Annotated in this window: 215 protein-coding genes, 2 tRNA genes and 2 pseudogenes (2 of these 219 running past the window's edge); 112 read left to right on the top strand and 107 right to left on the bottom strand. The window is 60.2% G+C overall.

Annotated features, from left to right (window positions below; all coding sequences use genetic code 11):
- Window positions 1-415: the final stretch of a hypothetical protein gene (locus Cth01_RS15000; protein ID WP_045839586.1), read on the top strand. The gene continues 449 nt to the left of window position 1, outside the view; the window shows 415 of its 864 coding nt (coding positions 450-864); the start codon falls outside the window, past its left edge; the stop codon is at window positions 413-415.
- A 75-nt stretch (window positions 416-490) separates the two neighbouring features.
- Here Cth01_RS15000 and Cth01_RS14995 read toward each other — a convergent pair whose 3' ends face one another.
- From Cth01_RS14995 to Cth01_RS14975, 5 genes are all read right to left on the bottom strand, one after another.
- Complete coding sequence (locus Cth01_RS14995; RefSeq protein ID WP_034358635.1) at window positions 491-1,276, bottom strand: peptidylprolyl isomerase; 786 nt, start codon at window positions 1,274-1,276, stop codon at window positions 491-493.
- A gap of 93 nt (window positions 1,277-1,369) precedes the next feature.
- Window positions 1,370-1,636: a BolA family protein gene (locus tag Cth01_RS14990; protein ID WP_003061279.1), complete on the bottom strand. Its 267-nt coding sequence runs from the start codon at window positions 1,634-1,636 to the stop codon at window positions 1,370-1,372.
- A complete protein-coding gene (locus Cth01_RS14985; protein WP_045839627.1) occupies window positions 1,633-2,202 on the bottom strand; it encodes a septation protein A in 570 nt (189 codons plus the stop codon). Before Cth01_RS14985 ends, Cth01_RS14990 begins: the two co-directional genes overlap by 4 nt.
- A 214-nt stretch (window positions 2,203-2,416) precedes the next feature.
- Window positions 2,417-2,833 carry a peptide-methionine (R)-S-oxide reductase MsrB gene (gene msrB, locus Cth01_RS14980; RefSeq protein WP_012838923.1) on the bottom strand — a complete coding sequence of 139 codons (417 nt, stop codon included), beginning with the start codon at window positions 2,831-2,833 and terminating at the stop codon, window positions 2,417-2,419.
- Window positions 2,830-4,365: a protein adenylyltransferase SelO gene (locus Cth01_RS14975; RefSeq protein ID WP_139032076.1), complete on the bottom strand. Its 1,536-nt coding sequence runs from the start codon at window positions 4,363-4,365 to the stop codon at window positions 2,830-2,832. Before Cth01_RS14975 ends, msrB begins: the two co-directional genes overlap by 4 nt.
- A gap of 204 nt (window positions 4,366-4,569) precedes the next feature.
- On the opposite strand from Cth01_RS14975, the gene Cth01_RS14970 reads away from it, so the two are divergent.
- From Cth01_RS14970 to Cth01_RS14920, 11 genes are all read left to right on the top strand, one after another.
- Window positions 4,570-6,213 carry a 3-(methylthio)propionyl-CoA ligase gene (locus tag Cth01_RS14970; protein ID WP_045839585.1) on the top strand — a complete coding sequence of 548 codons (1,644 nt, stop codon included), beginning with the start codon at window positions 4,570-4,572 and terminating at the stop codon, window positions 6,211-6,213.
- Window positions 6,214-6,546: 333 nt separating this feature from the next.
- On the top strand, window positions 6,547-7,569 hold the full coding sequence (locus Cth01_RS14965) for a DUF4123 domain-containing protein (protein ID WP_045839584.1): 1,023 nt from the start codon (window positions 6,547-6,549) through the stop codon (window positions 7,567-7,569).
- A 186-nt stretch (window positions 7,570-7,755) separates the two neighbouring features.
- On the top strand, window positions 7,756-8,991 hold the full coding sequence (locus tag Cth01_RS14960; protein WP_034390757.1) for a branched-chain amino acid ABC transporter substrate-binding protein: 1,236 nt from the start codon (window positions 7,756-7,758) through the stop codon (window positions 8,989-8,991).
- Window positions 8,992-9,221: 230 nt separating this feature from the next.
- Entirely contained in the window at window positions 9,222-10,457 is a 1,236-nt protein-coding gene (locus Cth01_RS14955) for a branched-chain amino acid ABC transporter substrate-binding protein (protein ID WP_034390755.1), read from the top strand.
- 103 nt (window positions 10,458-10,560) lie between these two features.
- Window positions 10,561-11,514, top strand: a complete 954-nt coding sequence (locus Cth01_RS14950) for a branched-chain amino acid ABC transporter permease (RefSeq protein ID WP_012838916.1) — start codon at window positions 10,561-10,563, stop codon at window positions 11,512-11,514.
- Between the two features lie 3 nt (window positions 11,515-11,517).
- On the top strand, window positions 11,518-12,858 hold the full coding sequence (locus tag Cth01_RS14945) for a branched-chain amino acid ABC transporter permease (protein ID WP_012838915.1): 1,341 nt from the start codon (window positions 11,518-11,520) through the stop codon (window positions 12,856-12,858).
- Between the two features lie 3 nt (window positions 12,859-12,861).
- Window positions 12,862-13,680 carry an ABC transporter ATP-binding protein gene (locus Cth01_RS14940; RefSeq protein WP_034358490.1) on the top strand — a complete coding sequence of 273 codons (819 nt, stop codon included), beginning with the start codon at window positions 12,862-12,864 and terminating at the stop codon, window positions 13,678-13,680.
- Between the two features lies 1 nt (window position 13,681).
- Window positions 13,682-14,377 (top strand): ABC transporter ATP-binding protein, encoded by a 696-nt coding sequence (locus Cth01_RS14935; protein WP_003069489.1) that lies wholly within the window; start codon window positions 13,682-13,684, stop codon window positions 14,375-14,377.
- 242 nt (window positions 14,378-14,619) lie between these two features.
- A complete protein-coding gene (locus Cth01_RS14930; RefSeq protein ID WP_045839583.1) occupies window positions 14,620-16,719 on the top strand; it encodes a 3-hydroxyacyl-CoA dehydrogenase NAD-binding domain-containing protein in 2,100 nt (699 codons plus the stop codon).
- 45 nt (window positions 16,720-16,764) lie between these two features.
- Window positions 16,765-17,940: an acetyl-CoA C-acyltransferase gene (locus Cth01_RS14925; RefSeq protein ID WP_012838912.1), complete on the top strand. Its 1,176-nt coding sequence runs from the start codon at window positions 16,765-16,767 to the stop codon at window positions 17,938-17,940.
- A gap of 138 nt (window positions 17,941-18,078) precedes the next feature.
- Window positions 18,079-19,938 (top strand): acyl-CoA dehydrogenase, encoded by a 1,860-nt coding sequence (locus tag Cth01_RS14920; protein ID WP_045839582.1) that lies wholly within the window; start codon window positions 18,079-18,081, stop codon window positions 19,936-19,938.
- A 60-nt stretch (window positions 19,939-19,998) separates the two neighbouring features.
- On the opposite strand, the gene Cth01_RS14915 is transcribed toward Cth01_RS14920, so the two are convergent.
- The gene (locus tag Cth01_RS14915; protein WP_034358633.1) at window positions 19,999-21,030 is read right to left on the bottom strand and encodes a patatin-like phospholipase family protein; all 1,032 of its coding nucleotides are present in this window, start codon (window positions 21,028-21,030) and stop codon (window positions 19,999-20,001) included.
- Between the two features lie 275 nt (window positions 21,031-21,305).
- Here Cth01_RS14915 and Cth01_RS14910 point away from each other — a divergent pair, with 275 nt between their 5' ends.
- The 5 genes from Cth01_RS14910 (at window position 21,306) to Cth01_RS14890 (ending at window position 25,826) form a co-directional block, all read left to right on the top strand.
- The gene (locus Cth01_RS14910) at window positions 21,306-22,571 is read left to right on the top strand and encodes an MFS transporter (RefSeq protein WP_052703330.1); all 1,266 of its coding nucleotides are present in this window, start codon (window positions 21,306-21,308) and stop codon (window positions 22,569-22,571) included.
- Between the two features lie 176 nt (window positions 22,572-22,747).
- Window positions 22,748-23,257, top strand: a complete 510-nt coding sequence (locus tag Cth01_RS14905) for a BON domain-containing protein (protein ID WP_034358484.1) — start codon at window positions 22,748-22,750, stop codon at window positions 23,255-23,257.
- 85 nt (window positions 23,258-23,342) lie between these two features.
- Window positions 23,343-24,566 carry a PLP-dependent transferase gene (locus Cth01_RS14900; RefSeq protein WP_045839581.1) on the top strand — a complete coding sequence of 408 codons (1,224 nt, stop codon included), beginning with the start codon at window positions 23,343-23,345 and terminating at the stop codon, window positions 24,564-24,566.
- 223 nt (window positions 24,567-24,789) lie between these two features.
- Window positions 24,790-25,587 carry a DUF2189 domain-containing protein gene (locus tag Cth01_RS14895; protein WP_045839580.1) on the top strand — a complete coding sequence of 266 codons (798 nt, stop codon included), beginning with the start codon at window positions 24,790-24,792 and terminating at the stop codon, window positions 25,585-25,587.
- Between the two features lie 20 nt (window positions 25,588-25,607).
- Window positions 25,608-25,826, top strand: a complete 219-nt coding sequence (locus tag Cth01_RS14890; protein ID WP_034409900.1) for a hypothetical protein — start codon at window positions 25,608-25,610, stop codon at window positions 25,824-25,826.
- Between the two features lie 17 nt (window positions 25,827-25,843).
- Here Cth01_RS14890 and Cth01_RS14885 read toward each other — a convergent pair whose 3' ends face one another.
- The gene (locus tag Cth01_RS14885; RefSeq protein WP_045839579.1) at window positions 25,844-26,575 is read right to left on the bottom strand and encodes an arylesterase; all 732 of its coding nucleotides are present in this window, start codon (window positions 26,573-26,575) and stop codon (window positions 25,844-25,846) included.
- Between Cth01_RS14885 and Cth01_RS14880 the strand changes: the two genes are divergently transcribed.
- On the top strand, window positions 26,574-27,254 hold the full coding sequence (locus Cth01_RS14880; RefSeq protein ID WP_003069470.1) for an ABC transporter ATP-binding protein: 681 nt from the start codon (window positions 26,574-26,576) through the stop codon (window positions 27,252-27,254). The genes Cth01_RS14885 and Cth01_RS14880 overlap by 2 nt on opposite strands.
- A gap of 100 nt (window positions 27,255-27,354) precedes the next feature.
- On the opposite strand, the gene sstT is transcribed toward Cth01_RS14880, so the two are convergent.
- Window positions 27,355-28,587 carry a serine/threonine transporter SstT gene (sstT, locus tag Cth01_RS14875; protein WP_045839578.1) on the bottom strand — a complete coding sequence of 411 codons (1,233 nt, stop codon included), beginning with the start codon at window positions 28,585-28,587 and terminating at the stop codon, window positions 27,355-27,357.
- 305 nt (window positions 28,588-28,892) lie between these two features.
- Here sstT and rlmB point away from each other — a divergent pair, with 305 nt between their 5' ends.
- Window positions 28,893-29,663, top strand: coding sequence for a 23S rRNA (guanosine(2251)-2'-O)-methyltransferase RlmB (gene rlmB, locus Cth01_RS14870; RefSeq protein WP_003069467.1), 771 nt, complete (start codon window positions 28,893-28,895; stop codon window positions 29,661-29,663).
- A gap of 85 nt (window positions 29,664-29,748) precedes the next feature.
- On the opposite strand, the gene Cth01_RS14865 is transcribed toward rlmB, so the two are convergent.
- Complete coding sequence (locus Cth01_RS14865) at window positions 29,749-31,650, bottom strand: hybrid sensor histidine kinase/response regulator (RefSeq protein WP_233425180.1); 1,902 nt, start codon at window positions 31,648-31,650, stop codon at window positions 29,749-29,751.
- 130 nt (window positions 31,651-31,780) lie between these two features.
- On the opposite strand from Cth01_RS14865, the gene Cth01_RS14860 reads away from it, so the two are divergent.
- Window positions 31,781-32,554: an SIR2 family NAD-dependent protein deacylase gene (locus Cth01_RS14860; protein WP_045839576.1), complete on the top strand. Its 774-nt coding sequence runs from the start codon at window positions 31,781-31,783 to the stop codon at window positions 32,552-32,554.
- Between the two features lie 89 nt (window positions 32,555-32,643).
- Here Cth01_RS14860 and Cth01_RS14855 read toward each other — a convergent pair whose 3' ends face one another.
- The 7 genes from Cth01_RS14855 to Cth01_RS14825 form a co-directional block, all read right to left on the bottom strand.
- Window positions 32,644-33,243: a chromate transporter gene (locus tag Cth01_RS14855; RefSeq protein WP_045839575.1), complete on the bottom strand. Its 600-nt coding sequence runs from the start codon at window positions 33,241-33,243 to the stop codon at window positions 32,644-32,646.
- On the bottom strand, window positions 33,240-33,827 hold the full coding sequence (locus Cth01_RS14850) for a chromate transporter (protein ID WP_045839574.1): 588 nt from the start codon (window positions 33,825-33,827) through the stop codon (window positions 33,240-33,242). The genes Cth01_RS14855 and Cth01_RS14850 overlap by 4 nt, the downstream gene beginning before the upstream one ends.
- A gap of 158 nt (window positions 33,828-33,985) precedes the next feature.
- Entirely contained in the window at window positions 33,986-34,633 is a 648-nt protein-coding gene (locus tag Cth01_RS14845) for a GntR family transcriptional regulator (RefSeq protein WP_034377661.1), read from the bottom strand.
- 142 nt (window positions 34,634-34,775) lie between these two features.
- Window positions 34,776-35,522 (bottom strand): aspartate/glutamate racemase family protein, encoded by a 747-nt coding sequence (locus tag Cth01_RS14840; RefSeq protein ID WP_045839573.1) that lies wholly within the window; start codon window positions 35,520-35,522, stop codon window positions 34,776-34,778.
- A gap of 20 nt (window positions 35,523-35,542) precedes the next feature.
- Window positions 35,543-36,976: a dihydropyrimidinase gene (gene hydA / locus Cth01_RS14835; protein WP_045839572.1), complete on the bottom strand. Its 1,434-nt coding sequence runs from the start codon at window positions 36,974-36,976 to the stop codon at window positions 35,543-35,545.
- An 8-nt stretch (window positions 36,977-36,984) separates the two neighbouring features.
- Complete coding sequence (locus Cth01_RS14830) at window positions 36,985-38,211, bottom strand: serine hydrolase domain-containing protein (RefSeq protein WP_082085674.1); 1,227 nt, start codon at window positions 38,209-38,211, stop codon at window positions 36,985-36,987.
- A gap of 30 nt (window positions 38,212-38,241) precedes the next feature.
- Entirely contained in the window at window positions 38,242-39,549 is a 1,308-nt protein-coding gene (locus tag Cth01_RS14825; protein ID WP_034409885.1) for an MFS transporter, read from the bottom strand.
- 280 nt (window positions 39,550-39,829) lie between these two features.
- Here Cth01_RS14825 and Cth01_RS14820 point away from each other — a divergent pair, with 280 nt between their 5' ends.
- Together Cth01_RS14820 and Cth01_RS14815 are read left to right on the top strand one after the other, a co-directional pair.
- Entirely contained in the window at window positions 39,830-40,561 is a 732-nt protein-coding gene (locus Cth01_RS14820; RefSeq protein ID WP_034409883.1) for a maleate cis-trans isomerase family protein, read from the top strand.
- Between the two features lie 49 nt (window positions 40,562-40,610).
- A complete protein-coding gene (locus tag Cth01_RS14815; RefSeq protein WP_045839570.1) occupies window positions 40,611-41,459 on the top strand; it encodes a fumarylacetoacetate hydrolase family protein in 849 nt (282 codons plus the stop codon).
- 27 nt (window positions 41,460-41,486) lie between these two features.
- Here Cth01_RS14815 and Cth01_RS14810 read toward each other — a convergent pair whose 3' ends face one another.
- Window positions 41,487-42,074 carry a GAF domain-containing protein gene (locus Cth01_RS14810; RefSeq protein ID WP_045839569.1) on the bottom strand — a complete coding sequence of 196 codons (588 nt, stop codon included), beginning with the start codon at window positions 42,072-42,074 and terminating at the stop codon, window positions 41,487-41,489.
- An 87-nt stretch (window positions 42,075-42,161) separates the two neighbouring features.
- Window positions 42,162-42,458: a helix-turn-helix transcriptional regulator gene (locus Cth01_RS14805; RefSeq protein ID WP_034409876.1), complete on the bottom strand. Its 297-nt coding sequence runs from the start codon at window positions 42,456-42,458 to the stop codon at window positions 42,162-42,164.
- Between the two features lie 168 nt (window positions 42,459-42,626).
- Here Cth01_RS14805 and cls point away from each other — a divergent pair, with 168 nt between their 5' ends.
- Complete coding sequence (gene cls / locus Cth01_RS14800) at window positions 42,627-44,066, top strand: cardiolipin synthase (RefSeq protein WP_045839568.1); 1,440 nt, start codon at window positions 42,627-42,629, stop codon at window positions 44,064-44,066.
- On the top strand, window positions 44,066-44,917 hold the full coding sequence (locus tag Cth01_RS14795; RefSeq protein WP_034377651.1) for an NAD-dependent protein deacetylase: 852 nt from the start codon (window positions 44,066-44,068) through the stop codon (window positions 44,915-44,917). The genes cls and Cth01_RS14795 overlap by 1 nt, the downstream gene beginning before the upstream one ends.
- A gap of 454 nt (window positions 44,918-45,371) precedes the next feature.
- On the opposite strand, the gene Cth01_RS14790 is transcribed toward Cth01_RS14795, so the two are convergent.
- From Cth01_RS14790 to Cth01_RS14780, 3 genes are read right to left on the bottom strand one after another with little or no spacing between them, the layout of a single operon-like run.
- On the bottom strand, window positions 45,372-45,788 hold the full coding sequence (locus Cth01_RS14790; protein ID WP_045839567.1) for a PaaI family thioesterase: 417 nt from the start codon (window positions 45,786-45,788) through the stop codon (window positions 45,372-45,374).
- A 46-nt stretch (window positions 45,789-45,834) separates the two neighbouring features.
- On the bottom strand, window positions 45,835-46,968 hold the full coding sequence (locus tag Cth01_RS14785; protein ID WP_045839566.1) for a thiolase family protein: 1,134 nt from the start codon (window positions 46,966-46,968) through the stop codon (window positions 45,835-45,837).
- 21 nt (window positions 46,969-46,989) lie between these two features.
- Window positions 46,990-47,790: an SDR family NAD(P)-dependent oxidoreductase gene (locus Cth01_RS14780; RefSeq protein WP_034409869.1), complete on the bottom strand. Its 801-nt coding sequence runs from the start codon at window positions 47,788-47,790 to the stop codon at window positions 46,990-46,992.
- A 116-nt stretch (window positions 47,791-47,906) separates the two neighbouring features.
- On the opposite strand from Cth01_RS14780, the gene Cth01_RS14775 reads away from it, so the two are divergent.
- Window positions 47,907-48,851 carry a GlxA family transcriptional regulator gene (locus Cth01_RS14775; protein ID WP_045839565.1) on the top strand — a complete coding sequence of 315 codons (945 nt, stop codon included), beginning with the start codon at window positions 47,907-47,909 and terminating at the stop codon, window positions 48,849-48,851.
- 427 nt (window positions 48,852-49,278) lie between these two features.
- Here Cth01_RS14775 and Cth01_RS14770 read toward each other — a convergent pair whose 3' ends face one another.
- The 4 genes and pseudogenes from Cth01_RS14770 to Cth01_RS24305 all read right to left on the bottom strand — a co-directional run.
- Window positions 49,279-51,012 (bottom strand): methyl-accepting chemotaxis protein, encoded by a 1,734-nt coding sequence (locus tag Cth01_RS14770; RefSeq protein WP_045839564.1) that lies wholly within the window; start codon window positions 51,010-51,012, stop codon window positions 49,279-49,281.
- Between the two features lie 414 nt (window positions 51,013-51,426).
- Window positions 51,427-52,383: an AEC family transporter gene (locus tag Cth01_RS14765; protein WP_045839563.1), complete on the bottom strand. Its 957-nt coding sequence runs from the start codon at window positions 52,381-52,383 to the stop codon at window positions 51,427-51,429.
- Between the two features lie 138 nt (window positions 52,384-52,521).
- A complete protein-coding gene (locus Cth01_RS14760) occupies window positions 52,522-52,692 on the bottom strand; it encodes a hypothetical protein (protein ID WP_156160278.1) in 171 nt (56 codons plus the stop codon).
- Between the two features lie 50 nt (window positions 52,693-52,742).
- Window positions 52,743-53,182: pseudogene (locus Cth01_RS24305) on the bottom strand (RtcB family protein); the annotation flags it as partial.
- On the opposite strand from Cth01_RS24305, the pseudogene Cth01_RS24300 reads away from it, so the two are divergent.
- Both Cth01_RS24300 and sbcB read left to right on the top strand, forming a co-directional pair.
- Window positions 53,180-53,353: pseudogene (locus tag Cth01_RS24300) on the top strand (sigma 54-dependent transcriptional regulator); the annotation flags it as partial. The pseudogenes Cth01_RS24305 and Cth01_RS24300 sit on opposite strands and share 3 nt — an antisense overlap.
- Window positions 53,354-53,472: 119 nt before the next feature.
- Window positions 53,473-54,912 (top strand): exodeoxyribonuclease I, encoded by a 1,440-nt coding sequence (gene sbcB / locus Cth01_RS14750; RefSeq protein WP_045839562.1) that lies wholly within the window; start codon window positions 53,473-53,475, stop codon window positions 54,910-54,912.
- Between the two features lie 24 nt (window positions 54,913-54,936).
- Here sbcB and Cth01_RS14745 read toward each other — a convergent pair whose 3' ends face one another.
- Entirely contained in the window at window positions 54,937-55,824 is an 888-nt protein-coding gene (locus tag Cth01_RS14745; protein ID WP_034377639.1) for a LysR family transcriptional regulator, read from the bottom strand.
- A 186-nt stretch (window positions 55,825-56,010) separates the two neighbouring features.
- Between Cth01_RS14745 and Cth01_RS14740 the strand changes: the two genes are divergently transcribed.
- Window positions 56,011-56,436: a VOC family protein gene (locus Cth01_RS14740; protein WP_034358420.1), complete on the top strand. Its 426-nt coding sequence runs from the start codon at window positions 56,011-56,013 to the stop codon at window positions 56,434-56,436.
- A gap of 82 nt (window positions 56,437-56,518) precedes the next feature.
- Entirely contained in the window at window positions 56,519-57,442 is a 924-nt protein-coding gene (locus Cth01_RS14735; RefSeq protein WP_045839561.1) for an amino acid ABC transporter substrate-binding protein, read from the top strand.
- A 37-nt stretch (window positions 57,443-57,479) separates the two neighbouring features.
- Here Cth01_RS14735 and Cth01_RS14730 read toward each other — a convergent pair whose 3' ends face one another.
- Window positions 57,480-58,100, bottom strand: a complete 621-nt coding sequence (locus tag Cth01_RS14730; protein ID WP_045839560.1) for an HD domain-containing protein — start codon at window positions 58,098-58,100, stop codon at window positions 57,480-57,482.
- A 15-nt stretch (window positions 58,101-58,115) separates the two neighbouring features.
- Window positions 58,116-59,345, bottom strand: a complete 1,230-nt coding sequence (locus tag Cth01_RS14725; protein ID WP_045839624.1) for a nucleoside recognition domain-containing protein — start codon at window positions 59,343-59,345, stop codon at window positions 58,116-58,118.
- A gap of 134 nt (window positions 59,346-59,479) precedes the next feature.
- Here Cth01_RS14725 and Cth01_RS14720 point away from each other — a divergent pair, with 134 nt between their 5' ends.
- Window positions 59,480-59,905 carry a hypothetical protein gene (locus Cth01_RS14720; protein WP_034409853.1) on the top strand — a complete coding sequence of 142 codons (426 nt, stop codon included), beginning with the start codon at window positions 59,480-59,482 and terminating at the stop codon, window positions 59,903-59,905.
- A gap of 7 nt (window positions 59,906-59,912) precedes the next feature.
- Here the strand turns inward: Cth01_RS14720 and Cth01_RS14715 are convergent, their stop codons facing one another.
- A complete protein-coding gene (locus Cth01_RS14715; RefSeq protein WP_045839559.1) occupies window positions 59,913-61,055 on the bottom strand; it encodes a PQQ-dependent sugar dehydrogenase in 1,143 nt (380 codons plus the stop codon).
- A gap of 188 nt (window positions 61,056-61,243) precedes the next feature.
- Here Cth01_RS14715 and Cth01_RS14710 point away from each other — a divergent pair, with 188 nt between their 5' ends.
- Both Cth01_RS14710 and Cth01_RS14705 read left to right on the top strand, forming a co-directional pair.
- On the top strand, window positions 61,244-61,948 hold the full coding sequence (locus Cth01_RS14710; protein WP_003053809.1) for a YebC/PmpR family DNA-binding transcriptional regulator: 705 nt from the start codon (window positions 61,244-61,246) through the stop codon (window positions 61,946-61,948).
- Between the two features lie 131 nt (window positions 61,949-62,079).
- Window positions 62,080-63,954, top strand: coding sequence for a hypothetical protein (locus Cth01_RS14705; protein WP_233425179.1), 1,875 nt, complete (start codon window positions 62,080-62,082; stop codon window positions 63,952-63,954).
- Window positions 63,955-63,996: 42 nt separating this feature from the next.
- On the opposite strand, the gene Cth01_RS14700 is transcribed toward Cth01_RS14705, so the two are convergent.
- Window positions 63,997-64,956, bottom strand: a complete 960-nt coding sequence (locus tag Cth01_RS14700; protein ID WP_045839557.1) for an NAD-dependent epimerase/dehydratase family protein — start codon at window positions 64,954-64,956, stop codon at window positions 63,997-63,999.
- Between the two features lie 109 nt (window positions 64,957-65,065).
- On the opposite strand from Cth01_RS14700, the gene Cth01_RS14695 reads away from it, so the two are divergent.
- A complete protein-coding gene (locus Cth01_RS14695; protein WP_045839623.1) occupies window positions 65,066-65,515 on the top strand; it encodes a MerR family transcriptional regulator in 450 nt (149 codons plus the stop codon).
- Here Cth01_RS14695 and Cth01_RS14690 read toward each other — a convergent pair.
- Window positions 65,500-66,186, bottom strand: a complete 687-nt coding sequence (locus Cth01_RS14690; RefSeq protein WP_045839556.1) for a type 1 glutamine amidotransferase domain-containing protein — start codon at window positions 66,184-66,186, stop codon at window positions 65,500-65,502. The two genes, Cth01_RS14695 and Cth01_RS14690, sit on opposite strands and share 16 nt — an antisense overlap.
- Before the next feature lie 292 nt (window positions 66,187-66,478).
- On the opposite strand from Cth01_RS14690, the gene Cth01_RS14685 reads away from it, so the two are divergent.
- On the top strand, window positions 66,479-67,279 hold the full coding sequence (locus Cth01_RS14685; protein WP_045839555.1) for a MetQ/NlpA family ABC transporter substrate-binding protein: 801 nt from the start codon (window positions 66,479-66,481) through the stop codon (window positions 67,277-67,279).
- 4 nt (window positions 67,280-67,283) lie between these two features.
- On the top strand, window positions 67,284-68,387 hold the full coding sequence (locus Cth01_RS14680; RefSeq protein ID WP_045839554.1) for a DUF6817 domain-containing protein: 1,104 nt from the start codon (window positions 67,284-67,286) through the stop codon (window positions 68,385-68,387).
- Window positions 68,388-68,505: 118 nt separating this feature from the next.
- Here Cth01_RS14680 and upp read toward each other — a convergent pair whose 3' ends face one another.
- From upp to Cth01_RS14655, 5 genes are all read right to left on the bottom strand, one after another.
- On the bottom strand, window positions 68,506-69,138 hold the full coding sequence (gene upp, locus Cth01_RS14675; RefSeq protein ID WP_003062768.1) for a uracil phosphoribosyltransferase: 633 nt from the start codon (window positions 69,136-69,138) through the stop codon (window positions 68,506-68,508).
- Between the two features lie 111 nt (window positions 69,139-69,249).
- The gene (locus Cth01_RS14670; RefSeq protein ID WP_045839553.1) at window positions 69,250-70,224 is read right to left on the bottom strand and encodes a threo-3-hydroxy-L-aspartate ammonia-lyase; all 975 of its coding nucleotides are present in this window, start codon (window positions 70,222-70,224) and stop codon (window positions 69,250-69,252) included.
- A gap of 182 nt (window positions 70,225-70,406) precedes the next feature.
- Window positions 70,407-71,303, bottom strand: coding sequence for an enoyl-CoA hydratase-related protein (locus Cth01_RS14665; protein WP_045839552.1), 897 nt, complete (start codon window positions 71,301-71,303; stop codon window positions 70,407-70,409).
- 174 nt (window positions 71,304-71,477) lie between these two features.
- The gene (locus tag Cth01_RS14660; RefSeq protein WP_045839551.1) at window positions 71,478-73,052 is read right to left on the bottom strand and encodes a methyl-accepting chemotaxis protein; all 1,575 of its coding nucleotides are present in this window, start codon (window positions 73,050-73,052) and stop codon (window positions 71,478-71,480) included.
- Between the two features lie 254 nt (window positions 73,053-73,306).
- Window positions 73,307-74,842: a helicase HerA-like C-terminal domain-containing protein gene (locus tag Cth01_RS14655; RefSeq protein WP_045839550.1), complete on the bottom strand. Its 1,536-nt coding sequence runs from the start codon at window positions 74,840-74,842 to the stop codon at window positions 73,307-73,309.
- An 81-nt stretch (window positions 74,843-74,923) separates the two neighbouring features.
- Between Cth01_RS14655 and Cth01_RS14650 the strand changes: the two genes are divergently transcribed.
- The 7 genes from Cth01_RS14650 to rng all read left to right on the top strand — a co-directional run bounded on the left by Cth01_RS14650 (window position 74,924) and on the right by rng (window position 81,615).
- A complete protein-coding gene (locus Cth01_RS14650; protein ID WP_003053891.1) occupies window positions 74,924-75,643 on the top strand; it encodes a YebC/PmpR family DNA-binding transcriptional regulator in 720 nt (239 codons plus the stop codon).
- Window positions 75,640-76,932: a phosphoribosylamine--glycine ligase gene (purD, locus tag Cth01_RS14645; protein ID WP_045839549.1), complete on the top strand. Its 1,293-nt coding sequence runs from the start codon at window positions 75,640-75,642 to the stop codon at window positions 76,930-76,932. Before Cth01_RS14650 ends, purD begins: the two co-directional genes overlap by 4 nt.
- Window positions 76,932-77,885 (top strand): oxygen-dependent coproporphyrinogen oxidase, encoded by a 954-nt coding sequence (gene hemF, locus Cth01_RS14640; protein ID WP_045839548.1) that lies wholly within the window; start codon window positions 76,932-76,934, stop codon window positions 77,883-77,885. The genes purD and hemF overlap by 1 nt, the downstream gene beginning before the upstream one ends.
- Window positions 77,886-78,134: 249 nt before the next feature.
- Window positions 78,135-78,794 carry a ribosome silencing factor gene (rsfS, locus tag Cth01_RS14635; protein ID WP_045839547.1) on the top strand — a complete coding sequence of 220 codons (660 nt, stop codon included), beginning with the start codon at window positions 78,135-78,137 and terminating at the stop codon, window positions 78,792-78,794.
- Window positions 78,795-79,262: a 23S rRNA (pseudouridine(1915)-N(3))-methyltransferase RlmH gene (rlmH, locus tag Cth01_RS14630; protein WP_003053899.1), complete on the top strand. Its 468-nt coding sequence runs from the start codon at window positions 78,795-78,797 to the stop codon at window positions 79,260-79,262.
- Window positions 79,263-79,372: 110 nt separating this feature from the next.
- On the top strand, window positions 79,373-79,987 hold the full coding sequence (locus Cth01_RS14625) for a Maf family protein (RefSeq protein WP_034358393.1): 615 nt from the start codon (window positions 79,373-79,375) through the stop codon (window positions 79,985-79,987).
- A gap of 140 nt (window positions 79,988-80,127) precedes the next feature.
- Entirely contained in the window at window positions 80,128-81,615 is a 1,488-nt protein-coding gene (rng, locus tag Cth01_RS14620) for a ribonuclease G (RefSeq protein WP_003062776.1), read from the top strand.
- Between the two features lie 445 nt (window positions 81,616-82,060).
- On the opposite strand, the gene Cth01_RS14615 is transcribed toward rng, so the two are convergent.
- Window positions 82,061-83,851 carry an acyl-CoA dehydrogenase gene (locus Cth01_RS14615; protein WP_045839546.1) on the bottom strand — a complete coding sequence of 597 codons (1,791 nt, stop codon included), beginning with the start codon at window positions 83,849-83,851 and terminating at the stop codon, window positions 82,061-82,063.
- 494 nt (window positions 83,852-84,345) lie between these two features.
- Here Cth01_RS14615 and Cth01_RS14610 point away from each other — a divergent pair, with 494 nt between their 5' ends.
- From Cth01_RS14610 to Cth01_RS14600, 3 genes are all read left to right on the top strand, one after another.
- Window positions 84,346-85,326, top strand: coding sequence for a quinone oxidoreductase family protein (locus Cth01_RS14610; protein WP_045839545.1), 981 nt, complete (start codon window positions 84,346-84,348; stop codon window positions 85,324-85,326).
- A 91-nt stretch (window positions 85,327-85,417) separates the two neighbouring features.
- Complete coding sequence (locus tag Cth01_RS14605; RefSeq protein ID WP_003075645.1) at window positions 85,418-86,074, top strand: DsbA family protein; 657 nt, start codon at window positions 85,418-85,420, stop codon at window positions 86,072-86,074.
- Window positions 86,043-86,393, top strand: coding sequence for a Rieske (2Fe-2S) protein (locus Cth01_RS14600; RefSeq protein WP_052703328.1), 351 nt, complete (start codon window positions 86,043-86,045; stop codon window positions 86,391-86,393). The genes Cth01_RS14605 and Cth01_RS14600 overlap by 32 nt, the downstream gene beginning before the upstream one ends.
- Window positions 86,394-86,527: 134 nt before the next feature.
- Here the strand turns inward: Cth01_RS14600 and Cth01_RS14595 are convergent, their stop codons facing one another.
- The 4 genes from Cth01_RS14595 to Cth01_RS14580 all read right to left on the bottom strand — a co-directional run bounded on the left by Cth01_RS14595 (window position 86,528) and on the right by Cth01_RS14580 (window position 90,543).
- A complete protein-coding gene (locus Cth01_RS14595) occupies window positions 86,528-87,640 on the bottom strand; it encodes a porin (RefSeq protein WP_224648416.1) in 1,113 nt (370 codons plus the stop codon).
- A gap of 236 nt (window positions 87,641-87,876) precedes the next feature.
- Window positions 87,877-88,914, bottom strand: a complete 1,038-nt coding sequence (locus tag Cth01_RS14590; protein ID WP_045839543.1) for a Bug family tripartite tricarboxylate transporter substrate binding protein — start codon at window positions 88,912-88,914, stop codon at window positions 87,877-87,879.
- A gap of 99 nt (window positions 88,915-89,013) precedes the next feature.
- A complete protein-coding gene (locus Cth01_RS14585; RefSeq protein WP_045839542.1) occupies window positions 89,014-89,616 on the bottom strand; it encodes an RBBP9/YdeN family alpha/beta hydrolase in 603 nt (200 codons plus the stop codon).
- A 15-nt stretch (window positions 89,617-89,631) separates the two neighbouring features.
- Window positions 89,632-90,543: a TauD/TfdA dioxygenase family protein gene (locus Cth01_RS14580; RefSeq protein WP_045839541.1), complete on the bottom strand. Its 912-nt coding sequence runs from the start codon at window positions 90,541-90,543 to the stop codon at window positions 89,632-89,634.
- Between the two features lie 110 nt (window positions 90,544-90,653).
- Here Cth01_RS14580 and Cth01_RS14575 point away from each other — a divergent pair, with 110 nt between their 5' ends.
- Window positions 90,654-91,676: an AraC family transcriptional regulator gene (locus Cth01_RS14575; protein WP_034377619.1), complete on the top strand. Its 1,023-nt coding sequence runs from the start codon at window positions 90,654-90,656 to the stop codon at window positions 91,674-91,676.
- A 77-nt stretch (window positions 91,677-91,753) separates the two neighbouring features.
- Here Cth01_RS14575 and Cth01_RS14570 read toward each other — a convergent pair whose 3' ends face one another.
- A complete protein-coding gene (locus tag Cth01_RS14570) occupies window positions 91,754-92,752 on the bottom strand; it encodes a Bug family tripartite tricarboxylate transporter substrate binding protein (RefSeq protein WP_233425178.1) in 999 nt (332 codons plus the stop codon).
- A gap of 770 nt (window positions 92,753-93,522) precedes the next feature.
- Here Cth01_RS14570 and Cth01_RS14565 point away from each other — a divergent pair.
- A complete protein-coding gene (locus Cth01_RS14565; protein ID WP_034358362.1) occupies window positions 93,523-94,593 on the top strand; it encodes a beta-keto acid cleavage family enzyme in 1,071 nt (356 codons plus the stop codon).
- A 133-nt stretch (window positions 94,594-94,726) separates the two neighbouring features.
- Here Cth01_RS14565 and Cth01_RS14560 read toward each other — a convergent pair whose 3' ends face one another.
- The gene (locus Cth01_RS14560) at window positions 94,727-95,665 is read right to left on the bottom strand and encodes an MBL fold metallo-hydrolase (RefSeq protein WP_045839538.1); all 939 of its coding nucleotides are present in this window, start codon (window positions 95,663-95,665) and stop codon (window positions 94,727-94,729) included.
- 94 nt (window positions 95,666-95,759) lie between these two features.
- On the opposite strand from Cth01_RS14560, the gene Cth01_RS14555 reads away from it, so the two are divergent.
- Together Cth01_RS14555 and Cth01_RS14550 are read left to right on the top strand one after the other, a co-directional pair.
- Window positions 95,760-96,353 (top strand): NUDIX domain-containing protein, encoded by a 594-nt coding sequence (locus Cth01_RS14555; RefSeq protein ID WP_034409829.1) that lies wholly within the window; start codon window positions 95,760-95,762, stop codon window positions 96,351-96,353.
- A 234-nt stretch (window positions 96,354-96,587) separates the two neighbouring features.
- Complete coding sequence (locus Cth01_RS14550; RefSeq protein ID WP_003053925.1) at window positions 96,588-96,896, top strand: ArsR/SmtB family transcription factor; 309 nt, start codon at window positions 96,588-96,590, stop codon at window positions 96,894-96,896.
- Window positions 96,897-96,957: 61 nt separating this feature from the next.
- Here Cth01_RS14550 and Cth01_RS14545 read toward each other — a convergent pair whose 3' ends face one another.
- Window positions 96,958-97,371 (bottom strand): DsrE family protein, encoded by a 414-nt coding sequence (locus Cth01_RS14545; RefSeq protein WP_045839537.1) that lies wholly within the window; start codon window positions 97,369-97,371, stop codon window positions 96,958-96,960.
- Between the two features lie 159 nt (window positions 97,372-97,530).
- Here Cth01_RS14545 and Cth01_RS14540 point away from each other — a divergent pair, with 159 nt between their 5' ends.
- The 11 genes from Cth01_RS14540 to Cth01_RS14490 all read left to right on the top strand — a co-directional run bounded on the left by Cth01_RS14540 (window position 97,531) and on the right by Cth01_RS14490 (window position 107,442).
- Window positions 97,531-98,523: an MBL fold metallo-hydrolase gene (locus Cth01_RS14540; RefSeq protein ID WP_045839622.1), complete on the top strand. Its 993-nt coding sequence runs from the start codon at window positions 97,531-97,533 to the stop codon at window positions 98,521-98,523.
- A complete protein-coding gene (locus tag Cth01_RS14535) occupies window positions 98,523-99,014 on the top strand; it encodes a thioredoxin domain-containing protein (RefSeq protein WP_045839536.1) in 492 nt (163 codons plus the stop codon). The genes Cth01_RS14540 and Cth01_RS14535 overlap by 1 nt, the downstream gene beginning before the upstream one ends.
- A gap of 126 nt (window positions 99,015-99,140) precedes the next feature.
- Complete coding sequence (locus Cth01_RS14530; RefSeq protein ID WP_034358347.1) at window positions 99,141-99,461, top strand: c-type cytochrome; 321 nt, start codon at window positions 99,141-99,143, stop codon at window positions 99,459-99,461.
- Window positions 99,462-99,516: 55 nt separating this feature from the next.
- The gene (gene soxC / locus Cth01_RS14525; RefSeq protein WP_034409824.1) at window positions 99,517-100,869 is read left to right on the top strand and encodes a sulfite dehydrogenase; all 1,353 of its coding nucleotides are present in this window, start codon (window positions 99,517-99,519) and stop codon (window positions 100,867-100,869) included.
- Window positions 100,853-101,923 (top strand): c-type cytochrome, encoded by a 1,071-nt coding sequence (locus tag Cth01_RS14520; RefSeq protein ID WP_045839535.1) that lies wholly within the window; start codon window positions 100,853-100,855, stop codon window positions 101,921-101,923. Before soxC ends, Cth01_RS14520 begins: the two co-directional genes overlap by 17 nt.
- Window positions 101,924-101,970: 47 nt before the next feature.
- Window positions 101,971-102,426: a thiosulfate oxidation carrier protein SoxY gene (soxY, locus tag Cth01_RS14515; RefSeq protein WP_034358616.1), complete on the top strand. Its 456-nt coding sequence runs from the start codon at window positions 101,971-101,973 to the stop codon at window positions 102,424-102,426.
- A gap of 32 nt (window positions 102,427-102,458) precedes the next feature.
- Window positions 102,459-102,770: a thiosulfate oxidation carrier complex protein SoxZ gene (gene soxZ, locus Cth01_RS14510; RefSeq protein WP_003053938.1), complete on the top strand. Its 312-nt coding sequence runs from the start codon at window positions 102,459-102,461 to the stop codon at window positions 102,768-102,770.
- Window positions 102,771-102,847: 77 nt separating this feature from the next.
- Window positions 102,848-103,657, top strand: a complete 810-nt coding sequence (gene soxA / locus Cth01_RS14505; RefSeq protein WP_045839534.1) for a sulfur oxidation c-type cytochrome SoxA — start codon at window positions 102,848-102,850, stop codon at window positions 103,655-103,657.
- Window positions 103,658-103,666: 9 nt separating this feature from the next.
- The gene (gene soxX, locus Cth01_RS14500) at window positions 103,667-104,320 is read left to right on the top strand and encodes a sulfur oxidation c-type cytochrome SoxX (RefSeq protein ID WP_034358338.1); all 654 of its coding nucleotides are present in this window, start codon (window positions 103,667-103,669) and stop codon (window positions 104,318-104,320) included.
- A 182-nt stretch (window positions 104,321-104,502) separates the two neighbouring features.
- Window positions 104,503-106,236: a thiosulfohydrolase SoxB gene (gene soxB / locus Cth01_RS14495; protein WP_045839533.1), complete on the top strand. Its 1,734-nt coding sequence runs from the start codon at window positions 104,503-104,505 to the stop codon at window positions 106,234-106,236.
- Window positions 106,237-106,332: 96 nt separating this feature from the next.
- Window positions 106,333-107,442 (top strand): YeeE/YedE family protein, encoded by a 1,110-nt coding sequence (locus Cth01_RS14490; RefSeq protein ID WP_045839532.1) that lies wholly within the window; start codon window positions 106,333-106,335, stop codon window positions 107,440-107,442.
- Window positions 107,443-107,558: 116 nt separating this feature from the next.
- Here Cth01_RS14490 and Cth01_RS14485 read toward each other — a convergent pair whose 3' ends face one another.
- From Cth01_RS14485 to lptF, 5 genes are read right to left on the bottom strand one after another with little or no spacing between them, the layout of a single operon-like run.
- Window positions 107,559-108,710, bottom strand: a complete 1,152-nt coding sequence (locus Cth01_RS14485) for a pyridoxal phosphate-dependent aminotransferase (protein ID WP_045839531.1) — start codon at window positions 108,708-108,710, stop codon at window positions 107,559-107,561.
- 55 nt (window positions 108,711-108,765) lie between these two features.
- On the bottom strand, window positions 108,766-109,707 hold the full coding sequence (locus Cth01_RS14480) for a CysB family HTH-type transcriptional regulator (protein ID WP_003062823.1): 942 nt from the start codon (window positions 109,705-109,707) through the stop codon (window positions 108,766-108,768).
- A 58-nt stretch (window positions 109,708-109,765) separates the two neighbouring features.
- Window positions 109,766-110,194, bottom strand: a complete 429-nt coding sequence (locus tag Cth01_RS14475) for a sirohydrochlorin chelatase (protein ID WP_045839530.1) — start codon at window positions 110,192-110,194, stop codon at window positions 109,766-109,768.
- 3 nt (window positions 110,195-110,197) lie between these two features.
- Window positions 110,198-111,301 carry an LPS export ABC transporter permease LptG gene (gene lptG / locus Cth01_RS14470; protein ID WP_034377608.1) on the bottom strand — a complete coding sequence of 368 codons (1,104 nt, stop codon included), beginning with the start codon at window positions 111,299-111,301 and terminating at the stop codon, window positions 110,198-110,200.
- Entirely contained in the window at window positions 111,298-112,407 is a 1,110-nt protein-coding gene (lptF, locus tag Cth01_RS14465) for an LPS export ABC transporter permease LptF (protein ID WP_003062830.1), read from the bottom strand. The genes lptG and lptF overlap by 4 nt, the downstream gene beginning before the upstream one ends.
- Before the next feature lie 23 nt (window positions 112,408-112,430).
- On the opposite strand from lptF, the gene Cth01_RS14460 reads away from it, so the two are divergent.
- Genes Cth01_RS14460 through Cth01_RS14450 form a run of 3 tightly spaced genes read left to right on the top strand, consistent with a single transcriptional unit; the run spans window position 112,431 to window position 115,263 of the window.
- Window positions 112,431-113,990, top strand: a complete 1,560-nt coding sequence (locus Cth01_RS14460; RefSeq protein WP_045839529.1) for a leucyl aminopeptidase — start codon at window positions 112,431-112,433, stop codon at window positions 113,988-113,990.
- Window positions 113,991-114,042: 52 nt separating this feature from the next.
- Window positions 114,043-114,474, top strand: coding sequence for a DNA polymerase III subunit chi (locus tag Cth01_RS14455; protein WP_034377606.1), 432 nt, complete (start codon window positions 114,043-114,045; stop codon window positions 114,472-114,474).
- A gap of 3 nt (window positions 114,475-114,477) precedes the next feature.
- A complete protein-coding gene (locus tag Cth01_RS14450) occupies window positions 114,478-115,263 on the top strand; it encodes a hypothetical protein (protein WP_045839528.1) in 786 nt (261 codons plus the stop codon).
- Between the two features lie 17 nt (window positions 115,264-115,280).
- Here the strand turns inward: Cth01_RS14450 and Cth01_RS14445 are convergent, their stop codons facing one another.
- Window positions 115,281-116,300 (bottom strand): D-2-hydroxyacid dehydrogenase family protein, encoded by a 1,020-nt coding sequence (locus Cth01_RS14445; RefSeq protein WP_034358613.1) that lies wholly within the window; start codon window positions 116,298-116,300, stop codon window positions 115,281-115,283.
- A gap of 1,050 nt (window positions 116,301-117,350) precedes the next feature.
- Here Cth01_RS14445 and Cth01_RS14440 point away from each other — a divergent pair.
- Window positions 117,351-118,517 (top strand): GGDEF domain-containing protein, encoded by a 1,167-nt coding sequence (locus Cth01_RS14440; RefSeq protein WP_045839527.1) that lies wholly within the window; start codon window positions 117,351-117,353, stop codon window positions 118,515-118,517.
- Between the two features lie 14 nt (window positions 118,518-118,531).
- Here Cth01_RS14440 and Cth01_RS14435 read toward each other — a convergent pair whose 3' ends face one another.
- Both Cth01_RS14435 and Cth01_RS14430 read right to left on the bottom strand, forming a co-directional pair.
- Window positions 118,532-119,311, bottom strand: coding sequence for a YoaK family protein (locus tag Cth01_RS14435; protein ID WP_045839621.1), 780 nt, complete (start codon window positions 119,309-119,311; stop codon window positions 118,532-118,534).
- A 149-nt stretch (window positions 119,312-119,460) separates the two neighbouring features.
- Window positions 119,461-120,678: a GGDEF domain-containing protein gene (locus Cth01_RS14430; RefSeq protein ID WP_034358311.1), complete on the bottom strand. Its 1,218-nt coding sequence runs from the start codon at window positions 120,676-120,678 to the stop codon at window positions 119,461-119,463.
- Window positions 120,679-120,998: 320 nt separating this feature from the next.
- Here Cth01_RS14430 and Cth01_RS14425 point away from each other — a divergent pair, with 320 nt between their 5' ends.
- Window positions 120,999-121,244, top strand: a complete 246-nt coding sequence (locus tag Cth01_RS14425; protein ID WP_045839526.1) for a putative hemolysin — start codon at window positions 120,999-121,001, stop codon at window positions 121,242-121,244.
- Between the two features lie 175 nt (window positions 121,245-121,419).
- Here Cth01_RS14425 and Cth01_RS14420 read toward each other — a convergent pair whose 3' ends face one another.
- Complete coding sequence (locus Cth01_RS14420; protein ID WP_156160277.1) at window positions 121,420-121,755, bottom strand: hypothetical protein; 336 nt, start codon at window positions 121,753-121,755, stop codon at window positions 121,420-121,422.
- A gap of 60 nt (window positions 121,756-121,815) precedes the next feature.
- On the opposite strand from Cth01_RS14420, the gene Cth01_RS14415 reads away from it, so the two are divergent.
- Window positions 121,816-122,196, top strand: coding sequence for a cupin domain-containing protein (locus tag Cth01_RS14415; RefSeq protein WP_034358610.1), 381 nt, complete (start codon window positions 121,816-121,818; stop codon window positions 122,194-122,196).
- 333 nt (window positions 122,197-122,529) lie between these two features.
- Here Cth01_RS14415 and Cth01_RS14410 read toward each other — a convergent pair whose 3' ends face one another.
- From Cth01_RS14410 to Cth01_RS14360, 12 genes are all read right to left on the bottom strand, one after another.
- A complete protein-coding gene (locus tag Cth01_RS14410) occupies window positions 122,530-122,724 on the bottom strand; it encodes a hypothetical protein (protein ID WP_003053971.1) in 195 nt (64 codons plus the stop codon).
- Between the two features lie 249 nt (window positions 122,725-122,973).
- Window positions 122,974-123,222 (bottom strand): hypothetical protein, encoded by a 249-nt coding sequence (locus tag Cth01_RS24015; RefSeq protein WP_165571717.1) that lies wholly within the window; start codon window positions 123,220-123,222, stop codon window positions 122,974-122,976.
- Between the two features lie 523 nt (window positions 123,223-123,745).
- Window positions 123,746-124,093: a PRC-barrel domain-containing protein gene (locus Cth01_RS14405; RefSeq protein WP_045839525.1), complete on the bottom strand. Its 348-nt coding sequence runs from the start codon at window positions 124,091-124,093 to the stop codon at window positions 123,746-123,748.
- 68 nt (window positions 124,094-124,161) lie between these two features.
- On the bottom strand, window positions 124,162-124,359 hold the full coding sequence (locus tag Cth01_RS14400) for a hypothetical protein (protein WP_072248254.1): 198 nt from the start codon (window positions 124,357-124,359) through the stop codon (window positions 124,162-124,164).
- Between the two features lie 512 nt (window positions 124,360-124,871).
- A complete protein-coding gene (locus Cth01_RS14395; RefSeq protein ID WP_034377599.1) occupies window positions 124,872-125,732 on the bottom strand; it encodes a hypothetical protein in 861 nt (286 codons plus the stop codon).
- Between the two features lie 358 nt (window positions 125,733-126,090).
- Window positions 126,091-126,852, bottom strand: a complete 762-nt coding sequence (locus tag Cth01_RS14390; protein ID WP_045839524.1) for a porin family protein — start codon at window positions 126,850-126,852, stop codon at window positions 126,091-126,093.
- Window positions 126,853-126,861: 9 nt separating this feature from the next.
- Complete coding sequence (locus tag Cth01_RS14385) at window positions 126,862-128,340, bottom strand: metal-dependent hydrolase family protein (RefSeq protein WP_045839523.1); 1,479 nt, start codon at window positions 128,338-128,340, stop codon at window positions 126,862-126,864.
- A 196-nt stretch (window positions 128,341-128,536) separates the two neighbouring features.
- A complete protein-coding gene (locus Cth01_RS14380; RefSeq protein ID WP_003062865.1) occupies window positions 128,537-128,983 on the bottom strand; it encodes a universal stress protein in 447 nt (148 codons plus the stop codon).
- 233 nt (window positions 128,984-129,216) lie between these two features.
- Window positions 129,217-129,549, bottom strand: coding sequence for a hypothetical protein (locus Cth01_RS14375; RefSeq protein ID WP_034358296.1), 333 nt, complete (start codon window positions 129,547-129,549; stop codon window positions 129,217-129,219).
- A gap of 169 nt (window positions 129,550-129,718) precedes the next feature.
- Window positions 129,719-130,360 carry an FABP family protein gene (locus Cth01_RS14370; RefSeq protein WP_045839522.1) on the bottom strand — a complete coding sequence of 214 codons (642 nt, stop codon included), beginning with the start codon at window positions 130,358-130,360 and terminating at the stop codon, window positions 129,719-129,721.
- A gap of 84 nt (window positions 130,361-130,444) precedes the next feature.
- Window positions 130,445-130,849 (bottom strand): hypothetical protein, encoded by a 405-nt coding sequence (locus tag Cth01_RS14365; protein WP_003062872.1) that lies wholly within the window; start codon window positions 130,847-130,849, stop codon window positions 130,445-130,447.
- A gap of 98 nt (window positions 130,850-130,947) precedes the next feature.
- Window positions 130,948-131,256 carry a hypothetical protein gene (locus tag Cth01_RS14360; protein WP_003053988.1) on the bottom strand — a complete coding sequence of 103 codons (309 nt, stop codon included), beginning with the start codon at window positions 131,254-131,256 and terminating at the stop codon, window positions 130,948-130,950.
- Window positions 131,257-132,028: 772 nt separating this feature from the next.
- Here Cth01_RS14360 and Cth01_RS14355 point away from each other — a divergent pair.
- Window positions 132,029-132,355 carry a hypothetical protein gene (locus tag Cth01_RS14355; RefSeq protein WP_233425177.1) on the top strand — a complete coding sequence of 109 codons (327 nt, stop codon included), beginning with the start codon at window positions 132,029-132,031 and terminating at the stop codon, window positions 132,353-132,355.
- A gap of 304 nt (window positions 132,356-132,659) precedes the next feature.
- On the opposite strand, the gene Cth01_RS14350 is transcribed toward Cth01_RS14355, so the two are convergent.
- The 4 genes from Cth01_RS14350 to lexA form a co-directional block, all read right to left on the bottom strand.
- A complete protein-coding gene (locus Cth01_RS14350; RefSeq protein ID WP_045839521.1) occupies window positions 132,660-133,121 on the bottom strand; it encodes a universal stress protein in 462 nt (153 codons plus the stop codon).
- A 143-nt stretch (window positions 133,122-133,264) separates the two neighbouring features.
- Window positions 133,265-133,510 carry a hypothetical protein gene (locus Cth01_RS14345; RefSeq protein WP_034358289.1) on the bottom strand — a complete coding sequence of 82 codons (246 nt, stop codon included), beginning with the start codon at window positions 133,508-133,510 and terminating at the stop codon, window positions 133,265-133,267.
- A gap of 419 nt (window positions 133,511-133,929) precedes the next feature.
- Entirely contained in the window at window positions 133,930-134,289 is a 360-nt protein-coding gene (locus Cth01_RS14340; protein ID WP_233425176.1) for a hypothetical protein, read from the bottom strand.
- 228 nt (window positions 134,290-134,517) lie between these two features.
- Complete coding sequence (gene lexA / locus Cth01_RS14335) at window positions 134,518-135,189, bottom strand: transcriptional repressor LexA (RefSeq protein ID WP_034358608.1); 672 nt, start codon at window positions 135,187-135,189, stop codon at window positions 134,518-134,520.
- Window positions 135,190-135,271: 82 nt separating this feature from the next.
- Here lexA and Cth01_RS14330 point away from each other — a divergent pair, with 82 nt between their 5' ends.
- Window positions 135,272-136,255: an asparaginase gene (locus tag Cth01_RS14330; protein WP_045839519.1), complete on the top strand. Its 984-nt coding sequence runs from the start codon at window positions 135,272-135,274 to the stop codon at window positions 136,253-136,255.
- Between the two features lie 274 nt (window positions 136,256-136,529).
- Here the strand turns inward: Cth01_RS14330 and adk are convergent, their stop codons facing one another.
- The 6 genes from adk to Cth01_RS14300 all read right to left on the bottom strand — a co-directional run bounded on the left by adk (window position 136,530) and on the right by Cth01_RS14300 (window position 142,274).
- Window positions 136,530-137,186 carry an adenylate kinase gene (gene adk, locus Cth01_RS14325; RefSeq protein WP_003054002.1) on the bottom strand — a complete coding sequence of 219 codons (657 nt, stop codon included), beginning with the start codon at window positions 137,184-137,186 and terminating at the stop codon, window positions 136,530-136,532.
- Window positions 137,187-137,575: 389 nt separating this feature from the next.
- Window positions 137,576-138,352 carry a 3-deoxy-manno-octulosonate cytidylyltransferase gene (gene kdsB / locus Cth01_RS14320; RefSeq protein ID WP_034379512.1) on the bottom strand — a complete coding sequence of 259 codons (777 nt, stop codon included), beginning with the start codon at window positions 138,350-138,352 and terminating at the stop codon, window positions 137,576-137,578.
- Window positions 138,353-138,355: 3 nt separating this feature from the next.
- Window positions 138,356-138,547 carry a Trm112 family protein gene (locus Cth01_RS14315; protein ID WP_003054006.1) on the bottom strand — a complete coding sequence of 64 codons (192 nt, stop codon included), beginning with the start codon at window positions 138,545-138,547 and terminating at the stop codon, window positions 138,356-138,358.
- Between the two features lie 96 nt (window positions 138,548-138,643).
- On the bottom strand, window positions 138,644-139,687 hold the full coding sequence (lpxK, locus tag Cth01_RS14310) for a tetraacyldisaccharide 4'-kinase (RefSeq protein ID WP_034379510.1): 1,044 nt from the start codon (window positions 139,685-139,687) through the stop codon (window positions 138,644-138,646).
- A 95-nt stretch (window positions 139,688-139,782) separates the two neighbouring features.
- Window positions 139,783-141,192: a GntP family permease gene (locus Cth01_RS14305; protein ID WP_034379530.1), complete on the bottom strand. Its 1,410-nt coding sequence runs from the start codon at window positions 141,190-141,192 to the stop codon at window positions 139,783-139,785.
- Window positions 141,193-141,371: 179 nt separating this feature from the next.
- Window positions 141,372-142,274: a LysR family transcriptional regulator gene (locus Cth01_RS14300; RefSeq protein WP_045839518.1), complete on the bottom strand. Its 903-nt coding sequence runs from the start codon at window positions 142,272-142,274 to the stop codon at window positions 141,372-141,374.
- A 30-nt stretch (window positions 142,275-142,304) separates the two neighbouring features.
- Here Cth01_RS14300 and Cth01_RS14295 point away from each other — a divergent pair, with 30 nt between their 5' ends.
- Both Cth01_RS14295 and dkgB read left to right on the top strand, forming a co-directional pair.
- Window positions 142,305-142,589: a hypothetical protein gene (locus tag Cth01_RS14295; RefSeq protein WP_139032074.1), complete on the top strand. Its 285-nt coding sequence runs from the start codon at window positions 142,305-142,307 to the stop codon at window positions 142,587-142,589.
- 110 nt (window positions 142,590-142,699) lie between these two features.
- Window positions 142,700-143,506, top strand: a complete 807-nt coding sequence (gene dkgB / locus Cth01_RS14290) for a 2,5-didehydrogluconate reductase DkgB (RefSeq protein WP_034379506.1) — start codon at window positions 142,700-142,702, stop codon at window positions 143,504-143,506.
- Window positions 143,507-143,527: 21 nt separating this feature from the next.
- Here the strand turns inward: dkgB and Cth01_RS14285 are convergent, their stop codons facing one another.
- Both Cth01_RS14285 and Cth01_RS14280 read right to left on the bottom strand, forming a co-directional pair.
- On the bottom strand, window positions 143,528-144,370 hold the full coding sequence (locus Cth01_RS14285) for a CHAD domain-containing protein (RefSeq protein WP_045839517.1): 843 nt from the start codon (window positions 144,368-144,370) through the stop codon (window positions 143,528-143,530).
- A 206-nt stretch (window positions 144,371-144,576) separates the two neighbouring features.
- Window positions 144,577-144,993 carry a hypothetical protein gene (locus Cth01_RS14280; RefSeq protein WP_045839516.1) on the bottom strand — a complete coding sequence of 139 codons (417 nt, stop codon included), beginning with the start codon at window positions 144,991-144,993 and terminating at the stop codon, window positions 144,577-144,579.
- A 189-nt stretch (window positions 144,994-145,182) separates the two neighbouring features.
- On the opposite strand from Cth01_RS14280, the gene Cth01_RS14275 reads away from it, so the two are divergent.
- Window positions 145,183-145,632: an SRPBCC family protein gene (locus Cth01_RS14275; protein WP_034358272.1), complete on the top strand. Its 450-nt coding sequence runs from the start codon at window positions 145,183-145,185 to the stop codon at window positions 145,630-145,632.
- Between the two features lie 146 nt (window positions 145,633-145,778).
- On the opposite strand, the gene Cth01_RS14270 is transcribed toward Cth01_RS14275, so the two are convergent.
- A tRNA-Val gene (locus Cth01_RS14270) sits at window positions 145,779-145,855 on the bottom strand.
- 176 nt (window positions 145,856-146,031) lie between these two features.
- On the opposite strand from Cth01_RS14270, the gene Cth01_RS14265 reads away from it, so the two are divergent.
- Window positions 146,032-146,952, top strand: a complete 921-nt coding sequence (locus Cth01_RS14265; protein ID WP_045839515.1) for a Dyp-type peroxidase — start codon at window positions 146,032-146,034, stop codon at window positions 146,950-146,952.
- 75 nt (window positions 146,953-147,027) lie between these two features.
- On the opposite strand, the gene Cth01_RS14260 is transcribed toward Cth01_RS14265, so the two are convergent.
- Together Cth01_RS14260 and Cth01_RS14255 are read right to left on the bottom strand one after the other, a co-directional pair.
- Window positions 147,028-147,459 carry an ExbD/TolR family protein gene (locus Cth01_RS14260; RefSeq protein ID WP_045839514.1) on the bottom strand — a complete coding sequence of 144 codons (432 nt, stop codon included), beginning with the start codon at window positions 147,457-147,459 and terminating at the stop codon, window positions 147,028-147,030.
- A 19-nt stretch (window positions 147,460-147,478) separates the two neighbouring features.
- Window positions 147,479-148,111, bottom strand: coding sequence for a MotA/TolQ/ExbB proton channel family protein (locus Cth01_RS14255; RefSeq protein WP_034358265.1), 633 nt, complete (start codon window positions 148,109-148,111; stop codon window positions 147,479-147,481).
- A gap of 450 nt (window positions 148,112-148,561) precedes the next feature.
- Between Cth01_RS14255 and xseA the strand changes: the two genes are divergently transcribed.
- The 3 genes from xseA to Cth01_RS14240 all read left to right on the top strand — a co-directional run bounded on the left by xseA (window position 148,562) and on the right by Cth01_RS14240 (window position 151,851).
- Window positions 148,562-149,899, top strand: a complete 1,338-nt coding sequence (gene xseA, locus Cth01_RS14250; RefSeq protein WP_139032073.1) for an exodeoxyribonuclease VII large subunit — start codon at window positions 148,562-148,564, stop codon at window positions 149,897-149,899.
- Window positions 149,900-150,216: 317 nt separating this feature from the next.
- Complete coding sequence (locus Cth01_RS14245) at window positions 150,217-150,804, top strand: superoxide dismutase (RefSeq protein ID WP_034358261.1); 588 nt, start codon at window positions 150,217-150,219, stop codon at window positions 150,802-150,804.
- A gap of 186 nt (window positions 150,805-150,990) precedes the next feature.
- The gene (locus Cth01_RS14240; protein WP_082085670.1) at window positions 150,991-151,851 is read left to right on the top strand and encodes a DODA-type extradiol aromatic ring-opening family dioxygenase; all 861 of its coding nucleotides are present in this window, start codon (window positions 150,991-150,993) and stop codon (window positions 151,849-151,851) included.
- A gap of 13 nt (window positions 151,852-151,864) precedes the next feature.
- Here the strand turns inward: Cth01_RS14240 and Cth01_RS14235 are convergent, their stop codons facing one another.
- The 3 genes from Cth01_RS14235 to Cth01_RS14225 form a co-directional block, all read right to left on the bottom strand.
- Window positions 151,865-152,434 (bottom strand): SMI1/KNR4 family protein, encoded by a 570-nt coding sequence (locus tag Cth01_RS14235; RefSeq protein WP_045839619.1) that lies wholly within the window; start codon window positions 152,432-152,434, stop codon window positions 151,865-151,867.
- 605 nt (window positions 152,435-153,039) lie between these two features.
- Window positions 153,040-156,417 (bottom strand): EAL domain-containing protein, encoded by a 3,378-nt coding sequence (locus Cth01_RS14230; protein WP_045839512.1) that lies wholly within the window; start codon window positions 156,415-156,417, stop codon window positions 153,040-153,042.
- A gap of 1,139 nt (window positions 156,418-157,556) precedes the next feature.
- Window positions 157,557-157,850, bottom strand: coding sequence for an H-NS histone family protein (locus Cth01_RS14225; RefSeq protein WP_003067427.1), 294 nt, complete (start codon window positions 157,848-157,850; stop codon window positions 157,557-157,559).
- 920 nt (window positions 157,851-158,770) lie between these two features.
- Here Cth01_RS14225 and Cth01_RS14220 point away from each other — a divergent pair.
- Both Cth01_RS14220 and Cth01_RS14215 read left to right on the top strand, forming a co-directional pair.
- A complete protein-coding gene (locus Cth01_RS14220) occupies window positions 158,771-161,002 on the top strand; it encodes an NADP-dependent isocitrate dehydrogenase (RefSeq protein ID WP_003067431.1) in 2,232 nt (743 codons plus the stop codon).
- 190 nt (window positions 161,003-161,192) lie between these two features.
- Window positions 161,193-161,483, top strand: coding sequence for a CPCC family cysteine-rich protein (locus tag Cth01_RS14215; RefSeq protein ID WP_034358251.1), 291 nt, complete (start codon window positions 161,193-161,195; stop codon window positions 161,481-161,483).
- Here Cth01_RS14215 and Cth01_RS14210 read toward each other — a convergent pair.
- The 3 genes from Cth01_RS14210 to Cth01_RS14200 form a co-directional block, all read right to left on the bottom strand.
- The gene (locus tag Cth01_RS14210) at window positions 161,463-162,023 is read right to left on the bottom strand and encodes a hypothetical protein (protein WP_034358249.1); all 561 of its coding nucleotides are present in this window, start codon (window positions 162,021-162,023) and stop codon (window positions 161,463-161,465) included. The two genes, Cth01_RS14215 and Cth01_RS14210, sit on opposite strands and share 21 nt — an antisense overlap.
- 24 nt (window positions 162,024-162,047) lie before the next feature.
- The gene (locus Cth01_RS14205) at window positions 162,048-162,548 is read right to left on the bottom strand and encodes a DUF192 domain-containing protein (protein ID WP_034358247.1); all 501 of its coding nucleotides are present in this window, start codon (window positions 162,546-162,548) and stop codon (window positions 162,048-162,050) included.
- Window positions 162,549-162,762: 214 nt separating this feature from the next.
- The gene (locus Cth01_RS14200) at window positions 162,763-163,017 is read right to left on the bottom strand and encodes a hypothetical protein (protein WP_428839332.1); all 255 of its coding nucleotides are present in this window, start codon (window positions 163,015-163,017) and stop codon (window positions 162,763-162,765) included.
- Between the two features lie 165 nt (window positions 163,018-163,182).
- On the opposite strand from Cth01_RS14200, the gene icd reads away from it, so the two are divergent.
- Window positions 163,183-164,445: an NADP-dependent isocitrate dehydrogenase gene (gene icd, locus Cth01_RS14195; protein ID WP_034358243.1), complete on the top strand. Its 1,263-nt coding sequence runs from the start codon at window positions 163,183-163,185 to the stop codon at window positions 164,443-164,445.
- A 204-nt stretch (window positions 164,446-164,649) separates the two neighbouring features.
- On the top strand, window positions 164,650-167,037 hold the full coding sequence (locus tag Cth01_RS14190; RefSeq protein WP_045839510.1) for a membrane-bound PQQ-dependent dehydrogenase, glucose/quinate/shikimate family: 2,388 nt from the start codon (window positions 164,650-164,652) through the stop codon (window positions 167,035-167,037).
- A 166-nt stretch (window positions 167,038-167,203) separates the two neighbouring features.
- Here Cth01_RS14190 and Cth01_RS14185 read toward each other — a convergent pair whose 3' ends face one another.
- Window positions 167,204-167,974: a DsbA family protein gene (locus Cth01_RS14185; RefSeq protein ID WP_045839509.1), complete on the bottom strand. Its 771-nt coding sequence runs from the start codon at window positions 167,972-167,974 to the stop codon at window positions 167,204-167,206.
- A 144-nt stretch (window positions 167,975-168,118) separates the two neighbouring features.
- Here Cth01_RS14185 and Cth01_RS14180 point away from each other — a divergent pair, with 144 nt between their 5' ends.
- The 3 genes from Cth01_RS14180 (at window position 168,119) to mnmH (ending at window position 171,709) form a co-directional block, all read left to right on the top strand.
- The gene (locus Cth01_RS14180) at window positions 168,119-168,661 is read left to right on the top strand and encodes a retropepsin-like aspartic protease family protein (RefSeq protein WP_012838794.1); all 543 of its coding nucleotides are present in this window, start codon (window positions 168,119-168,121) and stop codon (window positions 168,659-168,661) included.
- 253 nt (window positions 168,662-168,914) lie between these two features.
- Window positions 168,915-170,270, top strand: a complete 1,356-nt coding sequence (locus Cth01_RS14175) for an alanine/glycine:cation symporter family protein (protein ID WP_034358234.1) — start codon at window positions 168,915-168,917, stop codon at window positions 170,268-170,270.
- 383 nt (window positions 170,271-170,653) lie between these two features.
- Window positions 170,654-171,709: a tRNA 2-selenouridine(34) synthase MnmH gene (gene mnmH, locus Cth01_RS14170; protein WP_045839508.1), complete on the top strand. Its 1,056-nt coding sequence runs from the start codon at window positions 170,654-170,656 to the stop codon at window positions 171,707-171,709.
- Window positions 171,710-171,761: 52 nt separating this feature from the next.
- On the opposite strand, the gene Cth01_RS14165 is transcribed toward mnmH, so the two are convergent.
- Together Cth01_RS14165 and Cth01_RS14160 are read right to left on the bottom strand one after the other, a co-directional pair.
- On the bottom strand, window positions 171,762-172,271 hold the full coding sequence (locus tag Cth01_RS14165) for a GNAT family N-acetyltransferase (protein WP_034409763.1): 510 nt from the start codon (window positions 172,269-172,271) through the stop codon (window positions 171,762-171,764).
- Between the two features lie 9 nt (window positions 172,272-172,280).
- The gene (locus Cth01_RS14160; protein WP_012838790.1) at window positions 172,281-172,898 is read right to left on the bottom strand and encodes a LysE family translocator; all 618 of its coding nucleotides are present in this window, start codon (window positions 172,896-172,898) and stop codon (window positions 172,281-172,283) included.
- 134 nt (window positions 172,899-173,032) lie between these two features.
- Between Cth01_RS14160 and Cth01_RS14155 the strand changes: the two genes are divergently transcribed.
- Window positions 173,033-174,520: an aminotransferase-like domain-containing protein gene (locus Cth01_RS14155; RefSeq protein WP_034409760.1), complete on the top strand. Its 1,488-nt coding sequence runs from the start codon at window positions 173,033-173,035 to the stop codon at window positions 174,518-174,520.
- Between the two features lie 100 nt (window positions 174,521-174,620).
- The gene (locus Cth01_RS14150) at window positions 174,621-175,412 is read left to right on the top strand and encodes a hypothetical protein (RefSeq protein WP_034358223.1); all 792 of its coding nucleotides are present in this window, start codon (window positions 174,621-174,623) and stop codon (window positions 175,410-175,412) included.
- A 7-nt stretch (window positions 175,413-175,419) separates the two neighbouring features.
- On the opposite strand, the gene Cth01_RS14145 is transcribed toward Cth01_RS14150, so the two are convergent.
- The gene (locus Cth01_RS14145) at window positions 175,420-175,755 is read right to left on the bottom strand and encodes a cupin domain-containing protein (RefSeq protein WP_034358600.1); all 336 of its coding nucleotides are present in this window, start codon (window positions 175,753-175,755) and stop codon (window positions 175,420-175,422) included.
- A gap of 169 nt (window positions 175,756-175,924) precedes the next feature.
- The gene (locus Cth01_RS14140; RefSeq protein WP_233425175.1) at window positions 175,925-176,311 is read right to left on the bottom strand and encodes a hypothetical protein; all 387 of its coding nucleotides are present in this window, start codon (window positions 176,309-176,311) and stop codon (window positions 175,925-175,927) included.
- A 489-nt stretch (window positions 176,312-176,800) separates the two neighbouring features.
- Here Cth01_RS14140 and Cth01_RS14135 point away from each other — a divergent pair, with 489 nt between their 5' ends.
- From Cth01_RS14135 to Cth01_RS14115, 5 genes are all read left to right on the top strand, one after another.
- Complete coding sequence (locus Cth01_RS14135; RefSeq protein ID WP_034358219.1) at window positions 176,801-177,787, top strand: Bug family tripartite tricarboxylate transporter substrate binding protein; 987 nt, start codon at window positions 176,801-176,803, stop codon at window positions 177,785-177,787.
- 1 nt (window position 177,788) lies between these two features.
- Window positions 177,789-179,099 (top strand): CaiB/BaiF CoA transferase family protein, encoded by a 1,311-nt coding sequence (locus Cth01_RS14130; protein ID WP_082085669.1) that lies wholly within the window; start codon window positions 177,789-177,791, stop codon window positions 179,097-179,099.
- Window positions 179,084-179,476 (top strand): cupin domain-containing protein, encoded by a 393-nt coding sequence (locus Cth01_RS14125; protein ID WP_003075812.1) that lies wholly within the window; start codon window positions 179,084-179,086, stop codon window positions 179,474-179,476. The genes Cth01_RS14130 and Cth01_RS14125 overlap by 16 nt, the downstream gene beginning before the upstream one ends.
- An 83-nt stretch (window positions 179,477-179,559) precedes the next feature.
- Window positions 179,560-180,723, top strand: a complete 1,164-nt coding sequence (locus Cth01_RS14120; RefSeq protein WP_045839504.1) for an acyl-CoA dehydrogenase family protein — start codon at window positions 179,560-179,562, stop codon at window positions 180,721-180,723.
- Between the two features lie 95 nt (window positions 180,724-180,818).
- Window positions 180,819-181,769, top strand: coding sequence for a LysR family transcriptional regulator (locus tag Cth01_RS14115; RefSeq protein ID WP_045839503.1), 951 nt, complete (start codon window positions 180,819-180,821; stop codon window positions 181,767-181,769).
- 57 nt (window positions 181,770-181,826) lie between these two features.
- On the opposite strand, the gene amaB is transcribed toward Cth01_RS14115, so the two are convergent.
- From amaB to Cth01_RS14040, 15 genes are all read right to left on the bottom strand, one after another.
- Entirely contained in the window at window positions 181,827-183,347 is a 1,521-nt protein-coding gene (gene amaB, locus Cth01_RS14110) for an L-piperidine-6-carboxylate dehydrogenase (protein WP_045839502.1), read from the bottom strand.
- Between the two features lie 34 nt (window positions 183,348-183,381).
- Window positions 183,382-184,470, bottom strand: a complete 1,089-nt coding sequence (locus Cth01_RS14105; protein WP_045839501.1) for a saccharopine dehydrogenase family protein — start codon at window positions 184,468-184,470, stop codon at window positions 183,382-183,384.
- A 272-nt stretch (window positions 184,471-184,742) separates the two neighbouring features.
- Window positions 184,743-185,075, bottom strand: a complete 333-nt coding sequence (locus Cth01_RS14100) for a cupin domain-containing protein (protein ID WP_045839500.1) — start codon at window positions 185,073-185,075, stop codon at window positions 184,743-184,745.
- 4 nt (window positions 185,076-185,079) lie between these two features.
- Window positions 185,080-185,976, bottom strand: coding sequence for a 3-hydroxyisobutyrate dehydrogenase (mmsB, locus tag Cth01_RS14095; protein ID WP_003067480.1), 897 nt, complete (start codon window positions 185,974-185,976; stop codon window positions 185,080-185,082).
- A gap of 72 nt (window positions 185,977-186,048) precedes the next feature.
- Window positions 186,049-186,468, bottom strand: a complete 420-nt coding sequence (locus Cth01_RS14090) for a DUF488 domain-containing protein (RefSeq protein ID WP_034358206.1) — start codon at window positions 186,466-186,468, stop codon at window positions 186,049-186,051.
- A gap of 18 nt (window positions 186,469-186,486) precedes the next feature.
- Window positions 186,487-187,002, bottom strand: coding sequence for a TfoX/Sxy family protein (locus tag Cth01_RS14085; RefSeq protein ID WP_034358205.1), 516 nt, complete (start codon window positions 187,000-187,002; stop codon window positions 186,487-186,489).
- A gap of 31 nt (window positions 187,003-187,033) precedes the next feature.
- Window positions 187,034-188,200 carry an acyl-CoA dehydrogenase family protein gene (locus Cth01_RS14080; RefSeq protein WP_012838774.1) on the bottom strand — a complete coding sequence of 389 codons (1,167 nt, stop codon included), beginning with the start codon at window positions 188,198-188,200 and terminating at the stop codon, window positions 187,034-187,036.
- 54 nt (window positions 188,201-188,254) lie between these two features.
- Window positions 188,255-188,722, bottom strand: coding sequence for a lysozyme inhibitor LprI family protein (locus Cth01_RS14075; RefSeq protein ID WP_428839333.1), 468 nt, complete (start codon window positions 188,720-188,722; stop codon window positions 188,255-188,257).
- A 20-nt stretch (window positions 188,723-188,742) separates the two neighbouring features.
- Window positions 188,743-189,216 (bottom strand): lysozyme inhibitor LprI family protein, encoded by a 474-nt coding sequence (locus Cth01_RS14070; RefSeq protein WP_233425174.1) that lies wholly within the window; start codon window positions 189,214-189,216, stop codon window positions 188,743-188,745.
- 82 nt (window positions 189,217-189,298) lie between these two features.
- A complete protein-coding gene (locus tag Cth01_RS14065) occupies window positions 189,299-190,822 on the bottom strand; it encodes a CoA-acylating methylmalonate-semialdehyde dehydrogenase (RefSeq protein ID WP_012838771.1) in 1,524 nt (507 codons plus the stop codon).
- A gap of 212 nt (window positions 190,823-191,034) precedes the next feature.
- Window positions 191,035-191,703 carry a hypothetical protein gene (locus tag Cth01_RS14060; protein WP_045839499.1) on the bottom strand — a complete coding sequence of 223 codons (669 nt, stop codon included), beginning with the start codon at window positions 191,701-191,703 and terminating at the stop codon, window positions 191,035-191,037.
- A 382-nt stretch (window positions 191,704-192,085) separates the two neighbouring features.
- Window positions 192,086-193,033, bottom strand: coding sequence for a Bug family tripartite tricarboxylate transporter substrate binding protein (locus Cth01_RS14055; protein ID WP_045839498.1), 948 nt, complete (start codon window positions 193,031-193,033; stop codon window positions 192,086-192,088).
- Between the two features lie 163 nt (window positions 193,034-193,196).
- Complete coding sequence (maiA, locus tag Cth01_RS14050) at window positions 193,197-193,841, bottom strand: maleylacetoacetate isomerase (RefSeq protein WP_045839497.1); 645 nt, start codon at window positions 193,839-193,841, stop codon at window positions 193,197-193,199.
- 12 nt (window positions 193,842-193,853) lie between these two features.
- Window positions 193,854-194,561 (bottom strand): fumarylacetoacetate hydrolase family protein, encoded by a 708-nt coding sequence (locus Cth01_RS14045; RefSeq protein ID WP_045839617.1) that lies wholly within the window; start codon window positions 194,559-194,561, stop codon window positions 193,854-193,856.
- A 133-nt stretch (window positions 194,562-194,694) separates the two neighbouring features.
- Complete coding sequence (locus tag Cth01_RS14040; RefSeq protein WP_045839496.1) at window positions 194,695-195,822, bottom strand: cupin domain-containing protein; 1,128 nt, start codon at window positions 195,820-195,822, stop codon at window positions 194,695-194,697.
- A 273-nt stretch (window positions 195,823-196,095) separates the two neighbouring features.
- On the opposite strand from Cth01_RS14040, the gene Cth01_RS14035 reads away from it, so the two are divergent.
- The 5 genes from Cth01_RS14035 (at window position 196,096) to Cth01_RS14015 (ending at window position 199,641) form a co-directional block, all read left to right on the top strand.
- Complete coding sequence (locus Cth01_RS14035; RefSeq protein ID WP_034409945.1) at window positions 196,096-196,644, top strand: MarR family winged helix-turn-helix transcriptional regulator; 549 nt, start codon at window positions 196,096-196,098, stop codon at window positions 196,642-196,644.
- 23 nt (window positions 196,645-196,667) lie between these two features.
- Window positions 196,668-197,570, top strand: coding sequence for a LysR family transcriptional regulator (locus Cth01_RS14030; protein ID WP_003067507.1), 903 nt, complete (start codon window positions 196,668-196,670; stop codon window positions 197,568-197,570).
- Window positions 197,571-197,885: 315 nt separating this feature from the next.
- A complete protein-coding gene (locus tag Cth01_RS14025) occupies window positions 197,886-198,206 on the top strand; it encodes a heavy metal-binding domain-containing protein (RefSeq protein WP_003054127.1) in 321 nt (106 codons plus the stop codon).
- A 123-nt stretch (window positions 198,207-198,329) separates the two neighbouring features.
- A tRNA-Gln gene (locus Cth01_RS14020) sits at window positions 198,330-198,406 on the top strand.
- Between the two features lie 767 nt (window positions 198,407-199,173).
- Window positions 199,174-199,641: an Lrp/AsnC family transcriptional regulator gene (locus Cth01_RS14015; RefSeq protein WP_003067511.1), complete on the top strand. Its 468-nt coding sequence runs from the start codon at window positions 199,174-199,176 to the stop codon at window positions 199,639-199,641.
- A gap of 116 nt (window positions 199,642-199,757) precedes the next feature.
- Here the strand turns inward: Cth01_RS14015 and selD are convergent, their stop codons facing one another.
- Window positions 199,758-200,828 carry a selenide, water dikinase SelD gene (selD, locus tag Cth01_RS14010; protein WP_045839495.1) on the bottom strand — a complete coding sequence of 357 codons (1,071 nt, stop codon included), beginning with the start codon at window positions 200,826-200,828 and terminating at the stop codon, window positions 199,758-199,760.
- 525 nt (window positions 200,829-201,353) lie between these two features.
- Between selD and Cth01_RS14005 the strand changes: the two genes are divergently transcribed.
- From Cth01_RS14005 to ligK, 18 genes are all read left to right on the top strand, one after another.
- Complete coding sequence (locus Cth01_RS14005) at window positions 201,354-202,193, top strand: ABC transporter permease (RefSeq protein ID WP_233425173.1); 840 nt, start codon at window positions 201,354-201,356, stop codon at window positions 202,191-202,193.
- Window positions 202,190-202,861: an ABC transporter ATP-binding protein gene (locus tag Cth01_RS14000; RefSeq protein WP_045839494.1), complete on the top strand. Its 672-nt coding sequence runs from the start codon at window positions 202,190-202,192 to the stop codon at window positions 202,859-202,861. Before Cth01_RS14005 ends, Cth01_RS14000 begins: the two co-directional genes overlap by 4 nt.
- Window positions 202,858-203,988: a KpsE/RkpR family capsule polysaccharide export protein gene (locus tag Cth01_RS13995; protein WP_045839493.1), complete on the top strand. Its 1,131-nt coding sequence runs from the start codon at window positions 202,858-202,860 to the stop codon at window positions 203,986-203,988. Before Cth01_RS14000 ends, Cth01_RS13995 begins: the two co-directional genes overlap by 4 nt.
- A 24-nt stretch (window positions 203,989-204,012) precedes the next feature.
- Complete coding sequence (locus tag Cth01_RS13990) at window positions 204,013-205,788, top strand: polysaccharide biosynthesis/export family protein (RefSeq protein WP_045839492.1); 1,776 nt, start codon at window positions 204,013-204,015, stop codon at window positions 205,786-205,788.
- Between the two features lie 12 nt (window positions 205,789-205,800).
- Window positions 205,801-208,440 (top strand): glycosyltransferase, encoded by a 2,640-nt coding sequence (locus Cth01_RS13985; RefSeq protein WP_072248252.1) that lies wholly within the window; start codon window positions 205,801-205,803, stop codon window positions 208,438-208,440.
- Between the two features lie 19 nt (window positions 208,441-208,459).
- On the top strand, window positions 208,460-209,833 hold the full coding sequence (locus Cth01_RS13980; RefSeq protein ID WP_045839491.1) for a bifunctional cytidylyltransferase/SDR family oxidoreductase: 1,374 nt from the start codon (window positions 208,460-208,462) through the stop codon (window positions 209,831-209,833).
- Between the two features lie 85 nt (window positions 209,834-209,918).
- Window positions 209,919-210,545 carry a CDP-glycerol glycerophosphotransferase family protein gene (locus Cth01_RS13975; protein WP_139032072.1) on the top strand — a complete coding sequence of 209 codons (627 nt, stop codon included), beginning with the start codon at window positions 209,919-209,921 and terminating at the stop codon, window positions 210,543-210,545.
- Between the two features lie 133 nt (window positions 210,546-210,678).
- Window positions 210,679-211,146: a hypothetical protein gene (locus Cth01_RS13970; RefSeq protein ID WP_139032071.1), complete on the top strand. Its 468-nt coding sequence runs from the start codon at window positions 210,679-210,681 to the stop codon at window positions 211,144-211,146.
- 222 nt (window positions 211,147-211,368) lie between these two features.
- Window positions 211,369-213,465: a capsule polysaccharide biogenesis protein gene (locus tag Cth01_RS13965; protein WP_052703325.1), complete on the top strand. Its 2,097-nt coding sequence runs from the start codon at window positions 211,369-211,371 to the stop codon at window positions 213,463-213,465.
- A gap of 159 nt (window positions 213,466-213,624) precedes the next feature.
- On the top strand, window positions 213,625-215,061 hold the full coding sequence (locus Cth01_RS13960) for a capsule polysaccharide biogenesis protein (RefSeq protein ID WP_052703323.1): 1,437 nt from the start codon (window positions 213,625-213,627) through the stop codon (window positions 215,059-215,061).
- A 36-nt stretch (window positions 215,062-215,097) separates the two neighbouring features.
- Entirely contained in the window at window positions 215,098-216,408 is a 1,311-nt protein-coding gene (locus Cth01_RS13955) for a hypothetical protein (protein WP_045839490.1), read from the top strand.
- Window positions 216,405-217,790 (top strand): cytochrome P450, encoded by a 1,386-nt coding sequence (locus tag Cth01_RS13950; protein WP_045839489.1) that lies wholly within the window; start codon window positions 216,405-216,407, stop codon window positions 217,788-217,790. The genes Cth01_RS13955 and Cth01_RS13950 overlap by 4 nt, the downstream gene beginning before the upstream one ends.
- Window positions 217,787-218,134 (top strand): hypothetical protein, encoded by a 348-nt coding sequence (locus Cth01_RS13945; protein WP_003067549.1) that lies wholly within the window; start codon window positions 217,787-217,789, stop codon window positions 218,132-218,134. Before Cth01_RS13950 ends, Cth01_RS13945 begins: the two co-directional genes overlap by 4 nt.
- 174 nt (window positions 218,135-218,308) lie before the next feature.
- Window positions 218,309-218,812 carry a hypothetical protein gene (locus Cth01_RS13940; protein ID WP_055477387.1) on the top strand — a complete coding sequence of 168 codons (504 nt, stop codon included), beginning with the start codon at window positions 218,309-218,311 and terminating at the stop codon, window positions 218,810-218,812.
- 389 nt (window positions 218,813-219,201) lie between these two features.
- Window positions 219,202-219,894: a substrate-binding domain-containing protein gene (locus Cth01_RS13935; RefSeq protein WP_082085667.1), complete on the top strand. Its 693-nt coding sequence runs from the start codon at window positions 219,202-219,204 to the stop codon at window positions 219,892-219,894.
- A gap of 161 nt (window positions 219,895-220,055) precedes the next feature.
- A complete protein-coding gene (locus tag Cth01_RS13930) occupies window positions 220,056-221,453 on the top strand; it encodes an MFS transporter (protein WP_034408249.1) in 1,398 nt (465 codons plus the stop codon).
- 39 nt (window positions 221,454-221,492) lie between these two features.
- Complete coding sequence (locus tag Cth01_RS13925; RefSeq protein ID WP_003054189.1) at window positions 221,493-222,521, top strand: amidohydrolase family protein; 1,029 nt, start codon at window positions 221,493-221,495, stop codon at window positions 222,519-222,521.
- A gap of 133 nt (window positions 222,522-222,654) precedes the next feature.
- Window positions 222,655-222,832 carry the 5' end (the start) of a 4-carboxy-4-hydroxy-2-oxoadipate aldolase/oxaloacetate decarboxylase gene (ligK, locus tag Cth01_RS13920; RefSeq protein ID WP_012838739.1) on the top strand. The gene runs 506 nt beyond the window's last position, so 178 of the gene's 684 nt are visible here — the first part of the coding sequence; the start codon lies at window positions 222,655-222,657; the stop codon falls past the right edge of the window.

Here is a 222,832-nt window from a genome sequence, read left to right as displayed (position 1 = left end):
CCAGGCAGAGAAAAAACCAGAAGCTATGGATATGGAAGCATCTATAGCTGCATCAGCCCCTGTGCTGCGGCCAGAGGCTGCTCCGGCCCCGGGTGCTGCAGCCTCTGCTAGCCTGGCGCGCTCCGCAAAGCCGGCTGCCAAAGCGCCATCCCGCAGCGATGAGACCACAGAACCTGCTGCCGCGGCGGAGGCCATGGCGCCGCAGATCTCCAGGTCAAGCGCGCAATTGCCGCTATGCCCCTTGACTGCTGAGGTGCATGGCAATACGCAAGCTGCAAAAGAGGGGGCGGACAAAGCCTCTGGCATCGCAGGCAAGCCCCTGGATTGCCGCCCGCGAAAGCATGGGGAAACGCAGCCGGATGATGCCAAGTCTGGGCAGGATGCTTCTAAATATATAGCAGATCCGCCGCAGTGAGACAAAAAAAGCCCGCATGACGCGGGCTTGGGTGATGGTCTGGCCAGTACTTTTGGGTACTGACGTTAGATCATGTTACTGGATTTTTGCGCTTTTGCGCAGCTGATCTTGGAACTGCTGCTCTTTTTGCTGCTGCAGCTGTTGCGTGATCTGGGGTTTGACATCTTCGAACTTGGGCATTTCGGCCTGACGCTCGTCATCCATGCGGATGATGTGCCAGCCGAACTGGCTCTTGACGGGCGCGTCGGTCATCTCGCCCTTCTTGAGCTTGATCAGGGCTTCGGTGAACTCGGGTACGTAATTGTTGGGGTTGGCCCAGTCCAGATCACCGCCACGGGCACCCGATCCGGGATCCTTGGATTCCTTCTTGGCGATGTCTTCAAACTTCTTGCCGGCCTTCACCTCGGCAATGATGGCCTTGGCGCGGTCTTCGGATTCCACCAGGATGTGGCTGGCCTTGTATTCCTTGCCGCCATTGGCAGCGACGAATTTGTCGTACTCGGCCTTGGCTTCGGCATCGGTCACGGGGTTCTTCTTGCGGAAGTCGTCAAACAGCGCGCGGATCAGCACGGTCTGGCGTGCCATTTCCATCTGCTGCTTGTAGGCTTCGGAGCCGGCCAGGCCGCGGCGGTTGGCTTCCTGCATGAAGATTTCACGCGCGATGACTTCATCCTTGATCATCTTTTCCATCTCGGGCACAACGGGCTGGCCGCTGGCTTCGATCTGGGTCTTCAAGGCATTGACGCGGGCCATGGGAACGGCCTTGCCATTGACGATGGCCACATTCTGGGCCGAGGCGGACAGGGCGGCTGCGCCCAGAACAGCGGCGGCCACGATGCGGGCCAGTTGCTTTTGTTTCATGCTCATTCGAGTTGTGATTGAGAAAAGTGAGTGAAGTTCAGTCCATACGCAACAGGCTCCCGTCAAGGAGCCTGTGGTCAGAACAGTGCGTTCTCAAAGTACTTCAATGGCGATGGCATGAACACCCTGGTCAATGAAGTCTTGCAGTGCATCATACACAAGGCGGTGGCGTGCCACGCGGGTTTTTCCATCAAAGGCAGGGCCGGCGATGCGCACGCGAAAATGCGTGCCCACACCGCTGTCGTTGGCGCCGGCATGACCGGCATGCTGATAGCTCTCGTCGATGACTTCGAGTCGGGTCGGGGCCAGACGCTGGCGCAGGGCGGCGTCCATGGCCTGGGCACTGATGGTTACGCTCATGGCTGCTTGTCCTTGGCTTCGGCCGCGCTGGGCACGCCGTCCTGGGGCAGGTAGCGGCTCATGTAGATGGCTTGCGCAATCACAAACACCACCATCAGTCCCATGCCGCCAAACAGCTTGAAGTTGACCCAGGTATCGGTGTCGAAGTTATAGGCTACCCAGATGTTGAGTCCGCCCATGGCGGCGAAGAAAGCAGTCCAGGCCCAGTTGAGTTTGAGCCAGATGGCGTCGGGCAGTTGCAGCTGCGCGCCCATGACGGAGCGCAGCAGGTTCTTTTTGAAAACCAGCTGACCGATCAGCAGTGCGCCGCCCATGAGCCAGTAAAGCACCGTGGGCTTCCATTTGATGAAGTTGTCGTCATGGGCCAGCAAAGTGGCGCCGCCAAACAGCACGATGACGCCGAGGCTCATCCACTGCATGGGCTCGATCTTGCCGGTCTTGAAGCGCAGATAGGCGATCTGCGCCACAGTGGCGGCAATGGCCACGGCTGTGGCGGTGTATATGCCCCAGACCTTGAAGGCCACGAAAAACAGGATGATGGGGAAGAAATCAATCAGCAGCTTCATGCGCGAAATGGTAGTCGTTCTGAAATTCAGACTGCGTAGCACCGGCAAGGTTCCCGGCGCTGCGAGCAAAGCCGCATCATGCACCAAAGCCCAGCTCATACCGTGAGCAAAGCCTTGTACGCTGGACGGAATCAGCTATCAAAGCTGATACGCAACGCCAGCGCAGAAAGCCCGATTGGAAGCATAGCCCTTGCTGCTCAAGCCTTGCCAGCTCTTATTTTGGGGGCTCGTTCTGGAAATCCAGCGAGGCCGAGTTCATGCAGTAGCGCAGGCCTGTGTCAGTGGGACCGTCGGGAAAGACATGGCCCAGATGGGCTCCGCAGTTGCTGCACACCGTCTCGGTGCGCACCATGCCATGGCTGCGGTCCACGATATTGGTGATGGCACCGGGTAGGGCCTGGTCAAAGCTGGGCCAGCCGCAGCCGGCGTCAAACTTGGTATGGGAGTCGAACAGCTTGTTGCCGCAGCAGATGCAGTGGTAGCTGCCATCGGCCCAGAACTGCTCGTATTTGCCGGTGAAAGGTCGCTCGGTGGCTGCGTGGCGTGTGACCTGGAAGGCCGCAGCTTCGGCACCCTTGTCCTGCAACAGGGCTTGCCATTCTTGGTCGGATTTCTGGACAGGAAAGCTCATGATGAACAGCTGATTTCAATCGAGGAAGCCCAGTCGGGCGGGAAGCCGGCCCAGTCGTTGTGGTCCGGGTGCGAGTCATAAGGCGTCTGCAACACGGCCAGCATCTGCTGCACCGGGGCGAAGTCACCGGCCTGGGCGGCACGAATCACGGTCTCGCCCAGATGGTTGCGCAGCACAAAGCGCGGATTGGATTTTTGCATCAAATCGACGGTCTGTGCTTTGTCCACTTGCGCTAGCTGCTCTGAATAAGTGAGTGACCAGGCATCAAAGCTGGCGCGATCCAGAATGATGTCACGCAGTGGCTCAAAGTCGATTTTCGTTTCCTGCCTTTGTGCAACAGCATCGGTCAGGCGGCTGAAAAAGATGGTGTAGTCCACCTTGTTGTCGGCCAGGATCTGCAGCAGCGGGTTGACCAGTAGTGCAAAGCGGCCTTCGGTGGCAGGCGTGCCGGCCTCGTTTTCGGGCAGGCCCAGTTTGGACAGCATCTGGCGCGCATAGGCGGCGGGAAAGACGGTCTTGTACGACTCCAGAGCGGAGATCGTCAGCTCTTCGTTGCCAATCAGCGGCAGCAGGGCCTGGCCCAGGCAATACAGATTCCAGTAGGCCACCTGGGGCTGGCGGTTAAAGGCATAGCGGCCCTGGCTGTCGCTGTGGTTGCAGATATGGCCTGGGTCGAAGGCGTCGAGAAACTGGAAGGGGCCGTAGTCGATGGTCAGGCCCAGAATGCTCATATTGTCGGTATTCATCACACCATGGCAAAAGCCCACGCCTTGCCACTGGGCCATCAGTCGGGCAGTGCGCTCGCTTACGGCCTGCAGAAAATTGGCGTAGGGATTGCCGTTCAGTGCAACGGCCGTGCGGCATTCCGGGTAATGCTGGTCTATGACCAGATCGGCCAGGGCTTTAAGTTCGGTCTGCATGTCGCGCGCGGCGAAATGCTCGAAATGGCCGAAGCGGATGAAGCTCTCGGCCACACGGGTCACGACGGCGGCAGTTTCCATGGTCTCGCGCGCCACGGGCAAGGGCGAGCCCGTCAGCGCCAGCGCTCGCGTGGTGGGAATGCCCAGGGCTGCCATGGCTTCGCTGCAGAGAAATTCGCGAATCGACGAGCGCAGCACGGCCCGGCCGTCGCCCATGCGTGAATAGGGGGTGCGGCCAGCGCCCTTGAGCTGGACTTCAAAGCCCTGCTCAGTCTCGCCCAACAGGATGGCACGGCCGTCGCCAAGCTGGCCGGCCCAGACGCCGAACTGGTGACCGCTATAGACAGTGGCCAGCGGCTTGCTGCCGCCGTTGCCATGGCCGGAGACGGCATTGCCGCTGAGGATTTGCAGCGCTTCGGCGCTGTGCAGCCACTCGGTGTTCAGACCCATCCAGCGGGCCGTGCTGACGCTGGCTGCAATCCAGTGCGGCTCTGGCACGGGCGTGGGTTGGAGATAGGTGAAAAAAGCCGGGCCCAGAGCTTCGAAGCGGCCGGGCTTGCGCCATTGCGGGGCAGGGGATTCGCTCATGCAATCATTGTGCTTGAGCAGCATCAAGGACAGGGTTTGCAGGGTTGTTGAGCCGGTTTCCGTTGGAGAGCAGCCTAGGTTTTTCCCTGAGTGCGCGCACATCGTTCAGAGGGAGGATGCAGACAAAGGTCGCCAAGGTTACGCATTGGTGACAGTCCTCAGATGACGGCCTGGAAGCCCGCGCTAGGATGCTTCCCGATCATCACAACGATATCCAGGAGACTGCCAATGTTGGGTCTGATGCAAAGCCAGCCGCTGTTGATTTCTTCCCTGATCGAGTTTGCCGCGCGCAACCATGCCGATGGAGAGATAGTCTCCCGCCGTGTGGAAGGCGATATCCACCGCTATACCTACAAGGATCTGGCGGCGCGCTCGCGTCAGCTTGCCAACAAGCTCGATGCCATGGGCCTGGTGCAGGGCGAGCGCGTGGCCAGCCTGGCCTGGAATGGCTATCGCCACATGGAGATGTATTTTGGCGTCAGCGGCTCGGGCCGGGTGCTGCACACCATCAACCCGCGCCTGCATCCCGAGCAGGTCGCATGGATCGTCAATCACGCCGAAGACAAGGTGCTGTGCTTTGACCTGACCTTTTTGCCCATCATCCAGGCCGTGCATGCCAAATGCCCGCAGGTGCAGCAATGGGTGGTGCTCTGCGATACAGACCGGCTGCCGGCAGACAGCGGCATTCCAGGCCTCGTCAGCTACGAGAGCTGGATTGCGGGCCAGTCCGATCAATACCGCTGGCCGCAGTTCGACGAGAACACCGCATCCAGCATGTGCTACACCAGCGGCACCACGGGCAACCCCAAGGCCGTGCTCTACAGCCACCGCTCCAGCACGCTGCACGCCTATGCTGCCGCGCTGCCCGATGTGATGTGCTTGTCGGCCCGTGATTCGGTGCTGCCCGTGGTCCCCATGTTCCACGTCAATGCCTGGGGCCTGCCATATTCGGCGGCGCTCACGGGCTGCAAGATGGTCTTTCCGGGCCCGGCGCTCGATGGGAAGTCGGTCTACGAGCTGATCGAGTCGGAGGGCGTGACCTTTGCTGCTGGCGTGCCCACCGTCTGGCAGATGCTGCTCGGCTATATGAAGCCGGGCGGCCTGCGTTTTTCCAAGCTCAATCGCACGGTGATCGGCGGCTCCGCCTGCCCGCCAGCCATGATCACCGCCTTCCAGGACGACTACGGCGTGGAGGTGCTGCACGCATGGGGCATGACGGAGATGAGCCCGCTGGGCACGCTGTGCACGCTCAAGAACAAGCATCTGGAACTGCCCAAGGAAGAGCAGATGAAGATCCGGCAGAAGCAGGGGCGCGCGATCTATGGTGTGGAGATGAAGATCGTCAACGACGCCGGTGACGAACAGCCCTGGGATGGCAAGAGCTATGGCGACCTGCTGGTGCGCGGCCCCTGGATCATCGACAGCTATTACAAAGGCAGCGGCAACCCCTTGGTGCGCGGGGCCGACGGCCACGGTTGGTTCCCGACGGGGGATGTGGCGACGATAGATCCCGACGGCTATATGCAGATCACCGACCGCAGCAAGGATGTGATCAAGTCCGGCGGCGAATGGATCAGCTCCATCGATATTGAAAACATCGCCATGGCCAACCCGGCCGTGGCCATGGCTGCCTGCATAGGCATGCCGCATCCCAAGTGGGACGAGCGCCCCATCGTGGCCGTGGTCAAGAAGCCCGGTGCGGAAATCACGCGTGAGGAGCTGCTGAAGTTCTACGAGGGCAAGACGGCCAAGTGGCAGATTCCCGATGATGTGGTGTTTGTGGAGGCCATTCCGATCGGTGCCACAGGCAAGATGCTCAAGACCCGTCTGCGCGAGGAACTCAAGGACTACCAACTGCCCTCGGCAGCCTGAATGCAGCCGGCCCGGCCGGAGCAAAGCCATCATCGTGAGATGATGGCTTTTTTGCCTGTGCCTTTTCTGGCGCCATTGCTTGACATCCATGCCTTCAGCTCCCGGTTTTTGCGACTGCTCGTCACTCTTGATATCGGATGGTGGTCGTGCCCACGACTTGCCGCGACGCCAGCTTCTCGGAGCCGCCTTGCTAGGCGGACTGGGTACATGGAGTCTTCCTGCAGCAGCCTGCGGGCCAGAGGCTGTCGCCCAGGCTGCACCGCGCAATGTGTGTCTGGAGTGCCTGGCACGTCGGGCGCAGCAGCGCTCAGCCTTTGTGAACAAGGAGTTGCCATGAGCGCCGGGCCGCTCTGGCCGCAAACAAGACCTGCACGCAAGAGCTGGCCTCTGCGCTGGTCGCAGCTCGTCTCGACTGGTAAGCCAACAGGCAAGCCCTTGCAGCTGTATCTGTTGCTGGATGCGGCGCAGAACAGTGACTTGTTGGCGCAGGTGCCGCAAAGCGGTGCCGAGGCCTTGTTTGCGTTCACACGCGCGAGCAAGGAGGGCAAGCTCAGCCCCTGGTTGGTACACCTTGGCAGCACTGCTCAGGCCTTGAAAATGCCGCAGCAGAATTTTCTCGACGCCGTGCTCGATGTGGTGCAGGCCAGCCCTTGCGCCAGCTTGCTGGCGAGCGAGTGCGAGATGCCGGTGCTGCTGGCCCATCTGCGCCTGGCCATGGATCCAAGACTGCCTGGCGGCGACGGCAGCTATCTTGCCTTGTGGGACCCCGCCGTGCTGGCGGCCTTGCTCGGGCAAAGCGATCCGGACATGCAAACCGCCATCGAACCCGTGCTGCGCCCTGCCCAGTGCCTGGCCTTGCTGGGTCCGGTTGCACGCTGGTGGTGCTGGAGTCGATCGGGCCGGTTGCATGAATATGCGGTGGCTGATTTTGCCGGGCCTGCGGCGCCCCTGCCGTTTCAATTCAGCACCGCTCAGGTCGATGCGTTGGTAAAGGGCAATGTGCCCGATTTGCTGATCTATTACCTGAATCTGAACCAGGTCCATCTGCGCGACAGATTGCCGCCGCTGGCAATGCATTGGTTTGCGCGTCAGCAACTGGAGTTTGCGCGCCGCCATGGGCTTGCTGGTACGCGCGACCTGCTCAACTATCTGTGTCTGGCGCTGATTGCAGGAGCACGCTTTGATCAATTGCCCGGAGTGGTCGAACTGCTGGCCAGGGTCAAGGCCGGCAGGCTGAGTTTCGACGAGTTGATGCGCGATATAGGACCGCATCTGGAGGACAGGGAATTGCCGGAACCGCAGGTGCTGACCAGCGCCAGCGGCCTGCCGCTGACGGAAAGCCAGTTGCCGCTCTAGGCCGCTGAATCAGATAAGTCTCTGCATTTTTATAGGCGGGCGCCAGCAGCTATTGTTTTGGGAGCTTCGGCCTGAGGTAAACCCTGCAGTCGCCAAAGTGATATGCGCTAGGGCAACCCCCAAGCCGCAGGCGCTGGCTTGCCCTTTAGTCTGGGCGTCGCTCATAACCACCAACGGAGACGCTCTATGAAGTTTGCAATCAAGGCTTTGACAGCATCGGTGATCCTGGCGTGCGCGGGGAGTGCGATGGCGCAGAAGGGTGAGACCGTCAAGGTCGCCTGGATTGACCCGCTCTCGGGCCTGATGGCAGCGCTGGGATCCAATCAGCTCAAAAGCCTGCAGTACGTGGCCGAGGAAATCAACAAGAGCAGTGCTTCGGGGGTGAAGTTCGAAATCATCGGCATCGACAACAAGCTCAGCCCGCAGGAGACCACGGCCGCGCTGCGCTCGGCCATGGATCAGGGCGTGCGCTATGTGTTCCAGGGCAATGGCTCGGGCCCGGCGCTGGCCATCATGGATGCGCTGGAAAAGCACAATGCGCGCAACAAGGGCAAGGAGGTCGTGTTCCTCAACTATGCGGCGGTGGACCCGGACCTGACCAACAGCAAGTGCAGCTACTGGCATTTCCGCCTCGATGCCGATACCTCCATGAAGATGGAGGCCTTGACCACGTATATGAAGGACGTGCCAGAGGTCAAGAAGGTCTATCTGATCAACCAGAACTACTCGCATGGCCAGCAGGTGTCCAAGTTTGCCAAGGAGATGCTCAAGCGCAAGCGCCCCGATGTGGAAATCGTGGGTGACGACTTCTCTCCTCTGGCCCAGGTGCGCGACTTTGCACCCTATGTGGCCAAGATCAAGCAGTCGGGCGCCGATACGGTGATCACCGGCAACTGGGGCTCGGACCTGGCGCTGCTCATCAAGGCCGCCAATGATGCTGGCCTGAACAACGTCAAGTTCTACACCTATTACGCCATTGCCACGGGCGCGCCCACGGCCATGGGGGCGGCGGCGGCAGGCAAGGTCTATATGGTGGGCTACGGCCACCTGAACATGCCCGGCGCCATGGACAAGATCGTCAAGGGCTTCAAGGCCAAGGTCAACGAGGATATGTACACCGGTACCGTGTACACGGGGCTGAACATGCTCGACCAGGCTTTTGCAAAAGCCAAGACCACCGACCCGGTCAAGGTCGCCGCGACCATGGAGGGCATGAAGTTTCAGAACTACAACGGCGAGGTCGAGATGCGCAAGACCGATCACCAGCTGCAGCAGGGCCTGTACATCGCGCGATGGGAGAAGGCCGGCGGCAAATACCCCATGGACTCGGAGAACACGGGTTATACCTTTGCGCCCGTGAAGTACTTCGAGCCCTATGTGGCCAGCACCCCCACCAGTTGCCAGATGAAACGCCCCTCCTGAGCGGGGGAGGCTGGATCGATATTCGGGGCGCCCTGGTGGCGTCCTTTTTTATTCCCGGGTTTCATTCGCCTGCAAGTGCGAGCAGCTGTCGCACAAGTGTCGCCAACTGCCGCGAATCGGCCTTGGAAGTCGCATGCGTGATAGTTACTAAGGCTTTCCCCAGCGGGAAAAAGTCTACCGACCGGTAGATTGGCGGCAGTCGCTAGCAAAAACAATGAAAGGAGACAAGTATGAAATGGGTTATGCGTGCGGTGGCCCTCTCGGCTATGGCTGTGAGTGCAGGTGGTGCATGGGCTCAGAAGGGTGAAACCGTCAAGGTCGCCTGGATTGATCCCTTGTCGGGTCTGATGGCTGCCGTGGGAACGAATCAGCTCAAGACTTTTCAGCTGCTGGCGGAAGAGTTCAACAAGAAAAATGCCTCGGGCGTGAAGTTCGAGGTCGTGGCGCTGGACAACAAGCTCAGCCCGCAGGAGACCACGGCCGCGCTGCGCTCGGCCATGGATCAGGGCGTGCGCTATGTGACTCAGGGCAATGGCTCGGGACCGGCGCTGGCCATCATGGATGCGCTGGAAAAGCACAACAATCGCAACAAGGGCAAGGAGCTGCTCTATCTGAACTACGCTGCGGTGGATCCCGATCTCACCAACAGCAAGTGCAGCTACTGGCATTTCCGTCTCGATGCCGATACCTCCATGAAGATGGAGGCATTGACCACATTCATGAAGGACGATGCCGAGGTCAAGAAGGTCTATCTGATCAACCAGAACTACGGCCATGGCCAGCAGGTGTCCAAATACGCCAAGGACCTGCTCAAGAAAAAGCGCCCCGATGTGCAGATCGTGGGTGATGACTTCTCTCCTCTGGCCCAGGTGCGCGACTTTGCGCCCTATGTGGCCAAGATCAAGCAGTCTGGGGCCGATACGGTGATCACCGGCAACTGGGGAGCGGATCTGTCGCTGCTGCTCAAGGCTGCCAATGATGCGGGGATGAACAATGTCAAGTTCTATACCTACTATGCCTTCGGTCCTGGGGGGCCCACCGCCATGGGCGCAGCGTCCGAGGGCAAGGTCTATACCGTGACTTATGGGCACTACAACATGGGTGCGCCGATTCAGGCGAGCATGGAAAGCTTCAAGAAGAAGTTCAACGATGACCTGACGCAAAGCTCCATCTACCATGTATTCGCCTTGCTGGATGCAGCTTTTGTCAAGACAGGCTCCACCGACCCGGTCAAGGTTGCGGCGGCACTCGAGGGCATGAAGCTGAAAAGCTTCAACGGCGATGTCGAGATGCGCAAGAGCGACCACCAGTTGCAGCAAGGCCTGTATATCTCCAAGTGGCAGAAGGCTGGCGGCAAGTTCCCCTATGACGCGGAAAACACAGGTTACACCTTCGCCCCCGTGAAGTACTACGAGCCCTATGTGGCCAGCACGCCCACCAGTTGCCAGATGAAGCGTCCGTCCTGAGTCAGGCTCACTCTCCCTCGTGCTGCAGCATCCGTACCCACAAGAACGCATAACAGGTGCAGTGCTGCAGCAGTCTTTTTGCTCATGAGAACAAGGCAAGTCGATGACGCCTGAATTTTTCACCATATCGATGCTCAACGGTGTGAGCTACGGGCTGCTGCTCTTCATGCTCAGCTCAGGCCTGACGCTGATCTTCAGCATGATGGGCGTGCTGAATTTCGCTCACACCAGTTTCTACATGCTGGGTGCGTACTTCGCATACACGCTCAGCGGCATCATCGGGTTCTGGCCCGCGCTCTTTCTCTGCCCCGTGCTGGTGGGCGTGCTGGGGGCGCTGTTCGAGCGCTACAGCCTGCGCCGCGTGCACAAATATGGCCATGTGCCCGAGTTGCTGGTGACTTTTGGCCTGTCCTATCTGATTCTCGAGGTGGTGCAGCTGGTATGGGGGCGGGGCACTGTGCCTTATGCGCTGCCGTCGGCGCTGCAGGGGCCGCTGTTTACCTTGTATGGCACACAGTTCCCCAAGTCGCGCTCCTTTGTGATGCTGGTGGCGCTGCTGATGCTGGTGGCCGTCTGGCTGCTGCTGACGCGCACACGCATCGGCCTGGTGATTCAGGCCGCGCTCAAGAACCCCGAAATGGTGGAGGCGCTGGGCCACAACGTGCCGCGTGTCTTCATGCTGGTGTTTGGCGGTGGCTGCGCGCTGGCCGGCCTGGCCGGCGTGATCGGCGGCAACACCTATGTGACCGAGCCAGCCATGGCGGCCTCCGTGGGCTCCATCATTTTCGTGGTGGTGGTGGTCGGCGGCATGGGTTCGCTGGCCGGGGCTTTCGTGGCCTCGCTGCTGATCGGTGTGGTGCAGACCTTTGCCGTGGCGCTGGACTGGTCTCTGGCCGGCCTGTTTACCTCCATGGGCCATCAGGTCAATGAGTCCACCTTCGGCTGGCCCGTGCTGCGGCTGACGCTGTCGCAGGTCGCGCCGATCCTGCCTTACCTGTTCCTGGTGCTGATTCTGATCTTCCGCCCCAAGGGCTTGCTGGGTACCAGAGGGGATTGAGCCATGTCTTCGATTGCAAAAACATCCATGAATTCTTCTGCTGCCGACAAAGCTCGGTCCCAGGGACATTACCGCTTCAAGCCCTTGAACATAGGGCGAATTCTGGTCTGGGGCCTGTTTGCGCTGGCGCTGATCGTGGCACCGCTGATCTTCACCAGCTCGCTGGCTCTGACCATGCTCAGCCAGATCGGCTATCTGATCATCATCTGCCTGTCCTACAACATCCTGCTGGGGCAGGGCGGCATGCTGAGCTTCGGTCATGCGGTCTATACCGGCCTGGGGTCGTTTCTGGCCATTCATGCCATGAACAAGGCTGCTGCAGGCGAGATGGCAATTCCGCTGGTGCTGATTCCCGTTGTGGGTGGCCTGGCGGGCATGTTCTTCGCTGCGCTTTTCGGCTATGTGACGACCAAGAAATCCGGCACCACCTTTGCCATGATCACCATGGGTCTAGGTGAGCTGGTGGCATCCATGGCGCTGATGTTTCCCGAGTTCTTCGGCGGCGAGGGCGGCATCACCACGGACCGGGTCTACAGCAAGTTCTTCGGGCTGGATTTCGGCTCGGGCCTGCAGGTGTACTACCTGATTGCCGTGTATTGCTTTGTCTGCACGGCTGCCATGTTTGCCTTCACTGGCACGCCGCTGGGACGCATGCTGAACGCCGTGCGCGACAACCCCGAGCGTGTCGAGTTCGTGGGCTACAACACCCAGCGCGTGCGCTACTTCGCTTTCATCATTGCAGGCTTTTTTGCCGGCATTGGTGGCGGGTTGACGGCCATCAATTTCGAGATCATCACGGCCATGGATAGCGTCAGCGTGGTGCGCTCGGGAGGCTATCTGCTGTTCACCTTCCTGGGCGGTGCCACCTTCTTCTTCGGCCCCATCATCGGTGCCGTGCTGCTGGTGCTGGCATCGGTGCTGCTGTCTGAGCTGACCAAGGCCTGGCTGCTGTATCTGGGCCTGGTGTTCCTGCTCATGGTCATGTATGCCCCTGGCGGTGTGGCCAGCTTGATCATGATGAATCTGCGTGTGGCCAAGTTCGGGCATTTCAAGCGCCTGCTGATGCCCTATCTGGGCATTCTGGCGGCGGGCATCGTGACGGTGATCGGTGCCGCCTCGCTGATCGAGATGATCTATCACATGCAGCTCAATGCGGCTCTGGGGCCCAAGGTGCCGTTCATGGGAACCGAGCTGGACACCAGTGCTGCTGCCACCTGGACAGTGGCAATTGTGGTGTTCGTGGTGGGCCTGGGCCTGCTGGAGGGCGTGCGCCGACTGACGGCCCGTCGCTGGGGCCGCATACAGGAAGCGATCGAAGAAAGCATCAAGAAAGGGGAGGGCTGAACCATGTCCAGCATCGCCATCCATCAACCGGCTGCGCAAGCTGTGCAGCAGTCTGCTCATGCGCTGGAGCTGCGCGATCTGCGCAAAAGCTTCGGCAAGACAGAAATCATTCGCGGCGCCAATCTGGCGGTCAATGCGGGCGAGCGCGTCGCCATCATCGGCCCCAACGGTGCGGGCAAGAGCACGTTGTTCAATCTGATCAGCGGCCGCTTCGAGCCCAGCAGTGGCGAGGTGCTGCTGCACGGCCAGCGCATTGACGGCAAAAAGCCTTTCGAGATCAATCGCATGGGGCTGTCGCGCAGCTTTCAGATCACGAATATCTTTCCCAAGCTTTCGGTGTTTGAAAACCTGCGCTGCAGCGTGCTCTGGAGCCTGGGCTACCGCTACAGCTTCTGGCGTTTTCTCTCCAATTTGCACGACGCCAACGAACGTGCCAACGAGCTGATGGAGATGATCGGCCTGCACCGCAAGCGCGACACGCTCGCGGTGAACCTGACCTATGCCGAGCAGCGCGCTCTGGAGATCGGTATCACCATCGGCGGCGGTGCCAGCGTCATCTTGCTGGACGAACCCACGGCAGGCATGAGCAACAGCGAAACCGCACATTTCATACAGCTGATCAAGAAAGTCACCGAAGGCAAGACGCTGCTGACCGTGGAGCACGACATGGGCGTGGTCTTCGGGCTGGCGGACAAGATTGCCGTGGTGGTCTATGGCGAGGTCATCGCCTATGACACGCCCGAAGCCGTGCGTGCCAACGCCAGAGTGCAAGAAGCATATCTGGGATCTTCCGTCGCAGACCAACAAGCAGGAGCGCATTGAGATGCTGAAGATCAACGATTTGCATGCCTACTACGGCAAAAGCCATGTGCTGCATGGCGTGGACTTCGAGGTCCATGCCGGCGAGATCGTGGCCTTGCTGGGGCGCAACGGCTCGGGCCGCTCCACCACAGCCAAGGCCATCATGGGACTGGTGCACTGGGAGGGGGCACTGGACTGGAAAGGCAAGAACCTGCATGGCAAGAAAGCCTACGAGGTGGCCCACCTGGGTATCGGCTATGTGCCCGAAAGCCGCGATGTCTTCCCCAATTTGACCGTGCATCAGAACCTGATGCTGGGCCAGAAAGGCAAGGGCAAAGGCAGTCGCTGGGGTTTTGACGACATGTATGCCATGTTTCCCCGCCTCAAGGAGCGTCAGCACACCGAGGCCGGCGTGATGTCGGGCGGCGAGCAGCAGATGCTCACGCTCTGCCGCACGCTGATGGGTGACCCGGATCTCATCATCATCGACGAACCCACGGAAGGGCTGGCACCCAAGATCGTGGAGCTGGTGGGTGAATACCTCAAGAAGATCAAGGATCGTGGCGTGTCCGTGCTGCTGATCGAGCAAAAGCTGACCATCGCCATGAATATCTCGGACCGGGCGCTTGTCATGGGCCATGGGCATATTGTTTTTGACGGAACTCCCGAAACCCTCAGAGCGAACGAAAAGGTTCGCAAGGAGTGGCTGGAGGTTTGAGCTGGCATACCTCTTGAGCGGCTTTGCCGCTTCCCCCTCTCTCGCTTTGCGGGAGGGGGACAACATCCTTGCTGCGCGGCGGTGGGGCCGCCCAGGCCCTTGCTTGCTGTCTCTGACATGAGGTGCGCTCATTCTGTGAGCTGTCTCGCTCAGGACAAGCATCAGTTGCGCAACGCAGCAAAATTCGGAAAATAAAAAACGCACGACCGTTCTTTTCTATTTATTGAACAGGGGACAACAGCATGACTGCTGAATACAAAGTGGACGGAGCCATCGCCGTCATTACCTTGAACAACCCGCCGGTCAACGGCCTGGGTCTGGCCACCAGACGAGGTGTGGTTGAGGGTTTGCGCCAGGCTCTGGCGGATGACGCCGTCAAGGCCATCGTCATTACTGGCGCCGGTAAGGCCTTCTCGGGCGGAGCCGATATCACCGAGTTCGGCCAGGAAGATGCCTACCGCGAGCCGCATCTGATTTCGGTCATCCAGCAACTGGACCTGTCGACCAAGCCTGTGATCGCCGCGATCCACAGCGTCTGCATGGGGGGCGGGCTGGAGTTGGCGCTGGGCTGCCATTACCGCATTGCGGCTCCCGGCACGGCCGTGGCGCTGCCCGAGGTCAAGCTGGGCCTTCTGCCAGGCGCCGGCGGCACCCAGCGCCTGCCGCGCGTACTGGGTGTGGAAGCCGCACTCAATATGATTGTCAGCGGCGAGACCGTGATGAGCGAAATGCTGGCCATGCTGCCTGGCCAGAAGCTGTTCAGCAAGATGTCTGCTTCGGCCGAGACGCTGCTGGCCGAGGCCAAGGCCTTGGCGCTGGAGGTCGCCGATGTCCGCCCGCTGCCGCGTGTGCGCGATCTGTCCTGCAAGCATCCCCAGGGCGAGGCCTATTTCGAGTTCGCCGCCACCATGGTGCAGGGCATGTCCAAGAACTTCCCAGCGCCGCTGCGCTGCCTGGAAGCCGTCAAGAATGCCACGACCAAGAAATTCGACGATGGCATGGTGGCTGAGCGCGAAGCCTTCATGCAACTGATGATGACGCCCGAGTCGCGTTCGCTGCGTCATCTGTTCATGGCCGAGCGTGCCGCCTCCAAGATCCCCGACGTGCCTGGCGATACACCGGTGCGCGAGATCCGGACCGTGGGTGTGATCGGTGCCGGCACCATGGGCGGCGGCATTTCCATGAACTTCCTCAATGCGGGCATTCCCGTCACGATTCTGGAGACCAAGCAGGAAGCCCTGGATCGCGGCGTGGCGACCATCCGCAAGAACTACGAGGCCCAGGTCAAAAAGGGCAAGCTCTCCGAGCAGAAGTACGAGCAGCGCATGGCGTTGCTCAGCACCACGCTCAACTATGGCGATCTGAAGAATGCCGACCTCATCATCGAGGCCGTGTTCGAGGAGCTGGGCGTGAAGGAGCAGGTCTTCAAGCAGCTCGATGAAGTGGCCAAGCCTGGCGCGATTCTGGCGTCCAACACTTCGACCCTGGATGTGGACAAGATCGCCGCCTTCACCAAGCGTCCGCAGGACGTGGTGGGCATGCATTTCTTCAGTCCCGCCAATGTGATGAAGCTGCTGGAAGTGGTGCGCGGCAAGGCCACGGCCAAGGATGTGCTGGCCACGGTGATGAAGGTGGGCAAGAAGATCAAGAAGACGGCCGTGGTCTCCGGCGTCTGCGACGGCTTCATCGGCAATCGCATGATCGAGCAGTACTCCCGCCAGGCCGGCTTCCTGCTGGACGAAGGTGCATCGCCACAGCAGGTGGACAAGGCCATCGAGAAGTTCGGCTTTGCCATGGGCCCGTTCCGCATGGGTGATCTGGCGGGTAACGATATCGGCTGGGCCATCCGCAAGCGTCGCTATGTCGAGAAGCCCGATATGAAGTACAGCGCCAGTGCGGACCGTCTGTGCGAGCTGGGTCGCTTCGGCCAGAAGACCGGTGCAGGCTGGTATGACTATGTGCCCGGCAAGCGCGATGCCATTCCTTCGGAGGTGGTGGCCAAGATGATCGACGAGCATCGCAAGAGCCTGGGTATCACGCCGCGCAAGATCTCCGACGAGGAAATCGTGCAGCGCCTGGTCTATGCGCTGGTCAACGAAGGCGCTCAGATTCTGGAAGATGGTATTGCCAGCAAGTCCGGCGATATCGACATGGTGTATCTGACCGGTTATGGCTTTCCGCTGTGGCGCGGCGGCCCCATGCACTATGCGGGCGAGGTCGGCCTGTTCAACGTGGTTCAGGCCATGGGCCGCTTTGCCCAGAACCCGAATGACGATGCCAAGTTCTGGCAGCCCGCGCCGTTGCTGGCCAAGCTGGCCACCGAAGGCAAGCAGTTCAGCTAGGCGCGGACGATTTGCCACGAAACACCCAGAATCAAAGGACAGAACATGACATCCGCAGTGATTGTTTCTACCGCGCGCACTCCGCTGGCCAAGAGCTGGAAGGGCGCTTTCAACATGACTTACGGCCCCACCATGGGCGCCCACGCCGTCAAGGCGGCCGTGGAGCGCGCAGGCATTGAGGGCGCCGAGGTCGAGGACGTGATCATGGGCATGTCCCTGCCCGAAGGCACGACAGGCGGCAACGTCGCCCGTCTGATTGCCATCCGTGCAGGCCTGCCGGTCACGACATCGGGGCTGACCATCAACCGCTTCTGTTCCTCGGGACTGCAGGCGATCGCGCTGGCCTCCCAGCGCATCATTGCGGGCGAGAACGATGTGCTGGTGGCGGGCGGCCTGGAGAGCATCTCCTGCGTGCAGCCCCACCTGAATCCGCATATGGCCTTCGATCCCGAGCTGACGGCCATGAAGCCCGAGATCTACTGGAATATGCTGCAGACTGCCGAGCAGGTTGCCAAGCGCTACAACATCAGCCGCGATGCCCAGGATGAGTACGGCGCCTCCAGCCAGCAGAAAGCGGCTGCGGCACAGGCGGCCGGTCTGTTCGAAGCGGAAATCGCCCCCATGAAGACCGTCATGGGCGTGGCCGACAAGGTGCGCGGACTGATCACCAAGGAGGTGACCGTCAGCAAGGATGAGGGCATTCGCGAGGGAACGACCAAGGAAGGCATCAGCGGCCTGCGCAGCGCGCTGCCCGGCGGCGTAGTCACAGCCGGCAATGCCAGCCAGTTCTCCGACGGCGCCGGTGCCTGCGCCATAGTCAGCGAAGCCTATGCATCGCGCAAGGGTCTGCAGCCCCTGGGTCGCTTCCTGGGCTTTGCCGTGGCTGGCTGCGAGCCCGACGAAATGGGCATCGGCCCCATCTATGCCATTCCCAAGGTACTCAAGAAGCTGGGTCTGTCGATCAATGACATCGACCTCTGGGAGCTCAACGAAGCCTTTGCCGTGCAGGTCATCTACTGCCGCGACAAGCTGGGTATTCCGGCCGACCGCCTCAACGTCAACGGCGGCGCGATTGCCGTGGGTCACCCCTATGGCGTCTCGGGCCAGCGCCTGACGGGCCATGCACTGATCGAAGGCAAGCGCCGTGGTGCCAAGCGCGTCTGCGTGACCATGTGCATTGGTGGCGGTATGGGCGCAGCGGGCGTGTTTGAAGTGCTGTAAGCACGGCTTCAGCCAAGCCGCCTTCTGGCCACCTTGGGGTAGGGGCTGGAGGCGGCTTTTTTCTCCTCTGGATATATGAAATTGATAGCTTCAAGCGCTTTACCCATAAGCGATGAAGCCTGCTTTGATAGGTAATCTATGCGCCTGCGTTCCACCATTGACTTTCTGCTCTACGACTGGCTGCAGGCCGAAGGCCTGACCAGCCGTCCCCGCTTTGCCGATCATTCGCGTGATACTTTCGATGCGGTGATGGATACCTGCGAGCGCATCGCGCGCGAGAAATATGCGCCCTTCAACCGCACGGTCGACTTGCAGGAGCCGCAGTTCGATGGCGAGAAGGTCATCCTGCCTCAATGCACCTACGAAGCCCGCGAGGCCTATGCCGAATCGGGCATGCTTAGCGCGGCCCAGGACTACGAGATGGGCGGCATGCAGCTGCCCTATACCGTGGAGGCGGCGGCCAACTGCTTTTTCGCGGCGGCCTCGATCAGCATCGGCTCGAACATGCTGACCTCGGGCAATGCCAACGCCATCATGGCCCATGGCAGCGAGCGGCAGAAAAAAGTCTTTGCCGCCAATGAGTTCAATGGTCGCTGGGCCGGCACCATGGCCTTGTCCGAGCCGCAGGCGGGCTCGTCGCTGTCGGACATCGCCACGCGCGCGGAACCCGATGGCATCGAGCATGAGAGTGACGCGCTGGGGCCGCGCTATCGGCTCAAGGGCAACAAGATGTGGATCAGCTCGGGCGACCACGAAATGACCGAGAACATCGTGCATCTGGTGCTGGCCAAGATTCCCGGTGCCGATGGCAAGACCATTGCCGGCGTGAAGGGCATTTCGCTGTTCATCGTGCCCAAAAAGCTGGTCGATGCCGAAGGCCGGCTGACCGGCGAGCGCAACGATGTGGCCCTGGCAGGCCTCAACCACAAGCTGGGCTGGCGGGGCACGACCAATACCTTGCTCAATTTCGGCGAGGGCAAATACCCTGTGCGCGGTCAGCATGGTGGCGGCCTGGACGGCCGCGGCGCGGGTGCGATCGGCTATCTGGTCGGCAAGCCCGGCGAGGGCCTCAAATGCATGTTCCACATGATGAACGAGGCGCGCATTTCCATCGGCATGGCGGCCTCCATGCTGGGCATGGCCGGCTATCACGCCAGTCTCGAATATGCGCAAAGCCGCCCACAGGGCAGGCCCATAGGCGAGGGTGGCAAGGATGCGAGCAAGCCGCAGTCGCGCATCATCGAGCATGCCGACGTCAAACGCATGCTGCTGGCGCAGAAGGCCTATTGCGAAGGTGCGCTGGCCTTGAACCTGCTGTGCGCCAGATTGGTGGACGAGCAGTACACGGGCGAAGCACAGCAGGCAGCAGAAGCCAGGCTGCTGCTGGAGGTGCTGACGCCGGTGGCCAAGAGCTGGCCCAGCGAGTTCTGCCTGGAGGCCAATTCGCTGGCCATCCAGATCCATGGCGGCTATGGCTATACGCGCGATTTCGCGGTCGAGCAGTACTGGCGCGACAACCGCCTGAACATGATTCACGAGGGCACGCACGGCATACAGGCCATGGACCTGCTGGGCCGCAAGGTCGTCATGGATGGCGGCAAGGGGCTGCAACTGCTGGCTGCACGCATCAATGCCACCATCCAGCGTGCCATGCAGCATGAGAAGCTGGGCACCTATGCCAACCAGCTGGCGCGCGCGCTGGCCGATGTTGGATCAACCACCAAGGCGGCCTGGGCCACGGGCAATCCGCAGGAGGCACTGGCCAATGCCGTGCCCTATATGCAGGCCTTCGGTCATCTGGTGCTGGCCTGGATCTGGCTGGATGTGGCGCTGGCCGTACTGGCCATGGACAAGGATCTGGCAATTGCCGCCCACCGCGGCAGCATGGCCGCGCAGCGCTACTTCTTCCATTACGAGCTGCCGCGTATCGGCGCCTGGCTGCAGGTGGTCAAGGCGCGCGACATGACCTGTGCAGGGATGGAGGAAGAGGCGTTCTGAGCCTCGCAGCGCTGCAAAAAGGCCCGCGTCAGCGGGCCTTTTTCATGGAGCAGGTTCAGCTCAGGGCTTTTCGCAGTTGCCGCTCATACCCACCATGCCGGACAGCTTTTGAAGGCTGGAGCGCTGTTTCAGGCAGTCCTGATAGCTGGCTTCGGCGGCTTTCTGCTGTGCTATTTGAGTGGCTTTGGTGCGTTCGGCGCGCAGCTGGGCGATGCGTTCGCGAATCTGTGGCATCAGTGCGGTGGCGGCCTTCTCGCCTTCCACAATCGCATGGCTGCGCTGCGCGAAGTCGGCCGGGCCGATGTCCAGCACCTTCGGACGAATGATGATGTCGGCACGCGCCAGCTCGGCCTGGCCCAGCTTCTGACCCATGATGGCAATCGACTGATTGAGCGCTCCCAGCATATTGGCGGGGGTCTTGCCGCTGGCCTTGTTGGAGATGTCCACGGCGATCACGATGTCGGCCCCCAGATTGCGCACGGCATCCACCGGCACGGGGCTGACAATGCCGCCGTCCACATAGTGGTGCTTGCCGATGGTGACGGGCTGGAACACGCCGGGCACGCTGCTGGAGGCGCGCACGGCCTGGCCTACATTGCCACGTGCGAACACGGTGCGTTCACCGTCTTCCAGGCGCGTGGAAACCGCAACAAAAGGCTTGGCCATCTGCTCCAGTGGTTTGCGGCGGACTTGTTCATTCACATAGTCCTCAAGCTTCTGGCCGAGCACCAGGCCGCCAGCGGACAGCTGCAGGTCGCGGATCTTGGCTTCGTCCAGCGCCACGGCTTTTTCCTGCAGCTCAAAGGCGTTCATGCCGCTTGCATAGAGCGCACCCACCACGCTGCCGGCGCTGGTGCCTGCCACGAACGAGGGCGTGAGGCCATTGGCCTCGAGCATCTTGATGACGCCGATATGGGCAAAGCCCTTGGCCGCACCGCCGCCCAGCGCCAGGCCGATCTTGATCGGAGGGGCTGATGTGGTGGTCGAGAGGGTCTCAGGAGTCGCAGCGGGGCTGGGGGGATTGCTGCCGCAGGCAGCAAGGCCAAGCAGACTCAAACAGACCAAGGGGCGCAAAAAAGCATTCAGGCACATGCCGGGAAATCCTGCTGTCATTAGGGCGCAAAGTATAGCGACGGGTGTTTGAACCGTTGACGTACTGGTTTTGGTCGTCAAAAAGCATAGCTTCCTGTGTTTGATAGCAAATAGTTTGAGACATGTATCCTTTGTTTGGCCTATGCGTGCCGATGCGACTCTGCAGACAATGTTCTCATCACAAGCAAGTGGCTGGCCCGCTTTGACGGCGCGGCAGGATGAACACCTGTCCGCTCTGTCCCTGTCGCAGGCCCGGCCCGATCAAGAGGCAGCAAATGTCGCAAAGCAATACATGGCAGGCCGGTGCCACAACGGCACAGGCCTCGGTCTGGTGGGTGGGCTTCGGCCTGGTGGTGGGAGTGCTGGGGGCGGCGCTGATCAGCCCTCTTTATGCGCTCTATCAGCAAGCCTGGCAGTTGCGGCCCAGCGATATCTCGTTGATCTATGTGCTCTATATGTGCGGTGGCCTGTGCGCCCTGCTGTTTCTGGGGCGTCTGCCCGACCGCATCGGCTTTCAGCGCGTGATGCTGTGTTTCCTGTGTCTGACGCTGGCAGGCACTCTGATCTCCATGCTGGCCTGGAATCTGCCCAGCCTGATCGTCGGGCGCTTCATGGTGGGGGTGTCATCAAGCCTCATCACCATCAGCGCCACCACGGGCCTGACACTGCTGGCTGCCAGCGCAAGCACCGGTCTGCAGCCGCAGCGCGTGGCCATGGTGGCCAGCTTTCTCAATGTGCTGGGCTTTGGTCTGGGGCCCTTGATCGGTGGCGTGGCGGGGCAGTGGCTGCCTCAGCCCTTGACGACGGCCTATCTGGTGCCGCTGGTGCTGGGCTGCATCGGTGTGGCAGGCGTTGTCACGCTCAAGCTGCCGGAGTCGGTGCAGCGGGATGCGGGCCAGCTGGGACAGGCCCCCGAACGTCTGCACTGGCGGGACTGTCTGCCGCGGCTGACATGGCCTGTGCGCGAGGATTCCCTGGCCTTTGCACTGACCTGTGGCTATCCGTTCGTGGCGTTCGGTGTATTCGGGCTGTACGCCTCCATGGCACCGCTGTTTCTGCAGCAGATGATTCCCTGGAGCGGCCCTATGGTCAGCGGTACGGCCATTGCCGTGATTTTGCTCGTCTCTGCAGGCATTCAGCTGGTGGCTGCCAGCCTGCCGCTGCACCGCTGCGGCTTTGCCGGCATGGCGCTGCTGGTGCTCAGCAACGGCATGCTGTTGCTGAATCTGCAACTGCAATCAACGCTGCTGTTCATCTTGGGCGTGGGCTTGACAGCACTGGGGCATGGCATGTGCATGCTGGCCGGCATGACCATGGTGGGCCGTCTTGCCAGGCCCGACAACCGGGCAGGCATGTTGTCTACCTATCAGACCATCGGTTTGCTTGGCTCCATGTTGCCCATGATGGCAGTGGGCTGGATTGCCGACCACTGGAGCATCAAGCTGGCCGTGAGCCCGTTTGCCTGCTTTGTCATGCTGTTGGCTACCCTGCTGGGCTTGGCATTTGCGCGTCATCCGCGCATGCAAGGGGTTGCGGATTAGCGCATGGCTTGCATAGAGTTTCTGTAAATTACAGAAGAGAACACTTATTAGTTAAATGTCACAAATTCGGACAAATTTGTCCTACAGGGATGCGGGAAAAGTTCGTATCCGAGCCAAAATGGTGGCTCGTTACAGTTGACCGTCATGTTTTTGCAAGCATTAAGGGAGAAATCGATATGACCACTATGTTCAAGCGTTCCGCTCAAGTTCTGGCCATTACCGCCTTGGCCTTTGGCTTGGCTGCCTGCGGCAAGTCCGACGACAACAAGACCGCTGGCCAGAAGCTCGATTCCGCCATTTCCCAGACCGAGAAGGCTGCGGAAAATGCTGGCAGCAAGATTGAAGAAGGTACGGCCAAGGCCGGCGATGCAGCTGCCGATGCATTGGCCAAGGCTGGTGAAGCTACCGGTGCCGCCATGGAAAAGGCTGGCAACAAGATGGAGGAAGGTGCTGCCAAGGCGGGTGCTGCCCTCGATGACGCTGGCATCACCGCTGCCGTCAAGACCGATTTCATCAAGGCCCCGGAAATCAGCGCTCTGCAGATCAATGTGGATACCAAGGGCGGCGTAGTGACCTTGACCGGCAACGTGCCCAGCGAAGCCGTCAAGACCCAGGCCGGCGATATCGCCAAGGCTGCCAAGGGCGTGACCTCGGTCAACAACAATCTGACCGTGAAGGCTGGCTGATACTCCTGGGCCGGCCACCTCGCATGAAGCCAGAGCGCGCAAGCCCTCTGGCTTTTTTGTGGCTGCATGGCACTAAGATCAGGGCATGACCCAAGCCGACCACAAGCTTTCCACCCATCTGATCCATCATCCCTACAAGCCTCCCACGGACTTCGAAGGCCCGCAGCTTGCCGTGCACAAGGCCTCGACCGTGTACTTCGAGAATGTGCAGGCCATGCGCGAGCGCCGCTGGCTGGACAAGAGCAGCTACACCTACGGTCTGCATGGCACGCCAACGACCTACGCCCTGGAAGAACGTCTGGCATCGCTGGAGGGCGGTCTGCAATGCCTGTTGGTACCCAGCGGTCTGGCCGCGATTGCCACGGTGTCGCTGGCGCTGCTCAGGACGGGCGACGAGGTGCTGGTGCCCGATAACGCATACGGTCCCAACAAGACGCTGACCGAGGGCGAGCTGGCCCATTTCGGCATTCGCCATCAGTACTACGACCCCATGTGCGTCGAAGACCTGGCGGCCAAGATTACTCCGGCCACCAAGCTGGTCTGGCTGGAGGCTCCTGGCTCGGTAACCATGGAGTTCCCCGATCTCGTCGAGCAGGTGCGCCTGTGCCGGGTCAGGGGCGTGACCATGGTGCTGGACAACACCTGGGGCGCGGGTCTGGCTTTCCGTCCCTTCGACCTGCTGGGCGATGGCAGCCTGGGCGTCGATGTCACGGTCCATGCCCTGACCAAATACCCCAGCGGCGGCGGTGATGTGCTGATGGGCAGCATCATCACGCGCAACCAGCCCCTGCATATGCGCATCAAGCTCGCGCACATGCGCCTGGGTCTGGGCGTGAGCGGCAACGACGCCGAAGCCGTGCTGCGCAGCCTGCCCAGCATCGGCCTGCGCTATCACGCGCAGGATCGCTCGGCACGCCAGCTGGCGCAGTGGCTGGCCACCCAGAGTGCCGTGGCGCAGGTGCTGCACCCCGCCATGCCTGATGCCCCGGGCCATGCTTGCTGGAAGCAGCTGTGCGGACAAGGGCAGGGCCAGGATGGCGTGGCCGCCGGTCTGTTCAGCGTGGTCATCGACGAGCGCTTCGACCAGGCAGCCGTCGATCGCTTCTGTGACAGCCTGCGCCTGTTCAAGCTGGGCTACAGCTGGGGCGGGCCTGTGAGCCTGGTTGTACCCTATGAGCTGCCCGAGATGCGCAGCCGTGCCACACCCCACATCAAGGCGGGCACTGTGGTGCGCTTTGCCATCGGCCTTGAGGATACTAGCGATCTGCAGGCCGACCTGGCCCAGGCCCTGCTCAGGGCCTTTGGTTGAAGCTATTTAAATAGGAGCTGGAAGCGCTTGTCGAGAAGCGATTTCAATGCTTTTATTGACTGAAGTCAATAAAGGATGGGCGCTATAAGCTCTTGTTTTTATAGTGAAAACGCGGAGGCCGGCATGCGGGCTTTCCGCAATGCAGATTCGAGGTTGAGCGGGTAACTTGTTCCTGTCAGCTGCCGCCACCGAGGCGCGGTACGGGCGACAAGGAGGGTCTCGCATGCAAGCTTCCCCTGTTTCCGAGGTCAAGGCCGAGTCCGGCAATCTGCAGATTCTGCAACTGCGCTGGAGCGAGCCCTGGCAATGGCTGCTGCTGGGCCTTAGCGATGTGCGTCGCGCACCAATGATTGCGCTGTTCTACGGCCTGTGTTTCTGGGGCATGGCGCGTCTGATGGCCTGGGTGTTTCGCTCCAGCCCCGAATATCTGATGTCCATGGCCAGCGGCTGTCTGCTGGTAGGCCCCTTCCTGGCCATGGGTCTGTACTACGTCAGCAAGCAACTGGAGCAGGGCAAGCCCGTGCTGCTGTCGGAGTCGTTGACCTGCTGGGACAAGCATCTGGCCAGCATGGGCATGCTGGTCATGGTGCTGATGGTGCTGGAGATGCTCTGGGGGCGCGCCGCCATGGTGGTGTTCGCCATCTCGTTCGATACCGGCATGCCCAGTACGGCAACCCTGCTGCAGACCCTGCTGCGGCCCGAGAACTGGGAGTTCCTGCTGGGCTACACCGCGGTTGGCGGGATATTTGCTGCCTTGGTGTTTGCCTGCATGGTGGTTTCACTGCCCGCCATTCTCGATCTGGATACCGATGCCTTGACGGCTTGCATCACCAGCATGCGCGTGGTGGGTGCCAACACGGGTGTGATGCTGCTGTGGGGGCTGATCATCACCTTGTTGATCGCGGTCTCGCTGCTCTTCTACAGTGCAGGTCTGATCGTCATCGGACCGCTGCTGGGTTGTACCAGCTGGCATGCCTATAAAGCCAGCGTCCGCGCCGAAAGCAAGGAGGACCCTGCTTGAGGCGCAATGAGGGGGATGTCATGGAGTTCTGGAACTGGTTGAAAAAAGTCTTTACGCCCCAGCCAGGCGCTTCGGGCCACAGCACCGATTCGCAGCTGACTTGGACTTCGGCGAGCAGCCGCGAGGACGGCCGCGACGTCTTCAACGACAGCTATTTTTGCGGCTCGGGCAGCAACGAGAGTGCCTGCAGCTCGGACGGCGGCGACTCTGGCGGTGATGGTGGAGGCAGCGGCGACTGAGGCCGCGCGGCCGTCACTTATTTCAGCAATGGCCTGAGCTTGGGCCAGACATTGGCCAGCATCTGTGGCTGAGCCTGGGCATTGGGGTGAATGCGGTCGCTCTGAAACCACTGCTCGGCGTCCGCCGCATCGCCGATGCCCGACAGCAGAAACGGCACCAGCGGCAGCTTTTGCGCGTCGGCAATGCTCCTGAACATCTCGGCAAACTGCTCGGTATGTGCCGCTCCATAGTTGGGCGGTACCTGCATGCCCACCAGCAGCACCTGGGCCCCGGCCTCCTTGGCGGCCTTGATCATGACTTCCAGATTCTGCTGAGTGCTCTGCAGCGCCAGGCCGCGCAATGCGTCGTTGCCGCCCAACTCCAGAATCAAGATGCCCGGCTCATGCTGCCTGAGCAGCGACGCCAGGCGCGCTCTGCCGCCGGCCGTGGTCTCGCCGCTGATGCTGGCATTGACCACCTTGCGCGGGTTTTTTTCATCATTCATGCGCTGCTGCAGCAACTGCACCCAGCCCTTGCCGCGCGTCAGGCCGTATTCGGCGCTCAGAGAATCGCCAAGCACCAGCACCGGGCCGGGTTTTGCGCCGGGAGCGGCCTTGGCCGGTTCCTTGTTCCTGGCGGGCGATGAGGCCACTGCCGCATCGCAAGCCCCTGAAATGGCGAGCGACAGACCAACAGCGATACAGTGACGGCGCTGCAGTGCAAAGTGCTGGCTGCGACTCTTGACGTTTTTGCTATCCAATTGATTCATGTCCACAACTCTTGCCATTCCTTTGATTGCCGTTGAGCAACTGTCCAAATCGGTGAGCGATTCCACAGGCGTGCTGGATATTTTGCGGGATATCAATCTGAGTTTCACGGCCGGCGAAACCGTTGCCATTGTGGGTGCCTCCGGCTCGGGTAAAAGCACTTTGCTGTCGATTCTGGCCGGCCTCGATACCCCCAGCCGCGGCACGGTCCGTTTGCTGGGCCAGGATCTGTTTGCACTTAGCGAGGACGACAGGGCGGCGGTGCGGGCACAGAAGATGGGCTTTGTCTTCCAGAGCTTTCAGTTGCTGGGCAATCTCACGGCGCTGGAAAACGTCATGCTGCCGCTGGAGCTGGCGGGTCAGCGCGATGCGAGAGCAAGAGCTTCGCAGATGCTGGAGCGCGTGGGCCTGGGCCAGCGTCTCAATCACTATCCCCGGCTGATGTCGGGCGGCGAGCAGCAGCGCGTGGCCCTGGCGCGTGCTTTTGTGGTGGAGCCGGCCGTGCTGCTGGCCGACGAGCCCACCGGCAGCCTGGACTTCGCCACGGGCCAGACCATCATGGAGCTGATGTTTGCGCTCAATCGCGAGCGCGGCACGACTCTGATTCTGGTTACGCATGACCGCGAGATTGCGGCGCAATGTGATCGAAGCATCACCATAGAAGCCGGGCGCTCTGTCTGAAAAACCAAAAGGCCTGTGTGATCACAGGCCTTTTTGGGGATCTGGCGCTTATCAAATAAGCGCTTGCAGCTATCAAATCAGTAGATTCTGAGCTCAAGCCTCAGATGCGCGCGACTTCCAGTCCGGCCCTGCGCTCTGCGGCGCGGCAGGCGGCTGCGGTAAACAGCACGTCGGTCGAGGAATTGAGGGCTGTCTCGGTCGAATCCTGAATCACGCCGATCACATAGCCGACACCCACCACCTGCATGGCCACATCGTTGGGAATGTTGAACAGGCTGCAGGCCAGCGGAATCAGCAGCAGCGAGCCACCGGGTACGCCCGAGGCACCGCAGGCACAGACCGCAGAGACCACGCACAGCAATATGGCCGTGGGGATGTCCACCGAGATGTTGAGCGTATGGGCAGCGGCCAGTGTCAGCACGCTGATGGTGACGGCAGCGCCGGCCATATTGATGGTGGCGCCCAGCGGGATGGAGATGCTGTAGGTGTTCTCGTCGAGCCTGAGCTTCTGGGCCAAGGCCAGATTGACGGGAATGTTGGCTCCCGAGCTGCGCGTGAAGAAGGCGGTCACTGCGCTTTCGCGCAGGCAGGTCAGCACCAGCGGGTAGGGGTTGCGGCGAGTCTGTGTCCAGACAATGACTGGGTTGATCACCAATGCCACAAACACCATGCAGCCGACCAGCACGGCCAGCAGGTGGGCGTAGTCCTTGAGTGCTTCCAGCCCGCCGGAGGAGAAGGTGGCGACCACCAGGCCGAAGATGCCGAAGGGGGCCAGGCGAATCACGCCTTGAATCACGCGGGTGATGGCATGGCCAAAGTCCTCCACCATGGTGCGGGTGGTGGGCGTGGCGTGGCGTAGTGCCAAGCCCAGCGCGATAGCCCAGGCCAGAATGCCGATGTAGTTGGCGTTCAGCAGTGCATTGACGGGGTTGTCGAACAGGCTTTGGACGACGGTGCTCAGCACCTGGCTGATCTCGCCGGGTACGCTCTGGACTTTGGGCGCTTCACGAAAGTGAATCACCGAGGGAAAGAGCGCGCTGGCTGCAACGGCCATGCAGGCCGCCGCCAGCGTGCCGATGACGTACAGCCAGAGCACGGGCTTGATTTGCGTTTCCTGGCCGGGGCGGTGGCTGCTGACGGCCGCCATGACCAGCAGCAGCACCAGAACCGGAGCGACAGCCTTGAGCGCGGCAATGAACAAGCTGCCCAACAGGGAAACCGACTGGGCGGCGGCCGGCCACAGCCAGGCCACCAGGCCGCCCAGAATCAGGGCAATCAGAATCTGCAGCACCAGGCTGCTGCGGTTGAACCAATCGAGCAAGGCGTTGAGCATGCTGGGTATTCGTTATGGAATTGGAGGGGGATGCAAACACGTAGGCCTCCTCATGCCGGACATGAAGAGGCGATATGCGTGAATGCAGGGGCAGCAGGCTCAAGCCTGTTGCCAGTCGTTCTGGGTGGCAGTGGAGCTTCATGTGAAGACTCGCACTCGGAAAAAGCCATGCTGGTGCTGCTTATTGAGCCGGTGCCTTGCCCGTTGGGGGCGCAGTGTAGCGGCAATGGAAAACCTCAGCTGTCAGCCCAGACATGGCCCTGCGAGTCTCAGGTCTGCCGTAAACGCCGGGATAATGTGGCCCCATGTCGTCCCCCAAAGTTCTTTTCGGCTTTCACGCCGTAGGCGTGCGTCTGAAGACCGCCCCCCAATCCATCATCGAAGTCTATTTCGAGGCTTCGCGCCGCGATGCGCGCATGCGCCAGTTTCTGGAACGTGCCAAGGAAGCCGGGGTGCGTCTGATCGAGGCCGATGCCCTGCGCCTTGCCAAGCTCGCCGGCTCTCACGGCCATCAGGGCGTGGCTGCACGCGTGGAAGAAGTCAAGGACACGCGCACGCTCGACGAGCTGCTCGACGACCTGGAGGAGGAGGGGGTGAAGGCCCCGCTGCTGCTGGTGCTCGACGGTGTGACCGATCCGCACAACCTGGGGGCCTGCCTGCGTGTAGCCGATGGTGCCGGTGTGCATGCCGTGATCGCTCCCAAGGACCACGCGGCCGGCATCAACGCCACCGTGGCCAAGGTGGCCAGCGGCGCGGCCGAGACCGTGCCTTACTTCATGGTCACCAATCTGGCGCGCACGCTCAAGGAACTCAAGGAGCGCGGCATCTGGATCATCGGTACCAGCGGCGATGCCGACAAACATCTCTATCAGATGGATCTGACCGGCCCGACAGCGCTGGTGCTTGGGGCCGAGGGCGATGGCATGCGCCAGCTTACCCGCAAGACCTGCGATGCGCTGGTCAGCATCCCCATGCAGGGCGCGGTGGAAAGCCTGAATGTGTCGGTCGCCAGCGGGGTATGCCTGTATGAGGCGTTGCGCCAGCGTCTGGCAGCGGCCGTGGCGATCAAGGCCTGAGCCGGCTGGTCCGGCCGCTGAAAGCGAAAGCAAGGCGCGACCGCAAGAGCAGTGGCGCCTTTTTTTGCGGGCGGCCGAACCGTTCTCAGACGGCGGGCAGATCGGCTGGCGTCGTGCAGTCCGGATGCAGCATGCGCTGTACGGTGCGTGCCAGCTCGCCAATCTCCATCGGCTTGCTCAGCACCACGTAGCGGCATTCCTGGGCATGTGGCACTTCGGCCTCTTCGCTGCTGGTCATGAGGATGAGCGGAATGAGAACATGCTCCCGGGCCAGCTTTTCCTGCATTTTTGCGATGCTCAAGGCACCGGAAAACTCATCGGCGGCAATGATGAGATCCACCTTCATGCCGCTGTTGATATAGCGCAGCGCGACTTCGGGTAAATATGCGGTCACGACCTGATAGCCAAGTCCGTAGAGCACCTGGGCCATGGCATTGCGCGTGGCCAGATCGGGCTCGATGAGCAAAATCGTTTCCTGCCGGCCCGCTGGGGCCGAGGCTTGCGGGCTCTGCGGCACGACCGGTTGCGCGCGCGGAAAGTACAGGCTCACGATGGTTCCCAGGCCTGGAGTGCTTTCCACTTCGATCAGGCCCTGGACATGGTCCATGAAGTTCTTGACCATGGGCAGGCCCAGGCCCGCGCCCTTGCCTTCGGGCTTGGTGGTGAAGAACATGTCGAAGATGCGGGCCTTGATCTCTTCACTCATGCCCATGCCGTTGTCGGCCACGCTGATCATTACGTAGTCGCCCGCATGGCTGGCGCGCTTGAGCAGCACGTTCTCCGCTGTCAGCGTGATCTGGCCCTGCTCTTCGGTAGCATCACGCGCGTTGATGCAGAGATTGATCAGCGAGTTTTCGAAATACAGCTTGTCCACGCTGATGGGCCAGATGCAGCTCGCCATGTGCAGCTGCAGTTCAGCGTTCTGGCCGACGGCCTTGCTCAGCAGCGGCTCCAGATCCTGCACCAGTGCGCGGGGGTCGGCGGCAGCCAGCTGCATGGATTTGCGACTGCTGAACCCCGTCAGATGCGATGCCAGGCTGCCTGCTTTCTGGATGGTGTTGAGTATCACATCCACATGTTCGAGCTGCTCGGGCTCGCCCAGCTGTTTCTCCAGCATGCCGGCATGCAGGCCGGTGATGAAAAGCAGGTTCTTCATGTCATGCGCGACACCGGCAGACAACTGGTTCACCATGCCCATTTTCTGGGCTTGGGCGAGGTAGGTTTCGGCCTGATCCAGCGCCTGCTGCTTGAGTCTCAGCTGGTGGCTCAGCGTGGTGATCTGGTCGCGCAGCTGATTCTCGGATTGCCGGACGCTGTCTATGCCCAGGTTGGCGCCGACCCAGTAGAGAATCCTGCCCTGCGCATTCTTGACGGGAGACAGCGATGAAAAAAACCAGTGGAACTGTCCGTCATGGCGCTTGATGCGCAGCCGGTATCCCGTCGGCTTTTCGGTGATCAGGGCGCGCGACAGCCCGGTGTTGACGGTCGCCAGATCGTCGGGATGCACGATATCAATCCATATGCCTTCACGAAGACTCAGGAGGCGTACTTCCCGGTAGGCGTATTCATGCAGGGCCCGGTTGAGCCAGGTCACCTCTCCATGGGGTGTTGCAATCCAGACCTGGTAGGGCAGGTGGTCCAGAAAGTCCTCAAAGCGGTTGACATGCCCCAGCCCGAGTTCGTCATCGGGTTCACGAAACGAGGTTTCGGTCGGCAATACATAGCATTGCACCGCTTCTGCCGCGCCATTGCCTTGAATCGGCGAAAAATGCCAGAGCCCGGGGTGATCGGGCAAGTTTGCAGTCGCTTCCAGGCCTGTCTCCATGCACTGCCTGATAGCCAGCCTGGCTGTTTCCAGAATCTCGCGCTCGGGAATGCCGGGTGCCTGGCGACTGGGCTGCAGAAGGCGCTGCAATGCAGGATTGGCAAAGCGCAGTTCCAATGTCTGGATATCAACAAGACCCCATGCCAGTGCTGCAGGCGTCATGGCTTGCTGAAGTGCGAACAATTGGCCCGATTCGTTCATATGCTGGTGTGGTGCAATATCAGGCAAAGAAGAAGCTCCGCAGAGAAATTCAAGTATTCCACGTTGCAACTCGATTTTTGAGGTTATAGCCTTGGTTCAAGCACTTATTGACAATTCTTCGACGTCCTTGGGTGCGATTGCCTGCGTACGTCGCTGGCTGGGCGAGGCGCAGCGACTGGCCGTGCTGACCGGGGCAGGTGTCAGCGCCGAGTCGGGAGTGCCCACTTTCAGGGAGGATGCAGACGGGTATTGGTCCCAGTTCAAGCCCGAGGAAATGGCCAGCGAGTTGGGGTATCGCCGCGATCCGGCTCATGTCTGGCGCTGGTACGAGCACCGACGTGCGCTGGTTGCCAAGGTGACTCCCAATGAGGGGCACCTGGCGCTGGCGCGTTGGGCGCGACAGCATCCCGGTCGAATGACTCTCATCACGCAGAATGTGGATGGTCTGCACCAGCAGGCGGGCAGTGAAGATGTGCTGAGCCTGCATGGGGAGCTGAGCAGGAATCGCTGGCTGAATCGCCGTTGTGCGTTATGTGACCTGGAGCAGGCTGTCCCGGGCGAGCCGCCTCATTGCGCCGCCTGCGGCAATTTGCTGCGGCCTGCCGTCGTGTGGTTTGGCGAGTCTCTGCCCAGCCAGACCTGGGCCAGGGCGGAGCAGGCGGCAGAGCAATGTCAGCTGATGCTGGTGATCGGCACGTCGGGCGCAGTCTACCCGGCAGCAGGTCTGGCCAAGATCGCACGGCGCAACCGGGCGCGCGTGGCCATCATCAACCCCCATGCCAGCGAGCTGGACTCGGTGGCCGACCAGATGATCGCCATGCCATCGGCACAGGTGCTGCCCTTGCTGCTGGCTAGTCCCGAGTAGGCTGGCATTGGATTGCTGGCGGCTGTCTCAGTGAGGAGACTGCTTTGGCGGTTGACGCCGATCTTCCGACCCCGGGGGCGGTACTGCGTTTACACCCAGCCCAGCGCACCCAGCGCCGCGCCGGCAGCCAGCAGCCACAGCAGATGAATGCGTGTGCGCCATACCAGCAATGTGCATGCAAGGCTCAGCAGCCATAGCTTCCAGTCCCTGCCAGGGTTGCCGCTGGCGCTGCCCAGCAGCCAGCCTGTCGCCAGCAGCAGACCAATCACCAGCGGAGCCATGCCTTGCTTGAAGGCGCGCACGCCGCGTTTGTCCCGGTTGCGCTGACCCCAGCGCGAGGCCTGCCAGGTCAGCAGCGAGCTGGGCAGCAAAATGCCCACCATGCATACGGCAACTCCGAGTGCTCCCAGTCCCCAGGCCGCCGGGCCGGTGCCGCCTCCCGCATTCAGACCCACGTTCCAGCCCAGCAGGGCGATGAACAACACATTGGGGCCGGGGGCGGCCTGGGCAATGGCGATGGAACTGGTGAACTGGGTTTCCGACAGCCAGCGATTGCCGTCGACCAGATAGCGGTGCATATCGGGCGCGGCGGTGATGGCTCCACCCACGGCCATCAGCGACAGCGTCAGGAAATAGGCAAAAAGATGCAGCCAGTCCACGGTCTGCAGCTCGATCACCAGTGTGTTCATGCCAGCCTCCGGTAGGTTAGCACGCAGCCTGTTGCGCCCACCAGCAGCAAGGCCCAGAACAGCGGCAGGCGCAGCACGGCCACCAGCACAAAGGCGGCGATGGCCAGCCCTGCGCAATACCACTTGCCCAGCGGGTGCTTGCGCAGCGTGCCAGCCAGCTTCAGGCCCATGCCCGCCACCAGCCCTGCCGCCACGGCGCCCATGCCGCGCAGGGCTCCGGCCACGGCCGGGTTGGCCGCGAACTGGGTATAGACTAGGGTGAGGCTGATGACCACCAGCATGGGAAACGTCAGCATTCCGCACAACCCCACGATGGCGCCGCGCCAGCCGAAGTAGCGTTCGCCCAGCATGATGGAAAGATTCACCACATTGGGGCCGGGCATGATCTGCGCCACGGCCCAATCCTCCATGAACTCCTCATTGCTCAGCCATTGGCGTTTTTCGACCAGTTCGCGCTGCACCACGGCCAGCACACCGCCAAAGCCCTGCAAGGCCAGAAAGGTCAGCGACCAGAACAGTTCACGCAGATGGCGGGGGCGTGGCCGCTCGGCTTGCGGCAAGTACGGTGGGGCGGGTGAGCTCATCGGGCGGGTCTCAAGGCCTCAGGGCGAGAGTGATCGGGGTCAGCTATGAATGCTAATCCGGGTGCTTCTCTCCGTACGGACTCGAGCCATCTTCAGTAGAGAAGGGCGTATCGATCACTTTGATGGCTCCCGTTGCCGGATCGCGACGCCGGCGGTGATCAGAGGTCGCCCAGTATCTGTTCCAGATCTGCGTCGTCGGCATCGGCCTCCAGGCGCAGGCTGCCCTGTATGTGGTCCAGGTGGCTGAGCATCAGCTGCTCTGCCTGCTCGCCATTGCCCGCGACGATGGCATCGACCACGGCCTCGTGCTCGTCCACCAGACAGCAGGTGTTGACAGCCGATTCATACAGCGAGATCGTCAGGCAGGTCAACGTGGACAGTTCACGCATGCTGCGCAGCAGCGCGGAGTTGCCGGCCAGTTCGGCAAGCAGTACATGAAATTCGCCGGACAGGCGAACCGTGGCTCGCTTGTCGGAATTGGCTCGTGCTTCGCGCTCCTGCTTCAAATGGGTCTGCAGGCGACGGATCTTGCTGTTGTCCATGTTCAGGACGAGGCGACGCACAATGCCCGGCTCTATCAGTCGGCGCGCTTCGAAGACGTCCAGCGCCTGCTCGATGCTGGGTTTGGCGACAAAGGCTCCGCGCTGCGGGAACAGCTCCACCATCTGGTCGCGGGCCATGCGGGCAAGGACCTCGCGCACGCGAGCCCGGCTGGTGTTGAAGATATTGGCCAGCCTGTCTTCGCCGAGCTTGGTTCCCGGCAGCAGGCGGTGCTCATGGATGGCTGTGGCAATGCGGGCTGCCATTTCATCCACGGTAATTTCAGATCGAGATGTGTTGCTTCGATTGTTCACTTTTGTAGTGTTTTTTGTCGACATGCTGGTGAATTCTAGTGTCACACGGCATGTCGGCTTCGAACGTCCCGATTGAGGTTATCCCGCAGAGTGTTCAGGGCAGCTGCTTCAATAGCTGGGTGAGCCCCGGGGGGAGGTTCTTGAAGTCCTTGCGCGGTGGTTTGGCAAAACTGCCTGCGCGTGCCGCAGCGGGAGCCAGCGAGACCAGGCTCTGCGCATGGTTGACGGCGCTGGAGACGCCATCGACGGCTGGCACCGGCAAACTCTGCTTGATGGAGCGTGCCAGGCCCGCCAGCGGGGCGCCGGCAATGATCAGTACATCGGCGCCATCTTCGCTGACCGCTGCTTCGCACAAGGCCTGCAGGCGTGCTGCATGGTCATCCTGCACACTTCCGATATCTCGCAGAGGCTCGTCCAGGCAGCGAATGCTGGCCAGCCGGTCTATGAGTCCGTTGCGCTCGACCATATCTCGGTACCAGGCGGTAATGCGCCTGGAGATGGCAATGATCGAGAAGCGTTTGCCCAGCATGCAGGCGCTCATGAGTGCGGACTCGGTCATGCCCAGCACGGGAATGTCCAGAGCCTCGCGCAGGCCTTCGAGGCCCGGATCGCCAAAGGCCGCCAGGATGACGGCGTCATGTTGGTGCGCATGTTCGGCGGCCAGCTCGGCCACGGCGTAGGCGGCAATCATGGCCTCGAAGCGCGTTTCGATATAGGCCACCCCCATGGGAGCGGTCAGCATGGTGATTTCCGTGTCTGGCGCGGCGGCCAGCCTGGCCTCTTTCTCGATGAGCACGGTGACGCTCTCGGAGATATTGGGGTTGATGATGAGCAGTTTCATGGTGTGTTCGTGCTGAAGTTTCAGAAGCGGGCCTGGTGGCGCTTGGGCAGCAGTGTGGGCGCGCCGCGCTGCAGGAAGCGGCCGCTGCCGGCGCGGGCGTGGAATTGCTCGCCGTCCCAGACCACCTGTCCCGCAGACAGGGTGAGGCAGGGCCAGGCCTTGAGCTGCTGGCCTTCATAGGGCGTGTAGTCCACGTTGTGGTGCAGATCGCGGTTGCTGATGGCGCGTTCGCCTTCCTGCCAGACCACGAGGTCGGCATCGGCGCCGATGGCAATGCTGCCCTTGCGCGGATGCAGGCCGTAGACCTTGGCCGGGTTGGTGGAGGTCAGCTCCACGAAGCGGTTGAGTGTCATGCGGCCCGTCAGCACACCATGCGTGTAGAGCAGCGACAGGCGGGTCTCGATGCCAGGAATACCGTTGGGAATGTGACCAAAGGACACCTCCTCGCCATTGGGCTTCTTGCCTTCGGGTGAATCGTAGTTGAACGGCGCATGGTCCGAGGAGAACACGGTGAACAGGCCGTCGTTCAGCCCGTTCCAGATCACTTCCTGGTTGGCCTGATCGCGCGGCGGTGGGCTGCACACGCACTTGGCGCCCTGGTAGCTGTCGTCTATGCCCAGATCCTCGGCGCTGAGGAACAGGTATTGCGGGCAGGTTTCGGCCATGATGTTCATGCCGTGGGAGCGGGCCCAGCGGATCTGCTCCACGGCTTCGCGGCCCGACACGTGGACGATGAGAATGGGCACGTCGGCCAACTCGGACAGAGCAATGGCGCGGTGGGTGGCTTCGCGCTCCACCAGCATGGGGCGAGAGACCGCGTGGTAGCGCGGAGCGGAGCGGCCGCTGGCTTCCAGGCGCTTGGTCAGCCACTGGATGCAGTCGGCATTCTCGGCATGGATCATGGCGGTGGCGTCGTACTTGCGCGCCACGTCCAGCACGTCGAGGATCTGGCCGTCGTTGAGCTTCAGATCGTCATAGGTCATGTAGATCTTGAAGGAGGTATAGCCTTCGCGGATCAGCGCGGGCAGTTCGTTTTCCAGTACTTCGGGCGTGGGGTCGCTGACGATCATGTGGAAACCGTAGTCCACGTGGGCCTTGCCGTCGGCGCGGCGGTGGTAGTCCTCAACGGCCGCGCGCAGCGACTGGCCCTTGGCCTGGGCCGCGAACGGAATCACGGTGGTGGTGCCGCCGCAGGCCGCGGCGCGCGTGCCGCTGTCGAAGTTGTCGGCCATGCGCACCGGCGGTTCCATGGGTTGGTCCAGGTGGCAGTGGGCGTCGATGCCGCCGGGCGTGACCACGCGGCCGGCAGCGTCATATTCGCGGGCGCCGGCGGGCAGGTTGGCGCCCAGCTGGACAATCTTGCCGTCGCGGATGGCTATATCGGATTCAAAGATGTCGCTGGCGGTGGCAACGCGCGCATTGCGCACTACGAGATCAAATTCGCTGGATTTCATGCTGAATATCAGAGTTTCGGGGTGTCGGTAGGGTCTGCCGGTGCTCCGGACTTGCCCTGGTGTTGTGATGCGAGTTCGAGTTCGCGCGCCAGCGCCTTGTGGCGGGCGGGCGTGGGTTTGGCATGGGCCTGGTTGCTCAGCGCGGGCAGCACGTAGTCATTGACCATGCGGCGGATGGCCAGCACGTTCCGGGATTCGCGCAGGCCGCCTTCGATGGGCAGCATGCTGGTCATGACCACCACGGCATTGCGCTCGGGCAATACCACAATGAACTGGCCCTTGAAGCCCATGGCGTGGGTTTCGGGCTCGGTGGCGACGATGTCGTTGATCCACCAGTAATAGCCATACCATGGCGCCGAGGCGGGCGCGGTCATGGTGCGGACCCAGGCCTGGGAGACGATCTGCTTGCCGTCCCAGCGGCCGCCGGTCAGCACCAGCTGGCCTAGCTTGGCCATGTCCACGGCGCGCAGGCGCAGCCCCCAGCCGGAGGAGACCAGGCCTTTGTCGTCAGCCCGCTCCCAGGCGTAATGGCTCATGCCCATAGGCTTGAAGAGTCTCTCCTTCGCAAAGTCCTGCAGTGGCATACCGGCGTCGGCTCCCAGCGTGGCGCTGGCCAGGATGGGGTTGACGTCGGTGTAGTCGAAGCTCGTGCCGGGCGCTACCTTGGGCGTAGTTTCGGCCGCCAGCTTGAGACGGTCGGGGGCGCCGTAGTAGATGGGGTCGTCGGTGGGCTTGAAGTTATAGACCAGGCCCGTGGACATGGACAGCACATGCCGCAGTTCGATGGATTGCTTGTCGGAGAAGGCGTCCTGGAGGTCGGGGCGGGCCTTGGCCAGGATGGGCGCCACTTTCTCGTCGAGCTTGCTGCGGCCCTCGTCCACCAGAACGCCGGCGGCCAGGGCCGTCACGTTCTTGGTGATGGAGTACAGCTCGTAGTTGTGGTTGCGCGTCAGGCCCTGGCTGTAGCGCTCATAGATCAGCTTGCCGTCCTTGACGACGAGAAAGCTGCGCACGTCGAGGTTTTCCTTGCGGATCATCTCGGACAACTGCACCAGAGGGCGCGAATCCACGCCTACGGACTCGGGGGCGGCAGCAGGGAAATCGGGACTCGCCTGGACGGCGACAGAGTTGCGGCTGGCTGGCGTGGCGGCATATGCGCTCAGGGTTGAGGCGATGGCCGTGGCGCAGGTCAGGGCCAAGGCTCGGCGTGTGGGCAAGGGCATGGGGTTCTCCATCAAAGTGTCCAGGCGAGGCGGGGGCGGTACTTAGACCGGGATCTTCTTGCTGTAGTCGATCACGATCGACGAGCAGACGAAGAGGCCTGCGCCCGCAGCAGCGAAGAGCATCATGGCCATGTCGTAGGAGCCGGTGGCCTGCACGATCACGCCCACCAGAATGGGTACGCCGATGCCGGCGAAGTTGCCGCCCAGGTTCATGACGCCACCCAGGAAGCCGACGCGCTTGCGGGTGCCCAGAATGGAAGGAACGCACCAGAACAGACCGCACCAGCGCAGGAAGAACAGCGTTACCGACAGCAGGATCACGATGGTCACGGGGTCCTTGAAGCGGGCCACGTTGTAGATGGCGATGGTGGCGATGATTGAGGCGATACCGAACAGCGTGCGCAGCACCTTGGCTTGCGAAGCGCCCGCAGCCTTCCACTTGTCGGCAATCCAGCCGCCGACCATCTCACCGACGAAGCCGGAGAAGAACATGATGAACACGGCGCCGCCCATCTGCTTGATGTCCATGCCATGCACCTTGGAAAGGTAGGTGGGCATCCAGGTCAGCAGGCCGTAGAACAGCGCGTTGAAGCACATCCAGCCGAAGAACATGCCCCATACCGAGCGGTACTTGAAGAAGTCCATCACCTTGCCGCTGGCATGGGCGGGCTCGGCGGCGAGGTCGGCGGCATGTGCTTCCTCGATGAAGGCAGCTTCGGCTTCATTGACGCCTGCGTGCTCACGGGGATGGTTGCGGATATACCACCAGGCAAAGACACCCGCGATCATGGTGCCAACGCCCGCGACGACGAAGGACACGCGCCAGGAGTCGAAGTGGGTCAGCAGGCCGGCGATGATCAGCGCACCCAGGGCGGCACCCAGAGGTGCGCCACCGTCCAGCAGTGTGGCGCCGCGGCCGCGTTCGTTCTGGGTCATCCAGATGCCGTTGAGCTTGCCGCCTGCGGGGTAGATGGGGGCCTCGGAGGCGCCCAGACCCAGACGGGTGATCAGCAGCGACACCCAGCCGGTGCAAGCTGCGGCGATGGCCTGGAAGAAGCCCCAACCCAGGGTGGAGCAGACGATGACCACGCGTGGGCCGAAACGGTCGGCCAGCATGCCGCCGGGAATCTGCATGAAGGCATAGGTCCAGAAGAAGGAGCTCATCAGCAGGCCCTGAACGGCAGGGCTGAGATCGAACTCCTTGGCGATCATGGGCATGGCCACGGACAGCGATGCGCGGTCAATGTAATTGACCGCGATCAGGAAAAGCATCATCAGGAAGATCTTCCAGCGCACCTTGGTCGGCGCTGCCGCCGCCTGTGGCGCGGCAAGTGTGGTTGGGTTTTGCATCTCGGGTCTCGCTCCATCGGTTGGTTGGTTGTTCGATGTGAGGTCGAAATCTAAATGTCGACAATATTGTCAACAATATCGTAAACACCTATTTGGGAATTTTTCTCTGAAATATGCTGTGAGGCGAAAGGCGGTGACGAAGTGAAGACTTTCTTGATAGATAACTTTGAGTGATTGAACTTTGATTTATTGTCAACAATATTGTTGACGTTTGTTCGGGTGAGGTGAACAATGCCGGCCAACCGGTTTGCCGGTTGGCCATACAACGGAGACAAGCAAGATGACTGCAACTACGACATGCCTGGGCGTGCTCACGCCTTCTTCCAACACCGCGCTGGAGCCTCTGACCAGCGCGCTGGCTGCCAGTGCCGGCAACTGCTCGGCCCATTTTTCGCGCTTCACGGTGACTGAGATTTCGCTGGCCGAGGGGGCACTGAACCAGTTTGACGACAGCAAGATCCTGGCCGCCGCCGAGCTGCTGGCCGATGCCAAGGTGGATGTGATCGGCTGGAGCGGCACGGCCGCAGGATGGCGCGGCTTTGAGACCGACATGCGGCTGTGCGAGCGTATTACCGAGCGCACTGGCATCAAGGCCACGACGGCCATCCTGGCACTCAATCAGCTGATGGAAAAGCTCTCCGTGAAGAAGCTGGCCATCGTCAGCCCGTACACGGCGGACGTGCAGCAATGCATCGTCAACAACTACCGCGCCGCAGGCGTCGAGACCACGGCAGAGCGCCATCTGGACATCTCGGTCAACCACAGCTTTGCGCTGGTGGAGCCCGAGCAACTGCTGCAACTCATCGGCAACGTGATCGAAGAAGGCAAACCTGACGCCGTCGTGACTTACTGCACCAATTTGCGCGCTGCGCACCTGGCCGAAGAGGTGGAGCGCCGTTGGGGAGTGCCGCTGCTCGATACCGTGAGTACCACGGTCTGGGGCATGCTGCGCGCGGCCGGGCGTGATCCTTCCGCCGTCAAGGGCTGGGGCCGCCTGTTCGATATTGCATGATGAAGGCCTTAGAGGGCGACACTGACCGATTCATAAGGAGACAACCATCGTGAAACTGCTTCGCTATGGCAGCGCGGGTGCGGAGCGCCCGGGCGTGCTGGACGCCGACGGCGTGCTGCGTGATGCATCGGCCCTGGTGCCCGATTGGGGCCCGGGCCAGCTAGGTCCCGATGCGCTGGAGCGCATACGGCATATGGACTGGAGCCGTTTGCCCAAGGTTGACGGAAGGCCACGTCTGGGCTGCCCCGTGGCACAGGTGGGCAAGCTGGTCTGTGCGGGCCTCAACTATGCTGACCACGCGGCCGAGGCCGGACTGCCAGCGCCGGCCGAACCCGTGCTGTTCATGAAGGCCGTGACGGCGATCTGCGGTCCTGGCGATGCGGTGCAGATTCCGCAGGGCGCGGACAAGGTCGACTGGGAGGTGGAGCTGGGCGTTGTCATCGGCAGCCGCGCACGGCGCGTGACCGAGGCGCAGGCTCTGTCCCATGTGGCCGGCTATCTGTTGGCCAACGATGTGTCCGAGCGCGGCTGGCAATTGGAGCGTGGCGGCACCTGGACCAAGGGCAAGAGCCATGACACGTTTGCGCCGCTGGGCCCCTGGCTGGTGACGGCCGACGAAATTGCCGATCCGCATCGCGTGGGCCTGTGGCTGGAAGTGAACGGCCAGCGCATGCAAAGCAGCAATACCAGCAATTTCATCTTTGGCGTGCCCGAGATCATCAGCTATATCAGCCAGTTCATGACGCTGGAGGCCGGCGATGTGATTCTGACCGGAACGCCTGCGGGCGTGGGTCTGGGACAAAAGCCGGAGCCCGTCTTTCTCAAGCCCGGCGATGTGGTGCGGCTGGGTGCCGATGGGCTGGGCGAGCAGCGCCAGGTCTGCGTGGCGGTGAACTGACGCAGCTTTTTCCCGGAGAGCTGGTTTTCAGAGCTTTCCTGGAGAAGCCGGGCCGCAAGGCGTGCGCTTTTCTTCGGCCGGCTGGAGCTGCCGGGCCTGCTTGATATCGATTCGTCTGGCCGTGATCCTGGCCACGCATTCGAGTTTTTGCAGGTCCTTGGCCGTCAGGCTTTCATCGGCCGCCTGGCTGAAGCAGCACAGCGTGCCGTAGACCTTGCCGCTGGCCAGCACGATGGGCGTGCTCAGATGGGCGCCCACGCGAAAAGGAGTTGCAGGCAGCTTGGCAAAGGCAGGGTGGCTGGTCGCATCCTGGACCAGGCCGGGCAGTATGCCGTCGAGCACGCACCGGCAAAACGACTCTTCCAGGGGACCGCCGCCGCCAGTGGCAATCAATTCCTTGCCGGGGGCGGTATCGACATGCTGGAACATGCGCTGGCCGTTGCGGATCTCGGAGACAAAAATCACCTCCATATTGAGGTGCTGGCGCAGCTCCTGCAGGACCAGGCGCACGTTTTCATCGACCAGTTCGTCGCTTCGATCTGCCGTGGCCAGCAACAATTCGCTGACCTGTACCTCCAGTGCCTCAGGTGCGTAATCCCAGTTGTGAATCGCCATCTCTCAAACCTCTGAATGTCGCGCAAAAAAACCTCGGACCATTGTTGCCGAGCAAACAGGGTTCTCAAGTTAACAATACGTAAGACTTCATAGCGAATCCTGGCCGGTCACCGGACTGGCGATGCGGTCGGCTGCAGCCGTCTGGCCGGTCTGAGGCTGAATCAGTGCCAGCACCTGGGCGTGCAGCTCGGCCGGCACGGCAATCAGCTCCATATTCAGCACACGGGCCATTTCCTGCAGAGTGGAAAAGCGTGGGTCTACGTCGCCGGTTTCAGTGCGTTGTACGGCCATGCGTGACAGGCCGGCACGTTCGGCCAGATCGGCCTGGGTGATGCGGGCGGCCTTGCGGGCCTGGGCCAGAGTCGTGATGAGTTCGGAAATCATGCGTATCAATATACTCTTTGTAGCGCGGTACAAAAGCATGGCGCCTGCTGGAGGGTGTTTCCCCCGGGCAGGCGGGTCGCCGCAGTCTGCCATGCCGCTGCCATACTGCGAGGGCATGGTGGTGATGGTTCATCGAACAACAGGAGTGTGCAATTGGACTGGATAGCAATGCAGCTGAGCCACGAGAGCGTCAAGCTCTGGCTGTCCGTGGGCTGGTCGCTGTATGTCGTCGTGGTAGGCATCTGGATTCTGCTGCAGCGCAGCCAGCCGATTGCCACACTGAGCTGGCTGTTGTCCATGGCTGCGTTACCTGTGGTGGGTCTGGTGGTCTATTACTACTTCGGTCCGCAACGCATGAAGCGCCAGCGTATCAAGCGGCTGCGCTCGCGCAAGCGTTCGCGTGTGCGCAACAGCATGCAAAAACTCAGGGAACGCATTCCGGCCCAGCAGGAGCGCCTGCGTCAGGTGGCACGGCTGGTTGGCATGACCAGCGATTTCCCGGTAAGCACGGCCACTTCCATGCAGTTGCTGGTGGGTGGCGCTGCGACCTTTGATGCGATTGCCGATGCCGTGAGCGCAGCACGCCACCATGTGCATCTGGAGTACTACATCTACGAGCCCGATCAGACCGGCACGGCCTTGCGTGATTTGCTGATCGAGAAAGCACGTGCAGGCGTGCAGGTGCGTTTGCTGGTGGATGCTCTGGGCTCCAAGAAGCTGGGGCGAAAGTTTCTGGAGCCGCTGCAGCAGGCCGGGGCCGAGGTGCTGCGCTTTCACGATGCCAAGATAGGGCGTCGGCTGCGACCCGTGGTCAACTTCCGTACCCACCGCAAGATTCTGGTCTGCGATGGAAAAGTGGGCTTTACGGGTGGCGTGAACGTCACCGATGAAGAGAACGAGCGCATTTGTGACGATGCTTATCATGACGTGCATATCCGGGTCGAAGGCTCCGTCGTCAACTGGCTGCAGACAGTGTTTCTCGAGGACTGGGCCTACACCCGCAGCGACGATCCGCACCGGCTGCCCAACGATCTTGACGATCTGCTGCCCGATTGCGAAGACGGCCCCATCCCCATGCAGGTCGTGACCTCGGGGCCTGACGACCAACTGGACGCCATCTACCGCTCCTATCTGGCGGCCATCAACGCGGCACAGCAACGCATCTTGCTGACCACGCCTTACTTTGTGCCGACCGAAGGCGCGCTGACGGCCCTCACCAATGCTGCACTGCGCGGTGTGGAGGTCCGCATTCTGGTGCCGAAGAAGTCTGATTCGCTATTGGTGACGGCCGCTGCGCGCTCCTATTTTGACGAGCTGATTCGCTGTGGAGTGCATATCTATGAATATGCGGCCAGCATGCTGCACTCCAAGACCTTGGTGGTCGATGACAATATGGCGATGATCGGCACGGCCAATTTTGACTATCGCAGCTTTTTCCTCAACTACGAGGTCTGTGTGATCGGCTACGGGCCAGAGCTGAATCAGGCCATCGCTGCGCAGTTCGAGGCCGACCTGGGCCAGGCTCGAATGGTGCAATATCGCAGCGAAAAAGGTCTGCGGCGACGGCTGGTCGGTTCCGTGGCCCGATTGACGTCGCCGCTGCTCTAATGAGTGAAACCGTGAACCATTGTGTGGATGCTCTGGCGCTGTGGCGCCTGCAAGACTGGCTGCATGCGCATCCGCGTGTGGTGGTCATTGGTGGCGCCGGCTGCAGCACTGAAGTCGGCATCCCTGACTATCGTGACCGCAACGGACAGTGGAAGCGCCCCCAGCCCGTGACCTATCAGGCCTTCATGGGCGATGTGCTGGTGCGTCAGCGCTACTGGGCGCGTTCCATGCTGGGCTGGCGCGTGATGGGGCAGGCGCGGCCCGGCTCCGCCCATCAGGCACTGGCGCGACTGGAGCAGCAAGGCCGGCTGGAGTTGCTGATCACCCAGAATGTCGATGGCCTGCATGATGCGGCCGGCAGCCTGAACATCGTGGACCTGCACGGGCGCATCGACACCGTGCGCTGCATGGACTGCGACAAGCGCTCTGCCCGCGCCGATCTGCAGCAGCGGCTGCTGGCGCTGAACCCGGCCTGGGTTGAACTGTATGCAGCACCAGCGCCCGATGGCGACGCCGATCTGGAAAACCAGGACTTCAGCCGCTTTGTCGTGCCGGCCTGCCCACATTGCGGGACAGGCCTGATCAAGCCCGATGTGGTGTTCTTTGGCGAGACCGTGCCGAGTGAACGCGTGCAGACCTGCATGGCGGCAGTGGCCAGGGCCGACGCCGTGCTGATCGCAGGCTCTTCATTGATGGTCTATTCGGGTTACCGTTTTGCGCTGGCTGCACATGAGCAGGGCAAGTCCATCGTGGCCATCAATCAAGGCGTGACAAGGGCCGATGCATTGCTGGCTTTCAAGGTGGAGGCCGATGTGGGTCAGGTTCTGATGGGCCTGATCGAGGCAAGCTAGCTCACGCCCCCCGCGCCTCGTTGAAGTAAAGGATGGCAGCATGCCTCTGGTGTCGCCGATCACGGTCTCGAGTTCGGCGCCACCGGTCGGGTGGAAATCGTGGCACAGCAGCGGCGCATGGCTGCGCTTCATGAAGCGGCGGGAAGTGCCAAGAGATTTTGTGTACTGCCATAGAGCCGCAGCCCCAGCGTGAAACTCATGGCGGAGCTCGCGTTGAGCGCATAGCTGCCGGAACGTACGGTGCAGGTATTCTGGTTCCTGCGAGTTCGGGGGCGCGTCTTGCACGTCGGCGCGGTTGACCTCCGCACAGAGGTTCGCGGTGGGGCGGATTGCAGGTCATGGCGAAAGCCAGGCCTGCGCGCTGCGCGGTATCCGAACTCCGTCTTCACCCTGGGAGCCATCGATTTCTGTCAGATGTTTTCAGGCTGCTGACTCAAGCGCGGCAAGGGCCCAGTCACCAGAGTACGATCTGCGAGCAACGGAATAGCGATAGCCTGCGCCCCTTGTCATCGAACAAGGTGGCCGACCACACCTGAGTTGTCCTTCCCAGATGTTCGGCCACGGCCTCCACGCGCAAGATTCCTTGCTTCGCAGTACCAAGGAAGTTGGATTTCAGCTCCAGTGTCGTGAATCCTTTTGCACCCTCCGGTAGATGCGCCAGGGTCGCATAGCCGGCGCAGGTGTCGGCCAGCATCACCTGCGTGGCGGCATGTAGAAAGCCATTGGGAGCCATCATCCACGGCGCAATAGTCAGCTCCATGGTCATGCGGCCTTCGGCAAGTGCCAGCGGCCGCGCGCCAAAGGTATCGGGCAGTGTGCCGCGCTGGCGTTCAAGCAGACTGTCCAGGGTTTCGGTGCTACGGAGCATCATGGTTTCCTTGAGTGGAGTTGAAGTCTTGGTCTTTGTCGATGTGAGCTCACGGTCTCTCAAGCACCGTAGCAATCCCTTGCCCACCGCCGATGCATTGGGTGGCCAGGGCATATCGTCCCTGCTGTCGTGCAAGCAAGGCAGCTGCCTTGCCTGTGATGCGCGCACCAGTGGCCCCCAGTGGATGACCGATGGCCAGCCCGCCGCCGTCAATATTCACGGTAGCCATGTCCAGGCCGAGGTCTCGGATGCAGGCTAGCGCCTGCGACGCAAAAGCTTCGTTGATCTCAACCACATCCAGATCGGCCACAGTGAGACCTGCACGGGCCAGCGCCTTGCGCGTGGCAGGGATCGGGCCTATGCCCATGATCGCTGGGTCCACTCCCACGGTCGCGAAGCTGCGGATGCGCGCCAGTGCCTGCAGACCATGGCGTTCGGCAAAATCGTCTCGGGTGACCAGCACGGCCGCAGCACCGTCGGTCAACGGCGACGATGTGCCCGCCGTGACCGCGCCATCAGGCCTGAAGGCGGGCTTGAGCCCGGCCAGGGCCTCCAGTGTGGTGGCCGGGCGTATGCAGCCGTCGGCATCCAGCAGCTCTCCGCCCGGTAAAAGAATAGGCACGATTTCATCGACCAGCAGACCCTGGTCGCGGGCAGCGGCGGCTTTCAGATGGGATTGCAGTGCCAGCAAATCCTGGTCGGCGCGGTTTACACCCCATCTCTGCGCCACGTTTTCCGCCGTTTCGCCCATTGAAATATAGGCGTCGGTATTTGCCTGCAACAGCGGGTTCGGGGAGAAGTTGAAGCCGCCCTGCGGAACCATCGTCATGGACTCCACGCCCACACAGAGGAAGGCGTCGCCCATGCCGGCCTCGATCTGCGCTGCGGCAATATGCACGGCCTGCATCGACGAGCCGCAAAACCGGTTCACGGTCATGCCGCCCACGGTTTCGGGCAGGTCGGCCAGCAGGCCGACGATACGCGCCAGATTGTTGCCTTGCGAGGCCTCGGGGTAGGCGCAGCCGAGGATCACATCCTCCAATAGTGCAGGATCGAGGTCCGAGCGCTTCAACAAACCCTGTACGACCTGGGCTGCCAGCGTGTCCGGCCGCACTTCGGCGAGGCGGCCTTTGCGGGCGAATTGGAATGGCGAGCGCGCATAAGCTGCAATTACGGCTTTCATGACTTGGGCTCCTTGCGATAGTCAGTGCGCGGTGGCGTAGCGCTGGGCGACGATGTTGCTCGACAGCTGGCCTGCCATAGCTCGGCGTGCGGCCTCATAGGCATCCCACTTCTCGCCAGCATGCAGCGAGGGGATGGAGACCTTTTCTCCTCGCTCAAACCCCAGCAGTGCTGCATCGACGAGGTCTTCGGCGCTCATCACGATGCTTGCATCCAGGTTCTCTACCGGCAATCCACCGATGGCCCAGAAGTCCGTGGCCGTAGCACCAGGCAACACTGCCTGCACCCGAACACCTTTGTCAGTCAACTCATGCTGCAGCGACTGACTGAAGGCCAGTACAAAAGCCTTGCTGGCACCGTAGACGCCATTCAGGGTCTCAGGGGAGATGGCGACGATGGACGCAATGTTGATGATCGCTCCACGTCCACGAGCCACGAAGCCAGGAGCTGCCGCATAGGCCAGCCGCATGGGCACCGTGGCATTCAGATCGACCATGCGGGTCATCTGTTCAACGTTGCTGTGCAGCAAGGGCGTATGTGTGCCCATGCCCGCGTTGTTGACCAGCAAGGTGATGCTGGCGTCCGTGCGCAATTGCTCTTCCACGCGTGCCAGTTCATTGCGGTCGTTCAGGTCGGTCGGCAGGACTTCTACCGCACGGCCGGTGCGAGTGCTGATGCTGCTCGCCAGCGCGTTCAGCTGTTCGCGATTGCGGGCGACCAGGATCAGGTCATAGCCACGCTGAGCGAGCTTTTCTGCATATAGCGCACCGATGCCGCTGGATGCCCCGGTAATGAGGGCGGTACCGAGATGGGTTTGTGCCATGGTGAAACTCCTTGAGGTTGACGGATGTTGTCCATGGCATGAATGGTGCGATGTGCGGGGTTTGTCGTAAATGACGTATATAGTTATGAAAAAGGACATTGGAAAGGACGTTTCTTATGCACCGCATCGGTTACATGCTGCCGGAAGGCTTCCAAGTCATGGCGCTGGCCACCCAGGCTGTGTTCGAACTCGCCAACCTGATGGTGGAGAAGCCCTTTTATGAGGTGGAGACCTATGCGATGAGTGGTACGGCCCGAGCTTCGGCAGGGCTTGCATTGCAGGCGAAGCCCCTCACCGCACACAGCAGGGCAGACACCTGGCTGGTTGCAGGCAACCTCGCTCCAAGGGACGTCGCTCCGGCACCGGAACTGATCCGGTTACTTAGCAAGGTGGCGGTATCCGCGCGGCGCGTGGCCGGTCTGTGCACGGGCGCTTTCCTGCTGGGCGACGCGGGCCTGCTTGACGGGCGCCGCGCCACCACACACTGGTATTGGGCCGAGGCCTTGCAGCAGCGCCACCCACAGGCGCAGATTGAGGCCGACCGCATCTACATCGCCGACGGACCGATCTGGACCTCTGCCGGTATGACAGCGGAGATCGACCTGGCGTTAGCGCTGGTGGAAAAAGATCTGGGCGCGAAGGTTGCACGGTCGGTTGCACATCGCCTGGTCATGCACCAGCGCCGCTCAGGCGGACAGTCACAGCACTCGGAGATGCTCAAGCTGGCACCCAAGTCAGACCGTATCCAGCAGGCGTTGGAGCATGCACGGCGCAACCTTTCTCAAGCACTGAGTGTGGAAGAGCTGGCCGAGGCTGCCAGCTTGAGTCCACGCCAGTTCAGCCGGGTGTTCACGGCCGAGACGGGCCAGTCCCCCGCCAAAGCCGTGGAGGGCCTTCGGCTAGAAGCCGCGCGGCTGATGATTGAAAGCAGTCGGCATCCGCTGGAGGTGATTGCTCGGGAGACAGGTTTTCGTGACCGCCGCCATATGCGCGAAGCCTTCCTGCGTGGCTTCGGCATGCCGCCACAGGCCGTGCGGCGCGAAGCTCGGGTGGAACTGTAAAACGTCTGTACACGTTCCGTGAAACGCGTAACTTGCACCTTGCGTGGAGCGACCAGCCGGACCCCGAACCAACTGGCCATGATGGCAATCTGTGAACTGCGAAGTGCCGCCGCAGCCGGCGGGGATATGCGAGTACTTGGATGTCTGCGCTAGTGCGGGGAGGCGCGTCCCCCAGAATCCCGATCTGTCATCGGCTCGAATAAAAACAGAGTTGCTGTCAGGGGTGATGACTGGCGGGCATCACGTAGGGCCGGTCGTTGTAATGCTCCCAAGGAGCCGCTGGCAGCAGGTCTTGGTGTGTGGAGTCGCTCATCGACTACGCATATCTGCTGCCAAGCACTGAGTTATGCAACGACACCGATAGGTTCAAAAAGCGGCAGGCTTGACGCCTCACCGCCTTTGCTCACGGATCCGCTCGGAAGCTCCCTCAAAAAGTTTCCCAGTCATCGCCATTCTTATTCGTGGCCTGCTGTGTTCCAGCGATAGCAACCGGGCGACGCAGCACAGGGGATTTGGTGGTCATGAGGGGCTTTGGAGGCGACTCCGATACCTTTGCCACTGTTGCCGTTTTTGTCGGGTTGACCGACGCTGCCTGCATTGCGGCAGAGGCATGTTGCTCGTGCTCTGACAACTTGAAGACTGCCACCGCTTCGACCAGGGACTGTGCTTGGTTGTGCAAGCTGCTGGCTGCGGCGGCCATTTCCTCGACCAAGGCTGCGTTCTGCTGCGTGGTTTGATCCATCTGGGTGACGGCTTCCCCAATCTGGGCCATGCCCGAGCTTTGCTCATGGCTGGCAGCGCTGATTTCACCCATGATGTCGGTGACGCGCCGAATGGCGGTGACCACACCGGTCATGGTCTCGCCAGCTTTGTCCACGAGCAAGGAACCCTGCTCCACGCGCTGGACACTGGTGGTAATGAGCTGCTTGATCTCCTTGGCGGCCTCAGCCGAGCGTCCAGCCAGAGCCCGAACTTCGCTTGCCACCACTGCAAAGCCTCGTCCTTGCTCGCCGGCGCGGGCAGCTTCGACGGCGGCATTTAAAGCCAGAATATTGGTCTGGAAAGCGATGCCATCAATGACACCGATGATGTCGGAAATCTTGTGGCTGCTTTCATTGATGCTCTTCATGGTCTCCACTACCTCTGCGACCACTTCACCACCCTGTGTAGCCACAGAGGATGCATTCACTGCCATCTGATTGGCCTGGCGTGCGTTGTCGGCATTCTGCTTGACCGTAGCACTCAACTGTTCCATGGACGCAGCAGTTTGCTCAAGAGCACTTGCTTGCTCTTCTGTGCGGCTGGATAGGTCGTTATTGCCCATGGCGATCTGAGCGCTGCCCGAAGCAACTCCCTGAGCATTGCCGCGTACCGCCGACACCGTGCTTACGAGGCTGTGTTGCATGCTTTGCAGCGCACTCAACAGTTGACCGGTTTCATCCTGAGATTTCACCGTGATCTGGCCGCTGAGATCGCCTCTGGCCACACGGTCGGCTGCTGCAATGGCCAGGGACAGGGGGCGGGTGATGGAGCGAGTGATCGTGATGGCAAGGGTCACCGCTAAAAGAATGGCGATTGCACTTGTCGCCAACACTTCCTGGAACAGGTTGTCTGCAGCAGCTTCTGCCTTCTGGCTGGCCACGTCGGAGCTTTGGGTCTGGTGATCCAGCATGCTGCGGATGACCCGCTGATATTCGAGCTGATTGGGGCGCAGTTGGGTTTCCAGCAATCTCAGTGCTTCATCTCTTTGGCCCTGATCGATCAGTCCAAGAAATTCATCACCGGATTTGAGGAAGGCCAGACGGCGCAGCTTCAGCTCCTCCAGCAGCGATTGGCCCAGGCCCGAGTGAGTGTGCTTGCCCAGGGAGTCCATTTCTGCAGCCAGCTCGGTGCGGGTCTTCTGAATCATGGCACGTGCGGAGGCCTGGAGCGTCTCCGTGGAAAAGATCGCGAGGTTGCGGAACTGAATCGCCTGTTCATTGGCTCCATCCGTGATGGTGTTCAGAGTGCGAATGATCGGGATTTGCTTCTGGGTGATGTCGGTGAGGGCTGAGCGCTGAGTCGACGACCCCCAAAGTGCAACCCCTCCCAGCACTAGTATCAGCACCATCAATGTCATGAACGAGAAAGTCAGCCGGGTGGAAATTTTCAAACGATCCATTTCGCGCGCCTCCTTTAGCAGCTAATGCTTTCGGTTTGAGAGCTCGTGTCAGTTTGTGTCCATGCATTCAAAGTGTAACTTTTTGCAAGTTACAGAGGCACCTTTTTATGAGTGATTGCGGCTTCTGAGCGACAGAGCCCGAGTCCTTGCCTTCTTCCTCCTTGCCGAACTGTATGAGCGCTGTTTTTTGTCTACTGATTTGCGTCATCCCGTCCTGCACTTTGGCGTAGCCGCCTGGACGCCAAAGCCAAGCTTTTCTTCAGGGCAGGTCGAGATCTGCCCCAACTTTCGCTGGCTGGCTCCCACTCGGTTCACTGCCATGTTTCAGCCAATGCCGGAGTGCCATGCGTCGGCAGAGCAAGACCGAGCTCCGATTGAGTCAGGGTGGATATGCGTCGAGGACTACCTTGATGACTATGTCCCATGCAGGACGTGCAGCAGCATCAGCAGCAGCGGCATGGTCACCAGGGCCAGCAGTGTGGAGAGGGCAATGCTGGCCACCACCTCATCCTCGGCAACCCGGTAGCGCTGGGTGAAGAGCAGTGCGTTGGCACCCACAGGCAAGGCCGAGCAGATCAGCATCACGCCCATGGCCGGGCCGCGCAGCTGAAGTGTCCAGGCGCAGACGAGAAACACAAGCGGGTGCACCAGTGACTTGACCAGCGTGATGCGCATCGCGGGTCGCCAGTAAGCTCCGATCCTGGTGTAGGCCAGCGTGATGCCGACGAGCAGCAACGCCATGGGACCCATGGCCGAGCCCAGCATCTTGAGTGAGGTATCAAGCACGTCTGGCAGAGGCCAGCCTGTCAATGACCACAGCAGGCCAGCCAGAATCGGCAAAGGCACGGGGTGAATGACGCTATTGCGCACTGCCTGCCAGACAGTGCGCCCCATGGACCGTTTGTTGTGGGTGTCGTCCGCGTGCTGTTCACGGGAGGATGCCAGCTCGAACACCATGGTCGCGGCCGTCAGCAATACCAGGGCATGCACCGAGATCAATGTGAACAGCGTCACCAGACCCTGCTCGCCAAAGGCCAGGCCCACGAGCGGTACGCCGATCATGGCTGCATTGCTGAACATGCTGGCCAATCCGCGCGCTGCAGCCAGAGTGTTGAAGCCGTAGACCAGCATCGTTGTCACGAATACGATGATGGCCGATAGGAAATACACACCAATTGGACGGTAATCCAATTCGCCGACATGGACCTGAGCCATGGTGCGAAACAGCAGTGCAGGCAGAAGCAATAGGAACACAAGGTTGGACATGTCCTTGACTGCTGCCTGCCGCACCAGCCCGACACGCGCCAAGCCAAACCCCGTACCGATCAACGCAATCACCGGTAGTAGTGCCGCTATTGCGGAACCATTCATTCAACTCTCCAACAAAACCGACTCGCTGCTTGCATCTTGCTCCAAGCTTGAGCATATGCACTTCTCGGGCGCTGAGCTTAACTCTTGTGCCTACTCGTTTTCAGAGCCTGCATCCTCTGCTCGCTATCGCACAACCTGCTAAATGAGCAAGTCTTGGTTGCTATTGGGCGAGGTGACGCCCCAGCCTGGCTTACCCGACTCTCCGGCAAGCAGCACCGTCATATCGTGCCTTTGTTTGAGTGCAGCGGCGCGCATGACTTCCAATAGCAGGTGTGCGCCCGGAATGGCTTTCTGTTCAATGGCTTGCACGATGGACCTTCTTTCTGGCAATGAGGCGTGAGTCCATGTTCCCGCCTCATTCAACCCTTGATGCTGAGGGTATGGTGCACTTCCACCAGCTCCTTCTGGGCGGCCATGACGGCATCGATGTCCTTGTAGACCATCGGGATCCCGTCGATCATGCCTTCCGTGGCCTTGATCCGACCGACCACCGAGTGCAGCGTCTTGGCCTTGGTGCGGTTCCTCACGCGGCCCGCGTGGTGGCTGCAGCTTTCAACGCTCTCGGGGTTGCCCATGCCGCGCACGATGTAGATGCACGCGCCCATGCTGCCGGGGATGATGCCCGTCTCGCTGCGCCTGGCGCTTACCGCATCCTTGCGGGTGACGAGCACATCCTCGCCAAAGTGACGCTCCTTCTGCACATCGTTGTGGTGGCAGTTCACGACTTCCACATGGCCTGGCAAGGCCTGGCAAGCATCTGGCGCCCGGTGGCAATCAGGTTGGCCGTCATCACTTTCTGTTTGACCGCTTGCAGCTGCAGCCCGTCATCACCGTCTGCCGCGCATCGACCACGCTGTCCGATGCGGGCCGCAAGTTGTTTGAGCAGGTGCGCCAGCAAAAAAAAAGCCTGGTCAACGATGCAGACCGGCTGCGCAAATTTCTGCATAAATTTGGTTTGAAATGGGAGTAGCTCAAACAATCATATTGATAGCTGCTTGCGTTTTATCCATAAGCGTTAAAGGCCAAAAAGGCTTTAAGTTGATGGACTGAGCCGCAAGCTGTGCCGGTTCGCAGGCATACTTCGGGCCCATGGCTCATACCTTCTTCTGGCACGACTACGAAACCTTTGGCGCCCAGCCGCGCTACGACCGTCCCGCGCAGTTTGCGGGCATACGCACGGATGACCAGCTCAACGAAATCGGCGAGCCCGTGATGTGGTACTGCCAGCCGGCCAATGACTATCTGCCCGACCCGCAATCCTGTCTGATCACGGGGATCACGCCCCAGCGGGCGCTGGAGGAGGGTGTTCCGGAGCATGAGTTTGCAGCGCTGATCGAGGCCGAACTGGCGCAGGCCGGCACCGTGGGCGTGGGCTACAACACCATTCGTTTCGACGACGAGATCACGCGCTTCATGTTCTGGCGCAATCTCATCGACCCTTATGCGCGCGAATGGCAGAACGGCTGCGGCCGCTGGGATTTGCTCGACGTGGTGCGCATGGTCTATGCGCTGCGTCCTGAAGGCATTCAGTGGCCGACCAAGGAAGACGGTACGCCCAGCTTCAGGTTGGAAGACCTGGCCCGCGCCAATGGACTGTTGCACGAGCAGGCCCACGATGCGCTAAGTGATGTGCGCGCCACGATTGCTCTGGCCCGACTGATTCGCGAAAAGCAGCCGCGCCTGTTTGACTTTGCCTTTGGTCTGCATAAAAAGGACGGCGCTCTGCGCGAGATGGGCCTGCCAGCCACGCAGGAGCACGCGCGCCCGTTTCTGCATGTGACCGGCATGATCAGCCCCGCGCGTGGCTGTCTGGGCGTGATGTGGCCGCTGGCCACCCATCCCACCAACAAGAACGAAGTCATCTGCTGGGATCTGGCGGCCGACCCGGCCGAGCTTTCGGGCATCAGCATCGAAGAGCTGCGCCTGCGCCTGTTCACGCGTCAGGCCGAGCTGCCCGAGGGCGTGACCCGTCTGCCCATCAAGAGCATCCACGTCAACAAGTCGCCCATGGTGGTGGGAAGCCTCAAGACCCTGAGTCCCGCGATGGCCGAAAAATGGGGCGTGGACATGGAGCTGGCGATGCAGCATGCGGCGATTGCCCGCGATCTGCCCGATATGAGCGCGCAGTGGAAGGCCGTCTTCACGCGCGAGGCGGGCGAGCCGCTGGATGCCGACCAGGATCTGTATGGCGGCTTTGTGGGCAATGAGGACCGTCGCCGTCTGGAGCGCATCAAGCGCCTCTCGCCCCAGGAGCTGGCGCTGGACAAGACCGGCTTTGACGATGCACGCCTGACAGAGCTGGCCTGGCGCTACCGTGCGCGCAATTTCCCTCAGACGCTCGATGCCGGGGAGCTGCAGCGCTGGGAGCAGCACCGTGCAGCCTGCCTGATCGAAGGACAGGGCGGGGCGCGCACGGCGGAGCAGATGTTCACCATGATCGATGCGCTGTCGGAATCCGTGGACGAGCGCGGCGAGGAGATTCTGGGCGATCTCTACGACTACGGCAGCAATCTGGTTCCCGAAAGCTGAGCGTAGCCGTTCAATTGAGCCGCATCAGCGCTCCTGCGGCAGGCTGCGCCTGGCAAGCTCGGTGAGCAGGGCGATGAGCACCCGCGCCGGCTCGCTCAGGTGCCGCTCTGCGCGATGCACCAGGCCCACGTCGCGGTGGAAGGTGTGCGCCCCCAGGTCGATGGCGCGCACGGCCGCGGGCCAGCGACGCTGCGCCGCGGTCTGGGGAACCAGGGCCACGCCCACGCCGTTGGACACCAGCTTGACGATGGCTTCCAGCTCGTCGGCTTCGCACACTTCCTTCAGCGTGAAGTGCATGCTGCGCAGGAAGCGATCCACCTGACGGCCGCCGAACGAGGCTCGGTCGTAACGTATGAAGGGCTGGCTGGCCAGCAGCTCGGCCCAGTTGTCGCCCCGGGTGGCGCGCGGCACCAGCAGCCGGAAAGGCTCGTGCGCCAGCGCCGTCCAGCGCAGATCGCTTTGCAGCGCAAAGGGCGGGCGTATCAGCGCGGCCATGTCCAGCTCGCCCGCATCCACCAGATTCATCAGCTGCAGCGACACGCCGGGGATGATGCGCGTGCGGCATTGGGGGAACTGCTGGTGAAGTCTGGCCAGCGCATCGGGCAGCAGTGAGCGCTGCAGCGATGCGATGGAGCCCAGCTGCACGGAAATGCTGGCGGGCTGACCCTGTCCCGAAGAACCCAGGTTGGCGTACAGCCGCAGCAGCTCCTGCGCTTGCAGCAGCACCTGCTGCCCCATCTTGTTCAGGCGGGCCGTGCGGCCGATGCGGTCGAACAAGGCGAACCCCAATTCACTTTCCAGGCGCTGCATTTGCGCGCTGACGGCGGCTTGCGTCAAACCGATCCGGTCGCCCGCCGCGGCGAAGGTGCCTTCTCGGGCCACGGCGATGAAGGTGTTCAGCTCTTTCAACATTCATAAATTTTATTTGTGTATTTGAGAAAAATATATTGATTTTGTTTTTTATCAAGGCTTTTTACGATGGCTGCAGTCTCAGGCATGTGCCAGGCCCGTAGCGACGCCGGACATCGAGGTCCGACGCAGCCAGGCCTTGCCCGCAGGCTTTTCCCTCGACCCCATAACGATTTCCGGAGTTTCCCCATGAGCCTGTCTCCCTTTCACTTGGCCATTCCCGTGTATGACCTACCCGCGGCGCGCCGTTTCTATGGCGAAGTGTTCGGCCTGCCCGAGGGGCGTTCCAGCACGCAGTGGGTGGACTTCGACTTCTACGGCCACCAGCTGGTGATTCACGAGCATCCCAAGACTGTCTCCCAGGACAGCGCCCACACCAATCCGGTCGACGGCCACGACGTCCCGGTGCCGCACTTCGGCATCGTGCTCGCATGGCCGCAATGGGAAGCCCTGGCCGAGCGCCTCAAGTCCTTTGGCACCGAATTCGTCATCGAGCCCTATATCCGCTTCAAGGGCCAGGTGGGTGAGCAGGCCACCATGTTCCTGCTCGACCCCTGCGGCAATGCGCTGGAGTTCAAGGCTTTCAAGGACATGAGCCAGCTGTTCGCCAAGTAGGCAGCGAGATGCGTCCGGGCCTGTTCCCGCAGCGCCCGCAAAACGGTGTTTTTCTCCAGGCAAGAACAAAAAGGATTGAACGATGAAAGTCATATTGAGCCATATCGTCATGGGGGCGGCGGCCTGCCTGGCCGGCGCAGCGCAGGCCGAGACGCTGGACAGGATCAGGGATACGGGCGTGGTGACCATGGGCGTGCGCGAGGCCTCGGGCACCATGTCCTACACCCTGGGCAACGGCAAGTACGCGGGCTTTCATGTGGAGCTGTGCGAGAAGGCGCTGGCACGCATGCAGCAGCAGTTGAAGCTGCCGCGGCTGGAGATCCGCTATCAGATGGTGACGGCGCAAAACCGCGTGCCCCTGGTCGCCAACGGCACGGTGGATGTGGAATGCGGCACTACCACCAACAATGCGGCACGCCAGAAGGAGGTGGCGTTCGCACCCACGGTCTATATGGAGGAGGTGCGCACGGCCGTGCGCAAGAGCTCGGGCATCACCGAGGTGGCGCAGCTCAAGGGACGCAACGTGGCCGCGACCACGGGCGCCACGGCCGTGACCCTGCTCAGGCGCTTCAGCAAGGAAAAGGGCGTGGACTTCAATATGCTGATGTCCAAGGACAATGCCGAATGCTTCATCCTGCTGGAAACGGGCCGCGCGGATGCCTGTGTGGCGGACGGCCAGATCCTGGCGTCGGGACTGTCGCGGCTGCGTGATCCGGGGCAGTACGCCATCGTGGGCGAGCCCTTCAGCGTGGAGCCCATTGCCATCATGCTGGACAGGAAGTCGCCTGAATTCAAGAAGCTGTTCGACGCCCAGATCCGCGAGATGGCATCTAGCGGCGAAGTGGCCGCGCTCTACGACAAGTGGTTCATGAAGCCCGTGCCGCCGACGGGAGTGGCCATCAATCTGCCGGCATCGGAGGCGACGCGCGCTGCCTGGGCCGCTCCCAGCGACAAGCCGCTGGAGGACTATGTGGCGGTGCGCCTTGTGGTGGGCCGCACGCAATAGCGTCAGGCCATGGCGCGAATGACGACGCCCGCCTGTCCTAGGCCACGGCCCGCTGCAGATTGCTGCGGGCCTGCTGCTCCAGCAGGGCGTGGAAGTGCGAGGTGGCGTAGATGGCCTTGCGCTGAAGAAAGCCCTTGAGCACCTGCCTTCGCTTGAGCGCATAGATTGGGCGTGGCACCCAGGCGTATTCGGCCCGCACCTGGGTGTCGTACTCGGCAAACCGGCTGGGGGCGGCGCCGAGGATGGCCAGGTCGATGTCCACGAGCAACCGGGCCTCATCGTCCTCGGGCGTGGATTCATGACAGGTGGCCATGATGAGGGCGTGCACGCGCCGGCAGGCGGCCTCGCCCACGCCGTTGTCGTCCAGGACCTGGACAGCCCAGCGTGCGCTGCGCAGTTCATTGTCCTTGCCCTTGACGTCGTAGACGGCGTCATGGAACCAGAGCGCGATCTCCACTTCGCCAGGGTGCCGGGCCTGGTACGCCACGGTTTCGAAATGCGCCAGGCATTCGCTCAGATGCTGCAGCGTGTGATAGTGGCGCTGCGGCTCGGCATAGGCGGCAAGAATGGCCTGTTGCAGGTCATGGGGCGGCGTGGCGTGAAGCGCCTGCCAGGCTCGCCGCCAGGAGCGTTCTAAGAGGGGGTCTGAAGCTGTCATGCGGTTTCCCGGACATCAACCAAAAAAGCGATAGCAAACCACGATGGCCGCCACCACGCCGGCCAGCTCGGCCACCAGCGCGCAGGGCACGGCATGGCGCGCGCGCTGAATGCCCACGGCACCAAAGTACACGGCCAGCACGTAGAACGTGGTTTCGGTACTGCCCTGAATCGTGGCTGCGGCCAGAGCCGCAAAACTGTCCACACCCTGGCTTTGCATGGTCTCGATCAGCATCGCGCGGGCCGCACTACCCGAAAAGGGTTTGACCAGCGCCGTGGGCAGCGCATCGACAAAGCGGGCGTCCACGCCCAGGACGTCCACCGTCCAGCGGATGGCCGACAGCGCATATTCCAGTGCCCCCGAGGCGCGAAACACGCCCACGGCGCAAAGCATGGCGACCAGATAGGGCAGCAGGCTCCTGGCCACATCGAAGCCCTCCTTGGCCCCCTCGATAAAGCTGTCGTACACGGCCACCTTGCGCAGCGCGCCCAGGCCCACGAACAGCACGATCAGCGCAAACAGCGTGAGGTTGCCCATGAGCGAGGACAGCTGGGCCAGCGCCGCCGCGCTGAGCGTGGCCAGAAAGGCCATAAAGGCTGCCAGCGCCAGCCCCACGGGCAGCAGGTAGGCCAGCACCACGGGACTGAACAGGGGCAGCCGCTGCACGAGTGCGACGCTGAACAGGCCCACCAGCGTAGAGGCGGAAGTGGCCAGCAGAATCGGCAGGAAGACCAGCGTCGGATCGGCCGCACCCTGCTGCATGCGGTACATGAAGATGGTGACCGGCAGCAGCGTCAGCGACGAGGCATTGAGCACGAGAAACAGAATCTGCGCATTGGTCGCGGTGTCGGGCTGCGGGTTCAGCTCCTGCAGAGCACGCATGGCCTTGAGGCCCATGGGCGTGGCAGCGTTGTCCAGCCCCAGCCCGTTGGCGGCAAAGTTCAGCGTGATCAGGCCCAGTGCTGGGTGACCGCGCGGCACCTCGGGCATGAGCTTGGCAAACAGCGGGCCCAGCATTTTTGCCAGCCATTCGACCACGCCCGCCTTTTCTGCAATGCGCAGAAAGCCCAGCCACAGCGTGAGCGTGCCAAACAGCAGCACCATCACTTCGACCGACAGCCTGGCCATGGCAAATAGAGCCTGCACCATGGATGAGAACACATCTGCCTGACCGCCCAGCAGCCATTGCGCGAGCGCAGCCACTGCTGCCACGAGAAAAAAACCGAGCCACAAGGCATTGAGCATATGAGCGCCTGTTTTGTACTGCAGCCGATTGTGGCGCGAAACCGGGGCTGCAATGGCACACTGTGGCTCCTTGGTTGCCTGAGTGAGCATGGCGGGCCCTCAGATGTTTTGAATCAGACAGGGACAGTGGACGGATGACAGCAAAGCAAGTTCTGTGGGAGCAGCCTTATGGCCGGGGGCTGGCCCTGTTGATGTGTCTGTTCGGCTTTCTTGGCCTGATGAGCGGGTGGATGTTGCTGGAGGCCGATTTCTCCGACGGCTGGCGTACTAGCGCCAGGATTCAGTGGGCGCTGGTGCTGCAGGCCATGCTGGCGCTGAACTCGGCCATGTGCTTCACTCTGGTGTGGCTGCTGTGGACGCGCAATCGCGCGGCTTTGCTGCTGGGCGCTCTTTACGTGGTGCTTGGCGTGGTCAGCCAGGCTGGCATGTTCTGGTATGTCAGCAGGCTCGGCAGCCAGGTCGATATGCTGTCGCTGGGCTTGTGGCTGGGAGAGGCCATCTTCTGGCTCTGCATAGTGGGCTATCTCTACTGGCTCAAAAGCCGCGGTGTGCTGCGCTGATCCGAGCTCAAGGCGTTGCCAGCACGCGCATCAATTGCCCATTGGATGAATCGGTGAGCAGATACAGCAGACCGTCCGGACCCTGGCGCACATCGCGTACGCGCTGGCCCAGGCGCGGCAGCAGCACTTCGGTGGCGGTGACCCTGCCATCGGCAATCTGCAGGCGCTGCAGCTGCATGGCCTTGAGCGCACCAGTGATGAAGGAGCCTTTCCAGGCCACGCCATAGCGCTCGCTGCTCAGATAGGCGAGCCCCGAGGTGGCAATCGACGGTACCCAGTAATGCCGGGGTTGCTCCATGCCTGTTTTTTCGGTGATGCCGGCACCAATCTTGCCGCCGCCATAGTTTTCGCCATAGGTAATGACGGGCCAGCCGTAATTCTTGCCTGGCTCGATGCGGTTGAGTTCATCGCCGCCCTGCGGGCCATGCTCTGTCATCCAGAGTTCGTCATCCGGCCCCAGTGCGGCGCCCTGGCTGTTGCGGTGGCCATAGCTCCAGATCTCGGCCAGCGTATCGGGCCTGCCCGCAAAGGGGTTGTCGCGAGGCACGCTGCCATCCTTGTTGACGCGCACGATCTTGCCCAGATGGGTCTGCAGGTTCTGGGCCTCCTGCATGGCCTTGTAGCGCTCGCCCAGGCTCAGAAACAGCGAGCCGTCGGGCTTGCCGTTCACCTTGCGCTCCACTATGCGGCAGCCGAAGTGCAGGGCCGAATCGATCTTGGGGCGCTGGCTGAACAGAATCTGCACGTTTTCCAGGGCGCTGGCGTCGGCTGAGAGTCGGGCTTTGGCCATGGCCGTGCTGTTCTTGCCCCGGTCCGCTCCCTGACCCGGTTCCGAGAAGCAGAAATAGAGCTGGCGGTTGCTGGCAAAGTCGCTGTCCAGCACCACGTCCAGCAGGCCGCCTTGCCCGGCTGCGGCAATGGCGGGAAGACCTTTGAGAGGGGCGTTGAGCCTGCCCCCGGCTTCCACAATGCGCATGCGGCCGGGGCGCTCCGTGACCAGATAGCGTCCGTCCGGCAAAAAGGCCAGTGCCCATGGGTGCTCCAGCCCTGTTGCCACGGTTTGCGTGCCCAGCTCGGCGGCCGCCAGGGCCTGCGAGCCGAGCAGGGCCAGCACGCTGCAGGTGAGGGCGTGAATGGTGATGCGGTGCATTTTTTTCCTCCTAGGTGGGCGGTCAGCCGCTTGCTGTTTGCCTGTATTTATGACCCGGACTTGATGCAGTTTGCCGACAAAAGATTGCGCGCAGGTGTATAAATCCGGCTTTTGCTCGCCGATGTTTTGGCGGGCGGCTTGCGTGTGCATAGCGCGGGTTTTGACAACATTCAACAAGGAACGCAGCCATGGGCGCGCAATGGAAAGCAAAGGGCAAGGCGCTGGTCGCCGATGCCAAGGGTAAGCTGTTTGGCAAGCTGGTCAAGGAAATCATGGTTGCAGCCCGTCTGGGCGGCGGCGACCCTGCTGCCAATTCGCGCCTGCGCATGGCGGTGGAAGCGGCCCGCAAGGCTTCCATGCCCAAGGACACGCTGGATCGCGCCATCAAGAAGGGCGCTGGCGTTGGCGCCGATGCCGTGAACTATTCCAGCGTGCTGTTTGAGGGCTATGCCCCTCATCGCGTGCCCGTGATGGTGGAATGTCTGACCGACAATCCCAATCGCACGGCTCCCAATATGCGTGTCTGCTTCCGCAAGGGCCAGATGAGCGCCGTGGCCTGGGATTTTGACCATGTGGGCATGATCGAAGGCGAGCCTGAAAACGGTGCCGACGTCGAAATGGCCGCCATCGAAGCCGGCGCGCAAGACTTCGAAGCTGGTGAAGAAGAAGGTACCACCCTGTTCATTACCGATATTGCCGATCTGGATGCAGTGAGCAAGGCTCTGCCCGCGCAAGGCATCAAGGTGCTGTCGGTCAAGCTGGGCTACAAGGCCAAGAACCCCATCAGCATGAGCAGCCTGTCTGCCGAGCAGCAGGAAGAAGTGCAGGAATTCCTGGCCGGTCTGGAAAACGACGACGACGTGCAGCATGTCTACGCAGGTCTGGTGGACTGAAGTCATCGCAGCATGGCAAAACGAGCGGCCCCGAGGGCCGCTCTTTTTTTGCCCCGAGTCGTCCCGGGCCAGCGGCCCGGCTGCCGCTTTCTATACTGCAAGCCTGCTGAACTGTCTTGTGGATCGACTTCATGGTTTTTTTACCTCGCATTCCCGCGCCTGTTTCCCTGACCGCGATGGCGGTGGCCTTGTTGCTGGCGGGCCCTGCGCCGCAGGCGGCCGAGCCTGAAAGGCAGACGGGGGTTGCGCGACAGGCGGATTCGCCTGCCGAACAGGATTCGCCTTTTTTCAGGCTGCGCCGTGCCGTGGTTGAGGCGGCACAGGGCAGGCGCTGGGACGATGCCGTTGCCCAGGCGCGCAAGCTGCTGGACATGACGCTGCCGCGCGGCAATCCTTACGAGCAGCTCGATGCCTCCGGTTTGCTCTACGCCTTGCTCTATCAGCAAGGGCAGTACGCGCAGGCCGTGTTGCAGACCGACCGGATGATGGCTCTGGCCGCGGCCGAGGGCTACGACCCGGTCAGCGGTCAGATGCAGGCGCTGATACAGCGCGGTCTGACGGCCGCCATGATGGCCGGCGATCAGGGCGCACTGGCTCGCTATCTGCAGGCGCTCAAGCAGGAGTCCAAGGCTTTTGAGCCGCTGTGGCAGTGGAATACAGCAGACCAGCAGCTGCACTACCAGGCCGCTCAACTGACAGTGCCGCTGGTGCAGGGGCGCTGGGTACTGGTCCAGCTGGAGCCGGCCCGGGATCGCAAGGATGTCGCGAGCCTGGAGTACGTCTATCTGAAGCCCGATGGCAGGCGCCTGCGGGTCCGCATGCGGCTCGGTTATGACGATAGTCTGAAAGACATGGATGCTGCAGCCAGGCAGCAGTTGCTGAAGCAGGAGCGCGGCAGTTTGGCTGGCGAGCAGACGCCCGAGCCTGCGCTCAGGCTGCCGGCCCTGCCGTTCGGCGATGCCGTGCAAAGCCAGCACGCCAGCCGCGAGAAAAGAGCAGAGGGGAGGCCCGACGTCCTGCACCTGGACTGGGGTCTGGTGCGCGGCAACTGGAATCTGAACCTGCATGCCGAGCAAATGGACAGCGAGCGTGATAGCGCGCTGCAGCAGCTGCCCCAGCTCTGGCAGGCCATGCAATGGCCCAAAGCGCCCGAGCTGCCGCCTGAGCTGCCGCGCCAGGAGCGCGAGGTGAGCCACGCCTGGCGGGGCGATGACGACTGGCCCAGGGCCGGTCAACTGGCCCGCGCGGCCTTGGCCGATGCCCAGTTTCCCGCCGAGCTGGCACGCCTGAATACGGTGGCGGGCATCTCGGCCTTCAAGGCCGGTCAGCAAGCCGAGGCTGGCCGCTATCTGGATCAGGCACTGCAGGCCTGGCCCTATGTCAGCCTGTTCAGGCTGGAGTCCGAACTGGTGGACCTGGCGCAGCAATATGGGGCCGAGCTGGCAGCGCAGCAGGGTCGCGACGGCGATGCCGCGCGGCTGATGCGCCAGTACCTGCGCAATGCTGGCGGGCTGCAGAACATCTGGGTGCAGGCCAGTGACCCGCAGGTGGCCGATCTGGAAAATCGGCGCACCGGCATGGTGCTGCCCATGCGTGCGGCGGGCTTTCATCTGCAGGAGCCACGGGACTCGCAGCGCATGATGTACCGCGATCTGATGACCGGGCAGCAACTGGGCCTGACCACGGGGCTGAAGATCCCCGAGTCCGACGAAGCACAGGAAAAGCTGCTGCGCATCGCGCTGGAAAAGCAGTTCCGCCTGAAGGCGGGGAGCTTGAAGAAGCGTAGCTTCACTGCGCAGACGCGCTCCAGGGACCGCCGGCCTGAAGGCCGCGAATGGACGTTTGAAGTGAGCCCGCAGGAGAGCAGGCCGGGCGTAGCTCCCGTCAAGCGCGTCGTCTTCTGGATCGTTGACCAGGGCGCAAGCCGCGCCATCCTGCGCGCCTCGGTGGCGAGTCCGCGCGAGCAAACCCGGGCCGAGCAGCTGGCCCAGGCGCTGAGCTGGTAGCCTTTTAGCTATTAATGCTTATTTGATAGCTGCTTTCGCAAGCTAGGTAAGGGATTGCTGCTGATTTTGCTGAATTTCATCGGCAATCAGCGCCAGCCCCTGCTGGTAGCTGGTCACGGAAAACCCCGGAAATGCCTGCTTGAACTTGCTGGAGTCAAACAGATTGTCGTGGGCATAGCGGGGCAGCAGCTCTCGCAGCTCTGCCACGGGTTTGGAGATCAGGCCGGCTGCGCTCAGTGTCCAGCGGGGCAGCAGGTGGTGGCGGGAAGACCGGGAAGAGCGGCCAAAGCTCTGGCTGGCCCAGTCGATCAGTTGCTTGTAGCTGGGACGCTCATCGTCGCAAGGCAGATGCCAGGTCTGGCCATAAGCATCGGGCGTGTTGCCCAGCAAGGCCAGTGAGCGGCTGGCATCGGGCGTCCAGATCAGGGTGCGCAGACGGTCGTCACGCACGGGGGCCAGCGGTGTCTTGCCGGCCTTGAGCCTGTCAATTACCAAGGTGTTGGTGATGCTCTGCGTCTGCGCCGGGCCGTAGAACTCGGGTGCGCGCGCGATCAGCACGGGAATCTCGCTGCGCGCCATCTCGGACAGCACCATCTCGGCCATGGCGGCGCGCACCCGGCCTTTGCGTCCCACAGGGGCAAACGCCGTCTGCTCGGTCTGCAGTTGCGCGTTCTGCGGGTACATATAGGTGTTGTCGAAGTAGACAAATGGAGCGCCTGCAGCGCGGCTGGCCGCCAGGGCGTTGTGCAGCATGGTCGGAAACTGCTGCTCCCAGAGTTGCGTATCGGGAGGCAGGCCTGCGGTGAAATACACCACGCTGCTGCCCTGAACGGCCCTGGCAGTCTGCTTGGTATCGAGCAGATCGGCGGCTTCGAGCAGGTCGGTGTCATGTACCTTGCGCGGGTTGCGGCTCACCAGCTTGAGCTCATCGCTGTAGTTGCGCTTGAGTTCGCGCGCCAGCTCGGTGGCGATCTGCCCGTTGGCGCCCAATATGGTCTGCATTCCTGCTCCTAGATGAATAGCTTCACCAGCCTTGATGGCCGGGAATAACGCTAGCGTAAGCTTGAAGCGTGGTTCAAGGTCAAGCGCGGATTGCGCGAGAATGGCGGACATGAGGATCGGAGAACTCGCCCAGCGCACAGGTCTTGCCGCATCGCGCATTCGCTTTTACGAACGCATCGGTTTGCTGAGCGCTGCCCAGCGCCAAGCCAACGGCTATCGCAGCTATCCCGAGGAGGCGGTGCTGGCGCTCAGGTTGATTGCCACGGCGCAGCGGGCCGGCTTCAGCCTGCAGGAGCTGCGCCAGTTGCTGCCCGACGATCTCAAGCAGTGGCAGCATGACGAGTTGCTGGCCACACTGCATCGCAAGCTGCAGAGCATCGATCTGATGCTGGCACAGCTGACGCAAAATCGAGCCGAACTGGGCGAGCTGATCGCCCAGATCGAGGCCAGACCCGAAGACATGGACTGCGCTGGCAATGCAAGGCGCGTGCTGTCGCAGATGCGCTTGCTGGGGCGGGACGGGGAGGCGACGGGCCGGCCCGCTCAGCCCAGCAACTGAGCCACTTGCAGGGCAGTGGCCCGGGCCGACTGCGGGTTCTGCCCCGTCACCAGCCTGCCGTCCGTCACGACCTTGGAGACAAAGGGCAGCCAGGCTTTCTCATACCGGGCACCGCGCTGGCGCATCAACGCTTCGGCGTTGTATGGCACTTGGCCGGCCACGCCGGCCAGCCTTTCTTCCAGCCAGGAAAAACCAGTCAGCCGGCGCCCGGCGACCAGCAGCGAGCCATCGGACAGACGGGTTTCGAGCAAACCGCAATAACCGTGGCAGACCGAGGCAACGACGCCACCGCGCTCATGCATGTCGCGCGTGATGCGCTGCAGCCCCTGAGAGGGTGGAAAGTCCCACATCACGGCATGGCCGCCAGTGAAATAAATGGCATCAAAGTCTCGCGCATCCACGGCATCAGGCGCAGCCGTGTTGGAGAGCAGGGCCATGCGCGTTGCATCCAGCAGCCATGACTTGGCCGTGGCATCCCGGTTCGGCCATTTCAGCGAGCGCGGCTCCAGCGGCGAGCGGCCGCCCAGCGGGCTGACCAGTTGCTGCGCATAACCCCGCCGGGCAAAGACTTCCCAGGCATGGCTGAGCTCCGACAGCCATAGTCCGGTGGGCTCGGCAGGGTCATCGTAATGGGCGACGTTGCTGACGACGTGAAGAATGCGACGAGGCATGGGGCGTCTCCTGTGGCGCCCAACTTAAGCTTGAAGTGCAGTTCAATGTCAAGCATGCGATGTACTTGAGGTATTCCTGTTTTGATAGCTTTCATCGCTTTATGAGTAAGAGATTCGGCTGTTTTTATTGATATTTTCCGAGCTGCGCTGCCAGCCATTCCGCTTTGTGATGGGGGTGGGCTCCAGCCTGGCTGTTGTGGCGGGCTTTATGCGTTAAGTTTCAAGCTGCTGTCCCTGAGTGTGCACATGCTCGGCGGACCTGAGTTTCCCGGATTTGTCTTGAAAGGTGCCCATGGTGCACAAGCGCTCTCTCGTAAAAGCCCTGGCGGTTGCCGCCTTCGTACCTGCCGCATTGCTGGCCCAGGCCCAGGATCTGGCCGTGACCGTTGGCGTGACGGCCGGTCCCCACGCCCAGATTGCCGAAGTGGCCAAGCAGGTTGCAGCCAGGCAGGGCCTGAAGGTCAGGTTGGTGGAGTTTGGCGACTTCATCCAGCCCAATGCGGCGCTGTCCACCGGCGATCTCGACGCCAATATCTATCAGCACCAGCCCTTCCTCGATGCCCAGAACAAGGATCGTGGCTACAAGCTGGTGCCCGTAGCCAAGGCCGTGAACCAGCAAATGGGCGTGTACTCCAGAAAGGTCAGAAAGCTGGCCGATCTCAAGAGCGGCGCGCGTGTGGGTATTCCCAACGATCCCACCAATGGCTCGCGTGCTCTGATGGTGCTGGCCAAGCAAGGATTGATCACGCTCAAGGCCGATGCCGGTGCGCGGGCTTCGGTGCTGGACATCACGGCCAATCCCAGAAAGCTCAGGTTTGTCGAGCTCGAAGCCGCCCAGCTGGCCCGCGCCCTCGATGATCTGGATGCCGCGGCTGTCAATAGCAGCTATGCCGTGGCAGCCGGTCTGTCCCCCCAGGGCGATTCGCTGGCGCTGGAAGATGTGAACACGCCTTATGTGACCGTGCTCATCGTCACGCGCGTCGGTCATGAAAACAGCAAAGGCCTGCAGGCCTTTGTGAAGGCCTACCAGTCACCCGAGGTCAAGGCCTTTGTGGAAAAGACCTTCAAGGGTGCTTACACAACCGCATGGTGACCGCATGAATCAGCCCTGGAATCAACTGGATGCGCCGCTGTTCGAGCGCGCCAAGGCCTTGCTGGACGAGGAGTGGCTGAGCCGTGACGCCGATCTGGCGCCGCTGCTGCCCGTGGTACTGGAGCGCGGCGTGGGCCAGGATTGGCACAAGGCCGGTACTTTTCGCCACCATCTGGCAGGCGTGGCGCGCTCTCTGGCGCTATGGCAGCAGCCCAGGGAGGTGCGCCAGCTGGGTCTGCTGCACAGTGTCTACGGCAATGCCTTTGTCGATCTGGTCAAGTTCGATGCCGGCAACGAGCGCGATCAGCTCAAGCGCCTGGTCGGGGAGCAGGCCGAGCATCTGGTCTATCTGTTTTGCACCATGAGCCGCACCCAGTTCGTGCAAAAGCTGCTGGCTGGCAAGCTGGGGGCCGACGGCAGCCTGCAGATCGAGCGCACCGGCCCCGAGCCGCGCGAGACCATCAGGCTCGCAGCCTATGAAGTGGCTGTGTTCGCGATCGTCAGCATGGCCGACAGCATGGAGCAGTGGTTCAGCTGGCAGGAAGACATCTATTCGCGTTTCCCTTCCGTGGACCACAGTCGCCAGCAGGCCGTGCACTGGGCGGCGTCGCTGTGGCCCGGCCCCATGCGCCCCAGCAGCCGCATGCTCAGCCAGATCAGCGGCCTGGCCCAGGCGCTGCAGCATCCTGCGCTCAAGACTCAGCTGCCGCTGCCGCCCGTGTTTGCGAACTGCAGCCAGCTGCTGAGCGCGGGCAACGAGGCTGCGGCCGTGGCACTGTACTGGTCGGTGATTCAGCTCGATCAGCCGCTGGTCGATCTGGACGCTGCCACCGCCACGCTGGAGCAGGCCGTGGTCCTCAACCCCTGGGTGGGCGAGCCGCAGATGGTGCTGGCCCAGCTCTATCTGAGCGCGGGCCGCAGCGCCGATGCTGCTAGAGCCGCCGAGAGCGCGCTGCAGTGCTTTTGCACCTGGGGCAATGCCTGGGACAAGCGCGTGCAGTGGGATGCCTGGATTGCCTGGACGCGTATCTTGCTGCAGTCGGCCCGGCAGGACAGCTGGCCTGCACGGCTGGACAAGCTCAACAATATGGCGCTGAATCAGGCCTGAGCTGGATCTGAAATTGATAGCTGCCAGCGCTTGATAGATAAGCTCTGCAGGCTGTTCTGAGCATGAAAAAAGCCCCAGGACCTTGCGCCTGGGGCTTTTTGTTGGCAAGCAGCCGTGCTTACTTGGTGCCGAAGATACGGTCGCCCGCATCACCCAGGCCGGGCAGGATGTAGCCATGGCTGTCCAGCTCGCGGTCCACGGCGGCGGTGTAGATGTCCACATCGGGGTGGGCGGCCTGCATGGTCTTCACGCCTTCGGGGGCGGCCAGCAGGCACATGAACTTGATGGACTTGGGCGCGCTCTTGTCCTTGAGCTGCTGCACGGCCGCCACGGCCGAGTTGCCGGTGGCCAGCATGGGGTCGACCACGATCACGTCGCGCTCGCCCATGTTCTCGGGCATCTTGTAGTAGTACTCGACGGGCTTGAGGGTCTCGGGGTCGCGGAACAGGCCGATGTGACCGATACGGGCACCGGGCACCACGTTGAGCATGCCGTCCAGGAAGCCGTTGCCTGCGCGCAGGATGGAGACCAGCGCCAGCTTTTTGCCGTCGATGACCTTGCCCATGGTCTTTTCCATGGGGGTTTCGATCTCGACATCCTGCAGCGGGAAGTCGCGCGTCAGCTCATAGGCCATCAGCGTGGACAGCTCGCCCAGCATGCGGCGAAAGCTGTTGGTCGATGCTTCCTTGCGGCGCATCAGTGTCAGTTTGTGCTGGACCAGGGGGTGGTCGATCAAATGCAAAGTGCTCATGTTCTTGGTCTTTGTGGTGAAGGCAGGCAGGCCCGCTTGTGGCGGGCTCGTGCTTGCAAAATTGAGATCAGGCGGATGCGGGCCGGGCCGCAACGGACGCTATTTTCGCTGTCACTCGGACAGCAGGCTGGCAAAACGCTCTAAATCCACATTGCCGCCACTGATCACAATGCCCACGCGCTTGCCCTTGAGCGGCAAACCGCCGTGGATGGCGGCTGCCAGAGACAGCGATCCCGTGGGCTCGACCACGATTTTCATGCGCTCGGCATAAAAGCGCATGGCCTGGACCAATTGCTCGTCGTTGACGGTAAGAACCTCGTTCACTCGCTGCTGGATGATGGCAAAGGTCAGATCGCCCGGCGCCTGGGTCTGAGCACCGTCGGCAATGGTGCGCGGCGTAGCTATCTTGACGATATGGCCGGCGCGCAGCGACTGCTGCACATCGTTGCCGGCTTCGGGCTCGACGCCGATCACCTTGCATTGCGGAGCCAGGGCGTTGGCGGCCAGCAGACTGCCCGAGAGCAGACCGCCGCCGCCCAGGCAGACAAACAGATAGTCCAGATCCGGTACTTCTTCCAGCAGCTCCTTGACGGCCGTGCCCTGGCCGGCAATCACGTCGCGGTGGTTGTAGGGCGGGATCAGCGTCATACCGCGCTCGGTCGCCAGCTTGTCGGCGATGGCTTCGCGGTCTTCGGTGAAGCGGTTGTAGGTGACGACCTGGGCGCCATAGCCGCGCGTGGCCGCCATCTTGGAGGCCGGTGCATCCTCGGGCATGACGATCAGGGCAGGCATGTCCAGCAACTGCGCTGCCTGGGCAATGGCCTGGGCATGGTTGCCTGAGGAAAAGGCCAGGGCACCGCCCTTGCGCTTCTCGGGCGTGAACTGTGCCAGAGCGTTGTAGGCGCCGCGAAACTTGAAAGCACCTATGCGCTGCAGGTTCTCGCACTTGAAGAACAGGCGCGCGCCCAGCTGTTCGTCCATGGTGCGGCTGGTCAGTACCGGCGTGCGGTGGGCTACGCCCTGCAGGCGCTGGGCAGCGGCCACGACATCGTCATAAGTGGGCAGGGGGGCGGTATTTGTGCTCATGGCAAGACAGGCTGGGGTGGTGACTGATCCATGATAGCGGGGCATGGTCCACTTCAACCCGAATTGCTGCGTTGCAGCTCATCGACACTTCGATGGTGTGCTGCAGCGCATCGAAAAGATAGGCAAACAAGAGTAGGGGTAGCATGCGGCCCTTTTTTTGAAAAGGGCTGGTTGCTATCTAATCAGGAGCGATTGCCCGCTTGGGGCAGCGCTGGTGCAAACGCCTGCAGCGGCTCCAGCGGGGGGAAGTCGCCGGCGCGCTTGGCCTGCATGGCACTCACGGCCTCCATGACATGGCGGTTGCTCCAGATACCGCTCTGCACCCAGCCCATTTGCTGCAGCGAGTCGCTCACGCTGTGGTCGCGCGCGTAATTGATCACCTGCTTGCTGCCCCAGATGGCCACGGGCGGCTTGGCCGCAATTTCGCGCGCGCAGGCGAGAGCTGCTGTGACGGTAGCTTCGGGCGTGTCGTAGACGGCGTTGACCAGACCGTGGCTGGCGGCCTCCTGTGCAGTCATGCGGCGGCCGGTGTAGGCCAGCTCCTTGACGATGCCCAGCGGCATCAGCTTGGGCAGGCGCTGCAGGCTGCCCAGGTCGGCGGTCATGCCGATATTGATCTCCTGCACGCAGAAAAAGGACTCGGCGCTGGCATAGCGTATGCAGGCAGTGGCCACCAGATCCAGCCCACCACCCACGCAGGCGCCCTGAATGGCACAGATCACGGGCATGCGCAGGGCTTCGATCTTGTTGAAGGTGGACTGCAACTGGGCCAGGGTGTCGATGATGGCTGCGCGGCCCTCGGGCGTGCGGTCGTTGGGCGCAAAGTCGGGGTCGGCAAAGGTCTCGAGTGCCATGCCGGCGCAAAAATGCTTGCCCGTGCTGCTGATCACCAGCGCGCGCGACTGGCCGCTGCGCTGCAGTGTGTCCAGCACCAGGTCCAGCTCCTGCCAGAACCTGGGATTCAGGGTGTTGAAGGCATCGGGGCGGTTGAGCACCAGATGGGCGATATGGTCGACCAGGTCCAGGCGAAAGCTGCTCAGACCGGCGGTCAGCAAGGTGTCGTCAGAGGTATGGGGCATGCCGGCATGGTGTCTTGCTGCGTAGGCCGCGCCAGTCACACTTGCGACTGCAGACAGAAAAACCGGTCTGGGTCAAACCTGCGGTGCCAGCCGTTCCCTCCTGGGTGCAATGGAGCGGCTGGCAGAGAAGCTGGTGAAAAGGCAGATGCTGTGTTCCAGCAACTTCAACCAGGATCAGGCAGTCAGGGCCGGCGCTCTGTCTGCGGTATGGACCTTGAACACGGCCACCATGCCGGTCAGGCGCTGGGCCTGGTCGCTCAGAGAGACGGCGGCAGCCGTGGATTCCTCGACCAGGGCTGCATTTTGCTGCGTCATCTGATCCAGGTTGGTCACGGCCTGGTTGACCTGGCTGATACCGTCATGCTGTTCCGTGGCCGAGGCACTGATCTCGCCAATCATGTCCGAGACCTTGCTGACGCTGCTGACGATTTCTTCCATCACGCGGCCTGCCTGGGAGACCTGGTCTGCGCCTTCCTGGGCGGCGTCCACGGAGGTGGTGATGAGCGCCTTGATCTCCTTGGCGGCCTCGGCACTGCGGTGGGCCAGGGCGCGCACCTCGCCGGCGACCACGGCAAAGCCTCGGCCTTGCTCGCCGGCGCGCGCGGCTTCGACAGCCGCGTTGAGGGCCAGGATATTGGTCTGGAAGGCGATGGAGTCGATCACGCCGATGATGTCGGAGATTCGGTGCGCGCTGTCGCTGATGCGTCCCATGCTGCTGACCACGGACTGCACCACATGGCCGCCACGCTGGGCCACCTGTGCGGCATTGCCTGCCAGATGGTTGGCCTGGCGCGCGGTGTCCGAGGCCTGGGCGACGGTGGCGGTCAGCTGCTCCATGCTGGCTGCGGTTTCCTCAAGATTGGCGGCGGTCTGCTCGGTGCGTGCGGACAGATCGTGGTTGCCGGTGGCGATTTCGGCCGAGGCGGTGCTGATGGAGTGCACGCTGGTGCGTACATCGGCCACCAGGCTGCGCAGTTGGGCAGCCATGGTCGAGACGGAGCTCAGCAGGTGGCCGAACTCGTCATGGCGGTCGTTGCCTGCGGTGACCGTGAGATCGCCCTGTGCAATGGCCTGGGTCAGCTCCACGGCTTCGTTCAGAGGCTGGGTGATGGAGCGGGTGAGGGCCAGCGCCAGGCCCAGAGCGGCCGTCAGCACCAGGGCCTGAGCCACCCAGGACAGCCAGATCGCTTTTTGCTGATCTTGCTGCAACTGAAGGCTGGCGGCGTCGCGCTGATGCTCCTGCAGCTTCACAAAGTCCTGCAGCGAATCGGCGTAGCGGCCAATGGCACCCAGATATTGCTGGCGGATGAAGTCGCGCATGGCTTCGATATCGCCGGTCAGCTTGATCTCGCGCGCCTGCTTGTTCAGCGCCAGAACCTCGGCACGCACGGCTGCGATCTTTTGCAGGGCGGCCTTGTCGGCATCGCTTTGAGCCAGTTTGATGACCTGTGCCTGCAGCGCCCCATTGACGGCCACGCCTTCGCTGACACGCTCGTCCATGCGCTGGGTCAGCGCCTCGTCGGTGGTCATATTGCTGGTGAGCACGCGCTCGCCCGTGGTCTCGGTCGCACCTTTCCACTGCAGGGCGAGGTTGATGCGATTGTCATAGTCGGCCAGGGTCTGCATGCCGGTCTGCAGGGCCTGGGTGGACGAGTGCTGGTTCCAGAGCGAGACGGCCAGCATCATGGTCAGAAGCCCGCCCAAAGTGCACCACAGCTTGGTGGAGACACGCCATTGATTGAATTGCATTGGCTGAAAATATTGCAAAAGCACTGCCTGGCCGGAGCGAACTGGTGGTCTGCGGCAAGACCGGGCAGCGTGGTTAGCGTAGAGAAAGAAGCGGCTGTGCAGGCACAGCACCGTTCCAGGAGACTGGCGGCAGGCACCAGGAGCTGGATTTATTATGTATCGACATAATGAGTGCGGCCTTGAGGATTTTCTCTGCTGCGGCCATGAAAAAGGCCTGCTGAAGCAGGCCTTGGGAGCGGGGCGTGGTTTAGCGCTCAGCGTTTCTTGTTGCCCAGAATGCCGCCCAACACGCCGCGCAGGATTTCCTTGCCCAGGCTGTTGCCCACGGTGCGCACCGTGGACTTGGCCATGGTCTGCACCAGGCCGTCGTGCTGGCCGCCGCGCGGGCCGGTGCGACCGAACAGCAGCTCCTTGAGTCCGTCCATCATGGAGTCTGTGGCGCTGGCTTGCTGGGTCGAGCCTGCCGCAGCGGCAGCGGCAGGGGCGTCACCGGGCTTGGCAGGCGTGGCGCTCGCAGTGCGGTCGCGCAATATCTCGAAGGCGGATTCGCGGTCTACGGCTTTCTCGTAGACACCAGCGACCAGGGAGCCATCGATCAGCGCCTTGCGCTGCTCGGCCGTGATGGGGCCGAGCTGGCTGCCGGGCGGGATCACGAACACGCGCTCGGTTACGCTGGGGCGGCCTTTTTCGTCGAGGAAGCTGACCAGGGCCTCGCCCACGGCCAGCTCGGTGATGGCTGCGGCAATGTCCAGGCCGGGATTGGGGCGCATGGTGGAGGCTGCCGAGGCCACGGCCTTCTGGTCGCGCGGGGTGAAGGCGCGCAAGGCATGCTGCACGCGGTTGCCCAGCTGCCCAAGCACGCTGTCGGGAACGTCCAGCGGGTTCTGGGTGACGAAGTACACGCCCACGCCCTTGGAGCGCACCAGGCGCACGACCAGCTCGATGCGCTCGATCAGTACCTTGGGCGCATCGTTGAACAGCAGGTGAGCCTCGTCAAAGAAAAACACCAGCTTGGGCTTCTCGGGGTCGCCGATTTCCGGCAATTGCTCGAACAGCTCGGACAGAAGCCAGAGCAAAAAAGTCGAGTACAGGCGCGGCGCGTTCATCAGCTTGTCCGCCGCCAGCACATTGACCACGCCCATGCCGTTGGCGTCGGTCTGCATCAGATCGTTGATGTCGAGCATGGGCTCGCCAAAGAACTTGTCGCCGCCCTGGCTTTCGATGGTCAGCAGTCCGCGCTGTATGGCTCCCACGCTGGCCGAGCTGATGTTGCCGTACTGGGTGGTGAACTGCTTGGCGTTGTCGCCCACGAAGTTCAGCATGGCGCGCAGATCCTTGAGGTCCAGCAGCAGCATGCCGTTGTCGTCGGCGATCTTGAACACCAGATTGAGCACGCCCATCTGGGTCTCGTTCAGATTCAGCATGCGGCCTATGAGCAGAGGGCCCATGTCCGAGATGGTGGCGCGCACGGGATGGCCCTGCTCGCCGAACACATCCCACAGCGTGGCGGGGCAGGCCAGGGGCCGGGGCAGGTCCAGGCCGCGCTCCTTGAGCGAGGCGGCCAGCTTGTCGCCTATCTTGCCGGCCTGGCTGATACCGCTCAGGTCTCCTTTGACGTCGGCCATGAAGACCGGCACGCCTATCTGCGAGAAGCTTTCGGCCAGTTTTTGCAGCGTGACGGTCTTGCCGGTGCCGGTGGCACCGGTGATCAGGCCATGCCGATTGGCCAGTCCGGGCAGCAGTACACATTCTGTGGCAGAGTGCTGGGCAATCAAAAGGGGTGAAGCCATTTCGGGTTTCCTCTGGGGGGGGCATGCAGTCAAAAGTAAAATCGCTCCCGCTAGGTTAAATCAAATATCAAAGGATTCCCTGTGGCAGGACACAGCAAATGGGCCAACATCCAGCACCGCAAGGGTCGTCAGGATGAAAAACGTGGCCGCATCTGGACGCGCATCATTCGTGAAATCATGGTCGCAGCCCGCCAAGGCGGCGGCGATCTGAGCGCCAACCCGCGTCTGCGTCTGGCGGTGGACAAGGCCAAGGCCGCCAATATGCCGGCCGACAATATCAAGCGCAATATCGACAAGGCCACGGGTAACCTCGACGGCGTGACCTACGAGGAAATCCGTTACGAAGGCTATGGCATCGGCGGCGCGGCCATCATTGTGGACACAATGACGGACAATCGCGTACGTACGGTGGCCGATGTTCGCCATGCATTCAGCAAGTACGGTGGCAATATGGGCACCGAAGGCTCGGTGGCCTTCCAGTTCAAGCATGTGGGGCAGATCATGTTCGCCCCCGGCACGGACGAAGAAAAAGTCATGGAGATCGCGCTGGAGGCCGGTGCCGACGATGTGATTACCGATGACGAAGGTGGCATCGAGGTGCTGACGGCCCCCGGCGACTTTGAAGCCGTGCGTGACGCACTGCAGGCCGCCGGCTTTACCGCCGACATGGCCGAGGTGACCATGCGCCCCGAAAATACAATCGCTCTCGAAGGCGATGATGCAGCTCGCATGCAGAAGCTGCTGGACATGATTGAAGACTTGGATGACGTTCAGGACGTCTACCACAACGCAGAACTATGAAAATTCTTGTGATTGGCGGCGGTGGCCGTGAGCACGCTCTGGCGTGGAAGTTGGCCGAATCGCCCAAGGCGACCAAGGTCTATGTGGCTCCCGGTAACGGTGGCACTGCCCTGGCTGGCGGCAAGCTGGAGAACCTCGACATCACCGATGTGAAGGCTCTGCGCGAATGGGCCCAGGCGGAAAAGATTGCCGTGACCGTCGTGGGGCCCGAGGCTCCGCTGGCGGCTGGCGTGGTCGATGAGTTCCGAGCCCACGGACTCAAGGTCTTCGGCCCGACCAAGATGGCAGCCCAGCTGGAGTCGTCCAAGGCCTTTTCCAAGGACTTCATGGCGCGCCACAGCATCCCCACGGCGCAATATGAAACCTTCACCGACCCGGTTGCTGCCCATGCCTATGTGGATCGCCTCGGTGCGCCCATTGTCATCAAGGCCGACGGCCTGGCTGCAGGCAAGGGCGTGGTGGTTGCCATGTCGCTGCAGGAGGCCCATGACGCCGTGGACTTCATGCTGGTGGACAACAAATACGGTGTGCAGCACAACGAAGGCGGTGCACGCGTCGTGATCGAGGAATTCCTCGACGGCGAGGAAGCCAGCTTCATCGTGCTGTGCGACGGCAAGAACGTGCTGGCACTGGCGACCAGCCAGGACCACAAGCGTCTCAAGGATGGCGACCAGGGCCCCAACACCGGCGGCATGGGCGCTTATTCGCCGGCCCCTGTGGTGACCGCCGATGTGCATGCCCGCGCCATGCGCGAAATCATTCTGCCCACCATCCGTGGCATGGAAAAAGACGGTGTGCCCTATACCGGCTTCCTGTACGCAGGTCTGATGATCGACAAGGCAGGTCACCCCAAGACGCTGGAGTTCAACTGCCGCATGGGCGATCCGGAAACCCAGCCCATCATGATGCGTCTCAAGAGCGATCTGGTGGATGTGATGCTGGCAGCCTGCGAAGGCAGGCTCGACCAGCTGGAGCTGCAGTGGGACCGCCGTACCGCATTGGGCGTGGTCATGGCTGCTGCCGGCTACCCCGAAGACCCGCGCAAGGGCGATGTCATCACCGGTCTGCCCGCCGCAGCCGACGATGCCATGGTCTTCCATGCAGGCACCCAGCTGGGCGATGACGGCCAGCCCGTGACCAGCGGTGGCCGTGTGCTCTGCGTGACCGTGTTGGCCGACAGTGTCAAGCAGGCGCAGCAGAAGGTGTATGACGTGGCACGTGGCATCCATTTCGATGGTGCCCAGTATCGTCGCGACATCGGCTTCCGTGCCGTCAAGAAGGCCGACTGATGAGCCAGACATCCTCATCTTCTGTGGCTGATCAGCTGCCTGCGGCCGAGGTGCGTGAGTACCTCATGGGTCTGCAGACCCGCATCACCGAGGCGCTGGAAGCCATCGAAGGCGAGGGTGGTGCGCGTTTCCTGGCCGACGCCTGGCACAAGGAGCCGGGCGAAAAGCTGCAAGGCAACGGTGTCACCAAGATCATGGAGGGCGGGCGCGTGTTCGAGCGCGCAGGCTGCGGTTTCTCGCATGTGCGCGGGCCGCAACTGCCGCCCTCGGCCACACAGCATCGGCCCGAACTGGCCGGTGCGCCGTTCGAGGCCATGGGCGTGTCGCTGGTATTTCATCCGCGCAGTCCCTTGGTGCCAACGGTGCACATGAATGTGCGCATGATTTCGGCCGGCCATGAGGGGCAGCCCAAGACCTGCTGGTTTGGCGGCGGCATGGATTTGACGCCGGTCTACGGCTTCGAGGAAGACGCCGTGCATTTCCATCAGATCTGCCGTGATGCGCTGGCGCCATTTGGCGATCAGCTCTATCCGCGTTTCAAGCAATGGTGCGACGAGTACTTCTTCCTCAAGCATCGCAACGAGCAGCGCGGCATTGGCGGCATCTTCTTCGATGATTTCAGCGAACTGGGCCAGCAACAGAGCTTTGCCATGCTGCGCTCGGTGGGCGATGCCTTTTTGAAGGCCTATCTGCCCATCGTGGAGCGCCGCCGGAATGCGGATTACACGCAGCAGCAGGTGGATTTCCAGCGCTACCGCCGTGGTCGCTATGTAGAATTCAACCTGGTCTGGGACCGCGGCACGCATTTCGGCCTGCAGTCCGGCGGCCGCACCGAATCCATTCTGCTGTCCATGCCGCCTCATGCGGACTGGAGCTATCAGCGCGAGGATGCACCGGGTACCCCTGAGCGTGATCTGCTCGAGAAATTCCTGATTCGCCGTGACTGGCTCTGAGGCACAGGCCTTTGTCCAACAGGCCGGATTCCCCTGCTGATCGGGCATAAAGCCCTGTCAGCAGGGAAATTTTTAGAAAACTATAATTTCCATAGCTGGATGCGCGCTATCGACTGGCGCGTCAACCTTTTTCAATGCGTGAAGAGCGCAGGTCTTAGAGGCCTGAACGCAGACGCTAACCCAACCCTGATACGGGTGTGGCGCAGCACACGCTATATTGATCCCATCATTTACTGATTCCATCGCCTGATGACCACCTCCACCAAATCGGATTCCGCAGCCAAGCGCGACGTCACCAAACTCCAGCGAGCCATTGTTGACGGCCTCGAAGACGTCAAGGCCCACGACATCCAGGTGTTCAACACCGAAGCACTGTCCCCGCTGTTCGAGCGCGTGATCGTGGCTTCGGGTACTTCCAACCGCCAGACCAAGGCACTTGCCTCCAGCGTGCGCGAAGCCGTCAAGGAAGCAGGTTTTCCCGTGCCCCGCCAGGAAGGTGAGCAAAACGGCGAATGGATCATCGTGGACTGCGGCTCGGTTGTATGCCACATCATGCAGCCGGCCATCCGCCAGTACTACCGCCTGGAAGAAATCTGGGGCGAGACACCGGTGCGTATGAAGATCGGTGCCGCCAAGCCCAAGCCCGCAGAAGTGGCCGCCAAGAAACTGGCTGCCAAGCTGGCCGTGGAAAAGGCAGCAGCGGAAAACACCGTGGTCGAGAAAAAGCCTGCTGCCAAGAAGGCTGCGGCCAAGAAACCCGCAGCCAAGCCTGCAGCCAAGAAGCCTGCTGCCAAGTCCGCAGCCACCAAGACGGTCAAGACCGTGGTCGTCAAGCCCAGCACGCCCCGTACGGCCAAGCCGGTTGCGGCCAAGCCCGCAGCCAAGCGTGCTCCCCGCGCCAAGGCCTAAATGAAGCTGACCATCGTGGCTGTAGGCCTGCATGTGCCCGACTGGGCGCAGACGGCCTACGACGATTACGCCAAGCGCTTTCCGCCCGAACTCAAGGTCGAACTCAAGGCCGTCAAGACCGAGCCGCGCGGCTCCAAGACGCTGGAGACCCTGTATGCGGCAGAGCGCAAGCGTATCGAAGCCGCCATTCCCAGAGGCACCCGCATCGTGGTGCTCGACGAGCGCGGCACGAATCTGACCACCAAGGCGCTGGCCCAGCGTCTCAAGGGCTGGCAGCTCGAGAGCGATGATGTGGCCCTGGTCATCGGCGGCCCCGACGGGCTGGACCCCGAGTTCAAGGCAGCGGCACACGAGCGCATCCGCCTCTCCGATCTGACCCTGCCGCATGCCATGGTGCGCGTGCTGCTGATCGAGCAGCTCTACCGCGCCTGGTCGGTCAATGCCGGCCATCCCTACCATCGCGAATAAGCGCTTGTGATCGGACTCTGCGTGCAATTTCGCGCAGTGCGTGATACTATGATTTTGATAGCCTATTGCGCTTTATATATGGGCGCTAGAGGCCATTTTTAATCAAAATCATGGCGCCCATTCTCTATCTTGCATCCCAAAGTCCCCGCCGTCGTCAGTTGCTCGAGCAGCTGGGGGTGGCGCATGAATTGCTGCTGCCCAATGCAGCCGGCGACATCGCCGAGGATGCCGAGGCCATAGAGGCCGAGCTGGCTGGGGAAGACCCCCATGACTATGTGCAGCGCGTGACGGCCGGCAAGCTCGATGCGGCCGTGGCCCGCCATGCGCGGCGCGGTTTGCCGGTAGCGCCCATTCTGTGCTCCGACACCACCGTGGCCCTGGGCAAGCAGATTCTGGGCAAGCCCGCCGATGCCGAAGACGCGCGACGTATCCTGCGTCTGCTCTCCGGGGCCGAACATGAGGTGCTGACCGCCGTGGCGCTGCAAAGCGGCGTGCGGCGTCTGCAGGCCTTGTCGGTGTCCACCGTGCGCTTTGCGCCCATGACCGAGGCGCAGATCGATGCCTATGTGCTTACGGGTGAGCCCATGGGCAAGGCCGGTGCCTATGGCATACAGGGCAGGGCGGCCGCACATATTGCAGAGATCCGCGGCAGCTATTCGGCCATCATGGGCCTGCCGGTTTACGAAACTGCCGAGCTTTTGCGCCAGCTGGGCTGGCCGCTCTGAACCTTTGGCGCAATCGACACTCTGTTCTTGAGGCTTCCCCCAAGGGAAGGTCTGCATGGCAGCTGTCTTGCGCCAGCCATGCGTGCGTCGCACACTGGGCGCAGCAAAAGCCAGGACATATAAAGAAAGAACGACAGTCAATGCAGCAAGATATTTTGATCAACTGGTCGCCGCAGGAAACGCGGGTGGCGATTGTCGAAAACGGCGCCGTGCAGGAACTGCACATGGAGCGTCCGCTGGAGCGGGGACTCGTCGGCAACATCTATCTGGGCAAGGTCTCGCGTGTGCTTCCAGGCATGCAGTCGGCCTTCATCGATATCGGTCTGGAGCGTGCGGCCTTTTTGCATGTGGCCGATGTCTGGCAGCGTCAGGAAAATGGCGAAGCCCCGATGTTCGCGCGCAAGGACCAGCCGCTGACGCCCATCGAAAAACAGGTATTCGAGGGGCAGTCCATCATGGTGCAGGTCATCAAGGACCCCATAGGTACCAAGGGTGCGCGCCTGTCCACGCAGATCAGCATTGCCGGGCGTCTGCTGGTGTTTCTGCCGCAGGACGACCATATCGGCATCTCCCAGAAAATTCCCCAGAACGAGCGCGACGCCTTGCGGGCCCGTCTGCAGGAGCTGGTCGGCACCAAGGAGGGGGGCGGTGGCGGCGGGTTCATTCTGCGCACCAATGGCGAGGAATCCAGCGATGCCGAGCTGGCCGATGACATCCGCTATCTGCGCAAGACCTGGGCGCGCATCAAGGATGCGGCGCAGAAGCTGCCTGTCATGTCGGTGCTGCATCAGGATCTAAACCTGCTGCAACGTGTGCTGCGGGATCTGGTCGGCGAGAACACCCAGAGCATTCGCATCGATTCGCGCGAGCAGTTTGCGCTGCTCAAGAGCTTTGGCCAGGAATACATGCCTGCGGCCGTGCCCAAGCTGGCGCTTTACAAGGGCGAGAGGCCGATTTTCGACCTCTACAACATCGACGAGGAAATCGCGCGTGCGCTGGGGCGGCGTGTGGATCTGAAGTCGGGCGGCTATCTGATCGTCGATCAGACCGAAGCCCTGACCACCATCGATGTGAATACCGGCGGCTATGTCGGTGCGCGCAATTTTGACGACACCATCTTCAAGACCAACCTGGAAGCGGCGCACGCCATTGCACGTCAGCTGCGCCTGCGCAATCTGGGCGGCATCGTCATCGTGGACTTCATCGACATGGTGCGCGAGGAGCACCAGGGCGAGGTGCTCTCCGAATTCCGCCGCCAGCTGGCACGCGACCGCGTCAAGACCATGGCTGGAGGCTTCTCTCAGCTGGGTCTGGTGGAGATGACGCGCAAGCGTACGCGCGAGTCGCTGGCCCATATGCTGTGCGAGCCCTGTGAAGCCTGCTCCGGCAAGGGCAACGTCAAGACCGCGCGCAGCATCTGCTACGAGGTGCTGCGTGAAATCCTGCGCGAAGCCCGCCAGTTCAACCCGCATGAGTTCCGCGTCGTGGCATCGCCCAAAGTGGTGGAGATGTTCCTCGACGAGGAAAGCCAGCATCTGGCCAGCCTCTCGGACTTCATCGGCAAGCCCATTTCGCTGCAGGCCGAGACTGCTATGGCGCAGGAGCAATACGACATTGTGCTGCTGTGAGTGAGAGTGCATTCAGCGTCATTTGATTTGGAAATCGTTTTCCGAATTTAGACAATGCTCAAAGTAATTTGTTGCTCAACTTCTCCAAACTGATTTGCTTTCATTTGGCATTTTCAAGTAGCAGGAGTGTGGGACGTTAGGCGACGCCTACGAATTAAATGGAAAATTCCTGCGAATCTAAATGACCACGAGGCCTGACTGAGGGTTTGTACATCCGCGTCATAATCCCGGTGAAAAGCAATGAGGATGGCATGGAACGGGTTCAGGCAGGATGACTGCTGCATGAGGCAGGCCGTCGCTGCAATCTTGTTTGCGTAAGTCCTGGCAGATGTGTTCTAGGGATTCAAAAAAATAGCGGCTAGCGCTTTATCCATAAGCGTTAGCCGCTATTTCCATGCATTTCATGATGAGGCAGGGCGTTATCGCCCCGCCGTCAGGTGCAAGATCAGAACAGTTCCATGGGCAATGCCATCACGCTGGCCGCACCGTTGATCACGGCATCGGCCTGGCCGGGCACGCGGGTCAGGATATGTTCGGCATAGAACTGTGCCGTGGCCAGCTTGGCCTGCATGAAGGCCGTGTCCTGGCCCTTGGCCAGCAGCTCCTGCGCGGCCAGCACCGAGCGGCCCAGCTGCCAGCCGGCGACCAGGTTGCCGGTGAGCATCAGATAGGGGACGCTGCCGGCATAAGCGGCATTGGGGTCGGCCTTGGCCTTGGCCACGATGAAGTCCACCACCTGCACAAAGGCCTGACGGGCCTGGGCCAGATTCCTCGCGACTGCCTTGGCCGCATCGGTGCCGCTGGCAATGAGAGCCGCCTCGGTCTTTTCGATCTGGGCGGCAATGGCCTTGGCGGTCTGGCCGCCATCACGCGCGGTCTTGCGGCCGACCAGGTCATTGGCCTGGATGGCAGTCGTGCCCTCATAGATGGTCAGGATCTTGGCGTCGCGGTAGTACTGGGCGGCGCCGGTTTCCTCGATAAAGCCCATGCCGCCATGCACCTGCACGCCCAGGCTGGTGACTTCCAGACTCATTTCGGTGCTGTAGCCCTTGACCAGGGGCACCATGAATTCATAGAAGGTCTGGTTGGCCTGACGCACTTCGGCGTCCGGATGGTGGTGGGCGGCATCGTAGGCGGCAGCGGCGGCGGTTGCCATGGCGCGGCAGCCCTCGTTGCTGGCACGCATGGTCATCAGCATGCGGCGCACATCGGGGTGGTGGATGATGGTGGCGCTGGCCTTGACCGAGCCGTCGACGGGGCGGCTTTGCACGCGTTCCTTGGCGTAGGCCACGGCGTGCTGGTAGGACCGCTCGGCCACGGCCAGGCCCTGCAGGCCCACGGCATAGCGCGCTGCGTTCATCATGATGAACATGTATTCGAGGCCGCGGTTTTCCTCGCCCACGAGGTAGCCGATGGCTCCTCCGTTGTCGCCAAATTGCAGCACGGCCGTGGGCGAGGCCTTGATGCCCATCTTGTGCTCGATGCTGACGCAGTGCACATCGTTGCGCTTGCCCAAAGAGCCGTCCTGGTTCACCAGGAACTTGGGCACGACGAACAGGCTGATCCCCTTTACGCCTTCGGGCGCCCCCGCCACGCGGGCCAGCACCAGGTGGACGATGTTGTCCGCCATATCGTGCTCACCATAGGTGATGAAGATCTTGGTGCCGAAGACCTTGTAGCTGCCGTCGCCCTGAGGCTCGGCCCTGGTGCGCACCAGGGCCAGGTCGGAGCCGGCCTGGGGCTCGGTCAGGTTCATGGTGCCGGTCCACTCGCCGGTGACCAGCTTTTCCAGGTAGGTGGACTTGAGCTCGTCGCTGCCCGCAGTCAGCAGCGCCTCGATGGCGCCGTCGGTCAGCAGCGGGCACAGCGCAAAGCTCAGGTTGGCGCTGTTGAGCATCTCGATACAGGCCGCACCAATGGTCTTGGGCAGGCCCTGGCCGCCAAAGTCGGCAGGATGCTGCAGACCCTGCCAGCCGCCTTCGGCGTACTGCTTGAAGGCATCGGCAAAGCCGGGCGTGGTGGTGACCACACCATCCTTGAAGGACGAGGGATTGAGGTCGCCGGGAACATTCAGGGGGGCGACCACGCCTTCGCAGAGCTTGGCGCATTCTTCGAGAACGGCCTGCGCGGTTTCCAGCCCCGCATCTTCAAAGCCGGGAATCTGGGCGACCTGCTCGATCTGGGCCAGATGCTCCATGTCGAACAGCATGTCTTTGATGGGCGCTTTGTAGGTCATCGTCTCTGTTTCCTTGAATGCTGGCCCGGCTGGCTGCCAGACCTGGTTTGTGCCTTGGATTGTTGGGGATGTTGCCAGCCACGGATGGCAGGGGCTTCCCTCGACTTCATGTCCGGCGCCTGGCAAGAATGTCAGGCCCTCGCATTGGTTTGACGTTTACGTAAACGGAATGATTCTAGAGGCTGTGACGGGCTTGCCGCAGTCGCAGACGCGCAATATGGTGGCCAACGCTTGCGGCAAGCTTTCAATTAAATAGAAACTTCTAAGTAAACTTTTCTTTCCTGGTGTTTACCCGTGATGTCGCGTAAAGACAAGAGAGCGGCGTTCTCGGGAAATGTCCTGGAGAAGAATTCCCATAAATTCAGTCCAGTCTGAATGGAAGAATACCGGGGATATGACCTAAGTCATTGATTCGTATTGATTCGTATTGCTTCTGTTCGAGGTGAGGCAGTGTGCTGCATCACCTTTCGATTGGTATCTGACTGGGAGTTTGTATGGCTAAAGTAATCCGTTATCACGAAGTTGGCGGCCCCGAGGTGTTGCGACAGGAAGACATTGAAGTCGGCCAACCCGGTCCAGGTCAGGTCCGCCTCAAGCAAGGCGCTGTGGCCTTGAACTTTGCCGATACCTATTTCCGCTCCGGTCTGTATCCCGCTCCTTTGCCCGCGGGCGTGGGCAGCGAGGCTTGCGGCACGATCACGGCCGTGGGCGACGGCGTGACGGATTTCAAGGTCGGCGATCGCGTGACCTATACCGGTGCACTTAACACCATCGGCGCTTACGCCACGGAGCGCCTGATTTCTGCAGCCCCCCTGATCCGTCTGCCTGACAACATCAGCTTTGAAACCGCAGCAGCCATCACCATGCGTGGACTGACGGCGGCTTACCTGATGCGCCGCATCTGGGACTTCAAGAAGGGCGACACCATCTTGCTGCATGCTGCAGCCGGTGGTGTGGGTCTGCTGGTGTCGCAGTGGGCAAAGCTGGAAGGCCTGAACGTGATCGGCACAGTCTCCAGCGATGCCAAGGCCGAAGTGGCCAAGGCCAACGGCTGCGTTCACACCATCAACTACAGCCATGAGGACGTGGCCAAGCGCGTGCGTGAGCTGACGGACGGCGTGGGCGTGAATGCCGTCTTTGACAGCGTGGGCAAGGACACTTTCGAGGGCTCGCTCAACAGCCTGAAGGTGCGCGGGCTGATGGTCTGTCTGGGTACGGCTTCGGGCTCCATAGCGCCATTCAACCCGCAGATTCTGGCCGGCAAGGGCTCGCTCTTCCTGACCCGTCCTGCATCGGCGCATTACATCGCCGACCCCGCGGAGCGTGCAGAGCTGGCCAACGAGCTGTTCGCCCATGTGGCCGAAGGTCGTATCAAGGTGGACATCAGCAAGCGCTATGTGCTGGAAGACGCCGTGCAGGCTCACCGCGATCTGGAAGCCCGCAAGATTGTGGGATCGGCCATCTTCACGCTCTGAGATATCGAAGGCAGCAGGTCGGTATGAAAAGGGCTGAGCCATTCAGCCCTTTTTGCATCAACCCCGGTGATTGCCCAAGGAAATAAATGCCATGACTCAAAGCTCTGCTGCAACAACATTGCAGGTCGACTTTTCGCTGGACCTGATCTGCCCCTGGTGCTGGATCGGTCTGCGCAATCTGCTGGCTGCCCGTGAGATGCTGCTGGCCAGATATCCCGACCAGCAGCTTGCAATCCATTGGCATGCAGACACTTTGCTGCCCCAGATCCCGGAGCATGGAGTGCCTTACCAGGCCTTCTACGAAGCCAGGCTGGGCGGTCCCAGGGCCGTGGAGGTTCGCCGTGCCCAGGTGCGTTCGGCGGCCCACGCGGCGGGCCTGCAGATCAATCATGCGCTGATTGAAACCTTCCCCAGCACGCGCCTGGTTTGTGCGTTGGTCAACTACGCCCAGACTCTGCTCGATGGCGAATCCATGATCCGCTTTGTGGAGTCCATCTTTGCCGCTTACTTTGTGCAGGGCCGCGATATAGGCTCGGTCATGGTGCTGCAGCAACTGGCGCACTCGGCAGCACTGGACTGGAATCCTTCCCGCTTTGATGCACTGCGCTACCAAAGCGAGGCGGGCCACGCCGGCGGCGTGCCGCATATGGTGTTCAACCAGCGTCTGCAGGTGACGGGCGCTGTGGCGCCCGCGGAGCTGCTGCGCGCCATGGAGCATGCCCGTGTTGCCGACAGCATCTTCGCCTGATACCGCATTGCTGGCCGCCGGTGTCGTGCGGGACTTGCCGCCTGGCGGGCGAAAGCTGGTCTTCACGCCTGGTGGCCAGAGCATCTTGCTGCTGAATGTCGAAGGCGAGTTCTATGCCTTGGAGAACAGCTGCCCGCATGCGGGTGCCTCCATGGCCGGCGGCAATTGCGATGCCCATGTGCTGAGCTGCCCCGCGCATGGACTCAAGTTCGATATCCGCAGCGGCAAGTGCACGGCATCGCCGCAGATGACGATTCCTCTCTACGAAGTTCTTGTCAGAGAGGGACTGCTCTGGCTCAAACCGCCTGACAACTGCTGATACTCCATCGAGCGCCGATGTGCGCTGAAAAAGGCCCGCAGATTTTCTCTGCGGGCCTTCTTCTATGGTTTCAGGATTGATGTCCTCTGGCCGGCAACCGGCAACCGGCAGGCGCCGGTTGCCATGGGTTGGACTCAGAACGTGTGGCGAATGCCGATGTCAAAGCCTGAAGCATTGCCGCCTGCGACTGGAATCGGGCCTTGCAGCGCGCCCGTGGCCACCGGCAGGTTGATGCTGCCGCGGTTGTCTACATAGGCATAGGTGCCGTAGAGTGCGGTGCGCTTGGAGAGGTTGTGCACATAACCCACGGCGTACTTGTTGGAGCTGCTGCCGCTGTTGTCATTGCGGTTCAGGCGCATGAAGCTCATGGGGATATTGCCATTGCCGACCTTCCAGATGGCACCCAGCTGCCAGTAGCGTACATGGTCGGCATTGTCCAGACCTGCCAGGCGGTTGCCGGTGCGGTGATCGGCAGCCAGAACCATGAGGCGGTGGCCTTCCCAGAGGTAGGATGCGGCGGCATTGATCTGTCTGTAATCGTCGGCGGCACGGTTCTTGGTGGACGTGATGGCGACGGCTGCATCCCAGTTCTCGCCTCCATAGCCCAGGCGTGCACCATAGACGCGGCCGTCCTGGCGGTTGGGGCCGGCATCGTTTTCACCGAATGCAGTCATCAACTGATAGAACAGGCCTTTGCAACTGGAGCTGGAGCAGCCGGGCGAGAAGTAGCCAATGCTGTTCGATGCCCGAAAGCCCGTCACAGTGGTGCCGTGCAGCACATGCAGGCTCATGCCCACGCCCAGGCGAAAGGGGTCGTAGTTGAACATGTTCCAGAAGGCGGGCACATAGTCGCGGCCCAGACGTACCTCGCCCCATTGCTTGCTCTGCAGATAGACCAGGGCCTTGCGGTTGAAGCTCAGACCGTTGCTGCTGCCTGCCCCCGAAGGCTGGTTGTTGGTGTTGGAGGCCTGGCCGGTGCCGTTGTCGGTATTGAGACCCGCTTCCAGATCAAAGCCGGCGGCCAGACCGCTGCCGAGATCTTCACGGCCCTTGAAGCCCAGGCGGCTGGCCTGATTGCCGCTGGAGGTCAGCATCTGACGCGAGCCTGCGCCAGCGCCGCGGTAATTGGATACGGCCATATCCACCACGCCATAGACCTGCACAGAGGATTGTGCCGAGGCCGCCAGCGGCGCCAGCGTGCATGCGAGAGCGCTCAGCGCATTGAAAGCCATTTTTTTTGTAGTCATTCATGTCTCCTTGAACCGTTGAAAAAAGATGCCTGATAGCAAACCGACGAAAAACACAGCAGGGCAAGGCCGGGCCTGGGGATGGGTTGAGGGCGCAGGCAAGCCCCCAGCTCTAATCCCGCCAAAGGACTTGAGCCGGGTGCGGCCGCCCACGGTGCCAAGGGGGCACCGGGCAGAGGTCTTGAATCAGATAAGTAATGGAGCAGCTTGAGGGCAACTGCTCAAGGACCCGGGCCTCAGTTTTCTGGCTTGTAGCCTATGGACTTGAGCAGGGCTGCCTGCTTGCGGCTGGCCTCTTTGAGGTCGGCCGTCATTTCTGCCGTGGTAAGGGGCTGGCCGGGCTCCATGCCCACCGTGGCGAGCTGTTTGAGCACGGACTCCTTGCGGAAATGTGCCAGCGCCACGTCCCGCAGCTTCTGCTGGATGGCTGCCGGGGTTTGAGGATGGGACCACACGGCAAACCAGCCTGGTTTGGAAAGCTGGGGGTAGCCCAGCTCCGTGAAGGTCGGCACCTCTGGCAAAGTCTGCAGGCGGCTCGGGTAGACGACTGCCAGCGCCTTGATCTTGCCGCTGCGAATCAGGGGTAGCGAAGTGGTGACGCCATCGAACATCACCGGGACATGGCCGCCCATGAGGTCCACCAGAGCAGGGGGCGAGCCCTTGTAGCCCACATGGCGCATATTGATCTTGGCCAACTGGCCCAGCAGCATGCCCGAGGTGTGACCCTTCAGGCCCGTGGCGTAGGAGGCAAAGTCCACGCCGTCGCGTTGCTGTCTGGCGTAGCTGATGAATTCGGGCAGGGTCTGGAACGGCAGATCCTTGTTGGCGACCATGACCAGTCCGGTGCGTGTGAGCTGGGCCAGCGGCGTCAGGTCCTTGAACGGGTCGAAACTGACTTTCTGGGCCAGGGGCGCCTCGCTCAGTGCTCCGTCCTGAATCACCAGAAAGGTGTAGCCGTTTTTGCCATGGGACTTGAGGTCCTGGATGCCGATGGCCCCCGAGGCTCCGGCCTTGGACTCCACGATCACGGGCTGCTTGAGCTCTTGCTGCATGCCCTCTGCCAGCAGGCGGGCCAGGGTGTCAGCCGTGCCTCCGGCAGGCCCGGTGACGATCAGGCGTATGGGCTTGGTCGGCCAGTTCACGGTCTGCTCGGCCTGTGCGGGCAGGGCCAGGCTGGCGGCCACGGCCATGACGGCCAGGCCTAGTTTCCGGCGCAGTGCGCGAGAACCTGCGGTATCCACTGAATTGCGTGAGGCGGGTGTCGTTGCCTTCATTGCTTGTCTCCTTCAATGGGGAGATCTGGCTCCCCATCTGCGCGCACCTTTTATATCTTGTGGGTGGCTGCGCATTCATCGTGATGGTCTTCGGGCGGTTCAGGCCGTTGGCTCGGGCTGTCGGGCTTCGATCCGAGCCTGCAAATCCTCGATCAGCTGTTTTGCCTGCGGCCAGGGGCCGTGGCCCGAGGCCGGGTTCAGGTGGCCCTGGGGGCCCAGCTCCACCAGCTCGCTCCCCCAGTCGCGCGCAAAGCCGCGCGCGCGCTCCAACTGGGTCAGCGGGTCATTGCTGCTGGCTGCCAGCAGTGTGGGAAACGGCAGGCGCTGGCGCGGGATGGGCGTCCAGCCGTGGGCTGCCAGCACATCCTTGGGGGGGTAGCCGGCAGGCATCTGGGTTTCCACATCGGCGGGGGCTGCAAGCAAGGCTCCGAGAATGGGACGGGCTCGGCGCAGCGCCCAGTGCGCGACCATCATGCAGCCGGCGCTGTGTGCCACGATGATGACGGGGCCGTCGATGCTGTCCAGTGCACGGTCGATCGCGTCCAGGCGGGCCTGGCAGCTGAGCTTGTCCTGCTCCAGCGGTGGCACGGTGACGCAGGGGACGGACTGCGCAGTCAGCTCCTTGGCCAGCAGCGTCTGCCAGTGCTCTTCCACATGGTCGCGCAGGCCGGGGATGATGAGAATCGTGTGCTTCAAGGTCATCTTCTGTCTCCTGGCTCAGTCCGTGGGGCCGCCGATGATGGCGGTGCGTTCCATCTTGCGGTGGCAGGGCTGGTAGTCCATCACTGCGTAGTGCTGGGTGGAGCGGTTGTCCCAGAAGGCTACGCTGTTTTTGCTCCATTTGAAGCGCACCTGGTACTCGGGAATCATGGCCTGGCTGGTCAGGTAATTGAGCAGTTGCGAGGAACCGGGCGATTTGTCCAGGCCGAAGCGCACATTGGCGGGTGTGTTGTAGTTGGTGAAATGGGTGGTGAAGCTGCTGTTGACGAACAGAATCTTCTCGCCGGTTTCGGGGTGGATGCGGACCACGGGGTGCTCGGCGTCGGGGTATTGGGCCTTGAGTGCCAGACGCTTTTCGATAGGCATGACGGCACCAAAGCTCGCTTCGATGCTGTGGCGGGCACGCAGATGCTCGATCTTGACCTTGATGTCGTCTGGCAGGTTCTCATAGGCCATCACCATGTTCACCCACATGGTGTCGCCGCCCACTGGCGGGCATTCAACGCAGCGCAGCACGCAGCCCATGGGGGGCTGCTCGCGCCAGGTGGCATCGGTGTGCCATGAGTTCTCGTTGCGGTCCAGAGGGTTGTCGGGGGTCTTGTAGATCTGCACCAGGCCTGGGTGCTCGGGGTGGCTTCCCACCACCGGGTGGTCTTCCAGCTCGCCAAATTTACGCGCAAACGCCACATGCTCGGCGCGTGTGATGTCCTGGTCGCGGAAAAAGATCACGCGGTGCTTGAGCAGTGCCCGGCGGATTTCGGCCATCAAGCCTTCGTCCTCGGCGGCCGCTCCCAGGTGAACGTTGGACAGCTCCGCACCGATGGAGCAGGTCAGAGGATTGACTTCCAGCGAGCGGGTCAAAGAGCTGGAGCGGATAAGGGCGGGTGCTGCGCCAACCTTGTTTTTCATTGGGAAGTCTCCTTATAGAATCAATGTCGCCAGTGTGAAAACTCCCCTCGATCGGCGCTTGTCATTACATGACTGGTGCTTTGCAATTAGTGCCAAGTTAGTGAAACCCCATGGCCTCTCTCGTTCGCGCAGCCTGCTTGACCAATTACGCCGAAGTCGCCCAGGCTTCGGGGCTGAATGGCGCGCGCATGCTGCTCGATGCCGGCCTGAGCCCCGGTGTGCTCGACGAGCCGGATCTGATGATTCCGGTGGACAAGGTGGGGCGTTTGCTGCAGGCCTCGGCCATGCAGTCGGGCAATGAAAGCTTTGGTCTGTGCATGGCGCGCTCGCGCCTGCTGTCCAATATGGGGCCGGTGGGCCTGCTGATTCGCGATCAGGCTACGCTGCGCGATTCGCTGAACCTGCTGGTGCGTCATCTGGCCCTGCTCAACGGCGCCATGACGCTGGAGCTGGACGAGCAGGCCGACACGGTGCTGATCCGTGAGCTGTTGCTGGCCGGCCGTGCCCATGAGCCTACGCGCCAGCGCGTGGAGCTGGCGCTGGGCGTGATGGTGCGCGCCATTCGGCAGCTGATAGGTCGCGACTGGCAGCCTCGCATGGTGTGTTTCGAGCACGCCGCGCCCAAGGACCTGAGCATGCATCACCTGATGTTCGGCCCGCGCGTGGAGTTCAATCAAGAGTTCAACTGCATTGTTTGCGTCAAGGCCGATCTCGATACGCGCAACGAATTTGCCGACCCTGCCATGGTGCGCTATGCCCAGAAGCTGCTGGAGTCCGTGGCTCCCATGAGCGAGGAAGCAGTGCTGGACGATGTGCGCCGCACCATCTTGCTGCTGTTGCCCAGCGGGCGCTGCAGCATTGAGAAAGTCAGCGAGCACCTGGGTGTGGTGCCACGCACCATTCAGCGCCGGCTGACGGAAAAGGGCCAGAGCTTTTCCTCGCTGATGAACGATATCCGCAAGGAGCTGGCCGTGCGCTATGTGTTCGAGAGCAACCGCTCTCTGACCGAAGTGGCCGAGCTGCTGGGCTTTACGGCCCCCAGCAGTTTTTCACGCTGGTATCAGAGCCAGTTCGGCTGCAGTGCCAAGGACAGCCGTGCCAAGGCGCAGACCGAAGGCACGGGCGGCGCATAAAAAAGCGGGCCGTAAGGGCCCGCCAAACACACTACCAAAGTGCCACCCCAGGGAGAGGGCGGCTACGCCAGCGTCCTTCAGTTGCTGGCGATTCTGAGCTTGCTCAGAATTTTGCGGTTCTGCTCCACCGTGTTCAGCATTTTTTGTTGCAGCTCCGTCATCGTGCTGGGCTGGGGTGCGTCAAAGCCCTGGGTTTTGAGCTGCGCCTGAAACTTGGCGGATTGAGTCACCTTGTCCATTTCCTGGCGCACCTTCTGGATCAGGGCCGGGGGCGTGCTGCTCAGCACGAACAATCCCACACTGGCATCGGGCAGCACAAAGTCGGGCATGTTCTGCTCGGCAAAGCTGGGCACATCGGGTAGCAGGCGCGAGCGGTTGGGCGAGACCACGCCCAGGGCCTTGATCTTGCCGGCCTTGACCAGCGGGGCTGCATTGGTCACCACTTCAAAGGTCAGTTGTACCTGATTGCCGATCAGGTCGACGATAGCAGGGGCCGAGCCCTTGTAGGGCACGGCGGTGATCTTGCCGCCGCTTTTCTCGCTCAGCAACGCACCCAGCATGTCGGAGCGAGTGCCGGGGCTCAGGTTGGCGATATTGATGGGGCCGGAGCTCTTCTTTGCATAGTCCAGCACCTCCTGAATCCTGTTGGGGGGAAAGCTGTTGTTGGCCACCAGCATATGCACCATGGAGGCCACATCCGAGACATAGGTGAATGTCTTGTGCACGTCAAACGGCGTCTTCACGGTGAGTGGAAAGTCGGTCCAGATGCTGGAGGGCGCAATCATCAGCGTATGCCAGTCGGCAGGTGCATTCATCACGGCGCGCTCGGCAATCACGGCCGATCCGCCGGGTTTGTTGTCGACGACCACGGGCTGGCCCAGATTGGTCTGCAGATGATCGGCCACCAGGCGCGCCACACCATCGGTGATGCCACCAGGAGGCGCAGGAACGACGAGGCGGATGGGTTTGACGGGCCAGGCGGGTGCAGGGGTCTGAGCCTGTACGGCGGTGATGGCCATTGCGCCGACGCAAAGAATTGCGGCGCAGGAACGCAGGGTTCGAGGAATGTTTCGCATGTGTTGCTCCCTAAATGGAGTTGCTCAGATGGCGCTGGCGGGAGAGTCTGTGACCCGCCCATCTTCAAGAACGTGGGCATTCAGCGCCTGTCTTGCAGCGGTGCTATCGGCTCTGGCTCGCAAGACGCGAATCACGGGCATTACTTGCGGGCCGGGTGGTCCAGCAAAATTCACAGCGGTTGTCATTGATGTCTCCTGTCGTTTTTCATGGGGGGCAGACATTCGGCATGACGCCGATCTCTGTCTCGCAGGGGGCAGACCCAACGAATAGGTGATCCGCTGAACCTGCCGGCATGTCCCTGCGTTCTTGTGCTTGGGGTGTAGGAATGCACCAATTCATGATGGAGGTCCGCAAGTCCTGTGACTTGGCGTTTCATGCCTGCGACTTCGCATTTGATGACTGCAGTACTCCGCACTTACCCGATGTAGGGCTGCAGCCTGCATAGCTTCGATGCGTGCTTGTGGCGCGGTATGGGCGCCTTGCAATCGGAGCCGCGAGGAGGGGGAGATCGCAGGTTGCCGATGGTGCGCAGCAGTCGCCTGGACTTTTGCAGTGCATGAACCGATGTCGTCTCTCCGTTGCCTGCCCCAATCACCTTCAGGCATGGTTTGCCGGTCTTGTCGCGTTTGAGAAAGCGCGTGTCTTGAAATGCAAAGTGGCATCTCACACGGCATTTGATACTGGCCTCACGCATCGGCAATGGCCTGAAATCGGCTGATGCAGTTTGTCCAGACACTGATTTCTCGCACTCAAACCGGAGACAACAACCATGAACTTTCTTGACGGTCACCTGTATCCCGAAAACCAGCAACCGCTGATCATCACTGCAGCTCCCTATGCTCCGGGCTGGATTCCCTCGGACTTCCCCGAGGACATCCCCATCACCATGGAAGAGCAGATTCAGAAGGCCGTGGACTGCTATGAGGCCGGCGCCACCGTGCTGCATCTGCATGTGCGTGAAGACGACGGCAAGGGCAGCAAGCGTCTGTCCAAGTTCAACGAGCTTATTGCCGGTGTGCGTGAGCGTGTGCCCGAGATGATCATCCAGGTCGGCGGCTCCATCAGCTTTGCGCCCGAAGGCCCGGACGGCGAAGCCAAGTGGCTCTCCGACGATACCCGCCATATGCTGGCCGAGCTGACTCCTGTACCCGACCAGGTGACGGTGACCGTGAACACCACGCAGATGAACGTGACTGAGCATGCCGGCGAAGACGACTTCCGCGGTGTCTCGCGCGGCTTCCCGCATCTGCACAAGACCTACAAGGACATGATTGTTCCCTCGAACCCCAGCTTCGTCGAAGAACATATTCGTCGCCTGTCCGAAAAGGGCATCCAGAGCGCCTTCCAGGTCTACAACATCAACAGTTTCGAGACCATAGAGCGCATGATCCGCCGTGGCGTCTACAAGGGCCCGCTGGTCATGAACTGGGTCGCCATCAGCGGCGGCATGGACCAGGCCAATATCTACAACCTGGCCAATATGCTGCGCGCCGTGCCCGACAACGCCATCGTGACGGTGGAAAGCTCGGTGCTGAACGTGCTGCCCATCAATATGATCGGCATGGCCCTGGGTCTGCATGTGCGCTGCGGTATTGAGGACGTGCTGTGGAATCAAACCCGCACCGGCAAGATGAGCACCGTGGAGCAGATCAAGCAGCTGGTGCGCATTGCGGGCGAGTTCGGTCGCCCGATTGCCACGGCCCAGCAGGCCCGCGAGATCAAGCAGATCGGCGTGTTCTACGAAACCGCCGACGAAACCCTGGCCAGGAACGGCTTCGCGCCCAACCGCAAGGGCGCCAACCAGGGCTTTCTGCGCAAGCCCATGGACGCTGTGGCCTGAGTCTCAAAGCCCGGGTGACCGGGCCCGGCTGATCTAGCCGCTGTGCGTTTGTCACGCTTGCCTGGTGGATGCGTGGCCAAGCGCCTACCCCCGCCGACTTCCTTGAGAAGTCGGCTTTTTTATTTCTCTGGATTCAGGCCCGCAGATAAAGGTCTTCGCCGCGCAGGTTGCGCTCCTGCAGGATTTCTCCGACAGCCAGCAGCTCATCCAGATGCTGGGAAATGCTGCGCGTCTCGGCCCCCTGTACCCAGGACGCATCAAAGCCTTGCGGGTAGAGCAGGCGCTGCTCCACCATCTGCGAGAGCGTCATGGGCCGCTGCGCCAGCCATTCGAGAATGCGTGCACCGCGCTCGTCAATGACGGCAGCAAAGCGCTTGAGGTCTCGCAGAAACGCCTTGCGTTCCGTGTAAATGCCCTTGTGGTGCGAGGTCACCCAGACCCGGGCATCGATCTCGGGCAGCCGCGCCAGGCTGCGGCGAAAGTCCGTCAGACAGGAGCAGGCATCGCCGTAATAAGGGCCGAAGCCCGTCAGGTCGATATCGCCGATAAAGGCTACACCTTCGGGCTCGATCAGCAGCACGGTATGGCCGGCGGTATGGCCAGGCATATGAATGGCGTGAATCTGCGACTGACCCAGCTCCCAGACGGCTCCATCTTCGTAGCCCCTGGCATCGGGTCTGGGGGCGTAGAAGAATTCGCTCTCCAGCTTGCTGCGCAGGATGCCGGCCTGAGCCGAATCGGCCCAGCCAAAGGTGGCAACCAGGCCCTCCCAGCTTTGCAAGGCCGCCAGATCGCCTACGTGAGCAAAGACCCGCGCGTCCGGTAGGCGGTGCAGGCCGGCCATATGGTCCTCATGCACATGACCCATCACCACCAGCTCGGTGGCATCGAACTCGGCCCCGATATGGTTGGCAACGATAGGCGTATCCAGCGCTGCCAGCGTATCGCTGCCGCGAATCATGATCTGGTTGCCGTCCGGATACTTGCCACCCTTGGCGCCGCGAAACACCGTCACGCGGCCAAACTGGTGGCGCTGTATGTCTGTCTGGGCTGTGTCGATGGGATGCATCATGGTCTGAGGGGGAAAGTGAAGCCGGCTTCTGCGAAGATTAAGACCTTGGATGTATTTGCGCTGTCACCACAGCGCTTTGAAAGACGAGTCGGAGATGACCCAACAAGACAAACAGGCTCAGGAAGCCCATCTGATCGAGCACCCCATCAAAAGCGAGCTGGTGCACCAGGGCAGTTTTCTGCAGGTGAGGCTCGATACCGTGCGCCTGCCTCATGGCGGGCAGGCCACGCGCGAGTATGTGGTGCACCCCGGCGCCGTGGTGGTGATAGGCCTGCTCGACGATGGCCGCGTGCTGCTGGAGCGGCAGTTTCGCTACCCCGTGGGCCGGGTCATGACGGAGTTTCCCGCAGGCAAGCTCGATGCGGGCGAGCAGCCGCTGCTCTGCGCCCAGCGCGAGCTGCTGGAGGAAACCGGCTACAGCGCGCGCGAATGGGCCTATGCCGGCCCCATGCATCTGGCGATCGGCTACTCCGACGAAGTCATTCACATCTTCTTCGCGCGCGGCCTGACCGCGGGCGAGCGCCAGCTCGATGCCGACGAGTTTCTCGATGTCTGCAGCATGACGGCTGACGAGCTGCTGGACGGCGTGCGTAGCGGCCAGGTCACGGATGCCAAAACCCTGAGCTGCTGCCTGTGGCTGCAGAACGTGCAAAGCGGTGCCTGGTCTCTGGAGTGGAGGCCGGCTTGATTTTTTTGATAGCTGCTTGCATACGCTGAATATGGATTTCAGCTATGAAAGTGCCTGAAATTCATATCAGTCAGGCGCTGGCTGCTTCTTTTTCGGGATTGCCTGATGCCAATCAGTGTTTGTCGTCGGGTGATGACAGGCGCTGCATGACCTTCCTATAAACTGGTGCCATGCACCATGGCCTACCACCTCTGTTTGAAGGTTGCAGTCTGAAGCGGTGTTCAGGAGTGTTTCATGGAATCGTCAGAGCTTGAGGATGACAGCGTTTTCGAGAGTGCGGCCGAGCTGTTCAAAGCTATGGCTGCGCCCATGCGGCTGAAGATCATCAGCGCGCTGTGCAATGGAGAAAAAAACGTCTCCGAGCTGCTGGCTTCCATAGACACGACCCAGCCCAATATGTCTCAGCACCTGAACACGCTGTACCAGTCCGGCATTCTGGGCCGCAGGCGTGAAGGGGTCAGCATCTACTATTTCATCGCCAACGAGAAGGTCGTCCATATGTGCCGCACCATCTGCGTGCAGATTGCCATCGAACAGAACTGATGGCTTGAGCCCCAAAAGAAGAAAGGCGCACCAGGCGCCTTTTTTCATGGCCGTATGCTGCTCAGGGCTTGAGATAGACAAAGCCTTCTCTGGCCTGCAGGCGTGCGACTTCGGCCACACCGGAGGGGACGACCGAGGCCTCCATTAGCAGGCTTGAGGCATCGAGCTTGCGCGTTTGCAGCGTGTTGTTGCAGACCTTGAACTCCACGCCGCGCCCCACCAGTGCGCTGACCTGGCCGCTGAACTCGCGGCCCTTGCTGTCCTTGGCGTTGTTCAGCAGAAAGTCTATGCCGGGCCCATGGGTGACCACCACGATCTTGTCCGTGGGCGAAGCATTGAGTTCGTTATTGATATTGGCGAGTATGGCGGCCGCGGTCTCCACTCCGGTGTTGACGTGATAGACCACTTTCACATCCTGAGCGGCGGCAATCGCCGTACACAGGGCAAAGCTCAGGGCAACGAACTGGCGCTTCATGGAATGTCTCCTGTGGTGTCTGTGGGAATCAGGGAAGATGCCCTTGGTTAAATATTGCCACTTGCTTATATTAACGATGACGCAAACATTCAAAAATAGGGCAAGCGCTAGTGGCGGCATTCATGCATGACGCGCCGCCCATGCAAGGGAGACAAAGCCATGACAAGCTGGGCAGGAGCTGCGCTGAGGAGCTTTGTGTGGGCAGCGGTTGCAGCGACAGGTACAGCGGCAGCGCATGATGCAGCCCCCAGGTCGCTCACTGCGCAAGCGGTCAGCGCGCCCGTGATGGAGTTGCAACAGGTGGCTGCCAATGTATTTTTTGTGCAGGGCGTATCGGCGCTGGGCAGTGCGGCCAATCGCAACTTCATCTCCAATGCGGGCTTTGTCATCACCCATGACAGCGTGGTTGTGATCGACGCGCTGGGTTCGCCCGCACTGGCCGAGGAGCTGGTGCAGAAAATCCGTACGCTGACGCCCAAACCCATCAGCCATGTGCTGCTGACCCACTATCACGCCGACCACATCTATGGCCTGCAGGTGTTCGAGGCCCTGGGCGCAAAAATCGTGGCCCATGCCCAGGCGCGTGAATACATCAACTCAGAAACCGCGCATCTGCGGCTTGAGGCTTCGCGCAAGGATCTGGCGCCCTGGGTCGACCGGAGCACGCGCCTGGTGCCCGCGAATCAATGGGTGGCAGGTGATAGCTCCACGCTGAAGGTGGGGGGCGTGGACTTTGTGCTGCAGCATATGGGGCCATCGCATACGGCGGAGGATACGGCCATCTTCCTGCCGCAAAGCGGTGTGCTGTTCATCGGCGATGTGGTGTTTCGCAACCGCATTCCCTATGTGGGCCAGGCCGACAGCCGCCACTGGATTGCCGCGCTGGACGAGTTGCTCAAGCTGCCCGTCAAGGTCATGGTGCCGGGCCACGGCCCGGCCTCCGAGCAGCCGCGCCAGGACATGCAGCTGACACGAGACTATCTGCACTATCTGCGCGAGGCCATGGGCAAGGCTGCAGCCAATCTTGACCCGTTTGACGAGGCCTATCAGGCGACGGACTGGTCCAGGTTCTCGGCTTACCCGCTGTTCAAGGAAGCCAATCGCATGAATGCCTACAACACCTTTTTGCTGATGGAGCAGGAAAAGCCGTGATGGAAACAGCCAGCTCCTTTCGTGCCCGCAGAAGACTGTGCTTGCAGCTGCTGCTGGCGGGCGCGGCCCCGGCGTGGGCGGCGCTTGATGCCTCTGAGCGCCTGCTGCCCACCAGTCAGAGTCTGCAGCACGACCTGGCCTTGGCGCTGGCCCGCAAGCAGCCGTTGGTGGTGATGGCAAGCCTGCATGGCTGTCCGTATTGCAAGATCGTGCGCGAACATTACCTGCTGCCGTTGCAGCAGTCCGGGGCTCTGGTGACTCAGATTCACTTTCTGTCGCGTGAGCCTTTGCAGAGCTGGGATGGCACGGCGACCACGCATGGCGACATGGTCAGGCAACTGGAGATCGAGGTTGCTCCCACCGTGCTTTTTCATGGAGCAGGACGGCGGGAAGTGGCTGATCGCCTGATTGGCAGCTCCATCCCCGATTTTTATGGCGCTTATCTGGATGAGCGCATGAAGACTGCCCGGGCAGCGGTGCAGGGGCGTTGAGCCGGGTATGGGTATCGCTATTCCTGTTCGGGAATAACGAGGGTTAGCGCGGGATCTCAAATCTGACGAGCTGTTGGATACTTTAAATAACAACATGCTTATATATAAATATAAGGAGACCAAGCGATGAAAACTGCATCCTGGCTGAGTGGCTTGACGGTGTTGCTGGGGCTGGCTGTTCCTGCACTGGCGCAGGCGGATCAGGCGCTGGCGCAGAAGAACGCCTGCATGGCCTGCCATGCGGCGGACAAGAAACTGGTAGGCCCGGCGTTCCAGGATGTGGCCAGGAAATATGCGGCCCAGGCCGATGCACAGGCCTATCTGGTCAAAAGCATCAAGGCCGGTGGCTCCGGCAAATGGGGGCCGGTGCCCATGCCAGCCCAGCCAGCACTCAGCGATGCGGACACCCAGACGCTGGCGGCCTGGATTCTCAAGGGTTCCAAATGAAGCAGGCGTGTCGTGCTTTCCCGGTAAGCGCCACCAAAGATCAAAGAGAGAGCTTATGCAAAGCCAGTTGATGGGCAAGGTGCGCAAGGCACCCGAAAACTTTGTGCGGGCGGACGATGTAGGTACGGTGTTTGCCGAAGCCCGGGCAGGTCGGCGTGACTTCATTCGCGGGGCTTTCGCGGCCGCGGCGACCAGCGCTGCAGCCGTCCATGCGCAGGGTCGGCAGGCCGTGAGCGCTGAGGGAGACCCCAATATTCTGGAGCTGCCCGCACACAGCAAGGGCCTGGGTCAGCCGGTGGTCACCGACGGCTACGGCAAGCCCTCCAGGTACGAGGCCAATGTGCAGCGCCGCCAGAGCCCGGGTCTGACCCAGACCAAGCAGGCCTCGGTATCGTTTGCGCCGCTGCAGTCGCTGTTCGGCATCGTCACGCCCAGCGGTCTGCATTTCGAGCGTCACCACCAGGGCTGGTGGGACATCGACCCCTCCAGGCACAGGCTGATGATCAATGGTCTGGTGAAGAATCCCAAGGTCTTCACCATGGACGAGATCATGCGTCTGCCTTCGGTGTCGCGCTTTCATTTCATAGAATGCGGCGCCAACACCGGCATGGAGTGGGGCAATGTGGCCGTGCCCACGGTGCAGTACACACACGGCATGCTGTCGTGCAGCGAGTTCACGGGCGTTCCCCTGATTACGCTGCTGGAGATGGCCGGTGCCGATCTCAAGAAGGGCAAGTTCATTCTGGCCGAGGGGGCGGATGGCTCGTCGATGACGCGAACCATCCCCGTAGAGCTGATTACCTCGGGCGAAGTGTTGGTGGCCTACGGCCAGAACGGCGAGATGTTGCGGCCCGAGCAGGGCTATCCGCTGCGTCTGGTGGTGCCGGGCGTGCAGGGCGTGAGCTGGGTGAAATACCTGCGCCGCATTGAGGTGGGCGACATGCCTTATGCAGCCAAGGACGAGGCGATCCACTATGTCGATCTAATGCCCGACGGACAGCACCGCCAGTACTCCAGCATTCAGGAGTGCAAGAGTGTGGTCACCACGCCGTCCGGCGGCCAGATGCTGCTGGACAAGGGTTTCTACAACATCACGGGCTTGGCCTGGTCGGGGCGTGGCAAGGTCAAACGCGTGGATGTGAGCGTGGATGGCGGTCGTAACTGGCGCACGGCCCGGCTCGAAGGGCCGGTGATGGGCAAATGCCTGACGCGCTTCAATCTGGACTGGGTCTGGAATGGCGAGGAATGCATCATCCAGAGCCGCGCCATGGATGAGACCGGCTATGTGCAGCCCACCTACCAGCAACTGCGTGCCGCGCGCGGCACGCGCTCCATCTATCACAACAATTCCATCCAGTCCTGGGCGGTACGAGCCAACGGGGAGGTCGCCAATGTTCAGCTTGCGTAAACCGCTGGTGCTGCTGACGCTGCTTGCCATGGGCGTGGCCGCCGGGCCCGCTGCGGCGCAGAGCAAGTCTGCCGAAGACCGCTATCCCGGCGTGGGCCGCAATGCCACGGGCAAGGAGGTTCTTGCCTGGGATATCGATGTGCGCCCCGACTTCAAGGGGCTGCCCGCAGGCTCGGGCTCGGTGCAAAAAGGCATGGATGTCTGGGAAGCCAAATGTGCATCCTGCCATGGGGTGTTCGGCGAATCCAACGAGGTGTTCAGCCCGCTGGTCGGCGGCACCACGGCCGAGGACATCAAGACCGGACATGTGGCGCGGCTCAAGGATCCGGCCTTTCCGGGCCGTACGACCATGATGAAGGTGGCCACGGTGTCCACGCTGTGGGATTACATCAATCGTGCCATGCCCTGGAATGCGCCCAAGTCGCTGTCCACCGAGGAGGTGTATGCCGTCACGGCCTATCTGCTCAACCTCGGTGGCGTGGTGCCCGAGAGCTTCACGCTCAGCGACACGAACATTGCCGAGGTGCAGCGGAAGCTGCCCAACCGCAATGGCATGACGACTCGGCATGCTCTGTGGCCCGGCAATGAGTTCGGCAAGAGCACCAGGCCCGATGTGCAGGCCACTGCCTGCATGAGCAACTGCGGCCCCGAGCCCAGGCTGCGCTCGGCCTTGCCCGAGCATGCCAGCAACAACCACGGCAATCTGGCTCAGCAGAACCGGCTGGTCGGTGCCCAGCGCGGCATCGAGACCGATGGCGGTGCAAGCAAGGCGGTCAATCCTGCGGTTGACAGGAAATCGGGCAGTGCGGCACCGACGGCCTTGCTGGAAAAGAACGCCTGCATGGCTTGTCACGGCATGGCGCAGAAACTCGTCGGCCCGGCCTTCAGCGAAATTGCCAGCAAGCACGGTGGCCAGTTGGACTATCTGGCAAACAAGATCAGGGTCGGAGGCTCCGGCGTCTGGGGATCAACACCCATGCCGCCCCAGCCCAATCTCAGCGATGCTGATGCCAAGGTGATTGCCCAGTGGCTGGCGGCGGGCGCCAAGCCCTGATGCAGCTTGTGTCGTGCGACTGTGAAGTGAATGAAAAGGAGACAAAGATGAAACGTAGAGACGCCCTCAGGAACAGTGCGGCCGTGCTCGGCATGCTGATGGCCGCCGGTCTGCTGCCGCAAGCAGCGCAGGCTGCCTATAACAAGACCGCTTTCGACGCCAAGACCGTGGCCGATGTGCTCAAGGCCATGGGAGCTGCTGCGCCTGCCGAAAGCAAGGACGTGACGCTGACGGCGCCCGACATCGCCGAAAACGGGGCCGTCGTGCCCCTGGGCGCAGCGACCAGCCTGCCCAATGTGAAGCAGATGCTGGTGCTGGTGGAAAAGAATCCCAACACGCTGGTTGCGGCCTTCACCGTCAACGAGGCGTTGGAAGCCAACTTCCTGACCCGCGCCAAGCTGGGCCAGTCCTCCGATGTGTATGCCGTGGCCATCACCAATGACGGCAAGGCTTTCTATGCCAAGAAGGAAGTCAAGGTCACCCTCGGTGGCTGCGGCGGTTGATTGCAACCAATCATCTGAAAAAGGAGAAGAACATGGCTGATCCAATGCGTATTCGTGCCCAGGCTGCAGGTGACAAGACCACCGTGCGCGTGCTGATGTCCCATGAAATGGAGACCGGCCAGCGCAAGGATGCGGAAGGCAAGACCGTGCCCGCCTGGTTTATTCAGGAGGTGACGGCCGCGCACAACGGCAAGCAGGTGCTGCAGGCTGAGTGGGGGCCTGCGGTTTCCAAGAACCCGTTTCTGCAGTTCGTGGTCAAGGGTGCCAAGGCTGGCGACAAGATCTCGGTGAGCTGGAAGGACAACAAGGGCGAGACCCGCACCGATGAAGCGACCGTGAGCTGAGCACGGCGCAGACACCGGCTGGCCACCGGCCAGCCTTCACCCCAGTCCAGAATCAATCAAAAACAGAGAGGTGCCCCATGAGACATTCCTCCCCGGGCCAGGCGGCTGCTGCCGTGCTGGCCTTGTGCATGGCCGCGCCGGTGCTGGCGCAAAAGTCCACAGCCGACGGCATTGCCGAGTACCGCGAGATGTTGCAGGACGGCAACCCTGCCGAGCTGTTCGAGATGAAGGGCGAGGAGCTGTGGAAGCAAAAGCGCGGCCCGCGCAAGACGTCCATGGAGCAGTGCGATCTGGGCAAGGGGCCGGGCGTGGTCAAGGGCGCATTTGTGGAGCTGCCGCGCTATTTTGCCGACACGGGCAAGGTGCAGGATCTGGAGTCGCGCCTGCTGACCTGCATGGAAAGGCTGCAGGGGCTGGATGCGCAAAAGATTGCGGCAACAGCGTTCGGCAAGGACGAGCAAAAGAACATGGAAGGGCTGGTGGCCTGGATTTCATCGCAGTCCAAAGGCATGAAGTTCAACCTGCCCCAGGGCCATGCGCAGGAAAGGCAGATGTACGAGGCGGGCAAGCGCATGTTCTATATGCGCGGAGGCCCGCATGATTTTGCCTGTGCCTCCTGCCATGGTGCGGATGGCAAGCGAATCCGCATGCAGGATCTGCCCAATCTGACCAGGAACCCCGGGGCTGCGGAAGGCTTTGGCGCCTGGCCCGCCTACCGGGTCTCATCGGGCGAGCTTTGGAGCATGCAGCGCCGCCTCAACGACTGCTTCCGTCAGCAGCGCTTTCCCTATCCCGGTTACGCCAGCGACGTGACGGTGGCGCTGGGTGTGTTCATGGGCGTCAACGGCAAGGGCGGGACGTCGACCGCACCGGCCATCAAGCGATAAGGAGGCCCTATGCGCAAGCAAAAACACATGTCGTACCTGGCCGTAGCCGCATCGTTGCTGGTGCTGGGCTGTGCCTCCGTCGACGGGGCTGCGGACATCGATGCCTTGACGGCCAAGATGGTGCAGACCTCTTTTCGCGATCAGGGCATCGCCAAGGTCGATCGCCTGCAGCAGGACGAATCGAATGCGGCCTGCAGTGCTGCCGATGCATCCGGCAAGCCGCTTGCGCCTGCGCGTGCGCAAGCCATCGAAGCTGCCAATCTCAAGACCGTCAAATGGCCTCAGGATGGCAAGCTGCTCGGCGACTGGAAGGAGGGCGAAAAAATCGCCCAGAACGGTCGTGGCATGACCTGGAGCGACAAGGCGGGCAGCGCCAATGGCGGCAATTGCTACAACTGCCACCAGATCAGCAAGGAAGAAATCTCCTTTGGCACGCTGGGCCCCAGTCTCTACAACTATGGAAAGATTCGCGGCATCAAGGATCCGGGTAGCCCCGAATCCAGAGCCATCGTCGAGTACACCTGGGGCAAGATCTGGAACGCCAAGGCCTACAACGCCTGCTCGGGCATGCCCCGCTTCGGTCACTCCGGCATCCTTACCGAAGCGCAGACACGAGATCTTGTCGCCTTGCTTGTCGATCCTGCCTCTCCCGTCAACAAATAGCCTTCTTCAAGCGGCGCTGCTGCTTGCCCGTCTCGCAGTGCCGAGCCATCCGGCAGGGGGTCGAGACCGGGCGGCGCAGCATTGCGGACATGGCTTGTGCCAGTTTGGATAGCGCGGAGCGTCCTGTCGACGGAAATGCCCGCGCTTGTCCCTGGTTGGCACAAGTACCAACGGATATCACCATGAGTCTTTCCAAACGCGAATTTCTGCAAGTGCTGGCGGCAGCCAGTGTCTCGGGCATGGGATTGCAGCGCTATGCCTACGCCGATCAGTCGCTGGCCGACAAGGCCTTGTATGAGGTGGCGCCGTTCGGCAATGTGTCCCTGTTGCATATGACGGACTGCCATGCTCAGCTCAACCCGATTCACTTCCGCGAACCCAGTGTCAATCTTGGTATCGCTGCGATGAAGAACCAGCGCCCGCATCTGGTGGGCGAGCATCTGCTGCGCTCCGTGGGCATCAAGCCAGGCACGGCGTCGGCCCATGCCTTCAGCTATCTGGACTTCGAGGCGGCGGCCAGGCGCTACGGCAAGGTGGGCGGGTTTGCCCATCTGTCCACGCTGGTCAAGCGCATGCGCGCCTCGCGTCCTGGCGCACTGCTGCTGGACGGCGGCGATACCTGGCAGGGCTCTGCCACTTCGCTCTGGACCAATGCCCAGGACATGGTGGATGCCTGCAAGCTGCTGGGCGTGGACGTGATGACGGGCCATTGGGAATTCACCTACGGCATGCAGCGCGTGCAGGAGATCATCGACAAGGATTTCGGCACGCAGCTCGACTTTGTGGCACAAAACGTCAAGACCGCCGATTTCGGCGATCCGGTGTTCAAGCCCTATGTGATCCGTGAGATCAACGGCGTGCCCGTGGCCATCATCGGCCAGGCCTTTCCGTACACGCCGATCGCCAACCCGCGCTACATGGTGGCGGACTGGAGCTTCGGCATCCAGGACGACAATCTGCAGAAGATGGTGGACGAGGTTCGCGCCAAGGGCGCCAAGGTGGTGGTCGTGCTCTCGCACAACGGCATGGACGTGGACCTCAAGATGGCCAGCCGCGTGCGCGGCATAGATGCCATCCTGGGCGGCCACACGCATGACGGCATGCCAGTGCCCACGCTGGTGCAGAACGCAGGCGGCAAGACCATAGTCACCAACGCGGGCTCGAACGGCAAGTTTCTCGGTGTGCTGGACTTTGACGTCAGGGACGGCAAGGTGCGCGGCTTCCAGTACCGACTGCTGCCGGTGTTCGCCAACATCCTGCCGGCCGATGCCCAGATGCAGGCCCTGATCACCAGAGTGCGTGCGCCCTATGAAAGCCGGCTGGGCGAAGTGCTGGCGCGCACCGACGGCACGCTGTACCGCCGTGGCAACTTCAACGGCACGGGCGACCAGTTGCTGCTGGACGCCATGATGGAGGTGCAGAATGCGCCGATTGCCTTCTCGCCGGGCTTTCGCTGGGGGACATCGTTGCTGGCCGGGCAGGACATCACGCGCGAATGGCTGATGGACATGACGGCCACCACCTATTCCTATGCCACGGTGACCGAGATGACGGGGGCCACGATCAAGACCGTGCTCGAAGACGTGGCCGACAATCTCTTCAATCCCGATCCTTACTACCAGCAGGGCGGCGACATGGTGCGCGTGGGCGGCCTGCATTACCAGTGCGACCCGGCGGCCGGCGCGGGCCAGCGCATCAGCGACATGCGCCTGAACGGTCAGCTGCTGGAGGCGGACAAGAAATACAAGGTGGCCGGCTGGGCGCCGGTGGCCGAGGAAGCCAGGACGGCCGGCAACAAGCCGATCTGGGAGCTGGTCGAGCCCTGGCTCAAGGACCGCAAGACGCTGGGGCCGCGCCGGCTTGACGAGCCAAGACTGATCAATGTCGGCGGCAATCAGGGGCTGGCCAAGGCCTGATGAAAGCTGATTGGAAAGCCGATTAAGACAGTGTTATTGCGCGGGCTGGGGTATATGCCATTGCCTTGAAGCCGGGCCGCGCCGTCCAATGCCCGCATGAGTCCTGCCGAGTTTGATTCCCTGACGGCCACCGTTCTGGTGGCCATTTTGTTGCTGGCCGCTGTGCTGGGCTTTGTGATGCGCGAGACCCGCTTTTGCACCGTGGGCGCCATCAGCGATGTGGTGTATCTGCAGGACTGGGGACGGGCGCGCCAGTGGTGCATGGCCATCGCTGTAAGCATGCTGGGCTTCACGGCGCTGGCGCTGTGGGGTCAGTTGCAGGTGGGTGATGCCCTTTATGCCAGCCGCCGCTTGCTGTGGCTTTCGGCCCTGGCAGGAGGGCTGTTGTTTGGCGGTGGCATGGTGCTGGCATCGGGTTGCGGGGCCAGGAATCTGACCCGGCTGGGCAGCGGCAGTCTCAAGGCGCTGGTGGTGCTGCTGGTCATGGGCGTGGCCGCCTTTGCCACGCTCAAGGGCATTACCGCCGTGGCGCGGGTGCGCTGGCTGGACAGCGTGCATCTTGAATTCACGGCCCCGGCCCTGCTGCCCGAATGGCTGGCCGGCCATATGGCCTGGCCCTTGACGCCATTGCGCGGCGTGCTGGGCCTGGGCCTGGGGACCTTGCTGCTGTTGCTGGCCTTCGATCCCCGGCCCGGCGCCGAGCGCAGCCAGATCGTGCTGCTGGGCGGGCTGTTGGTCGGCCTGTGCGTGACGGCGGCCTGGTGGCTAGGCGGCCATCTGGCGCTGGTGGCCGAACACCCCGAGACGCTGGAGCAGGTCTATGCCGCGACCTATAGCGGCCGCATCGAGGCCTTCAGCTTTGTCACGCCGGTGGCGCACACGCTGGACTGGCTGATGTTCTTCAGCGACCGCAACAAGGTGCTGACCTGGGGCATTGCCTCGGTCGCGGGCGTGGTTCTGGGCAGCTTTGTCCATGCGCTGTGGCGCAGGGACTTTCAGTGGCAGGGCTTTGCCGACCGTGGCGATCTGGCCCGTCATCTGCTGGGAGGGCTGATGATGGGCGTGGGCGGGGTGACGGCCATGGGCTGCACCGTAGGCCAGGGCATCAGTGCGATTTCCATGCTCAGCCTGGGCAGCTTTGTGGCGTTGGCCGGCATTGTGCTGGGGGCGGTGCTGATGCTGCGCCATCTGGCAGAGACGGCATGAAGCACGGCAAATTCAATAGCTGTCAGCGCTTGCTGATAAACAGATTCAGCATGAAAAAATGCTGAAAATGAGAAAAGGAGCGCGGTAGGCGCTCCTTTTTTATGGGCCGCAGCGTTTCAGAGCTGGCGCAGGCGCGCGGCTGCCTCGATCAGGGTTTCGTCCTTCTTGGCAAAGCAAAAGCGCACCACGCGCTGGTCGAAACCGTCGCCGTAGAAGGCCGACAGCGGAATCGCTGCCACGCCGATTTCCCGGACCAGCCACTGGCAGAACTCGGCCTCGTTGAGATCCGAGACCGAGGAGATGTCGGCACAGAGGAAATACGTACCGGCCGTGGGCAGCAGCTTCAGGCGCGAGCCCTGCAGGCCGCCGAGGAACAGATCGCGCTTGGCCTGGTAGAAGGCCGAAAGCTCCAGATAGGGCGCAGGGTCCTGCATGTACTGCGCGAGACCTGCCTGCATGGGCGTGTTCACGGTGAACACATTGAACTGGTGCACCTTGCGGAATTCGGCGGTGAGGGCGGCGGGCGCGGCCACGGTGCCGACCTTCCAGCCCGTGACATGGTAGGTCTTGCCAAAGCTGGAGACAATGAAGGCGCGCTCGGCCAGGCCCGGGTAGCGGGCGCTGCTCAGATGCTCGGCACCGTCGAAGACCATGTGCTCGTAGACCTCGTCGCTGATCAGCAGCACATTGGTGGGCGCCAGCAGGGCTTCGAGCTGGCGCATTTCCGCATCGGTCCAGATGGTGGCGCTGGGGTTGTGCGGGCTGTTGATGATCAGCAGGCGCGTGCGCGGCGTGATGGCGGCCGCGATCCTGGCAAAGTCGGGGCGGAAGCTGCCGGGCGTCAGCGGCACTCGCACGGCCACGCCGCCGGCCATCTCGATATTGGGCACATAGCTGTCGTAGCAGGGGTCGAGCACGATGACTTCGTCGCCTGCATGCACGGTGGCCAGGATGGCTGTGAGAATGGCTTGGGTGGCACCGGCGGTAATGGTGATTTCGCTGCCCGCGTCATAGCGGCGGCCGTGCAGTGTTTCGATCTTGGCAGCCACGGCCTCGCGCAGCGCGGGCCAGCCCGCCATGGGCGGGTACTGGTTGTGACCGGCGCGCATGGCATCGTTGACAGCGTCGAGCAACCTGGGGTCGCAGCCGAAGTCAGGGAAGCCCTGGCCCAGATTGACGGCCTGATGCTCGGCGGCCAGCGCCGACATGACGGTGAAAATGGTGGTGCCCACATTGGGCAGCTTGCTGGGGAAGTTGGGAGTCACGATGGTCTTGCAATGCGTGGGCCGGGCACGCAGGCACCAGCCCTTGAGGCGGGCCGGATCAGAGCCCGAAGTCGTCCACGCTGCCGTTCATGGCGCGCATGATGAGGTCTCGCGAGAGTCGGTCGCTGAGCAGCTCGGCAAACCTGTAGACGAAGTTGCGCAAGTATGCGCCGCGCTTGATGGCCACACGGGCCACGCTGGTGCCGAACAGATGGCCGACGGGGCGTACCACCAGGTCATTGACGGGGTCGTCGCGCATGGCCATCTCGGCCACGATGCCAATGCCCAGGCCCAGACGCACATAGGTCTTGATCACGTCGGCATCGATGGCTTCCAGCACGATGTGCGGGTGCAGGCGGCGCATCTCGAAGGCCTGGTCGATCTTGCCGCGTCCGGTAAACGACGGGTGGTAGGTGATCAGGGCCTCCTGGGCGATGTCCTCCAGCGTGATGCGCTCTTTCTGCGCCAGCGGGTGGCCCGTGGGGATGACCAGCACGTGCTGCCATTCGTAGCAGGGCAGGGTCACCAGATCGGGATAGTCGGCCAGCGATTCGGTGGCCATGCCGATCTCGGCGACTTCGTCGATCACCATGCGTGCGACTTCGGCAGGAGTGGCCTGGTGCAGGCTGATTGTGACCTTGGGATAGAGCTCGCGCAGGCGTGCCACGGCGGGCGGCAGCACATAACGGGCCTGGGTGTGGGTGGTGGCGATGCTCAGCGTGCCGCTGTCCTGGGCGCTGTATTGCTCGCCGATGCGCTTGAGATTGCCCACCTCGCGCATGATCAGCTCTATGCTCTTGAGGACTTCCTGTCCCGGCTCGGTGATGCGCTTGAGACGCTTGCCGTGGCGCGCAAAGATATCGATGCCCAGCTCTTCCTCAAGCTCGATGATGGCTTTGGAGACTCCGGGCTGGGAGGTGTGCAGGGCCTTGGCCGCCTCGGTGAGGTTGAGATTGCGGCGGGCGGCTTCCTGAACGAAGCGGAATTGATGCAGGTTCATGACGGCATGGACTAAGAACTTGCATCATTATGCTTCAAATATCTAAAGAAGCTATTTTTTATTTGAAATCTGTATGTTTGAGTGCTTCGGTCTCGGCTGCCGCCTCTATCGCCAACTGCGCCAGCAGGGACGTGACGCGAGGATTCTCACCCGCTGCGGTCTGCAGATCGAACCGACAGCCGGGATGGTGTCGGCGCAATTCGTCCAGCAGGCGCGGAATGTCTTCTCGTGCATGTTTGCCTGTACCGAGAAACAGCGGCAGCACGATCAGATGTTTGACACCTTGCGCAATCAGGGTCTGCGTGGCTGCAGGCAGATCCGGTGCGCAGGCATCCAGATAGGCGCAGACGCAGGGCAGGTCGGGGCGCATTGTCTGTACCAGCTGATGCACTGCCTCTATGGGCTGGCGCCAGAGAGCGTCTCTGGAGCCATGGGCCAGCAGGATCAGACCGGTTTGATCTGGAGAAGGGCGTTGCTCGTCGTTCATGGCCTAGCGCCTCAGTACCAGCCAGCCAAAGGCCGAGAGCGATAGCGCGGTGTAGAGCAGGCCCGGCGCCGCGGCGGCCAGCCAGGGCCACCAGGACTGCAGGGTGCCGATATAGCCGAACACGTTGTTGAGCAGGAAGAAGCTGATGCCTGCCATCACCCCGCCAAACACATAGGCCGTGATACCGCCCGAGCGGAAATGCAGATAGGCAAAAGGCAGGGCGAGAACCACCATCACCAGGCAGCTCAGTGGGTAGAAGACCTTGCGCCAGAACTCGATTTCGTACTTCTGCGCCGCCTGGCCGTTGTCCTGCAGGTGGCGTACGAACTGGAACAGTGCAATCGTGGTCATGCGATCGGGCTTGAGCAGCGCGCCCGAGACCATGGCCGCAGTGACCTTGGTTGGCCAGTTCATGCTGGCTTCGCTGATTCGGCTGAGCTTGGTGACATCGCCCTCTTGAGCGACCTTGCTGCCCTGCACACCATTCAAGGTCCACAGCTCCTTGTCTTCATCGACCTGGGCAGATTGAGCGTTGATCTGCGCGGCGATGCGGCCCTTGCTGTCGAATTCAAAAATGCGCACGTTGACGAAATCTCCAGGGGCCTTGACGGCACCGACGTTGATAGCGACGGAGTGATCGCCTTGCTTTTCCTTGAGCCAGGCGCCTGTCGCGCCCCGGGAGATCTGCCCCTTGGCGACCACGCGCAATTTCTGGCTGAAGTTGTCGGCAGCAGGCGCAATATAGTCACCGACCAGCACGGTGAGAACTACAAAGCTCATACCCAGTACCAGCAGCGTGCGCAGCGCCAGCCAGGGCCCCATGCCGCTGGTGCGCATGATGGTGAATTCCGAGCTCTGGGCGAACTTTGCCATCACGAAGATGGCGCCGATCAGCACGGCAATCGGCATCAGCTCGTAGAGGTGGCCCGGAATGGACAGAGTCACGAACAGCAGCGCGCGCGTGGCGGTGTAGCCGGCATTGCCGCTACCCACCCAGCGCATCTCATCGACCAGATCAAAAAAGAAGAACAGCGCCAGAAAGGCCAGCGAGACGTACAGAACGGCCTGTATGACTTCGCGATAGATCAGGTTGCGCAGAACTTTCATCGTGCGCTCTCCTGACGCTTGCCCGAGCGCCGCAGCAGGTCACGCGGTGACCAGCGGAAGTGGCGCGCCAGCAGTACCAGCACGCTGACGATCAGGATGCTTCCATGCAGAAGGCCCAGAATGCCCCACATGCCTATCTTGTTGGCGCTGACCCAGCTCTCGCCCAGGGTCATGAGGTTGTAGTAAACGATAAATGCGAAGAGGGCGATCATCAGGCTGCTGCTATTGCCCGCACGCGGGTTCACGCTGGAGATGGCCAGGCCCAGAATGACAAAATTCAGCGCGGCAAAGGGCAGGCCCAGGCGCCATGCCAGCACGGAGCGGGCGATCGGCTCGTCCTTGCCGATCAAGTCCTTGGTGGGCATGCTGCGCGCCGCCATCTCCTCGATGGTGACGGGGTTGTCGTTGTCGACCTGCACGCCATATTCCTTGAATTCGGTGATGCGCACCGAGCCGTCGTCGCTGCGCGTCTCCATGCGCTGGCCGTCCTCCAGGATCACCATGCGCTGGCCCTTGATGACGGCCAGATGCGCGCCCTTGGCGGAGGTCACGGACTCCTTGCCGGGGTCGCGCGAGACCACGAAGACATTGCTGGCCGCCATGTCAGAAGGGGAATCCTTGTCGACGAAGAACACGCGTGTGCCGCCCGCCGATTCCTGGAACTCGCCGGGTGCGATGCGATCCAAGTCGCTGCGCTGCTGGAACTGGGTCTTGATCTGCTCGATTTGCTGATAGGACCAGGGCAGCACGCCCAGGGCCAGCACGGCGGTGATGAGAATCACTGGCCAGGCAAAGCGCAGCAAGGGCTTGAGCAGACTGGCCAGGCCCTGGCCGGCGGCAAACCAGATGACCATCTCGCTGTCGCGGTACATGCGGGAAAGAGATCCCACAATGGCGACAAACAGGCTCAGGCCCAGAATGGTCGGGAGTTGCCCGAGCACGGTGAAACCCATGACCAGCATCACGTCGGAAGGGCTGACACTGCCCTTGTAAGCCTGACCCAGGGTGCGGATCAGCATCATGGTCATCACCACAGTGATCAGAACCACGGCCGTCGCACCAAAGCTGCGGGCCAGCTCTTTGCGTATGGATGAATCGAATAACATTGGCTAAAAGGAAAACACCGATTATGAACTTTGAACTGAAGGCTCTGACCGCTGCCGCCGCAGCGCGTGAAAAATGTGATCTGCTGTTGGTGCTGGTTTCTGAACAGGCAGCATCGGGCACATTCGGCAGCGACGCCATCGGAGCCATGGTGGCTCATGCGGTGAAGCAGGGTGATTTTGCCCTGTCTTGCGGCAAGCAATTGCCTTTGTACCAAGTGCCCGCCATTGCCGCACGCCGTGTGGTGCTGCTGGGCGCGGGAGCTGGTACTCCCAAGGACGTGCGCAATGCCTTGGCCGGCTGCGGCGCGGTGCTCAAGACCGAAGGCATTGCCAAGGCCGTTGTGAGCTTTGCCTTTGATGCCGATGCCCAGGCTGTAGCGGCTGCCGTACAGGCGGTTGCCGATGCGACCTACCTCTATACCCACACCAAATCCCAGGCCAAGCCCATTGCGCTGACCAAGCTCGTGCTGGGCGTATCGTCCAAGACGGCTGCTGTTACCGCTGCTTTCAATACCGCAGTGGCGCAGCAGGAGGGCGTGGCCATGGCCCGCGAATGGGCCAACCGCCCGGCCAACCATGCAACGCCCACCTTGCTGGCCAACGCTGCCAAGAGCATTGCCAAGGCAGCACGCATGAGCTGCAAGATTCACGGCCCTGCCGATGTGGCCAAGCTGGGCATGGGCGCTTTCATGGCGGTGGCCCAGGGCTCGCGCGAACCCCTGCGCTTCATCGAATTGCACTACAACGGTGCGGCCAAGAGCGTGGCTCCCATCGTGCTGGTGGGCAAGGGCATCACTTTTGACACCGGCGGCATATCGCTCAAGCCTGCAGCCGAGATGGACGAGATGAAGTTCGACATGGGCGGTGCTGCCAGCGTGCTGGGCGTGTTCCAGGCGCTGGCCAGGCTGCAGCCGGCCATCAATGTCGTGGGCCTGATCCCTGCATGCGAGAACATGCCCGACGGTGCAGCCGTCAAGCCCGGCGATGTGGTGACCAGCATGAGCGGCCAGACCATCGAAATCCTCAACACGGACGCAGAAGGCCGCCTGGTGCTGTGCGATGTGCTGCATTACGCAGCGCGCTTCAAGCCCTCTGCGCTGGTCGATATGGCCACGCTGACTGGCGCTTGCGTGATCGCTCTGGGCGGTTTGCGCAGCGGCCTGTTCTCGACCAGCGACGAGCTGGCATCGGCCTTGCAGACCGCTGGCGATATGGCACTCGATCCTTGCTGGCGCATGCCTCTGGACGATGAGTACGCCGATGGCCTCAAGAGTAATTTTGCGGACATGGGCAATGTGGCAGGGCGCGCCGCAGGTGCGGTGACGGCCGCCAAGTTCCTGCAGAAATTTGTGGGCGATATTCCCTGGGCACATCTGGATATCGCCGGTACTGCCTGGAAGAGCGGTGCTGCCAAGGGAGCTACGGGTCGCCCCGTAGGCCTGCTGGTGCAATATCTGCTGGGTCAGGAAGGCCGGGTTGCCGCTGCAGCAGCGACTGCTGCCAGGACCCCGGTGGCTCGCAAGAGTGCTGCCAAACCTGCGGCTTCGCGCCGCGCGCGTGTGACTGCCAAGGCTTCGGCTTAAGAAAAGTCGGCAGATGCGGCCTGGTTTCAGGCCGCATCTGCCGCCAAGAGTTGTGACAGAAATTGCCTTTCATTTCAATGCGCCAGACAAGCTGGGCTATGTGTGCCGATTCGCACGCAAGGCTCTGCGTCATGGTGCGCGCATCGTGGTTCTGGGGGATGGAGCTGCGCTGAGCCGGCTTTCGCCCCGTTTGTGGAGCGTGTCGGCCACGGATTTTCTCGCGCATGCTTGCGAGTCGGATGGAGCGCAGATGCTTGCTGCTTCTCCCGTCATCCTGGCCGAACACCTGCAGGACTTGCCTCATTACGATGTGCTGGTCAATCTCACGCCGCAGGTGCCATCGGGGTTTGAGCGCTTCGCGCGCGTGGTGGAAATCGTTTCTTCCGGCGATGAGATGGATCGCCAGGATGCGCGTGCCCGCTGGCGCGACTATGCAGCGCGTGGTTTTTCCATTGTCCGGCACGATCTGAATCTCAAGGGCTAGGTCATGAACTCCTCATCCAAAGTTCCGCCACGCTTCGTCCCCACCCTGACCGAGGTGGTTCAGCCCGAAGCTGCCGCGCTCGAAGACACTGCGGACAGCGCTCAGTCGGCGTCGCCGGAGCAGTCTCACGGAGCTGTGCAGCAGGTGCTAGGCCCGCGGACGCTGGGAGACAGCGTTGTCCCTCTGGCGAGGCCGTCGTTTCACACCTCATGGCTGGCGGATGGTCTCTACGGCCGTGGCCGGCCTGCAGGTATTCCGCATCAGTTGCCCCCTTTGCCGGAATCCTTGCCACCGCAGCAGTCATTTGCGCAGAGCATGGCTGGGCAGGTGGAGCCTGAGACTGAGTTGGTAACTGCCGAACTCGTGGAGGCATTTCCGCTTGCAGACCAGGCGGAGCAGCCATCCGTTACGGACGCTGGCCAACCCCAGGATGAAGAACTTCAACCCAGGCCTGAGATACTCGATGAGGAAGCCGCCGAGCCACTCGTCCAAGCACAAGATGTGGGGCAGGCTGTTGAACCCGCCCCGGTCTTTGGGGCAGCCGGCCTGCAGCAGGCACTGGATGAGCACGGTGCCGTGGTGGCCGAAGAATATCTGGTCCACCGGCTCATGCAACGAGTGGACCTTGTGCTGGAGCACAAGCTCAAGGAAGCAATAGCTCAGGTTGTGGAAGCACAGACCCGATCCATGGTGCTTCGTCTTCGTGAAGAAGTGGAGACCGTGGTGCGTCAATCGGTCTACGAAGCCGTGGAGGCCGAGCTGGCGCAGCAAGCCCAAGCCCGGCAGTAGTCGCCGAGCTCTCGCGGTTAGCGGTTCAAACGCAGTGGGCCGCTGAAAACTTCAGGATTCAGGATGTTGCTGGGCTGGCCGTCGGCAAAGTTCACAACGTTCTCAAATGCAGCACGGAAATACAGCTCATAGCTGTCCTGCTCCACGTAGCCGATATGGGGCGTGCAGATGCAGTTCTCCAGTCTGAGCAGGGCATGGCCTTGCAAGATTGGCTCGCTCTCGAATACATCAATCGCTGCCAGGCCCGGGCGGCCGCGGTTCAGGGCACAGAGCAATGCTTCGGGCTCCACCAGTTCGGCGCGCGAGGTATTGACGAACAAGGCTGTCGGTTTCATCCGTGCCAGGTCCTGTGCGGTCACAATGCCGCGCGTCGCATCGTGCAGGCGCAGATGCAGCGACAGCACATCGCATTGCTCGAAAAAGACTTCCTTGGACGGGGCGCTCAGATAACCATCGGCCTCGGCCTTGCGGCGCGAGGTTTCGCTGCCCCAGACACAGACCTGCATGCCAAAGGCCTTGCCATAGCCCGCCACCAGTTGCCCGATGCGGCCGTAGCCCCAGATACCCAGCATGCGCCCGCGCAGCACGCTGCCCAGTCCGAAGTTGGGCGGCATGGAGGCCGCCTTGAGACCGGACTGCTGCCATGCACCATGTTTGAGATTGGAGATGTACTGCGGCAGACGGCGCATGGCCGACATGATCAGAGACCAGGTCAGCTCTGCCGGCGCAATGGGAGAGCCCACGCCCTCTGCAATCGCCACGCCACGTTCGGTGCAAGCCTGCACATCGATATGGGCGCCAGCCTTGCCCGTCTGGGCAATCAGCTTGAGCCGGGGCAGCTTATCGAGCAACTGGCGCGAGATCTGGGTGCGTTCGCGAATCAGGACGATGACATCCGCGTCGCGCAGTCGAACCGAGAGCTGACCCACGCCCTTGATGGTGTTGGTATAGACCTTTGCGTTGAAGGCATCGAGCAGCTTGGCGCAATCGAGCTTGCGAACCGCGTCTTGGTAATCGTCCAGGATAACGATGTTCACCACTGGAATCCTTAAATAAGTGGCTGAGTTTATTGAATGAAATTCAATGCGATCAAAGGCTTAGGATTGCTTCTGTGAAAACTTACGCCAAATCGACGCCACCAGATTCCCTACGCGCACCCTACACACTCCAGAGCTTAGCGTAGGTTTGGCGCAGGTTTTGAAAGCTACGCTGGCCCAAGGAGGTTGCATCTATCTTGATGCCCATGCCGCAAAAGCTCTGTCCGCTGGGAATGCTATTGTGATCCAAGGTTGTCCAGGGTTGCGACTGGAGGCTGTTGCGTCAGCTAAAAGTTGGGTTTATAGGTATAAGTCCCTGGTAGACGGGCGTATGAGACAGGTCAGGTTCGGGACTTGGCCGAGTAGCTGTTTCACCGATGCATCCAGGCCCCTCCAGAGGATGTGATGGGCGCTATTTCGGGTTATGTGATTCCCGGTGCGGCTGGCATCTATAACTGCCACAAATACGACGCCGAGAAGCAGCAATGGTTGTAGCCGTCTGGCACTGGGGCTCGAGGCCGTTGTTCAAGCAGATGCTGTGTGACTGCGGAGAGGCTTTTTGGGCGCCGGTGTGCTCCGGCGACTGCAATCGGGACAAAGAGTGCTTGTTCGCCCAGTCGTCAAGATCGCTAACCAGCCAGCGTCCCGCGCTGATTTGCCGAGGCTGAGGCAGGTCGTCTTGCCGTACAAGGCGCTCAAAGGTCTTCCCGGACAGGCCCGGCAGTTGGGCAGCGACTTCTTTGGCGATGATTTGGGGAGCGAATGCCTCGGAGGTACATCCTTGATTCAGTCATGAAAAGCCCGCTCAAAGGTGGGGCCGAGGCGAGTGCTGCGGGTGGGGTGATCGCGAGTTGCTGCTTCTTGACGGACTCGTGACGAATCAGGGAAACCGATGTGTTTTGGAGGAGATTTGCAGGGTTCTCGGCACAATTGTTAACATTCGGGCGTTTATCAGTCCACTTATCAAATGGACTCCACCTTCTGAGTCTCAGAGCATGGGTCACCACAATTGCGTTGCCGCGTGAATGAGCTTTTCTGATCCGCCAATTCATGCCTAGCAATTTGCAGCTCTACTTGTTGGTCGCGCCGGTATGCATAACGGCACTGGGCGCACTCATGGCTTTTTGCTGGCTTGCACAGCGCCGCTCCGTGTTTCTGCTCTCGACGGCTTGTGGGTTGACACTTACGGGGCTTGCCTTGGGTTGGCAATGCTTGACACCTCACGGACAACTGGTTCGGTGGGCTGTTTACACCGGGCCCATTTATCTGCTTGGTGCCTGGCTCTGTACCTGGGGCGTTGCTCAAAAGTTTTCCGTCTCCTCATATCCCAAGATCTCGGTCCTGGTATCGATCATCGTGGTTGCTGCTCTTTACGAGTACAGCATCGTGCAGGACAACATTGCTGCACGTGTGCTCTGGCTGAACACAGGGCTTGGCGTCATTCACTTCATACCGTTTCCTGCCATCGCGCTAAAAAAAGTCAGACGTGACGGGCTGGAGAAGCTGCTTTACCGGTCCTACGGGGCCTTTGCGATCTATACAGTGCTCAGGCCCATCATGGTGCTGTTTCTTGGATTCACTGAGCTCCAGGACATGCTCAGCTCCATTTACTGGTTGGTCACCATGCTGGGCTCGCTATTGTTCAGCCTGGTGTTCTCGGGCCTCATGCTCATCGTTTCGATGAGGGATGCAATGGCCACACTCAGAGACGAACGCAATCACGACATGCTGACTGGCGTGTTGAATCGTCGCGGCTTCTGGGAGTTTGCAGACCCGCTGGCCCGGGATCGAAAAGCGCAGCCGCTTTCCATCGTGGTGGCGGATCTGGATCACTTCAAGCGGGTCAACGACAGCTGGGGGCACGAGTATGGCGACGGAGTACTCAAGGCCGTCGCGGAAGTCATACAGGCAAGTGTCCGTGGTACCGACCTGGTGGCTCGCTTTGGAGGCGAAGAATTTGTGCTGTTGTTGACCCATGCCGACATTGAGACTGCACAACGTGTGGCGCAGCGTATTCGTGCCGGAGCGGTCGAGATCATTGCGCCATTGCCCGATGGTCAGCGCGTGACCTTGAGCATGGGTATCGTTGTCAGCCCATTCGGCAGCGATCTGCGCGAAGCTGTAATGAGGGCTGACCAGCAACTCTACAAGGCCAAGGAGCTTGGGCGCGATCAGGTCGTCGTGCATGGACCCGGGGACGTCGCGGCAGCGGCGTGAGATACAGGATGCACTCAGCTCTTCTTGCTGAAGAGTGACGGCCGCTCGGCGGATTGCGCTGCGTCACGCATAAATGGTGGCACGGACAGTACAAGCAAAAGAGCGGCCAGCGGAACCACGCAGATGAAGCCGATATACTTGAAGCCCAGCGCACCGGTAATGCCGCCCAGCACAAACATCAAGATCAGCCCTGCGGACACCTTCATACGGCGCCAGTCATGCCTAACCAGGGGTGATAGTTGCAGGTCGGCGTTGGCGTGGCGCTTCCAGAAGAACATCTTGCCCAGTTCCATGCCCAGATCCGTGAAATTGCCGGTCATGTGCGTGGTGCGAGTGCTGCCGCCGGATGTCTTGGAACCCACGGCATTCTGCAAACCCATCATGAAGGACAGCAGCAGCACGGTCAGCGGCACTGCGAAGGGCGTATTCCATGTCAAGGTGACTGTGCCCATCAGGCCGAAAGCAATCAGCATGACGGCCTCCAGCATCAGCGGCAGGGCATAGACGCTGTACAGATGGCGTTTGCGTCCCCAGTTCACCAGCAACGCGCAGACGGCCGCGCCCGTTGTAAAGGCGATGATGGCACCAAGCGCATTCAGCAGCAGCTTGGCGTTCTCAAGCACCAGGCCGTCAGCCAGTTGAGAGGCAAAGCCCGTCATGTGCGAGGTATACATCCGCAGCACAAGAAAGCCGCCAGCGTTGACCGCGCCCGCGTTAAAGGCCAGCAGCAGACCCAGGGCGATATTGGTGGACGGTGTGCGATGCCGGTTGGTGAGATGGCGAAGTCTGCGCATCAAGGATTCCACTGACAAAAGTGCACCCATGACGGGGTGCATCAATGCTGACAAATTGGTTTGTCAGCGACCATGCAGGAGTCATTGTGGGCCAACTTGGATACGTGAGCTGCCTGGTGCGGATGGCATTGGCCAGCGAGTTCACCGGCTTACGTCAGCAATGCCATGGGGTGGTCTGCCGGTATGGTGTGTTCAAAGCTGATGTCTGGGTAGCTGCGGCCTTCCACATGAACGCGGTCTCGGCCAGCATTTTTGGCGCTATACAGCAACTGGTCGGCTTGCCTCAGTGCACCTTCAAGCTGGTCGGCATTGCTGATTGAAGTGATGCCAAAGCTCAGCGTCAGGGCTGGCCCTTTCGGCAATAGCTCCTGGTCATTTCTCAACTCCAGGCCAATGCGCTTGGCGACTTGCTCGGCACCTAGCAAATCGATCTTTGTCAGCAGAACCATAAACTCTTCACCGCCGAAGCGTGCAACTAGATCGTTGCTGCGCACATTGTGCTGCATCGCTTTGGCGACAAGCTGCAAGACCGCGTCACCTTTGTCGTGCCCCCAGTTGTCGTTGATGCGTTTGAAATGATCAATATCGCTGGCCAGAAGCGCCATGGGATACAGGCGCTGGTCGGCCAGGCGATGCTGTGCGGCTTCACTGAATGCGCGGCGATTCAGTATCTGGGTCAAAGCATCCAGGTCGCGTTCAGTGCGCAGTTGACGGACTGTGTCCCTGATGGTGACTGCACAGACTAAAACCGTGAAGAGCAATGCAAAAAGCAAAATACTCATCAGCGTTGTCAGCCAATAGGTTGAGTTGGCATCCATGGCATCGCCGAGACCGTTATGCGCGAAAGTTGCGACCAGCGTCGGGCGCAGCATGGTAAAGACGGCATAAGACAGATAGGACCACAGCAAAATCCTATCCAGCCAGTCGTTGGTGAGGCCTCGTTTGAGAACTGCCGGCACTGGCAGCAAGAGCATTAGAGCTACGCCTATACCGAATGTGTGCAGCCGACCCACCTGGTTCTGTGCCACATTGGCAAAATAGTAGAGCGAGGCCAGCGTCGCGGCACACAAGACAAATGCTGCAAGCGGATATGTGGGTACGCACCGACGCTCTGAAAAGCTCTTGGTAAAACACCAAGCTCCCGCCAGAAACAGTGCGTTGACGAGAACCACATAATGATTGAGGACTTCAAACTTCAGCACGCTGCGAATGCTGATAGACATTGCGGTTAGCAGGAAAGAGGCGCACAGCCAGAGTAGAAAGCGTTGCTTGGGCTGGGTCGCCCAGCACACTCCCAGCAGACCGGCCAGAAAGAGCAGGGACAGAGATGGCATCAACACAAAGATGTGGTCGTTGCTCGTATGCATACACACAGCCCTTCTGCTAGTGATCACCAACAGACAGGCCAGACTGGCCATATCTCTAGTCAAATCTAAATGCCAAGGCGGCCATTAATGTGTCAGCCGCTCATCTTCCGGATCAGAAATTAACAACTTCTTGCGATTTCTGACAGTTCACTTTTCCTCTTTTGGAGGTGAAATAATTAAAAGTGACATTGGCTGACAGAGTGTCGCCAGCATCGTCGGTGCCAACCCTTAGCCCATATGTATGAAGGAAACGAGAAATTGATGTGAGTCAGGATTTTTTGCGGCTCCATGAAAAAGGCGGCATTTGCTACATTGAGTCCATGAAAAAAGCACTTGGAACCACCAGCGCAGTACTTTCTGCACTGGCCATCAGCGGTTGCGCCCAGCCTCAGTCCGCTGCGCCTGTGATCGGCATGGCCAACCCCGCATCGGTGTACTGTGCCAAGCTGGGCGGCAAGACCCGCATCGAGAAGACCACTGCCGGAGAGCGCGGCATCTGCGTGGCGCCCAACGGCACGGAAATCGACGAGTGGGAGTTGTTCCGCCGCGACCACCCTGCAAAGTAACCGAGCCGTAGTCCTAACATCAGCGGGCTCAAGTGCTAGCAGGTTCTTGGTGCGCGGTGGGTGGCTCGGGCATGTACCTCGCTGAGGCCAAGGGGTCGGCGCGACCCATCGCGCCTCCGTGAATGGCAGACAAAAAACCATACGGCGCAGGCAGGGTGGGCAGGGGCTGGACAGTTCAGCCAGCTTTACCAATGGGTAAGGCATTGGCTGTGCCCAAAACAGTCAGCATCGCGCCGTCTTGGGTCTGCGCAAAGAAGTCATGCCGCTCTTGCTGCAGCTGCATTCGATCTGCTTGCTGTATGCAAATCTGAAAAATCTGTGCGAACTTGTGGCGCTTTAGATGGGCCGCGTAGGCACCCTGTATGTCAAAGCATGCTTTTTGCTGCCAGCCGTGGATTGGACGGCGCAGACGGTGCCGTGCCGCATGCAGCAATTGGTAACTGATAAGTGCTCCTGGCAATGCCATGCGAATGACGTAGTGATAAGTTTTTTCAGCTGTCCTTCGGCTCACCAGCCATACCTGAAGAATTCCTTGGGGGCTCGAGGTGCAGCTCTTATGAAGGAGAAAATCATGGCCACTCCAGTCAGCGTTGAGAAGCTAGAAGTCAGGTCACACAGCGAGCCCGATGAACTTCGCACACCTAGCAAAACTCGCGTGGAGCTCGTAAAGCTTCAGGGCTACACGATTGGACGGTTCAACTTTGAGCCCGGATGGCGCTGGTCCGAATGCATCAAGCCCGTGGTGAAGACCGAATACTGCCAACTCTCGCATGTGGGGCACGTCGTTTCGGGAAAGCTCACCGTTCAAATGCAGGACGGCTCTCAGAAAATGCTCAGCGCAGGGGAGTCCTACGCCATCCCACCTGGTCACGATGCCTGGGTCGAAGGGACTGAACCCTTTGTCGGCCTTGAGGTGCTGAGTGCAGAGGTCTACGCAAAACCTGCCGAGTAACGCTCGCGCAAGTGCTTGCGGGCTTGCCATAGCAGATTGAGGTAGCGGTATTACATGCCAACCACTTGGCAAAAATGCCTGCTAGGTCTGGAACCTTGCGGGCTTCTGTCTGCTTGGCGGGCGCTTCCGAGCTTCTGAATTGGCGATTGCGTTGCGCCTGCCCTATCTGCATTTGAAAGTGTGCTGCTACTGATGGCATCGTCTGGATTGAACTAGCAGCCTTGCTTTCCATAGCAGGCAGCAGCCGGCTGTGTTGGCTGTCGCGGTGCTGTAGTTGTTGCCGTACGGTGTCGATGGGGCATGGGCTGTTCGCGGGGGCAGCGGGGCGGTAGATCAGGGCTTTTCGCGCAGGCACTGGACGGTGTGGGCGTCCAGCCACTCGGCGTGCATGCCTGGGCAGGCGAACTCGTCGCGCACGGATTTGGTGAGGGTGGTGGGTTCGTCTGCCTGGGCGTTGGGGGTGGCAAGCCACAGTACGCCCATGAAGATGGCGGCGACGAGGATCAGGGACTCGATGATCTTTTCCATGATATTTCTCCGGTCTGGCGCTTGTCAGGAAAACGCCTGTGGCTATCAAAAGCGATGAGGTTGACCGTTTACAGCGGCCAGGCTTGCGGGGTGGTGGCAATGACGACGGCCACGCCGATGAGGCAAAAGATCCCCAGGAGGCAGAGGCCCCATTGCGCGGCGGTCAGTAGCTTTGTTCCAAGGCCGGGGCGATCAAGAGCAGGACTGTCAGGAGCAGCGCGAGCAGGGCGGTGGGGATGTGTGGCCATTTCACAGGCCTCCCTTCTCGCGCAGGCGCTGCACGAGGTCTTCATCAACGGGTTGAGGAACGGTGCTGTACAGCATGGAGTCTCCTTTTGGCGAGAAGCAGGCCCGCTGGATGGGCGGGGGCGGATAAAAAAGACCAGCGCTCTTGAGAGCAGGTGAAACCAACAAAGGTATGGAGTGAATGCGCTTCGCGCTCCGGCGCAGCAAGCTGTTGCCTTGAATTTTACTGTTATTTTTATCAGTGCTGTTCATTTGTACAGTAGTTTAAATTTTCCCTGTACAGCGCGTCAACAGACATCGACCTCATGTGTTGCGTGGCCGCACTGAGCGTCTACCGGCAAAGAAAAAGCCCACCAGCGTTGGCTGGTGGGCTTGCGGGTAAAGGCCGATGCCTTGCGGCGTGCCTGGGGAAGCAGAGGGAGGGTAGAGAACCTCAGGCTCGGCAGAAAGCAATGGATATCATCACCATCTGGTGTGACCGCTCAGACCGCAGCTCACGGCTTGTGCACTACGGTATTGGAAAAGCGTATTTCAGGCCTCGATTTTGAGCAATACCTTGTACCAGGAACCATCACACCAGATGGCCCCGCTTGACCCTGCGGGGAGAGGTCGCGCTTAAGGCCCGCGGGGCCAGGAGGCTACATTTGAAAATCTCCGCGCAAAAAAAAGCCGACCGCGAGGTGGGCTGAACTCCAACTGGTTGGCGGCCGGCGCCGACCGGCCTGCGGTTCTTCTTGAGTTTGGGCACTAGCGCATGTGTGGTTGCGTGCCGGGGTTAGACAAAGGGCACACCGTAGTGGTCATAAACACGGCGGCCGTAGTCGTCGGTGTATTCGGGCAATGTGCCTCCCTCGTAGCGAGGGGCGTTTTCAAGCCGTTCCTTGGTGACGGAAACCACGTACCCGCCTTGGTTGGGTTCGTATTTGAGGCTATCCCACGGCAGTGGGTAGAGATCTGAGCCGATGCCCAGGAAACCGCCAAACTGCATCACTGCATATCGAATCTTGCCGGTGAGCTTGTCGATCATCAGTGAGTCGATAGCTCCCAGTTTGTCGCCGTTGGGGTTGTAGACGTTGGTGCCGTTGACACGATCGGATGAGATGACAGGTGAGGCTGGTTGCATTCCTGCTCCTTTCTTTGCGTGGTACAGAACAACGCTGGCAAGGTGGGCCAGCGCTGAGGCGCTCACTTTCACTGCTGGGGCATTTTGTGCTGCTGCCCAGGCTGCTGTTGCTGAGCAGGGGTCTTCTGCTGTCCTGGGGTTTGCTGTTGCTGCTGGCCGGGTTGGCTGGTGCTCTGGCCTGGTTGGCGTTGCCCAGGGTTTTGCTGCTGCTGTTGCTGCTTGTCCTGTTGGCTGGGGCTGTGCTGCTGGTTCGCCTGTTGCGTCATGTCCTTCACTCCTTCAGGTAGGTGACCAGCAAACCGGGTTGGCTTGCTGTGGATGCATGGTCGCCGAGTCATGGAAAACCCTTTTGTAGGAGAACGTGGCGCAACGCTGAATTTTGTGAATTCACGGCCATTACGTAGCATTTGGTTTACGTTTGAGGCGGAACTCTCGATATTCCTCACAGTATTCATCCGGACGCGCAGCAGGATGTGGTGGGTTCCGGGCTCATTCAGGATTGTGGTCGCTGCCTCCCCGATGCAAGTCGCTCCAACCGCAGTACCCTGAACCGGGTCCACCGGCCGGCCTTATGCCTTGGTGAAGGGCGTTGCCGTGATTCCGCCAGTCTTGCCGTTTTGCCCTGGTCCGCATTCGACAGGCCCATTGGCTTTTTCCAGAACTAGCCGTTTTGATAGCTTCCGGCGTTTGACGGATAAGCGCTGGAGGCCTATCTGACCTAAATGCCTGGATGCGGAGAAAAGCCCCTGCAACCACTGGTTGGCAGGGGCTGTTTTGTTCAGGCCAGGCAGTTCAGGTCGTAGCCCACCATGAAGAGTGAAGCTTCCATGGCGCGCATGCGATCGGGCTGGCCTGAAAACAGGCTGGGGGTCTTGCGCAGGGTCTCGGCCATTACCCAGGCCAGCCGCACCTTGGCGCCAGCCCAGCGCTGGGGCGTGCTTTGGCTGGTGTAGAGCAGGGTGCCCGGCGAGGGTGGCTGGTCAAACAGGCAAGCCAGTTTGTGCTGGGGCTTCTGGCTGCCGCCGGCCAGCGGGAAACTCAGCGTATCGGGCAGGTGGGGCCTGCCGCTGCTGCGGCGCCAGAACTCCACCAGTGCAGCAGCTGCGGCGCTGACCCGTGAGTCATAGATGGGCAAGCCTTCGGCCGAATAAAAGGCGTGTACCTTGGTGAGCATGGAGTTCATGAGCCGCACTGTCGGAAAGCCGGTGCGCAGGCTGGCCGAGCCAAGCGCCATTTCCTGGTGGGTCTGGGCGATGTAGTGGCTGATGTTAGTGCCAAGGCCCACAAGAAAGGGCCGCGCGCCTTCTTTGGGGTTGCGCTCGCCGCCCCAGTCCAGCACATCGCTACAGGCGGCCAGGGTGGCTGTCGCATCGTTGGCCTGCACGGCAGCGCGCAGCTTGGCAGAAAGAGCGCTTGTCTTGATGCACGACTCGGCCCAGTCGCCCGTTGCCAGGCCAGTCGCCCGCCAGCGGTAGTGGCGAGGTACCAAGTCGGCAAAACGGGCGGTGGCCATCAAGCCCTTGGGGACGTAGCTGGAAGAGCGAATGTTCAACTGAATCCGTCGCTGGGGGAGTGTGGCTGCAAGCCAGTCGGTAAAGCCAATGACTTCGGGCTGTTGCAGAAATTCGGTGCGGTTCATTGATGCCTTGTGGCCTGTCGGATTTCTTGTTTTGGTCAGTTGGTGCTGCTTTGACATTGTCGCCCGGCGTGGGCGGCTGACGGAGCAAGGAAAGGCAGGCTGCAGCAATGAGTGCGCACGCCCCTGGTTTGTCCTGTGGTGGTGTTTCGAGCGCGATTTCAGGCTCTGACTCTCCGGTGGTCGAGGTGACTCCATGCGCTGAAACCGAGAGAGATCGCGCACCAGGTAATCCAGTGCTATAGAGGGCCTGGCGCAGCTTGGTTCGCCCGCAGCGATTGCCATCGCCTATGCCATTGCTGCATGCGGCGTTGCAGCCGCAGGTCTGACGGGCTGGGTGTTGGCTATCCGCTGGTGGTTATCAGAACCTGAACGTCGCACCGACGATCGGGCCGCTCTGGCTGAAGTCCAGTCGCTTGCCGTCGTCACGGTAGTCCACGCTCAGGTGGCGGTAGCCCACGGACACAAAGATGTTTTCCTTGACTTGGTAGTTCACCGAGCCGTGCACCTGCCAGGTGAACTTCGAGCCCACATCCAGCCCACCCATATCGGCATACACCAAGGTGGACCAGCGCGGCGCAATATCGTAGCGCCAGCGTGCGGCGACCACTGGGTCAACGAACGAGGTGTTGGACTGCGCCGAACCTACCCCTGGCACACTCACTTTGGCCTTGATCTGCCATAGGCGCAGGCCCGCCATCAGGTCAACGCTCGACTGCGGACTCAGCATCCAGTTGTGCCCGCCGGTCATCGTCAGCGAGGTCTGGCGAATCTTGGCATTTGCGCTCAGGCCTAAGGGTAGGGCAGCCTTGTCCGATGTAGCGGCGTAGCTGAAGTCGCCCTGCAGCACATATTGCCCCTTGCGTGCCGTGCCGTTCACAAAGGCTGCAGCGTCCAGGTCCTCCAGAATGTCCGAGAACGATTTGTTCACGCTCACCGTTGGCGCTCCTCTGAACGGGCGGACGCTGCCGTCCAGCCCCGTCATCCATGCATAGGGCGTGAGCTGAAAGCGCCATGCATCGGCTGCTGTCTTGTCCTGTGCCCAGGCCGGCGTGCCTGCCAGCAGGCTCGCGGCCAGCGCCGCCGTTGCCATGCCTGGAGTGGTGTTGATGTACTGGGTCATTTGTCTCCCTTACAGCGTGTTTTTGTACACCTTGCCGTCCTTCATGATCAGGCGCAGGTTCTGTTCCGGGCTGCTCAGGAAGTCCAGATTCACCGTCGGGTCGCCATCGGCCACTAGAAGATCGGCAAATGCGCCAGGGGCGATGCGGCCCAGCGGCTGGGGATAGGGGTTGCGCTCGCCCGACAGGGCCAGCAGTTCGCCGTTGGTGCCCGTGGCCTGCTTCAGCAGCGTCATGGGGTCGTAAAAGCGCGTCAGCTTGGCCAGTTGCTTGCCCTGTGTGACAGTGCCCTTGGGGCTGAACAGAATGTCCGTGCCCCAGCCCGTCTTGATGCCGTACTTCTGCGCCATCTCATAGGCGCGCACCGTGCCCTGGGCCACGCGCGACTGGCTCTCGCGGCGCACTGCATCGGTATAGGGGTTGGCGTCCTCGTCCTGCAGAAATGGCTGCAGGCTCCACCACACGCCCTCGTCGCGCATCATGCGCACGCTTTCCTCGTCGGCCAACTGGCCGTGTTCGATGCTCTTCACGCCCGCCTTGATGGCCCGCTTGATGCCTTTGGGCGTGTAAACATGCGACATCACATAGGTGTTCCAGTCTGCGGCGGCTTCCACGCCGGCGCGCAGCTCCTTCTCGGTGAACTGGGTGCTGTCCAGCGGGTCATACAGCGATGCCACGCCGCCGCCTGCCAGCATCTTGATTTGCGATGCCCCCAGCATCAACTGCTCGCGCACGCGGCGCAGAACCTCGGCCTCGCCGTCCGCAATCATGGCCACGCCGGTTTGCTCCACCATGCTCAGCGGCTCGTTCGCCGCACGCGGAATATCGCTGCGAAGGCGGAAATCGCCATGACCCGAGGTCTGAGAAATCATCGCCCCGCTGGGATAGATGCGCGGGCCCGGGACCATGCCCTCGTCGATCGCGCGCTTGAGCGCAAAGGCGGGGCCGCCCGCGTCGCGCACCGAGGTAAAGCCGCGCATCAGCGTGCGCTGCGCCTCCTGCGCGGCGGAGATGTACAGATAGCCCAGATCTGCCGTCATGGCCGTCATCTGCGGAATGGCTGCCAGCATGGTGTGCCAGTGCGTATCGATCATGCCCGGCATCACCAGCTTGCCCTGGCAGTCGATCACCTGGGCACCTTCCACCTTCTCGCCGGCGGAGGGCAGGGCGGCAATCAGCTTGCCCTGGATCAACACCTGCACGCCTTGACGCACCGACTTGCCCGTACCGTCAAACAGGCGCAGATTGGTCAGCAACACGGGGCGGTCGGCCGGCCTGGCCGCCCCGCCCACGCCTCTCTCGGCAGCATGCAGGGCCACAAATGGCGCCATCATGGCCGCCACCCCGCCCACAAACATGCGGCGCGACATATCGCTCATTACCCGCTCATGCAGCAACTGGCACACCACGCTGCCGCAGGTGCAGGCTCTCGGGCGAATCGGGCCGGTCCGCCACGCCAGGCCGGCATCGGTTGCGATTGCGTGACTCATCTGCGTTTTCCCTTTTTCAAAATGAACCAGAGACGCCGCTGCCGGCGTGACAAATGGAACCAAAGGTTCACAATTTGATGCACCGATGCTACACGACGATCGGCCCATGAAAAAGCGCCCCACCGCACGAGGGCGATGGGGCGTTGCTTGCATTGTGAGAGCGGCCGGGAAGTGGCTGCGCTGCAGTCGATCAGGCCTAAACCGGGCGGTGCACCAGAACTGGAATGCTGCTGTTGACCAGTACGCGCTGGGTCTCACTGCCCAGCAAAATGCCGGCAATGCCCTTGCGGCCGTGTGATGCCATGCAGATCAGATCGCAGTTACCCTCCTGCGCCTGCTTGATGATGGCCTGATTGATGGAGATATTCGTGACCCGCACCGTCTGGCAGGCCACGCCCTCCGTCTTGGCAATGTCCAGGGCAGCTTGCAACACCTGATCTGCTTCCTTCTGGGCGCTCTTGTCGAACTCCGCAGAGTTGTAGGCGATCAGCGCCTCCGCTCCGTAAATCATGGCTGCGTAATCCGGCATCACATACAGCGCCGTCACCTGTGCGCCTTGTTCCTTGGCCAGTTGTATGCCCGCGCGCAGCGCGGCCTCAGAGAGCTTAGAGCCGTCCGTAGGAATCAAAATGTGCTTGAACATATCCAGCCTCCTTGCGCATAGGTGCGCGTCTTGTTGCCAAATCAATTCGATCGATCACTGAGCTCATACTCACACTCCAGGGCTGCTAATGCAACACCTTGAAATGAGTATTCAGACGGTTTCTTGATGGAAATCAAATTCATGAAGGCGCAGGTAGAAGCCGCCTCAAGCCCTTATCCATAAAGCGTTAGAAGCTATCAAAAGCAGACTATCCGAACGTCATGCAGAAGCTATCAAAAGCAGACTATCCGAACGTCATGCGCAGCATGCCCTGCGGCTGTTGCCAGCCTGGCCAGTTGGGCATCGGTCGAACCGATGATCTCGCCGTCGGCAATGCGCCATGGCAGGCTGTCGAAGGAGGCCGGCCTCAGCTCGGTCACAACCGGCGGTACATGGCGCAGGGTGGGGCGGCCGTAATTCAGGTTGGGCAGGTGGCTGCTGTGCTGCCATTTGTCGGCATCGCCCTGTATAGAGGTCTTGAACGCAGCGCGGTGCAGCCTTCGCGACCAGATTGAAGGCCAGCTCCAAGCGCCGAATGCCGGCAGCCTGCGGCGAATGGCCTCCATGCGTTGAAAGGCACATGCATATAAGCCAGTTTGAAGGCAAGCGCCTTCTTGCCCGTAAGGTCCATGGTCAGCTGCGTAAGGCCATCGCGGGCGATGCGGTAATCGGGGAGTGTGCGCCCTGCGGATCCAGTGAATTCGGCCAGGGCGTGGAGTCCTTTGAGAGCGCTAATCAGATTTCAACTGCGGCCCTTGCCGTTGGGTTGGGCGTGGGCTCGCCAATCTTGTGCAAGGTGTTGCGGTCGGTATGGGAAAAAGGCTTGCTCTGGCCGGGGATGGTCAACGTGGTTTCCTGCTCGTACGACCAGGTGCCGTCCGAGTGCTTGGTGACGGTGATGGTATAGGCGTCGGTTCTGAAGGCATGCTCCAGAAACGGGTTGCTGGAGATACCGTTGACGGTGGAGCCGCGCTCGGCCCTGAGAGTGAAGCTGGTGGCGTCGGCCGTGGTCTTGCCCGTGGCCATGGCGGTCTGTCCGCGCGGGATGGTCAGGGTCTGGATGATGTTGCCGGTGGCAGGCTCCCACAGCCAGTAACCGACCTGGTCGTGAAAGGTTTCCACGTCATCGGGCTTGACGATGCGTGTGTGGTAGCGCATGCCATAGAAGAGCTGTGGGCCGTTGGTTTGCGCATCGATAGGCTGGCACTCCATGTGCTCGATAAAGGCCTGCTTTTCGGGGCCGTCAGCCTTGGGGTTGATATCCAGGCCGCGCTTGCCGGTCCAGATGCCAGCCATGCCGGTGAGGGGGCCGAGGTTGGCCAGGGTATTCACATCGGGCGTGGGCTCGGTGTAGATGTCCTTGGGAAAGTTTTCCATATTGTGTAACGGGCTTTCACTTTGAATCTGTTGAAGCCAGTTTACAAGCCATGGACTGAGGGGTTCTTGACGGCAGTCAAGCTGTCAGGTGCTTTCTTCGGTGGTGAGCGTAAAGCGTGCGCTTTCGCCACGCTGGGCGGCTTCACGCGTGAGGAAGATCAGCACGCGATAGCTGGCACCACGCTCGATGCGGAAGGTGCAGATGTTGTTGTTGGCCGAGCCCTGGCATAGAGGCTGGGCAGAGCCGTCCTTGAAGACGTTCATCTGGCTGGACGGGTTGTTGGTGTTGAGCGTGACGGTCATGCGCTGGAAGGGCCGCGTTTCGAGTCCGTATTGCACGATACCGTTGCCCGTGATCTGGCCGCTGTAGGAGTTGGTGTAGCCGCCCGGGGTTGTAAAGGCGGCCTGTGCCATGGAACTGCTGCTGAGATGTAGCGTCATGAGACTGAGCAGGGCAGCAGTTGCAAGCATCGGTTGGAAGCGGGTCATGCAACTCTCCTGAATGTGTTGGACAGGATGGCGCTTCTGGCGCAGCGGCGGGTGTCCATGCCGACAGCCAAGCCACCATCCTCCACCGCCGCCGCGCCCTAGCGGCAGGAGACATTGCGCCAACTGAATTTGCCGTCGTTAAAGAACTCTGTCCATACCGACATGATGGGAGCCTGACGGTAAGAGAACGTAATCTGGTTAGGGATCTTTGGGCCTAGTGCGGCAGGCTGTCCATCCTTGTCGAAGACCTTGACGATATAGAGGGTGACGCCTCCGTCCTCGTCTGTGTGCAGGACTACCCGGTAGTCCTTGGTGAAGAGATCCCAGTCGAATTGCTTGGTCACATACGTGTGCAGACGGACAAAAGCGCGGTTCGCGTTCTTGGCGGCAGGATTAACTTTTCTCATGACGACACTCCCTGTTGCTCAACGACTTGCCGCAGGACCTGCGAGCTGACATTTCATTGCATTTGACTGATGTTGTATCAAGCGGATGTAAGGAAGTATGTAGGCACTTACAGATCGCGCTAATGGACAGAGCAGATCTGCTGTGTGAGCTTCTCTGAAGCGCTGGGGAGGTGCTTTGCCGGTGCCGCTGTCATCTTTTTTTGATGAAGTGGCCGTGCTAAGTAACTGAGTGAAAAGATAGATTTTTTTAATGAAATCTATTCTGAGCCGGCATGGGTTTGAGCGTAGAAGTCGCCTGATGATGACAATTTTTAGAGGGGCGCATTGAATTTCAGGAAGACGATGCTCTAGGCCTGAATCATCGAAATGAGGGCTGAATCGCCTTGCCTGAATACCAACAAGCAAGTCATCGGTAGGTACTCCCGAAATACTTGGCAATGCGGTGGCTGAGCAACTGACAAGCATCCAAAAGCCAGCTTATCCAATCCTTGAGATATGTCGCCGTGCAGGCTCAGGGTTCACCGCGGCTCTGGCCAGTCGCGCTTTGCCAGTTGTCTCTCAGGCCAGTCATCAAGCAGTGTTAAACCCTGAACCTATTGGTGATGTAGATTTTGTTTCTGCTGCACTTTTCGGTAAATTGGGCGTAGGAAAATTCTGATTTTTGATGCGCAAGTGGCGATCTAGCCCTGTGCCCTACTGAATTCAAAAAAAGCCCATGTCCCACCACCTGCAATACACTTTTGCCTCCCGTCTAGATGCCTGGATCAGGCACATGAAGCTGGCCAAGCCTTGCCATACGCAGCAGATGGCTTATGAGTTGGTGATCGACAGCTGGGTGCAAACTAATGCAGAGCTTGGTGCTTCGCAGGAATTTTTGAAGGCTTTGCGCCGGCGTCGGCTGTGCGAGGAGCATGGCTGGCGGGGGGTGAATACGAGCGTTGCGCACTGGGATCTGGATGATGCACGCACTGTGCGGATCTATCTGCACGAAGACGGCTCCATCGTGGTGCAGCAAATGGACTCGCAGAATCTCCAGATTCTGTTCACCTTGCCTGGGCATCGTGAGCGATTGGGAGAAGTATCGGAGCGATGTGCCTAGCAGCCAAAAAAATGCCCGCGCAAGGCGGGCAAGTTTCGGGGTCCTCTCGATCCGGTTCTGCAGCTCACACAGTCAATGCATTTGAATATTTGGCAGAGGCGTCACTTTGGCCTCAATCGCCGTTTATCGCTCTTGCACTGTTGCTGACGCGTTTGAACGGTTGACAGGTTGCCCCATCGGGAGCGGCCAGCAACTCCTGATTGGCTGGCCTGCATTTTGCAGCCATGACTTGCAAGTCGCTTGCTCATCTTGTATCGAGGCAAGCGTGCGACATGCAGGACTGCTATTCGATATTTCTGGCTCCTTAATGTTTGCCGGTGGAGGCGGGCCGGTGTACCAGCACCGGGACATGGCTGTGCGTCAGAACGCGCTGGGTTTCGCTGCCCAGCAAAATTCCGCCGATACCTTTGCGACCGTGTGAGGCCATGCAAATCAGGTCGCACTGCAATTCCTGCGCCTGCTGAACAATGGCTTGGTAAACAGAGGCGTGGGTGACTCGCACAAAGTTGCAGGGTACGCCTTCAGGTCTGGCAATCTGGTCAACGAACTGCAAAGCTGCATCTGCATCGCTGTTGGCACTTCGCTCGAACTCTGCGCTGTTGTAAGTCAGCAGTGCGTCCGCGCCGTAGATGATGGCGCGGTAATCGGGCATGACATAAAGGCCGGTCACCTTGGCGCCTTGTTCACGCGCAAGCAGAACGCCAGCACGCACGGCAGCCTCTGACAGTTTGGTGCCATCGGTGGGAATGAGCAGGTGCTTGAACATGTTCAGCCTCCTGATGCCGGAAGATGTGCCTCAGGATCAATTTATTCCAATATTTCGAGCCGCGCAATGCCTAGTTCTTGAATGCAGCAGAGTTGTAGACAGGAGGTAAGACTCTGTAACGGGGTCGATCGCGTCGAGTTGTTTCATTCCTCGGGCGAAGGGGGAACGCGATTGAGGATTTCGCCAGTGGCCTCTATCTCGAACTGCTGTGGATTGAGCCAGTTGACCTCCTGGTGATCGGCAGTTTCAAAGTAAATGGCAGACGGGCGTATGGAGACGCCATGCGGCATGTCGACCTCATCAAAGCTCTGATAGACCAGAATCAGGCGCAGGTTCCCATTGGCGTCTTTGGCCTGTATGTGCTGCAAGAGCTTGCGGTAGGCACTCATAAGACGCCCTCGTTGACATGTGTATATGAATGTTTCCACTGTCGAAGAGGTGCCGCAATACCCTGATCCGGGTATCCGCTCTGACGCATATTCGCGCCTGACAAGGAGTTTAGAAGGCTGCGAGGCTTGTGCGAAATGCGTTTCGGCGGACAGGCCCCTGCAGAGCATCAGTAAAAAATTTACATGGCGATCCAGATCGTTCGGCGCCAAGGCAGAGGGTCTGCTTTGGCGATATCGAGTTTTTCGCCTATGCACTGCTGGCAGAGTCGTCTGGCGTCATATCTGCCAGCCAATGGGCCAAGAGCGCTGAAATGGCTTCCTGTTGGATGCATATGGAAGCTTTGTTGCTCCGCCTGCAGGCCTATTGCGGGTCGGGCTCGGGGCCGCATAAGTGCAGGCCGTCAAACCTCACTGTGCTTTCAGACTTGCGGGGCTGTTTGCTCATGGAGTGCCATACGCTCCAGCGCTGCGCAGACATCGGCCATGCGGCCCGAGATCAACAGGCATTCGGGCTGACTGTGCGGCTCACGCTGCACGATCTTGAGCAGTCGCGGAGCGCCGACCTGCGCAGGTTCGGCGGTCATCGGCACATGTAGCTGGGCGGCTGCAACGGACTGAATGCGAAGCGCATGGCCGGCGAGACGGCCGCAGCTGCGGTTGGCGCGCATGAAAGGAATGCCGATCCGCGTCGCCTTCGGCCCACGGGCATTGAGGGAAGCAGGCTGCGTGGCGGCTGCGCCGTCCTCGCCGCAATGCAAGTCCGGGGGGAAAGATTGCATGGGCGACAGGCTTTTCAGGGTCCGGCGTGTCAAAGACTGCAGTGATGTGGCGAATCCCATTTGGCAACTCCTTTGATGACCTTGCGGCATGGATAAAGGCAGGATTGCGTTCTTCAGGCAAAGCTCCGCCCAGGGCGAAGCTCAACGGCTTCGCGCCTACCACCTGGGCTTGATAGGGAAAGAGGCTCGGTGCCTCCGCTGCATGGGCGGAGGGACGCCGTTTGCCCGTTACATGAACATGCTGTTGCGGATAAGGCCTACGGCCAGGCCTTCGATGGCGAATGGCTCTTCAGGATCGACGTGAATGATCTTGTAGTCGGGGTTCTCGGGCAGCAGCTCGATGCCCTGAGGCGTGCGCTTGAAGCGCTTGACGGTCACGTCGTCACCGAGGCGGGCCACCACAATCTGGCCGTTGCGCGCTTCATGCGTAGCCTGTACCGCCAGCAGGTCGCCGTCCATGATGCCCGCGTCACGCATGGACATGCCGCGGACCTTGAGCAGGTAATCAGGCTTGGCGGCAAACAGGCTGGGCTCGACCGAATAGCTCTGATCGATATGTTCCTGGGCCAGAATAGGCGAGCCGGCAGCGACGCGGCCGACCAGGGGAAGCACCAGTGGGGCCAGGGCCGTGAGCGGCAGCGCAAAGCTGGTGCCGCGTGCCGCATTGATGGTGCGCACGGTATCGGCGCGCAGGCGAATGCCGCGCGATGTGCCGCTGACCAGATCTATGACGCCCTTGCGGGCCAGTGCCTGCAAATGCTCTTCTGCAGCATTGGCCGACTTGAAGCCGAAGGTGCTGGCAATCTCGGCCCGGGTAGGGGGCGCACCCGTGCGAGCGATGCTGGACTGGATGAGGTCCAGAATCTGCTGCTGGCGGGGAGTGAGCTTGGGGTGGTCCATGGGCATTCCTTGATCGATCGATGATGAATACTGTGTGTTCATCCAGTACCTGTATTTTTAATCAGTTTGAAGAGGACTGCAAGTGGAACGTGACAAAAATATCGTCATCCTGGGCACCGGTGGCACGATTGCCGGTGTCGCCGAGCAGGCTGGCACCAGTGTGGGCTACCGTGCGGCCCAGTTGGGCGTGGCCCAGCTGCTGCAGGCCGTGCCGAACCTGGAACGCATTGCTGCTGCGTCGCTGCAGACGGAGCAGCTGGCGCAGCTGGACAGCAAGGATATGGATCACGCGACCTGGCATGCACTCGCGCTGCGATGTGCCGAGTTGCTCGCGCGTGATGATGTGAGCGGCATCGTCATTACCCACGGCACGGACACGCTGGAGGAAACCGCCTGGTTTCTGCAATGTGTTCTGCGCCCGGCAAAGCCCGTGGTGCTGACCTGTGCCATGCGCCCGGCCACAGCCATCTCGGCCGATGGCCCCGGCAATCTGCGCGATGCCGTGGCCTGTGCGGCCGATACGCAAGCTGCTGGCCGCGGTGTGCTTGCCGTGGTGGCGGGCCGGGTGTTCAGTGCGCGCCAGGTGCGCAAGGTGCATCCTTACCGTGTGGATGCCTTTGATGGCAGTGGCACCGGCCCGCAGGGCTGGGTGGAAGAGGGACGGGTGCGCTGGGCAACGGGCGGGCTGCCTAGGGCTGCTGCGGCTGGCTTGCCTGCAATCGCTTTACCGCCCGCAGGTCAATGGCCCCAGGTGGAGTTGCTGCACAGCCATGCGGGCTGCAACAGTGCCGTGGCGCTGGCGGTGATACAGGCCTGGTATGCGGCAGGCGTGCGTGCCGTGGTGGTGGTGGGCACGGGAAATGGCACGGTCCATCAGGCATTGGGGGCAGCCCTGGACTGGGCGCAGGCGCAAGGCATGGCTTTGCGCATCACGACCCGGTGCGAGGAGGGGCAGGTGGTGCAGGCTGAGAGAGCGGGGGATGGCCATGTGAGCAGCCTGCCGGCGGCCAAGGCCAGAATCAGCCTGATGCTGGAGCTGATGGGCTGGCCTTGCGCATTGGGTTGATGCTCTTATTCTGAGAGCTTCTATCCTTCGTACTACCTAGAATCTATGATGTTTTTTATCTAAAAACTAATGATTATGAGCGCAAATAGCTATGAATATTGATGGCGCCAACTCCACCTCGGTGCAGTTTGCCCGCATCGGATGGATTCCGGCCTAACGGAAGGGAGCTTGAGGTTTGAGAACAAAAAAGGCCGGTGAAGACACCGGCCTTTTTGCCCAGAGATGCCCGACCGACAAAGGTCGGCAAGGCTCCATGAGCGAGTGATCAGGGCGATCAGGAAGCCAGAGCGGCCAGAGCGCGTTCGGTGATCTCTTCAACGCTACCTGTGCCGCTGATGGCACGGTACTTGGGGGCCGCTGCTGCGTCGGCCTTGGCCCAGTTGCTGTAGTAGTCCACCAGAGGACGGGTCTGGTTGCTGTAGACGTCCAGGCGCTTCTTGACGGTTTCTTCCTTGTCGTCTTCGCGCTGCACCAGATCTTCACCGGTCACATCGTCCTTGCCTTCCACCTTGGGAGGGTTGAACTTGACGTGGTAGGTGCGGCCCGAGGCGGGGTGGCTGCGGCGGCCGCTCATGCGTTCGATGATGGCGTCGAAGGGCACATCGATTTCCAGCACATAGTCCAGCTTCACGCCAGCGGCCTTCATGGCATCGGCCTGGGGGATGGTGCGGGGGAAGCCGTCAAACAGGAAGCCCTTGGCGCAGTCGGGCTGAGCAATGCGTTCCTTGACCAGGTTGATGATCAGATCGTCGCTGACCAGCTGGCCGGCGTCCATCACGGCCTTGGCTTGCAGACCCAGAGGGGTGCCAGCCTTGACGGCGGCGCGCAGCATGTCGCCCGTGGAGATTTGAGGGATACCGTACTTTTGGCAAATAAAGGCCGCCTGAGTGCCTTTGCCGGCGCCGGGTGCACCCAACAAAATCAGTTTCATGGAAATCCTTGAGGAGAGTAGAAATTCTTGCTGGCCCAGGCAGACGGGTGGTCGTCCGTAGTCCCCGGGCCGTATTTTTTCGCGGGCAAGGATAGCACGCACAAGACCAACACAGGCTTACACAATTCAGTCAAGGCTGTCACAAGTGCGGCCAATTGAAGGCATGTATCCGCTGCAAACGCGATTGCTGTAGTTGTAATCCAGGTGCCGAAGCCCTTACATATGCTATTCGGACTATGCGGAAAGTATAGCGATCAGCGCTTTCCTGGACTGGCCCAGGGCCCTTTGGGACTGCGCGCGCGGACTGGGCAGCTGCCGGCTTGATGCGTGAGCGGCCCCGGATGAAGACAGCCTGCGGACCGGTGTCGCCAAAGTGCGCAGGTCTTTTTTCAACCAGCAAAAACAGCGCGCACACGCTCCAGGTCTTCGGGCGTGTCAACGCCGGCACCCGGTGCATCGGGCGTGATATGCACGGCAATGCGGTGGCCGTGCCAGAGGGCGCGCAGCTGCTCCAGCTGCTCCATGGCTTCGGTCGGCGCGGGTGCCAGTTGCGGGAATTCGCGCAGAAAACCGGCCTTGTAGCTGTAGATGCCAATATGGCGCAGCGGTGTGAAACCTGTGTGACCGGCCCTGGGGGCCGCCGTCTGCCACCAGGCTTCATCGCCGTGGTCGCGTGAGCAGGGGATGGGTGCGCGGCTGAAATAGCTGGCCAGACCCTTGGCGTCACAGACCACCTTCACCACGTTCGGGTTGCGGTAATCCGTCAGGCTATCAATAGGATGAGCTGCCGTGCCCATGCTGGCTTCAGGACGTGCCAGCAGCAGTTGCGCCACAGCCTCGATCAGCTTGGGGTCGATCAGCGGCTCGTCGCCCTGCACATTGACGACCACATCGTCACCGGACAGGCCCAGTTGCGCACAGGCTTCGGCCAGACGGTCGCTGCCGCTTGGATGATCCTTGCGGGTCAGGATGGCCTGGACGCCATGCTGGGCGCAGGCCGCCACGATGCTCTCGTCGTCGGCCGCCACCACGCAGCGGGCTGCGCCGGCCAGAGCCGCGCGCTGGGCCACGCGCACCACCATGGGCAGGCCGGCAATATCGGCCAGGGGCTTGCCGGGCAGACGGGTCGAGGACAGGCGGGCCGGGATCAGTACCGTATAGCTCATGGCTTATTGCTTTTCTTCTTCCAGCTCGTCGTCGGACAGGGTGCGGGCTTCGTTTTCCAGCAGCACCGGGATGCCGTCGCGCACGGGATAGGCCAGACGCGCGCTGTGGCTGATCAGCTCCTGATGCTCGCGGTCAAAGCGCAGCGGGCCCTTGGTGACGGGGCAGACCAGCAGTTCGAGAAGTTTGGCGTCCATGGAGTATTCCTGCAAAACGGGATGAGGGCGCCAGCAGTGAGCTGGCGCTGCAAAAAGAGGTGATCAAACGTCGTTGATCCATAGGCTCAATGATAGTCAGGCTGGCTTGCCATCGCGGCGAATATTGGCGTTGGCCTTGGCCAGCTGCGCATCCAGCAGCTCCCAGAAGGCCTGCGGCAGCTGCAGCTTGAGGGGCACGGCCCAGGCTTCAGGATGGGTGCGCCAGAGCTTGACGGCATCTTTTTCGGTGCAAATCAAGGGTTTGTCATTTTCCAGCGTGCGCGAGAAGCTCTCGAAATCATAGTGATCGGGCAGGGCCTGGGTTGCTGCCGGAGTGATGCCCTGGGCGGCCAGCATGGCAAAAAAGGACTCGGGGCGTGCCACGGCGGCCACGGCCTCCGGGCTCTGAGCGGCCAGACTGCGCAGCGGGATGCTCTGGCCATGGCCGTTGTGGGCGGTGTCGGCCAGGCTGCGCTGCAGCGCGAACGCCGGTGAAGAGCCCGGTGGCCGGGGCGGCTGGCCGGCATGCAGTGTGGCCGTCACCGGGCGAGGCCAGGGCTCGCGCAACGGGCCTGCGGGCAGCAGAAAGCCGTTTCCGACTCCTTCATCATTGAAGACGCACAGCTCCACATCGCGTGCCAGAGCCAGATGTTGCAGGCCGTCGTCGCTCACGATCACGTCGACCTGCGGGTAGCGCTGGCGCAGCGCTTGCGCCGCCTCCAGGCGCCTGGAGGCGACAAAGACCGGCACGCCGGTGCTGCGCGCAAGCAGGGCGGGCTCGTCGCCGACCTCGCTGGCGGGGCTGTCCGGCAGAGCCTCACGGCAATCCTGCCCGCTCTCTATGCTGCGGCCATAGCCGCGCGAGATGATGGCCGGCTGCCAGCCCCTGGCCTTGAGGTGGGCCACCACGGCCTGAGTCACGGGGGTCTTGCCCGCGCCGCCCGCAATCACATTGCCGACGACGATGACTGGCAGACCCGTGCTTTGCTGGCGGCCGAGCATGCGCCTGGCGTTCCAGGCCTGCAGCACTCCATAGAGCAGCGATAGCGGCCACAGCAGCCAGGCACCCGCTCCACGCTGGCGCCAGAGAGCGCGCAAGCCATGTTGCGAGGAGGATGCTTGGACGGTGTTTTGAGGCATAGGGGTTGGGATCATACGGGCGCGGCCGGAGTTCCCGCCGCCAGCGGGCCTGCGTGATGCGCAAATACCTGGGTCCTTATCCCGGGAGCCTGAGGTCAGAAGCTGCCAAACAGGCTGCCCAGCGCCACGATGACGGCAAGGGCAGCGACGGCCGGGACGATGGCCACCATGGCAATGTCCAGATAGGACTGGCGATGTGTGAGCCGGCAGATGCCCAGCAGGGTGATGACGGCGCCGTTGTGCGGCAAGGTGTCCAGCCCGCCCGTGGCGACGGCCGTGACGCGGTGCAGCAACTGGGGCGACAGGCCTGCAGCCTCGCCCATCTGCAGCCAGGTGCTGCCCAGGGTCTGCAGGGCAATGCTCATGCCGCCCGAGGCCGAGCCGGTGATGCCGGCCAGAACATTGATGGCGATCGACATCGAGATCAGCGGGTTGTCCGGGTAGATGTTCAGCACCGCATCGCGTATCAGCGTGAATCCTGCCAGCGAGGCGATGACCGCTCCATAACCGACCTGGGAGGCCGTGTTCAGCAGCGGCAGGGCCGAGGCGCTGGCGCCTTCGTCGAGCAGTTGCTTGAGCTGTGGCAGGCGGCCCCACCACAAGGCAACCAGCAGGCAGATTGCCGCGGTCAGGGCCGCAATCACGGCCCAGATGCCGCGCAGCGCCTCGATGCTGGTGGCGCCGAAACGGGCTTCGGCCAGATAGCGCGTGTCCAGACCTGCAAGCACATGCACCGATAAAAGATAGTTCAGAGCGATCACCACGGCAACAGGCAGCAAGGCCTTGCCCAGCTCCAGATGGCTGGGGGCGGCCTCTGCTTCTGGAGCAGGTTCGTCCGCCGGCTGCTGGGCTTCATCCTCGGCGGTAAAGCCTTCGCCTCTGGCGCGCGCCTGCGCGCTGCGCCAGTGCAGCCACCACAGGCCGAGCATCAGCATCACGGCTGCGGCGATCAGGCCCAGTCCCGGCGCGGCAAACGGTGTGGTGCCGAAATAGGGCATGGGAATCGCGTTCTGGATGGCCGGCGTGCCGGGCAGCGCCGTCATGGTGAAGGTAAAGGCTCCCAGCGCAATCGTGGCCGGCATGAGGCGGCGCGGGATGTCGGCACGCCGGAAAAGCGCCTGGGCGATGGGGTACACCGCAAAGGCCACGACAAACAGGGAAACACCGCCGTAGGTGAGAACGGCGCAGGCCAGCACCACGGCGAGTATGGCGCGCCGCTCGCCCAGTGCTGCCGCAATGCCCTGGGCAATGATGTGAGCTGCCCCCGAGGCTTCCATCAGCTTGCCGAAGACTGCGCCCAGCAAGAACAGCGGAAAGTAGGCGATGACAAAGCCGCCAAGGCTGAGCATGAAGATCTGGGTGTAGCTGGCCAGCATCAGCTCCGGTGCACCGAAGGCCACGGCCAGCAGGGCTGTCAGTGGTGCCAGCAGCAGCACGCTGACGCCGCGATAGGCCAAAGTGATGAGCAGACCGAGTGAAAGAACGATGCCCAAAATGCTGATCACATGCACCTCCCTAAGCAAACCGTTCAGTCACGGCGTTCAAGTCAAAAGCAGCGCAGCCCGTGCCGGGGCTGCGGCGGTACAGTCTCGCTGCAAGTGCTGCGCTGCAGGCCCATTGCGCAGCGTCATCGCGACACAGGTATGACAGCCGCCATCGTCTTTGATTCGCCGGCTTGCGCCGCTCAGGTTCCGAAGGGACGGCTGCCCAGCGTTTCCACCACATGGTCCACAAAGCAGGTGATGCGCGCCGCCAGTGCGGTGTTTCGATAGTAGACCGCATTGACGGGCTGGCAGATGTCCAGTGTCTGCTTGCCGAACAGCTGCACCAGATTTCCTTGCTCGCGGTCTGCGCGGGTCATGAAGTCCGACAGGCAGACTATGCCCAGGCCGGCCAGCGCCATTTGCCGGAGTGTCTCGCCACTGGAGGAGGCAATGTCCGGGCGAATGCGCACGGCGTTGCCGTCGGCGTCGCGCAGCGGCCAGTCGTTGAGCGACTCGGGCTGGGTAAAGCCCAGCAGGCTGTGCTGGGCGAGCTGTGTCGGACTGGCCGGCATGCCGTGGCGCTTGAGATAGGCCGGGCTGGCCAGCACGCGAATGCGACTGATGCCCACAGGGCGGGCGTGCAGCGTGGAGTCCTTGAGCACGCCGATGCGAAATGCCACGTCGGTACGCCTTTCGAGCAGGTCGATGATGCCTTCGTTGGAGTTCAGCTCCAGCTCCACCTCGGGGTAGCGCGTACGAAATCCTTCAATCAGCGGCACCAGCACATGCAGCATGAAAGGGGTGGCTGCATCGACACGCAATCTTCCCGCCGGCCGCATGCGCCGCGCCGCCATCAGCTCCTCCGCTTCGTCCACCGATGCAAGAATGGCACGGGCATGCTGCAAGAAGGTGGCGCCTTCCTCGGTGAGTTCCAGACGTCTGGTGGTGCGGCGCAGCAGCGTGGTCTGCAGCTTTTCTTCCAGACGCCCCAGCGTGCGGCTGGTAGCCGAAATTGTCAGGCCCAGCAGCTCCGAAGCTGCGGTGATGGACCCCGTGTCCACGACGGCCACAAAGGCCTGCAATTCATCGAGCGTGGTCTTCATTGTTGAATTCAGTTCAAGAAAATTGAGGAGATGCCAGGCTTGATCTGCAAATATCAACCGAGTGCACCGCCCTGGGAGCTCGTCTGTGGCTCTGTTCGCCCTGGTCACCGGCGCATTGCCGAATTCACTTCGGTGGAACGACTGTTGGTGATTGCCGATGGCACCCAAGCCAGCATTCCCGCGGCGGGCATGGCAGCCATGTCTGGTGGGGCATGTGTTGCTATCAAAGATGATGAAGACTGGTCACTGCTGGCGCAAGATTCGAGTTTTATATTTGATTTTATTTCAAAAGAATTTGTGAAATACAGGGCTTAATCTACAAATATGGGTTGGGCAAACTTCAGGCATCGGAAAAGCCTGGCCTGATAGCAGACATGCAAGCTCAGGACTGGCTGCCGTCTTCAATCTCATTCAGGAGTTATTTCATGAGCCATATTCCTTCCTTCGGCGTCGGTACCTTCCGCCTCTCCGGTCAGACCGTGATCGATTCCGTGCGCAATGCACTCGATGTGGGTTACCGCGCTGTCGACACGGCTCAGATCTATGGCAACGAAGCCGAAGTCGGTCAGGCGATTGCCGAGAGCGGCGTGGCACGTGGCGATCTGTTCGTCACGACCAAGATCTGGACCGATAACTACAGCCGCGCCAAGCTGATCCCCAGCCTGCAAGACAGCCTGAAGAAGCTGCGTACCGACTATGTGGACCTGACCCTGATCCACTGGCCCGCACCCGGCAACGGCGTGGAGCTGTCCGAGTACATGGAGGCGCTGGCCGAGGCCAAGGCCAAGGGCCTGACCCGCCAGATCGGTATCTCCAACTTCAATATCGAACTGACCAAGCAGGCCATCGCCGCTGTGGGTAGGGACCAGATCGCCACCAACCAGATAGAGCTGAGCCCCTATCTGCAAGGCTGGAAGTTGACGAGCTTCCTCAGGGAGCAGGGCATTCAGGTCACTTCGTACATGACGCTGGCCTACGGCAAGGTGCTCAAGGACCCGGTGCTGGCGCAGATCGCGGCCAAGCACAGCGCCACGGTGGCGCAGGTGGCCCTGGCCTGGGCGCTGCAGCTGGGCTATGCGGTGATTCCGTCGTCCACCAAGCGCGAGAACCTGGCCAGCAACCTGCTGGCGCGCGACCTCAAGCTGGATGCCGAAGACATGGCGCTGATCGCTGCGCTGGAGCGAAATGGGCGAGAAGTCAGCCCCGATGGCCTGGCTCCTGTGTGGGACTGATACTGGTGCCGTATTAGGCCCTTAACCGGGCCGCTTGGGCTGCCAATCCTGCCGCAGCAAGCAGGTCAGAGTACTCTGGCGACGTTTGCGTTTTCTCTTGAGCCAGCGTTCTAGCTTTTTCGCTTGATCCGGTGTGGAGATCAGGCGCAGGTTCTGGCGTAGCAGGCTTTCGCTGGCGGCAAGATCATTCAGCTCTCCGAGAGGTTGCTGAATTTTCTTGAGGCGTTTGAGCAGACCGTGATGATCTTTGGGCAGCAGAGGTTCGAACAGCTCCAGCAGATAACGAGTTTTCTTGCCAGCTTTTCTGACATCGTGAAATGCTTCGATATCTGGCTTGTTCGCTGTTATCGCCCGCTTGATGCGTTGGTGCAACTGCCGCCTGGACTTTGCGATCCGTGCTTCGGCAAGTGCTCCCAATCGCAGCTGGCGAGGCTTGGCGCGCAATCTTGCCTCTGTTTGTGTCAGAGTTTTCAGCAGGCATGTCTGTATATGCGGAGGCGACAGGATTTCTCTGCCAGCCTGCAAGGCTGCCTCGCGAGCGACGTATATTGCGGCAATGCCGGCTGCACTGCATTTGTCATGACGGCTTAGCAGCTCGATCAGAATGTCGTAATCGCGGGCCTTGCCTGCTGCGCCGGCAATCGATTTCAGGCAGCCGCGCTGCCGTGCATATTCCTCGGCGCCCATCAGGGGGCGGTAGAGCCACCATAGTGTCAGCAGGTTGCGCAGCGCAACGCGCAATTGATGAATTCCCTCGGCGGCGGGCTCTCGGGCTATGTGCCGGGCCTGTTCGACTGCCGAGTCGACAAGCGGGGATGCGATAGCTGAAAACGCCACTGCGGCGTCTGGTTTGCCTTTGCCCATACGAACTCCCGGGGCAGTTTTCATGAGGCTGAGACAAGCTTGCGACTAGCAAATCGATGCTTCGGTCCGCATTGCTCTCGCTGCTGTTTGCCACAGTGTGCCATGTTCCGTGCCCTATGTCCGTGGGCAGCTTCTGAATCGCGGCGGGAGCGTTCAGGCCGGTGACTGGCTTGGGCAGTGATGAGTCTGAAGGCCGGGCTTGGCTGCTACAGGTTGGCAACGAACACGGGCAGGCTCAAGGCTGCTTCTGCACCAGGGCCGTTCGGCCCAGCCTTGCCCCAGTCTGCATTGAGCCAGTCTTTCTTGACGATATGTTCTGCGATGGCGGCGAGCTCTGCAAAGGGGTCAATGGCGCAGCCGAAAGGCAGCCGGCCATGTGTGCTGGAGACAAGACTGAAGCGTAGCTGCCTCGTCTGTGCGTCATGCCAGCAATAGAAAAGCATGGATGAATTTCCGCTCAATTTCTCTCGCCTGGCTGTCATGACCTGGTTGATGAAATCGACAAGAGCTGCAGCGCTGAGGCCCAGGGACTCGTCATCGCACGGAGAAAAGCACCACAGATTGGACGATGCCTCGTGGTTGATGTCGGCGGCATCGATGACGACCTCGTCATCGCGCGCCATGGACAGCCATCTGCCTAAAGCCGGCGAATCCTTCACCGGATTTCGTGAATGTCGAGCCGCACCGGTCAATGGAGCTTTCTGTAGTGGTGCTTGTTTCGACGCAGCGGTTGATGAGCGCATCCTCGAGAAGCGGGTAGCCAGTCATTGTGATGAGAGCTAAGCTTGCGGCCTCTACCTCAGGAGTCTCGCATGCCACAGACCATTCGATTGCACCGTGTGATCAAAGCTCCGCCCGAACGCGTCTATCGGGCCTTCACGACCCCAGAAGCCATGGTCAAGTGGCTGCCGCCCCATGGTTTCGCGGCGCAGGTGCATGAATTTGACGCCCGTGTGGGCGGCCGCTATCGCATGAGCTTCATCAATTTTTCCGCCAACAGTCAAAACAGCTTTGGCGGCGAGTTTCTGGAGCTGGTGCCGGGCCAGCGCATACGCCATACCGACCGCTTCGAGGACCCGAATCTGCCGGGTGAAATGATCACCACCGTGAACTTGAAAGCCGTGTTTTGCGGCACCGAGCTGCATGTGGTGCAGGAGGGTGTTCCCGACGTGATTCCCGAGCAGGCCTGCTATCTGGGCTGGCAGGAGTCGCTGCAGCTGCTTGCCCTCCTGGTGGAGCCGAGCATCCCTGACGGAGCGTGAAAACGACGCAGAGCGCGACATTGACGGCCGGAGGTCAATGCATGGCGTGATCCATGCGTCGGCGTTCCAAGAGAGGAGCAGAAACAAAAAAGCCCGCTTTGCAGCGGGCTGTCTTGCTTGCAAGCTCTGGTTTTGCTTGCGATGTTTGGTAGGCGCGATTGGACTCGAACCAACGACCCCCACCATGTCAAGGTGGTGCTCTAACCAGCTGAGCTACGCGCCTGTCGTCGATGGGATGAATTCTAGCAGCGGAAAAATGGTGGTTTGGGCAAAGTCGCGACTTTTTTGCGCCTGAGGCTGAATTTTTTCAAATCCGGCAAGCGGCTCAAGGCTTGGCGGGGCGCTGCTGATTCGCTACTAAACTTTGATGTGTTTTCCAACCATTGAATCGGCAACCCCATGACAAAAGCACAAGCAGGCATTCTGGCGTCTCTTCCTGAACAGGGGCGCTATGTTTTCTTTACCCTGGCCGGTGCAGGTGCAGATTTGCAGAACAGTCTGAAGAAATTGCAGACCAGTGTTGACGGTCAGCAGGTAGTGGCGGGTCTGGGCCTGCAGGTGCTGCAGCAGCTGGACAAGAAACTGCCGCTGATGCGCGAGTTCCCGCACCTCAAGGGCCCGCAGTTCGAAGCACCCAGCACACCTTATGCGCTGTGCCTGTGGCTGCGCGGCGATCAACGCGGTGAGTTGATCGCTCTGACGGCCAAGCTGACCAACTTGCTGGCGCCGGTCTTCAAGCTTGATCACATCGTGGATGCCTTTGTGCACCAGCGTTCGAACAACGGTCACGGCCGTGATCTGACCGGTTATGAAGACGGCACCGAGAACCCCGAGGACGATGAGGCCGTGGCAGCCGGCATTGCGGCAGAGCAGGGGCCAGGAATGGACGGCTGCAGCTACTGGGCCTTGCAGCAGTGGGAACATGACTACTCGGCCTTTGGCGGCATGAGCACCACGGAGCAGGACCATGCCGTGGGTCGTCGCCGCAGCGACAACGAGGAGCTGGACGATGCCCCTGAATCGGCCCATGTCAAGCGCACGGCGCAGGAGAGCTTTGAGCCGGAAGCCTTTGTGGTGCGACGCTCCATGCCCTGGTGGAGTGTCAGCCCGCAGGGCAGTGATCGCAGCGGCTTGATGTTCTCCGCCTTTGGCTGCAGCTTTGACGCTTTCGAGGCTCAGATGCGCCGCATGCTGGGCATGGATGACGGCATCAGCGATGGACTGTTCCGCTTTTCCAGGCCGCTGACGGGCTGCTATTTCTGGTGCCCGCCGGTTTCTGGCGGCAAGCTGGATCTGACGGTGCTGGGTCTCCAGGCCTGAGAAATGGCATGGGTGCAAAGAAAAACGGGCCATCTGGCCCGTTTTTTCATGTGCTGCCCATTCCCCGAGGGGCTCCTAGTTGGCCTTGCCTGCGCTGGCCGAGGTCTGGGTGGCAAACGTGATCTGCGACAGTCCCGCGTGGCGGGCCGCTTCCATGACGGTCACCACCGACTGGTGCGGGGAGTTGGCATCTGCACTGATGATGATCACGCTGTCATTGCCCGCCGTTGCCGCACCGGACAGGGCGGCGGCAACAGAGGAGACGCTGCGGTCATCCACGCCTTGCTTGTTGACGGAGTAGCGGCCATCAGCGGAGACGCCGACGATGATTTCCTTGGGGCGATCGCGTTGCTGCTCGGTGTCGGCCACGGGCAAGGTCAGCTGCAGCTCGGTGAACTTGCTGTAAGTGGTGGAGAGCATCAAAAAGATCAGCACCACCAGCAGCACGTCGATGAAGGCAATCAGATTGATCTCGGGCTCATCGCGGTGACGAGGACGGAAGTTCATGATGGATGCGTTCCGCTTCTTACTTGGCAGGCTTGAGGCGACCCAGATGGCGCACGAACTGCTCGGACGCCAGTTCCATGCCCAGCAGATAGCCGTCCACACGGCCGCGGAAATAGCGCCAGAAGATCAGCGACGGAATGGCCACCATCAGGCCGAATGCCGTGTTGTAGAGCGCAATCGAGATGCCATGGGCGAGCTGGGCGGGGTTGCCGGCGCCGGAGCTGGCTCCGGGCTGGGAGCCGAAAATCTCGATCATGCCGATCACCGTGCCCAACAGGCCCAGCAGCGGCGCGGCCGAGGCAATGGTGGCCAGGGCGCTCAAATACTTTTCCAGCTTGTGAGCGGCGGCGCGGCCCGCGCCCTCCATGGCCGAGCGCAGCTCTTCCTCGCTGCTTTCGGGATGTGCCTGGCGGGTACGCAGACCAGTTGCCAGAACCTCACCCAATACCGAGCTTTGGGCCAGTTGCTGGGTGGTTTCAGCGCTGGGCAGGTGCTTGGTGGAGACCGAAATCGCTTCATTGAGCAGATTGGTCGGCGCGACCTTGCTGGCTTTCAGCGAGGCAAAGCGCTCAAAAATCAGGGCCAGGGCCAAAATCGAGCAGGCAATCAAAGGCCAGATAGGCCATCCTGCGGCTTGTATGATCGACAGCAACGTTGCTCTCCCTCGTCGTTCAGAAATTGCAGCCAACGATTATGACCCACTGCCGTGCCGCTGCGACCCGTTTTTACAGGCCTCGTACGGCAGGCTTGAGCCAGCGCAGCAAGATCGTGCGGCAGCGCTTGAAGCGCACGGAGCTTGGAGCGGTAGAGCAGGCACAAAGTGCTTGCGATTCTTTGCGAATGCTTTCGCGTATATCACAGAAATCTGTGGATAACTTTGTGATCTAGTTGCTATGCCGGTCGGTTATCTTCTTCGCTTTAAAGGCTTGTTACGAGTTTGACACCTGTGTGAAGCCTTATAAGTTGTTTTAAATCAATAAGATGGATGATGTTCTTCATGTGTTGTTTAGGATTTTTCTGGCTTTGTCGCCGACAGGGCTGGACGCCGACATCTGTGGAGAATCCGGCCCGCGTAAGACCTCGCTGACACCGCATGAATTCAATGTTTGAACGTCCAAACTCAGCAGCCACGCCGCATGTGTGGGAAGTTGGCGCGCTATGCCACGCCATTGGCGATGCCTTGCAGGCGCGCTTCAATCCGGTGGCCGTGCGCGGCGAGCTCAGTGGCTTTTCGCGCGCTGCCAGCGGGCATTGCTATTTCAACCTCAAGGACGCGAGCGGGCAGATTCGCTGTGCCATGTTCCGTCGTGCGGCCGAGCAGGTCGGTTTCTCGCCACGTGATGGCGAGCTGGTCGAAGTCAGAGGGCGTCTAGGCGTCTACGAGCAGCGTGGCGATCTGCAACTGGTGGTGGAGAGCATGCAGCGAGCCGGACAGGGGGCCTTGTTCGAGCAGTTTCTGCGCCTCAAGGCCCGGCTGGAGTCAGAGGGACTGTTCGACCCTGCGCGCAAGAGGCCGCTGCCGCCTTTGCCGCGCGGTATTGGCCTGGTCACTTCCCTGGGGGCGGCAGCCTTGCACGATGTGGTGACGGCGTTGCGCCGCCGCGTGCCGCATATCCCGGTGGTAATTGTTCCTGCCCTGGTACAGGGGCCCCAGGCGCCGCAGTCGCTTGTGCAGGCGCTATCAAAACTGTATCGCCTGGCGCAAGAGGGAAATGAGGCAAGCGGCGATTTTCGTGTTGAATCTGCACGGCAGCCGGTGATAGACACCATCTTGCTGGTGCGCGGTGGCGGCTCGCTGGAAGACCTGTGGGCCTTTAACGACGAACAACTGGCGCGCACCATTGTGCAAAGCCCGGTGCCGCTGATCAGCGGCGTGGGTCACGAAACCGACTTCACCATTGCCGACTTTTGCGCCGACCTGCGTGCGCCCACGCCCACGGCTGCGGCCGAGTTGGCAGCCCAGCCGCGCGAGGTCTGGCTGGGTGCGCTGGCTCTGGCCCAGGACCGCATGGACAACGCGGTGCAGCGTGTGCTGGACCGCCAGGCCCAGCGCCTGGATATCGCTGCACAGCGTTTGGGGCGGCCCAGCGAGCAGTTGGCGCGCAACCAGCTGCAGCTCAGCCGTCAGGCCCAGCGCCTGCGCCACTCCATGCTATTGAAGTTGCAGCGGATTGCGCAGAACCAGCAAGCGCTACAGGTCAATTTTCCCATTATCTTCCAGCGCAATCTGGAGCAGCAAAAGCAAGCGCTTGATCGTATCGACCTGCGCTTGCAACTGCTGGATCCGCGCCTGGTGCTGCAGCGCGGCTATGCCTTGCTGACGGATGAGCAGGGAAGGGCTGTGACCCAGGTCAGGCAGGCCGTTCCGGGAGCGGCGTTGAAGGCTCAGTTGTCGGACGGGGCGGTGGATGTGGTGGTCACTCAGCCGCGCCTGCTTTGATGCTCGCCAGCCACAAGCTGGCCTCAAAACACCTGCACGCTAACCGGGTTCTTCATCAGAACTCTTTTGCAATCTGCGCAGGCAATGCAACAGGGGCCAGTGTTCATGCGCTGTAAGCCGTGAGCGCATGCTTTTGGCTCCGTGCGCAATAGTCCTGATGAGTGGCGCGCAGCCACTCAGTTCTTTCTACAATGGTTCGGTTAGTGCAATACTTGACGTCTGTAGTACAGCAATGTGCCGGCCGGCACAGCGGTTACCGCTCAGGCGCCTTGGCACTGGACGGTCCCCAAAAAATTTCAACCACGAGGAAAACCATCATGGAACGCACTCTGCCCCCCCTGCCATACGCTATCGATGCACTGGCTCCGTTCGGTTACAGCCAGGAAACTCTGGAATTCCACCATGGCAAGCACCATAACGCCTATGTGGTGAACCTGAACAACCTGCAAAAGGGCACTGAATTCGAAAACATGGATCTGGAAGAAGTCGTCAAGAAGTCTTCCGGCGGTATCTACAACAACGCTGCCCAGATCTGGAACCACACTTTCTTCTGGAACTGCATGACCCCCAACGGCGGAGCAGAACCTACAGGCGCTCTGGCTGATGCCATCAACAAGAAGTGGGGCTCCTACGCCGAGTTCAAGAAGGCTTTCGTGGCTTCCGCTGTCGGCAACTTCGGTTCCGGCTGGACCTGGCTGGTGAAGAAGGCCGACGGTTCCGTGGACATCGTCAACATGGGCGCTGCCGGTACCCCCCTGACCACCGCCGACAAGGCGCTGCTGACCGTGGACGTGTGGGAACACGCTTACTACATCGACTACCGCAACCTGCGTCCCAAGTTTGTCGAAACCTTCCTGGAAAAGCTGGTGAACTGGAAGTTCGCCGAAGCCAACTTCGCTGCCTGATCACGGCAATGCGGCATCAGGTCTGCGGCTGCACGGTTCGGACCTGATCGTTGGCAAAAAACCTCCGCAAGGAGGTTTTTTTATGCATGTCTGCTAAGAATGAGGAGCTTTAGGTCTCCAGTTTTGATGGGAAAAGCGCAGGCGGCTATGTTTTTGATGACCTATTGATGCATGGGAGAGTCTGGCATGGAGGAGCGTGAAGGCCTGGACGGTCAGGCGGTTTCCGGGTTGATGGAGGCAGGCGCTCGCATGCCCGTGTACTTTCTCTGCCATGGAGCCGGCCCCTGGCCCTGGGTGCCCGAGATGCACGACTGGCATTCGCAGATGGCAGAGGGCTTGCGCAATATTCCGCGCCAACTGGCGCGCAGGCCCAGGGCCGTGTTGCTGATCTCCGCCCATTGGGAGGAGCCGGTTTTCACCGTGCAGAGTGCCGCCCATCCTGGCATGCTGTATGACTATGGCGGCTTTCCGTCGCACACCTATAACCTGCATTACCGTGCGCCCGGCTCGTCTGAGCTGGCAGGCAGGGTGCAGCAGTTGCTGGCGCAGGCTGGAGAGGACGTGCGGGCTGACGACCAGCGCGGCTACGACCATGGCATGTTTGTGCCCATGGCTGTGATCTATCCGCAGGCCGATGTGCCCGTGCTTCAGCTCAGCCTGCGCAGCAATCTGAATGCTGCAGAACACTTGGCCGTGGGCAGTGCGCTGGCCCCGTTGCGTGACGAGGGTGTTCTCATCATTGGCAGCGGCTCCAGCTATCACAATATGCGTAGCTTCGGCCCCGTGGGGCGGGCGCCTTCCAAGCTGTTTGACGATTGGTTGGCCGAGACGCTGATGCAGATGACACCTGCCGCGCGCAGCCAGCGGCTGGCCGATTGGGATCGGGCCCCCGGCGCGCGTATGGCCCATCCGCGGGAGGAGCATCTGCTGCCGCTGATGGTGGTGGTGGGGGCGGCCGAGCAGGACCTGGCCCGCCGCATTTACTTTGAAGAGGCCTTCATGGACTCGGCCACGCTGTCCAGTTACTGCTTTCAGGCTGGGGCGTAGCTCAGAGCTCCGCTCATTCCTGCTCGTCCAGTGGTCCATTCAAAAATTCTTCTCTGTCATCGTCAATCGAGTCGGCGGACGCTTGAAGATAGGCTGAGAAGCTGGGGGCAATCCAGTAGATCTGGTCGGGGTCGTGCACATAGGCAATGATCTGGCCGCGCTGTCCTTCGGGACCGGGATGATGATCGGCCATCAGCACGATGTCGCCATAGAAGCTGGCAAACGGCTGCCAGCCGGCGTGCCACCAGCGCCCGCTCAGGCGAGGGTCCTGGGACGCGGGGCCGGCCAGATCCCACATGCGCTGGGCCCGCTTTTCCATGCGGAGTGCCTGGGCCATGGCCTGCGACGGCGTGAGAAGGTCCAGTGCATCCACAAAGCCTGGCCGCTGAAACAGGGGCTGGGTGCTGTCGGTGCTGCTGCCCGCAGTCAGGCGCCAGAATGCGGCAAGATCGGTATCCAGAGGCCCCAGCGCGGCGGCCAAAGCGGCCAGATCCTGTTCGCTGGCCGGCGGCAAGGGGTGAAAGCGTAGCTGGAATGCAGCATACACAGCCTGCAAATGCGCAAGATATTGGTCAGGTGTCATGGTGGCAGGCATAGTAGTCCGAGGTAAGTGAATTGGGCAGCGAGGTCGGACTGATAGCGGTTGTTGGGGAATGACTGCTTGGGTACAAAGTGCGGCTCTTTGGATTTCCAGTGTAGTAAATCCGCAGTCTTTGCTTCATGCCAGCACTCCTTGCGCCAGAGGCAGTCATTGTGTTGCATTGTCCAGTTGAATCCACAGACGATAGTGATCAGCATAGCGCCACTGGCGTACTTACTTTTTTGCGTGGTGCGCATTTGAAGCGCTTCTTGTGTGCTTGGAATTCAGTCTGAGGCCGGAAGCAATAAGGTCGGCAGTTGCTTTTGGTTTCGACCTTTGAATATCATTTAAAGCAAATAGATGCCTGAAGATTATAAGTTTGAAAAAATGCAAGCTCGTATGAGGTTGGCAGTGAAAATGTATTGAGCTATGAATGTGCGAAGCTCGGGGAAAAGGAGCGAGCCTTGCAACCGTGGGATTATTTTCTCGCTATAGGTTAATTGGTTATCGGCTGAATTTATTGAATTTGTTGGCATGAAATTTCAGGCCTATCTATGAGATTTATGAGTCTTTTTTTTGTTGGTAGGTGCGTGATTTCATGTAATTGGCTATCCCGAAAAAGATGATTTATCCCGTAATTGGCATTTTGTGAAATCTTCGGCCCATTGCTGGAAATCGCTGGAAGGCATAGGTTTAGCGATGTAGTAGCCTTGTGCGATATCACAGCCAAGATCCTTGAGCAGATCCCAGTGCTCTTTGGTCTCCACACCTTCGGCAACTGTCTTCCGTCCAAGATCATGTATGAGATCAATGGTGGAGCGCACAATCGTGGCAGAATCCCGATCGCGATGCATTGCAGAAACGAATGACTGATCGATCTTGATGTAATCTACTGGTAGTTTTTGTAGATAGCTCAATGAGGAGTACCCTGTTCCAAAATCATCCACATAAAGAGGAATCCCAGCATCGCTCATCTCACTCAGTGCTCGTAGAGCATATTCAGCATGCTCCATTACGGTGCTTTCCGTAATCTCGATTTCCAATAGTCCGGTTGACACAGAGCGCTCTGAATGCCATTGGCGATATTTGGCGAAAAGCTGCTCATCTCTGAAGTTTCGCGCGGAGAGATTGATTGCTATAGGAACAGCACAACCTTTTGCCTGCCAGCTCTGCAGCAGATCAAGGGCTGCGACAATGACCCATTCCGTCAAAGGCTTGATCAGGCCTGTTTGCTCAGCCAGGTCGATAAACAATCCGGGAGGAATTAGGCCTTTAAGCGGATGCATCCAGCGTACCAAGGCCTCTGCTCCACAGATTTGCCCGGAGGAAAAATCAACTTTTGGCTGTAAAAATAGTCGCAGCTGGTTGCCTGCAATGGCTCGCCGAAGTTCCCCTGCCATGGTCAAGCGTCCCGCTTGATTTTTCTGATGCGACGGGTCGAATACGCACTGGCTCAATCCGCGGGCCTTGGCTTGATGGGTGGCCTTTCCCATTTGACGCAATAGTTCATCGGCAGTTGTGCCGTGTTCGGGAAACAAAGCTATGCCAGCTCTTGCGCTGACATCCAATTCAATATCTGCGATCGGGAAAGGGCGGGAGATGTTTTTTTCCAATTCTTCGGCCAAGGCTATGGCGGAACCTCTATCCAGAGTGGGTGCTAATACTGCGAATTCGTCTCCGCGTAAACGCGCAATATGTGCAGAATCAGGAATGCTTTGCCTTAGGCGCTCTCCGAAGTCTCTAAGAATCTGGTCCCCATTAGAGAAACCTAGCACCTCGTTGATTTCTCGAAGGCGTTCAATATTGAATTGCAAAGCCGCGATTGGTTCTGGATGTGAAGAGCGTTCTTCAATTTTCGCAGTCAGAACTTCCCTGAATTCAATCGAATTGGGTAGTCCAGTCAAGGGATCATGGCGCAGCATATGATTCATCTCTGCTTGTACACGTAGTTGCTCTGAGCGTGTACGCAGAATGGAAATGCCAAAGGCTAGATCGTCCGCTGACTCGGTCAGCAATGCGATTTCATCTTCGCCGAACGCGTCTGGTTCGGTGTCATAAATGGATAGTGCACCAATGACTTCGCCCTCAACCAATAAAGGGCAAGATACACCTGATTTAAGTTCACCAAGCTTGTCGCTCCATCGAACATGGTTGGAATCTACGCGCATGTCTCGGACAAATTGAACCTTGCCGCTGCGAATTGCGCTAGATGTCAGGCTTTGGCCTAGCTCCGTATCGGCTGCTATGAGTCCTAGGCTGCGAAGTGCTTCTATACCGCCTGGATAATTGCACTCGGCCATCGGACGTAGTTGTTGATCTGGCTCGTTACCCGAATACCAGACGGCAGCCATGCCATAGCCTCCTGCAGCCACGATGGCTCGGCACATGTTTTCAAGCAGACTCTGTTCTTCGCTGGCTCGTAACATGGTGCGATTACCGGCGCTCAAGGTTCGCAGTCCGCGGCCAATATGCTCTAACTCATGCACTCGTTGTTCAAGTTCCCCATTGAGCGTCTGGATACGTTCTTCATAGTGCTTGCGCTCAGTAATATCGGTGCCCAATACGTAATAGCCAGCAACCGTTCCATCGGCTTGGTGTTTGGGAACATACTGAATAGTCTGCCAAACTCCTGGAAAGGGCTGCCAATCATATGTTTGCGGCTCTCCTGCGAGGACCTTGCCAATCAAGTCATTGGCAACAACATAGCGTTCCTCTCCGAGGATTTTTCTTACCGACTCACCCGTGATGTCATCGCGGTCAGGTGCAAAGCACTCCCGGTACTGAGTGTTGACGTACTCGTAGTGCTGTTGTGCATTAACGTAGGCAATCAGCGCCGGAACGGCGCTGATGACGTTGTGCAAATGGCTTTGAATCTCATGCCATTGCAAAGTGCGTTGGTGCACGTCAGCTTCAAGTGACGCGTTTTGCTCACGGATGATCCGTTGTGCCTTTCGCTCCAAAGTAACGTCCCGAAAGACTAGTACAGCACCTCGTAGTTGGCCTTTGGAATCGCGGATGGGGGCGGCGCTATCAGAGATTGGACGTTCGGTGCCATCTCTGGCAATGATTGAGGTGTAGTCGGCAAGTACCTGCACTTCCCCGGTGGCTAACACCGTTGCTACAGGAATATGAGCAGGCTCGCGGGTCTGCTCATGAATGATATTGAATACTTCCCCGATAGAACGGCCTTGAGCCTCATTAATACTCCAGCCTGTGAGCTGTTCGGCCACTGAATTCATGCGAGTGATTCGCCCTTCAGTGTCTGTTGCGAGTACTGCATCGCCGATCGAGTGCAAGGTAGTCACAAGGCTTTCTTCATTGTCAGCCAGAGCACGCTGACTCGCTTCTGTTTCGCGCAATTGACGTCTTATCAGAAAATAGGAGGAACCCAATAGCAAGATAAGTGCCACAGCGACCAATGCTCCAGCCATCACCAGCTTATGACGCGCTTGCTTGTGCTCGGCCTCTTCCAGAGCGAGTCGCAGGCGCGCCTCGGTATCCATCTCGCTCAGCAATTCATAGGTGCGCAAACGCGTGGATGCAAGCGTAGTTGCGGCAGCAAATGCATTTGCTGCCTTCTGACCTTGGGTATTGCGCAATTTTTCAATTTGGCGTGCAGCTGCCATGCGCTGGTCAATGACTTTACGCAGCTCTGTCCAGCGACGTTGTTGATCTGGATTATCGATCGTTAGTTGCCGTATTTTTTCCAGCGAAAGCTCTCGCTCAGCCATCGCTGCATTTCGCTCGGCAATATGCTCGGCATTACCTGTCAGACGGAAATTTTGAGTGGTTAGTTCAGATTGGAGAGAATAGCCTCTGACGCGATCTATATTGTTGAGCAACTGGTGTGCATGTGTCACCATTTGGGCGGCTTTGGCTGCATCATTTGCAACTTCCCACGTCGATAGTGCCATCGCGATCACTACCAGCGCGGCTGTTCCAAATGCTGTGACAACCTTAGACTCGAAACTAGACCTCCGCACCATAGAACGCGCTCCTACGCTAGATGCAGGCCGCACAAGCCATTTTCACTTGCCGCTGGCCTAGGCTGACATCACCATCCATGCAAGGGATCCAGACACTCCGGATAGGAGGAGTGTGCAGGGTCCATCAACATGCAAACTGAGGTATACAAGCTCAAATATACAAACAATATGCGATTTGTTTCATTTGTTGTCATTGGTTCACATTGCCGGGGAGTTGAAATTTGCGAAATTCTGTGTGTCGGTTGCTCTTGACGCGTCTCTTTGCTAGTTCGGCAGAGCAATGTGATATTCAGTAGTCAGCAGATAAATAGCGTTCTTTTTCAGCGTTTTTGATACGATCAAGACGCATTACACAAATGCTGAATTCAATTTGCCGCGCATTTTTACGGTGGAGCCTCTAGAAGAGCTCGCTTTTTTCTTTTGAATTCTTGAGCCATATCAATTTGGAGAACGTTATAAAAACGCCCAGCTTTGATTGAAGACTGAGCAGTTTTCAGGAGTGGTGTTCGACTAGGGTTCGGCACACGAAAGCGAGCGAGGTGGCGAGGCTATCGCTGCATCCGGCTTCCTCCTGAGCGACTTGATCTTCTCGGGCTGGCCAAATGACTTGAAGTTTCTGGACTTGGGCCGAAAGCCCTGCTTGGACATGTGAGCAAGTCCCTTGTCGCAGCCCGCTGAATGTGGCTTCGCTCACGGCGTGGCTGTGAACCTATCAGCGGCATTCTGTGAATGACAGGCGACGCTTACATTGAGCAGCTTGCTTGGGCACAGATGGATCGATACGGTACGGCACGGCACATCCGCAGGGAGACTGAAGACACATGGTGTGTCGTTCGAGTAGGGGCAGTACGAGCTGAGGGCTGAAAAGCTCTGGAAAATCAAAGGCAAGGCCGCCATCAGCATCAACGACCGGATTCTGCAATCCGGGGATGCTTCAAGGACTTTGAGATGGAAGCCCGGCGGCGGGAGTGCGCGGTTGGCGGCGATGCGAATCAGCGCGAATGTGGCGAATTGGCGATTTAAAACCGGGCCAAGAGCGAGGAGCCAGCCGAGGCAGTGTTGAAAGAATCGCAAGTGGGCGAGCAAGACCGGTCGCTGCGGCAGTCGGGAGAAATAAAAAGTGGCCGCTAGGGCCACTTTCAAATCTCAAACTGAGAACGATCTTGATCTTTGATCCAGTTCGGAGGCTTTCCTCGACCGGACCAAGTCTGGCCTGTGGTTGGGTCACGATATTTTGGAGCCACAGAGCCAGCCTCGCGTTTTTGTTTTTGCTTGGCGGCAGGGAAGACATCATCCTGTGTCAGTCCGAAAGCCTCGATCAAGCCTTTGATTTTTTGCACCGCGTCTGCGACTTCGGTCTTGCGGGCGGCAGCAATCTGCTGCTCAAGAGCCTCGCGTTGCGCCAACAAATCCTTATAAGAATGTGTACTCATCTAAAAGAGGTCCTATGTAAAGTTATGAACCAGCACTAAAGGGATGCACCCATACATGAGATACGTCGTTTATGCAGTTGGTTCACTTTCAATCGAAAGTGACCGCGTACATTGTGTCTTGGTTTGAGGTACGTCAACTCCAAAAGCTCAGGCGCACACAAAAAATAAGATGAGCTTTAGAGACAAGCAGGTTTAGAGACAAGCAGGTACTGAAGCGTCTCGTACTGCACGACGTCTTATTCAAAGGTATGGAGCGATTGGCTAGGTGTGACCAGAAGCCATCCTATTGAGTGCCCACAAAGCATTCGTTCGGCGCTCGCGGTAAGCCGACTTGAGCCGCTCAGTCAGAAGTGACCCATATGGTTTTGCAGGACTCCTTTTCAGCAGAAACCTACAGGGCAGCTAAAGGCCTGTTCTTGCCAGTGCTCCCGGTTGGAGGTCAACTGGTCAACGCATCCATCCAACGCCCCCATCGTCAACGGAGACTGGTCGATGGGTGATAAAACAACACATTCGAGTACGTGATCGCTTGCCAATTTGTCAGCCTTGGTGCCAAAGCCTGTGCTACTTTGTGCCAAAGATGGCGCAAATTTGTGCCAAAGGCCGCGCAACGCAACTTTTCAACGCAACTTGCACGGCTGTGATGGCCGCTAAATGAATGCGGCAGTGCGACTTTTTACATGGCAGAAAACCGGGAAAAAAAGCCTGTTTCCCAATGAAAACGCCTTTTGAAAGTTGAGCTAAATCCTTGAGTCTTGTACAAGACTTGAAAAAATCGGCCCGGTTGCGCGTAGAATTTTGTATTGTGGGAACGCATTGCATCAAGAAAGTGTCGTCCCGCTGTGTCAGGCCCCATTGCGCAAGCCCGGGATGCAGGCCCAAGGCACCTTTCCCCCTTTTTTCACAACCTGAGACAAGAGATGAGTACGCAGCAACCCACCATCATCTACACCTTGACTGACGAGGCTCCCCGCCTGGCTACCAGCGCATTCCTGCCCGTGATCCGTGCTTTCGCAGCACCGGCCGGCATCAATGTGGAGACCAGCGATATCTCGCTGGCAGGCCGCATCTTGGGCGAGTTCCCCGACTTTTTGACCGAAGCCCAACGCGCTCCGAACAACCTGGCTGAACTGGGCAAGCTGACGCTGACGCCTGAAGCCAACATCATCAAGCTGCCCAATATCTCCGCATCCGTGGGCCAGCTGCAAGAAGCGATCAAGGAATTGCAGGGCAAGGGCTACGCCATCCCCGACTATCCTGAAACCGCCACGACCGATGCCGAAAAGGACATCAAGGCACGCTACAACAAGTGCATCGGCTCTGCCGTGAACCCCGTGCTGCGCGAAGGCAACTCGGATCGCCGCGCGCCTGCTGCGGTCAAGAACTATGCCAAGAAGCACCCCCATTCCATGGGTGAGTGGAAGCAGTGGTCGCAAACACATGTGTCGCACATGGAAGAGGGCGACTTCTACCACGGCGAAAAGTCCATGACGCTGGACAAGGCCCGCGAAGTGAAGATGGTGCTGGAGACCAAGTCCGGCAACAGCATCGTTCTCAAGGACAAGGTCAAGCTGCAGGCGGCAGAAGTGATCGATTCCATGTTCATGAGCAAGAAGGCCTTGTGCGCCTTCTATGAAAAGGAAATCGAAGACTGCCGCGAGTCGGGCATCCTGTTCTCGCTGCACGTGAAGGCCACCATGATGAAGGTATCCCACCCCATCGTGTTCGGTCACTGCGTGAAGATCTTCTACAAGGAAGCCTTCGAAAAGCACGGCAAGCTGTTCGATCAGCTGGGCGTGAACGTGAACAACGGCATGGCCAATCTGTACGAGAAGATCGAGACCCTGCCTGCTTCGCAGCGCGAAGAAATCATCCGTGACCTGCACAAGTGCCAGGAGCACCGTCCGCGTCTGGCCATGGTCGATTCCGCCAAGGGCATCACCAACTTCCATTCGCCCAACGACGTGATCGTGGATGCTTCCATGCCCGCCATGATCCGCGTGGGCGGCAAGATGTGGGCCGCTGACGGCAAGCCTTACGACTGCAAGGCCGTGATGCCTGAGTCCACCTTTGCCCGTATCTACCAGGAAGTGATCAACTTCTGCAAGTGGCACGGCAACTTCGACCCCAAGACCATGGGCACCGTGCCCAACGTGGGTCTGATGGCGCAAAAGGCCGAAGAGTACGGCTCGCACGACAAGACGTTTGAGATCGCCGAAGACGGCGTGGCCAACATCGTGGACATCGCCACCGGCGAAGTGCTGCTGAGCCAGAACGTGGAAGCTGGCGACATCTGGCGCATGTGCCAGGTCAAGGATGCTCCTATCCGTGACTGGGTGAAGCTGGCTGTGACCCGTGCCCGCAACTCCGGCATGCCTGCCGTGTTCTGGCTGGACCCCTATCGTCCGCACGAAGCCGAGCTGATCAAGAAGGTGCAGACCTACTTGAAGGAATACGACACCAACGGCCTGGAAATCCACATCCTCTCGCAAGTGCGCGCCATGCGCTACACGCTGGAGCGCGTGGCCCGCGGTCTGGACACCATCTCGGTGACCGGCAACATTCTGCGTGACTATCTGACCGACCTGTTCCCGATTCTGGAACTGGGCACCTCGGCCAAGATGCTGTCCATCGTGCCTCTGATGGCCGGTGGCGGCATGTACGAAACCGGTGCTGGCGGTTCCGCTCCCAAGCATGTGCAGCAACTGGTGGAAGAAAACCACCTGCGCTGGGACTCGCTGGGTGAATTCCTGGCTCTGGCCGTCTCGTTTGAAGACCTGGGCATCAAGGAAAACAATGCCCGCGCCAAGCTGTTGGCCAAGACTCTGGACGAAGCCACCGGCAAGCTGCTGGACGAAGACAAGTCGCCTTCGCGCCGCACCGGCGAGCTGGACAACCGTGGTTCGCAGTTCTATATCGCTCTGTACTGGGCCCAGGCTCTGGCTGCTCAGACCGAAGATGCAGCACTGGCGGCCAAGTTCGCACCTCTGGCCAAGAGCCTGACCGAGAACGAAGCCAAGATCGTGGCCGAGATGAAGGAAGTGCAAGGCAAGGCTGCCGATATTGGCGGCTACTACATGCCCGACGTGGCCAAGCTGGACGCCGTGATGCGCCCCAGCGCCACCTTCAACGCCGCCATCGCGTCGGTGTAAGCCAGCTTGCCTCGCAGCGCGGGTTGCCCCGCCTGCGTGCAGGCAGTGCTCCATAAAAAGCCGGTGGACCTGAAAAGGTCGCCGGCTTTTTTGTGTCCGGTCTCAGTAGTTGCTATATAAATGGAAGCTTCCTGTGCCTGATGTATAAGCGCTGTAGCTTGATTTGATCCGAATTTATGAAAGGCGCTCCATGCCGCTGTATCAGTGTCCTTGCTGCGACTATTTCTCGCTGGATGAGCGTGGTGAGTACAGCATCTGCAGCGTCTGCTTCTGGGAAGACAGTGGCTGGGATGTGGACTGCCCGGATGAATACTCCGGCCCCAACCATATGACGCTGCGCGAAGGTCGGCGCAACTTTCAGTACTTTGGGGCCTGCGATTACCGAATGCTCAAGAGCGTGCTCCCACCGGCAGCGCGCAACCGCTATCGGCATGAACCGCGCGCTCTGAGTAAAGTGGCATCAATCCGCGTGGGGCAGTGATTGCCGTGCCTCGTCAACCCAGCGCACAAATCGTATGCCGGGATGCTGGTGCAGCAGCGGATAGCGTTGGCGGTGGTAGCAGTCCCAGTAACTGGCGGCCTGCTGCTTGCAGGTAGTTACAAAATCGGGGTTTTCGGCAGCAAAACGCCCGTAGCTGTGTGGCGATAGCCTATGGGTCTGGGCTGTCAGATGCTCGGCAATTTCCAGTACATACTCGCCAGCCGCGCGGACCACAAACGGCCGCACCCAGTCGCAGTCATGCGCCAGCAACTGGCGCAGACAGATTTCGCGCACATGCCCGTTGGCGTGGCGGCTGCCCAGGCACAGGGCCAGTTGATGTGTGGGGCCGCTGCTTTTTTGAATGCATTGCTGCAGCTCACGTTCGTCATAGTAGACGCGGTAGGGTGCATGCAGCAATTCGCCATTGATCCTTACCGTGAAGCCGGGGTAGGACTCAAGCGCTTGCGATTTTTCCAATCTCCGCAGCAATGCAACGGCGATATCGCTCAGTGCCTGTGGAAACCGCGGCTGGTAGAGCATGAAGGATGCTGATTCTGGCGGTGTTTAGCGATTGAAGGGCGCGCCACCCAGTTTGGTGCCGGCCTTGATGCCGCGCTTGGCAAACCAGCCCTGGTTCATCTCCAGCACATAGCGCACGGGCTTGGCCGAACAGTGGGAGTCCTCGCTCATGGGTTTCATGTCGGCCAGATTGACGATGGTGCCGTCATCGGCCACAAAGGCCGCCGTCAGCGGCAGGATGGTGTTGCGCATCCAGAAGCACTGCACGCCGGGTACTTCGAAGACAAAGAGCATGCCTTCCTGCTGCGGCATCTCCTTGCGGAACATGAGACCGATCTCGCGCTGCTGCGGCGTGATGGCCAGTTGGGTGTCGATGCGGTACATGCCGGCCGTCAGATCGATGCGGCGCAGATTCGTCTGCGGCTGACCTTCTTCGCGGGCCATGGCCGGGTTGCCGAACAGGCCCAGCAGGGCGGTGCAGGCCAGGGCCAGCAGCGGGGCGCGCCAGCCGGATTTGGGGATTGTCTTGGTGGGGAGGTTCTTCATGAGCCTTGCATGCCAAACAGGAAGTCGGAAGTCACAAGCCTATAGCAATCCGCGTGGGTTGCGGTGCAAATCGCTGTCGCAAATAGGCGGCCGGAGCCGGTCTGCAAAATGCAAAGCCTGCAGAACTTTCCGTCCGGCAGGCTTGGGTGTGAGTCAGATCCGGCGTGCAGAGGCTTGGAGTGCCGGTATCGTCAGACCGGTTTTCAGCGCGCGATCAGGCTGGCTTTTGCATCTTTTTGCTGCTGTGCTGCATATGATGCTTTTTGGCAGGTTTTGCCTTCATATGCTTGACGGTGGGCGCCGCTGCTGCTGCGGAAGGTGTGGCAGGCTGCGCCGGCGCGGCGGCTTGAGCAAAAGCGCCAGCAGCGAACGAACCAGCAATCAGGACAGCGAGTAGTTTTTTCATAGTTGCCAATTTCCTAGAGATGCGGCAATGCCAGGTTTCAGATTGAAGTGAGGAGCAGCCCATCTGACCCTCACACCCTCTCAACAGCAGCTCTGTGCCGCCGTTGACAGGTTTTTATGCTGTATTTCTTAAAATTTGCTTAGAGCAAGGTGCCAAAATCGGGGGCAACAAAATAGCACCAAAAAGGTGCGCCGCCGCGCAATATTCAAGACTAGGAGATTCCACAACATGAGCACGTCCCAGCACATCCAGGTTCCGCCGCAGGGGGAGAAGATCAGCGTCAACGCGGACAAGACACTGAATGTTCCGAGCCAACCCATCATCCCCTTCATCGAGGGCGATGGTGTCGGTGTCGATGTGACGCCGGTGATGCGCAAGGTGGCTGACGCTGCCGTTGCCAAGGTCTACGGCAGCCAGCGCAAGATTGCCTGGATGGAGGTGTATGCGGGCGAGAAGGCCACGCGCGTCTACGGCCCCGATGTCTGGCTGCCCGAGGAAACCGTCGCCGCTGTGCGCGACTATGCCGTGTCCATCAAGGGCCCGCTGACCACGCCCGTGGGCGGCGGTATCCGCTCGCTGAACGTGGCGTTGCGCCAGGAACTGGATCTGTATGTCTGCCTGCGCCCCGTGCAGTACTTCAAGGGCGTGCCTTCGCCGCTCAAGGAGCCCGAAAAGACGAATATGGTGATCTTCCGCGAGAACTCGGAGGACATCTACGCGGGCATCGAATACGCGGCCGGCAGCGAGAAGGCGAAAAAGCTCATCGACTTCCTGGCCAAGGAAATGGGAGCCAACAAGATCCGCTTTCCCGAAACCTCGGGCATCGGCATCAAGCCCGTCTCGCGCGAGGGCACGGAGCGCCTGGTGCGCAAGGCCATCCAGTACGCCATCGACAACAACAAGCCCAGTGTGACCCTGGTTCACAAGGGCAACATCATGAAGTACACGGAAGGCGCTTTCCGTGACTGGGGCTATGCCCTGGCGCAGCGCGAGTTCGGTGCCGAGCTGATCGACGGCGGCCCCTGGTGCCGGATCAAGCACCCGAAGACGGGCAAGGACATCATCATCAAGGACTCGATCACTGATGCCTTTTTGCAGCAGATTCTGATGCGTCCGGCCGAATATTCGGTGGTGGCCACGCTCAACCTCAACGGCGACTACATCTCGGATGCGCTGGCCGCGCAGGTGGGCGGGATCGGCATTGCTCCCGGTGCCAATCTGTCGGAGAGCATTGCCTGCTTCGAAGCCACCCACGGCACGGCGCCGCGCTATGCGGGCAAGGATTATGTGAACCCCGGCTCCATGATTCTGTGCGCCGAGATGATGCTGCGCCACATGGGCTGGCGCGAGGCTGCGGATCTGATCGTCGAGTCGCTGGAAAAAGCCATCCAGAGCAAGCATGTGACCTATGACTTCGCCCGCCTGATGGACGGTGCGACCCAGGTGTCCTGCTCGGGCTTCGGGGATGTGGTGATCTCGATGATGGACTGAGCTGCGCCGCCTGCCTGGCAGCTTTGAAGATCTGCCGGCACTGTCATCTCAGCGGCCGCACCGTCTCCACGGTGCGGTTTTTTTATGCCTTCTTACCTGGGGCTTGTAGTCCTGAGGCTGGCGTGCAAAGCCTCGAAAGTATGTCGATGTGTATCGGCGTTAAGGCGTGCAATACACAAATGGCAATTAATTTCAGGTGAGGCTATGGCTCCTTCATCCAATGACGGGCGCTGGTACTGGCTTGCAGTGGCGTTGCTGATGCTGCTCATGGGTCTGTACCTGACCATAGGCGGCGGCATTCTGCTCGGCAAGGGAGGCAGCTGGTACTTTGTGCTGATGGGGTTGGCGATGCTGGCGTCGGCCACACTGCTGCTGGCGCGGCGCAGGGCTGGCGCCCATCTCTATGCGCTGGCCTTTGTGCTGAGCATGGTCTGGGCCTGGTGGGATGCGGGCTGGGAGTTCTGGCCGCTGGTGTCGCGCCTGATGGTGTTTGCCGTGCTGGGCCTGCTGGTGGCCCTGGGCTATGCACAGCTTGAGGCGGGCAAGCTGGTCATGAACGACTACGGACGCCTGGGAGCCGCAGTGTCGGTGGTGGTGCTGGGCCTGGGCATAGTCGCGACGGCCGTCAGTGCCTTCTCACCCAAGGGCGTGATTGCCCCCGAGGTCACCGAAGTGCCTTCGGTAGGCTCCATGGAGATCAAGGCCTCGGACTGGACGGACTGGGGGCAGGGCCCCGCAGGACAGCGCTTTGCGGCTGTCGAGCAGATCAGCCGGGACAATGTCGACAAGCTGGCCGTGGCCTGGACGGCGCGCACCGGCGATGTGCCGCAGAGCACTGGCTCGGGTGCCGAAGACCAGAACACGCCGCAGCAGATCGGTGACCGCCTGTATGTCTGCACGGCCTACGGCAAGGTGCTGGCGCTGGATGTGGACACGGGCGAGGAGAAGTGGAAATTCGACCCCGAAGCCAGGTCACCCAACTGGCAGCGCTGCCGAGGCCTGGGTTACTTCGATGGCAATGAGGCCGCAATCAAGGCCTCGGGCGCACTCGGCAAGCCCAGAGATGCTGTGCCAGGCTGCAGGCGTCGTCTGTTCCTGCCCACCATCGATGCGCGCCTGATCGCGCTGGACCCCGACTCCGGCAAGCCATGCACCGACTTCGGCAAGGACGGTGTGCTGGATCTGACCGAAGGCATGGGCGAGGTCAAGCAGGGCTGGTATCAGCAGACCTCGGCGCCGCTGGTGGCCGAGAACCTGGTGATCGTGGGCGGCCGCGTGGCCGACAATTTCTCGACCGACGAGCCCTCGGGCGTGGTGCGCGCCTTTGATGTGCACAGCGGCAGGCTGGTCTGGGCCTGGGACCCGGGCAATGCCGACATCACCGGACAGCCGCCCCAGGGGCAGACCTATACGCGCAACTCGCCCAATGTCTGGGGCGGCATGTCCTATGACGCCAGACTGGGGCTGGCCTATCTGGGCACGGGCAATGCGACGCCGGACTTCTATGCGGCCCAGCGCACGCCGGAGATGGAGAAGAACAGCTCCGCCATCGTGGCCATGGATATCAGGACCGGCAAGCCGCGCTGGCTCTACCAGACTGTGCACCACGATCTGTGGGACTTCGACATTCCGTCCCAGCCCGCTCTGGTCGATGTGAGCAATGCCCAGGGCGGGGTGGACCCCGCGCTGCTGCAGGTGACCAAGCAGGGCATGATCTTCATGCTCAACCGCGAGACCGGCGAGCCTCTGGCAGAGGTGCAGGAGCTGCCCGTGCCGCAAGGCCATGTGCCCGGTGAGCGCTATGCGCCGACCCAGCCGCATTCCACGGGCATGCCCAATATCGGCAACCAGACCCTCAAGGAGTCCGATATGTGGGGGGCCACGCCTTTCGATCAGCTGCTGTGCCGCATTGCCTTCAAGGACATGGATCATCAGGGCGTGTTCACGCCGCCGGGAATGGGGCCGACGCTGCAGTTTCCGGGCTCGCTGGGCGGCATGAACTGGGGCAGTGTCTCCATAGACCCGATCAGTCAGACCATGTTCGTCAACGATATGCGCCTGGGTCTGGCGAACTACATGATTGCGCGCGCTGATATGAAGCCGGGCGCCAGCGGCATCGAGATGGGGGCCGTGCCCCAGGAGGGCACGCCGTTCGGCGCCATGCGCCAGCGCTTTCTGTCGCCGCTGGGCATTCCCTGCCAGAAGCCGCCCTTTGGCACCATGACGGCCGTGGATCTGAAATCGCGGCAGATCAAATGGCAGGTACCCGTGGGCACTGTGCGTGACACCGGTCCTCTAGGCATTCCCATGTGGCTGACCATTCCCATCGGCATGCCCACGCTGGGGCCGTCCATGGTCACCAAGTCGGGGCTGGTGTTCTTCGCGGGCACGCAGGACTTCTATCTGCGCGCCTTCGACAGCGCCAACGGCAAGGAGATCTGGCGCTCACGCCTGCCCGTGGGCAGCCAGGGCGGGCCGATGAGCTATGTCTCGCCCAGAACCGGCAGGCAGTATGTGGTGATCACCGCCGGTGGCGCACGCCAGTCGCCCAAGCGCGGTGACTATGTGATCGCCTATGCCCTGCCGCAGTAGCGAAGGCAATAGCGACAGGGTGTGGAGCCGTCGGCAGATGGATTAAAAAAGATAGCTTCTTGCGCTTGATGAATAAGGAATTAAGATTGAATAATGCCTGAACTCTTTAAATACAAAGCGCTGTGAGCTATGAATAAAAGAGTATCTGCCGCGCAGGCTGTACCGCTCAGCGCGCTGGCAGCTCGCAGCCGTCGGGGCCGCAACTGGGGTCGCCACTGGTGTCGGTGTTGCCGGCCTGCTGCTGGTTGAGCTCGGCAATCTGCTCGGCCCAGGCGGCCAGCTGCTGCTTCCAGCCGTCGACATCGCCCAGCCATTCGCCGATCTCGATGCGCTGCACGGCGCGCTGGCCAGCCTGCTCGGGGTGGTCGAACTCCAGCGCCAGGGTGGGGAAGCCCTGGCCCTGCACCATGCCCAGCCATTCGCGGCTTTCGGCAATATGCTTTTGCGTGGCCGCGCCGCTTTGCTCGGCGTAGGCCACGTCATAGGCCGTGCTGTCCAGGCCGATGCCGGCTGCCAGTTCGCGCAGCACGGCGGGCTCGCTGATGCGGCGGCCTTCCACGTAATGGGCTTTTTGCTCGGCAGCCAGCATCTCCAGGCCCTTGCCTGCCAGCGCTTCGGCGGCCAGCAGGGCCGTGGTCGGGGGCTCGGAGTCCAGCGGCGCGCCAATGTCATTGAGCAGACCGTTGAGATAGGCATCGCCAAAAGGCTGGCCCGTCATCTCTGCAATGCGCTGGTCGCTGGGCATGACTTTGTCACGCCAGTCCGCGGTGATGGTGCGCGTGTGGGCTCCGGTCAGCATACCGCCAGCATGCCATTGAACCTCGATGCCGGGCACCTCGCGCGCGGCCTTGACCAGCGGGGCAGCGGCATAGCACCAGCCGCACAGAGGATCGAAAATATAGTGCAGCACCAGGGCGGGCAGCTTGGATGTGTTCATATTGGGCGACCTTGCAGGCCGGTAGATTTGCAAACAAGCTTCAATGTAAGCGCGGTAGCGGCGCTGGCGCCGTAATGGCCGGGTATGACCTTGGCGCCGGTCTTGGCAAAATGGCTGCATTGTCCTCAGCTTGTTTGCCTGCCCATGCGCCTGAATGTCACGCCGCCGCCCCAGTCCTCGCCAGAGTCCGAGCCTTCCCCGCAATCCGTGGCACGGCGCAGCACCATGCTGTTTCTGCTGTTCTGGCTGGTGGTCATGGCTGCGATGTATCTGGCCATGCAGCATTTCCTCAAGCCGGCCCAGGCCAAGGTCATGGCCGACGGCACGGTGCGCATAGAGCGCGGCATGGACGGGCATTTCCGTGTCAAGGGCTATGTCAACGATCAGCCCGTCACCTTTATGGTCGATACCGGTGCCACCTCGGTCAGCGTGACCGATGCGCTGGCCGAGCGTGCCGGCCTGGAGGGGGGCGAGAAAGTGCGTTTTCGCACGGCCAACGGCGAACGTGACGGCCGCATCGTCACCGCCGACGAGGTCCGTATCGCCAGCCTGCGTGTGCGCGACGTGCGCGTGGGCACGGGCTATACGGGCGACGATAGCGACGACGCCTTGCTGGGCCAGAACTTTCTGCGCTTCTTCGATGTGCAGATGAGCGGCGATGAAATGCTGCTGCGCCCGCGCAAGTGAGTGCCGTGAAGACACTGGCCGTGATTTTTCGCACTTGTGCGAGTCATAGGTCGCGGCAGCCCAAAAGCGATCGCAGACTGGATTAAAGTAGGGCGCTTTGCCAACCGGCAAACAGGAATAGTGCGCTGTGCGTGGGCCTCACACGGGCCTCTTGCGGTTGCCGCACTCGCCGCTCATGGGTGAAAGACATGTTCCGGGACTGTTGCCATTCAATGGACCGCAGGCGAAAGCTGGCTGCGGCAGACGACACTCAATGGACTGGTTAACCCAACTCTTCAAAGCCCTCAACGATATTGTCTGGGGCGTTCCCATGATCGTGCTGATTCTCGGCACGGGTTTTTATCTGCAGGTCCGCCTGGGCTTCATGCCGCTGCGCAACATCGTGCGCGGCTTCCGCATGATCTGGCGCAGCCGCCGTCCCGGCGACAAGGCCGATGGCGACATCACTCCCTATGCAGCGCTGATGACGGCACTGTCCGCCACCGTGGGCACGGGCAATATTGCCGGCGTGGCCACGGCCATTGCCGTGGGCGGCCCGGGCGCACTGTTCTGGATGTGGATGACGGCGCTGCTGGGCATGGCTACCAAGTATGGCGAGGTGGTGCTGGCGGTGAAGTACCGTGAGAAAAACGACCACGGCCAGTGGGTGGGCGGCCCGATGTACGCCATCAAAAACGGTCTGGGCAGCAAATGGAAATGGCTGGGTACGCTGTTTGCCATCTTTGGCGGTCTGGCCGGTTTCGGCATCGGCTCCATGGTGCAGTCCAACGGTATTGCATCGGCCATGCACACGGCTTTCGGTCTGGAGAGCTGGATCACAGGCCTGGGCCTGGCCGTGCTTACCGGTGCCGTGGTGCTGGGAGGCATCACCCGCATCGGCGCGGTGGCCGAAAAGCTGGTGCCTGCCATGTGCGTGGCCTATGTGATCTGCGTGCTCTATGTGCTGGGCGTGTACTTCGACCGCATTCCGGCTGCGTTTGCACTGATCTTCGAGCAGGCCTTCAGCCCCACGGCGGCCACGGGCGGCTTTCTGGGCTCGACGGTGCTGATGGCCATCCGCATGGGCGTGGCGCGCGGCATTTTTTCCAACGAAGCGGGCCTGGGCACGGCCGGCATCGCCCAGGCTGCTGGTGCCACGCGTGACCCCGTTTTCTCGGGGCTGGTAGGCATGATGGGTACCTTCATCGACACCATCATCGTCTGCACCATGACCGGGCTGGCCATCGTGGTCAGCGGCGTCTGGAATTCCGGCGCTACCGGGGCCGTGCTGTCCACCCAGAGCTTCGAGGCCGCCATGCCCGGTGTGGGCAAATATGTGCTGGCCGTTTCGCTGTCGGTATTTGCCTTCACCACGATTCTGGGCTGGGCCTATTACGGTGAAAAATGCTGGACCTATCTGGTCGGCACCATCTGTGAAAAGCCCTTCCGCATCCTCTGGACCATCAGCGCCTTTGTGGGTGCCGTGGCCACGCTGGACTTTGCCTGGCTGGTCGCCGATACGCTGAACGCGCTGATGGCGATTCCCAATCTGATCTCGCTGCTGCTGCTCTCACCCGTGATCGTGCAGCTCACGCGCGAATACTTTGCGCGCCAGGATAACCAAGCCTGATCATTTTGATAGCTCTAGGCACTTGACGCACAAGTGCTGGAGCTTGACTTGACCTCACACAGGGCGCAGTTGTGCAAGCAGCTGCGCCCTGTGCAGTTTTGGGGCCGTGGCTGAAGCAGCCCCGCATATCTGCGAAAATACCCCCTATACAGGGAATGACTGTTGCGGAAAATCTTGCCGCAGCCGTTGTGCGTATCGAGGCTCGATCCACGCCCTTGCTTCGTGGCCTGCCGGTCTTCATCTTGAGATGAGACTGCAGGTTTTTCATGTTGCCGAGCCTCAGGTCGAATCGCTGCATTGTCGCGATTCCCGCTTTGCGCCCGACCACACGCCATTGCCCGGCAGCCATGCAGGCCGTCAGGCGCAGCCATGGATAGTCCGCCGTGTCCCACCGCCAGCCCGTTCGCGTTCCCGAACGTCACCAGTTTGATGCCCTGATCGATGCCCGCTCGCCCGCCGAGTTTGAGCAGGACCATATCCCCGGCTCCATCAACTGTCCGGTACTGAGCAATGCCGAGCGTGCCGAGATCGGCACCATCTACAAGCAGGTCAGCCCTTTTGAGGCCAAGCGTCTGGGGGCGGCCTATGTGTCGGCGAATCTGGCACGCCATCTGCGCGAAACCTTTGCCGACAAGCCTGCCAACTGGAAGCCCCTGGTCTATTGCTGGCGCGGTGGCCTGCGCAGCGGCTCCATGGTGACCTGGCTGCGTCTGGTCGGCTGGGATGCCCAGCAGCTGGCCGGCGGCTACAAGGCGTTTCGCGGCCATGTGATTGCGCAGCTTGAAAGCCTGGTGCCTAAGCTGCAGATGCGCGTGCTCTGCGGCGCCACCGGCTCGGCCAAGACCCGTGTGCTGCATGCGCTGGCCCAAAGCGGCGAGCAGGTGCTGGACCTGGAGGGCTATGCCAGCCACAAGGGCTCCTTGCTGGGCGGTCTGCCCGGCATCGAGCAGCCCAGCCAGAAGCGTTTCGAGACCCTGATTGCCGAGCAGCTTGAGACCTTCGATCTCTCGCGTCCCGTCTATCTGGAGGGTGAGAGCGCAAAGATCGGCCGCGTCGGCCTGCCGCTGGTGCTGGTGCAGCATCTGCACAAGGCTCCGGTCATCGAGGTGCGTGCGACGACCGCCGCACGTCTTTCCTATCTGCTGCGCGACTATGCCTACCTGGGGGACGATCCCGAAGTGCTGGCCACCAAGCTGGGCTGGCTCAAGGAGCTGCAGGGCAAGGAGACCGTGGGCCGCTGGCAGCAATGGGCGCGGGCCGGGGAGCTGCATTCGCTGTTCGAAGAGCTGATGCTGAGGCACTATGACCCGCACTACGAGCGCTCCCAGTCGAATCACTTCGAGCAATGGCCTCGGCGCCAGGTTCTGGAGACAGACCAGCTTTCGGACGAGGCCATCGCCGGTCTGGCGCAGCAGATCATTGCGATGCAGGCGCGCTGAGCCAAGCCGCTTGTTCAAGCCTGCCGGCTGGAACGGGCCGGTGCGATGCGGATTAGTCCAGCTTCATCACCATCAGCACCTCGTCGAAATACTCGCCGTCCACATACAGGGCCGCAGGCTCCAGCCCATATTCGCTAAAACCTGCTTGCTCATACAAGCGTAGTGCGTTGCCGTTGCCGGCATTGCAGCCCAGCATCAGCTGTCGCAAGTTCAGCGCTCTGCCGTGCTCAACAGCCGTCTCCAGCAGGCGGCGGGCCAGGCCTTGGCCTCGGGCCGGCGCAGCCACGTACATGGCAAAGAGATTGCCCTTGTGCGCAGTCTTTTCTCCTTGCTCGCGATACATGCCCAGGGTGGCGCAGAGTCTGCCGTCTGCGTCAAAGCCTCCCCACATGGCTTGACCTGGCGTGCTGCCGAAACGATTCAGTATCTGCGCATCACCGAGTGCCTGTTCGCTGGCAGGTGTGGCACCGAAGGCGGTGGGGCATTCTGTCAGGGCTTGCAGGCGCAGGGCGCGATAACTGCAAAGGTCGGACTCGGTCAGTTGGCGTATGTCATATTGCATGGACCGAGTTTAGACATGCTCGGCAAAAATGGGCACCAGCGACAGCAGCAGCAGACCGGCCATCACGCCGTTGAACATGCGCAGTGCCTGTGGAGTGCGCAGTGCGCGCCCCACGGTGCTGCCGAACAGGGTCCAGACGCTGATGCTGGGATAGTTGACCAGGCCCAGAACAAGGGCCGACAACATCAGATTGACGAAAAAGCCTTCGCGCGGTGTGTAAGTCGCGACCACGCCCACGGCCATGATCCAGGCCTTGGGGTTGACCCACTGGAAGGCAGCGGCCTGCCAGAAACTGAACGGTCGGCTGCCCGACTGACCCTGGTCCACGCCGCCGGCACGGGCGATTTTCCATGCCAGCCAGATCAGATAGGCCGCGCCCACATATTTGAGCAGGGTGTAGATGCGTGGCTCGGCCTCGAACAGCTTGCCCAGGCCCGCGCCGATCAGCAGCACCATGATGACCACGCCCAGACAGATACCCAGCATATGCGGCACGCTGCGGCGATAGCCGAAAGTGGCCCCCGAGGCCGTCAGCATCACATTGTTGGGGCCGGGCGTCACGGAGCTGACAAAGGCAAACATGGCCAGTGGCAGGATGAAGGCTGAGGATTCAGGCAGAAATGGCATGGTGAACCTTGGGGCTGCATAAGCGTTGTGCCTCTATACTAAGATCTGTAGTCAGTACACTATCAGTACACTTTTGCGGGCCAGTTGATGAGCTGGCCTGCTCTAATTGACCTGACACTTTGAGGAAGCACTTCATGCTGGATGCTCATATCGACGGCAGGGCAGCGACCCCGGCAGCCTTGCCTGTGGCCGCTACGGCATCCCTGGGCTGGCAGCCCATGCGCTCCAGTGCAGCAGGCCTGGTGGAGCAGTTGGTCGAGCATTTCGGCGGGCTGATCCGCAACCACGGCCTGCGTGTGGGCGTGCGCCTGCCTTCGGTGCGGGCGTTGGCGGAAAGCGCAGGTGTCAGCCGAGACACCGTGGTCCAGGCCTACGACAAGCTGGCTGCCCAGGGCCTGGTGCAATCGCGGCGCGGCAGCGGTTTTTATGTGGCTGCCCAGCGCCGCGTGATGGAGCCTGCCGCCGTGGCTGCCGCCTCGGCACAGCCGGCGGACTTCGACACCGCTTATCTGCTGCGCGGCATTTTTCGCGACGACAGCGCGGGCACCGGGGGCGCAGGCTGCCTGCCTTCGAGCTGGATGGACCAGGGCCTGATCACGGGCGCCATGCGCGCCATCACCCGTAACAATGCGCGGGCCGAGCAGAGCTTTCTCAGCTATGGCCATCCACAGGGCTTTCTGCCATTGCGCCAGCAGATCGCCTCGAATCTGCAGGCCCAGGAGGTGCCGGCTCATCCCGAGGCCAACCTCATGACGGTGGGCGGCGTGACCCATGGTCTGGACCTGGTGGTGCGCTGTTTTCTCAAGCCCGGCGATACCGTGCTGGTCGAAGACCCGGCCTGGTTCCTGATCTTCGGGCGGCTCAAATACATGGGCGTGAATGTCGTCGGCGTGCCGCGCCTGCCCGGCGGGCCCGATGTGGCGGCCCTGGCATCGCTGGCCCAGAGCCACAAGCCCAAGCTCTTCATCCTCAACACGGCGGTACACAATCCCACGGGACTGAGCCTGTCTGCCGGCGTGGCCCACGAGGTGCTGCGCATTGCCGAGCGCCATGATTTCCTGCTGGTCGAGGACGACACCTATGCCGAATTCCTGGGCGCCATGCCGCTGAGGCTGGCGGCCATGGACAGATTGCAGCGCGTGATTCTGGTGGGGGGCTATTCCAAGACCTTGTCGGGCGGCCTGCGCGTGGGCTATATCGCGGCCAAACCCGAGTATGTGCACCGCCTGACCGACATGAAGCTGCTGGCGGGGCTGACTTCGTCGCTGCCGGCGGAGCAGATCGTGCACCATATTCTGGCCGACGGTTCCTTTCGCAAGCATGTGGACCGGCTGCGTGAGCGCGTGGACCGCGCGCGCGGGCGCTGCCTGCGCAAGCTCGAAGCGCTGGGCTGCCATGCGGAGTACGAACCCGTGGCCGGCACTTTTGCCTGGGTCGATTGCGGCGTGGACACCGAGGTTCTGGCGCGTCAGGCGGCGCTGAGCAATCTGCTGCTGGCTCCGGGCCTGCTGTTTTCGCCGCAGCAGGCAACCAGCAGCAAGCTGCGCGTGCCCGTGGCGATGGCTGACCAGACCGAGCCATGGAAGGTGCTGGAGCAGATCCTCAGGCAGCTGCGCAAATAGCGCCGAAACCGGTGCCTGGGCGGGGCGTCGTTCACGATTGATAACAATCGCGCGCCTCTAGCGTGATTGAGCGCATCGCATCTGCTGTTATGTTTGTAGCATGACAGCAGCACGAGCTTTGCCCCATGCCGCCGCAGGCCACTGCAGGCGCGATTTCCTGCGTGCTCGCCCGCGCATGGGGCGGTGGCTGCTGTCAGGGCTTGTGCTTTGCGGTCTGGCCGCTTGTTCCAGCGCCCCCACGAATCACGGCGAAGTGAAGGGCGAGAACTTTCACTCGCTCGAGCTGCTGCAGTCCGACAGCAACCGCATGGCAACGCTGGCCATGAAGGAGAATCTGGAGAGCCTGTTTCTCATCATGGACAAGCTCTATCGCCGCAACCCCGCCGAATGGAAAAAGACGGCTTCCAGCCGTGAAGCGGCCATGACCTATGTGCGTATTGCCGTCATGGAGCGCCAGCCCTGGCATGAGCTGCAGGACAAGCGTGACGTGGCGGCGCTGTCCCTGGCCTTGCAGCCCGAGTTCGCCGGAGACCGGGTCGCAGCCTTCGTCCATGCTGCAGCCGATATGCTGATCACCGCGCATGGCGGGCGAACCAGCTTCACGCTGATCGACGGGCTGGACCCGCAGCATGTCTTCAATGCGGCGCGCAATCTGGAAATTGCCAACTGGATTCTCAACTCGCGCAAAGCACCCGGAGGAAAGCCCTTGCTGTTATCGAATCAGATAGCGGAAGAGGGGCGCAATCTGAGCTTCGAGCGCGAGATGGGAAAGATCATCGGCCGGCTGGATCTGGTGGCGGATTACACCACCGAGCGCTACCGGCGCTCCGTCATCGGCTATGCGCAGGGATTGCTTGCCGGCCCGTTCATGCAGTTTTTGCCCGTTCGATAGAAGTTCTTCAGACCTCACAGAGCACGATGGTGGCAATCGCGGACGAGTCTTCCATGGCACGCACAGCGTGGGGCATATTGGCTGGCAGATGCATGAGTTGCTTGGGGCCCAGTTCATGCACGGTCTGGCCGATGAGAACTTCGAGCCGACCTTCCAGGCATTGAAGGCTGACGCTGCCAGGCACGCGATGCGGCGGCAGCGACTGGCCCGAGCGCAGCACGACGCGAATGACTTCCAGATCTTCCGCCTTGAAGAGCACGCTCGAGTGAGCGGCAGGAAGCCTGGCTCCGTAAGGAGCGACATCCAGAGCTTGGTGGGTGGGCGTGGAGTGGATATGGTCCATGACAGCACCTGAGCGAAAGCGGTAATAAGGCATTCTCCCCCGAGTGGGGCCCAAGTTCAATCACCGTTTTGTGACAGCGCTGTAGGGCATCAGGCCTTATCGCCTCGTTTCGTTGCTCATCAGCGGTGTTTGGCGCGTATCACTGAGGCCCGGGCGCGACTGACAGCTGTCATGCCAGGTGCCGCAGATTCTCGGCAGGCATGGGGCTGAAGCCCGCTGCCGCGAATTCTGCAGCCCAGCGTTTCAGCAGGATCGAATAAGCGTTCAGGAAGAACTGTCGAGGAGCCTGAATCTGCCAGGTTGCGGGAAGGTAGAAGCAGTCGTCGTGGCTGTCTTCCAGTGGGGCTGCAAAGTCGTATTGCAGGCTTTGCAAGGCGGCTTGCAATGACCGGGTCAGCATCACTTTATGCGCAGTGCTCCATGAAGCCTGCTCACAGCAGGGAAAGAAATAGCGATCGAGCAACTGCAGCAACTGCTGGGGATCGTTGGGATCATAGGCTGCGAGCTCCTGCCCCAAAGACTCTTCCCGATCATAGATGTCGAAGGGCGCCAGCAAAAGAGACGGGTCGGCATGGAACTCGATGTCGCTGCCGGGGTGCTTGAGAGGCTCGGCCATGGTCGGAGGAATACAGAGGAAACAAGGCGACAGTCTGCCATTGGGCGGCGCTTCAACGCCGTATCCGCTCCAGCTATTTGCTCAAACTGAATGCCTTGCGCCAGCACCAGACCGAGCGACTAGTTGTGGTGTGGCTCATGCGGAGCACGTATTGCCGCCAGGCGTCGGAGCCGCTCTTGCTCTCGCTGTCGCTGCTGCCACCTCAAGGGCATAAGGGCTGTGGACGCAGGTACGAATCCGGCTCATTTCTCCGTGTAGAGGGGGAAGGCGAGGCGTCGTGCGCAGCGGCTGGGAATGTCTAGCTGGATTTAATGATTCGTAAATCGAATAATTTATGCGGTTTAAACAATTGGACTTGAATGATTGAACGCTTCAGCATGCAGTGCAGGCACCGGATACAGGTGCCGCAGCCTGAACAAGGAGACAAGCATGAACAAGCGATTCTTACTGCGCGCCTGTGCGAGCGCAGGCCTGGCAGCCACCATGAGCATGGGCTTTGGCGGGACGGTGCTGGCTCAGGAGAGCTATCCCGCAGCCCCCATCACGCTGGTGGTGCCGTTTGCTGCTGGCAGCGGCACCGATGCGGTGGCGCGCGTGGTGGCCAACAAGCTGGGCGAGCGACTCAAGCAGCCCGTGGTGGTGGACAACCGGGCCGGGGCCAATGCCCAGATTGCAGCCGCGCATGTGGTCAAGGCCAAGCCGGACGGCTATACGCTGTTCATGACCACCAACACCTCGCATTCGGCCAATCCCTGGCTGGTCAAGGGGCTCAAGTACGACCCCGTCAAGGACTTCACGCCCGTGGCCCGCGTGGGCGAGCTGCCGTTCGCGCTGGTGGTCCATCCCTCGGTGCCGGCCAAGACCGTGGCCGAGCTGATTGCCTATGCCAGGTCGCATCCGGACAAGCTCTCCTACGGCACGCCCAACAGCACCTCGCTGGTGGCTTCGGAAACCTTCAAATACATCACGGGTACGCAGATCACCGGCGTGCCCTACAAGTCCAGCCCGCAGGCATTGACCGATGTGATGGGCAACCAGATCCAGATGTATGTGGCCGACCTGGGTTCGGCCTGGGGCACGCTCAAGACCGAGCGCGTGCGCACGCTGGGCGTGACGGCGGCCAAGGGGTCGCAGCTGCTGCCCAATGTGCCCGCCATCGGCAAGACGCTGCCGGGCTTCGACATCACCTCGTGGAACGGCATCTTCGGCCCGGCCGGCATGCCCAAGGCCATTGCCGAGCGCATCAACAGCGAGCTGCAGCTCATTCTCAAGGACAAGGCCGTGCAGGAGCAACTGGCCCAGGTCGGCTTCGAAGTCTGGCCCACGGCCACGCCCGACGAGTTCGCGCTCTATGTGAAGGAGCAGCTCGCCAAATGGGGGCAACTGGTCAAGCAGGCCGGCATCGAGGCGCAGTGAGATGACGAGCATGTATAGCGATAGCCGTCAGGCTGCGGGCCACACAGCGGGCCCATCAGCGGGTACTTCGGCTGGTCCATTGGCCGGTGTCAGGATAGTGGACATGACCTCGGTGATCATGGGGCCGTTTGCCACGCAGATTCTGGCCGCCCTGGGTGCCGATGTGATCAAGGTGGAATCGCCCGATGGCGACAACATGCGCCATGTAGGCCCCATGCGCAACCCCGGCATGGGCCCCATTTTTCTGCAGGCCAACCAGGGCAAGCGCTCCGTGGTGCTCGATCTCAAGCAGGCCGCCGCGCGTCAGGCGCTGCTGCAGCTTCTGGTCGATGCCGATGTCTTCATCAGCAATGTACGCCCCCAGGCCATGGCCCGGCTGGGACTGGACTGGCAGACGCTGGAGCAGAGCCATCCGCGCCTGATCCATGTGAGCTGCTGCGGCTTCGATCAGGCCGGCCCCTATGCGACCAAGCCGGCTTACGACGACCTGATACAGGGGGCGACCGGCGTGCCCTGGCTGGCCCAGCAGTACGGCGGGGGCGAGCCGTCCTATGCGCCCATGACGCTGGGAGACCGGGTCACGGGCCTGCATGCGGTCTATGCGGTTACCGCCGCACTGTATGCGCGCGAGAAGAGCGGCCAGGGCCAGGCGGTGGTCGTGCCCATGTTCGAGGCCATGACGCAGTTCATCCTGGGCGATCACATGGCCGGGCTGAGCTTCGAGCCACCGCTGGGCGATGCCGGCTATGCGCGGCTGCTGACGCGCCATCGCAAGCCCTACCGCACCAGCGACGGCCATCTCTGCGTGCTGATCTACAACGACAAGCACTGGCACAGCTTTTTCCAGGCCATAGGGCAGGGCGAGCGCATGCATGAGCCCATGTTTGCCACCCACGGCCAGCGCGCAGCGAATATCGATGCCGTCTATGCCGAGGTGGCGAGCCTGATGCGCGAGCGCAGCACGGCCGAGTGGCGCGCGCTGCTCGATGCGGCCGATGTGCCGAATATGCCCATGGCTTCGCCCGAGGACTTGCTGGCCGACCCCCACCATGCGGCTACGGGTTTTGTGCGCGAGATCGAGCATCCCAGCGAGGGGCGGCTGCGCACCACGGCCAATCCCACGCAGTGGAGTGCAACGCCTCCGGGCCGCGAGGTCAGCGCTGCGCCGCAGCTGGGCCAGCACACGCTGCAGGTGCTGCGCGAGGCGGGTCTTGGCGAGGCGCAGATCGCCGCACTGCAGGCCAGCGGTGCCTGCATGCAGGCTTCATCATCCAACGATCAAAGAGAGGCAGAGACATGCCCCGCTATCTGATCCGCGAGCAGGACGTACAGGGCTACAGCCCCGCCAACCACCACGGCACGGTGAACCGCCGCCTGGTCAGCCAGGCCAATGTAGGCGCCCAGCACATGGAGGTGGTGCTCGGAACGCTGGAAAAAGGCGGTGGTGCGCTACCACATGCCCACCCCGGCATGGAGCAGGCCTGCTATCTGCTGGACGGCACGGCCGAGGTGGAGGTGCAAAGCCAGGGCCAGACCGAGCGCTTTGCCATGCAGGCGGGCGACACCTGCTTTTTCCCCGAAGACTGCATGCATGTGTTTCGCGTCACCAGCGACACACCCGTGCGTCTGCTGGTCATCTACAGCCCGCCCTATGGCGAGAACCCGGCGCGCGTGCGCCGGCCTGATTGATAAAAAACAATAGCTGATAGCGCTTGTGAGACAGGCGTTTGAGGTGGATTTCATTGAGATTCAACCGATAGAGAGAAGCCGCCATGGATTTTTTATGGAGCGCCGAGCAGGAACAGATCCGGGAAGCCGTGCAGCGGGCCTGCGCGCCTTTCGACGACGACTACTGGCTGAAGAAGGACAGGGACGGCGGCTTTCCGCACGACTTCCACCAGGCCCTGGCCGAAGCCGGCTGGCTGGGCATCGCCATGCCCGAGGAGTTCGGTGGCGCGGGTCTTGGCATCACCGAGGCCGCGCTGATGATGCACACCATCTCGGCCACGGGTGCGGGCCTGTCGGGGGCCTCGGCCGTGCACATGAATATCTTCGGCTTGCACCCGGCCGTGGTCTTCGGCACGGACGAGCAAAGACAGCGCTGGCTGCCGCCGCTGATCGCTGGCCGGGACAAGGCCTGCTTCGGCGTGACCGAACCCAATGCCGGGCTCAACACCCTCAAGCTGCAGACCCGTGCCGTGCGCGAAGGCGATGTCTATGTGGTGCATGGGCAGAAGGTCTTCATCTCCACGGCCCAGGTGGCCAACAAGATATTGCTGCTGGCTCGCACCAGGCCTGTGGAGGAGTGCAAGGGCACCGAGGGCCTGTCGCTGTTCTATACCGACCTGGACCGCAGCCGCATCGCCGTGACCGAGATCGAGAAGATGGGCCGCAAATGCGTGGACACCAACCAGCTCTTCATCGACGGGCTGCGCATCCCGGTGCAGGACCGCATTGGCGAGGAGGGCAAGGGCTTTTCGTACATCTTGCACGGACTCAACCCCGAGCGCATCCTGATCGCGGCCGAAGCCGTGGGCCTGGGCCGCGCAGCCCTGGCGCGCGCCACTCAGTACGCGAACGAACGCGTGGTCTTCGATCGGCCCATAGGCCAGAACCAGGGCGTACAGCACCCGCTGGCCCAGGCCTGGATGGGGCTGGAGGCCGCACACCTGATGGTGCAGAAGGCCGCTTTCCTCTATGACAAGGGCCTGCCCTGCGGCGCCGAGGCCAATGCAGCCAAGTACCTGGCCGCCGAAGCCTGCGCCAAGGCCTGCGAGACCGCCATCTTCACGCATGGCGGCATGGGCTATGCCAAGGAGTTCCATGTGGAGCGCTATATGCGCGAGTCCTGGATTCCGCGCCTAGCACCCGTGAGCCCGCAGCTCATCATGTGCTTTATCGCCGAGAAGGTGCTGGGCTTGCCGAAGTCATATTGATGACCCCCTGAGCCGCTGCGCGGCTTCCCCCTGGAAGGGGGACGACGCCCTCGCCGCGAGGCGGCTCTTGCTCGGCGTCCCTGGCGAAAGGAACGATGCCTGCCGCCGTGCCTGCATGGCAAGATCAGGTTATGAAGACTCATCTGTTGCGCTATTTTGTGGTTCTGGCCGAGGAGCTGCACTTCGGTCGGGCCGCCCAGCGCCTGTGCATCACCCAGCCGCCGCTGAGCATGGCGCTCAAGGCGCTGGAGCAGGAACTGGGCACGGTACTCATGGAGCGCGACGCCAAGAACGTGAAGCTCACGCCTGCAGGCGAGGCCTTTTTGCATGAGGCGCGCAAGGTGCTGGCTCAGCTCCAGCATGCGGCCGAGGTGGTGCGTGGCGTGGCCCAAGGGCTGCAGGGGCGGCTGGACATAGGCATCACGGGGTCCATGGTCTACCGCCAGGTGCCGGGGTTCTGCCGGGCCTTTCGCGCCGAGCGCCCGCTGGTCGAGCTATGCCTGCACGAGATGTCCACGCGCGATCAGCTGCAGGCCATTGCCAGGGGGCAGATCGACTGCGGCTTTCTCAACATCGGCACGCCCCAGGACGATATACGCACGCTGTCCATAGGCGAGGAGGCTTTTGTCTGCTGCCTGCCCAGCGACCATGCGCTGGCCCGGCGTGCCGAAATCGACCTGCGCGAACTGGCCCAGGACACTTTTGTGATGTTTGCGCGCGAGGTGGCGCCGGCCAATTACGACAACGTCATCGCCTGTCTGCAGCAAGCCGGCATCCATCCCCATACACGGCATGCCGCGCGCCAGTGGCTGACCGTCATGGCACTGGTCTCTGCCGGTCAGGGCGTGGCCCTGGTGCCGGCCTGCATGCAGACCGTGGGCATGAACGGCGTGCGCTTTGCGGCGCTGCGCGGCAGCCGGGTGACCACTCCGGCCGTGCTGGCCTGGCGGCCACGGGGCATGCCGGCCGTGCTCGAAGCCTTTGTGGCCAGCGTGCAGAATCTGGTGCAGGCCGCACAGCCAGGACTCTTGAATGGAGTCCGTTAACCCCGGAATCCGCGTTGCATGGCCTCCCTGGCAGTCAAGGGCTGCGGTACCTGTGCCTCACCCGAATTGAATGCCTTGCGCCAGCGGTAGCTCGCGCGAGTAGTTGATGGTGTTGGTCGTGCGGCGCATGTATTGCTTCCAGGCGTCCGAGCCGCTCTCACGGTCGCCGCCAGTCTCTTTTTCACCGCCAAAGGCGCCGCCGATCTCGGCACCGCTGGGCCCGATGTTGACATTGGCCATGCCGCAGTCCGAACCGGCCGCGCTCAGAAAGACTTCCACCTCGCGCAAATCGTTGGAGAAAATGCAGGAGGACAGGCCTTGAGGCACATCGTTGTTGAGCGCAATGGCCTGCTCCAGCCCGTCGTAGCTCAGCACATAGAGCAGGGGGGCAAAGGTCTCGTGCCGAACGATGCTGGTCTGGGCCGGCATGTCCACGATCGCCGGTGCCACATAGAAGCCCTGCGGAAACTGCTGCTCCAGCTGGCGCTGGCCGCCCGTCAGCAAATGGCCGCCGTCTTTCAGTGCCTGACTCAGCGAGTGCTGCAGCGCCTCGAACGATGCCTCGTTGATCAAGGGGCCGACCAGGGTGTCCGGCTGCAGCGGGTTGCCGATGCGCAGGCTGCGATAGGCCGGCAGCAGCCTGTCCAGCAGCGGCTGTTTGACATCGCGGTGCACGATCAGGCGTCGCAGCGAGGTGCAGCGCTGGCCGGCCGTGCCCACGGCGCTGAAGACAATGGCGCGCACGGCCAGATCCAGATCGGCTGCCGGCGTGACCACCATGGCATTGTTGCCGCCCAGCTCCAGAATGCGCTTGCCAAAGCGCGCCGCCACCTTGGGACCCACGGCGCGGCCCATGCGGCTCGATCCCGTGGCCGATACCAGCGCAATCCGGGGGCTGTCCACCAGGGCCTCGGCGGCAGCCGCGCCGCCCAGCACGATCTGCGCCAGACCTGCTGGAGCCCGGTCGCCAAACCGGGCAATGGCGCGCTCCAGTGCCTTGAAGGTGGCGAGGCCCGATAGCGGTGCCTTGTCGGAGGGCTTGAAGATCACCGGGTTGCCGCAGACCAGGGCAATCGCCGCGTTCCAGGCAAACACGGCACTCGGAAAGTTGAAGGCCGTGATGACGGCCACCGGCCCCAGCGGGTGGTATTGCTCCATGATGCGGTGGCCGGGACGCTCGGAAACAATGGTCTTGCCATGCAGCTGGCGCGACAGGCCCAGTGCGAATTCGCAGATGTCCACGCCTTCCTGCACCTCGCCCAGGCCCTCCTGAGCTATCTTGCCGACCTCGCAGCAAATCACATGGCCTATATCGGCCTTGGCGCGGCGCAGCTCCTCGCCCCAGAGCCGCACCAGCTCGCCACGCACCGGGGCGGGCACCAGGCGCCACTGCTTGAAAGCCTGCACCGCATGGTCTATGACCTGAGGCACCTGGGCACCGGGCAGGGCGGCCAGACTGGCCAGTTCCGTGCCGTCGATGGGCGAGTGCACGCTGATGTCCTTACCCTCAAGGGCCTGCAGTTCTATGCCGCAGCGGCTCAGCACGGTCTGGAAGTCGGTTGCGGAGATGGCGGTCATGGCATTCCCTCCTGATGGGTGTGAGATACAGGCCTCAGCCGAGCAGGCCGTTGAAGTAGGGGGCCACGCGGGTGCCCGAGAGTGCGGCCAGCGTGCATTGCTCCTGGCGCACAAAGCCCTGCTGCGGCAGTTGGCCCGTGGCGAACAGCTCCACGGCGGCCAGCATGCCGGCCGAGGTCGTGAGCTCTATGGCCGTGCGCTGTCTGCCGCGCAGCGCCGCACCGAAGATGCGGGCGCCGCGCGTCAGCTGCTCCAGCCGGCCCGCGCGCTTGCCGCTGGCCATGGCGGCAACCACCACCATGTCTTCACGGCTGTGGGGCACCGCGCCTTCGAGCACCTGGCGCAGCAGATCGCGTCGCTCGATCAGGCGCAGGCCGTGTAGCAGCAAATGCATGGCATCGCGGTGGCCGGGGTGGCGTATGGTCTTGTAGTTGAGGTTGCGCACCCGGCCCTGCAGCGTCTCGCACAGCGTGCCCAGACCGCCTGAGGTGTTGAAAGCCTCGAAGTTCTCGCCGTCCAGGATCAGCGGCTCGACCCCCTCCAGCGGCGGCACCAGCATGGGCTGTCCATTGACGATGGTGTTGCAGGGCTTGCAGTACTCGTTGATGACGCCGTCCACGCTCCAGGTGAAGTGGTAGCGCAGCGCATTCGTCGCATGGCGCGTGAGCGCGCCCACGCGCAGCTGCAGATCGAACAGCTCGTCGAACTGCTGGGCCAGATGGCCGCCCAGCATGCCGATCAGGCCCGGTGCCAGTCCGCACTGCGGCATCAGCACCGAGCGCGTCTGCGCCGCCATGTCCTGTATGGCGCGCATGGCCGCCACATCCTCGGTCAGATCGAAGTAATGCACGCCCTGCTGCGCCGCTGCCCGGGCCACGCGCTCGGCACAGAAGAAGGGTAGTGCATTGATGACCAGCGAGTGCTGCTGCAGCGCGTGGGTCAGCGCCGCATCGTCGTCGATGTCCAGCTGCAGCGGGCGGATCTGCGGGTCGTTGCCGGGCGGGGGTTGCATATCGGCCAGCGTGACGGTGGCTTCATGCAGCTCGGCAGCCATGTCGGCGATCGTTGAGCCGATCTTGCCGGCGCCGAGGATGAGAATGTTCTGTCCAGTCAGCTTCATCATGGAGAACTCCTTGAGAGCAACGCAGCGATCACTTCCTCTGGGGCCATCTTAAACACAGGGCAGAGATTTGCACCACTGAGAAAAGCGTCAGCAGGAGTCGATTTGCGTGGGCAGACAAGGAGTCTTCAGCAGGAGCAGTCCGCTTCGGAAAGAATAGCTGTCAGCACTTGCGGAGTCAGAGCTGACAGCTTGACAGGCTTCAAGCCCGGAGGCCTGCCGTGATACCCGCTGCAGCAGAGCGGGGTCAGCTGGCCGGTGACCGGGTCTGGTGGTTAGTGCTTGTGCAGCACGATGGTGATCAGGGCCGAGGAGTCGTGTTCGGCCTCGACCTCATGCATGGTTTGGGCGGGCAGAAACAGCAGCTGCCCCGCGTTCAATGTCTGGCGGCTTGCGCCCTGGATGACGGCGAGCTGCCCCTCCAGACATTGAATCGTCAGTTCGCCCGGCACCTGATGCGCAGGCAGGCGTTTGCCTGCCATCAACACCAGACGGATTACTTCCAGGGTGTCGGACTTGAAGAGTGCAGCGGTCTTCTGGTTTCCCAGCGAAGTGCCGTGGGGCTGCACTTCGACGGGAACCCCGGGTTGGGCGTGGGGCAGGGCCATGGTCTCAGGCCTTTTTCTGCAGCATCTTGATGATGCTGGAAAAGTCTTCGCCGCCATGGCCGGACAGGCTGTGCGCCGCATAGATGGAACGCGCCATGCCGCCCAGCGGCGTGCTGGCGCGGTTGGCCGTGGCGTTGTCCTGCGCCAGGCCCAGATCCTTGAGCATCAGGTCCGTGCCGAAGCCGCCTGCATAGCCCTTGCTGGCCGGCGCGTTCTCATGCACGCCGGGGAAGGGGTTGTATTTTTCAAGGGCCCAGTTGCCGCCCGAGCTGCGGCGCATGATTTCGGACAACACCTTGGGGTCCAGACCGTTGGCCACGCCCAGGGCGATTGCTTCGCTGGTGCCCACCATCAGAATGCCCAGCAGCATGTTGTTGCAGATCTTGGCCGTCTGGCCCGCGCCGACACCGCCCGCGTGGAAGATATTGGCGCCCATTTTTTCGAGCAATGGCTGGGCGCGTGCCAACTGCGCGTCGCTGCCGCCCACCATGAAGGTCAGCGTGCCGGCAATGGCACCGCCGGTGCCGCCCGAGACCGGGGCGTCGATAAAGTCTATGCCCGCTGCCTGGGCCGCCTTGGCCACCTTCTGGCTGGTGGCCGCGGCGATGGTGGAGCTGTCGATCACCAGCGTGCCCTTGGCGATGTGCGCGAGCAGACCGGCCGCGCCGTCGCGGCCCAGGAACAGGCTCTCTACATGCTGGCTGGCGGGCAGCATGGTGATGACGGCTTCGGCGCCTTGCACGGCTTCCTGGGCACTGGAGGCCGCCTGTGCCCCGGCGGCCACGACCTTGGCGATGGCCTCCTGGCTCAGGTCGAAGGCTTTGACACTGTGGCCGGCCTTGGCCAGATTGACGGCCATGGGGGCACCCATATTGCCCAGACCGATAAAAGCGATTTGCATGTCTGTCTCCTTGCTGTTATTGAATTGATAGCGTCTAGCGCTTTATCCATAAGCGATTGATTGGTTTTTCGCTTAATTCTTGAGAATGGCACCCTTGTCAGCGAGCAGGCTGCGCAAGATGCTGCGGTGGCAATGCGCCTCGTCGTCGCAGTAGCAGCCCAGAGAAAAGGCGGAGCTGTGCGACAAGGCTGCGAGCAGGCCCAGGGTGCGATCGGCTGCGGGCTCGGCCAGTTGCTTGCGGAACTGCTTTTCAAACTGCTTCCAGAGCTTGTCGGCCTGTGCCTCCTGGCCGGCTGTGCGCAGCCTGATGGCCTCCAGGGCCTGCTGCATCAGCTCCACCTCGGGCGAGAGTTCGGGATACCAGCAGTCGTAGTAGTTGCGGCTTGCGAACTCGGCCTTGGGCACGCCGCGCGGCGGTCTGCGCACCGTACCTATGCGCAGGCCCTCGTCGGGGGCGCGTTCGCTGCCTAGCTGGACTATGCGTATGGCCATGAGGTCCGTCCTTTGTGCTTATTCGCTGTCGAAAATAGGATGTTTTCTGGGGGCGTCGGCATCAGCCGGTTTCGGGGCAGCCCTGGTGCGCTTGCGCCCGCTGCTGGTGCCCTGACCGGCAGGGCTTTTTCCACCGCCCGGCTTCTTGCTATCGGTCTCGCTGCTGGCCTTGCTGCCGGTCTTGCGTTTTGGCGTGGCCTTTGCCAACGGGTTGAAAGCCAGGGCTTCGCTGATCCAGTGCTGCCACTGTTCACGCCTGGCGTAGGCCGTGGGGCCGACGAGAAAGTAGCCGTCCATCAGTCCGCGCGAGGACAGCGGGCGCACGCCCGGCATCTCCGCAATCTGCGCATGACTGGCGGGGGGCAGGCGCACCAGCAACTCGTCGTTTTCCACGCCCAGGCACATCTTGCCGTCGACCATGAAAACATGGCAGCCGAACATGGTCTTCTCTTCCACGGCTGTGCAATCCTGCAGCGCATCGCGCACGGCATCTATGAGCTGCAGGGTTTCAGGGGCGATGGGCTTGGCGGGCATGACGATCCTTGCGTTGCGTGATGGCAGCAGCTTAGCGAATGACCTCCGGAGCATCGCCCTCCAGCATGCGCCTGGCAATGATGACGCGCATGATTTCGTTCGTGCCTTCCAGAATCTGGTGCACGCGGGCATCGCGCATCAGGCGCTCCAGCGGGTACTCGCGGATATAGCCATAACCGCCATGCAGCTGCAGAGCCTCGTTGCAGACCATGAAGCCGGCATCGGTGGCAAAGCGCTTGGCCATGGCGCAGTAGGTCGATGCATCACGCGCGCCGGCATCCAGCTTGGATGCTGCCAGGCGCACCATCTGCCGCGCTGCGACCAGCTCGGTCGCCATATCGGCCAGCTTGAACTGCAGGGCCTGAAAGCTCGCAATGGCCTTGCCGAACTGCTTGCGCTCCTGCATATAGCTTTGTGCCTGGGTCAGTGCCCCCTGGGCTGCGCCCACCGAGCAGGTGGCGATATTGATGCGGCCGCCGTCCAGGCCCTTCATGGCGATCTTGAAGCCTTCGCCCTCGCGGCCCAGCAGGTTGTGCGCGGGAATGCGCACATTGTCGAAGCTGATGACGCGCGTGGGCTGGCTGTTCCAGCCCATCTTCTCTTCCTTTTTGCCATAGCTCACGCCGGCCGCATCGGCTGGCACGGCAAAGGCCGAGATGCCCGAAGCCCCGGAGCCGGCATCGCCGGTTCTTGCCATCAGCACCAGCACATCGGTGCTGCCCGCGCCGCTGATGAAGGCTTTGCTGCCGTTGACGATGTACTCGTTGCCGACCAGCTCGGCCCGGGTCTTGAGCGAGGCCGCATCCGAGCCTGCGCCGGGCTCGGTCAGGCAGTAGCTGGCCAGCTTGCTGCCGCTGGTCAAGGCTTCGCCCCACTGGGCGCGCACGGCATCGGTGGCCCAGGTGCCCAGCATCCAGGTCGCCATATTGTGGATGGTGATGAAGGCCGTGGTCGATGGATCGACGGCCGCCATTTCTTCGAATACCAGCGTTGCATCGAGTCGTGGCAGGGCCAGACCGCCAATGCTTTCCGGAGCATAGAGGCCGCAGAAGCCCAGCTCGCCGGCCTTGGCAATCGCCTCGCGCGGGAAGATGTGCTCGCGGTCCCACTCGGCTGCATGCGGCGCCAGCTCGGCCTGCGCAAAAGCACGGGCAGTATCGGCAAAAGCGCGTTGATCTTCGCTGAGTTCAAAGTCCATTTCATGTCTCCTTTTTTGTTCTACTCGTCTTCTGGCCCCTGACGGCTTTGCAGCTTAGTCCGGCGGCCCCTGGTGCAGCCAGCGTTTGAGCACCGCATCGCGGGCCGTGATCTGCTGCACCAGACAGCCGTGGTAGCGGCTGGGCCAGTCGGGCTGCGCTTCAAAGGCCTTTGTGGCCTGCTTGCAATGGGTGATGCGCTGGCGGCTCCATTCGCCTTGCTCCTTGCGCAGGGCGGGGCGCTCATGGGCCGATAGCGCGCGCATCACATCGCCATAGAGAATCTGGTGGTCGGTGTCGGCTTGCTGGAAGTCCTTGATGGCACAGGCATTGATCTGGGCCTTGGTGCCGCCGGGCACGCAGTCGGCTCCGGCCTGGGCCAGGGCGTGCTGGCTCAAGCTTGCTGCAATAAGAAGAGCGGCAAGCGATTTGGTGTCAATGGTTGCAGGCCGCGGTTGCCTGAATTTCTGAATGCGGATCGTCATGCCCGCATCATCGCAGCCCGGGCTGGCCTGCTGGCGCAAGTGATATGAGTTTGCCCGGTTCATGGCTGCTTTTCACCCTGTGCGTTCTTTGCCAGCGGATACCACTGGTTCTTGAAGGCCTTGACCCGGCTCAGGGCCATGCCGATGCGGCAAGCAGCCATGTCCTCAGCCTCATGGACATAGCCATTGGGCTGGCAGCGCCGGTCGCGCTCCTGCGTCCAGTCGTCCTGTTCGGTTTGCAGGGCCTGGGCGTTGGCCTGCGGCAGCTGGCGCTGCAGGTACAGGTAGAGCACCTGCATGCTCCGTTCCAGAATCTGGGCCTGTTGCTCAAGGCAGGCAAGAGACAGTGGCTGATCTGAGGGGCAGTGCAGCGGGGCCGGCTCGCTGTCCTGGGCCGATGCCACAGGCAGATGGGCAATCAGCAGGCTGCCGGCTGCCAGGGCGCACAGACGGGCCAGCCGCCGTGCGGGGCTGTGAGATGTGTTTGCGGCTGGGCGCAGGGGGGAGGAGCGTGACAATTCTTGAACGTACATGCCAGCCATCATCGGCAAAGCCACACAGCGCAGCCCGGGCCTGGCAAGAGGCAGGGCTGCACTGTCGGGTTTCATGGCCGGCTTACTTCAGGCTGATGGTGGTGTTCACGCCGTGGCTGGTGGTGCTGTCGTCGAACCAGCGCGCCGTGATGGTCTTGGTCTGGGTGTAGAACATGACCACCTGCTTGCCGTAAGGGCCCAGGTCGCCCAGCTTGGATGCACGGCTGCCCGTGAACGAGAACAGCGGCACGGGCACGGGGATGGGCACATTGATGCCGACCTGGCCCACATCGATCTCTTCCTGGAACTTGCGCGCGGCCGCACCCGATTGGGTGAAGATGGCTGTGCCGTTGCCATTGGGGTTGGCGTTGATGAACTCGATGGCCTGATCGATGTCCTCGGCAGCGACCAGACACAGCACGGGGCCGAAGATTTCCTGCTCGTAGATGCTCATGCCGGGCTTGACGCCGCTGAAGATGGTGGGGCCGACAAAATTGCCCTTGGCATAGGCGGCCACCTCGGGTTTACGGCCATCCAGCTCCAGCGTGGCGCCGTCGGCCAGACCGCGTTCGATCAGGCCTTCGACACGCGACAGGGCCGCGCAGCTCACCAGAGGACCGACATCGGTGCCGGGCTCGGTGCCGCCATTGACCTTGAGGGTCTTGGACTTGGCCACCAGATCGGGAATCCAGTTGCGTGCCTCTCCCACCAGAACGGCCACGGAGACCGCCATGCAACGCTGGCCGGCCGCACCGAAGGCAGCGCCCAGCAGGGCATTGAGCGACTGCTCCTTGTTGGCGTCGGGCATGACGATGGCGTGATTCTTGGCGCCCATCATGCATTGCACGCGCTTGCCGTTGAGGCTGGCGCGGTTGTAGACATGGGTGCCGACCTTGGTCGAGCCCACAAAGCTGATGGCCTTGATATCGGGGTGGTCGCAGATGGCGTTGACTACGTCCTCGCCGCCGTGGATGACGTTGAGCACGCCAGGAGGCACGCCGGCTTCCAGTGCCAGCTCGGCCAGACGCATGGTGACAATGGGGTCCTGCTCGGAAGGCTTGAGAATGAAGGTATTGCCCGTAGCGATCGCCATGGGGAACATCCACAGCGGAATCATGGCCGGGAAGTTGAAGGGCGTGATGCCTGCACACACGCCCAGCGGCTGGTTCAGCGTATAGGTATCGACACCGTTGGCCACATTGTTGGCCAGCTCGCCCAGCTGCAGATTGCCGATGCTGGCCGCGTGCTCCACGACTTCCAGGCCGCGGAAGACATCGCCTTCGGCGTCGGGCAGGGTCTTGCCCTGTTCGGCCGTCAGCAGGGCGGCCAGCTCCTTCATGTTTTCGCGGATCAGCTGCTGCAGCTTCAGAAAGATGCGGGCGCGTGCGCCGATGGGCGTCTTTTTCCAGGTCTTGAACGCTTGCTTGGCATTGGCCACGGCGGCGTTGACCTCGTCGGGCGTGGCGAACGGTACGCGCGCCAGCACTTCCTGCGTCGCGGGGTTGACCACATCGCGCCACTGGGTGGTTTTGGATTCGACCATCTGCCCGTTGATGAGCAGCTTGACCGTGGGCGCCAGAACCTTGGCGGAAGTCGGTGCGTTCATGAGGTGTCTCCGTTGGTGAATTCGTTCCTCATGGTATGTGTGCGGATTTGCTGTAGCAATAGCAAACACTGCACATAGGGTGTGCAAATGTGCACAAGTGGATGCTATGTCTGCCAGCGCTTTGGAGCTTGTCGTGCAGGCATGGCTGCAGTACCTGCGGCGGCAAAATGCAAAAGGGCCCACCCGGGCCCTTTTGCCGTTCTCAGGTTCTCTTAGAGCTCGCTGAACATCTCGTCAAAGGCTTCGCTAGCGAAGTCGTTACGCCAGGCCTTGTCCTTGTCCTTGGGCACCATGCCCAGGGAAAGCACGCCCTCGTAGGTGTAGCTGGCGGGGGCTGAGTATGCAGCTTGCAGCTTCTTGAGTTCGCCTTGCACCTGATCCAGGCTGAGCTTGTTGCGCACCATGCGTTGAATGCCCTCGGCCCAGGTCTCGGGGGTCTTGACCAGCTGGCAGCTGAACTTCACATCGGTATTGAGCACGCCATGCTTGTCGAGCTTGGGCTTGGTGGCCGAGACGGTCTTGCACTGCGATTGCTGGCGCGCCTTTTGCACCGTGCTCATCAGGCTTTCCACGGGCGCACGCAGGGCGTTGCGCTGCGCCTCGGGGAACAGGGGCAGGGCCATGTCGGTGACTTCACGCGGGAAGTCCTTGTCGGCTTGCTTGAGTTCGGCGGCGTTGGCGTAGTCCGCGCTGCGGCCCGAGCGCAGGCGGTCCGGACGCAGATAGTCATTGAGCTGGCTGATGGCCTGCTCGTCGTGATTGACCAGAGTGCGGATATACAGCTCGGCCGCAGCAATGGGCGAGGGCGGCTCGGCCGCCTGCGAAGCGGCGGCCAGGGGCAGCAGCAAAAAAGCGATAGCAGTCTTGATGGAATTGTTCATCTTTTTATAACGATTTAAAGGGGCTGAATCACGTGGAGTCACGTGAAAACAGCATGGGGCCCCTGGCAGACAGGCGGCGCTGCGGCTTGGGCGGGAAGCTGCCGAACAGCCCTGACGCTTATCAGCGGGGACTCATGGCATACGGGCGCTCTAGAGGTGGGATGGAAATCCGGAGAAACGCCTCGCAACAAGTGTAACCCCGGGTCGAGGTCGTTTTCTGCACGCCTTTGGAGCTCTGCCGTCTATGTGCGGCCTTCTTGATCCGGAGCGAGGCGGGTCGTCGCGTCAATGAAAAAAGCCCCGTGCACTCTGTGCTGACGGGGCTTTGCCGGCTGCAGGCGTAGGCCTGTACCGTGATCTATTTGATGGCCGCCAGCGGCTCTCAATCCAGGCTGATCTGGGCTTTTTCAATCAGCAGCTTGTATTGCTCGGACTTCTTCTTGGCAAATTGCTGCATCTCGGGCACGGTGAAGCTCATGGGCTGGAAGGCGAAGGTGGAGAACTTCTCTTTGACCTGCGGGTCCTGCAGCACGGCCACCACATCGCTGCGGATCTTGTCGCGCACGGCGGTGTCCACGCCCTTGGGGCTGAGCAGGGAGACAAAGGAGTTCACATCCAGCTCGGCTGGGCCGCCGGCTTCGGCGACCGTCGGCACGTCGGGCATTTGCGCGATGCGCTTGGGCGCGGCCACGGCTAGATAGCGGATCTTGCCGCTTTTGTAGATGCCCTGGCTGGAGGGCAGGCTGGCAAAGCTCCAGCTTGGGTCGCCGTTGGCAACCGAGGTGAACAACTGGCTGACCTCGCGGTAAGGCACATGGGTCATCTTGCTGCCCGTCAGATAGTCCAGCCATTCGCCGCCCAGATGGCCGGGGCTGCCAACGCCCCAGGAGCCGTAGCTGATCTTGCCGGGCTCGGCCTTGGCGGACTTGATCAGGTCGCCCATGTTCTTCCACGGCGAATTCGTGGGTACGGCCACAAAAAAAGGAGTCAGGAACAGTGGGGCCACGGGGTCGAAGTGGCTCAGCGTGTTGAAGTTCTTGTTCTTGTAGAGATAGGGCAGGGCCGAGATATGTTCGCTGTCCAGTTGCAGCAGGGTATAGCCGTCGGGCTTGGCGCGGCGCGCGTACTCGATGGCGACAAAGCCGCCGCCACCGGGGCGGTTGTCCACCGTCACGCCCTGTTTCCAGCGCTGGGCCAGTTTTTCGCCCACGATGCGCAGCACGGCATCGGGGCCGCTGCCCACGGCAAAGGCCGTGACCACGGTCACCGGGCGGTTGGGATAGTTGGAGGCATCACCCTGGGCCAGCGCCTGGCCGGCTGCGGCCAGCATGGCAGCTGCGGAAACTATTGTTTTAATAGCTGTTTTCGTAGGTATGGATTGGCTTTGGTGCTGATTTTGCTCGTATTTCACAGTTTGTCTCCGGTGGGCGTTTTTTAGGGACTGCAAAGCGTTGCTGGGCAGCCGCGTCCGGGCGCGGCCGCAGGGGATGGGTCTATTGCGGAGCGTCGGGCTGGGCCAGAGGCGCTGCCTGGGCAAAGGCGGGCAGGGCGCTGCAAGCCGCATCGACAGCGCTGATCAGCGGCCAGCGGGCCAGATCCACGCCAAAGCGGCGTGCGCTCTCGACCTGCGGAATCAGGTAGACATCGGCCAGACCGGGGGCCTTGCCGAAGCAGAAGCTGCCGCGTGTGTCGTCCTGTGCCAGCAAGGCTTCGATGGCGTCAAAGCCGGCCGTGATCCAGGTGGCGCACCAAGCGTTGATGGCGGCCTCGTCGGCGCCGAACTGCTGGCGCAGGGTCTGCAGGATGCGGCGGTTGTTGATGGGGTGCACATCACAGCCCACGATGGCCGTCAGGGCGCGCACATGGGCGCGGGCCTCGGGGTCGGCAGGCAGCAGCGCAGGCTCGGGGTAGCGCTCTTCCAGCCATTCGATGATGGCGGGCGACTGGATCAGCGTCTCGCCGTTGTCCAGCGTCAGCGCGGGCACCAGGCCTTGAGGGTTGATGCGCTTGAACGGCGCTTCGGCCTGCTCGTCCACACGCAGATCGACAGGGAAGTAGTCGGGCGTGAGGCCCTTGAGATTGAGGGCGATGCGCAGGCGGTGCGAGGTGCCGCTGCGAAAAAAGCTGTAGAGCTTCATGGTCTGCGCGCCTTACTCGGGCTGGCCCACGTTCAGGGCAATCTCGCCCACGCCTTCCACACGACCTGTGATCCGGTCGCCGGGCAGCACGGCGCCCACGCCTTCGGGAGTGCCCGTGTAGATCAGATCACCGGCTTGCAGGTGATAGAACAGCGACAGATCGGCAATGATTTCGCGGATATTCCAGATCAGCTTGTTCACATCGGACTGCTGCTTGACCTGACCGTTGACGCTCAGCTCGATGAGGCCGGACTCGATCACCTTGCTGGCCATGGGCACGATTTCGCTGGCGATGGAGGACTGCTCCACATCCTTGCCCAGATCCCAGGGGCGACCCTTGTCGCGTGCGACCAGCTGCAGGTCGCGGCGCGTCATATCGAGGCCGCAGGCATAGCCGTAGATGTACTCATGGGCCTGGTCGGCAGGAATGCGAAAGCCCGCTTTGCCGATGGCCACGACCAGCTCCATCTCGAAGTGGTAGTTCTGGGTCTCGGGTGGATAGGCCACGGTGGCGCCCGATTCGGTCAGCGTCTGCGGGGCCTTGGTGAAGTAGAAGGGGCGCTCTGTGCTTTTGTCCACGGGGCGGCCCATCTCCAGCGCATGGGCGTGGTAGTTGCGGCCCACAAAGAACAGGCGGTTGACGGGCAGGCGCTGCTCGCTGCCGCGCACGGGCAGGGATTGCACGGGGGATGGCGCCCAGAGATAGTTGGCTTGGGTCATGTGTGATTCCTGATGGGTATCGGTGACTAGGTGCTTGAAAAAGACGCGTTCCATGTGTGAGACAGCCAGCAAGGGCCTGGGCGGCACCGCAGCCAAGGCTGTCTCCCCCTTGAGGGGGAAGACGCGAAGCGGCTCAGGGGGTATCTGCCCTGTACGCGTGGACCGCCTCGAAAATCGGCGTATCGGCAAAACGGAACAGATCCAGCTGCGCTTGGTCGGCATCGCATTGCGCGCTGAACAACTGCCAGGAGGGCACGACAAACATGTCGCCGCGCCGCACCTGCCATTGGCGCTCGCCCACGGTCACCGTTCCCTGGCCGTCAAAGACCTGGAAGACGGCAGAGCCCACTTCGCGTTTTGGCCGGGTGCTGGCGCTGCAAGCCACGCGGTGCATTTCGCAGCGAATGGTGGGCAGCACGTCGCGGCCATTGCATGGATTGGTGTAGCGCACGGCGGCATGGCCTGGGCTGATCGTGGCGGCGCAGCCTTCGGCTTCGAGTGCCAGTTGCTCGGTCAGCGCGCGGTCGGTATCCACCCAGCGGTAGGCCAGCAAAGGCGTGCTCGGGCTGTTCTGCAGATGCGCCACAGGGCTCAGTCCGGGATGGCCCCAGAGGCGCTCGGAGCGCGAGAACTCTGGCGTGGCACGCTCCTGCGGGTCCAGATGCAGGCGGCCATGCTCGAAGAACTGGGACTCGGTGTAGTAGGCAAACGGAATATCCAGCCCATCTATCCAGGCCATGGGCTGGCTGGCCGCATTGTGGTGGGCGTGCCAGTTCCAGCCGCCCTGGGGCAGAAAGTCGCCGCGCGACATGCGGATCGAGTCGCCGTTGACCACGGTCCATACGCCTTCGCCTTCGACCACAAAGCGGAAGGCATGCTGAGTGTGGCGGTGCTCGGGCGCATCTTCGCCGGGCATCAGGTACTGGATGGCAGCCCACAGCGTGGGCGTGGCAAACGGGCGGCCGCCCAGCGCCGGATTGGCCAGGGCAATCGCGCGGCGCTCGCCGCCCCGGCCAACGGGGACGATGCGACCGGCTTCATCAGCCAGCTTGAGCAGATTCTCCCAACGCCACAGATGAGCGGCGGCCTGGCTTTTGGGGTGGGCGGGCATCAGTCCGCCGATTTCCGTCCACAGCGGCACCAGCATTTCCTGCTCGAAACCTCGGTACAACTGCGCAAGCGCAGCTGTAGGCTCGGGTTGGCCGGGGGCGTCGCGGGCCGTGAGCTTGACCGGTGAGGGCTGGGCTTGCGCAAGGCTCATGGTTTGTCTCTTTCTTTGGTATCTGCTTGGCAGTGCGTTGCTGCCGGGTCTGGCGGCTTGCGGCCTGGAATTGGGTCAACAAGAGGCTGCTAATCAAATAAACAGCACACTGATGATTAGCATAATGTTGATCTGCGTCAGCGATGATTGGGTTAAACCCGGTAGCAGGCCTGGCTCGAATCGGTGCGGCAGTCGTGCGAATATCGGGGTCTTTCAGTCATGGCCCTTCAACTGCCGCAAGGCAGGGCGGGCTCGGCTTCGGCCACCCAAGACATGCAATACCAACCCGCAGAACTAGAAAACTATCCCGGCTATCACATCCGCAGGCTGCAGCAGATCGCTGTGGCCGTGTTCATGGAAGAAACCGAGGAATTCGGCGTGACGCCCGTGCAATACGCGGCCCTGTCGGCCGTGCTGCGTCAGCCGGGCATCGACCAGCGCACGCTGGCACGCAATATCGGCTTCGACACATCCACCATAGGCAGCGTGATCGACCGCCTGGAAGCACGCGGCCTGATGGCGCGCAATGCCAGCCCTGCGGACCGGCGCGTGCGTTTGCTGAGCCTGACGGAAGAGGGGCGCGGCCTGCTGGTGGCCGCCGAGCCTTCGGTGCTGCGCGCTCAGCGCCGCATGCTGGAGCCTCTTCCTGACGACAAACGGGCGCAGTTCATGGAAATGCTGTCGCTGCTGATTCACGAGAACGACGAGTTCGCGCGCGCCCCGAGCGCGGTGGCCCAGCGCAGTGCCGAGCGCAAGCGCAGTGCTGCCGTCAAGGCGGTCAAGGGCCTTACGGGCAAGGTGCAGGGCAGCGTGAACGACTGAACCACGGATCGCAAGGAAAGACATTGGACTGGGACCATCTGCGTTTTTTTGGCGAACTGGCGCGCAGCGGCAGCATGGCGGCGGCTGCGCGACGCATGGGAGTCGAGCACACCACGGTGTCGCGGCGCATTCAGGCGCTGGAAAAGCAGCTCGGTGCCGTACTGTTTGCGCGCGAAGGCGGCCAGTGGCGGCTGACCGAGGCCGGGCGGCAGTTGCAGGAAGTGACCAACACCATGCAAAGCGCGGTCGACGGGCTGGAGCGGGGCCCCCTGGCGCATGCAGCGACTGCCGAAGGGCTGGCCGGGCTGGTGCGGGTGGGTGCCACCGAAGGCTTTGGTACGCAGATGCTGGCCTCCGAGCTCGCCAGGCTCACATTGCGCTATCCGCTGCTCAGTGTGGACCTGCTGGCGCTGCCGCGCATGCTGCATTTGTCCAGCCGCGAGGCCGATATCGTCATCTCGCTGGAGCGGCCCAAGCGCGGCTCGGTCGTGGTCACCAAGCTGACCGATTACCGGCTCTATCTGTACGGCCAGCGTGAATATCTGGCGCGCAAGCCATTGGTGGCCAGAACCGAGGACCTGCGCCATCACAGCTTTGTGCACTATGTGGACGATCTGCTGTTCACGCGCGAGCTGCAATTGCTGGATACCTTGCACCGGCCCGAGCGTTTTGCGCTGCGCAGCACCAGCATCACCGCTCAATACGAGGCCGTGCGTGCCGGTGCCGGTCTGGCCGTGTTGCCAGCATTTGTGGCCGACAAGGATCCGATACTGAGCCGCGTGCTACCCGAGCAGGCGTGTTTCACACGCACCTTCTGGATGAGCATGCCCGTGGAGTCGCGCCAGATTCCGCGCATAGCCACGACCTGGAGCTTTCTGCGCGATGCCGTGCAAGGCATGCAGAAGCTGCTATTGCCCGATGCATGATTTTTGATGGCGTCTTGCCCTTGATGGGGCGGCCTGACTTCTGATTTGACCTGCATCCATGCGCTGCATGGTGGAGGCTGGTCTGCGCTGCCGGACCAGTTTGGAGTCAGTCATGAAAAGTCCTGAACGCCGATGGATGCAGCCGCCATCGCCTTGATAACAGCACAGATTGCACGCATATACTGATCCGACCGGATGACTCGGCGCCTGCGACAAGGCAAGGCCTGTATCTGCCTTTGCCTCTGCCACGCGCAGCGCTATGACCAGAGCGTATGGCTGCCAGTCTCCTTGCGCTGATTTTTAAGAAAGCAAAGCATGATCGTCACAACCACTCCCTCCATCGAAGGCAAACGCATCACCCGCTATTGCGGCGTGGTGGCGGGCGAGGCCATTCTGGGCGCCAATGTGTTCAAGGACTTCTTTGCCGGAATTCGCGATATCGTGGGCGGGCGTTCTGGAACCTACGAACGCGAGCTGCAAAGAGCGCGTGAAATTGCCCTCAAGGAACTGGAGCAACGCGCCGCCGAGGCGGGTGCCAATGCGGTGGTTGGCGTGGACCTTGACTTCGAGGTGCTGGGTCAGGGCAATGGCATGCTCATGGTCTCGGCCAGCGGCACGGCTGTCGTCGTGGAATAGGCAGCCAGCGACTGAGCTGGCTTGACGCCAGGAAGGCTGCAAACCTATTCCATGTGCAATTGCACATTTTTGGACTACTTCGAAATTTATAGCGAAAAGTCGTTGTAGAATTCGTTCCATCGTAGGGGAGTCGCCAAGCTGGTTAAGGCACTGGATTTTGATTCCAGCATGCGAAGGTTCGAATCCTTCCTCCCCTGCCAAAATCCCAAACCCTGCTCATTGCAATGAGCAGGGTTTTTTGTTTGTGAGCTTGGAAAGCATGCAAGCGAGCCCAAAGCTTTCAGTCATGCGCGATTGGGGCACTCGGGTATGCGCTATCGCGCGTCCAGCCTTGCTGGCAGCAAAAGGCGCAGTTGTCGGTGATTGGGGGCTGCTTGCAGCCTGGTGGGCTCAGGCATTGCTGAAAGCGACGCACCAGGCCAAGGGATAACCTAGGGTAAGCACTTACCTTTTGCAGATATTTGCGGAAAACCAGCCAAACTTACCGAGTGTTTTCGCCGTATCGTCGGTGGCATCGATGAGCGCGGGAAAACAACCATTAGACTCTTCGCTCTTTTGTGTCGCTGTTACTCGGTGAGCGCACTTGGGTCCTTGTGAACGAGCTTGACCGCTCGCCCACGACAGAGGCCTGGTCTCGGCCGGAGTCACTCTGACGTACCGCAGTGCGCCCTTGCCATGGTCACAAGCGCAGGCAAGTGCAGATATGTTGATATATCTTGCCTGATTGAAACAAATGTATACATATTTGCCATCTGAAAAGACAAGCTCACTACCAGGCTGGGTTAGCTGACACAATGATTGGCTGTTAGGTGTCGCTGAGGTTCGCTCTACGCGTATGACTGAGGGCGAACAGCAACAGAAGTCGCGCGGCGTAATGCACGGCTGCAGGTGGTGGCAGAGAGTTCTTGGGGTTTGTGTTTAACGCAGCGTTTGCGTAAGTGCACGGCAAGATTTGGATAGACAAGGTATGGAATATCGACTGGATGAAACGGACCGCCAGCTGCTGCGCCTGCTGCAGACCAACGCGCGTGCCTCGACCGCGCATTTGGCTCGGCAGATGAATCTGGCTCGGACCACGGTGGTCGCTCGCATCGCCAAGCTGGAGCAGGAGGGCGTGATCGCCGGCTATGGCGTTCGCCTTGGCTCGCGCATGGAGCAATCTGCCGTGCGCGCCTATTGCGGTATCCGTGTTCAGCCCAAGACAGCAACTTCGGTGATGCAGGCGCTCAACCGCTTCACCGAGGTGGAAGAGGTGTCGGCCGTCAGCGGACAGTACGACTACATGGTGTTTGTGCGCTGCGAGAGCAATGAGAAACTGGATGCGCTGCTCGACCGTATCGGTCTGATCGACGGCATCCAGCAGACCTATACCTCGGTGGTGCTGAGCCGCAAGATCGACCGCCGCACCACGGCCGAGGTTGTGGGAGAGGCTTAGAAGCCCAGAGTCATAATCTGACGCTCATATGCAAAACGCCCGGTTTGAGCCGGGCGTTTTGCATTCTGTGGTGGAAGGAGAGCAGGGCTGCGCTCCTTCTCGACTGCCTGGTGCGCTCAGTCCACAAAGACCTTGGGCGCGCCTGCCTCCATGCGGCCAATCACTGCAGCATCGCCAAAGCCGCTGTCGGCAAAGACCTTGAGCACCTGCTGGACAGCATCCGCCGCACAGGAAACAAGCAGGCCGCCAGAGGTCTGAGGGTCGGTCAGCAGCGCTTTCTGGGCGTCTGTCACGGTCGATGCCAACTGGATGTGCTCACCATAGGATGCCCAGTTGCGCCCCGATGCGCCCGTGAAAATGCCTTGCTCTGCAAGCGCCTGAACACCGGGCAGCACGGGTAGCTTGGCGCTTTCAATGCGTGCGCTGAGCTGGGCACCACGGGCCAGCTCCAGGCCGTGGCCCAGCAGGCCAAAACCGGTCACGTCGGTCAGCGCGTGCACGCCGTCAAGCTTGGCAAGCTCGGCGCCGGGGCGGTTGAGCTTGGTGGTTGCATCCACCATGGCACGGTAGCCTGCATCGTCCAGCAGATTCTTCTTGAGCGCCGCCGAGAGAATGCCCACGCCCAGGGGCTTGCCCAGAATCAGCACATCGCCGTCCTTGGCATCGGCATTGCGCTTCATCTGCTTGGGGTTGACGATACCGATGCCGACCAGGCCGTAGATGGGCTCCACCGAATCAATCGAGTGGCCGCCCGCCAGAGGAATGCCTGCATCGCGGCAGACCGATTCACCGCCTTCCAGAATCTTGGCAATCACATCGTGTGGCAGCACATTGATGGGCATGCCCACAATGGCCAGCGCCATCAGCGGCGTGCCGCCCATGGCGTAGATATCGGACAGCGCATTGGTGGCGGCAATGCGGCCAAAGTCATAAGGGTCGTCGACGATGGGCATGAAAAAGTCCGTCGTCGCCACGATGGCCTGCTCGTCATTGATCTTGTAAACGGCCGCGTCGTCTGCGGTCTCTGTGCCTACCAGCAGGTCGGGAAAAAACTGCTTGGGCAGATTGCTTTTGGCCAGCAGCTCCGACAGCACGCCGGGTGCAATCTTGCAGCCGCAGCCGCCGCCGTGGGAGAGAGAGGTCAGGCGCGGGGTCGCGGGGGAGGCGGTTTCTTGAGTGGTGTTCATGTCAATCCAGACGGCAAGCAGCACTTATGTTGCTGCGGTAGTGATAGAGATGCTTGTGCTCTGCCGGAAGTTCATCCCGGATGCACAGTAGGCTCTCATTATTGACTGTCTGGGGTGTTGGACTGCAGTCTATTGTCGATTCTCTGGGGGATGTGCTTGGAGAGGCATCAAGATGGCTCCGCTGTGTACCTGGCGTTGCGGAATATTGTTTTTGAATACTCAATAACTAAAGTTTTTAATGGCCAGACTCCAGGGATTTAGGCTTTGTAATTCTTGAATGATATTTCTCGAAATCGGTGTGAGAGATGAATGGCATATTCATGCGATAACGTACCCCGCAGATTGAAAAAATTTCAGTTAACTACCTTTAACATTGAAATAATTAAATAGTTAAAATAAATCAACCTGATCTTATCAATAGATTATTTGTAATGTAATTGAATGTGTTATAGGCGTGGTTGTAAGCTGTAATAAGGTTTTGCTTATGTTTTCATTTATAATTTTTCGATTGGATTTCAGTGCGTCTTGAGTCCAAAGGAACGAGGATTTATTTTGGACTCAGCCCCGCCTTCTGGTGAAATCACAGCACCACGTAGTTCACTTTCCGTTACTTTTGCGGTCTGGAGCGCACTTTTCCTGCGCGAAGCCGTTGCCCGCCTGAGCGCCACGCGCGGAGCCTGGGTGCTCATCGTGCTGGAGCCGGTGTTGCATACCTGCTTCATGTTGCTGCTGTACACCGTTTTGCGTGCACGCTCTGTGGCTGGCGCAGATGTTGCCGTCTGGCTGGTCTTGGGCTTGACTGGCTACTTCACAGTGCAAAACGTCTTTCAGCGTGCCATGGGGGCGGTCGATGCAAACAAGGCCTTGTTTGCTTATCGTCAGGTTCGACCCATAGACACAGTGATCGTGCGAGCTGCGCTTGAGACGTTGCTTGGAGTCGTTATTTTGCTGGTCTTGCTAGGAGGCCTGGCTTTTTTTGGTCACTCCTTTGTTCCTGATGCTCCAATGGAAACCATTCTTTCCTGGGCCGGGCTGATGCTTTGCGCATTAGGGGTTGGTCTGGTTCTTTCCGTGCTCAGTGACTTGGTTCCTGAAGCGGGAAATCTGACGGTATTCCTTTTCAGACCTTTGTATTTTTTATCGGGGGCAATATTTCCATTGTCTGCTATTCCGATTCAATACAGAGAGTGGGCATTTTTAAATCCATTTGCACATGGACTGGAACTGCTGAGAAGCAGTTTTTTTCCTGTTTATCATGCAGCTCCTGAGGCGAACTTTGAATATCTTTTTGGATTTGCTGCTGTCTCCATATTTTTCGGCCTAGCACTGCAGGTGCGTTTTGCTCAAAAGCTGAGGGCGCAATGATTATTGTGGATGACGTGCATAAGCGATACCAGACCCCGCACGGAGCAGGGCGCTGGATACTCAAAGGTGTCAATCTAGTAATTCCTGCCAATGTCAGCGTAGGCTTGGTAGGACGCAATGGTGCGGGAAAGTCAACTTTGCTCAACTTGATTGGCGGCGTGGACACACCCACACGTGGCATTGTGGAACGGCGTAGCCGGGTTTCCTGGCCTATGGGCTATGGTGGAGGCTTGCAAGGCTCTTTGACTGGGCGGCAGAACGCCAAGTTTGTCTGCCGCTTACATGGCTTTGGCGACGCACAGGCCATGGCGGACAGGATTGACTATATTGAAGAATTTGCAGAATTGGGCTCATCATTTGATGAGCCCGTTCGTACTTATTCTTCGGGCATGAAATCGCGTTTGCAGTTCGGATTATCTCTGGCATTTGATTTTGATGTGTATATATCTGATGAGGCCACTTCAGCTGGCGATGCCTCGTTTAGAAAAAAAGCATCTGATGCTTTCAAGCGTATTGCGGATCGCTCCGGGCTCATAATGGTTTCGCACAGTGATGGTACTTTGCGCGAGTTCTGTCAGGCAGGTATCTGGTTGCATGAAGGCCAAGCCCATTGGTTCGACAGCATCGAAGATGCTATGAAAAACTATAAAGACAGTATTTCCACATGAATGATTTTCAAAAAAAAGAACGCCTCAAAGTCTATTGCAAAGCAATCTGGCGCATGAAGGCGCTGGCCATTGCATTATGTGTATCAGTATTGGCGATTATCTACTGGGGTTTTATCGCGTCTGATCGCTATGTTTCCGAAGCCCGCGTTCTGATTCAGCGTACTGACATGGCAGCTTCGCAGGCTATGGATTTCAGCTCGCTCTTGGCTGGCGGCGATGGAATATCACGTGCAGACCAGATGTTGCTGCGCGATAGACTGCTCTCTGTCGATATGCTGCTGCAACTGGATAAGGATCTGAATCTACGCGAGCATTACAGCAGCCACGATCACGACGTGCTTTCGCGCATGTTCTTCCATGATGCGTCTCTGGAGTTTTTTCATAGGCATTTTCTCTCGCGCATCAGTGTGGAATATGACGAATATGCTGGTGTGCTGGTCATTCAGGCTCAGGCTTATGACGCTGAAATGGCCCGGAAGATCACCAGCGCACTGGTACATGAGGGCGAGCGTTATATGAATACGTTGGGCCACCAACTGGCGCAGGAGCAGGTGAACTTTCTGGAAAAGCAGGTCAAGGAACGTAGTGAGCATGCGCTGAACGCGCGCCAACGTGTGCTGGCCTTTCAGAATGCCAAGGGGCTAATTTCTCCCCAGTCCGCGGCCGAAAATCTGGCCGGCGTAGTCAACAAACTGGATGAGCAGTTGACCGAGCTTAGCGCGCGCAAGACAGCGTTGCTGGGCTATCTTGCTCCTACAGCCCCTGCGGTTGTGGAAGTCGATCTGCAGATTCAGGCCGTGGAAAAGCAGATCAAGACGGAAAAAGCCCGTTTGACCAGCGCTAAAGGGCAGTCGCTGAACAAGACTGTAGAAGAGTACCAGCGTCTGGAACTGGAGGCTCAGTTTCAGCAGGATGCTTACAAAAGTGCTTTGGTCGCACTGGAAAAAGGCCGCGTGGAAGCAACACGTACCTTGAAAAAAGTGCTGGTACTGCAAAGCCCATCGATGCCTGAATACCCTCTACGTCCCCGCCGACTCTATAACATTGCCACCTTTATTCTTGGTGCTTTGCTGCTGGCAGGGTTGGTGCAATTGCTGGCTTCTATCGTGCGCGACCACCGCGATTGATTTTTGAATTTTTCGAGTTTTATCATGCAACGTTTTATCGCGCGTACCTGTATCAGTTCGGCAGTCGCGGTGCTGCTGACTGGTTTGGTACCGGCTCAGGCACAGGTCTCTAAAGCTGGCTCAAGTAAGGATGCATCAGCATCCGGTACTGATCCTTTCCAGATCAATCAGGCGCTGGGATTGACCCCTTCTAGCGGAGCTTCCAGCGACGCTTCGGCAAGCCGCGCAACTTCTACAGTTCCCATGCAGGCCCCTGTGTTGCCGCAAGCTCCACAGACCGCTGATTACACGGCCAATCTCAATAGCGATGTTTTTGGCGCGAACCTGTTTACCGGCAACTTTGCACGTGCCGGTGCGACGCAGTTCAACCCCGATTATCTGGTTACGGTAGGCGACCGCATTCATTTGCGGTTGTGGGGTGGCTTTACCTTTGACAGCGTGGCCGCTGTTGACCCACAGGGCAATATCTTCCTACCTCAGGTCGGGCCCATCAAGGTGCTGGGCATTGCCAACAAGAATCTTCAGCAACAGGTAGAGGCAGCAGTACGCCGTGTATTCCGCGCCAATGTTTACAGCTATGCCAGCCTGGCTGCAGCCCAGCCGGTGCGTATCTTTGTGGGCGGCAATGTCATGCGTCCGGGCCTCTACAACGGCACCAGCATGGACAGCTTGCTTAACTACCTGGACCAGGCGGGTGGCATTGACCCTGAGCGCGGCAGCTTTTTGACTGTGCAGGTCAAGCGCGGCAGCACCGTGCGTGCCACCTTCAATCTCTATGACTTTCTGCTCAAAGGCCAGTTGCCGCTGCTGCAACTCAATGATGGAGATGTGATATTTGTCCCCCCCATTGCCAACCGGGTACGCGTTTCGGGTCTTGTGAACAATGCCAAGCGCTTCGAATTTGCCCAAGGCTCGGAAACCGTGGCTCAGTTGATGCAACTGGCCAAGCCCCAAGCGCAGGCAACCCATGTGCGTATTGCACGCAATACCGGCACAGTTAAAAACACGGAGTACTACCCGCTGCAGGAGGCCAATGCATTGGTATTGCAAAACGGCGATGAGCTGGAATTCACTGCAGACAAAAAGCCCGGCACCATTACCGTGCGCGTCGAAGGCGAGCATATGAACTCGCAGGAATATGTGCTGCCCTATGGCACTCGTCTGGGCTCTCTGATGCAAAACATTCAGACCTCGACAGACGCCGAGCCTGAAAGCATTCAACTCTTTCGCCAGAGTGTGAAAGATCGCCAGAAGGAAATGCTGGCGACCAGCTTGCGCAGCCTCGAAACGGCACTGCTCACAGCACGCAGTGGTAGTGTCGATGAAGCCCGTTTGCGTCAAGAGGAAGCAAATCTTGCCTTGCAATGGGTGGAGCGTGCCAAGAAGGTTGAGCCCACAGGCCAGGTACAGATTGCACAGGCAGCACAGCGTGACAATATGTTGCTGGAAAACGGCGATGTCATTCGCATACCGCGCAAGGACGGTTTGGTGCTGGTCAGTGGGGAGGTACTCTTTCCGAATGCCGTGGCATTTGATGGCTCTTTGAGCCTCAAGCAATATATTGACCGTGCTGGAGGATTTACCCAATCCGCAGATAACGCCCGCGTAGTGGTTGCCCATCGTGATGGTGCTTTCGAGCAGGTCGATACCAGCAAGCTGTTTGCAGATGCATCTATCAAGGCTGGTGATCAGATTCTGGTTTTACCCAAAATGGATGAGAAAAAGCGCCAATTCTGGAAGGATATGACGCAGATAATGTATCAGATCGCGATTAGTGCAAAAGTGGTTTTAGGACTATAAATATTTACTTAAATGAAAAAACTCAAAAAACTCAAAAAGATTAAGAATAAATACGACTTTAGTATTATTGTTCCTGCTTTTAATGCTGCCAATTCTATTGCAAATACAATTGAAAGTTTTTCTGAGCAAAATTATGATAATAAAAGGTATGAATTAATTTTAGTTAATGACGGATCTAAAGATAATACGCTTAATGTTCTTTATGATTTGAAATCAAGATTTAATGAATTGAATATTAATATTATTGATAAATCTAATGGAGGGGTTTCTTCTGCAAGAAATGCAGGAATAAAAAAATCCGAAGGAAAATATCTAATATTTTTAGATGCTGATGATTCATTAGGCGTCGATACTTTAAAAAATATATTTATCTTTTTTGAAAAAAACCATGATGAAATAGATGTTGCGACTTATGACTTGGTTTATAAAAAATCAGGTAAAAAACACTATCGATCTGATTTTTTCAAGGAAAGTTGTATTGTTGATTCAAGTGATATTCGTGGAATTACTTTAACTACCATTAATTTCTGTATAAAGAATAGATTTTCATTAAATGAGTATTTTAATGAAAATCTATTCATGCATGAGGATGAGGAGTATGCAGCTAGATTGATTCTAAAAAAAGGAAAGTTTGGATATGTAAAAGGAGCTGAGTATTTTTATGATAATAGGAATAATCTTTCTGCAACTGCAACCAAACTAAATCCCTATCACTCATTCGATAAGTCGATGGGGATGTATGAAAATCTTTGTAGACTGTATAGCAAAGATGGTAAAGTTGATAGATATATACAGAATTTGATAATTAATGATTTTTCCTGGAAGATTCGCTCAAACGTTTTATTAAACGTAGATTCTGATAGCGTTAAATTTAATCGTGACATAAAAAGAGTATCATCTCTGATAGATATTTTGGATGATGAATTAATTCTTAATCATCCTAATACTGATAAATATCATAAACATTATTTTCTCTCTCTTAAAAAGAAGAGGCCTACCATTGTGAAAAATGGAGAGAGAATTTTATTAAATTTAAGTGATGATTCTCAAATTCATGTAAAAGAAAACAATATATATATATCTGATATTAAATTTTCAAAAAATAATATCGTATTGAGTGGTTTTCTAAAAAACTACATCTCAAATTATATAGAGAGAGGTGAAATTGGTTTATATTATAGTGATGGATTTGATTTTAAGAAAATAAAAACAAAATTCACATATTATAGTTATCATCGTAGCAAACTAAAAACCAATGATTTTAATGGATTTGAGTTGCACTTGGATCCGAAAATATTTTTGAATAAAGAAATAAGATTTTTCACTTCATTTAAGGATAGTGTTTATCCTATTAGAAGCTTTTCTTTTGCTCCTGATAGTAATTTTGGGAGAAATTTATGTAAATTCTCCAATGAATATTGTATATATTTTGATAAAGAGAAATCTGCATTCATAGTTAAAAAAGGCTTTGAAAGATTGAAGCTGCTTTCTTCTGATCTGACTTCGAGAATAAATAAAAATCCTGGTAAATCTATTTTGGCAATGTTCGCCAAATCTTATTCATATTCAAAAATATGGATTTACTGTGATAGAGATGGATTATTTGATAATTCTTTTTATCAATTTAAAGATGATTTAAAGAGAAACGATTCTATTAAGAGATATTACATCTGCCATAATGAATTAGACATGGAGAAAGTTGTTGCTCAAGGTATTCCTCGGCGAAATATCTTGAGGAGCAAGTCCTTGCAGCATAAGGTGGCGTTTCTTAAAAGTGAATATGTTTTTACATCTTTTGTAGATGATTCATTTTATCTTCCTTTTGGGAGAAAGAATTACTATAATAATTACTCTAACAAATTTAGTCCAAAAATAATATATATGCAGCATGGTGTTTTACATGCACATACTATTCACTATGCAAAAGAGTTTTTGGGTATAGATAAAATTGTAATTTCTACAAAAATAGAAAGAGAATTGTATTTGAAATTAGGATTTTCCGAGGATCAGCTACTTCCTTTTGGGATGCCTAGACTCTCAAGTAATGAGAAGAATGTTTTTCACTTGGGAAAGATTAGAAAAATTATCTACCTGCCATCTTGGAGATCATACTTGGCAGCTCGCTCTGAAAATAATACTTGGTCTTTTGATAAGGCTAAGATGAGTAGAAGTAATTTTTGGCTGGGTATCTCGGACTTGTTAAAAGATAATTTTGTAAATTTTCTTAAGAGCAAAGATGCCTTATTAGATATTGGGCTTCATCCAATATTTCGAGGTGCAGAAAAAGAATTTATAGAAAATGATAGGGTTAAGTTTGTCGAGAGCTTTAATATAAATGATTATGACCTGGTGGTTACGGATTTTTCCTCTGTAATATACGATGCTGTATATTTGGGTAAGCCAATAATGTATTACTGTCCTGATTATGACGAAATCAATGGCGGACTGAATTTGTATAGCAAAATATCAACTCCAATGGAAAATGGATTTGGGTTGTTTTCAAGAAATATTAATGAGCTTAGTAAATCTTTAAAATTGTACTTTGATGATGCGGATGGTGTTTCCAAAAAATTCTCGAAAAAATATGAGGAATGCTTTTATGATTTCTCATCATCGAGTGACTTGATTTATAAAAAAATCTCTATTAATTGATTAATGAAGTGAGCGATAAATGAAAGCAATTGCTGTTATTTTGTCTGGCGGATCTGGTTCTCGTTTTGGAGGGGCTTTACCAAAGCAGTTTACCAAGCTTGCAGGTAAGGCTATTATCGAATACACAGTAGATGTATTTGAAAAATCGGAGCATATTGACGAAATTTTAATTGTTTCCCAAGCTCCTCATATTGAGAGGACTTGGGAGATTATTAAAAAGAATGGCTGGAAGAAGGTTACAAAAGTAGTATCCGGTGGCAAAGAGCGCTTTGACTCGACTTATTCTGCATTACAGGCTCTGAAAGAATATGAGAAAAATTCTCAGGTGCTATTTCATGATGCTGTGCGCCCTTTGATAAGCCAGGCAATTATTCGAGACTCTCTCAAAGCCCTTGAAAATTTCGAAGCGGTTGATGTTGTTATTCCATCAGCAGACACATTGGTGGAAGTATATGATGATGGCTGTATTGCAAATATTCCGAACCGAGCAATGATGCGTAGAGGACAGACTCCTCAAGGCTTTTTGCTGGGAACAATTCAAGAGGCATACCAAAAGGCAATCGATGCGAATCGATACGTTTTTACATGTGATTGTGGAGTAGTTCGCTCCATGTTGCCTCATGTTCGTGTAGCGACTGTGGAAGGAAGCGAGCGCAACTTAAAGGTCACGCAGCCTGTGGATCTCTTCATCGCAGAAAAGCTTCTGCAAGCAGGCAGCAAGGGTGATTATCTTGAAGGAGATAGTCTGGCGTCTTTGAATGGAAAGAATATTGTCATTTTTGGTGGCTCAAGTGGCATTGGCTTGGAAATGAAGAACCTTGCAATGCTTAACGGTGCCAAAGTTGAGGTCGCCAGCCGAAGTGCCAATGGCATTGATATTCGTGATCTGGACTCTGTGAAAAGTTACCTTGAAGCAGCTAACAAGTCTATGGGCGGGATTGATTATGTTGTTAATACAGCGGGCTTGCTAATTAAGAAGCCAATTGACACCTTGTCGATTGAAGAAATTACAGATCTTATTAATATCAATTACACGGGTGCTGTAAATGTGGCAATTGCAGCTAAGAAATATTTGGTGAAAAACGCAGGTATGTTGTTAAATTTCACCTCTAGCTCTTACACCCGTGGACGGGCATACTATGCTCTTTACTCTTCTACGAATGCCGCAATTGTCAACTTCACGCAGGCTCTAGCAGAAGAATGGGAGAGTGATGGTGTGCGAGTAAACTGCATCAATCCCGAACGTACAGCAACACCGATGCGAACTGCTAATTTTGGCGTGGAACCTTCGGGACTTCTGCTAGATGCGAAAGATGTTGCATCTACAAGCCTTCGTGTTTTGTCATCAGATCATACGGGTATTATTGTGGACGTTCGTAAAGACGGACGTTAAGTTAATTAGCTGAATTGATAAAATTCGTATGGTGACGTGGTTAATACGAATCCATACGATATTTTTTTCGCCCTTGAGAGTCGTTATGCTTCGAATAATTAAAACGCTATTAAAGTTTATAGACTTGAAATGGGGAACGGGGAAAAATAAACCTGAAGAATTTTCGGGATATTCATTGATTTTTATTGACAATAAATTTGAAAATTTCTTTGAGCAAATTGAAATTTTTTTTAATTCAGGTTTTTTAAATAAGAAAAAAACAATTCTCGTAGTTAAATTTTATAAAAATAATTACTATAAAATTTTTGAAAATGCCAATAGGCTAGGAATAAGAGTTGTTTTTTATTTATTTTATAGACAAATACCAGTTTTGGATGGAAAAATTATTTTCTATCCATACAACTCTCAATCTAATTGCCGATTAATATTGAATCGTAATGCTCGTCATGTTTTTTTAACACATGGCGAAAGCAATAAGAAGGCGAGTATTAATAGAATGGTTCGTTTGTATGACCATGTGCTAGCGGCAGGTGATTTTTCTCGTCAGCGCTATTTGGAAAGTGAGATATTCACGTCTCATGATATCGAGGCTGGGCGGGTTATTAGGGTTGGAGCCGCTCTGAGTGCCCAGTGCTTTGAGTACTTGTCTTTTAATGCAACGCAGCCATGTATAGCTTATATGCCGACTTGGGAAGGGGGGGCTGGAAGATGAGAATTTTTCCAGTATCGCAATACCGAAGGTAGTGGATATATTATGTGGTATTTTAAATTATTTTAAGATAAATTGTATTCTTATAAAATGCCATCCGAACACAGGTGGTCGAATTAAATCGTATAAAGATGCATTGGCTGTTATTTCTCGAAAGTTGCTAAGCAGGGGGGTTGATGTTCATGTTGATCCCTCATCAATGCACTATTTAGATGGATATAGTAGTATTCGAACCGCTATAAAGTCGGGTGATGAGAATCTGAAGATAAGGTTTGGCGTTGTAGATATATCCGCGGCAGAATTTATGCTTGCTGCAAAGAAAATACCCACTGTGGTACTTTTGCGTAAAAAAGAAAAATGCTTCGCTCCATTGGATTATTGGCGTATTAGAGAAAAAGCAATTATTAATTTGGATGATGGTTCAAGTGTAGAGGGGGCTATTGATTACCTGAATTCTTCAGACAGTATAGACGAATTTATTCTAAATTCATTCAGTTTAGAAAATAATCTAAAAGAAGAGAATGCACAAAGAATTGGAGAGATTCTAATTGATCGATGGCATAATGAAATGCAAGAAAACAACTTAATACTTGAAAAATCTTAAATTAGTAACCTTCCATATCTTTCTCAAGGCCTTTTATAAGATTAAAAGATATATAAATTATAATAAATAAGATCATACTTAAGAGAATTAATATTTTTTCCATTTATTTCCTTAAATTTACTTATTGTATGAACCTCTTGTGTCAGTATTATTAAGGTTTTTTTAGAATCTATTTTCGATTATTTGTTATTTAAAAATAAATCTAATGAGTCTTTTGACGTGATGGAGAAAATTGGCGTAATTTCTCGGGGAATCTATAGAATTCCCTTCCTTGCAGCTTTAGTTGGCATGCCTTTGGTGAAGTTGCCGGCGCGGCAATACATAAGCGTCAATGCAATTGTTGGCTGGGGTTTGCGTCCCAGTACCAAAAAGGCCCTGGCATATGCCGCTCAGCATGCACTACCGTATGTGGCGCTGGAGGATGGCTTTCTGCGCTCCTTTGGCACAGGCGAGCATTTCCCGCCGCTGTCGCTGGTGGTTGATGAAGAAGGCATCTACTACGACTGCACACGACCCAGTGCGTTGGAGCAACTGCTGAGCAGCGATGCCGATGTGCTGGCACCAGATGCCGCGCTGGTGCGGCTGGCCCGCGAGAAGCTGCTTTCAGCGGGCCTCAGCAAATACAACCATGCACCGGATCTGCCCGCAGGCGTATTGCGCGCTGATGATGTTCAGCGGGTTCTGGTGGTGGACCAGACGGCTGGGGATATGAGTGTGGCAAAGGGTGGGGCGGATGCCGCTACGTTTGAAGCCATGCTGGCGGCAGCGCTGGACGAAAATCCGCAGGCCACTGTCTATGTCAAGACCCATCCCGAGGTGACTTCGGGCCGCAAGAGTGGTTATCTGACGGGCGTGCAGCCCGATGCCCGTACGGTGGTGTTGCGTGATGCGGTCAACCCGATGAGCCTGATTGCTCAGATGGACAAGGTCTATGTGGTCAGCTCGACCATGGGCTTTGAAGCCTTGCTTGCCAGCAAGCCGGTGGTCTGCTTTGGTGTGCCCTGGTATGCGGGCTGGGGCGTGACGGATGATCGCCAGCCGCAGCATCCAGCCATGGGGCGCCGGGCCGGCCGCAGGCGCTCGGTGGACGAATTGTTTGCCGCTGGCTATATGCATTACAGCCGCTATCTGAACCCTGAGACTCGGCAGCGCGGCAATGTACTGGATGTGTTGGACTGGCTGCAGCGACAGCGCCAGGTGGCCCAGCGCTTTGGTGGGCGCATGATTGTGGTGGGCTTTCGGCGCTGGAAGGCCGCGAACGTGAAGGCCATGCTGTCACTGCATCCCGGCAAGGTGGTCTTTGTCAAGAATGCCGCTGCAGCCAGGGCTTTGCGGCCTGCTGGAGACGATTGTCTGGTCTGCTGGGGTCGGGTGCCGCCAAAGGGTGTGCAGGAGTTGGCTGATGAATCAGGCGTGCGCCTGCTTCGCATGGAGGATGGCTTTGTGCGCTCCGTGGGGCTGGGTTCCGACCTGATCCCGCCGCAGTCCTTTGTGCTGGATGCCAAGGGCATTTATTTCGATCCGGGCCAGCCTTCGGAGCTGGAGGATCTGCTCAATACCCGGGCATTCACGGCGCAGGACCTGGAGCGTGCGCGCAATGTGCGCGCCTTCATCGTCGAGCACGGCATCACCAAGTACAACCTGGAGCCCAATCGCCCGGTGGACTGGTTCAGCGATGAACATCCGCAGGCCGGTCGCAAGGTGGTGCTGGTGCCGGGTCAGGTGGAGGACGATGCTTCCATTCGCTTTGGCTGCGATGCAGAGGGTGTTTGCACGAATCTGGGTCTGCTCCAGGCTGCACGCTCTGCATTTCCCGATGCTTTCATTGTTTTCAAGCCGCACCCTGATGTGAGCAGCGGCAATCGCAAGGGGCGTGTCGAGCCGGCTCAGGCTTTGCTGTATGCCGACCACATGGAGCAAGGCGCGTCAGTGGTGAGCTGTATTGAGGCCTGCGATGTGGTGGTGACCATGACCTCGTTGACAGGCTTTGATGCCTTGCTGCGCAACAAGCAAGTGGTGGTGCACGGGCGGCCGTTCTACGCTGGTTGGGGCCTCACGCAGGACTGTCTGCCCGTGCCGCGCCGCAGCCGCTCGCTGTCTCTGGACGAGCTGGTTGCCGGGGCGCTGCTGCACTATCCCTTGTACTGGGATCCGGTGCTCAGAGGCTACACAAGCTGCGAAGCGGTGCTCAGGCGTTTGCTTGAGCAACGTACCGCCCTGGAGGAGTCGGGCAGTTTGCAGGGCCTGAAGTCCGGCTGGTTGCGGCGGCAATGGCGCAAATCCAAGGTATTGCTTCAGTCGATTTTGTCGGATTGGTGATACTTACCTTTTTTTGCATTTATTTTTCATCGATTTGTCACGATCGTGCAGACATGTGAACGTGTTTCGCTCGGTGAAACCCCCTAAAATACAAGGGTCATGCTTCATGACACCTCCATAAAGATACCAAGCGGCATGACAGCCCGCAGTTCCTAACGCATGAAGAACAAGAGTGGATTTGCGTCTAAACGTGTTTTGTTGCTACAAGGCCCGGTAGGGCCTTTTTTCTGGAACCTGGCCAAGGACTTGCGCTCGGTAGGGGCGACTGTTTTCAAGTTCAACTTCAATGCAGGGGATTGGCTGTTCTATCCGCGCAAGGCCCATTCGTTTAAGGGGGAGTTGGCACAGTGGCCCGAGGTTCTGGAGGCCTTCATCATCAGGCACCGGATTGATGCGGTGCTGCTGTTCGGCGATTGCCGGCCTGTGCATGCGTGCGTGCGCTCCATGACGGAGCGTCTGGGTTGTGCCTTCGGCGTGTTTGAAGAAGGCTATCTGCGGCCCGACCACATCACCTTTGAGCCCATGGGCGTGAATGGGCATTCTCATTTTGAAAAGAGACTGGCCATATGGCTTAAGCAGAGGGCGCAGCAAGAGACTGCGCCACAGCGCTCTCATCCGAATGGACCGATGACGGAGTCATGGAAGAAGGTCGGGAATTCATTCTGGCATTCGGCCATGTGGGGCATGCTGTATTTCTTTGCTGCCTGGCTGGGGCAGTGGTTCTGGAATAACTCCCTGCATCACAGAAGCATGACCGTGCGGGATGCGCCTTGGTGGTGGCTGAGTTATCTGCGTAAATTCTGGTATCGCCGCACGGAAAAGGAAATCGAAGAGCGGCTGCTCGGCGATTTGCGCAAGAAATTCTTCCTGGCTCCGTTGCAGGTATATAACGATGCCCAGATCGTGGTTCACTCGAACTATGATTTCGTGACGGATTTCATCAATCACGTTTTGCATTCATTTTCCAGGGCACAGGCGCTGGAGCGCATGAACGGTGTGCCTGAAGGTGGAAAGTCGATTGCGAATGACGTGGTGGTGTTCAAGCACCACCCCATGGACCGGGGGCACCGGAACTACGCCAATATCATCAGTCTGTTGGCAAGGCGCCATGGTTTGCAGGGCAAGGTCTTATATATCCATGACCAGCATCTGCCATCGTTGCTCAAGAATGCCAAGGGGGTGGTGCTGGTCAATAGTACGACTGGTCTTTCCGCATTGGGGCATGGTGCCCCTGTCAAGGTTTGCGGCAATGCCTTGTATGACCTGGAAGGCTTGACCTTTCAGGGCAAGATGCGGGATTTCTGGTTTCGGGCTCATCAGGCCATTCCTGATCAGGATATGCTCTCGCGCTTTCGCAGGGCCTTGATAGAGTGCACGCAGATCAATGGCAGCTTCTATCGCCGGCTTTCGGCGGTCTCATGGCGTTGCGGGGCCGCGCTGGACGGACAGATGGCCCAGCGCCTGTGGGGAGGCGGTTCGTCGGTGGATCCCTTGCTTTGGCCCGAAGAGGCTGTGGAGCCAGTATTCGTTGCCCGACAGGAAAATCAGGAAAATGCCATGCCTTCTATGTTGCAGGGGGTGGCCTCTGTCGAATAAGCCATGGTATGGAAGGATTCCGTTTTCCGGAGTGCAATGACTAGCAGAGAAAAGAATATCTCATTCGAGTCTTCCGGGAAGACAAGCGATTGCGAGCGCCTGGTGATCTTCATGGGTGGCTTCGACCCCCGTGGGGCAAGGCATTATCACCAGTTGATGCGCGCGGAATCGCAAAAGCAGCCGTCTGTTTCCGAGGATAGAAAATACGCGATTGGCGGCAGAGAGAAGTGGAATGAGGGCGAGGCCGCGCAAGAAAAATCACTGCATTCTCGATGGCGGGTTTCTCAGGCGGGGTCCGAAAATACTGCATCTGCCGATTTTGTTTTCTTTGACTGGCATGATCAGGTTCGTCTTCATTGGCCCCAGAGTCGGGCGGAAGTCTTTCGCCAGGCCCTGGGAACCTATATTGCTGTCTGGAATTTGAGGCAGTGGCTGAAACCTGTGCGAGAGCAGGCGCGCTTTACTTTGTGGGCGCTGATGTACCCGCTGTTTTATGTGCTGCTGGTGCTGCTGGCCGGAATCGGCATGGGATCCTTGCTCGTTAATCTATGGGACGGTTTGCCGAAAGCGGGCGCATTCGCACTGATGCTTGCGGTGCTTGCTGCCGTTTGCTGGGGCGGCTTTGTGCTGGACCGGTATCTGCATATCAGCTGGCTTTTGAGAATTTTGAACTTTGCCCATGCCAGTTCCGGGAAAACATTCCCCGTGCTGGATGCGCGTATCGAGGCGATGGCCGCCGAGGTGGCGCAGGCCATGCAGCAGCAGCGTTGGCGCGAGGTGGTCGTGGTCGGCTTCAGTGTCGGCAGTGTGCAGGCTCTGAAGCTGACTCAGGCGCTTCGCCGTAAGCTGGCTGAAGATCCGTTATCCTCACACGCTTCTCGCAAGCCGCTGGTGAGCTTGGTCACCCTGGGCAATTGCATTCCGTTGTTTGCGCTGTTTCCCGGCGCTGGCGCGTTGCGGCAAACCTTGCGTGAGGTCGCCATGGACGACGCGGTGTACTGGGCCGATATTTCTTCTCCCAGCGATAGCGTGTGTTTCGGCATGTGCGATGTGGTGGGGCTGTCGTTGCGCGAAGATGGGCGCAAGGATGGGGCCCCGTCCGTCAACTCCGTTGCTGATTCCAGCAAGCGCCGGCCGCAGTGGGGATTCAATCCGCAGGCGATATGCTCCCCGCGCTTTCACAAGCTGTTTTTGCCGACAACCTACCGTTGGTTGCGCAGGAACAAGATGCGCATGCATTTTCAGTATCTGATGGCCGGCGAAGTTGCCGGTGCCTATGATTATTTCGAGTTGCTCACCAGCGCCGGTCCGATGCGTGACTACATAGAGAGGAAATTGGTGCGATGAGTCGTTTCTGTCCCGTTTATCCCAAGCCCCACCCCGAACAGACATCGAAGCTGCGCATGTTCTGGCATGCGCGGCGCTCCTGGATGGACGCCCTGTTCGAGCGCAGCTACAGCATGCAGATGGGTGAGGTTCATCTGCCCGGCGTGGATCTCTACATGCTCAATGACATCAAAGAGGTCAAGAGAGTCATGCAGAGCGAGGCGCAGCAGTTTCCCAAAAGCCATCTGCTGCATGAATCGCTGGAGCCTTTGCTGGGAGACAGCATCTTCACGACCAATGGCGAGCAGTGGCAGCGTCAGCGCACCATGATGAACCCCGCGTTTGCCCAGGCGCGCGTGAACGTCGCTTTCCCGCGCATGCTGGGAGCCGCGCAATCCATGCTGGAGCGCCTGGATGCCGTGGAGGAGGCACAGCCGTACGACATCGAGATCGAGATGACCCATGTCACGGCCGACATCATTTTCCGCACGATTTTCTCCAAGCCCATGCAGGGGCCGGATGCGCATCGCATCTTCGAGGCATTTGCCCGCTATCAGTCACTGGCGCCCAAGCTCATGCTGCCAGCGCTGTTCGGTGCTCGCTGGTTGACCATGCCCTGGTATCGCTGGCAGAGCAACCAGGCGGCCAGGGAGATTCGTGGCTTGCTGCACGCCATGATCAAGCCGCGCTATGAAGCGCATCTGAAGGGCGATGCCGAGGAGCAGGAGGATATTCTTGCCGCCTTCATGCAGGCCAAGGATCCGAACACAGGCGAGCCTTTTAACGAGGAAGAGCTGGTCAATCAGGTCGCCATGCTGTTTCTGGCAGGGCATGAAACTTCGGCCAGCGCGCTGACCTGGGCCAGCTATCTTCTGGCCCAGTCACCCGACATACAGCAGCGTGCCTACGAGCAAGTGGTGGAAGTGGTTGGCGATCGTCTGCCGCAGCAGGCGGACATGAAGAGCTTCTCTCAGGTCTGGAATATCTTTCGGGAGACCTTGCGATTGTTTCCCCCTGTGGGCTTCTTCGCCCGGGAGAATGTTCAGTCCTGCCCTATCAGGGGCAAGCAGCTGAAGGAGCGCAGCACGGTGGTGGTGGCGCCCTGGCTGCTGCAGCGCCACCGAAAATGGTGGAAGAACCCCGATGCCTTCGACCCGGATCGCTTTGACCGTGAGGAGGACAAGGAAGCCATCAAACACGCCTACATGCCTTTCAGCATGGGTCCGCGCGTCTGCCTGGGAGCTGCATTTGCCTTGCAGGAGGCGGTCTTGATTCTGGCCTGCCTGCTGCAGCGCTATGAAATCCTGCCGGCGGCAGGCCATGTGCCGCAGCCTGTGGGGCGGCTGACGATTCGCTCCGAAAATGGCGTACGCATCAATTTGCGCAAGAGAGAGGCTGCATGAAGGAGCGCCTGGCAGGTTTTGCGCTGATGTGTGCAGTCGTTCCGCTGGCGGTCGTGGGCTGGCTGATTCTTTGCTGGGTCGGCCTGTTCGGCAAGACGGAGCGGGGCAGGGCCGGAGTGCGGGCGCTGGACCATTTTGTCAATGCGGCAGTGCTCAATGGCTATGCCTGGGAAAGCGTGTCATCGCATGCCTGGCGCGAGCGCGAGAACAAGCGCTGGGCGCGTTGGGTCATCCGGATCACCGACCACTTCCAGAAGGATCACTGCATGCGTGCCAACAAGCGCGAGCAGCCCGTGGTGGACCTGATTCTGAAAAAAGGTCTGCAGGGCCAGACGATCAGGTGACAGGGCTGTCAGGCCATTCAGCCCATGAGCCGGATGAGCTCATTACGCCTCATTACGCTTCATGCCAGGTCCAGGTCAGCGAGATTCGGCTCTGGTGCGTTAAGGACTGAAGCGTTTCCGGGACGAAGCGCGATCTCGCCGGCCCACGGTGATCTATATCGAGCATGGAGACATATGTCCAATCGCACTTCACTCATCCGCAGCCTGGCAGCCTTGGCGCTGGTTTGCGCAGCGGGTGCCGCCCAGGCGCAGGCCTATATCAGCGGCTCCATCTCAGGGCAGCTGGCGCCCGGGGTTTACGGTCAGGTCAATATCGGTAATGCACCGCCGCCGCTGCTGTATGCCCAGCCGATGTGGGGCGGCCCGGTAGTGCCGCAGGTGCAGCCCATCTATATGTGGGTGCCGCCCGGCCATTCGCGCAACTGGCGCCGCTACTGCGGCCGCTACCACGCCTGCGGCCAGCCGGTCTATTTCCTGCGCAATCCGCCACCCCATTGGCGCGCTGCGCCGCCGCGCCACCATCACCACGAGCGACGCGACTGGCATGACGACCGCCGGGACCATAGGCACTGGGACAGAGACGATCGCCGCGATCGACGTGACTGGGATAGGCATGATCGCGATGACCGGGGGCGTGGTCATGGTCACGGGCGTGGGCATGGACGCCATGACGACTGAATTAGGGGTTAACCATTAAATTCACTGTTGCTTATGCGCAGCAATGAAGGCTGATTGCTATTAAAAAAATAGCAATCAGCCTTTTATTTTTATTGGCTTCATGCTTTGTTTGTAGGTATTTATACGTGTTATGAGCAAGCACTTTGCTATGCCTTTGCGGCATAGCTGCTAGCAGAGGGCTTGCCTAGTGGGAGGGCGCGGGGCTGCCGACAATAGTCTCATTCGTTTTGACTAGATGGTTGCCCTGATGCAAGCCCTGTTGAGCGCTTCGTCCTGCCGGTGCAGTCTGCCCGCAGCGTGACGGGAGTGGCTTGAAAGGCCTCGATGGCCGGGACGCGGCATTCGAGATTGCGGGGCAGCCATGGCATCCACTTCAGGAGTCTTCCGGCATGAGCGCAGCACTCAAAGGCATTTCTTCCATGGCAACCCGCCAGGTCCTCGCGGATCTGGTTGCAGCCTGGCAGGAGCAGGGCTGCGAGCCGGTGCAGATCGAATCCGTGGGCGGTGTGGATGCCGCGCAGCGTGTGCAGTCCGGTGAAGAGGCTTTTGATGTGGTCTTCCTGGCCTCCAACGCCATCGACAAGCTGCAGGCCGCCGGCCGTGTGGTTGCAGGCAGCAAGGTGGACTTGGTGCTCTCCAGTACTGCCGTGGCCGTGCCCGCTGCTGCGGAGCAGCCTGATATCGGTTCTGAAGAGGCGGTGCGTGCTGCCGTGCTGGCCGCGCCCAGCATTGGCTATTCCACCGGCCCCAGCGGTGTGGCACTGCAAAAGCTGTTCGAGCGCTGGGGCATTGCCGACGAGATCAAGTCCCGCATCGTGCAGGCCAGGCCCGGTGTACCTGTGGGCTCCATGATTGCTTCGGGCGAAGTGGCGCTGGGCTTTCAGCAACTGAGCGAGCTGATCCATGTCGCGGGCATACAGATCGTGGGCGGCCTGCCTGCAGCGATTGCCATCGACACGGTGTTTTCTGCCGGCGTTGTGACGGGCTCGGCACATGCGGATGCCGTGCAGCGTCTGCTGGCCTTCATGGCTTCGCCTGAAGCCGAAGCGGCCAAGCGCCGCCAGGGCATGGAGCCCGCTTGAATTGATTCGTGTCCAGGCGGGGGCCTGGCACTGACACCCCATCCAGCAAAAGGGCAGTCATAGCCCTTTCGTGACGGACGTACCAGATGCCTTTGAGGCTTTGGCGCCAGCCGCGAGACAGGAGATAGAGGCGACAAAGAGAGGCAACTGAGATTCCAAATATGACTTCGCAAACTAGCAAACAGAGCACCGGCCCGGCGGTCGTCAACGTGCAGACCGTGCTCAACGAGAGCCCGTTTTCACGCTTCCAGTGGGGGATTTTCTTCCTCTGTTTTTTGATTGTTCTGCTCGACGGTTTTGATACCGCCGCCATCGGCTTCATCGCTCCTTCGCTGCTCGGCGAATGGGGCATCGACAAGTCCCATCTGGGCCCGGTGCTGAGCGCGGCCCTGTTCGGCCTGGCGTTCGGCGCGCTGGGCGCGGGCCCGCTGGCGGACCGCGTGGGCCGCAAGACCGTGCTGATCATCGCTTCGGTGGTGATGGGCGGTGCATCGATTGCTTCCGGTCTGGTGCACGATCTGCAAGGCCTGACCATCTGGCGCTTCATCACCGGCCTGGGTCTTGGCGCGGCCATGCCCAACGCCATCACGCTGATGAACGAATACTGCCCTGACAGCAAGCGTTCCTTCATCACCAACTGCATGTTCTGCGGCTTCCCCATCGGCTCGGCCTTCGGCGGCTTTATCGCGGCCTGGATGATTCCGCATTTCGGCTGGCGCAGCCTGCTGATCGTGGGCGGCGTGGTGCCCCTGATCCTGGCCGTGCTGATGATCGTGATGCTGCCCGAGTCGGTGCGTTTCATGGTGCTCAAGAACTACTCGGCCGACCGCGTGCGCAAGGTGATGGTGCGCATCGCCGCCGGCACCCGCAATGCAGCGCGTTTTGTGCTGAACGACGGCGGCGAGGCGGCTGCCCAGGCACAGCAAGGTCCTCAGGGCCTGCGTCTGGTGTTCTCGCAGAAATATCTGGTCGGCACGCTGGCCCTGTGGGTGACGTATTTCATGGGCCTGGTGATCGTCTATGGCCTGGTCAACTGGATGCCTGTGCTGTTCAAGGAAGCAGGCGTACCCGCCAGCCAGGCGGCCGTGATTGCCGCGTTGTTCCAGCTCGGCGGCGTGGGCGCGATCTTCGTCGGTTTGCTGATGGACCGCTGGAATGCCAATCTGATCATCGCGACGGGCTACTTCCTGACCAGCCTGGGCGTGGCCTTCATCGGCCAGGTGCTCGGCGGCGGCGTGGGCATGCTGGTGGCTTCGGTATTCATTGCCGGTTTGCTGATGAATGCGGCACAGTCGTCCATGCAGGCGCTGGCTGCCGAGTACTACCCCACGGAATGCCGCGCCAGTGGCGTGTCCTGGATGCTGGGCATAGGCCGCTTTGGCGGCATTGCAGGCTCTTTCCTGGTGGCCGAGCTGTCGCGCCGTCACCTGGAGCTGCCGCAGGTCTTCATGGTGGTTGCCATTCCCGGTGTCATCGCCGCGCTGGCGCTGCTGGTCAAGAACCGCTATGCCGGCGGCGCACCGCGCACCTCCATGCTGGGCCTGGGCGGCGCGCACTGAACTTTTTGATTGACGAATTATTTTTAACGGAGCTTGAAGATGATCATTGACGTACACGGTCACTACACCACGGCGCCTGCGGCTCTGGGCGCATGGCGCGATCTGCAGATCGCCGGCCTCAAGGACCCGAGCAAGACCCCGTCGGTGGCCGATCTGAAGATCAGCGACGATGAAATCCGCGAGACCATCGAAACCAATCAGCTGCGCCTGATGAAGGAGCGTGGTTCCGATCTGACCATCTTCAGCCCCCGTGCCTCGTTCATGGCGCACCACATCGGTGACTTCCAGACCTCCAGCACCTGGGCCGCCATCTGCAACGAGCTGTGCTTCCGCGTCAGCGAGCTGTTCCCCGATCACTTCATTCCCGCCGCCATGCTGCCCCAGTCGCCCGGCGTGGACCCTGCAACCTGCATTCCCGAGCTGGTCAAGTGCGTGGAGCAATACGGCAACGTGGGCCTGAACCTGAACCCCGATCCCTCGGGTGGCCACTGGACTTCGCCCCCGCTGTCCGACAAGAGCTGGTACCCCATCTACGAAAAGATGGTGGAGTACGACATCCCCGCGATGATCCACGTATCCACCAGCTGCAATTCATGCTTTCACACCACGGGCAGCCACTATCTGAATGCCGACACCACGGCCTTCATGCAGTGCCTGACTTCGGATCTGTTCAAGGACTTCCCGACCCTGAAGTTCCTGATCCCCCATGGCGGTGGCGCCGTGCCTTACCACTGGGGCCGTTTCCGCGGTCTGGCGCAGGAGATGAAGAAGCCGCTGCTGGAAGAGCATCTGCTGAACAACATCTACTTCGACACCTGCGTCTACCACCAGCCGGGCATCAACCTGCTGACGGAAGTGATTCCGACCAAGAACATCCTGTTCGCCAGCGAAATGATCGGTGCCGTGCGCGGCATCGATCCGCAGACCGGTCACTACTACGACGACACCAAGCGCTACATCGAAGCCACGCAGAACCTGACGGCCGATGAAAAGCACGCCGTTTACGAAGGCAATGCCCGCCGCGTGTTCACGCGCCTGGACAAGGCGCTCAAGGCCAAGGGTCTGTAACTTCTCAAAAAAGAGAGCTGCTAGCGTACGGTCTGAAAGGTTTTCAATAAGAAAACTATTCAAATTTGATGAATGACAAGCGCTAACAGCTCACTTTTTGGATTCAATAACGTCAAAGCAAAGAGGTATTTCCATGTACGAACTGGGAGTTGTCTACCGCAATATCCAGCGCGCCGACCGCGCTGCTGCTGACGGCCTGGCCGCCCTGGGCTCCGCCACCGTGCACGAGGCCATGGGCCGCGTCGGTCTGCTCAAGCCCTATATGCGCCCCATCTATGCCGGCAAGCAGGTCTCGGGTACGGCCGTCACGG

It is taken from the genome of Comamonas thiooxydans, assembly GCF_000964545.1.
GTDB classification, from domain to species: domain Bacteria; phylum Pseudomonadota; class Gammaproteobacteria; order Burkholderiales; family Burkholderiaceae_C; genus Comamonas; species Comamonas thiooxydans.
This window is presented reverse-complemented; position numbering and strand designations above follow the sequence as displayed.

What these genes read in the sequence shown, in the direction of transcription:
- Cth01_RS14995 (WP_034358635.1), bottom strand. Translation starts at nt 1,276, where the DNA reads ATGAAACAAAAGCAACTGGCCCGCATCGTGGCCGCCGCTGTTCTGGGC.
- Cth01_RS14990 (WP_003061279.1), bottom strand. Translation starts at nt 1,636, where the DNA reads ATGAGCGTAACCATCAGTGCCCAGGCCATGGACGCCGCCCTGCGCCAG.
- Cth01_RS14985 (WP_045839627.1), bottom strand. Translation starts at nt 2,202, where the DNA reads ATGAAGCTGCTGATTGATTTCTTCCCCATCATCCTGTTTTTCGTGGCC.
- msrB (WP_012838923.1), bottom strand. Translation starts at nt 2,833, where the DNA reads ATGAGCTTTCCTGTCCAGAAATCCGACCAAGAATGGCAAGCCCTGTTG.
- Cth01_RS14975 (WP_139032076.1), bottom strand. Translation starts at nt 4,365, where the DNA reads ATGCTGCTCAAGCACAATGATTGCATGAGCGAATCCCCTGCCCCGCAA.
- Cth01_RS14970 (WP_045839585.1), top strand. Translation starts at nt 4,570, where the DNA reads ATGTTGGGTCTGATGCAAAGCCAGCCGCTGTTGATTTCTTCCCTGATC.
- Cth01_RS14965 (WP_045839584.1), top strand. Translation starts at nt 6,547, where the DNA reads ATGAGCGCCGGGCCGCTCTGGCCGCAAACAAGACCTGCACGCAAGAGC.
- Cth01_RS14960 (WP_034390757.1), top strand. Translation starts at nt 7,756, where the DNA reads ATGAAGTTTGCAATCAAGGCTTTGACAGCATCGGTGATCCTGGCGTGC.
- Cth01_RS14955 (WP_034390755.1), top strand. Translation starts at nt 9,222, where the DNA reads ATGAAATGGGTTATGCGTGCGGTGGCCCTCTCGGCTATGGCTGTGAGT.
- Cth01_RS14950 (WP_012838916.1), top strand. Translation starts at nt 10,561, where the DNA reads ATGACGCCTGAATTTTTCACCATATCGATGCTCAACGGTGTGAGCTAC.
- Cth01_RS14945 (WP_012838915.1), top strand. Translation starts at nt 11,518, where the DNA reads ATGTCTTCGATTGCAAAAACATCCATGAATTCTTCTGCTGCCGACAAA.
- Cth01_RS14940 (WP_034358490.1), top strand. Translation starts at nt 12,862, where the DNA reads ATGTCCAGCATCGCCATCCATCAACCGGCTGCGCAAGCTGTGCAGCAG.
- Cth01_RS14935 (WP_003069489.1), top strand. Translation starts at nt 13,682, where the DNA reads ATGCTGAAGATCAACGATTTGCATGCCTACTACGGCAAAAGCCATGTG.
- Cth01_RS14930 (WP_045839583.1), top strand. Translation starts at nt 14,620, where the DNA reads ATGACTGCTGAATACAAAGTGGACGGAGCCATCGCCGTCATTACCTTG.
- Cth01_RS14925 (WP_012838912.1), top strand. Translation starts at nt 16,765, where the DNA reads ATGACATCCGCAGTGATTGTTTCTACCGCGCGCACTCCGCTGGCCAAG.
- Cth01_RS14920 (WP_045839582.1), top strand. Translation starts at nt 18,079, where the DNA reads ATGCGCCTGCGTTCCACCATTGACTTTCTGCTCTACGACTGGCTGCAG.
- Cth01_RS14915 (WP_034358633.1), bottom strand. Translation starts at nt 21,030, where the DNA reads ATGTGCCTGAATGCTTTTTTGCGCCCCTTGGTCTGTTTGAGTCTGCTT.
- Cth01_RS14910 (WP_052703330.1), top strand. Translation starts at nt 21,306, where the DNA reads ATGTCGCAAAGCAATACATGGCAGGCCGGTGCCACAACGGCACAGGCC.
- Cth01_RS14905 (WP_034358484.1), top strand. Translation starts at nt 22,748, where the DNA reads ATGACCACTATGTTCAAGCGTTCCGCTCAAGTTCTGGCCATTACCGCC.
- Cth01_RS14900 (WP_045839581.1), top strand. Translation starts at nt 23,343, where the DNA reads ATGACCCAAGCCGACCACAAGCTTTCCACCCATCTGATCCATCATCCC.
- Cth01_RS14895 (WP_045839580.1), top strand. Translation starts at nt 24,790, where the DNA reads ATGCAAGCTTCCCCTGTTTCCGAGGTCAAGGCCGAGTCCGGCAATCTG.
- Cth01_RS14890 (WP_034409900.1), top strand. Translation starts at nt 25,608, where the DNA reads ATGGAGTTCTGGAACTGGTTGAAAAAAGTCTTTACGCCCCAGCCAGGC.
- Cth01_RS14880 (WP_003069470.1), top strand. Translation starts at nt 26,574, where the DNA reads ATGTCCACAACTCTTGCCATTCCTTTGATTGCCGTTGAGCAACTGTCC.
- Cth01_RS14885 (WP_045839579.1), bottom strand. Translation starts at nt 26,575, where the DNA reads ATGAATCAATTGGATAGCAAAAACGTCAAGAGTCGCAGCCAGCACTTT.
- sstT (WP_045839578.1), bottom strand. Translation starts at nt 28,587, where the DNA reads ATGCTCAACGCCTTGCTCGATTGGTTCAACCGCAGCAGCCTGGTGCTG.
- rlmB (WP_003069467.1), top strand. Translation starts at nt 28,893, where the DNA reads ATGTCGTCCCCCAAAGTTCTTTTCGGCTTTCACGCCGTAGGCGTGCGT.
- Cth01_RS14865 (WP_233425180.1), bottom strand. Translation starts at nt 31,650, where the DNA reads ATGACGCCTGCAGCACTGGCATGGGGTCTTGTTGATATCCAGACATTG.
- Cth01_RS14855 (WP_045839575.1), bottom strand. Translation starts at nt 33,243, where the DNA reads ATGAACACACTGGTGATCGAGCTGCAGACCGTGGACTGGCTGCATCTT.
- Cth01_RS14850 (WP_045839574.1), bottom strand. Translation starts at nt 33,827, where the DNA reads ATGAGCTCACCCGCCCCACCGTACTTGCCGCAAGCCGAGCGGCCACGC.
- Cth01_RS14845 (WP_034377661.1), bottom strand. Translation starts at nt 34,633, where the DNA reads ATGGCAGCCCGCATTGCCACAGCCATCCATGAGCACCGCCTGCTGCCG.
- Cth01_RS14840 (WP_045839573.1), bottom strand. Translation starts at nt 35,522, where the DNA reads ATGAAACTGCTCATCATCAACCCCAATATCTCCGAGAGCGTCACCGTG.
- hydA (WP_045839572.1), bottom strand. Translation starts at nt 36,976, where the DNA reads ATGAAATCCAGCGAATTTGATCTCGTAGTGCGCAATGCGCGCGTTGCC.
- Cth01_RS14830 (WP_082085674.1), bottom strand. Translation starts at nt 38,211, where the DNA reads ATGGAGAACCCCATGCCCTTGCCCACACGCCGAGCCTTGGCCCTGACC.
- Cth01_RS14825 (WP_034409885.1), bottom strand. Translation starts at nt 39,549, where the DNA reads ATGCAAAACCCAACCACACTTGCCGCGCCACAGGCGGCGGCAGCGCCG.
- Cth01_RS14820 (WP_034409883.1), top strand. Translation starts at nt 39,830, where the DNA reads ATGACTGCAACTACGACATGCCTGGGCGTGCTCACGCCTTCTTCCAAC.
- Cth01_RS14810 (WP_045839569.1), bottom strand. Translation starts at nt 42,074, where the DNA reads ATGGCGATTCACAACTGGGATTACGCACCTGAGGCACTGGAGGTACAG.
- Cth01_RS14805 (WP_034409876.1), bottom strand. Translation starts at nt 42,458, where the DNA reads ATGATTTCCGAACTCATCACGACTCTGGCCCAGGCCCGCAAGGCCGCC.
- cls (WP_045839568.1), top strand. Translation starts at nt 42,627, where the DNA reads ATGCAGCTGAGCCACGAGAGCGTCAAGCTCTGGCTGTCCGTGGGCTGG.
- Cth01_RS14795 (WP_034377651.1), top strand. Translation starts at nt 44,066, where the DNA reads ATGAGTGAAACCGTGAACCATTGTGTGGATGCTCTGGCGCTGTGGCGC.
- Cth01_RS14790 (WP_045839567.1), bottom strand. Translation starts at nt 45,788, where the DNA reads ATGATGCTCCGTAGCACCGAAACCCTGGACAGTCTGCTTGAACGCCAG.
- Cth01_RS14785 (WP_045839566.1), bottom strand. Translation starts at nt 46,968, where the DNA reads ATGAAAGCCGTAATTGCAGCTTATGCGCGCTCGCCATTCCAATTCGCC.
- Cth01_RS14780 (WP_034409869.1), bottom strand. Translation starts at nt 47,790, where the DNA reads ATGGCACAAACCCATCTCGGTACCGCCCTCATTACCGGGGCATCCAGC.
- Cth01_RS14775 (WP_045839565.1), top strand. Translation starts at nt 47,907, where the DNA reads ATGCACCGCATCGGTTACATGCTGCCGGAAGGCTTCCAAGTCATGGCG.
- Cth01_RS14770 (WP_045839564.1), bottom strand. Translation starts at nt 51,012, where the DNA reads ATGGATCGTTTGAAAATTTCCACCCGGCTGACTTTCTCGTTCATGACA.
- Cth01_RS14765 (WP_045839563.1), bottom strand. Translation starts at nt 52,383, where the DNA reads ATGAATGGTTCCGCAATAGCGGCACTACTACCGGTGATTGCGTTGATC.
- sbcB (WP_045839562.1), top strand. Translation starts at nt 53,473, where the DNA reads ATGGCTCATACCTTCTTCTGGCACGACTACGAAACCTTTGGCGCCCAG.
- Cth01_RS14745 (WP_034377639.1), bottom strand. Translation starts at nt 55,824, where the DNA reads ATGTTGAAAGAGCTGAACACCTTCATCGCCGTGGCCCGAGAAGGCACC.
- Cth01_RS14740 (WP_034358420.1), top strand. Translation starts at nt 56,011, where the DNA reads ATGAGCCTGTCTCCCTTTCACTTGGCCATTCCCGTGTATGACCTACCC.
- Cth01_RS14735 (WP_045839561.1), top strand. Translation starts at nt 56,519, where the DNA reads ATGAAAGTCATATTGAGCCATATCGTCATGGGGGCGGCGGCCTGCCTG.
- Cth01_RS14730 (WP_045839560.1), bottom strand. Translation starts at nt 58,100, where the DNA reads ATGACAGCTTCAGACCCCCTCTTAGAACGCTCCTGGCGGCGAGCCTGG.
- Cth01_RS14725 (WP_045839624.1), bottom strand. Translation starts at nt 59,345, where the DNA reads ATGCTCAATGCCTTGTGGCTCGGTTTTTTTCTCGTGGCAGCAGTGGCT.
- Cth01_RS14720 (WP_034409853.1), top strand. Translation starts at nt 59,480, where the DNA reads ATGACAGCAAAGCAAGTTCTGTGGGAGCAGCCTTATGGCCGGGGGCTG.
- Cth01_RS14715 (WP_045839559.1), bottom strand. Translation starts at nt 61,055, where the DNA reads ATGCACCGCATCACCATTCACGCCCTCACCTGCAGCGTGCTGGCCCTG.
- Cth01_RS14710 (WP_003053809.1), top strand. Translation starts at nt 61,244, where the DNA reads ATGGGCGCGCAATGGAAAGCAAAGGGCAAGGCGCTGGTCGCCGATGCC.
- Cth01_RS14705 (WP_233425179.1), top strand. Translation starts at nt 62,080, where the DNA reads ATGGTTTTTTTACCTCGCATTCCCGCGCCTGTTTCCCTGACCGCGATG.
- Cth01_RS14700 (WP_045839557.1), bottom strand. Translation starts at nt 64,956, where the DNA reads ATGCAGACCATATTGGGCGCCAACGGGCAGATCGCCACCGAGCTGGCG.
- Cth01_RS14695 (WP_045839623.1), top strand. Translation starts at nt 65,066, where the DNA reads ATGAGGATCGGAGAACTCGCCCAGCGCACAGGTCTTGCCGCATCGCGC.
- Cth01_RS14690 (WP_045839556.1), bottom strand. Translation starts at nt 66,186, where the DNA reads ATGCCTCGTCGCATTCTTCACGTCGTCAGCAACGTCGCCCATTACGAT.
- Cth01_RS14685 (WP_045839555.1), top strand. Translation starts at nt 66,479, where the DNA reads ATGGTGCACAAGCGCTCTCTCGTAAAAGCCCTGGCGGTTGCCGCCTTC.
- Cth01_RS14680 (WP_045839554.1), top strand. Translation starts at nt 67,284, where the DNA reads ATGAATCAGCCCTGGAATCAACTGGATGCGCCGCTGTTCGAGCGCGCC.
- upp (WP_003062768.1), bottom strand. Translation starts at nt 69,138, where the DNA reads ATGAGCACTTTGCATTTGATCGACCACCCCCTGGTCCAGCACAAACTG.
- Cth01_RS14670 (WP_045839553.1), bottom strand. Translation starts at nt 70,224, where the DNA reads ATGAGCACAAATACCGCCCCCCTGCCCACTTATGACGATGTCGTGGCC.
- Cth01_RS14665 (WP_045839552.1), bottom strand. Translation starts at nt 71,303, where the DNA reads ATGCCCCATACCTCTGACGACACCTTGCTGACCGCCGGTCTGAGCAGC.
- Cth01_RS14660 (WP_045839551.1), bottom strand. Translation starts at nt 73,052, where the DNA reads ATGCAATTCAATCAATGGCGTGTCTCCACCAAGCTGTGGTGCACTTTG.
- Cth01_RS14655 (WP_045839550.1), bottom strand. Translation starts at nt 74,842, where the DNA reads ATGGCTTCACCCCTTTTGATTGCCCAGCACTCTGCCACAGAATGTGTA.
- purD (WP_045839549.1), top strand. Translation starts at nt 75,640, where the DNA reads ATGAAAATTCTTGTGATTGGCGGCGGTGGCCGTGAGCACGCTCTGGCG.
- hemF (WP_045839548.1), top strand. Translation starts at nt 76,932, where the DNA reads ATGAGCCAGACATCCTCATCTTCTGTGGCTGATCAGCTGCCTGCGGCC.
- rsfS (WP_045839547.1), top strand. Translation starts at nt 78,135, where the DNA reads ATGACCACCTCCACCAAATCGGATTCCGCAGCCAAGCGCGACGTCACC.
- rlmH (WP_003053899.1), top strand. Translation starts at nt 78,795, where the DNA reads ATGAAGCTGACCATCGTGGCTGTAGGCCTGCATGTGCCCGACTGGGCG.
- Cth01_RS14625 (WP_034358393.1), top strand. Translation starts at nt 79,373, where the DNA reads ATGGCGCCCATTCTCTATCTTGCATCCCAAAGTCCCCGCCGTCGTCAG.
- rng (WP_003062776.1), top strand. Translation starts at nt 80,128, where the DNA reads ATGCAGCAAGATATTTTGATCAACTGGTCGCCGCAGGAAACGCGGGTG.
- Cth01_RS14615 (WP_045839546.1), bottom strand. Translation starts at nt 83,851, where the DNA reads ATGACCTACAAAGCGCCCATCAAAGACATGCTGTTCGACATGGAGCAT.
- Cth01_RS14610 (WP_045839545.1), top strand. Translation starts at nt 84,346, where the DNA reads ATGGCTAAAGTAATCCGTTATCACGAAGTTGGCGGCCCCGAGGTGTTG.
- Cth01_RS14605 (WP_003075645.1), top strand. Translation starts at nt 85,418, where the DNA reads ATGACTCAAAGCTCTGCTGCAACAACATTGCAGGTCGACTTTTCGCTG.
- Cth01_RS14600 (WP_052703328.1), top strand. Translation starts at nt 86,043, where the DNA reads ATGCCCGTGTTGCCGACAGCATCTTCGCCTGATACCGCATTGCTGGCC.
- Cth01_RS14595 (WP_224648416.1), bottom strand. Translation starts at nt 87,640, where the DNA reads ATGACTACAAAAAAAATGGCTTTCAATGCGCTGAGCGCTCTCGCATGC.
- Cth01_RS14590 (WP_045839543.1), bottom strand. Translation starts at nt 88,914, where the DNA reads ATGAAGGCAACGACACCCGCCTCACGCAATTCAGTGGATACCGCAGGT.
- Cth01_RS14585 (WP_045839542.1), bottom strand. Translation starts at nt 89,616, where the DNA reads ATGACCTTGAAGCACACGATTCTCATCATCCCCGGCCTGCGCGACCAT.
- Cth01_RS14580 (WP_045839541.1), bottom strand. Translation starts at nt 90,543, where the DNA reads ATGAAAAACAAGGTTGGCGCAGCACCCGCCCTTATCCGCTCCAGCTCT.
- Cth01_RS14575 (WP_034377619.1), top strand. Translation starts at nt 90,654, where the DNA reads ATGGCCTCTCTCGTTCGCGCAGCCTGCTTGACCAATTACGCCGAAGTC.
- Cth01_RS14570 (WP_233425178.1), bottom strand. Translation starts at nt 92,752, where the DNA reads ATGCGAAACATTCCTCGAACCCTGCGTTCCTGCGCCGCAATTCTTTGC.
- Cth01_RS14565 (WP_034358362.1), top strand. Translation starts at nt 93,523, where the DNA reads ATGAACTTTCTTGACGGTCACCTGTATCCCGAAAACCAGCAACCGCTG.
- Cth01_RS14560 (WP_045839538.1), bottom strand. Translation starts at nt 95,665, where the DNA reads ATGATGCATCCCATCGACACAGCCCAGACAGACATACAGCGCCACCAG.
- Cth01_RS14555 (WP_034409829.1), top strand. Translation starts at nt 95,760, where the DNA reads ATGACCCAACAAGACAAACAGGCTCAGGAAGCCCATCTGATCGAGCAC.
- Cth01_RS14550 (WP_003053925.1), top strand. Translation starts at nt 96,588, where the DNA reads ATGGAATCGTCAGAGCTTGAGGATGACAGCGTTTTCGAGAGTGCGGCC.
- Cth01_RS14545 (WP_045839537.1), bottom strand. Translation starts at nt 97,371, where the DNA reads ATGAAGCGCCAGTTCGTTGCCCTGAGCTTTGCCCTGTGTACGGCGATT.
- Cth01_RS14540 (WP_045839622.1), top strand. Translation starts at nt 97,531, where the DNA reads ATGACAAGCTGGGCAGGAGCTGCGCTGAGGAGCTTTGTGTGGGCAGCG.
- Cth01_RS14535 (WP_045839536.1), top strand. Translation starts at nt 98,523, where the DNA reads ATGGAAACAGCCAGCTCCTTTCGTGCCCGCAGAAGACTGTGCTTGCAG.
- Cth01_RS14530 (WP_034358347.1), top strand. Translation starts at nt 99,141, where the DNA reads ATGAAAACTGCATCCTGGCTGAGTGGCTTGACGGTGTTGCTGGGGCTG.
- soxC (WP_034409824.1), top strand. Translation starts at nt 99,517, where the DNA reads ATGCAAAGCCAGTTGATGGGCAAGGTGCGCAAGGCACCCGAAAACTTT.
- Cth01_RS14520 (WP_045839535.1), top strand. Translation starts at nt 100,853, where the DNA reads ATGTTCAGCTTGCGTAAACCGCTGGTGCTGCTGACGCTGCTTGCCATG.
- soxY (WP_034358616.1), top strand. Translation starts at nt 101,971, where the DNA reads ATGAAACGTAGAGACGCCCTCAGGAACAGTGCGGCCGTGCTCGGCATG.
- soxZ (WP_003053938.1), top strand. Translation starts at nt 102,459, where the DNA reads ATGGCTGATCCAATGCGTATTCGTGCCCAGGCTGCAGGTGACAAGACC.
- soxA (WP_045839534.1), top strand. Translation starts at nt 102,848, where the DNA reads ATGAGACATTCCTCCCCGGGCCAGGCGGCTGCTGCCGTGCTGGCCTTG.
- soxX (WP_034358338.1), top strand. Translation starts at nt 103,667, where the DNA reads ATGCGCAAGCAAAAACACATGTCGTACCTGGCCGTAGCCGCATCGTTG.
- soxB (WP_045839533.1), top strand. Translation starts at nt 104,503, where the DNA reads ATGAGTCTTTCCAAACGCGAATTTCTGCAAGTGCTGGCGGCAGCCAGT.
- Cth01_RS14490 (WP_045839532.1), top strand. Translation starts at nt 106,333, where the DNA reads ATGAGTCCTGCCGAGTTTGATTCCCTGACGGCCACCGTTCTGGTGGCC.
- Cth01_RS14480 (WP_003062823.1), bottom strand. Translation starts at nt 109,707, where the DNA reads ATGAACCTGCATCAATTCCGCTTCGTTCAGGAAGCCGCCCGCCGCAAT.
- Cth01_RS14475 (WP_045839530.1), bottom strand. Translation starts at nt 110,194, where the DNA reads ATGAACGACGAGCAACGCCCTTCTCCAGATCAAACCGGTCTGATCCTG.
- lptG (WP_034377608.1), bottom strand. Translation starts at nt 111,301, where the DNA reads ATGAAAGTTCTGCGCAACCTGATCTATCGCGAAGTCATACAGGCCGTT.
- lptF (WP_003062830.1), bottom strand. Translation starts at nt 112,407, where the DNA reads ATGTTATTCGATTCATCCATACGCAAAGAGCTGGCCCGCAGCTTTGGT.
- Cth01_RS14460 (WP_045839529.1), top strand. Translation starts at nt 112,431, where the DNA reads ATGAACTTTGAACTGAAGGCTCTGACCGCTGCCGCCGCAGCGCGTGAA.
- Cth01_RS14450 (WP_045839528.1), top strand. Translation starts at nt 114,478, where the DNA reads ATGAACTCCTCATCCAAAGTTCCGCCACGCTTCGTCCCCACCCTGACC.
- Cth01_RS14440 (WP_045839527.1), top strand. Translation starts at nt 117,351, where the DNA reads ATGCCTAGCAATTTGCAGCTCTACTTGTTGGTCGCGCCGGTATGCATA.
- Cth01_RS14435 (WP_045839621.1), bottom strand. Translation starts at nt 119,311, where the DNA reads ATGCGCAGACTTCGCCATCTCACCAACCGGCATCGCACACCGTCCACC.
- Cth01_RS14430 (WP_034358311.1), bottom strand. Translation starts at nt 120,678, where the DNA reads ATGCATACGAGCAACGACCACATCTTTGTGTTGATGCCATCTCTGTCC.
- Cth01_RS14425 (WP_045839526.1), top strand. Translation starts at nt 120,999, where the DNA reads ATGAAAAAAGCACTTGGAACCACCAGCGCAGTACTTTCTGCACTGGCC.
- Cth01_RS14415 (WP_034358610.1), top strand. Translation starts at nt 121,816, where the DNA reads ATGGCCACTCCAGTCAGCGTTGAGAAGCTAGAAGTCAGGTCACACAGC.
- Cth01_RS14410 (WP_003053971.1), bottom strand. Translation starts at nt 122,724, where the DNA reads ATGGAAAAGATCATCGAGTCCCTGATCCTCGTCGCCGCCATCTTCATG.
- Cth01_RS24015 (WP_165571717.1), bottom strand. Translation starts at nt 123,222, where the DNA reads ATGAACAGCACTGATAAAAATAACAGTAAAATTCAAGGCAACAGCTTG.
- Cth01_RS14405 (WP_045839525.1), bottom strand. Translation starts at nt 124,093, where the DNA reads ATGCAACCAGCCTCACCTGTCATCTCATCCGATCGTGTCAACGGCACC.
- Cth01_RS14400 (WP_072248254.1), bottom strand. Translation starts at nt 124,359, where the DNA reads ATGACGCAACAGGCGAACCAGCAGCACAGCCCCAGCCAACAGGACAAG.
- Cth01_RS14395 (WP_034377599.1), bottom strand. Translation starts at nt 125,732, where the DNA reads ATGAACCGCACCGAATTTCTGCAACAGCCCGAAGTCATTGGCTTTACC.
- Cth01_RS14390 (WP_045839524.1), bottom strand. Translation starts at nt 126,852, where the DNA reads ATGACCCAGTACATCAACACCACTCCAGGCATGGCAACGGCGGCGCTG.
- Cth01_RS14385 (WP_045839523.1), bottom strand. Translation starts at nt 128,340, where the DNA reads ATGAGTCACGCAATCGCAACCGATGCCGGCCTGGCGTGGCGGACCGGC.
- Cth01_RS14380 (WP_003062865.1), bottom strand. Translation starts at nt 128,983, where the DNA reads ATGTTCAAGCACATTTTGATTCCTACGGACGGCTCTAAGCTCTCTGAG.
- Cth01_RS14375 (WP_034358296.1), bottom strand. Translation starts at nt 129,549, where the DNA reads ATGGAGGCCATTCGCCGCAGGCTGCCGGCATTCGGCGCTTGGAGCTGG.
- Cth01_RS14370 (WP_045839522.1), bottom strand. Translation starts at nt 130,360, where the DNA reads ATGGAAAACTTTCCCAAGGACATCTACACCGAGCCCACGCCCGATGTG.
- Cth01_RS14365 (WP_003062872.1), bottom strand. Translation starts at nt 130,849, where the DNA reads ATGACCCGCTTCCAACCGATGCTTGCAACTGCTGCCCTGCTCAGTCTC.
- Cth01_RS14360 (WP_003053988.1), bottom strand. Translation starts at nt 131,256, where the DNA reads ATGAGAAAAGTTAATCCTGCCGCCAAGAACGCGAACCGCGCTTTTGTC.
- Cth01_RS14355 (WP_233425177.1), top strand. Translation starts at nt 132,029, where the DNA reads ATGAAGCTGGCCAAGCCTTGCCATACGCAGCAGATGGCTTATGAGTTG.
- Cth01_RS14350 (WP_045839521.1), bottom strand. Translation starts at nt 133,121, where the DNA reads ATGTTCAAGCACCTGCTCATTCCCACCGATGGCACCAAACTGTCAGAG.
- Cth01_RS14345 (WP_034358289.1), bottom strand. Translation starts at nt 133,510, where the DNA reads ATGAGTGCCTACCGCAAGCTCTTGCAGCACATACAGGCCAAAGACGCC.
- Cth01_RS14340 (WP_233425176.1), bottom strand. Translation starts at nt 134,289, where the DNA reads ATGCAATCTTTCCCCCCGGACTTGCATTGCGGCGAGGACGGCGCAGCC.
- lexA (WP_034358608.1), bottom strand. Translation starts at nt 135,189, where the DNA reads ATGGACCACCCCAAGCTCACTCCCCGCCAGCAGCAGATTCTGGACCTC.
- adk (WP_003054002.1), bottom strand. Translation starts at nt 137,186, where the DNA reads ATGAAACTGATTTTGTTGGGTGCACCCGGCGCCGGCAAAGGCACTCAG.
- kdsB (WP_034379512.1), bottom strand. Translation starts at nt 138,352, where the DNA reads ATGAGCTATACGGTACTGATCCCGGCCCGCCTGTCCTCGACCCGTCTG.
- Cth01_RS14315 (WP_003054006.1), bottom strand. Translation starts at nt 138,547, where the DNA reads ATGGACGCCAAACTTCTCGAACTGCTGGTCTGCCCCGTCACCAAGGGC.
- lpxK (WP_034379510.1), bottom strand. Translation starts at nt 139,687, where the DNA reads ATGCCTCAAAACACCGTCCAAGCATCCTCCTCGCAACATGGCTTGCGC.
- Cth01_RS14300 (WP_045839518.1), bottom strand. Translation starts at nt 142,274, where the DNA reads ATGAAGACCACGCTCGATGAATTGCAGGCCTTTGTGGCCGTCGTGGAC.
- Cth01_RS14295 (WP_139032074.1), top strand. Translation starts at nt 142,305, where the DNA reads ATGCCAGGCTTGATCTGCAAATATCAACCGAGTGCACCGCCCTGGGAG.
- dkgB (WP_034379506.1), top strand. Translation starts at nt 142,700, where the DNA reads ATGAGCCATATTCCTTCCTTCGGCGTCGGTACCTTCCGCCTCTCCGGT.
- Cth01_RS14285 (WP_045839517.1), bottom strand. Translation starts at nt 144,370, where the DNA reads ATGGGCAAAGGCAAACCAGACGCCGCAGTGGCGTTTTCAGCTATCGCA.
- Cth01_RS14280 (WP_045839516.1), bottom strand. Translation starts at nt 144,993, where the DNA reads ATGGCGCGCGATGACGAGGTCGTCATCGATGCCGCCGACATCAACCAC.
- Cth01_RS14275 (WP_034358272.1), top strand. Translation starts at nt 145,183, where the DNA reads ATGCCACAGACCATTCGATTGCACCGTGTGATCAAAGCTCCGCCCGAA.
- Cth01_RS14265 (WP_045839515.1), top strand. Translation starts at nt 146,032, where the DNA reads ATGACAAAAGCACAAGCAGGCATTCTGGCGTCTCTTCCTGAACAGGGG.
- Cth01_RS14260 (WP_045839514.1), bottom strand. Translation starts at nt 147,459, where the DNA reads ATGAACTTCCGTCCTCGTCACCGCGATGAGCCCGAGATCAATCTGATT.
- xseA (WP_139032073.1), top strand. Translation starts at nt 148,562, where the DNA reads ATGTTTGAACGTCCAAACTCAGCAGCCACGCCGCATGTGTGGGAAGTT.
- Cth01_RS14245 (WP_034358261.1), top strand. Translation starts at nt 150,217, where the DNA reads ATGGAACGCACTCTGCCCCCCCTGCCATACGCTATCGATGCACTGGCT.
- Cth01_RS14240 (WP_082085670.1), top strand. Translation starts at nt 150,991, where the DNA reads ATGGAGGAGCGTGAAGGCCTGGACGGTCAGGCGGTTTCCGGGTTGATG.
- Cth01_RS14235 (WP_045839619.1), bottom strand. Translation starts at nt 152,434, where the DNA reads ATGACACCTGACCAATATCTTGCGCATTTGCAGGCTGTGTATGCTGCA.
- Cth01_RS14230 (WP_045839512.1), bottom strand. Translation starts at nt 156,417, where the DNA reads ATGGTGCGGAGGTCTAGTTTCGAGTCTAAGGTTGTCACAGCATTTGGA.
- Cth01_RS14225 (WP_003067427.1), bottom strand. Translation starts at nt 157,850, where the DNA reads ATGAGTACACATTCTTATAAGGATTTGTTGGCGCAACGCGAGGCTCTT.
- Cth01_RS14220 (WP_003067431.1), top strand. Translation starts at nt 158,771, where the DNA reads ATGAGTACGCAGCAACCCACCATCATCTACACCTTGACTGACGAGGCT.
- Cth01_RS14215 (WP_034358251.1), top strand. Translation starts at nt 161,193, where the DNA reads ATGCCGCTGTATCAGTGTCCTTGCTGCGACTATTTCTCGCTGGATGAG.
- Cth01_RS14210 (WP_034358249.1), bottom strand. Translation starts at nt 162,023, where the DNA reads ATGCTCTACCAGCCGCGGTTTCCACAGGCACTGAGCGATATCGCCGTT.
- Cth01_RS14205 (WP_034358247.1), bottom strand. Translation starts at nt 162,548, where the DNA reads ATGAAGAACCTCCCCACCAAGACAATCCCCAAATCCGGCTGGCGCGCC.
- Cth01_RS14200 (WP_428839332.1), bottom strand. Translation starts at nt 163,017, where the DNA reads ATGGGCTGCTCCTCACTTCAATCTGAAACCTGGCATTGCCGCATCTCT.
- icd (WP_034358243.1), top strand. Translation starts at nt 163,183, where the DNA reads ATGAGCACGTCCCAGCACATCCAGGTTCCGCCGCAGGGGGAGAAGATC.
- Cth01_RS14190 (WP_045839510.1), top strand. Translation starts at nt 164,650, where the DNA reads ATGGCTCCTTCATCCAATGACGGGCGCTGGTACTGGCTTGCAGTGGCG.
- Cth01_RS14185 (WP_045839509.1), bottom strand. Translation starts at nt 167,974, where the DNA reads ATGAACACATCCAAGCTGCCCGCCCTGGTGCTGCACTATATTTTCGAT.
- Cth01_RS14180 (WP_012838794.1), top strand. Translation starts at nt 168,119, where the DNA reads ATGCGCCTGAATGTCACGCCGCCGCCCCAGTCCTCGCCAGAGTCCGAG.
- Cth01_RS14175 (WP_034358234.1), top strand. Translation starts at nt 168,915, where the DNA reads ATGGACTGGTTAACCCAACTCTTCAAAGCCCTCAACGATATTGTCTGG.
- Cth01_RS14165 (WP_034409763.1), bottom strand. Translation starts at nt 172,271, where the DNA reads ATGCAATATGACATACGCCAACTGACCGAGTCCGACCTTTGCAGTTAT.
- Cth01_RS14160 (WP_012838790.1), bottom strand. Translation starts at nt 172,898, where the DNA reads ATGCCATTTCTGCCTGAATCCTCAGCCTTCATCCTGCCACTGGCCATG.
- Cth01_RS14155 (WP_034409760.1), top strand. Translation starts at nt 173,033, where the DNA reads ATGCTGGATGCTCATATCGACGGCAGGGCAGCGACCCCGGCAGCCTTG.
- Cth01_RS14150 (WP_034358223.1), top strand. Translation starts at nt 174,621, where the DNA reads ATGACAGCAGCACGAGCTTTGCCCCATGCCGCCGCAGGCCACTGCAGG.
- Cth01_RS14145 (WP_034358600.1), bottom strand. Translation starts at nt 175,755, where the DNA reads ATGGACCATATCCACTCCACGCCCACCCACCAAGCTCTGGATGTCGCT.
- Cth01_RS14135 (WP_034358219.1), top strand. Translation starts at nt 176,801, where the DNA reads ATGAACAAGCGATTCTTACTGCGCGCCTGTGCGAGCGCAGGCCTGGCA.
- Cth01_RS14130 (WP_082085669.1), top strand. Translation starts at nt 177,789, where the DNA reads ATGACGAGCATGTATAGCGATAGCCGTCAGGCTGCGGGCCACACAGCG.
- Cth01_RS14125 (WP_003075812.1), top strand. Translation starts at nt 179,084, where the DNA reads ATGCCCCGCTATCTGATCCGCGAGCAGGACGTACAGGGCTACAGCCCC.
- Cth01_RS14120 (WP_045839504.1), top strand. Translation starts at nt 179,560, where the DNA reads ATGGATTTTTTATGGAGCGCCGAGCAGGAACAGATCCGGGAAGCCGTG.
- Cth01_RS14115 (WP_045839503.1), top strand. Translation starts at nt 180,819, where the DNA reads ATGCCTGCCGCCGTGCCTGCATGGCAAGATCAGGTTATGAAGACTCAT.
- amaB (WP_045839502.1), bottom strand. Translation starts at nt 183,347, where the DNA reads ATGACCGCCATCTCCGCAACCGACTTCCAGACCGTGCTGAGCCGCTGC.
- Cth01_RS14105 (WP_045839501.1), bottom strand. Translation starts at nt 184,470, where the DNA reads ATGATGAAGCTGACTGGACAGAACATTCTCATCCTCGGCGCCGGCAAG.
- Cth01_RS14100 (WP_045839500.1), bottom strand. Translation starts at nt 185,075, where the DNA reads ATGGCCCTGCCCCACGCCCAACCCGGGGTTCCCGTCGAAGTGCAGCCC.
- mmsB (WP_003067480.1), bottom strand. Translation starts at nt 185,976, where the DNA reads ATGCAAATCGCTTTTATCGGTCTGGGCAATATGGGTGCCCCCATGGCC.
- Cth01_RS14090 (WP_034358206.1), bottom strand. Translation starts at nt 186,468, where the DNA reads ATGGCCATACGCATAGTCCAGCTAGGCAGCGAACGCGCCCCCGACGAG.
- Cth01_RS14085 (WP_034358205.1), bottom strand. Translation starts at nt 187,002, where the DNA reads ATGCCCGCCAAGCCCATCGCCCCTGAAACCCTGCAGCTCATAGATGCC.
- Cth01_RS14080 (WP_012838774.1), bottom strand. Translation starts at nt 188,200, where the DNA reads ATGGACTTTGAACTCAGCGAAGATCAACGCGCTTTTGCCGATACTGCC.
- Cth01_RS14070 (WP_233425174.1), bottom strand. Translation starts at nt 189,216, where the DNA reads ATGTACGTTCAAGAATTGTCACGCTCCTCCCCCCTGCGCCCAGCCGCA.
- Cth01_RS14065 (WP_012838771.1), bottom strand. Translation starts at nt 190,822, where the DNA reads ATGAACGCACCGACTTCCGCCAAGGTTCTGGCGCCCACGGTCAAGCTG.
- Cth01_RS14060 (WP_045839499.1), bottom strand. Translation starts at nt 191,703, where the DNA reads ATGAACAATTCCATCAAGACTGCTATCGCTTTTTTGCTGCTGCCCCTG.
- Cth01_RS14055 (WP_045839498.1), bottom strand. Translation starts at nt 193,033, where the DNA reads ATGCTGGCCGCAGCCGGCCAGGCGCTGGCCCAGGGTGATGCCTCCAAC.
- maiA (WP_045839497.1), bottom strand. Translation starts at nt 193,841, where the DNA reads ATGAAGCTCTACAGCTTTTTTCGCAGCGGCACCTCGCACCGCCTGCGC.
- Cth01_RS14045 (WP_045839617.1), bottom strand. Translation starts at nt 194,561, where the DNA reads ATGACCCAAGCCAACTATCTCTGGGCGCCATCCCCCGTGCAATCCCTG.
- Cth01_RS14040 (WP_045839496.1), bottom strand. Translation starts at nt 195,822, where the DNA reads ATGAGCCTTGCGCAAGCCCAGCCCTCACCGGTCAAGCTCACGGCCCGC.
- Cth01_RS14035 (WP_034409945.1), top strand. Translation starts at nt 196,096, where the DNA reads ATGCAATACCAACCCGCAGAACTAGAAAACTATCCCGGCTATCACATC.
- Cth01_RS14025 (WP_003054127.1), top strand. Translation starts at nt 197,886, where the DNA reads ATGATCGTCACAACCACTCCCTCCATCGAAGGCAAACGCATCACCCGC.
- Cth01_RS14015 (WP_003067511.1), top strand. Translation starts at nt 199,174, where the DNA reads ATGGAATATCGACTGGATGAAACGGACCGCCAGCTGCTGCGCCTGCTG.
- selD (WP_045839495.1), bottom strand. Translation starts at nt 200,828, where the DNA reads ATGAACACCACTCAAGAAACCGCCTCCCCCGCGACCCCGCGCCTGACC.
- Cth01_RS14000 (WP_045839494.1), top strand. Translation starts at nt 202,190, where the DNA reads ATGATTATTGTGGATGACGTGCATAAGCGATACCAGACCCCGCACGGA.
- Cth01_RS13995 (WP_045839493.1), top strand. Translation starts at nt 202,858, where the DNA reads ATGAATGATTTTCAAAAAAAAGAACGCCTCAAAGTCTATTGCAAAGCA.
- Cth01_RS13990 (WP_045839492.1), top strand. Translation starts at nt 204,013, where the DNA reads ATGCAACGTTTTATCGCGCGTACCTGTATCAGTTCGGCAGTCGCGGTG.
- Cth01_RS13985 (WP_072248252.1), top strand. Translation starts at nt 205,801, where the DNA reads ATGAAAAAACTCAAAAAACTCAAAAAGATTAAGAATAAATACGACTTT.
- Cth01_RS13980 (WP_045839491.1), top strand. Translation starts at nt 208,460, where the DNA reads ATGAAAGCAATTGCTGTTATTTTGTCTGGCGGATCTGGTTCTCGTTTT.
- Cth01_RS13975 (WP_139032072.1), top strand. Translation starts at nt 209,919, where the DNA reads ATGCTTCGAATAATTAAAACGCTATTAAAGTTTATAGACTTGAAATGG.
- Cth01_RS13965 (WP_052703325.1), top strand. Translation starts at nt 211,369, where the DNA reads ATGGAGAAAATTGGCGTAATTTCTCGGGGAATCTATAGAATTCCCTTC.
- Cth01_RS13960 (WP_052703323.1), top strand. Translation starts at nt 213,625, where the DNA reads ATGAAGAACAAGAGTGGATTTGCGTCTAAACGTGTTTTGTTGCTACAA.
- Cth01_RS13955 (WP_045839490.1), top strand. Translation starts at nt 215,098, where the DNA reads ATGACTAGCAGAGAAAAGAATATCTCATTCGAGTCTTCCGGGAAGACA.
- Cth01_RS13950 (WP_045839489.1), top strand. Translation starts at nt 216,405, where the DNA reads ATGAGTCGTTTCTGTCCCGTTTATCCCAAGCCCCACCCCGAACAGACA.
- Cth01_RS13945 (WP_003067549.1), top strand. Translation starts at nt 217,787, where the DNA reads ATGAAGGAGCGCCTGGCAGGTTTTGCGCTGATGTGTGCAGTCGTTCCG.
- Cth01_RS13940 (WP_055477387.1), top strand. Translation starts at nt 218,309, where the DNA reads ATGTCCAATCGCACTTCACTCATCCGCAGCCTGGCAGCCTTGGCGCTG.
- Cth01_RS13935 (WP_082085667.1), top strand. Translation starts at nt 219,202, where the DNA reads ATGAGCGCAGCACTCAAAGGCATTTCTTCCATGGCAACCCGCCAGGTC.
- Cth01_RS13930 (WP_034408249.1), top strand. Translation starts at nt 220,056, where the DNA reads ATGACTTCGCAAACTAGCAAACAGAGCACCGGCCCGGCGGTCGTCAAC.
- Cth01_RS13925 (WP_003054189.1), top strand. Translation starts at nt 221,493, where the DNA reads ATGATCATTGACGTACACGGTCACTACACCACGGCGCCTGCGGCTCTG.